At 56.7% G+C, this 230,686-nt stretch carries 204 protein-coding genes, 10 tRNA genes and 6 pseudogenes (1 of these 220 cut by a window edge); 130 read left to right on the top strand and 90 right to left on the bottom strand.

Going from position 1 to position 230,686, the window contains the following annotated elements:
* From ABIE16_RS12440 to ABIE16_RS12430, 3 genes are all read right to left on the bottom strand, one after another.
* Positions 1–399, bottom strand: the start of a protein-coding gene (locus tag ABIE16_RS12440) for an APC family permease (RefSeq protein WP_429521294.1). Its footprint begins 1,071 nt before the window's first position; only the first 399 of its 1,470 coding nucleotides appear in the window; the start codon lies at positions 397–399; its stop codon lies off the left edge, out of view.
* Positions 400–421: 22 nt separating this feature from the next.
* Positions 422–1,594, bottom strand: coding sequence for a porin (locus ABIE16_RS12435; RefSeq protein ID WP_429521293.1), 1,173 nt, complete (start codon positions 1,592–1,594; stop codon positions 422–424).
* Between the two features lie 270 nt (positions 1,595–1,864).
* Entirely contained in the window at positions 1,865–3,874 is a 2,010-nt protein-coding gene (locus tag ABIE16_RS12430) for a CocE/NonD family hydrolase (protein WP_429521292.1), read from the bottom strand.
* 1,651 nt (positions 3,875–5,525) lie between these two features.
* Here ABIE16_RS12430 and ABIE16_RS12425 point away from each other — a divergent pair.
* The 5 genes from ABIE16_RS12425 to pcaF all read left to right on the top strand — a co-directional run bounded on the left by ABIE16_RS12425 (position 5,526) and on the right by pcaF (position 11,455).
* On the top strand, positions 5,526–5,831 hold the full coding sequence (locus ABIE16_RS12425) for a hypothetical protein (protein WP_429521291.1): 306 nt from the start codon (positions 5,526–5,528) through the stop codon (positions 5,829–5,831).
* A gap of 65 nt (positions 5,832–5,896) precedes the next feature.
* Positions 5,897–6,244, top strand: a complete 348-nt coding sequence (locus ABIE16_RS12420) for a hypothetical protein (protein WP_429521290.1) — start codon at positions 5,897–5,899, stop codon at positions 6,242–6,244.
* 323 nt (positions 6,245–6,567) lie between these two features.
* Entirely contained in the window at positions 6,568–8,682 is a 2,115-nt protein-coding gene (locus tag ABIE16_RS12415) for an alpha-ketoacid dehydrogenase subunit alpha/beta (protein WP_429521289.1), read from the top strand.
* A 10-nt stretch (positions 8,683–8,692) separates the two neighbouring features.
* On the top strand, positions 8,693–9,988 hold the full coding sequence (locus tag ABIE16_RS12410; RefSeq protein ID WP_429521288.1) for a dihydrolipoamide acetyltransferase family protein: 1,296 nt from the start codon (positions 8,693–8,695) through the stop codon (positions 9,986–9,988).
* Positions 9,989–10,234: 246 nt separating this feature from the next.
* Positions 10,235–11,455 (top strand): 3-oxoadipyl-CoA thiolase, encoded by a 1,221-nt coding sequence (gene pcaF / locus ABIE16_RS12405; RefSeq protein WP_429521287.1) that lies wholly within the window; start codon positions 10,235–10,237, stop codon positions 11,453–11,455.
* A gap of 50 nt (positions 11,456–11,505) precedes the next feature.
* On the opposite strand, the gene ABIE16_RS12400 is transcribed toward pcaF, so the two are convergent.
* Positions 11,506–12,000: an Lrp/AsnC family transcriptional regulator gene (locus ABIE16_RS12400; protein WP_429521286.1), complete on the bottom strand. Its 495-nt coding sequence runs from the start codon at positions 11,998–12,000 to the stop codon at positions 11,506–11,508.
* A gap of 379 nt (positions 12,001–12,379) precedes the next feature.
* Here ABIE16_RS12400 and paaF point away from each other — a divergent pair, with 379 nt between their 5' ends.
* From paaF to ABIE16_RS12350, 10 genes are all read left to right on the top strand, one after another.
* On the top strand, positions 12,380–13,147 hold the full coding sequence (gene paaF, locus ABIE16_RS12395; RefSeq protein WP_429521431.1) for a 2,3-dehydroadipyl-CoA hydratase PaaF: 768 nt from the start codon (positions 12,380–12,382) through the stop codon (positions 13,145–13,147).
* Between the two features lie 29 nt (positions 13,148–13,176).
* Positions 13,177–13,968 carry a 2-(1,2-epoxy-1,2-dihydrophenyl)acetyl-CoA isomerase PaaG gene (gene paaG, locus ABIE16_RS12390; protein ID WP_429521285.1) on the top strand — a complete coding sequence of 264 codons (792 nt, stop codon included), beginning with the start codon at positions 13,177–13,179 and terminating at the stop codon, positions 13,966–13,968.
* 1 nt (position 13,969) lies between these two features.
* A complete protein-coding gene (gene paaH / locus ABIE16_RS12385; RefSeq protein WP_429521284.1) occupies positions 13,970–15,487 on the top strand; it encodes a 3-hydroxyacyl-CoA dehydrogenase PaaH in 1,518 nt (505 codons plus the stop codon).
* Positions 15,488–15,701: 214 nt separating this feature from the next.
* Positions 15,702–16,691 carry a 1,2-phenylacetyl-CoA epoxidase subunit PaaA gene (gene paaA / locus ABIE16_RS12380; protein WP_429521283.1) on the top strand — a complete coding sequence of 330 codons (990 nt, stop codon included), beginning with the start codon at positions 15,702–15,704 and terminating at the stop codon, positions 16,689–16,691.
* A 14-nt stretch (positions 16,692–16,705) separates the two neighbouring features.
* Complete coding sequence (gene paaB, locus ABIE16_RS12375) at positions 16,706–16,987, top strand: 1,2-phenylacetyl-CoA epoxidase subunit PaaB (protein ID WP_429521282.1); 282 nt, start codon at positions 16,706–16,708, stop codon at positions 16,985–16,987.
* 8 nt (positions 16,988–16,995) lie between these two features.
* A complete protein-coding gene (gene paaC, locus ABIE16_RS12370) occupies positions 16,996–17,757 on the top strand; it encodes a 1,2-phenylacetyl-CoA epoxidase subunit PaaC (RefSeq protein ID WP_429521281.1) in 762 nt (253 codons plus the stop codon).
* Entirely contained in the window at positions 17,744–18,277 is a 534-nt protein-coding gene (gene paaD, locus ABIE16_RS12365) for a 1,2-phenylacetyl-CoA epoxidase subunit PaaD (RefSeq protein WP_429521280.1), read from the top strand. Before paaC ends, paaD begins: the two co-directional genes overlap by 14 nt.
* Before the next feature lie 24 nt (positions 18,278–18,301).
* The gene (paaE, locus tag ABIE16_RS12360; RefSeq protein WP_429521279.1) at positions 18,302–19,378 is read left to right on the top strand and encodes a 1,2-phenylacetyl-CoA epoxidase subunit PaaE; all 1,077 of its coding nucleotides are present in this window, start codon (positions 18,302–18,304) and stop codon (positions 19,376–19,378) included.
* Positions 19,379–19,415: 37 nt separating this feature from the next.
* Complete coding sequence (gene paaZ, locus ABIE16_RS12355; RefSeq protein ID WP_429521278.1) at positions 19,416–21,461, top strand: phenylacetic acid degradation bifunctional protein PaaZ; 2,046 nt, start codon at positions 19,416–19,418, stop codon at positions 21,459–21,461.
* Between the two features lie 454 nt (positions 21,462–21,915).
* Entirely contained in the window at positions 21,916–23,091 is a 1,176-nt protein-coding gene (locus ABIE16_RS12350) for a porin (RefSeq protein ID WP_429521277.1), read from the top strand.
* Between the two features lie 42 nt (positions 23,092–23,133).
* Here ABIE16_RS12350 and ABIE16_RS12345 read toward each other — a convergent pair whose 3' ends face one another.
* Positions 23,134–23,640 carry a MarR family winged helix-turn-helix transcriptional regulator gene (locus tag ABIE16_RS12345; RefSeq protein WP_429521276.1) on the bottom strand — a complete coding sequence of 169 codons (507 nt, stop codon included), beginning with the start codon at positions 23,638–23,640 and terminating at the stop codon, positions 23,134–23,136.
* A gap of 450 nt (positions 23,641–24,090) precedes the next feature.
* On the opposite strand from ABIE16_RS12345, the gene ABIE16_RS12340 reads away from it, so the two are divergent.
* From ABIE16_RS12340 to ABIE16_RS12330, 3 genes are all read left to right on the top strand, one after another.
* The gene (locus ABIE16_RS12340) at positions 24,091–26,517 is read left to right on the top strand and encodes a GcvT family protein (RefSeq protein ID WP_429521275.1); all 2,427 of its coding nucleotides are present in this window, start codon (positions 24,091–24,093) and stop codon (positions 26,515–26,517) included.
* Positions 26,518–26,594: 77 nt separating this feature from the next.
* A complete protein-coding gene (locus ABIE16_RS12335; protein ID WP_429521274.1) occupies positions 26,595–27,344 on the top strand; it encodes an electron transfer flavoprotein subunit beta/FixA family protein in 750 nt (249 codons plus the stop codon).
* A gap of 12 nt (positions 27,345–27,356) precedes the next feature.
* Complete coding sequence (locus ABIE16_RS12330) at positions 27,357–28,289, top strand: electron transfer flavoprotein subunit alpha/FixB family protein (RefSeq protein WP_429521273.1); 933 nt, start codon at positions 27,357–27,359, stop codon at positions 28,287–28,289.
* 582 nt (positions 28,290–28,871) lie between these two features.
* Here the strand turns inward: ABIE16_RS12330 and ABIE16_RS12325 are convergent.
* The 6 genes from ABIE16_RS12325 to ABIE16_RS12300 form a co-directional block, all read right to left on the bottom strand.
* Positions 28,872–30,527: an electron transfer flavoprotein-ubiquinone oxidoreductase gene (locus ABIE16_RS12325; RefSeq protein WP_429521272.1), complete on the bottom strand. Its 1,656-nt coding sequence runs from the start codon at positions 30,525–30,527 to the stop codon at positions 28,872–28,874.
* Between the two features lie 40 nt (positions 30,528–30,567).
* Positions 30,568–31,182, bottom strand: coding sequence for a YitT family protein (locus ABIE16_RS12320; RefSeq protein ID WP_429521271.1), 615 nt, complete (start codon positions 31,180–31,182; stop codon positions 30,568–30,570).
* A gap of 229 nt (positions 31,183–31,411) precedes the next feature.
* Entirely contained in the window at positions 31,412–32,014 is a 603-nt protein-coding gene (gene folK, locus ABIE16_RS12315; protein ID WP_429521270.1) for a 2-amino-4-hydroxy-6-hydroxymethyldihydropteridine diphosphokinase, read from the bottom strand.
* 4 nt (positions 32,015–32,018) lie between these two features.
* Positions 32,019–33,056: a 2Fe-2S iron-sulfur cluster-binding protein gene (locus tag ABIE16_RS12310; RefSeq protein WP_429521269.1), complete on the bottom strand. Its 1,038-nt coding sequence runs from the start codon at positions 33,054–33,056 to the stop codon at positions 32,019–32,021.
* Positions 33,043–34,278, bottom strand: coding sequence for an aromatic ring-hydroxylating oxygenase subunit alpha (locus ABIE16_RS12305; protein WP_429521268.1), 1,236 nt, complete (start codon positions 34,276–34,278; stop codon positions 33,043–33,045). Before ABIE16_RS12305 ends, ABIE16_RS12310 begins: the two co-directional genes overlap by 14 nt.
* A gap of 46 nt (positions 34,279–34,324) precedes the next feature.
* Positions 34,325–34,615 (bottom strand): cupin domain-containing protein, encoded by a 291-nt coding sequence (locus tag ABIE16_RS12300; protein WP_429521267.1) that lies wholly within the window; start codon positions 34,613–34,615, stop codon positions 34,325–34,327.
* A 226-nt stretch (positions 34,616–34,841) separates the two neighbouring features.
* On the opposite strand from ABIE16_RS12300, the gene ABIE16_RS12295 reads away from it, so the two are divergent.
* Positions 34,842–36,035: an aromatic amino acid transaminase gene (locus ABIE16_RS12295; RefSeq protein ID WP_429521266.1), complete on the top strand. Its 1,194-nt coding sequence runs from the start codon at positions 34,842–34,844 to the stop codon at positions 36,033–36,035.
* A gap of 5 nt (positions 36,036–36,040) precedes the next feature.
* On the opposite strand, the gene ABIE16_RS12290 is transcribed toward ABIE16_RS12295, so the two are convergent.
* Positions 36,041–36,739, bottom strand: a complete 699-nt coding sequence (locus ABIE16_RS12290; RefSeq protein WP_429521265.1) for a TetR/AcrR family transcriptional regulator — start codon at positions 36,737–36,739, stop codon at positions 36,041–36,043.
* Positions 36,740–36,961: 222 nt separating this feature from the next.
* On the opposite strand from ABIE16_RS12290, the gene purU reads away from it, so the two are divergent.
* The 9 genes from purU to ABIE16_RS12245 all read left to right on the top strand — a co-directional run bounded on the left by purU (position 36,962) and on the right by ABIE16_RS12245 (position 48,415).
* A complete protein-coding gene (gene purU / locus ABIE16_RS12285) occupies positions 36,962–37,834 on the top strand; it encodes a formyltetrahydrofolate deformylase (RefSeq protein ID WP_429521264.1) in 873 nt (290 codons plus the stop codon).
* Positions 37,835–37,860: 26 nt separating this feature from the next.
* The gene (locus ABIE16_RS12280; RefSeq protein ID WP_429521263.1) at positions 37,861–39,111 is read left to right on the top strand and encodes a sarcosine oxidase subunit beta family protein; all 1,251 of its coding nucleotides are present in this window, start codon (positions 37,861–37,863) and stop codon (positions 39,109–39,111) included.
* A gap of 10 nt (positions 39,112–39,121) precedes the next feature.
* A complete protein-coding gene (locus ABIE16_RS12275; protein ID WP_429521262.1) occupies positions 39,122–39,448 on the top strand; it encodes a sarcosine oxidase subunit delta in 327 nt (108 codons plus the stop codon).
* Positions 39,445–42,447 carry a sarcosine oxidase subunit alpha family protein gene (locus ABIE16_RS12270; protein ID WP_429521261.1) on the top strand — a complete coding sequence of 1,001 codons (3,003 nt, stop codon included), beginning with the start codon at positions 39,445–39,447 and terminating at the stop codon, positions 42,445–42,447. The genes ABIE16_RS12275 and ABIE16_RS12270 overlap by 4 nt, the downstream gene beginning before the upstream one ends.
* Positions 42,440–43,030, top strand: a complete 591-nt coding sequence (locus tag ABIE16_RS12265) for a sarcosine oxidase subunit gamma (RefSeq protein WP_429521260.1) — start codon at positions 42,440–42,442, stop codon at positions 43,028–43,030. The genes ABIE16_RS12270 and ABIE16_RS12265 overlap by 8 nt, the downstream gene beginning before the upstream one ends.
* Positions 43,031–43,075: 45 nt before the next feature.
* Positions 43,076–43,969, top strand: a complete 894-nt coding sequence (gene folD / locus ABIE16_RS12260; protein WP_429521259.1) for a bifunctional methylenetetrahydrofolate dehydrogenase/methenyltetrahydrofolate cyclohydrolase FolD — start codon at positions 43,076–43,078, stop codon at positions 43,967–43,969.
* A gap of 217 nt (positions 43,970–44,186) precedes the next feature.
* Positions 44,187–45,563, top strand: coding sequence for an aminodeoxychorismate synthase component I (gene pabB / locus ABIE16_RS12255; RefSeq protein ID WP_429521258.1), 1,377 nt, complete (start codon positions 44,187–44,189; stop codon positions 45,561–45,563).
* A 243-nt stretch (positions 45,564–45,806) separates the two neighbouring features.
* Entirely contained in the window at positions 45,807–47,003 is a 1,197-nt protein-coding gene (locus ABIE16_RS12250) for a M24 family metallopeptidase (protein ID WP_429521257.1), read from the top strand.
* A gap of 98 nt (positions 47,004–47,101) precedes the next feature.
* Positions 47,102–48,415 carry a spinster family MFS transporter gene (locus ABIE16_RS12245; protein ID WP_429521256.1) on the top strand — a complete coding sequence of 438 codons (1,314 nt, stop codon included), beginning with the start codon at positions 47,102–47,104 and terminating at the stop codon, positions 48,413–48,415.
* A 440-nt stretch (positions 48,416–48,855) separates the two neighbouring features.
* Here the strand turns inward: ABIE16_RS12245 and ABIE16_RS12240 are convergent, their stop codons facing one another.
* A complete protein-coding gene (locus ABIE16_RS12240; RefSeq protein ID WP_429521430.1) occupies positions 48,856–49,569 on the bottom strand; it encodes a methyl-accepting chemotaxis protein in 714 nt (237 codons plus the stop codon).
* A gap of 39 nt (positions 49,570–49,608) precedes the next feature.
* Positions 49,609–49,836 (bottom strand): annotated as a pseudogene (locus ABIE16_RS12235) (HAMP domain-containing protein); the annotation flags it as partial.
* A gap of 2,204 nt (positions 49,837–52,040) precedes the next feature.
* Between ABIE16_RS12235 and ABIE16_RS12230 the strand changes: the two are divergent.
* Positions 52,041–52,121 (top strand): annotated as a pseudogene (locus ABIE16_RS12230) (transcriptional regulator); the annotation flags it as partial.
* Positions 52,122–52,199: 78 nt separating this feature from the next.
* Here the strand turns inward: ABIE16_RS12230 and ABIE16_RS12225 are convergent.
* The 3 genes from ABIE16_RS12225 to ABIE16_RS12215 form a co-directional block, all read right to left on the bottom strand.
* Entirely contained in the window at positions 52,200–53,300 is a 1,101-nt protein-coding gene (locus tag ABIE16_RS12225; RefSeq protein WP_429521255.1) for an MFS transporter, read from the bottom strand.
* 268 nt (positions 53,301–53,568) lie between these two features.
* Positions 53,569–54,231, bottom strand: a complete 663-nt coding sequence (locus ABIE16_RS12220; RefSeq protein ID WP_429521254.1) for an RraA family protein — start codon at positions 54,229–54,231, stop codon at positions 53,569–53,571.
* Between the two features lie 97 nt (positions 54,232–54,328).
* Positions 54,329–55,675: an MFS transporter gene (locus ABIE16_RS12215; protein ID WP_429521253.1), complete on the bottom strand. Its 1,347-nt coding sequence runs from the start codon at positions 55,673–55,675 to the stop codon at positions 54,329–54,331.
* A 236-nt stretch (positions 55,676–55,911) separates the two neighbouring features.
* Between ABIE16_RS12215 and ABIE16_RS12210 the strand changes: the two genes are divergently transcribed.
* Positions 55,912–56,832: a LysR family transcriptional regulator gene (locus ABIE16_RS12210; RefSeq protein WP_429521252.1), complete on the top strand. Its 921-nt coding sequence runs from the start codon at positions 55,912–55,914 to the stop codon at positions 56,830–56,832.
* Positions 56,833–56,938: 106 nt separating this feature from the next.
* Positions 56,939–57,604 carry an RraA family protein gene (locus ABIE16_RS12205; protein ID WP_429521251.1) on the top strand — a complete coding sequence of 222 codons (666 nt, stop codon included), beginning with the start codon at positions 56,939–56,941 and terminating at the stop codon, positions 57,602–57,604.
* A gap of 314 nt (positions 57,605–57,918) precedes the next feature.
* Here the strand turns inward: ABIE16_RS12205 and ABIE16_RS12200 are convergent, their stop codons facing one another.
* Positions 57,919–58,257 carry a DUF7693 family protein gene (locus ABIE16_RS12200; protein WP_429521250.1) on the bottom strand — a complete coding sequence of 113 codons (339 nt, stop codon included), beginning with the start codon at positions 58,255–58,257 and terminating at the stop codon, positions 57,919–57,921.
* A 97-nt stretch (positions 58,258–58,354) separates the two neighbouring features.
* On the bottom strand, positions 58,355–58,564 hold the full coding sequence (locus ABIE16_RS12195; RefSeq protein WP_429521429.1) for a hypothetical protein: 210 nt from the start codon (positions 58,562–58,564) through the stop codon (positions 58,355–58,357).
* 187 nt (positions 58,565–58,751) lie between these two features.
* On the opposite strand from ABIE16_RS12195, the gene ABIE16_RS12190 reads away from it, so the two are divergent.
* On the top strand, positions 58,752–59,381 hold the full coding sequence (locus tag ABIE16_RS12190) for a hypothetical protein (protein ID WP_429521249.1): 630 nt from the start codon (positions 58,752–58,754) through the stop codon (positions 59,379–59,381).
* Positions 59,382–60,024: 643 nt separating this feature from the next.
* Positions 60,025–60,168: pseudogene (locus tag ABIE16_RS12185) on the top strand (transcriptional regulator); the annotation flags it as partial.
* A gap of 69 nt (positions 60,169–60,237) precedes the next feature.
* Here ABIE16_RS12185 and ABIE16_RS12180 read toward each other — a convergent pair.
* Genes ABIE16_RS12180 through ABIE16_RS12170 form a run of 3 tightly spaced genes read right to left on the bottom strand, consistent with a single transcriptional unit; the run spans position 60,238 to position 63,023 of the window.
* Positions 60,238–61,239 (bottom strand): NAD(P)H-quinone oxidoreductase, encoded by a 1,002-nt coding sequence (locus ABIE16_RS12180; RefSeq protein ID WP_429521248.1) that lies wholly within the window; start codon positions 61,237–61,239, stop codon positions 60,238–60,240.
* Complete coding sequence (locus ABIE16_RS12175; protein ID WP_429521247.1) at positions 61,236–61,574, bottom strand: carboxymuconolactone decarboxylase family protein; 339 nt, start codon at positions 61,572–61,574, stop codon at positions 61,236–61,238. Before ABIE16_RS12175 ends, ABIE16_RS12180 begins: the two co-directional genes overlap by 4 nt.
* A gap of 12 nt (positions 61,575–61,586) precedes the next feature.
* Complete coding sequence (locus ABIE16_RS12170; protein WP_429521246.1) at positions 61,587–63,023, bottom strand: NAD-dependent succinate-semialdehyde dehydrogenase; 1,437 nt, start codon at positions 63,021–63,023, stop codon at positions 61,587–61,589.
* A gap of 344 nt (positions 63,024–63,367) precedes the next feature.
* Between ABIE16_RS12170 and ABIE16_RS12165 the strand changes: the two genes are divergently transcribed.
* Positions 63,368–64,294 carry a LysR family transcriptional regulator gene (locus tag ABIE16_RS12165; protein ID WP_429521245.1) on the top strand — a complete coding sequence of 309 codons (927 nt, stop codon included), beginning with the start codon at positions 63,368–63,370 and terminating at the stop codon, positions 64,292–64,294.
* Positions 64,295–64,345: 51 nt separating this feature from the next.
* On the opposite strand, the gene ABIE16_RS12160 is transcribed toward ABIE16_RS12165, so the two are convergent.
* The 4 genes from ABIE16_RS12160 to ABIE16_RS12145 all read right to left on the bottom strand — a co-directional run bounded on the left by ABIE16_RS12160 (position 64,346) and on the right by ABIE16_RS12145 (position 68,274).
* Complete coding sequence (locus tag ABIE16_RS12160; RefSeq protein ID WP_429521244.1) at positions 64,346–65,302, bottom strand: 2-hydroxyacid dehydrogenase; 957 nt, start codon at positions 65,300–65,302, stop codon at positions 64,346–64,348.
* Positions 65,303–65,335: 33 nt separating this feature from the next.
* Entirely contained in the window at positions 65,336–66,094 is a 759-nt protein-coding gene (locus tag ABIE16_RS12155; RefSeq protein WP_429521243.1) for an SDR family oxidoreductase, read from the bottom strand.
* Between the two features lie 38 nt (positions 66,095–66,132).
* Positions 66,133–66,825, bottom strand: a complete 693-nt coding sequence (locus tag ABIE16_RS12150) for a fumarylacetoacetate hydrolase family protein (RefSeq protein ID WP_429521242.1) — start codon at positions 66,823–66,825, stop codon at positions 66,133–66,135.
* Between the two features lie 99 nt (positions 66,826–66,924).
* The gene (locus tag ABIE16_RS12145; protein WP_429521241.1) at positions 66,925–68,274 is read right to left on the bottom strand and encodes an MFS transporter; all 1,350 of its coding nucleotides are present in this window, start codon (positions 68,272–68,274) and stop codon (positions 66,925–66,927) included.
* 585 nt (positions 68,275–68,859) lie between these two features.
* Here ABIE16_RS12145 and ABIE16_RS12140 point away from each other — a divergent pair.
* Positions 68,860–69,792 carry a helix-turn-helix transcriptional regulator gene (locus ABIE16_RS12140; RefSeq protein WP_429521240.1) on the top strand — a complete coding sequence of 311 codons (933 nt, stop codon included), beginning with the start codon at positions 68,860–68,862 and terminating at the stop codon, positions 69,790–69,792.
* A gap of 341 nt (positions 69,793–70,133) precedes the next feature.
* Here ABIE16_RS12140 and ABIE16_RS12135 read toward each other — a convergent pair.
* The 3 genes and pseudogenes from ABIE16_RS12135 to ABIE16_RS12125 all read right to left on the bottom strand — a co-directional run.
* A pseudogene (locus ABIE16_RS12135) lies at positions 70,134–70,307 on the bottom strand (VOC family protein); the annotation flags it as partial.
* A gap of 710 nt (positions 70,308–71,017) precedes the next feature.
* Positions 71,018–71,635: an exonuclease domain-containing protein gene (locus ABIE16_RS12130; protein ID WP_429521239.1), complete on the bottom strand. Its 618-nt coding sequence runs from the start codon at positions 71,633–71,635 to the stop codon at positions 71,018–71,020.
* Positions 71,636–71,735: 100 nt separating this feature from the next.
* Entirely contained in the window at positions 71,736–71,978 is a 243-nt protein-coding gene (locus ABIE16_RS12125) for a type II toxin-antitoxin system PrlF family antitoxin (RefSeq protein WP_429521238.1), read from the bottom strand.
* 179 nt (positions 71,979–72,157) lie between these two features.
* On the opposite strand from ABIE16_RS12125, the gene ABIE16_RS12120 reads away from it, so the two are divergent.
* Positions 72,158–72,388: an AbrB/MazE/SpoVT family DNA-binding domain-containing protein gene (locus tag ABIE16_RS12120; RefSeq protein WP_429521237.1), complete on the top strand. Its 231-nt coding sequence runs from the start codon at positions 72,158–72,160 to the stop codon at positions 72,386–72,388.
* A 134-nt stretch (positions 72,389–72,522) separates the two neighbouring features.
* Here ABIE16_RS12120 and ABIE16_RS12115 read toward each other — a convergent pair whose 3' ends face one another.
* Positions 72,523–72,711, bottom strand: coding sequence for an AbrB/MazE/SpoVT family DNA-binding domain-containing protein (locus ABIE16_RS12115; protein WP_429521428.1), 189 nt, complete (start codon positions 72,709–72,711; stop codon positions 72,523–72,525).
* Positions 72,712–73,057: 346 nt separating this feature from the next.
* Here ABIE16_RS12115 and ABIE16_RS12110 point away from each other — a divergent pair, with 346 nt between their 5' ends.
* From ABIE16_RS12110 to ABIE16_RS12090, 5 genes are all read left to right on the top strand, one after another.
* A complete protein-coding gene (locus ABIE16_RS12110; RefSeq protein ID WP_429521236.1) occupies positions 73,058–73,723 on the top strand; it encodes a hypothetical protein in 666 nt (221 codons plus the stop codon).
* Positions 73,724–73,994: 271 nt separating this feature from the next.
* The gene (locus ABIE16_RS12105; protein WP_429521235.1) at positions 73,995–75,140 is read left to right on the top strand and encodes a CBASS cGAMP synthase; all 1,146 of its coding nucleotides are present in this window, start codon (positions 73,995–73,997) and stop codon (positions 75,138–75,140) included.
* A gap of 7 nt (positions 75,141–75,147) precedes the next feature.
* Positions 75,148–76,782: a ThiF family adenylyltransferase gene (locus tag ABIE16_RS12100; RefSeq protein WP_429521427.1), complete on the top strand. Its 1,635-nt coding sequence runs from the start codon at positions 75,148–75,150 to the stop codon at positions 76,780–76,782.
* Positions 76,770–77,276 carry a Mov34/MPN/PAD-1 family protein gene (locus ABIE16_RS12095; protein ID WP_429521234.1) on the top strand — a complete coding sequence of 169 codons (507 nt, stop codon included), beginning with the start codon at positions 76,770–76,772 and terminating at the stop codon, positions 77,274–77,276. Before ABIE16_RS12100 ends, ABIE16_RS12095 begins: the two co-directional genes overlap by 13 nt.
* Before the next feature lie 223 nt (positions 77,277–77,499).
* Entirely contained in the window at positions 77,500–80,580 is a 3,081-nt protein-coding gene (locus tag ABIE16_RS12090) for a TrlF family AAA-like ATPase (RefSeq protein ID WP_429521233.1), read from the top strand.
* Positions 80,581–81,530: 950 nt separating this feature from the next.
* On the opposite strand, the gene ABIE16_RS12085 is transcribed toward ABIE16_RS12090, so the two are convergent.
* The gene (locus ABIE16_RS12085; protein ID WP_429521232.1) at positions 81,531–81,938 is read right to left on the bottom strand and encodes a 3'-5' exonuclease; all 408 of its coding nucleotides are present in this window, start codon (positions 81,936–81,938) and stop codon (positions 81,531–81,533) included.
* Between the two features lie 1,184 nt (positions 81,939–83,122).
* On the opposite strand from ABIE16_RS12085, the gene ABIE16_RS12080 reads away from it, so the two are divergent.
* From ABIE16_RS12080 to ABIE16_RS12065, 4 genes and pseudogenes are all read left to right on the top strand, one after another.
* A complete protein-coding gene (locus tag ABIE16_RS12080; RefSeq protein WP_204124294.1) occupies positions 83,123–83,491 on the top strand; it encodes a hypothetical protein in 369 nt (122 codons plus the stop codon).
* A complete protein-coding gene (locus tag ABIE16_RS12075; protein ID WP_204124293.1) occupies positions 83,481–84,731 on the top strand; it encodes a relaxase/mobilization nuclease domain-containing protein in 1,251 nt (416 codons plus the stop codon). Before ABIE16_RS12080 ends, ABIE16_RS12075 begins: the two co-directional genes overlap by 11 nt.
* A 533-nt stretch (positions 84,732–85,264) precedes the next feature.
* Positions 85,265–85,375: pseudogene (locus ABIE16_RS12070) on the top strand (DUF6124 family protein); the annotation flags it as partial.
* A 104-nt stretch (positions 85,376–85,479) separates the two neighbouring features.
* Complete coding sequence (locus tag ABIE16_RS12065) at positions 85,480–85,701, top strand: hypothetical protein (RefSeq protein ID WP_429521231.1); 222 nt, start codon at positions 85,480–85,482, stop codon at positions 85,699–85,701.
* Positions 85,702–85,770: 69 nt separating this feature from the next.
* On the opposite strand, the gene ABIE16_RS12060 is transcribed toward ABIE16_RS12065, so the two are convergent.
* From ABIE16_RS12060 to ABIE16_RS12035, 6 genes are all read right to left on the bottom strand, one after another.
* Positions 85,771–86,556: a transporter substrate-binding domain-containing protein gene (locus tag ABIE16_RS12060; protein ID WP_429521230.1), complete on the bottom strand. Its 786-nt coding sequence runs from the start codon at positions 86,554–86,556 to the stop codon at positions 85,771–85,773.
* Positions 86,557–86,646: 90 nt separating this feature from the next.
* Complete coding sequence (copD, locus tag ABIE16_RS12055; RefSeq protein WP_429521229.1) at positions 86,647–87,570, bottom strand: copper homeostasis membrane protein CopD; 924 nt, start codon at positions 87,568–87,570, stop codon at positions 86,647–86,649.
* Positions 87,571–87,573: 3 nt separating this feature from the next.
* On the bottom strand, positions 87,574–87,957 hold the full coding sequence (gene copC / locus ABIE16_RS12050; RefSeq protein ID WP_090454177.1) for a copper homeostasis periplasmic binding protein CopC: 384 nt from the start codon (positions 87,955–87,957) through the stop codon (positions 87,574–87,576).
* 52 nt (positions 87,958–88,009) lie between these two features.
* A complete protein-coding gene (locus tag ABIE16_RS12045; RefSeq protein WP_057715603.1) occupies positions 88,010–88,912 on the bottom strand; it encodes a copper resistance protein B in 903 nt (300 codons plus the stop codon).
* Between the two features lie 10 nt (positions 88,913–88,922).
* A complete protein-coding gene (locus ABIE16_RS12040; protein WP_429521228.1) occupies positions 88,923–90,629 on the bottom strand; it encodes a copper resistance system multicopper oxidase in 1,707 nt (568 codons plus the stop codon).
* Positions 90,630–90,709: 80 nt separating this feature from the next.
* Positions 90,710–91,435 (bottom strand): murein L,D-transpeptidase catalytic domain family protein, encoded by a 726-nt coding sequence (locus ABIE16_RS12035; protein WP_429521227.1) that lies wholly within the window; start codon positions 91,433–91,435, stop codon positions 90,710–90,712.
* An 81-nt stretch (positions 91,436–91,516) separates the two neighbouring features.
* Here ABIE16_RS12035 and ABIE16_RS12030 point away from each other — a divergent pair, with 81 nt between their 5' ends.
* On the top strand, positions 91,517–93,271 hold the full coding sequence (locus ABIE16_RS12030; RefSeq protein ID WP_429521226.1) for a L,D-transpeptidase family protein: 1,755 nt from the start codon (positions 91,517–91,519) through the stop codon (positions 93,269–93,271).
* A gap of 187 nt (positions 93,272–93,458) precedes the next feature.
* On the opposite strand, the gene ABIE16_RS12025 is transcribed toward ABIE16_RS12030, so the two are convergent.
* Complete coding sequence (locus ABIE16_RS12025) at positions 93,459–93,926, bottom strand: hypothetical protein (protein ID WP_057715599.1); 468 nt, start codon at positions 93,924–93,926, stop codon at positions 93,459–93,461.
* A 243-nt stretch (positions 93,927–94,169) separates the two neighbouring features.
* Here ABIE16_RS12025 and ABIE16_RS12020 point away from each other — a divergent pair, with 243 nt between their 5' ends.
* Together ABIE16_RS12020 and ABIE16_RS12015 are read left to right on the top strand one after the other, a co-directional pair.
* Entirely contained in the window at positions 94,170–95,741 is a 1,572-nt protein-coding gene (locus tag ABIE16_RS12020) for a sensor domain-containing diguanylate cyclase (RefSeq protein WP_340314227.1), read from the top strand.
* Positions 95,742–95,853: 112 nt separating this feature from the next.
* Positions 95,854–97,260: a DUF1254 domain-containing protein gene (locus tag ABIE16_RS12015; RefSeq protein WP_154910068.1), complete on the top strand. Its 1,407-nt coding sequence runs from the start codon at positions 95,854–95,856 to the stop codon at positions 97,258–97,260.
* Positions 97,261–97,295: 35 nt separating this feature from the next.
* Here the strand turns inward: ABIE16_RS12015 and ABIE16_RS12010 are convergent, their stop codons facing one another.
* Positions 97,296–97,622 (bottom strand): hypothetical protein, encoded by a 327-nt coding sequence (locus tag ABIE16_RS12010; protein ID WP_429521225.1) that lies wholly within the window; start codon positions 97,620–97,622, stop codon positions 97,296–97,298.
* 348 nt (positions 97,623–97,970) lie between these two features.
* Here ABIE16_RS12010 and ABIE16_RS12005 point away from each other — a divergent pair, with 348 nt between their 5' ends.
* Together ABIE16_RS12005 and ABIE16_RS12000 are read left to right on the top strand one after the other, a co-directional pair.
* Positions 97,971–98,765 carry an exodeoxyribonuclease III gene (locus tag ABIE16_RS12005; protein ID WP_340314222.1) on the top strand — a complete coding sequence of 265 codons (795 nt, stop codon included), beginning with the start codon at positions 97,971–97,973 and terminating at the stop codon, positions 98,763–98,765.
* Positions 98,766–98,879: 114 nt separating this feature from the next.
* Positions 98,880–99,710, top strand: coding sequence for an arylamine N-acetyltransferase family protein (locus ABIE16_RS12000; RefSeq protein ID WP_429521224.1), 831 nt, complete (start codon positions 98,880–98,882; stop codon positions 99,708–99,710).
* Between the two features lie 55 nt (positions 99,711–99,765).
* Here the strand turns inward: ABIE16_RS12000 and ABIE16_RS11995 are convergent, their stop codons facing one another.
* On the bottom strand, positions 99,766–100,071 hold the full coding sequence (locus ABIE16_RS11995) for a BrnA antitoxin family protein (RefSeq protein ID WP_090454198.1): 306 nt from the start codon (positions 100,069–100,071) through the stop codon (positions 99,766–99,768).
* Between the two features lie 3 nt (positions 100,072–100,074).
* Positions 100,075–100,356: a BrnT family toxin gene (locus ABIE16_RS11990; protein WP_090454200.1), complete on the bottom strand. Its 282-nt coding sequence runs from the start codon at positions 100,354–100,356 to the stop codon at positions 100,075–100,077.
* Positions 100,357–100,609: 253 nt separating this feature from the next.
* Between ABIE16_RS11990 and ABIE16_RS11985 the strand changes: the two genes are divergently transcribed.
* A complete protein-coding gene (locus ABIE16_RS11985; RefSeq protein WP_057715592.1) occupies positions 100,610–102,127 on the top strand; it encodes a nucleobase:cation symporter-2 family protein in 1,518 nt (505 codons plus the stop codon).
* A gap of 133 nt (positions 102,128–102,260) precedes the next feature.
* Here ABIE16_RS11985 and ABIE16_RS11980 read toward each other — a convergent pair.
* Positions 102,261–102,336: transfer RNA gene (locus tag ABIE16_RS11980), tRNA-Asn, on the bottom strand.
* A 227-nt stretch (positions 102,337–102,563) separates the two neighbouring features.
* On the opposite strand from ABIE16_RS11980, the gene ABIE16_RS11975 reads away from it, so the two are divergent.
* A complete protein-coding gene (locus tag ABIE16_RS11975) occupies positions 102,564–102,794 on the top strand; it encodes a hypothetical protein (RefSeq protein ID WP_007978659.1) in 231 nt (76 codons plus the stop codon).
* On the opposite strand, the gene ABIE16_RS11970 is transcribed toward ABIE16_RS11975, so the two are convergent.
* Together ABIE16_RS11970 and ABIE16_RS11965 are read right to left on the bottom strand one after the other, a co-directional pair.
* Complete coding sequence (locus ABIE16_RS11970) at positions 102,791–103,000, bottom strand: hypothetical protein (protein WP_057715590.1); 210 nt, start codon at positions 102,998–103,000, stop codon at positions 102,791–102,793. The genes ABIE16_RS11975 and ABIE16_RS11970 overlap by 4 nt on opposite strands.
* A gap of 236 nt (positions 103,001–103,236) precedes the next feature.
* Entirely contained in the window at positions 103,237–104,433 is a 1,197-nt protein-coding gene (locus ABIE16_RS11965) for an amino acid aminotransferase (protein ID WP_429521223.1), read from the bottom strand.
* Between the two features lie 336 nt (positions 104,434–104,769).
* On the opposite strand from ABIE16_RS11965, the gene uvrB reads away from it, so the two are divergent.
* Complete coding sequence (gene uvrB / locus ABIE16_RS11960) at positions 104,770–106,785, top strand: excinuclease ABC subunit UvrB (RefSeq protein WP_057715588.1); 2,016 nt, start codon at positions 104,770–104,772, stop codon at positions 106,783–106,785.
* Between the two features lie 117 nt (positions 106,786–106,902).
* On the opposite strand, the gene ABIE16_RS11955 is transcribed toward uvrB, so the two are convergent.
* Complete coding sequence (locus ABIE16_RS11955) at positions 106,903–108,393, bottom strand: MDR family MFS transporter (protein WP_174245540.1); 1,491 nt, start codon at positions 108,391–108,393, stop codon at positions 106,903–106,905.
* Positions 108,394–108,442: 49 nt separating this feature from the next.
* The gene (locus ABIE16_RS11950; RefSeq protein WP_154860620.1) at positions 108,443–109,531 is read right to left on the bottom strand and encodes an HlyD family secretion protein; all 1,089 of its coding nucleotides are present in this window, start codon (positions 109,529–109,531) and stop codon (positions 108,443–108,445) included.
* 230 nt (positions 109,532–109,761) lie between these two features.
* On the opposite strand from ABIE16_RS11950, the gene gltX reads away from it, so the two are divergent.
* The 10 genes from gltX to ABIE16_RS11900 all read left to right on the top strand — a co-directional run bounded on the left by gltX (position 109,762) and on the right by ABIE16_RS11900 (position 115,800).
* Entirely contained in the window at positions 109,762–111,243 is a 1,482-nt protein-coding gene (gene gltX, locus ABIE16_RS11945) for a glutamate--tRNA ligase (RefSeq protein WP_090454210.1), read from the top strand.
* Between the two features lie 203 nt (positions 111,244–111,446).
* Positions 111,447–111,522 (top strand) — tRNA-Ala (locus tag ABIE16_RS11940).
* Between the two features lie 79 nt (positions 111,523–111,601).
* Positions 111,602–111,677, top strand: a tRNA-Glu gene (locus ABIE16_RS11935).
* A gap of 53 nt (positions 111,678–111,730) precedes the next feature.
* A tRNA-Ala gene (locus tag ABIE16_RS11930) sits at positions 111,731–111,806 on the top strand.
* An 80-nt stretch (positions 111,807–111,886) separates the two neighbouring features.
* Positions 111,887–111,962, top strand: a tRNA-Glu gene (locus ABIE16_RS11925).
* 193 nt (positions 111,963–112,155) lie between these two features.
* A complete protein-coding gene (locus ABIE16_RS11920; protein ID WP_057715584.1) occupies positions 112,156–112,695 on the top strand; it encodes a TetR/AcrR family transcriptional regulator in 540 nt (179 codons plus the stop codon).
* 29 nt (positions 112,696–112,724) lie between these two features.
* Positions 112,725–113,558: an alpha/beta fold hydrolase gene (locus tag ABIE16_RS11915; protein WP_090454212.1), complete on the top strand. Its 834-nt coding sequence runs from the start codon at positions 112,725–112,727 to the stop codon at positions 113,556–113,558.
* A 49-nt stretch (positions 113,559–113,607) separates the two neighbouring features.
* Positions 113,608–114,045 (top strand): acyl-CoA thioesterase, encoded by a 438-nt coding sequence (locus ABIE16_RS11910; RefSeq protein WP_154910080.1) that lies wholly within the window; start codon positions 113,608–113,610, stop codon positions 114,043–114,045.
* 216 nt (positions 114,046–114,261) lie between these two features.
* Positions 114,262–115,221 carry a tRNA dihydrouridine synthase gene (locus ABIE16_RS11905; RefSeq protein ID WP_429521222.1) on the top strand — a complete coding sequence of 320 codons (960 nt, stop codon included), beginning with the start codon at positions 114,262–114,264 and terminating at the stop codon, positions 115,219–115,221.
* A gap of 132 nt (positions 115,222–115,353) precedes the next feature.
* Positions 115,354–115,800 carry an Hsp20 family protein gene (locus tag ABIE16_RS11900; protein WP_057715580.1) on the top strand — a complete coding sequence of 149 codons (447 nt, stop codon included), beginning with the start codon at positions 115,354–115,356 and terminating at the stop codon, positions 115,798–115,800.
* A gap of 46 nt (positions 115,801–115,846) precedes the next feature.
* Here the strand turns inward: ABIE16_RS11900 and ABIE16_RS11895 are convergent, their stop codons facing one another.
* Together ABIE16_RS11895 and ABIE16_RS11890 are read right to left on the bottom strand one after the other, a co-directional pair.
* Entirely contained in the window at positions 115,847–119,125 is a 3,279-nt protein-coding gene (locus ABIE16_RS11895) for a PAS domain S-box protein (RefSeq protein ID WP_429521221.1), read from the bottom strand.
* Positions 119,126–119,190: 65 nt separating this feature from the next.
* Positions 119,191–120,081, bottom strand: a complete 891-nt coding sequence (locus ABIE16_RS11890) for a LysR family transcriptional regulator (RefSeq protein WP_057715578.1) — start codon at positions 120,079–120,081, stop codon at positions 119,191–119,193.
* A 148-nt stretch (positions 120,082–120,229) separates the two neighbouring features.
* On the opposite strand from ABIE16_RS11890, the gene leuC reads away from it, so the two are divergent.
* The 27 genes from leuC (at position 120,230) to ABIE16_RS11755 (ending at position 148,297) form a co-directional block, all read left to right on the top strand.
* Entirely contained in the window at positions 120,230–121,648 is a 1,419-nt protein-coding gene (gene leuC / locus ABIE16_RS11885; RefSeq protein ID WP_057715577.1) for a 3-isopropylmalate dehydratase large subunit, read from the top strand.
* Positions 121,649–121,659: 11 nt separating this feature from the next.
* Complete coding sequence (gene leuD / locus ABIE16_RS11880) at positions 121,660–122,304, top strand: 3-isopropylmalate dehydratase small subunit (protein WP_015095895.1); 645 nt, start codon at positions 121,660–121,662, stop codon at positions 122,302–122,304.
* Positions 122,305–122,449: 145 nt separating this feature from the next.
* Positions 122,450–123,217 (top strand): class I SAM-dependent methyltransferase, encoded by a 768-nt coding sequence (locus ABIE16_RS11875; RefSeq protein WP_429521220.1) that lies wholly within the window; start codon positions 122,450–122,452, stop codon positions 123,215–123,217.
* A gap of 50 nt (positions 123,218–123,267) precedes the next feature.
* On the top strand, positions 123,268–124,350 hold the full coding sequence (gene leuB, locus ABIE16_RS11870) for a 3-isopropylmalate dehydrogenase (RefSeq protein ID WP_102668756.1): 1,083 nt from the start codon (positions 123,268–123,270) through the stop codon (positions 124,348–124,350).
* A gap of 66 nt (positions 124,351–124,416) precedes the next feature.
* Entirely contained in the window at positions 124,417–125,529 is a 1,113-nt protein-coding gene (asd, locus tag ABIE16_RS11865) for an aspartate-semialdehyde dehydrogenase (protein ID WP_057715575.1), read from the top strand.
* 257 nt (positions 125,530–125,786) lie between these two features.
* Entirely contained in the window at positions 125,787–126,797 is a 1,011-nt protein-coding gene (locus tag ABIE16_RS11860) for an aspartate-semialdehyde dehydrogenase (protein WP_429521219.1), read from the top strand.
* 206 nt (positions 126,798–127,003) lie between these two features.
* The gene (locus ABIE16_RS11855) at positions 127,004–129,613 is read left to right on the top strand and encodes a FimV/HubP family polar landmark protein (protein ID WP_429521218.1); all 2,610 of its coding nucleotides are present in this window, start codon (positions 127,004–127,006) and stop codon (positions 129,611–129,613) included.
* A 280-nt stretch (positions 129,614–129,893) separates the two neighbouring features.
* Entirely contained in the window at positions 129,894–130,718 is an 825-nt protein-coding gene (gene truA / locus ABIE16_RS11850) for a tRNA pseudouridine(38-40) synthase TruA (protein WP_032829430.1), read from the top strand.
* Positions 130,719–130,781: 63 nt separating this feature from the next.
* Positions 130,782–131,408 (top strand): phosphoribosylanthranilate isomerase, encoded by a 627-nt coding sequence (locus ABIE16_RS11845; protein ID WP_218496566.1) that lies wholly within the window; start codon positions 130,782–130,784, stop codon positions 131,406–131,408.
* Between the two features lie 191 nt (positions 131,409–131,599).
* The gene (accD, locus tag ABIE16_RS11840; RefSeq protein WP_008047319.1) at positions 131,600–132,520 is read left to right on the top strand and encodes an acetyl-CoA carboxylase, carboxyltransferase subunit beta; all 921 of its coding nucleotides are present in this window, start codon (positions 131,600–131,602) and stop codon (positions 132,518–132,520) included.
* Entirely contained in the window at positions 132,517–133,824 is a 1,308-nt protein-coding gene (gene folC / locus ABIE16_RS11835; RefSeq protein WP_090454226.1) for a bifunctional tetrahydrofolate synthase/dihydrofolate synthase, read from the top strand. The genes accD and folC overlap by 4 nt, the downstream gene beginning before the upstream one ends.
* Positions 133,808–134,476 (top strand): SPOR domain-containing protein, encoded by a 669-nt coding sequence (locus tag ABIE16_RS11830; protein WP_057715569.1) that lies wholly within the window; start codon positions 133,808–133,810, stop codon positions 134,474–134,476. The genes folC and ABIE16_RS11830 overlap by 17 nt, the downstream gene beginning before the upstream one ends.
* Positions 134,477–134,574: 98 nt before the next feature.
* Positions 134,575–135,135 carry a CvpA family protein gene (locus ABIE16_RS11825; protein WP_007975669.1) on the top strand — a complete coding sequence of 187 codons (561 nt, stop codon included), beginning with the start codon at positions 134,575–134,577 and terminating at the stop codon, positions 135,133–135,135.
* A gap of 41 nt (positions 135,136–135,176) precedes the next feature.
* Entirely contained in the window at positions 135,177–136,682 is a 1,506-nt protein-coding gene (gene purF / locus ABIE16_RS11820) for an amidophosphoribosyltransferase (protein ID WP_095943671.1), read from the top strand.
* 81 nt (positions 136,683–136,763) lie between these two features.
* The gene (locus ABIE16_RS11815) at positions 136,764–137,975 is read left to right on the top strand and encodes an O-succinylhomoserine sulfhydrylase (protein WP_057715568.1); all 1,212 of its coding nucleotides are present in this window, start codon (positions 136,764–136,766) and stop codon (positions 137,973–137,975) included.
* Positions 137,972–138,748 (top strand): SDR family oxidoreductase, encoded by a 777-nt coding sequence (locus ABIE16_RS11810; RefSeq protein WP_057715567.1) that lies wholly within the window; start codon positions 137,972–137,974, stop codon positions 138,746–138,748. The genes ABIE16_RS11815 and ABIE16_RS11810 overlap by 4 nt, the downstream gene beginning before the upstream one ends.
* A 218-nt stretch (positions 138,749–138,966) precedes the next feature.
* A tRNA-Val gene (locus tag ABIE16_RS11805) sits at positions 138,967–139,042 on the top strand.
* 53 nt (positions 139,043–139,095) lie between these two features.
* A tRNA-Asp gene (locus ABIE16_RS11800) sits at positions 139,096–139,172 on the top strand.
* 105 nt (positions 139,173–139,277) lie between these two features.
* Positions 139,278–139,354: transfer RNA gene (locus ABIE16_RS11795), tRNA-Asp, on the top strand.
* A 379-nt stretch (positions 139,355–139,733) separates the two neighbouring features.
* Complete coding sequence (locus tag ABIE16_RS11790) at positions 139,734–140,243, top strand: sigma-70 family RNA polymerase sigma factor (protein ID WP_218496564.1); 510 nt, start codon at positions 139,734–139,736, stop codon at positions 140,241–140,243.
* Entirely contained in the window at positions 140,240–141,190 is a 951-nt protein-coding gene (locus tag ABIE16_RS11785; RefSeq protein ID WP_429521217.1) for a FecR domain-containing protein, read from the top strand. The genes ABIE16_RS11790 and ABIE16_RS11785 overlap by 4 nt, the downstream gene beginning before the upstream one ends.
* 67 nt (positions 141,191–141,257) lie before the next feature.
* Positions 141,258–143,681, top strand: a complete 2,424-nt coding sequence (locus ABIE16_RS11780; RefSeq protein ID WP_218496561.1) for a TonB-dependent receptor — start codon at positions 141,258–141,260, stop codon at positions 143,679–143,681.
* Between the two features lie 78 nt (positions 143,682–143,759).
* Positions 143,760–144,704, top strand: coding sequence for an ABC transporter substrate-binding protein (locus tag ABIE16_RS11775; RefSeq protein WP_429521216.1), 945 nt, complete (start codon positions 143,760–143,762; stop codon positions 144,702–144,704).
* Entirely contained in the window at positions 144,701–145,690 is a 990-nt protein-coding gene (locus ABIE16_RS11770; RefSeq protein ID WP_429521215.1) for a FecCD family ABC transporter permease, read from the top strand. The genes ABIE16_RS11775 and ABIE16_RS11770 overlap by 4 nt, the downstream gene beginning before the upstream one ends.
* Entirely contained in the window at positions 145,683–146,714 is a 1,032-nt protein-coding gene (locus tag ABIE16_RS11765) for a FecCD family ABC transporter permease (RefSeq protein WP_429521214.1), read from the top strand. The genes ABIE16_RS11770 and ABIE16_RS11765 overlap by 8 nt, the downstream gene beginning before the upstream one ends.
* A gap of 12 nt (positions 146,715–146,726) precedes the next feature.
* Positions 146,727–147,518, top strand: a complete 792-nt coding sequence (locus tag ABIE16_RS11760) for an ABC transporter ATP-binding protein (protein ID WP_218496556.1) — start codon at positions 146,727–146,729, stop codon at positions 147,516–147,518.
* A complete protein-coding gene (locus tag ABIE16_RS11755; protein ID WP_429521213.1) occupies positions 147,515–148,297 on the top strand; it encodes an IucA/IucC family C-terminal-domain containing protein in 783 nt (260 codons plus the stop codon). The genes ABIE16_RS11760 and ABIE16_RS11755 overlap by 4 nt, the downstream gene beginning before the upstream one ends.
* 76 nt (positions 148,298–148,373) lie before the next feature.
* On the opposite strand, the gene aldA is transcribed toward ABIE16_RS11755, so the two are convergent.
* The 4 genes from aldA to ABIE16_RS11735 are packed head-to-tail and all read right to left on the bottom strand — an operon-like array spanning position 148,374 to position 153,139.
* The gene (gene aldA, locus ABIE16_RS11750; protein ID WP_429521212.1) at positions 148,374–149,807 is read right to left on the bottom strand and encodes an aldehyde dehydrogenase; all 1,434 of its coding nucleotides are present in this window, start codon (positions 149,805–149,807) and stop codon (positions 148,374–148,376) included.
* A 19-nt stretch (positions 149,808–149,826) separates the two neighbouring features.
* Positions 149,827–150,627, bottom strand: a complete 801-nt coding sequence (locus tag ABIE16_RS11745; protein WP_429521211.1) for an aldolase/citrate lyase family protein — start codon at positions 150,625–150,627, stop codon at positions 149,827–149,829.
* 14 nt (positions 150,628–150,641) lie between these two features.
* Complete coding sequence (rhmD, locus tag ABIE16_RS11740) at positions 150,642–151,826, bottom strand: L-rhamnonate dehydratase (protein WP_340314161.1); 1,185 nt, start codon at positions 151,824–151,826, stop codon at positions 150,642–150,644.
* Between the two features lie 17 nt (positions 151,827–151,843).
* Positions 151,844–153,139, bottom strand: coding sequence for an MFS transporter (locus ABIE16_RS11735; RefSeq protein ID WP_090454238.1), 1,296 nt, complete (start codon positions 153,137–153,139; stop codon positions 151,844–151,846).
* A 125-nt stretch (positions 153,140–153,264) separates the two neighbouring features.
* Here ABIE16_RS11735 and ABIE16_RS11730 point away from each other — a divergent pair, with 125 nt between their 5' ends.
* From ABIE16_RS11730 to ABIE16_RS11710, 5 genes are all read left to right on the top strand, one after another.
* Entirely contained in the window at positions 153,265–154,206 is a 942-nt protein-coding gene (locus tag ABIE16_RS11730) for a LysR family transcriptional regulator (protein ID WP_057715562.1), read from the top strand.
* A gap of 176 nt (positions 154,207–154,382) precedes the next feature.
* Complete coding sequence (locus ABIE16_RS11725) at positions 154,383–157,214, top strand: xanthine dehydrogenase family protein molybdopterin-binding subunit (protein ID WP_429521210.1); 2,832 nt, start codon at positions 154,383–154,385, stop codon at positions 157,212–157,214.
* Positions 157,207–157,746: a (2Fe-2S)-binding protein gene (locus ABIE16_RS11720; protein WP_015095868.1), complete on the top strand. Its 540-nt coding sequence runs from the start codon at positions 157,207–157,209 to the stop codon at positions 157,744–157,746. The genes ABIE16_RS11725 and ABIE16_RS11720 overlap by 8 nt, the downstream gene beginning before the upstream one ends.
* A 2-nt stretch (positions 157,747–157,748) precedes the next feature.
* A complete protein-coding gene (locus ABIE16_RS11715) occupies positions 157,749–158,987 on the top strand; it encodes a c-type cytochrome (RefSeq protein WP_429521209.1) in 1,239 nt (412 codons plus the stop codon).
* 1 nt (position 158,988) lies between these two features.
* Positions 158,989–159,960, top strand: a complete 972-nt coding sequence (locus tag ABIE16_RS11710; RefSeq protein ID WP_429521208.1) for an XdhC family protein — start codon at positions 158,989–158,991, stop codon at positions 159,958–159,960.
* 163 nt (positions 159,961–160,123) lie between these two features.
* On the opposite strand, the gene ABIE16_RS11705 is transcribed toward ABIE16_RS11710, so the two are convergent.
* A complete protein-coding gene (locus tag ABIE16_RS11705) occupies positions 160,124–161,407 on the bottom strand; it encodes an NAD(P)/FAD-dependent oxidoreductase (RefSeq protein ID WP_429521207.1) in 1,284 nt (427 codons plus the stop codon).
* Between the two features lie 183 nt (positions 161,408–161,590).
* Here ABIE16_RS11705 and ABIE16_RS11700 point away from each other — a divergent pair.
* A tRNA-Val gene (locus ABIE16_RS11700) sits at positions 161,591–161,667 on the top strand.
* 787 nt (positions 161,668–162,454) lie between these two features.
* On the opposite strand, the gene ABIE16_RS11695 is transcribed toward ABIE16_RS11700, so the two are convergent.
* Positions 162,455–162,601: a hypothetical protein gene (locus tag ABIE16_RS11695; RefSeq protein WP_340317167.1), complete on the bottom strand. Its 147-nt coding sequence runs from the start codon at positions 162,599–162,601 to the stop codon at positions 162,455–162,457.
* 25 nt (positions 162,602–162,626) lie between these two features.
* On the bottom strand, positions 162,627–162,923 hold the full coding sequence (locus tag ABIE16_RS11690) for a winged helix-turn-helix domain-containing protein (protein ID WP_371318475.1): 297 nt from the start codon (positions 162,921–162,923) through the stop codon (positions 162,627–162,629).
* Positions 162,924–163,584: 661 nt separating this feature from the next.
* Here ABIE16_RS11690 and ABIE16_RS11685 point away from each other — a divergent pair.
* The gene (locus tag ABIE16_RS11685; RefSeq protein ID WP_057715556.1) at positions 163,585–164,241 is read left to right on the top strand and encodes a trypsin-like peptidase domain-containing protein; all 657 of its coding nucleotides are present in this window, start codon (positions 163,585–163,587) and stop codon (positions 164,239–164,241) included.
* A 249-nt stretch (positions 164,242–164,490) separates the two neighbouring features.
* On the opposite strand, the gene ABIE16_RS11680 is transcribed toward ABIE16_RS11685, so the two are convergent.
* Positions 164,491–164,697 carry a hypothetical protein gene (locus tag ABIE16_RS11680; protein ID WP_429521206.1) on the bottom strand — a complete coding sequence of 69 codons (207 nt, stop codon included), beginning with the start codon at positions 164,695–164,697 and terminating at the stop codon, positions 164,491–164,493.
* A gap of 251 nt (positions 164,698–164,948) precedes the next feature.
* Here ABIE16_RS11680 and ABIE16_RS11675 point away from each other — a divergent pair, with 251 nt between their 5' ends.
* Positions 164,949–165,143, top strand: coding sequence for a hypothetical protein (locus ABIE16_RS11675; RefSeq protein WP_057715554.1), 195 nt, complete (start codon positions 164,949–164,951; stop codon positions 165,141–165,143).
* A gap of 75 nt (positions 165,144–165,218) precedes the next feature.
* On the opposite strand, the gene ABIE16_RS11670 is transcribed toward ABIE16_RS11675, so the two are convergent.
* A complete protein-coding gene (locus ABIE16_RS11670) occupies positions 165,219–165,971 on the bottom strand; it encodes a carbonic anhydrase (RefSeq protein ID WP_429521205.1) in 753 nt (250 codons plus the stop codon).
* Between the two features lie 203 nt (positions 165,972–166,174).
* Here ABIE16_RS11670 and ABIE16_RS11665 point away from each other — a divergent pair, with 203 nt between their 5' ends.
* Positions 166,175–166,630 (top strand): DUF2214 family protein, encoded by a 456-nt coding sequence (locus ABIE16_RS11665; protein ID WP_429521204.1) that lies wholly within the window; start codon positions 166,175–166,177, stop codon positions 166,628–166,630.
* A 185-nt stretch (positions 166,631–166,815) separates the two neighbouring features.
* Here ABIE16_RS11665 and csrA read toward each other — a convergent pair whose 3' ends face one another.
* Positions 166,816–167,007 carry a carbon storage regulator CsrA gene (csrA, locus tag ABIE16_RS11660; RefSeq protein WP_007975691.1) on the bottom strand — a complete coding sequence of 64 codons (192 nt, stop codon included), beginning with the start codon at positions 167,005–167,007 and terminating at the stop codon, positions 166,816–166,818.
* Positions 167,008–167,257: 250 nt separating this feature from the next.
* On the opposite strand from csrA, the gene ABIE16_RS11655 reads away from it, so the two are divergent.
* Positions 167,258–167,623 carry a hypothetical protein gene (locus ABIE16_RS11655; protein WP_057715551.1) on the top strand — a complete coding sequence of 122 codons (366 nt, stop codon included), beginning with the start codon at positions 167,258–167,260 and terminating at the stop codon, positions 167,621–167,623.
* Between the two features lie 83 nt (positions 167,624–167,706).
* Here ABIE16_RS11655 and ABIE16_RS11650 read toward each other — a convergent pair whose 3' ends face one another.
* From ABIE16_RS11650 to ABIE16_RS11640, 3 genes are all read right to left on the bottom strand, one after another.
* A complete protein-coding gene (locus tag ABIE16_RS11650; protein ID WP_150812523.1) occupies positions 167,707–168,396 on the bottom strand; it encodes an endonuclease in 690 nt (229 codons plus the stop codon).
* Positions 168,397–168,400: 4 nt separating this feature from the next.
* Positions 168,401–168,670 carry a DUF1654 domain-containing protein gene (locus tag ABIE16_RS11645; RefSeq protein WP_046041595.1) on the bottom strand — a complete coding sequence of 90 codons (270 nt, stop codon included), beginning with the start codon at positions 168,668–168,670 and terminating at the stop codon, positions 168,401–168,403.
* Positions 168,671–168,863: 193 nt separating this feature from the next.
* Positions 168,864–169,952: an asparaginase gene (locus ABIE16_RS11640; RefSeq protein WP_429521203.1), complete on the bottom strand. Its 1,089-nt coding sequence runs from the start codon at positions 169,950–169,952 to the stop codon at positions 168,864–168,866.
* A gap of 351 nt (positions 169,953–170,303) precedes the next feature.
* Here ABIE16_RS11640 and ABIE16_RS11635 point away from each other — a divergent pair, with 351 nt between their 5' ends.
* The 8 genes from ABIE16_RS11635 to ABIE16_RS11600 all read left to right on the top strand — a co-directional run bounded on the left by ABIE16_RS11635 (position 170,304) and on the right by ABIE16_RS11600 (position 177,984).
* Positions 170,304–170,765 (top strand): hypothetical protein, encoded by a 462-nt coding sequence (locus ABIE16_RS11635; protein WP_429521202.1) that lies wholly within the window; start codon positions 170,304–170,306, stop codon positions 170,763–170,765.
* Between the two features lie 191 nt (positions 170,766–170,956).
* The gene (locus ABIE16_RS11630; protein ID WP_057715547.1) at positions 170,957–171,913 is read left to right on the top strand and encodes a sugar ABC transporter substrate-binding protein; all 957 of its coding nucleotides are present in this window, start codon (positions 170,957–170,959) and stop codon (positions 171,911–171,913) included.
* Between the two features lie 55 nt (positions 171,914–171,968).
* A complete protein-coding gene (locus ABIE16_RS11625; RefSeq protein WP_429521201.1) occupies positions 171,969–173,522 on the top strand; it encodes a sugar ABC transporter ATP-binding protein in 1,554 nt (517 codons plus the stop codon).
* Positions 173,519–174,496 (top strand): ABC transporter permease, encoded by a 978-nt coding sequence (locus ABIE16_RS11620; RefSeq protein ID WP_218496534.1) that lies wholly within the window; start codon positions 173,519–173,521, stop codon positions 174,494–174,496. The genes ABIE16_RS11625 and ABIE16_RS11620 overlap by 4 nt, the downstream gene beginning before the upstream one ends.
* Positions 174,497–174,499: 3 nt before the next feature.
* Positions 174,500–175,519, top strand: coding sequence for a LacI family DNA-binding transcriptional regulator (locus tag ABIE16_RS11615; RefSeq protein ID WP_429521200.1), 1,020 nt, complete (start codon positions 174,500–174,502; stop codon positions 175,517–175,519).
* Between the two features lie 74 nt (positions 175,520–175,593).
* A complete protein-coding gene (gene rbsK / locus ABIE16_RS11610) occupies positions 175,594–176,511 on the top strand; it encodes a ribokinase (protein WP_057715543.1) in 918 nt (305 codons plus the stop codon).
* Positions 176,508–176,912, top strand: a complete 405-nt coding sequence (gene rbsD, locus ABIE16_RS11605; protein ID WP_429521199.1) for a D-ribose pyranase — start codon at positions 176,508–176,510, stop codon at positions 176,910–176,912. The genes rbsK and rbsD overlap by 4 nt, the downstream gene beginning before the upstream one ends.
* Before the next feature lie 64 nt (positions 176,913–176,976).
* Positions 176,977–177,984, top strand: coding sequence for a nucleoside hydrolase (locus tag ABIE16_RS11600; RefSeq protein WP_429521426.1), 1,008 nt, complete (start codon positions 176,977–176,979; stop codon positions 177,982–177,984).
* A gap of 33 nt (positions 177,985–178,017) precedes the next feature.
* Here the strand turns inward: ABIE16_RS11600 and ABIE16_RS11595 are convergent, their stop codons facing one another.
* The gene (locus tag ABIE16_RS11595; RefSeq protein WP_057715541.1) at positions 178,018–178,230 is read right to left on the bottom strand and encodes a hypothetical protein; all 213 of its coding nucleotides are present in this window, start codon (positions 178,228–178,230) and stop codon (positions 178,018–178,020) included.
* Positions 178,231–178,362: 132 nt separating this feature from the next.
* Between ABIE16_RS11595 and ABIE16_RS11590 the strand changes: the two genes are divergently transcribed.
* Positions 178,363–178,668, top strand: coding sequence for a hypothetical protein (locus tag ABIE16_RS11590; protein ID WP_007975706.1), 306 nt, complete (start codon positions 178,363–178,365; stop codon positions 178,666–178,668).
* Positions 178,669–178,833: 165 nt separating this feature from the next.
* Positions 178,834–179,154, top strand: a complete 321-nt coding sequence (locus ABIE16_RS11585) for an I78 family peptidase inhibitor (RefSeq protein WP_008047240.1) — start codon at positions 178,834–178,836, stop codon at positions 179,152–179,154.
* Positions 179,155–179,224: 70 nt separating this feature from the next.
* On the opposite strand, the gene ABIE16_RS11580 is transcribed toward ABIE16_RS11585, so the two are convergent.
* A complete protein-coding gene (locus ABIE16_RS11580) occupies positions 179,225–179,437 on the bottom strand; it encodes a cold-shock protein (protein ID WP_003179963.1) in 213 nt (70 codons plus the stop codon).
* A 292-nt stretch (positions 179,438–179,729) separates the two neighbouring features.
* Entirely contained in the window at positions 179,730–180,032 is a 303-nt protein-coding gene (locus ABIE16_RS11575) for a hypothetical protein (protein WP_218496530.1), read from the bottom strand.
* Between the two features lie 375 nt (positions 180,033–180,407).
* Between ABIE16_RS11575 and thrS the strand changes: the two genes are divergently transcribed.
* The 9 genes from thrS to ABIE16_RS11530 all read left to right on the top strand — a co-directional run bounded on the left by thrS (position 180,408) and on the right by ABIE16_RS11530 (position 187,861).
* Positions 180,408–182,330 (top strand): threonine--tRNA ligase, encoded by a 1,923-nt coding sequence (gene thrS / locus ABIE16_RS11570; protein WP_090454263.1) that lies wholly within the window; start codon positions 180,408–180,410, stop codon positions 182,328–182,330.
* Positions 182,330–182,881, top strand: a complete 552-nt coding sequence (gene infC, locus ABIE16_RS11565; RefSeq protein ID WP_172435703.1) for a translation initiation factor IF-3 — start codon at positions 182,330–182,332, stop codon at positions 182,879–182,881. Before thrS ends, infC begins: the two co-directional genes overlap by 1 nt.
* Positions 182,882–182,941: 60 nt before the next feature.
* Positions 182,942–183,136 carry a 50S ribosomal protein L35 gene (gene rpmI / locus ABIE16_RS11560; protein WP_002553160.1) on the top strand — a complete coding sequence of 65 codons (195 nt, stop codon included), beginning with the start codon at positions 182,942–182,944 and terminating at the stop codon, positions 183,134–183,136.
* 28 nt (positions 183,137–183,164) lie between these two features.
* Positions 183,165–183,521, top strand: a complete 357-nt coding sequence (gene rplT / locus ABIE16_RS11555; RefSeq protein ID WP_007905879.1) for a 50S ribosomal protein L20 — start codon at positions 183,165–183,167, stop codon at positions 183,519–183,521.
* A 109-nt stretch (positions 183,522–183,630) separates the two neighbouring features.
* Entirely contained in the window at positions 183,631–184,647 is a 1,017-nt protein-coding gene (gene pheS, locus ABIE16_RS11550; RefSeq protein WP_007975711.1) for a phenylalanine--tRNA ligase subunit alpha, read from the top strand.
* A 26-nt stretch (positions 184,648–184,673) separates the two neighbouring features.
* Positions 184,674–187,052, top strand: coding sequence for a phenylalanine--tRNA ligase subunit beta (pheT, locus tag ABIE16_RS11545; protein ID WP_429521198.1), 2,379 nt, complete (start codon positions 184,674–184,676; stop codon positions 187,050–187,052).
* A 3-nt stretch (positions 187,053–187,055) separates the two neighbouring features.
* Positions 187,056–187,358: an integration host factor subunit alpha gene (gene ihfA / locus ABIE16_RS11540; protein WP_002553164.1), complete on the top strand. Its 303-nt coding sequence runs from the start codon at positions 187,056–187,058 to the stop codon at positions 187,356–187,358.
* Complete coding sequence (locus ABIE16_RS11535) at positions 187,339–187,695, top strand: MerR family transcriptional regulator (RefSeq protein ID WP_003179985.1); 357 nt, start codon at positions 187,339–187,341, stop codon at positions 187,693–187,695. The genes ihfA and ABIE16_RS11535 overlap by 20 nt, the downstream gene beginning before the upstream one ends.
* Positions 187,696–187,784: 89 nt before the next feature.
* Positions 187,785–187,861 (top strand) — tRNA-Pro (locus ABIE16_RS11530).
* An 89-nt stretch (positions 187,862–187,950) separates the two neighbouring features.
* Here the strand turns inward: ABIE16_RS11530 and ABIE16_RS11525 are convergent.
* Positions 187,951–188,271, bottom strand: a pseudogene (locus ABIE16_RS11525) (integrase); the annotation flags it as partial.
* A 329-nt stretch (positions 188,272–188,600) separates the two neighbouring features.
* Between ABIE16_RS11525 and ABIE16_RS11520 the strand changes: the two are divergent.
* Both ABIE16_RS11520 and ABIE16_RS11515 read left to right on the top strand, forming a co-directional pair.
* Positions 188,601–188,744, top strand: a complete 144-nt coding sequence (locus ABIE16_RS11520) for a hypothetical protein (RefSeq protein WP_340317133.1) — start codon at positions 188,601–188,603, stop codon at positions 188,742–188,744.
* Between the two features lie 101 nt (positions 188,745–188,845).
* On the top strand, positions 188,846–189,094 hold the full coding sequence (locus tag ABIE16_RS11515) for a hypothetical protein (RefSeq protein ID WP_429521197.1): 249 nt from the start codon (positions 188,846–188,848) through the stop codon (positions 189,092–189,094).
* Between the two features lie 102 nt (positions 189,095–189,196).
* Here ABIE16_RS11515 and ABIE16_RS11510 read toward each other — a convergent pair whose 3' ends face one another.
* Entirely contained in the window at positions 189,197–189,325 is a 129-nt protein-coding gene (locus tag ABIE16_RS11510) for a hypothetical protein (RefSeq protein WP_407515350.1), read from the bottom strand.
* Between the two features lie 129 nt (positions 189,326–189,454).
* Between ABIE16_RS11510 and ABIE16_RS11505 the strand changes: the two genes are divergently transcribed.
* Positions 189,455–189,736, top strand: a complete 282-nt coding sequence (locus ABIE16_RS11505) for an excalibur calcium-binding domain-containing protein (protein ID WP_090454652.1) — start codon at positions 189,455–189,457, stop codon at positions 189,734–189,736.
* Between the two features lie 159 nt (positions 189,737–189,895).
* On the opposite strand, the gene ABIE16_RS11500 is transcribed toward ABIE16_RS11505, so the two are convergent.
* The 9 genes from ABIE16_RS11500 to ABIE16_RS11460 form a co-directional block, all read right to left on the bottom strand.
* Positions 189,896–190,237: a hypothetical protein gene (locus tag ABIE16_RS11500; RefSeq protein ID WP_429521196.1), complete on the bottom strand. Its 342-nt coding sequence runs from the start codon at positions 190,235–190,237 to the stop codon at positions 189,896–189,898.
* A gap of 247 nt (positions 190,238–190,484) precedes the next feature.
* Positions 190,485–191,300: an HpcH/HpaI aldolase/citrate lyase family protein gene (locus ABIE16_RS11495; RefSeq protein WP_429521195.1), complete on the bottom strand. Its 816-nt coding sequence runs from the start codon at positions 191,298–191,300 to the stop codon at positions 190,485–190,487.
* Complete coding sequence (locus ABIE16_RS11490; protein ID WP_429521194.1) at positions 191,297–192,139, bottom strand: FAS1-like dehydratase domain-containing protein; 843 nt, start codon at positions 192,137–192,139, stop codon at positions 191,297–191,299. The genes ABIE16_RS11495 and ABIE16_RS11490 overlap by 4 nt, the downstream gene beginning before the upstream one ends.
* 25 nt (positions 192,140–192,164) lie before the next feature.
* Complete coding sequence (locus ABIE16_RS11485) at positions 192,165–193,124, bottom strand: electron transfer flavoprotein subunit alpha/FixB family protein (RefSeq protein ID WP_429521193.1); 960 nt, start codon at positions 193,122–193,124, stop codon at positions 192,165–192,167.
* Positions 193,125–193,889 carry an electron transfer flavoprotein subunit beta/FixA family protein gene (locus tag ABIE16_RS11480; RefSeq protein ID WP_429521192.1) on the bottom strand — a complete coding sequence of 255 codons (765 nt, stop codon included), beginning with the start codon at positions 193,887–193,889 and terminating at the stop codon, positions 193,125–193,127.
* A gap of 37 nt (positions 193,890–193,926) precedes the next feature.
* Complete coding sequence (locus ABIE16_RS11475) at positions 193,927–195,129, bottom strand: CaiB/BaiF CoA transferase family protein (RefSeq protein WP_191626084.1); 1,203 nt, start codon at positions 195,127–195,129, stop codon at positions 193,927–193,929.
* A 20-nt stretch (positions 195,130–195,149) separates the two neighbouring features.
* The gene (locus ABIE16_RS11470; protein WP_340317115.1) at positions 195,150–196,313 is read right to left on the bottom strand and encodes an acyl-CoA dehydrogenase family protein; all 1,164 of its coding nucleotides are present in this window, start codon (positions 196,311–196,313) and stop codon (positions 195,150–195,152) included.
* A gap of 66 nt (positions 196,314–196,379) precedes the next feature.
* Positions 196,380–196,976 carry a thiamine pyrophosphate-dependent enzyme gene (locus tag ABIE16_RS11465; RefSeq protein ID WP_429521191.1) on the bottom strand — a complete coding sequence of 199 codons (597 nt, stop codon included), beginning with the start codon at positions 196,974–196,976 and terminating at the stop codon, positions 196,380–196,382.
* Positions 196,964–197,503 carry a thiamine pyrophosphate-binding protein gene (locus ABIE16_RS11460; RefSeq protein WP_007896342.1) on the bottom strand — a complete coding sequence of 180 codons (540 nt, stop codon included), beginning with the start codon at positions 197,501–197,503 and terminating at the stop codon, positions 196,964–196,966. The genes ABIE16_RS11465 and ABIE16_RS11460 overlap by 13 nt, the downstream gene beginning before the upstream one ends.
* A 323-nt stretch (positions 197,504–197,826) precedes the next feature.
* On the opposite strand from ABIE16_RS11460, the gene ABIE16_RS11455 reads away from it, so the two are divergent.
* A complete protein-coding gene (locus ABIE16_RS11455) occupies positions 197,827–199,131 on the top strand; it encodes a dicarboxylate/amino acid:cation symporter (protein ID WP_429521190.1) in 1,305 nt (434 codons plus the stop codon).
* A gap of 57 nt (positions 199,132–199,188) precedes the next feature.
* Here the strand turns inward: ABIE16_RS11455 and ABIE16_RS11450 are convergent, their stop codons facing one another.
* From ABIE16_RS11450 to ABIE16_RS11435, 4 genes are read right to left on the bottom strand one after another with little or no spacing between them, the layout of a single operon-like run.
* Positions 199,189–200,403, bottom strand: coding sequence for a pyridoxal phosphate-dependent aminotransferase (locus ABIE16_RS11450; RefSeq protein WP_429521189.1), 1,215 nt, complete (start codon positions 200,401–200,403; stop codon positions 199,189–199,191).
* Positions 200,400–201,038, bottom strand: coding sequence for an RraA family protein (locus ABIE16_RS11445; RefSeq protein ID WP_429521188.1), 639 nt, complete (start codon positions 201,036–201,038; stop codon positions 200,400–200,402). The genes ABIE16_RS11450 and ABIE16_RS11445 overlap by 4 nt, the downstream gene beginning before the upstream one ends.
* Positions 201,038–201,700 carry an RraA family protein gene (locus ABIE16_RS11440; RefSeq protein WP_429521187.1) on the bottom strand — a complete coding sequence of 221 codons (663 nt, stop codon included), beginning with the start codon at positions 201,698–201,700 and terminating at the stop codon, positions 201,038–201,040. The genes ABIE16_RS11445 and ABIE16_RS11440 overlap by 1 nt, the downstream gene beginning before the upstream one ends.
* Positions 201,700–202,365 carry an RraA family protein gene (locus ABIE16_RS11435; protein ID WP_429521186.1) on the bottom strand — a complete coding sequence of 222 codons (666 nt, stop codon included), beginning with the start codon at positions 202,363–202,365 and terminating at the stop codon, positions 201,700–201,702. Before ABIE16_RS11435 ends, ABIE16_RS11440 begins: the two co-directional genes overlap by 1 nt.
* Positions 202,366–202,470: 105 nt before the next feature.
* Between ABIE16_RS11435 and ABIE16_RS11430 the strand changes: the two genes are divergently transcribed.
* From ABIE16_RS11430 to ABIE16_RS11420, 3 genes are all read left to right on the top strand, one after another.
* Entirely contained in the window at positions 202,471–203,364 is an 894-nt protein-coding gene (locus ABIE16_RS11430) for a LysR family transcriptional regulator (protein WP_154860549.1), read from the top strand.
* 156 nt (positions 203,365–203,520) lie between these two features.
* Positions 203,521–204,339, top strand: coding sequence for an alpha/beta fold hydrolase (locus ABIE16_RS11425; RefSeq protein WP_429521185.1), 819 nt, complete (start codon positions 203,521–203,523; stop codon positions 204,337–204,339).
* A 152-nt stretch (positions 204,340–204,491) separates the two neighbouring features.
* Complete coding sequence (locus ABIE16_RS11420; protein ID WP_429521184.1) at positions 204,492–205,946, top strand: alanine/glycine:cation symporter family protein; 1,455 nt, start codon at positions 204,492–204,494, stop codon at positions 205,944–205,946.
* A 61-nt stretch (positions 205,947–206,007) separates the two neighbouring features.
* On the opposite strand, the gene ABIE16_RS11415 is transcribed toward ABIE16_RS11420, so the two are convergent.
* A complete protein-coding gene (locus ABIE16_RS11415; protein WP_429521183.1) occupies positions 206,008–207,384 on the bottom strand; it encodes an MFS family transporter in 1,377 nt (458 codons plus the stop codon).
* 489 nt (positions 207,385–207,873) lie between these two features.
* Here ABIE16_RS11415 and ABIE16_RS11410 point away from each other — a divergent pair, with 489 nt between their 5' ends.
* Both ABIE16_RS11410 and ABIE16_RS11405 read left to right on the top strand, forming a co-directional pair.
* Positions 207,874–208,815 carry a LysR family transcriptional regulator gene (locus tag ABIE16_RS11410; RefSeq protein WP_340317093.1) on the top strand — a complete coding sequence of 314 codons (942 nt, stop codon included), beginning with the start codon at positions 207,874–207,876 and terminating at the stop codon, positions 208,813–208,815.
* A gap of 165 nt (positions 208,816–208,980) precedes the next feature.
* A complete protein-coding gene (locus ABIE16_RS11405; protein WP_349736850.1) occupies positions 208,981–210,105 on the top strand; it encodes an MFS transporter in 1,125 nt (374 codons plus the stop codon).
* A 124-nt stretch (positions 210,106–210,229) separates the two neighbouring features.
* Here ABIE16_RS11405 and ABIE16_RS11400 read toward each other — a convergent pair whose 3' ends face one another.
* The 10 genes from ABIE16_RS11400 to ABIE16_RS11355 form a co-directional block, all read right to left on the bottom strand.
* On the bottom strand, positions 210,230–211,384 hold the full coding sequence (locus ABIE16_RS11400; protein WP_429521182.1) for an alginate O-acetyltransferase AlgX-related protein: 1,155 nt from the start codon (positions 211,382–211,384) through the stop codon (positions 210,230–210,232).
* On the bottom strand, positions 211,384–212,793 hold the full coding sequence (locus ABIE16_RS11395) for an MBOAT family O-acyltransferase (RefSeq protein ID WP_218497917.1): 1,410 nt from the start codon (positions 212,791–212,793) through the stop codon (positions 211,384–211,386). The genes ABIE16_RS11400 and ABIE16_RS11395 overlap by 1 nt, the downstream gene beginning before the upstream one ends.
* An 18-nt stretch (positions 212,794–212,811) precedes the next feature.
* Positions 212,812–213,486, bottom strand: coding sequence for an alginate O-acetyltransferase AlgF (locus ABIE16_RS11390; RefSeq protein WP_429521181.1), 675 nt, complete (start codon positions 213,484–213,486; stop codon positions 212,812–212,814).
* Positions 213,483–214,151: an SGNH/GDSL hydrolase family protein gene (locus ABIE16_RS11385; RefSeq protein ID WP_407515355.1), complete on the bottom strand. Its 669-nt coding sequence runs from the start codon at positions 214,149–214,151 to the stop codon at positions 213,483–213,485. Before ABIE16_RS11385 ends, ABIE16_RS11390 begins: the two co-directional genes overlap by 4 nt.
* 17 nt (positions 214,152–214,168) lie before the next feature.
* Positions 214,169–218,032: a cellulose synthase subunit BcsC-related outer membrane protein gene (locus ABIE16_RS11380; RefSeq protein WP_429521180.1), complete on the bottom strand. Its 3,864-nt coding sequence runs from the start codon at positions 218,030–218,032 to the stop codon at positions 214,169–214,171.
* Positions 218,008–219,234 (bottom strand): cellulose synthase complex periplasmic endoglucanase BcsZ, encoded by a 1,227-nt coding sequence (gene bcsZ, locus ABIE16_RS11375; protein WP_429521179.1) that lies wholly within the window; start codon positions 219,232–219,234, stop codon positions 218,008–218,010. The genes ABIE16_RS11380 and bcsZ overlap by 25 nt, the downstream gene beginning before the upstream one ends.
* 22 nt (positions 219,235–219,256) lie before the next feature.
* Complete coding sequence (gene bcsB, locus ABIE16_RS11370) at positions 219,257–221,560, bottom strand: cellulose biosynthesis cyclic di-GMP-binding regulatory protein BcsB (RefSeq protein WP_429521178.1); 2,304 nt, start codon at positions 221,558–221,560, stop codon at positions 219,257–219,259.
* Positions 221,557–223,788 carry a UDP-forming cellulose synthase catalytic subunit gene (bcsA, locus tag ABIE16_RS11365; protein ID WP_429521177.1) on the bottom strand — a complete coding sequence of 744 codons (2,232 nt, stop codon included), beginning with the start codon at positions 223,786–223,788 and terminating at the stop codon, positions 221,557–221,559. Before bcsA ends, bcsB begins: the two co-directional genes overlap by 4 nt.
* Positions 223,785–224,957, bottom strand: coding sequence for a cellulose biosynthesis protein BcsQ (gene bcsQ / locus ABIE16_RS11360; protein WP_429521176.1), 1,173 nt, complete (start codon positions 224,955–224,957; stop codon positions 223,785–223,787). The genes bcsA and bcsQ overlap by 4 nt, the downstream gene beginning before the upstream one ends.
* 527 nt (positions 224,958–225,484) lie before the next feature.
* Positions 225,485–226,876, bottom strand: coding sequence for an aldehyde dehydrogenase family protein (locus ABIE16_RS11355; protein WP_429521175.1), 1,392 nt, complete (start codon positions 226,874–226,876; stop codon positions 225,485–225,487).
* Positions 226,877–226,976: 100 nt separating this feature from the next.
* Between ABIE16_RS11355 and ptrR the strand changes: the two genes are divergently transcribed.
* Positions 226,977–227,855, top strand: a complete 879-nt coding sequence (gene ptrR, locus ABIE16_RS11350) for a putrescine utilization regulator PtrR (RefSeq protein ID WP_150812772.1) — start codon at positions 226,977–226,979, stop codon at positions 227,853–227,855.
* Positions 227,856–227,932: 77 nt separating this feature from the next.
* Complete coding sequence (locus ABIE16_RS11345) at positions 227,933–230,137, top strand: OsmC domain/YcaO domain-containing protein (protein ID WP_429521174.1); 2,205 nt, start codon at positions 227,933–227,935, stop codon at positions 230,135–230,137.
* Positions 230,138–230,686 lie beyond the last annotated feature (549 nt).

Genomic DNA, 230,686 nt, shown 5'->3' with positions numbered 1-230,686 from the left:
GCCAGCGGATGCAACCCCAAACAGACCCTGCATAGCAATCTGCCCACTGTTGTAAGCCACGAGCATTACAACTGCTACCGCGCCTCCTACTTGGCCGTTCAAACCGCGCGTGACTAATGCATAGAATGCACCGGCATTTTTCACGTAACGGATCATAGAGGTATATCCGACTGAGAAAGCAAGAAGGACAAACATCGCGAGCAAGTATGCTACTGGGAAGCCTAGGCCATTACCGTACATTACGCCTAGGGGGAACATACCAGTTAATGAAGTGAGTGGCGCGGTTGCAGAGATCACGAAGAATATGAGTGACCAAGTTCCCAGGCCACCTTTTTTTAGGGTGGTATTTGCCTGGTCTATATTCTCTGTGGATGTCGTCGCGGTTTTGGAATTTGTCATGTGATTGCTCCGATACGCAATTTTAGAAGTAATAGCCAATGTTCATAGTAAATTGATTGTCCCATTGGTTACTTCCACCAGCCGCTAATCCATCCGTGAAGCTTTCGCCGCCTACATAAGGATCATTGCGTCCGAACAACCATTCTCCTGCAATGTACAAATGGCTTCCAACGTAGAATGACGAACCTACAATATAACGTTGGCTATCTTTATAATCATCACCGGATTTTTGCAACATGCTGTAGTTGGCATATAATTTTACTGTATTCACATCAAGCCAACTGCCTGGTATGTCGTAGCTCACCTCGCCGACATAGAGATTTGCCCTTGTCGCTACATTGAAGCTTGCATCGTACCCGCCGTAAGTGATGATGTCATCATTTCCAGGGTTTCTGGCTGAAATCTGCTGTCTCGCAGCCAAACCTTGTAGAGTCCATTGTCCTGTTTTCGCTACTGAGTGTAGCCCAAAAACATTCCTGCGACCGTTGTCATTCGTATCCGTATTTTCAATAGTGGAGGTGAGAAGTGACGCCCCTGCCTCTATTTTCCAATCGCCTAATTCAATATTTTTAGCAATTCGTCCAACTAGAACATTCCGTTCTTGGTTGTTAGAACCTTCAGGAACGTAATCATCAGCTTTAGCAATCACATTGGAATATCCAACGCCATCTCGACTGGTACCCTTACCTTGCCAAGCGGGGCGAGCGTAGTACCCAACTTGATAATTCCAGTCGCCATTTTGTTCGACATATTTTGCGCCGAGCTCGTAAGTATCCTCCAGTCCAATAAGATACCCAAGTGTTTCAGTGAAGGTGTTGCCAAATAATGGCTGTAAGCCAAATGGGATTTGGTTGAGGCCGACCTCCACATGACGATCTTTGTCGAATTTGTAACCAACCCATGCGTTTTGCGCAAAGGAGATGTCTCCGACTTTGTCGGTGTATTGGTACGGCCAGTAGCGGCCGTAAAACCAATATTTAACATCCCCGATCCAAGTGTCTGAGTTGTAGCTCGCGAACAATGCAGCTGCGTCAAACCCTAATCTGTTTTCGACATTGTCGGTAGGTATGTAATCGTACCTGGCTCGGATAGCGCCTCCGAGTTGTAAATTATCTGTAACTTGCACTGCGTATGCTTGGACAGAGGCCAAGGAAAGCATCGCTACGAAAAGCCCGTTGTTGATTTTATGATACATAATCGCCTCTTATTGATTTGTGACGCATTGGCAGATGTATTGTTTGGCTGTTCGAAGTTTCCCTACTTCAGATTCAGGCGCCGGTAATGTGCAGGCGTGCGTCTCTGACAACCGTAATGGTGCTCTTTGTAATTATGGGTAATGCAGTATCGGTATGTGGTCTGGTTTACACTCGGATTTCGGTGAGGAGTAGATTGGCTTTGAATAAAAAACCTATGATCGTGTTAGGGTGTTGAAAGTTTGAATTTTCTCATTTGGTTACCCCCATCTCTAAACGGCCATTCTCGAAACTTTGCGATTCCAGGTTTTTTTGTGGATTTTTACGTCATCTAGCAGAGCTGTTTGAGATGCCAGAATATAAAAAAAATCCGCGTCAGCCCTGAGGGTTAATTCGCTATTAACCTGCACGCTCCAGTCGTCCCGACTGGCTTTGTATTGCCACTGAACGCTTGTAAAAGCTGAAAGTGGGTCATCATGTGTTATCTGATGTTTTTCAATACCATGCTGATCAACGGTCAACCCGTGACAGGCAAACCTATAAGCACCGTGATCCTCCGAAATTTCAACACTTACCTCGCCGGATCCAACGTCTTCCGTAATGCGTCTAATCGTGGAAGCCTCACGTATTGTTTCAATCTCTTCTGGGGTTGAATATTGAGGCTCCTCAAATGGACTACAGGAGAGGGCGCTTTCATAGCTAGGAACTCGAAGTTCGTTCAGTCCCGCACATACCGTTAGCGTCGTTAGTTCACGACTTGGCCATAAAAGTGGGAAGCTGGATGTACTTATGGCGATACGAAGTTTTTGGCCTGCAATAACGGTATAGCCTGCGAAATCTAAATTGATGCTGACGTCAAATGGCTGCCCGGGTACTGGAGGGCGAATAATATCGAAGCCGTCACGATGATTAAGGTTCAACGATCCTGATGCGATCTGCGCAGACTCACCACCTGTCGAAACTGCGTTTAGACGAATGAAGATTTGGCCGCATGGACGATCTACTGAAATTTTAAGTCTAAGATTTACTTGACCCAAAATTGATAGATTTGATGTCAATGGTTCAGAGTCAAAGCACAAAGATTTCGCATCATCACTACGTTGGTCAGTGGCGCCATGAGGCCCTGCTGTTAATATGCAGAATTCACCTTGAGTAAGGCCAGTTGTAAGAGGCGAGCAGATAGAAATGTTGTCACTTAACTCTGCAGGTCGGCTTCCAAGTTTATTTTTAGTCAAATAAAAGGATATCGACTTAACATCATCAGTAGGCCAACCTGTGGTTTGGATCCAGCGACCTGGTCTAGATGTATAACTAGAGCGAGGTGGTTGGGCGTCTTGAAGGTAGAAGGTTGAGCTTGGCTCGTCCATTACTCCGTTCTCGATACCCTTCAGCCAGTAATCCCACCATTTTTTCGCTTCTTGCAGAAAGCCGATAGTCGGCTCTGGGCCTGCGAGATGCGGGTATTCGTGAGTCCACGGGCCAATCAATGATTTTTTTGGGCAATTCAATTTTTGAACAAGGCGGGGGACGCTATTTCTATATGCATCGGATAAACCGCTGATGCAATAAACCGCAGCCTCGATCGCTGTGTAGTCTTCAGATACCGACCCATGACGCCAGTAAGCGTCACGTGTTTGATGGCTTAACCAGTTCTCCAGCAAGAGCGGCATATTATTTAAACGGTTCAGCCATTGGCTTTTCCATTCCGAACCCACAAGTAATGGGTCTGGGACTGCCGCGGAGAGATGAAGCATGGTCGCTGACCAGGCGGCATTCTTCATCAACAGGTTGCCGCCTTTATAATGGACGTCGTCACCAAAGCGGTCATCTGTTGCACATAGTGCGATGACAGCTTTCAGGGCTTTCGGTTTGTGAGCAGCAACCTGGAGGCAATTGAAACCTCCCCATGAAAGCCCCATCATCCCGACGCTGCCGTTCGACCAAGGCTGACGGCAGATCCAGTCTATGATTTCCAAACCATCGTCTTGTTCTTGGGGAAGATACTCGTCGAGCATCAATCCTTCAGATTCGCCATTACCTCTGATATCTACTCTAAGGCATGCATAGCCTTGGCCGGCCATCCAGGGATGGGTGAGGGCATCGCGAGCCGAAGTACCGTCACGTTTCCGATAAGGTAGATATTCAAATACAGCTGGTACGGGGGAGCTTTCAGCGTCATCTGGTAGCCAAATTTTTGCGGCGAGCCTCGTACCGTCTCTCATCTCTATCCACACGTGCTCCAGCTCACGGACGGTGTGGGGGAAGTCGGTAACGATATTCATATGCTCACCACGTGATGCGAACTGCGTTCAATTACTCGCTTATCCGTAGCTGAGCGAGTACTAAATTCACAAAAAAATCTGATGGTCGAGAGCATGGTGGATTGGTCGCGCGAGGGCAACGCAGCGTTTTCTCTCCAATCGAAATGCACCATAACTGCTCCGCTTGAAAACAATACAGCGGACATGGAGTGCTTGGAGCGTATCGATTTCGACTGCATGCTAACCTCAGATTTTTTAGAGTCCAAAGGCTCTAGATTGGGCAGATACATCGTTCGACATCATCATATTTTTCTTTTTTTTGTTGGAGATTTTCGCGTAGCTGTGTGTCTGAGAAATCAACACCGCAATGGATCCATTTTGGATCTTCCATTCTCGGTGTAGCCTTGACATTCAGCCCTGAAGAAAATGCTGAATTCAATATACAGCTGGGTTGGCGCTTGACTTAGTCAAATCTGATGCACCCTTTTTAGCCTCTGAAACCATAGGAATCGTTGTGTCGTAGTGACGTTGCGCAGTATCAGTGGCGGATGAGAATTTGAGGTCTGTCACCCTCCGTATGCGTTTGGTTTCCACGTCTTAGGTTATGCAATTAGGTAACCTCTTTTTTTGGGGGGGATACGTGCGATTTGACAATCCTGAGCTGCGCATTGGCACGCGTCAAAGCTCTCAGGCTGAGTTTGACGCTGTCCTTTTTTGCCCAGCTAAATCATCACTGATCCCCTTGCTTTTCCGGCCATCAGGAGTCTTCGGTCACGCTCACCGGCGCGAAGTAGGTTGAAGTCGTGATCGCACGCCTAGAGGTGTCCATTCGCCTATGATCAATTGCCCGCCGAACGGCAACTCAATTAGCGCCCATGCTTCTCCAAGTCTGGAGTAGCCTCCAATGGAGCATGAACCCGCAGCGCCCCCAGCGGCTGCTCCCGGAAGAGGGGCGTTCACGTTCGAATTTGGCGTTGGAATCACCTTTTTAGATTAAGATCCAATGAGCGGCTTAAGATTGCTTGTTCGCTCCGGATGAATAAGTGCATCGAACATATCCGAGGCCTTTTGTAGTGTCGAGATGGGGGTACATACTGTCACGTCGTAGATTTGATTCTCACAAATAACGATTCGTTGATATGTTTATCTCACAGGTGGGGGGCACCAGCTTTCTAGGGGCGACGGGTAATCGCATGTATTACCAGATTGCTGGCCACCTGTTCCATTGGTGAAAAGTCCACCGCAGCGCTTTCCCCGTCGGGGGGAGGGTGCTGTGGAGGGCCCGACTTAAAATCCCGCATCGACCCATCTGAAATTTCATCAAAAAATTCGCGACTCCAAGGTCAATGCAGGTCTACAGTTGTAAAAAAACTGTCAATGCTGCTGGGCACTTTTTTAGAGTCTCTCGCGAAATTGTCTATGGTGTTTTTTTTCGGAAAAACGCACGAAAGCTTAGCGTTAAGAATGGCCCATGATCTTCTGCAGTTCAGAAGGATTGCATCAGTTGCTGGCGACGAGCTGGATTGGAAGCTCAAATTGCAATTGAGTAATAAAATTTTTCAACTGATTTCAATTTTTCTAAAGGGCTAATTAAAATTTTAGGTTCAATCCTTTCATTGAGCCGGATTGGCGAATTAACCCTGGCGCAAGGAAGTGTACAAATGATGATCTCATGTTTTTCTTTCTAGAAATCCGGATGCTTCATGTCTCTTTCCCCGTCTCTGAATCATTTGATAATCCGTTTTTACGAGCAGGTGTCAGCTCGAGTACGCTTGTGGTTGTTGGTTGTTGGTTGTTGGTTGTTGGTTGTTGGTTGTTGGTTGTTGCGCTGTATGGCGGTGCTATCGAGCCGAATAGCGGAACTGTACGGCTTAGAAGCCTTGTTATGCTCCTTGAGCCACTCGGGATCAATGAAAAGCTAATTCGGAGCTCAGTGTTTCGGCTGGCAAAACAAGGTTGGCTAACCTCTAAAAAGTAGGGTGTCGTAGCGATTAGGGCCTAACGACGACGGGGCGCCGTCGCTTTGCTCAAGCTTTAAAATGGGTGTGTAGCGCCGCTCTGCCCGATTTGGAAGGGTGTTGGTGCCTGGTGATTATTTATCGACTGCCAGCCAGCAAACGTAGAGAGCTTAGGAAAGCCTTGGCTTGGCAGCGCTTCAGTAACCTGACCACAGGAGTATTGGCTTATCCGCGCTCCGATCCCGCGGATATATTGGCACTTCTGATGGATATGGCTCTTCAAGATCAAAATATTGTTTTTGAGACAACCCAGCAGCATCCGCTCGGCCAGCCGAACAGTGCTTGTCACATACTGCGGAGACTTCGGATGGCCCATGATCAAATGCTTCAGAGCTGCTTTATAAACGATTCGGCAGCTTGGTCTGATATGTGAATTTCCGCGGTTTAGTTAAATGAAATTACGAAGCTTTTAATTTTCTCGATGTGTATAGCTTTGTTTGCTTTTTCATGGGCTTTCACATTTGAGGTTGTAGAACGTGCTCTGCTTCTGAGCAATGGTGTCATCCGTTGTTGAGTAATTACGCTGCCCTCGACGTTAGGACGTAATTGCTTACGTTTGCAGTGTGCAAATGATGATTATTCTAAAGATTAGGGTGTGTTGAGCATGTTTATGCTCATACAGCCCGCTATTGCGTAGTAAATGGGGCGATAATTTCCCGAGCGCTGAATTAATATTTTGTTCTGAACTGAGTTTTGATGTCGTCGAATTATCGCGAGAGGATAAAAACAATGACCGCGTTGCAGAAAACCGTGCTTAAAGAGTCGCAAAATTCGACATTCAAGTACGATTGGAAGAAAGTCGCTTACCATATTCTTGTTTCTCGCCGTCTAGACGACCTGGAGGAAAAAACTCTAGTGCCCGAAAAGAAGGTGATGTATCAATTTTCCGCTCGTGGGCATGACCTAGCGCAAATTCTTCTCGGGTCACAGCTTACAAACGCACAGGATGCTGCGTGCGGGTACTATCGCTCTCGTCCGTTATTGCTGACGTTGGGAGTTGACCTTGAGGATGTGCTGGGCTCATCCATGGCGCGTGCAGGCGGCTATTCGGATGGCCGTGATATCGGGGTTGTATTCAATTACCCAAACCTTGGTGGCCCACCCGCTCTGCCAATGTGTGGCGGTGTAGGGGCTCAATACACGCCAACTGCTGGTTGGGCTCAAGCCTTGAAATATAAATCCGAGGTGCTTTCCGACGGCACTTGTGACGCAGCGCTCAGTGTCGTTTTGGGTGGTGATGCCTCCGTTGCTACAAACGGCTTCTGGGCGGCTTTGACAGTTGCAACGACCCAAAATCTTCCAATGCTGTTTTACATTGAAGACAATGGATATGGAATTTCGGTGCCATCTACGTTTCAGACGCCAGGTGGGAACATTGCCAAGAATCTCGAAAGTTTCCAAAATCTTGAGATTTTTTCTGGCGATGGCACTGAGCCTGCTGAGGCATCGAATCTCGTTGAAGAAGCAGTCCAATACGTTAGATCTCGTAAGGGGCCAGCGCTTTTGCACCTGACCGTGCCGCGCCTCCAGGGCCACAGCTTTCAGGATACGCAAACCTACAAAACAGAGGAGTTCGTAAGCTCCGAGTGGGCACGGGATCCTTTGCCAAAATTGCGAAAGTTTCTGGTGCCTCAGCACTTCTCAGAAGAACAGTGGCAGCAGCTCGAATCAGACGCTGACGTTGCGGTAGAGCGGGCTAGGGCAGCGGCGGAAAGCCGGCCAACAAGTGATCCTAAGCGTGTCACTCGTAACGTATTTTTCGAAGGTGAAATGCAGCAGCGGGGTGGTTTGTGGTCTCAAGGCTACAGCGCACCTGAAGGATCTGAAACCCCAATGCCTGAAGGTCAGCGGATCAACATGGTTGCCGCAATTCGTAAAACCCTTGATCGCGAATTGGATATCAATCCAAAAGTTGTAGTCTTTGGTGAGGACGTAGGCCCTAAGGGCGGTGTGCACGCAGTTACATTGGGTCTTCAGGATAAGTACGGTGAGGGCCGAGTCTTTGATACCAGCCTTTCAGAGGAGGGCATCATCGGTCGCGCCGTGGGTATGGCATTGGCAGGGTTGATGCCTGTTCCTGAAATTCAGTTTCGCAAATACGCGGATCCGGCAGTTGAGCAGATCAACGACTGCGGAACTATGCGGTGGAGAACGAACAACCGCTTCGCGGCTCCGATGGTTGTGCGTATCCCGGGTGGTTTTTTCAAATGCGGTGATCCTTGGCACAGTCAAACAAACGAAGTTCAGTTTGTGCACTCGCCAGGCTGGCAGGTTGCGGTTCCGTCCAATGCTGAAGATGCGGTAGGTCTCTTGCGGAGTGCGCTGCGCGGTAACGATCCAGTTATCTTCTTTGAACATCGCGCAATGCTCGATGCGGCTTCGGCCCGTCGTGTGTATCCAGGTGACGACTTTGTCTTGCCATTTGGCAAAGCTCGGTTCGTGAAAGAGGGGTCTGATCTGACCATCGTTACTTGGGGGGCCATGGTTGAGCGCTGCGAAAAGGCTGCAGAAGGGCGTTCGGTTGATGTCATCGATCTTCGCACTTTGATGCCTTGGGATAGCGAGGCCGTTTTGAAATCAGTGGCCAAGACTCACCGATGCCTGATCGTCCATGAAGATCTTGGGACTGCTGGGTTCGGTGCTGAGATCGCTGCGGTGGTTGCGGATCAAGCATTTATCGAATTGGACGCTCCTGTTAGTCGCTTGACCATGCCTGATATTCCTAGCCCCCACCATCCAACTCTGATGGAGTTCGCGCTGCCTTCGGTTGAAGACATCGCTCAAAAAATCGACGAGCTGGTGGGTTTCTAAGATGAATGATATGTCGATCAAATCGCAAACATTAGATATTACTGCTCCTGTGCAACAGGAGGGCACCAAGGCCGTTCTTAGATCATGGCTGAAAGCAGACGGCGACGTTGTCAAAAAAGACGAGCCTGTTGTCGAGCTCGAGACTGACAAAGTAGTGGTCGAGGTATGTGCACCCTGTGATGGAGTCCTGCGCTGCGTTATGCCCGTTGATACAGATGCCGCCCCGGGATCTCTACTGGGGCGAGTCGAGTCCGCTTCGGCAACTGCTGCAGTTGCGTCGGCCTCTGCTCAAGCTGCTCAAAAACCACAAGATAGGGTTCAAGCGAGCGCTGGGGAATTCAGGCTTTCGCCGTCGGTTCGTCGGTTATTGGCCGAGAACGAATTGGACGCCGCGTCTATCTGCGCCCGTGGCACGGGTCGAGATGGACGTTTGACGCGTCAAGATGTTCTCGACGTGATTGCTCAGCAACAAGCTTCGCCCGTTACCCCTCCAAATGTTCCGGTCAAGACGGAGGTTGAGAAGCCTCCAGTCGAGATACCTAATCCGGTAACACCGGCGCCTGTAATTGCGCAAAAGCCTCCAGCCGCGACAGGTGGGCCTAAAGTGGCATCCCTGATTCCACACAGCTCAATGCGTCGCAAGATCGCCGAGCATATGGTGCATTCTGTAACTGTTGCGCCCCATGTGACTTCAGTGTTTGAGGTTGATTTCTCGGCGATTATCGCGCACCGCAAACGCAACAAAGAGCTGTTTGCGAGCCAAGGGGTTAACCTGACCTTCACAGCATATTTTATCGCCGCCTGCGTAGAGGCGATGAAGGCATCCCCTTACGTCAACAGCCGTTGGCATGCTGAGCATCTAGAGGTCTTCCAGGACGTAAACATTGGAGTGGGAGCTGCACTCGGGGATAAGGGACTGATAGTGCCTGTGATTCATCAGGCGCAGGAACTGTCACTCATGGGAATCGCTTCACGCCTTCAAGTCGTCACAGAGGCGGCCAGAAGTGGAAAGCTGAAACCAGCAGATGTTCAGGGTGGAACATTTACGATATCCAACCATGGGGTTTCGGGGTCACTTTTCGCATCGCCGATTATCATCAATCAACCACAATCAGCAATCCTCGGAATTGGTGCTTTGGAAAAGCGAGTGGTGGTTAAGGAGATCGATGGTGTCGACACTTTCCAAGTCCGGCCAATGGCATATGTATCTTTGACCATTGATCACCGGGTTCTGGATGGTAGCCAGACTAACGCTTGGCTTAGCCGGTTCGTCGAAGTAATTCAATCGTGGACGTTAAAAGTCTAATTTTTTAAGGTTCGAGTTTGTTGCGGCCCATTGTTCCTAAGCTTAATGAAGAGTGAAACTGATGCGCGATAGACAAAACTTGCAAGACACATCGCCGCCAGCGACGGCACATAGTCCACGCTTCATCAGCGAAGATTGGCTCGAATCTATTAGAGATAGTGTTCGTGGCACGATTGATTCTGAAGTTGCTTTAGTGACGGCGACTTTTGATCGCTGGGATGAAAGCGCTCGAGCGGAGACTTTAGTATGAGTAATGAGTTGATTCAGGACTGTTTTATCTTTGATGCCATACGCACTCCTGTTGGGCGTTATGGGGGGGCATTGAGTTCGGTGCGCGCAGATGATTTGGGCGCTATTCCTATTCGCGAGCTCATGAAGCGTAATCCGACAGTCAATTGGGAAGCAATCGACGATGTGATTTATGGCTGCGCAAATCAGGCGGGTGAGGACAATCGCAACGTGGCTCGTATGTCCGCTCTGTTAGCTGGTTTACCTGTGACGGTGCCGGGCACCACAGTAAATCGTCTGTGCGGGTCGGGTATGGATTCGGTTGGTATCGCTGCTCGTGCAATTAAATCTGGCGAAGCTTCCTTGATGCTCGCTGGGGGCGTCGAGTCTATGTCTCGGGCTCCATTTGTCTTGCCTAAGGCCGAGACCGCTTTCTCGCGTCAGTCAACAGTTTATGACACAACAATTGGTTGGAGATTTATTAACGACCTGATGCGAGAACAATTTGGTGTGGACTCGATGCCCGAGACGGCGGAGAACGTTGCTCAGATGTTCTCTATTTCTCGAGCCGACCAGGACGCGTTTGCACTGCAAAGTCAGAACAAAGCCTGGAATGCAATCTGCTCGGGCCGATTTGCCAAGGAAATCGTTCCAGTTGCGATCGCCCAACGTAAAGGTCAGGCGAAGATTGTGGATGTGGATGAGCATCCAAGACCCGACACCAATCTGGAGTTTCTCTCCACGATGCCCACGCCTTTCAGGAAGGGCGGTACCGTAACGGCCGGTAACGCTTCGGGTGTGAATGATGGGGCATGTGCACTGCTGTTGGGAAACTCTAGATCCGCCGATCAATATGGCTTAGTTCCAAGGGCCCGTATCGTAGCGATGGCCACGGCTGGAGTAGAGCCGCGCATCATGGGGATCGGGCCTGTTCCCGCTACACGTAAGGTGCTTCAAATTGCCGGCCTGACGTTAGAGCACATGGATGTCATAGAGCTGAATGAGGCTTTCGCGGCTCAGGCTCTAGCGGTATTGCGAGAGTTGGGGCTTGCGGAAACGGATGCTCGAATTAATCCGAATGGTGGTGCGATCGCACTGGGTCACCCGTTGGGAATGAGTGGAGCTCGATTAATCACGACCGCTCTGCATCAGCTGGAATTGAAGAAGGGGCGATTTGCCTTATGTACCATGTGCATTGGAGTAGGTCAGGGTATCGCCATCATCATTGAGCGAGTTTAGCCATTAAATCAGCTTCGACTGTTTCAAGTTAAGGGGGCTGCGGAGCAACATCAACATTGTTCCGCAGTATCCTCTAAATGAAGCAAAGGTAAGGGAGCGTTAGATTTGACTTCTCTTAACACCACAGCTGATCGAATTTCCTTAACTCCCGGTAATTTGAATATGACGTTATGCAAAAAAACATCATAACTTCCCATGTCTGGGGTTAAAACCTTAAGCAAGTAGTCGGCTTGGCCGGTAGTGCTAAAGCAGTCGATGATGTATTCGCATTTTCGAACAGCGTCTTCGAATTGATCGACAAAGTTTTCTCCGTGTCGTTCCAGGTTGACTTCTGCAAAAACGCAATTGTGAAGTCCGACTAGATTTCTATCAAGTTCAGTGCTGTATCTTTTAATTATTCCTGATTCTTCGAGTGTCTTTAGTCGTCGCCAAGTTGGTGTAGTAGACAACCCTATTTTGTTAGAGAGATCTTGTACTGATAGGCGTCCGTCCTCCTGAAGCGCCAGCAGTATTTGAGCTGAAAACTTATCTATTTGTTGGCTCATGTTAATTACCTGTTTCTAAAAAAGGCGCGTTGGCGGTCTCGGTATCGTCTGTGATCCTCGCAAGCCTCGGGCAAGCCATCAAGGAATAGAAAGATTTGATCCTGTCAAATCTGTTCGGTGCCGGTTGAACGGGTCAGAAAGTGGAAGCGAAGAACGAACAGAAATAGCCGCGATCGATGGGTGTCGGCGGTCGCCGTGAGGTAGCACGGGACGACAGTTCTCTGAGTCAGCGGGTAGCAGGATGCTGATATTTGCGAGCGTCAAATTTGATACGGAATATTATTTTGAGTTTGTTTGGGTGTATCGTTTTCGTATCGGTTGCGGCGTTGCGATTGAGGATCACCACAACGCATGTGCTAGGAGAATGGCTTTGGAATTGATGACACTTGATGTCACCCCAACCGAACAAGGGGTGGCGCTTATTACGTTACGGCGACCTGAAGCTCTGAATGCACTTAACACCCAGATGCTTGGAGAGATAGCCACTTTTCTCGCTGCCGCCAGTGTCGATGACTCTATTCGCGTGGTGGTCGTAACGGGTAGTCGCAGAGCATTTGCCGCAGGTGCTGATATTAAGGAAATGGCTGACCGGGATCTTGTCGGCATTCTAGATGATCCACGTGTCGCGCATTGGCAAGCCATAACAAGTTTTTCCAAGCCCATTATTGCCGCTGTTAACGGTTTTGCCTTCGGCGCTGGCTTCGAATTGGCAATGTGCGCTGACATTCTCATTGCAGGGGAGGATGCATTGTTTGGCCAGCCTGAGATCAATCTTGGAATCATCCCAGGGGCAGGAGGAACTCAGCGACTTCTGCGTGCTGTTGGTAAATCCAAGGCCATGCAAATGGTGCTTTCAGGCGAGGCAATCAGTGCACGGGATGCGCTGCAATTCTCCCTCGCTAGCGAGGTAACACAGCCAGAACTGACAGTGGAGCGTGCGGTTGAACTCGCCCGACTGGTTGCCACCAAGGCTCCCCTGGCTGTTCGCCTGGCTAAGGAAACTCTTCTGAAAGCATTCGATACCGACCTGGCAACTGGCCTCCGTTTCGAACGACTCGCTTTTACCGTGCTTGCCGGCACGAAAGATCGTAACGAAGGCATTCGAGCTTTCCAGGAAAAACGTAAGGCCCATTTCGTAGGCCGCTAAGTCTAATAACTCCAACAAAGGCAATCATGATGTCCTTCGAAACAATCACTCTCACTATTGAGGCTGGCGTTGCCCTGCTGACTCTAAATCGCCCCGATCAGCTCAATAGCTTTAACACACAAATGCATTCCGAGTTACGTCAGGCTTTGAAGGAGGTTCGTCAAGCTCCCGACGTTCGCGCGTTGCTGCTCACTGGTGCAGGACGTGGGTTTTGCGCAGGTCAGGATTTAGGCGATCGCGCGGTTGCCCCTAGTGCCGAAGCTCCTGATCTGGGCCAATCCATCGAGAAATTTTACAACCCTTTGATTCGGACTCTTCGTGATCTGCCGATGCCCGTTATCTGTGCCGTAAACGGAGTAGCTGCTGGTGCAGGTGCCAATATTGCCCTCGCTTGCGACTTAGTAATTGCCGCGAAGTCAGCGAGTTTCATCCAGGCATTTTGTAAATTGGGTCTGATCCCTGACTCTGGTGGGACATGGACGCTGCCGCGGTTGGTTGGGATGGCGCGAGCGAAGTCACTCATGCTGCTCGGCGACAAGCTGAGCGCGGAAAGGGCAGAGCAGTGGGGGATGATCTATCGGTGCGTTGATGATGCAGATTTACAAGATGAGGCATTGTCACTTGCTCGTCACCTTGCGACACAACCCACCTATGGCTTGGCGCTCATCAAACGTAGTTTGAACGCGAGTATGAGCAACAGTTTTGATGACCAATTAGAAGTGGAGCGTGATCTGCAGCGCTTGGGCGGACGCAGTGAGGATTATAGGGAAGGCGTTGCTGCATTCATGGAGAAACGTACTCCTAAATTTAAGGGGTGCTGAAATGACCGCACTTGATAAGAATTCATTGGTCGCGGTGATCGGGGGCGGGGCAATGGGCGCTGGTATCGCGCAAGTCGCGTTGCAGGCTGGCCATCCTGTTGCTCTATTTGATAATCGTGCCGGGGGCGCTCAGCAAGCTGTGCAGGGAATAGTGCATCAGTTGGAAAGACAGGTCGAAAAAGCAAAGATGACTGAGTCATTTTTTGACGACTGTCTGTCGCGACTCCACTCGGTAGAAAGCCTGGGTCAATTGGCACACGCGGGGCTGATTATCGAGGCGATCGTTGAGAATATTGATGTCAAACGTACTGTTTTCCAAGACTTGGAAGACATTTGCGAGCCCACCTGTATTTTGGCAAGTAACACGTCGTCGTTGTCCATTACTGCGCTGGCCGCTAGCCTCAAGCGTCCCGAGCGTCTAGTGGGGATGCACTTCTTCAACCCTGCTCCATTGATGGCTTTAGTTGAAGTGATTTCCGGTCTTGCTACCGATGAAAGTGTCGCAGAGTGTATCCATGCGACCGCCATTGCTTGGCGTAAAAAGCCAGTGCGTGCTCGATCGACTCCAGGTTTTATCGTTAATCGGGTTGCAAGACCCTTCTACGCGGAAAGCTTTCGTCTAGTACAGGAGCAGGTATCGGATCCGGCGACATTAGACGCTCTGATGCGCGATGCGGGGGGCTTTCGAATGGGGGCATTCGAATTGACCGATCTTATCGGTCATGACGTGAATTACGCCGTCACATGTTCCGTGTTCGATGCCTACTACAACGACACACGCTTTCAACCCTCCCTCATCCAAAAAGAACTGGTCGATGCCGGACGGTTTGGCCGCAAAAGTGGGCGCGGCTTCTTTGAATACCATGACGGGGCAGTTAAGCCCGAGCCGAAGGTGTTAAAGGCATCCGGCGGTTTCGATCGATGTGTTGTTGAAGGGGATCTTGGCGCTGCTCACGGTCTGGTAGCTCGCATGGGGAAAGCAGGCATTGAGGTCGTCCTGCGGGGCGGTTCGGGTCTGTTGCATGCGGGAGAAGCAGTGATGGCAATGAGTGATGGTCGGATGGCCTGTCAGCGTGCCAGAGAAGATGGACTGCAGAATCTTGTCCTGTTTGACCTCGCCCATGACTTTAATCAGACCAACCGACTGGCAATAACCTGGGCGTCCAACACAAGCGAGCAGGCTCGCGCAGACGCTGTGGCGCTGTTGGCACAGCTCGGTATACAGACCAGTGCTGTGGCAGATGTTCCGGGTTTGGTTGTTCTACGCACTGTTGCAATGCTGGTCAATGAAGGTGCTGAAGTGGTGCTTCACGGAGTGAGCAGCGCTGCAGACGTCGATCTTGCGATGGTAGCTGGCGTGAACTATCCCATTGGCCCCCTCGCATGGGCTGACAGTATCAGCCCTAAAGCCATTTTCGACTGTCTCGAACATCTTCAGGCCAGCTATGGGGAAGAGCGTTACAGACCCTCACTTTTACTGCGACGTATCACCCAAGAAGGGCGTCGTTTCCACGACTAACAAAAGCCGAGAGGTATCTGTCGCCACGCTATCCGCAGCGTGGCAGCAGATGTCTGGCTGTCGTTTGGAAGCGCGTAGTGTTTCGATGAAAGACCGTCTGTCAGGCAAATTAGATTTGATACTGTCAACTATTACTAATAGTTATTTTTGTATCGTATACAACAAGGCTTAGGGCATTCATGCCCATCGTCCAGTGAGCCAAAGGAGGTTCAGGATGTACGCGCAATTGGTAGAGACTGGCGTCAAACGCGTTTTGAAGCTGGAAGAAATGGGTGCTGAGGAGCGGGCGTTCCAGGAAAAGATCAATGCCGAGATCAAGATTGAGGCGAAGAATTGGATGCCGGATGCTTACCGGACGACACTGATCCGGCAAATTTCCCAACACGCGCATTCTGAAATTGTCGGCATGCTTCCGGAGGGTAATTGGGTTACGCGTGCGCCCACACTGAAACGCAAATTGCAGCTGATGGCCAAGATTCAGGATGAGGCGGGTCATGGCCTTTACCTGTACAGCGCAATGGAAACGTTGGGTGCAGACCGTGACGAGGAAATTGCAAAGCTGCACAGCGGGAAAGCCAAGTACTCCAGCATTTTCAATTATCCAACTTTGAGCTGGGCAGACATGGGTGCTGTTGGTTGGCTCGTGGATGGCGCCGCGATCGTTAACCAAGTTGTGCTGCAGCGCACTTCGTATGGCCCTTACTCGCGAGCAATGGTTCGAATCTGTAAGGAGGAGAGCTTCCATCAGCGTCAAGGCTACGAAATTCTGTTGACGATGATGCGTCACGGCACTCAGGAGCAGAAGGACATGGTGCAGGACGCGATCAATCGCTTGTGGTGGCCATCTCTGATGATGTTTGGCCCTAGCGATGAACACTCTCCTAACAGTGCCCAATCGATGGCATGGAAGATCAAGCGCCAGAGTAACGATGAGCTGCGCCAGAGATTCGTCGACCAAACCGTAGCGCAGTTGGAACTCCTTGGTTGTACAGCTCCAGACCCTGAACTCAAGTGGAACGAGGAGCGGGGGCATTACGATTTTGGCGAAATCCAGTGGAGCGAGTTTTACGAAGTTCTCAAAGGAAACGGCCCATGCAATCAAGAGCGTGTGGCTACTCGCAAGAAAGCCATAGAAGAAGGTGCCTGGGTGCGTGAAGCCGCTGTAGCCCATGCCCGCAAAAAACAAGAACGCAACGCAGCCTGAGGGGAGTAAACCCTATGTCCGACTGGACTCTTTTCGAAGTATTCGTGCGCAGCAAGCACGGCCTGAACCACAAACACGTCGGTAGCGTTCATGCGGCTGATTCTGCCATGGCGATTGAGAATGCCCGTGAGCTTTACACTCGCCGCAGTGAAGGCGTGAGCCTTTGGGTGGTTCCCTCGTCATTGATTATCGCCACTTCGCCCGACGAGAAAGACCCTCTGTTCGATCCATCGGACGATAAGGTTTACCGACATGCAAGCTTTTACGAATTGCCAGCTGAAGTCGGGCACATGTGAGGATGATCATGAATACTCAAAATGATCTGATCGAATACCTGCTGCGACTCGGTGACAATGCGTTGATCCAAGGGCAGCGTCTGTGCGAATGGTGCGGACACGCTCCCGCCATTGAAGAAGAGCTGGGCTTGATGAACGTTGGCTTGGATCTGGTCGGCCAGGCTCGCAACTGGCTGGAGTATGCCGCTGATCTGTTGAGCGACGGACGTGATGCTGATGCGCTGGCATTCCGTAGAGATGAGCGCAGCTACCGAAACCTACTTTTGGTTGAACAGCCTAACGGAGACTTTGCCGTAACCATGGCGAAGCAGTTCCTTTTCGATGCGTGGCATTTTCACGTGCTGGTAGGCCTGAGTTCGTCCACGGACTCACGAATCGCTGGCATTGCCGCCAAGGCGTTAAAGGAAGTGACTTATCACCTGCGCCGTTCCGGTGAGTGGGTTGAGCGCCTCGGCGATGGCACTGACGAGAGCCACCAACGTATGGCTGCCGCGGTTACTCAAGTTTGGCGGTTCACTGTAGAACTGGTTACTGCAGACGATGTGGAGCAGCGGCTTTTCGAGGCAGGCGTTATTCCGAATCCTGAGCAAGTTGCTGCGGCATGGAATTCAAAAGTAGCGGACATTTTTGCAAGCGCGTCTTTGGACGTACCGAACCCTGCTGTTCATTTTTATTTGAATGGGCGCCGCGGCTTGCACAGTGAGCATTTGGGTTCACTGCTAGCTGAAATGCAGTACCTCCAACGGGCTTATCCCGATGCAACCTGGTGAGGTGATATTTAGCGATAGGGGTGCCAGATCCGAGAGTCCTGACGATATATCTCGCGCTTGGGAAATTCTGAGTCGCGTTATGGATCCTGAGGTGCCGGTAGTAAGTGTCGTCGATCTAGGGATTGTGCGTAGTGTGGGCTGGCAGGACGGACACCTTCACCTCGTCATTACGCCAACTTATTCGGGATGTCCTGCGACGGAGGTTATTGAGCAAGACATAAACCAGGCGTTAGACGAGGCAGGCTTTCAAGCGCCTCTACTCGAAACTCGTTTAGCGCCAGCATGGAGCACCGACTGGATAAGCAACGAAGGGCGGGAGCGTCTTCGGGCGTATGGCATAGCACCGCCTGCAGGGAGCGCAAGCAAGCGTAGCTTACTCGGAGATCAACTCGAAATCGCATGCCCTATTTGCGGCAGTGAGCACACTGAGCGCCTCAGCGAGTTTGGCTCTACGGCTTGTAAGGCGTTGTACCGCTGCCGCGAATGCCTGGAACCTTTCGACTATTTCAAGTGCATCTGAAGCCGCTACGGCGGGAGATTATTAATGAGCCGATTCCATAGCCTGACCATCAAAGAAGTTAGGCCAGAAACCCGTGACGCCGTGTCAATCGTGTTCGACATCCCGGCCGACCTAGCCGATGATTTTGAGTTTACCCAGGGCCAACACTTGGTCATGCGTACGTTGTTAGATGGCGAGGAGGTGCGACGTTCCTACTCAATCTGCAGTGGGATAAGTGACGGCGAATTGCGCGTGGCTATCAAGAAGGTAGCGGGAGGTCGTTTCTCGGCATTCGCCAACGAGTGTCTTCAGGTGGGTCATACGCTGGAAGTAATGCCTCCAGCTGGACATTTTAGCGTTCCGCTTGATCAATCTCGCAGCGCACATTATCTGGCAGTCGCAGCCGGCAGCGGTATTACACCTATCCTTTCCATCGTAAAAACAACGCTTGAAACTGAGCCAAATAGCAGCGTTACATTGCTATATGGCAACCGCTCTAGTTCGGGCGCAATGTTTCGAGAGAAGTTGGAAGATCTAAAAAATCAGTACCTAAATAGGCTCAATCTTATCTTTGTGTTCAGTCGTGAGCAGCAAGATATTGATCTCTATAATGGCCGAATCGACGCCGACAAATGCACCCAGTTGTTTGGGCGTTGGATCTCTGTTCAGGGGCTAGAAGCCGCATTCATATGTGGCCCCCAGGAGATGACTGAATCGGTTCGCGACTCGCTGAAAGAGCACGGACTGCCTGCTGAGCGCATTCACTACGAGTTATTTGGTGTGGCTGGTTCAGACCAGAAACGCCTGGCACGTGAATCGGCCCGGTCGAGTGATTTGGCTATCAGTCATATCACGGTGATTAGTGATGGTCGTGCTCTGACGTTCGATCTGCCTCGCAATACAGTCAGCGTGCTCGACGCCGGCAATGCCCAAGGTGCGGAGCTTCCGTACTCCTGCAAGGCGGGAGTTTGCTCCACTTGCAAATGCAAGGTCATTGAAGGGGAGGTGGACATGGACAGCAACCACGCACTGGAAGATTACGAAGTAGCAGCAGGCTACGTCTTGTCATGCCAAGCATTTCCAGTCAGCGAAAAGGTCGTGCTGGACTTCGACCAACTTTAATCGATGACCTGAACTGAACGACCTAGGAAAAAACTTTATGTCTCAGACTCTGCAGAGCTTCCTCGCGAACCGTTGGGTTGGCGAACAACCGGCGCTTGCACTGAAAAGTGCACTGAACGGTGAAGTAGTTGCGTTCGCCCATCAAGAAAAGCCGGATTTCGCTGAAGCCGTAGATTTTGCTCGCCGCCGCGGCGCGGCGGGTCTCATGGCGTTGGACTTCCAGCAGCGTGCTCAGCGGCTTAAAGCTCTAGCTCTCTATCTAGCAGAACGCAAAGAGGAGTTGTACGCCATCTCCCATCATACCGGCGCGACTCGAGCGGACAGCTGGATCGATATCGAAGGCGGTAACGCCACGCTTTTCAGCTACACGGGCATGGGCACTCGCGAGCTGCCGTCTGGTAATGTGGTTCATGAAGGGCCTGCAATTTCTCTGGGCAAGCAGAATCGCTTCGCGGGTACCCATATTCTCGTACCGCGTGGAGGTGTGGCGGTACATATCAACGCCTTCAACTTCCCTATCTGGGGAATGCTTGAAAAGTTTGCTCCGACTTTCCTGGCGGGTATGCCTTGCATCATCAAACCAGCAACCTCGACCAGCTACCTGACTGAGGCTGCCGTACGTCTTATGCTGGAATCCGGCGTACTGCCTGAAGGAAGCCTGCAACTTGTGATTGGCTCGACCCACGATCTGCTTGATCAGTTGCAAGGGCAAGATGTGGTGACATTTACAGGGTCGGCGGACACTGCTGCCAAGCTCCGCGTACATCCAAATCTGATACGAAATAGTGTGCCGTTCAACGCCGAAGCCGATTCGCTTAACTGCGCAATCCTCGCTCCAGATGTCACACCCGAGCACGAAGAATTCGATTTGTTCGTCAAGGAAGTGGCGAAAGAAATGACCACGAAAGCCGGGCAAAAATGCACCGCTATTCGTCGTGTAATCGTCCCATCCAACCGCGTAGAAGCTGTAGCGGAGCGATTGAAGGCTCGCCTGAGTAAGGTGACTGTCGGTGACCCGTCTATTGAAGGTGTCCGTATGGGCGCATTAGCTTCTCACGATCAGTTTGACGATGTCGCACTGCGAGTTGAGGCTTTGCTAAACAGCAGTGAATTGCTGTTTGGGGGGGCTGATGCTTGCCAACCATTAGGTGATAACAGCGCCAGTGGGGCTTTCTTCTCTCCGACATTGTTGCTTAGCCGAGATCCACTCGCGCAAGGCGGTGCTCATGACATCGAAGCTTTTGGCCCAGTCAGCACACTCATGGGGTATTCCGACATCGAAGAGGCGTTGGCGTTGGCCGCTCGCGGTAAAGGTAGCCTGGTCACAACACTGGTGACACGGGATCATGCATTGGCTGCCAAAGCCGTACCGGCTCTGGCAGCTTGGCATGGCAGGGTGCATGTTCTTGATGGAGAAGCAGCCCCTGAGTCGACAGGGCATGGCTCACCTCTACCAATGCTGAAGCATGGTGGCCCGGGCCGAGCCGGCGGTGGCGAGGAATTAGGGGGCGTTCGAGCGGTCAAACATTACCTGCAACGCGCCGCGGTTCAAGGTTCGCCAACCATGTTGAGCTCCATCACCGGTGAATTCGTGCGTGGTGGCAGTGTTTACGAAAGTGATGTCCATCCTTTCCGCCGCTACTTTGACGAACTCAAAGTGGGTGAATCCCTGCTCACCCATCGCCGTACGGTAACAGAGGCTGATCTTGTTAATTTCGGCTGCCTTTCGGGCGACCACTTCTACATGCACTTCGACGAGATAGCCGCTAAGGAATCGCAGTTCGGCAAGCGTATCGCTCACGGTTACTTTGTTCTCAGTGCCGCAGCCGGTCTTTTTGTATCACCTGGAGTAGGCCCAGTTTTGGCCAACTACGGACTAGATACGTTACGTTTTATCAACCCGGTGGGTATCGGCGATACCATCCAGGCGCGATTGACGTGCAAACGCAAAATCGACCAAGGTAAAAAGAGCCCTGATGGTAAACCACAAGGTGTTGTTGCTTGGGACGTTGAGGTCACGAATCAAAATGGTGATGTCGTCGCCAGCTACGATATTCTTACTCTCGTTCTGAAATCTAAGTAAGGCAAAAAGGCCAACGATGTTGGCCTTTTTTCAGATTTTTTTCATACTGCACAGCTTAATTTAGACTTGTATGCGTGCTAAGTATTACCTTCCTAGGCGGATCTGAAGTTCACCGAAATGGTGATTGTGTGGCTTTACGTCAGCTTTCCTAGTTGCTATAAGTCTTGGCGAGCTATCTCTAGATAAATCTGATCTGCGTGAAAGAAAGCTAGGTTAGCTATAGTTTTTTTGCATCAACTCCCGAATTGTACCTGGCTGGCAGCACTAGATTTGACTAAGTCAAATATATAAAAAGGTGTAGGGTTGCTAGGTGGCAGATTTAAAGATGATAGATAATTTTTTGCTGGTCTGATCTATCAGGCTGTGGGCGTATGTTTTTTAAAAATAAGCCAAATAACTCACATATATAAATGTGCATGGTTCTGCAGGCTATAAAATAATCTGGGAGCAAACAATGAGGCGTCCTCTCTTCCGTTTTGGTGTTGGTGCGTGCCTGATCGGTAGTGCATTACCCGCGTTTGCGTTGCAGGTCACTGATAATCTGCAGATCGGGGCAGCAATACGCGCACGTGTAGATTATGATCCAGATCGAGATATCCAGAAGTTTAATTTTGACACATTTCGGCCTTACATTAATTACAACTCTGATACTTGGATTGCTTCCGCTAGGTACCGTTTTTACGGTAAAGCTTATCCCTATCAATATACAGAAAAATTTGGCGATATCTCCTTTCCTGAATATGCATGGGTTGGGTACAAGTTTGATGAGGATCGACAGGTACAGGTTGGTTTGAATCAAGTGCCCTTTGGTATTCTTCCATACTTTAGCAACACGATTACCGAAACGCTGGGCTACACACTTGGCTTGGAAGACCTTTATGAGGTTGGCGCAAAATATAAGCACAAGGTTGGTGACTGGGACATGCAGGCGGGTTACTACGTGCGTCCGGCTTGGCAAGGCAAAGGAACGAGCAAGGGAGGGGTAACCTACTCCAATGTTCCCTCTGACGCCGACAGCTATGTAGAAGAGGGTTCGAATAACCAGGAGCGTAATATGGTCGCGCTCCGGTTGGCGAAAACTGTAGATTTAGGTGGATGGAAAACGGAGTTGGGAGCGTCGGCTTTAACATCTGAGCTTCAAAATCGCGATACAGACGACAATGGTCGACGTAACGCATTAGCGTTGCACATGACGAGCTCTAAAGGGTCGTGGACAACAGGGTTATTAGCAGCGCGTCAACAAATGTCGCCTCGTAATCCTGGGAACGATGATCTGGTTACGCTGGGAGGTTATGACAGCAGTTACAATGTAGCGAGTCGTGGTACACTTCTGATGGCTGATCTAAATTACGATATCGGTGGAAAGTATCTGGATAATTGGATTAGTGGGGTTAAGTTATACGGTAATTACAGCGCATTTTTGAAGTCAGGGAATGGTTATGAGGATACCCAGAGATACATTGCCGGAACGTCGTTTATGGTTGGTAATTATGTATTTATAGCAACTGAATGGATTTTCGGTAAAAACGACCCATACGTCGGTGGTAGCAGTTACACGCAAAGCCTGGCAGCGGGTGGTTCAGATCAGTGGGAAAACCAGGTTCTGATGAATATCGGTTATTATTTCTAACAAAAAAACCCACGTAATACGTGGGTTTTTTTTAGTTTCGCTTTAGATAGCACTATTGATGGTTAGCGCATTGATACGTAGTTTATTGATTAGGCGATCCAGTTGAATCATCTCTTCGGACGAGAGTACGCCTAGCAGTTTTTGATTCGCATCGCTGTAGCGCTCAAATAAGCTTTTATATAGATCCCTGCCTTTGTCGGTCAGGATGACCTTTGCGAACCTAGCATTGTCCGGATTAGAGAGGCGCCGAAGATAACCTTCGCGCATCAGGGTACCAATGGTGCGGGATGTTTGGGCCATGTCGAGTTCGGCGTGCTGGGCCAATTGACTCACCGTTGATCCCTCTGACTCTGTCAGTGAGGCAATGATGCGCCAGCGTCGACGATTGATTCCAAATTCCTTTTTGCAGAGCGTCTCAGTGACGTGACCGCAATCTCGATAGACCAGGTACAGCCGATAATCGAGCATGTCCACCATCCGCTGAGGGTTAAAGATCCGGTCGTGCCCGGCAGGGGCCTTCGAATAGGCCTTCAATTGATCAACGTTCATGTGGCGTGCTCCAATTAAAGCAGTGAGCTTAATACCTAGCAATCCTTGTGCCGAACATGGCATCAGACAGTCCGAGGTTATTAAATCACTTGATTTATAAGGCGTGTAGGCCATTCTCGGATTTCGCGGGCGCGAGGGTGGGGCGCCACCAAAGGTAACGGTTACGTCGTTCGACCCTCACGAGTGCGCCTATAGTTACATTTCCTCGCATCGATGCAGATGAAGGCCATAAGGGGCTTGGTAGGGAAAGACGAATCAAAAAGGTGCGCGTTGCTTCGGAATGGCGCACGTCGCAGATCTGCAGGGTTGTGGCATCTGTCTTGGTTCTGAATCAGATATGACTTAGTCAAATCAGTCACGCGATCTTAAATTCGATCCATGCAAGGCGGGTGGCGTGAAACCAAAAGCGCTCCTAGCGATGCGCTTTGGAATTTTTGAAGGAAGTCTGAGATGAAAACTAAAACTCAAGTTGTCGTGATTGGTGGTGGCGTAATCGGTTGTTCTGTTTTGTACCACCTTACCAAATTCGGATGGCGGGACGTCATGCTGCTGGAGCGTAAAGTATTGACCGCTGGGTCGACTTGGCACGCCGCTGCTGGTTTCCACACGCTAAACGGCGATATGAACATGGCTCGCCTGCAGAGCTACACCATTGAACTCTATAAAGAGATTCAAGAGGTAGGTGACCAAGACGTTGGTATTCATATTCCAGGCGGTATCAGCATCGCCGCGACTCCTGAGCGCTGGGAATTTTTGCGCACGGAATACACTCGTCATAAATTCATGGGGATTGAGTCCCAACTGATCACCCCTTCGGAAATCGCTGCTGCCTGCCCTCTGGTCGACACCACCGATGTGCTCGGCGGCCTGTGGTTCAAAGACGAAGGCCACCTCGACCCCTACGGTTGTACCCAGGCCTATGCCCGTGCCGCGCGCAAGAATGGCGCTGAGATCCACCAGCAAACCAAGGTTGAAGAGCTGAATCAGCGCCCTGACGGCACTTGGGACGTTGTGACCGATAAAGGCACTATCCATGCTGAGCATGTAGTCAACGCCGCCGGCCTCTGGGCACGTGAAGTAGGGGCCATGGCAGGCGTTAAGTTGCCTTTGATCCCGATGGAACACCACTACCTCATCACTGAGGAAATCGCTGAGCTCAAAGCGTTCGGTAAAGAAATCCCGGTCATCGCCGACCTAGATGGCGAAATTTATATGCGCCAGGAGCACAACGGTGTGTTGCTAGGCGTTTATGAAAAGAACTGCCTGCCTTGGGCGCTCGACGGTACTCCATGGAGCTACGGTGAAAGCGATCTGCTGCCGCCCAACCTTGAGCGCTTGGAAGACGCCCTGCTCAAAGGTTTCGAGCGCTTCCCGTTGGTGGGTGAGGCCGGCATCAAGAAAATTGTCAACGGCCCGTTCACGTTCACTCCAGACGGTAACCCGGTCATCGGGCCAGTCCGTGGCAAACGCAATTACTGGGTTGCTGCCGGCTGCATGGCGGGCTTCAGCCAAGGCGGTGGCATTGGCCTGGCCCTGGCCCAGTGGATGATCGAAGGTGAACCGCACGACAACGTTTTCGCGATGGACGTCGCCCGTTACCCTAATCTGACCCAGAACTACGTAACCGCGAAGGCCAAGGAGTTCTACGGCAACCGCTTCTACCTGGCCAAACCTAACGAGCAGTGGCCGGCGGGCCGCCCGCTCAAGACGACTCCGATCTACGAAGATCAGAAAAAAGATAAGGCTATTTTCGGTGTGGGCTATGGCCTTGAAATGCCGATGTGGTTTGCGCCTGAAGGCGTGGACGCAGTCGAGATTCCGACGTTCCGTCGCTCGAACGCTTTTGAGCACGTAGCAGCAGAATGCAAGGCAGTCCGTGAACATGTGGGTGTGTTCGACGCGGCAAGCTTCGCCAAGTACGAAATCAGTGGCCCGAAAGCAGCCGACTGGTTGAATACCGTGTTCGCGAACCGCCTGCCTGATGTTGGCCGTGCCCGCCTTGCTCCGCTGCTGCTGGACTCCGGGCGGCTCAAGGGCGACCTGACCATGTTGCGACTGGCCGAAGACCGCTTTATGGTCACCGGCTCTGGTTACCTGCAGGAATGGCATCAGCGCTGGTTCGAGAAGCACCTTCCGAGCTCGGGCGTCGTGATCGACAACCGCAGCGAAACACTAATGGCCTTGGCCATTTCCGGCCCTAAAGCTCCTGCACTGTTGCGCGCAGCTTTTGGCCCGGCAGTGCTGAACGGCATGGAAAAAGTGCTTTCGGTTCGCGACGTCGAGCTCGGCTTCGCCCCTGGCCGCATCGCACGCATTGGATTGTCTGGTGAGCTGGGTTTCGAAGTCTACGTGGAAGCACAGTACCTGCCGACCGTTTACAAGGAACTGCTCGCCGCCGGCGAAGCGTTCGGGCTCACCAAGATCGGTGTGTGGGCATTGATGTCCCTGCGTCTTGAGAAGAGCTACGGGATTTGGAACCGCGAATACGCGACTGACTACACCGCAGCGGAAAGTGGCCTGGACTACTTCGTCGACTACGACAAGCCTTCGTTCATTGGCCGCGACGCAGCGCTGCGCGAGCGTGACAAGGGCCCATCCCGCCGTCTGGTCACGTTGGTTGTCGACGCAACGGATGCTGATCCGGCAGGTTTCGAGCCGATCTGGATCGGCGATCAACTTGCTGGCTACACCACCTCCGGTGGCTATGGCCATACGGTAGGCAAGAGCATTGCGATGGGTTATGTCGACGCAGACAAGATCGACGTCGATGCTCAGTACGGTGTAGATGTTCTGGGTGAGCGTCGCCAGGCCCGTGTGGTGCTTGAGTCGGTGTTCGACCCCTCTGGTGCCCGGATGCGCGCCTCCATCAATTCCTGACCCTTTAATGGCTTTAGCCCAGCGCTGTCCTTGGACAGCGCTGCGGTTCCCGCTACCTGAAATATGGAATCGAAGTGATGAAAATTCTAGTCGCTGTAAAGCGCGTCATTGATTACAACGTGAAGGTTCGAGTGAAAAGCGACGGCTCAGGCGTTGACCTGAGTGGCGTCAAAATGAGCCTTAACCCCTTTGACGAGATCGGAATCGAAGAAGCTGTTCGCCTAAAGGAGAAAGGGATCGCTACAGAAGTGATCGCAGTCACTTGCGGCACCCAGGCCTGCCAAGACGTTCTGCGCACTGCTTTGGCGCTCGGCGCCGATCGCGCGATCCTTGCGGAAACGGAAGTGGAGCTGCAGCCTTTGGCCGTAGCCAAGATTCTCAAAGGTCTGATCGCCAAGGAATCTCCTGACCTGGTAATTCTGGGCAAGCAAGCCATCGATGATGACTGCAACCAGACCGGCCAAATGCTTTCCGCTCTTCTGGGTTGGGGCCAGGCCACCTTCGCCAGCGCTGTGGAGCCTGCAGAAGGCTCTGTCTTGGTTACCCGCGAAATTGACGGTGGTATGGAGACTTTGCGCTTGCAACTCCCTGCTGTCATCACGACCGACCTGCGTCTCAATGAGCCTCGCTATGCAAGCCTGCCTAGCATCATGAAGGCTAAGAAAAAGCCTTTGGAATCCGTTGCTGCCAGCGACTTCGCCATTGATCTCTCTCCTCGTATCAAAACCGTATCAGTTGCTGAGCCTGCATCGCGTGGTGCAGGGGTCAAAGTCGCGAGCATCGGTGAGCTAGTCGATAAGCTCAAAAATGAAGCCAAGGTTATCTAAGGGGGAAGCACAATGTCTGTATTGGTCATAGCCGAGCACGAGTCCGGCGCTATCAAATCTGCGACCCTCAACAGCGTCGCTGCTGCTCTGCAAATCGACGCCGACGTTCATGTGCTGGTCGCAGGCCTTTCATGCGGCGCTGCCGCTGAACAAGCTGCAACGATCACTGGTGTCACTCAGGTCTTGCTGGCTGACGCTGCTGCCTACGAACATGCACTTGCCGAGAACCTCGCTCCTCTGGTCTCCGGCCTGGCCGATTCCTATTCCCACGTTGTCTTCAACGCGACGGCTCAAGGAAAGAACACCGCGCCCCGAGTTGCGGCTTTGCTGGATGTGGGCCAAGTCAGCGACATCACCAAGGTGATTTCCGTCGATACGTTTGAGCGTCCGATCTACGCCGGCAACGCTATTGCGACGGTACAGTCCACCGATTCAAAGATCGTACTTACTGTCCGCTCCACTGCATTTGATGCCGCAACCCATGGCGCTCCAGGTGCGTCAATTCAGTCCGTAGACACTGTCGAAGATCTGGGGCGCTCCGCGTTCGTGACTGCAAACACTATCTCCAGCGATCGTCCTGAGCTCATCTCGGCGAAGGTAATCGTCAGTGGTGGTCGTGCGCTGGGCAGCAGCGAAAGTTATCAGAAGGTGTTGACCCCCTTGGCTGAAAAGCTTGGCGCAGCAATGGGTGCCAGCCGAGCGGCAGTCGATGCGGGTTACGCACCAAACGATGCACAAGTGGGTCAGACCGGGAAAATTGTCGCGCCGGATCTATATATTGCCGTGGGTATCAGTGGCGCCATCCAACACTTGGCCGGCATGAAAGACTCTAAGGTCATTGTCGCCATCAACAGCGACCCTGACGCACCGATCTTCAACGTTGCCGATTATGGAATTGTTGGTGACTTGTATGATCTCGTTCCAGAGCTGGCTGCTGCGCTCTAAGGTGATCTGAGAATGGGTGTCGGGGTGGCCTGAATGGTCGCACTGTGTGGAAATGCAGATCGCTCCTAAACCTCTGGGCGCGCCTCGCGTTGCGAGACCGAGGCAGCCCCATCAATTTCACTACTGAGAAAGCAGGGAAGGGCGGTGCGATCCAGTTCTTCTAGGCGTGTTGGAATAGCCGCCTAGCCGATCCTTCCAGATCTCAAGCCAGGGCTGGCTGGTCTGAAAGCAGGGAAACGAAAAGATAGGCTGAATCATTAATGCCGTCTTAAGAGTGCTCGCTAGGCTCAGCTGCTGATAGCTAGATCGGCCGTCGGCATTGGTCTAATGAGGGGCAGCCTGACCAACTTTCAGCGGTTGTTGCGCCAGATCTTTATGTTCATGGTTCATCGTTGACAAGGCCCTGGGGCTCCGGGGCAGTGATCATGAGCTATCGCCACGCCCCGAGAAGCCCTCAACCAATCATCAATGAATCAGCGGATGGCCTACGGCCAAGGTTTGTAGAAACGCGCGCACATTGATTGAAGCTTCCTTCAAGCTGCACGAGATTTCTCCTCCTTTCCTCGTGCAGTCTTTTTTTCCTTACATGTTTGCGTAGTTTGGCCCACCTGAGCCTTCAGGAGGTGTCCAGGTAATGTTCTGGGCAGGGTCTTTGATGTCACACGTTTTGCAATGAACGCAGTTCTGCGCATTGATCTGAAAGCGTGGTGGTTCGATTTCCGATTCGATGATCTCGTAAACCCCTGCTGGACAGTATCGCTGGGCAGGTTCGGCATACGCCGGTAGATTCATTCCAACCGGAATTGACGGATCCGCGAGCTTCAGATGAATTGGCTGATTTTCCTCATGGTTGGTGTTCGAGAGAAACACCGACGAAGGCTTGTCAAAGCTCAGAACGCCGTCTGGCTTGGGATAATCGATCCTCGGCGAGTCATCGGCGTGGCGCAGCTGAGCATGATCCGGCTTGGTATCGTGGAGGGTGAATGGCAGCTTTCCGCCAAACCAATTCTGCTCAATGAAATTGAATGCGTTGCCCAGGTACATTCCAAACTTGTGTATCGCAGCGCCAAAGTTTCGGCTCTCGTAGAGTTCATCGTACAGCCAGCTGGCTCGGAACGCCTCGTTGTAGCTCTGTAGGTCAGCTTGAGGAGGAATTTCCAGTGCGAATGCTTCGATGATGCACTCAGCAGCAATCATCCCCGACTTCATCGCAGTGTGGCTGCCTTTGATCTTGGAAAAATTGAGTGTGCCTGCATCGCAGCCCACCAGCAGGCCGCCAGGGAAATGCATTTTCGGCAGTGAATTCAGACCGCCCTTACTGATGGCTCGAGCACCGTAAGAGACCCTGCGCCCACCCTTGAGGTACTTGGCTATGACTGGGTGGTGCTTGTAGCGTTGGAACTCGTGGAAGGGGGAGAGGTGAGGGTTGGTGTAGGACAGATCAACGATCAGCCCCACCACCACCTGATTACCTTCCAGGTGGTACAGGAAGGATCCGCCTGGGTTGCTGTCGTCCAACGGCCATCCTGCGGTATGAACTACTAGGCCAGGTTCATGCAGGCTAGAGTCAATGTCCCAAATTTCCTTTATCCCAATGCCGTAGTGTTGGGCGTCTGCATTACGAGCCAGGTCAAAACGCTGCTGCAATTGTTTTCCTAAATGACCCCGGCATCCTTCAGCGAATACGGTGTAGGTTGCCCTTAGCTCCATTCCTGGAGTGTACTGGCCTGGCTTTGGTTCACCATTTCGATCGATGCCCAAATCACCTGTTACGATCCCACGAACGATCCCTTCATCATCGATGATCGCTTCATGAGCAGAAAAACCGGGGTAGATCTCAACACCCAGCTCCTCTGCTTTTTGCGCCAACCACCGGCAGAGATTTCCAAGGGAAATTATGTAATTTCCATCGTTGTGCATTGTCTTTGGGATGAGCGCATGAGGTAGTTTTAGTGAACGAGTTTCATCTCTTAGTACATAGATGTCATCGCGCTTGACCGGCGTATGTAAAGGGGCGCCTGTATCTTTCCAATCTGGAAAAAGCTCATTGAGTGCTCGAGGCTCGAAAATTGCGCCGGAAAGAATATGAGCTCCGACCTCGGAGCCCTTCTCCACGACGCATACGGAAAGCTCTCTGCCCAACTGGTGTTCCATCTGTTTGAGTCGACAGGCTGTGGCAAGGCCAGCTGGCCCTGCGCCCACGATAACGACGTCAAACTCCATTTGTTCACGGTGCACTGCAAATTACCTCTTCTTTTTTATTAACTTCCCATTGTCCTCAGCTGTAGCCGAGATATCGGGTCGATTTGAAATTCAAAATCATCAGAGCGTTGACCAGGACACAGCCCAGCAGCGAATAGAAAACTGAGCTCCAAGGCGCCATCAGGCATGAGGTTAGAAGGATGCAAGTGTCGATACCCATCTGTGTCTTACCCGCGTTGATGCCGTACTTGGCTTGCCAGTGAAGGACTAAAATATTCACTCCGCCGAGACTTGCCCCGTGCCTGAACACCATGATGAACCCCAGGCCAATCAAACATCCGCCGATGAGGGAGGCGAATAATGGGTTGAGTTCGTTGAAGGAAATCCAGTGAGGCAGTTGGTCGGTAAAAAATGCTAGCGAGCTGATCGCTGTGACAGTACGCACGACAAATGCGAGTCCCATGCGTTTGTAACCCAGCCAGTAGAAGGGCAAGTTGATGATGAAAAAGGCCATCCCGATTGTCCAGCCGGTGAAATAGTGGGCAAGCAACGCCATACCGGTAGCACCACCGGTGATCAGCGTACACTTTGCGTACATATTCAGAGCCAGGGCGATCATGGCTGTCCCAGTTACGATGGCTTGGATATCTTCTAGAAACGAGTGCTTTAGCGTAGGTTCGGAACTATTCACACGGCCTCCGGTCTTTGCGAAGGTGATATATGTTCGTGTGGTACATTGAGTGGCGCTAACATGTGTCGACATCCGATTTTTCCGGTTTGAACAGGAAAGGTTTAAAGATTCTAGGACGATGCAATTGAAAGAGATTGGCTTGCATCGTTCTAGGTCTTAAGCAGTCGGTGACTAAAGGTCGAAGTCTTCTTGTTAGTTTTTTGTTGAATTTTAAAATGGCATGGGGGAATCAATAAATAGCCTGCCCGAAAAAATATTGAACTGGCTGTTTAGGGTTGCTCTTCGATATGCTCAACGTGCTTAGGAAACTACGTGGAGTTAATTCGATTCCACGCCACTCGAACGGAATTGGCCATAGACGACGTGGTCTATCCCAAGCCGCCCATAGATCTGAAAATTTAGCGCCCGTTATGGGGTGCGTTTCATCTTTAGCCACAATCGATAGCGGATATAGGACGTGCGCAGCTGACTGAATGTCTGGGTTAGGAAGTTCGATATCTTCCGCAGTCCCAACTTCCTCGCCGTACATAAGGATATCTATATCTAATGTGACTTCTGGCGAATTGCGTTGTCTTCCAGTTGCCAGCTCAATGTCTTTTATTTTTTTGACCAATGATGCCAATGACAGATTGCAACGTCCTCGGATGACCATGTTGAAAAACAAGTCATTTTTTATACCAACAGCTTCGCTCACGAACACGGGTGAAAAATCCATGTCTTCCATTAGCAAGCTTAGATTGTCCAGGCCCGTACGAATATTGCTATTGCCGTGAACGTTGCTGCCGAGGCCAAGGTATACGAGTACGGTGCTTTCTATGATTGAATGGCTCAATTCATCAACTCTCAATAATCAAGTCTGTCACCGGGCGATAGCAGCAGGCTAATGTCCAGCCTTGATCGGTCTCACCGTCCTCAAGTCCACCGTCATTTTGGCCTGTAACTTGGCCTTGAGTTACTTTGACTTTGCACGAGCCGCAGATGCCGGCTTCACACGAATAGGGGATGTAAACCCCCGCGTCCCGAGCTGCAGCTAAAAGAGTCTGGTCTCCCCGGCAATTGACCTTCGTTCCGTCGTTGGAGAACGTGATCGTATAATTCTCAAGCGTCGCTGTTTCATCGATATCACCGTAATGATGAGTGTCAACTTCAAAGCTTTCTTGGAAATATCGGTTGTTTGGTACACCTAGCGCTTGAGCTAGAGCTTGTACATGAGACATAAACCCATCAGGGCCACAGCAGAGTACTTGTCGTTCATGAAAGTCTGGTATGAGAATTTTAAGGCCTTCGGCGGTTAGCCGGCCGTGGACGCCACTCCAATTGTTTCCCCGACTAGGCTGCAGATGCAGCCTGAACCCGGGTTTCGTTGCGTAACCCTCAAGTTCTTTCACAAACAATAACTCACTGGCCTCGCTAGCACATTGGATGAACACAATATCCAAGGTGCAGCCACTTTCAGCTAACCAACGTGTCATTGATAAAACAGGAGTAATTCCTACACCACCTGCAAAGAAAGCATATTTTTCGGGTGTCTTTTCAGATACGTGAAATCTACCAGCAGGAGGCAGAGAATTGATTCGTACTCCAGGCAACATGTTTTGATGGAGCCAGGTAGAAACCTGGCCTCCTTCCTTGGATTTTACTGTAATGGCGAGTTCTTCTTGGGGGGCATCCCCCAATGGAGACGATGACAACGTATAGCATCGACGAACTGATACCCCATCAATCTCGATCAGAAGTGTGATGAACTGCCCCGCTAAGTAAGTGGGGAATTTACCAGCGGTAGTCGGTTTAAATTTGAACGTGCGCACACAAGACGACTCTTCATCGACGTGTGTACAAATTAGTTCGATAACGTTTGGGTCAGTGACCATCATTCAGCCCTTCACGCATTGCAGCTAGATACCAGTCCACAAACGCAAGCACGCCATATTCAAAATACTGAGAGTAAGGGCCCGGGCGGTAACTTGGAGAGTTAATACCCAGTTGATTATTTTCTGCCAAGGTTCGATCCTGGTCATTAGTCGCCAACCAGACCTTCGTCAACTTTTCCAAATCGTAATCGACGCCTTCGATGGCGTCTTTATGTACCATCCACTTCGTGGTGACTGCGGTGCGCTGAGCGTCTAGCGGCAATACACGAAAAGCTAGGGCATGGTCACCAAGTGCATGATTCCAAGTATTCGGAAAGTGCAGCAAGCGAACGGAGCCAACGTCAAAGTCAGGCAGGTCACCCATTAGCAATGAAGAAGCCGGTTGACCGTCCATTGTAAAAGACAAGCCTCGAGCCATAGGAACTCGAACGATTTGCCAACCACTATCGGTGTCTTTTTTCAACTTGTAGGGTAGATCTTGCGTTACCCAACGTTGCTCGTCCAATTGGCTTTTTTGAACGTATGCAGGGCTGCATTTGGGGTCGGTGGTGTCTTCGACCTCTGCAATTGTTTTGAGTAGTTCCGGGTGGCTACCTCCGCAGTGATAGCATTCGCGGTTATTCTCAACTACTAATTTCCAATTTGCATTTTCAATAATAGTTGACTCAAAGACCACTTTGCTATCGGACAAGTTGTGCGGCGCCAGATAAGGGGCAATTTCTTCTTTGAAAGTGTCGAACGAGCTTGGCTCAGACGCGAAGTTAATGAAGATGTATCCACCGACGGTTTCTACATGAATTGTGTTAAGACCGTGCTCACCTTTGTCGAAGTCATCTCCCATTTCCTTCGCGAACAGCAGTTTTCCTTGGCTGTCGTACGTCCATTGGTGGTAGGGACAGGTGAGGTTGCGTGATTTGCCTTTTTCCGCAGTGCAGATGCGAGAACCACGATGGCGGCATGTGTTATGGAAAGAGCGTATTGCTCCATCGTGGCTTCGGATGACGATCGCGGAGGCTTCTCCAATATCGAGCTTGAACCACATGCCCGGTTCGGCGATCTCACATTCCAATCCTGCAAAAATCCATTGTTGGAACCAAAGAGCCTGCAGCTCGGTTTTGAAAACCGCGGCATCCTTGTAGAACTCTTGAGCTAGCGAATAGCCTGGACGATGCTCAGTGATTAGACGTTCTACAACGCTTTTAGGGCAATCAGCTTTGGTGTTCATTCGTCACTCCTTTCAGCCCAGACTTAACGTCAGGCTATTTTTCTAATCAGCGGTAAATCACGATTGCGACGCAGCCGGTGCTAGACCAGGCGCGATGAGTTTTCCCAGCTGGACGTATGCAGTAATCGCCGGGTCGATACGATCCGTCGTCATCCTCAAAGAAGCCTTCGAGTACAAAAATCTCCTCGGACTCAGTCTCGTGAGCATGCGGATCAGTAAGTGTTCCAGGCTGCAGTCTCATCAGAACGGTGCGTGCTGCTTCTGACGCTTCATAGAGAGTCGCGTGCAATACGCCAGGGGTGCCCGTAGGGCGCCATTTAGTTTTGGTGAAATCCATGGAGCCACACCTTGTAGTGATCAATGGGTCTCTATGGGATTACCTTATCCAGCAAGAGCAGGTTTGTTTCAGTCAAATCTGTCCTCTCTCATTACCATCACTAAGAGGGGAACCCCTGTGCCCCTGAGCACACAGGATTCCCCCTACGAGCGAGGCTCACAATGACTTAAGGGCAAGCGTCTAAATCGGACGTTTCGCAGTGATCCATATATATTGAGAGGGCGCTATGTTTGAGCATCTACCACGCTATGCGGGCGATCCGATTCTTGGGTTGATGAGCGATTTTTTCGCTGACCCTCGAATCGATAAGGTCAATCTTGGAGTCGGCATCTATTACGATGAGCTAGGTCAGGTTCCACTGCTCGACTGTGTCGCTCAAGCGGAGCAAGTCGTCGTCAGTGAGCATAAACCTCGCAGCTATCTGCCAATGGAGGGGGAGTCCGCATATCGAGCGCTGGTGCATCAATTGATCTTCGCCGACAGCTTGGACAAGCGCCATTTCGGAACTTCGATCGTGCAAACGGTTGGAGGCTCGGGAGCCCTTAAGGTAGGTGCAGATTTTCTGCGCACAGCTTGGCCTGGAAGCGAAGTCTGGGTTTCTGATCCAACCTGGGATAACCACCTTGGAATTTTCGAAGGGGCAGGGTTGAAGGTTAATCGATACCCGTACTATGACCCTGCGACACAGGCGTTTGATTATGAGGGCGCGCTGGCTGTCTTTAAATCGATACCTGTAAGAAGCATTGTTCTCCTACATCCTTGCTGCCATAACCCTACGGGAATTCAGCCCACCCGTGAGCAATGGATCGAACTGCTAGATGCACTGCAATCGCGCGAGGCTATTCCGTTTCTCGATATTGCATACCAAGGGTTCGGTCAAGGGCTTGATGACGATGCTTGGGTGATCCGTGAGTGCGCCCACCGGGGAATGGAGTTCTTGGTATCCAGTTCATTCTCTAAAACATTCTCCCTTTACGGAGAGCGAGTGGGAGCGCTAAGCGTGGTGTCGCGCATTCATGATGCGGACTTGGTCTTCGGGCAACTGAAACTGAGTGTGCGTCGAAACTACTCAAGTCCTCCGATCTTTGGTGCTGCTTTGGTGGCTCGCGTACTAGGAACTCCAGCTCTTAGGCAGTTGTGGGAGAGCGAGCTTGCGACCATGCGCTCGCGTATCGTGAAGATGAGGGCTCAGTTGGTCGACGGCCTAAGTAAGCTCATGCCTGAGAGGGACTTTTCTTTCCTTCAGCGACAAGAGGGGATGTTTGCCTATACCGGCCTTAGCGCTGCTCAGGTGAGGGCGCTGAAAACGGATCATGGTGTTTACGCGGTGGAAACTGGCCGCATTTGCATCGCGGGGTTAAATCCTCACAACATTAGCCGAGTTTGTGCGGCATTCGCTACAGTCATGCGTTCGGCTTAGAGGCGTCAGAGTAGGCTGGGAATTGCTCCCAGCCTTTTGTATATCGCACTACCTTTCTTGATTTTCGTAGGCGCTTTGAGTCCGGCCGAATTGACCTCGAGGTAAAGTTCAAGCAGTGAGTCAAGTTGTCTTGAGTTTACCTCTCGATCACTGTCCAGGCGTGCGCCGGCATTTGCTAAATTCTGAACGATGCTGTTCACACACAGTGCAAAGCGGTGGCGCGTCAGCATTGGTGGGACGTCAGGAACGCTTTGTTCCATCAGTGTGTTGAGTCGGCGCAGTGCATCCGTTGCCACACGACTGTGTGCTTCTCGCCCGGTGCTTTCTTGCTCGTATTGCAGATGAGCGATTAAGCGGATTGCCGCATACCCCCATTCCTCGGTTTTCATCAGTTCGATATAGGGCATGGCCCACACCCGCAATACATCCTCCGTGAGGATCGGGCCAGCGATTGCCGCCTTTTCGAGTGCGGTTAGTGGCGCTGCGCGCTGGGCCGTGAACCAGTCTTGGATGAAGCTAATTACTGCGTCGACTAGCCCAGTTTTATCACCAAAATGGTAATGGGCCGCTGACGTGTTTTTTTGACCGACTGCTCGATTGACTGTGCGCAACGAAACCGCCGCGATCCCTTGCTCTGAGAAGAGGTGCAAAGCAGTCAGTATCAGGCGCTGTTTGATTTCTTGAGGTGCAACGGTGCGACCCAATGGTGCCTCCTTCAATACATTTTCTGAACAGAATATCGGTCGCAAGTCTTTTACCACGGGAGCGGCCTCACGCGTTGTACTCCATGAGAATTGCGAGCGTCAAATGCGGTTTTGCGTTGACTCAAATTAAGTCAGGTGAATTAATTAGGGTATGGGTGAGCGGCAATGCCTAGGCCGCTCTGGTATCGATTCACTTGAATTTAAGTCATCAGGAAACCGGTCATGAGCGCTACTAACCTTTCTCCTTCTGTTAGCTACGTCTTCACATTCAAATGCCCAGATCGCTTGGGAATCTTGGCGAAAACCACAGGCTTGCTGTATGAACACGGCGCATTTGTTTGTGAGTCCAGCCATTACAGCGATCCAGATACAGAGATGTTCTTTGCGCGCATGGTCTTCAAATCGGATGTGCTGAAAGTCAGCATTGGCCAATTGGAAGAGTTGATGGGCGTTTTGGCTGCTGAACTGGAAATGGAATTTGAGATCCGTAGCCTTGAGCAGCGCCCTAAGATCATGCTCGCGGTATCCAAGTACGACCATTGCTTGAACATGCTCCTTACCAAATGGCGTTCCGGCGCCTTGCCTGTTGATATCGTTGGTGTGGTTTCAAACCACGACGATTGCCGCGGCTTGGTGGAGTGGTATGGAATTCCTTACCACCACCTGCCCGTCACTCCTGCGACCAAATCCAAACAGGAAGGTCAAATTCTGGAGCTGATTGCAAGCACTGGCGCTGAAATGCTGGTACTTGCTCGGTACATGCAAATTCTTTCCGATGACTTGTGCCGAGCCCTTAATGGCCGCGCGATCAATATTCACCACTCCTTCCTTCCAGGGTTTAAAGGTGCGAAGCCGTACCATCAAGCTCATGAGCGCGGCGTGAAAATCATCGGCGCAACTGCTCACTACGTCACCAGTGACCTGGATGAGGGGCCGATCATTGTGCAGGAGGTGCGGATGATCGATCACAGCTTCCGTCCGCAGGACATGGTACTGGTTGGGCACGATACCGAAGCCGTAGCACTGTCCCACGCGGTTCGCCTGCATTGTGATGGCCGCGTGTTCATGAATGGCCATCGCACGGTAATTCTTTAAATCACCGCATTGCGGAAGAGGTCGGTGTGGAAAAGTATTCGCTTCTGTCTTTGGCCAAGCACGCACTTACGCGGCATCGTAACTGGACGCCTGCCTGGCGTTCAGTGGAGCCGAAAAAGTCGTACGACGTGGTCATCATCGGCGGGGGAGGCCAAGGCCTCGCCACCGCATATTACCTTGCGCATCGGTATGGCATCCGCAATGTGGCCGTGATTGAAAAAGGGTGGATTGGGGGCGGTAATACTGGACGAAATACCACAGCCATCCGCTCCAACTACTTTTTTCCTGAGAGTACAAACTTTTTTGAGCACTCTCTCAAAATGTACGAAGGCTTGGGAAAAGAGCTGAACTACAACGTAATGCTTAGCCAGGGCGGCGTACTTACCTTGGCTCACAATCCTCATCAGATGGACATGCTTGAAAGGTGGTCGAACTCGATCCAAATGCAAGGTGTCGACGCTCAAATGATCTCGCTTGATGGTATCCGTGAGTTCATGCCGTTGTTGGATACGAGCAAAGATGCGCGCTTCCCGATTATGGGGGGATTCATTCAGAATCGCGGCGGGGTTGCACGCCATGATGCTGTGGCATGGGGTTACGCTCGTGCGGCTGATAATCTGGGTGTGGACATCATCCAGAACTGCGAAGTCACCGCTATTCATCGCACGGGTAACCGCGTGACTGGAGTTGAGACTCCTTTTGGCACAATTAAGGCTGACAAGGTCGCGATGGCAGTTGCAGGCAGTTCATCTGTCTTGGCGAAGATGGTGGACATCAAATTGCCAATCGCAAGTATTGCATTGCAAGCGATGGTAAGTGAACCAATCAAGCCAGTGCTTACGGGCATCGTCGTTTCGCCAGTTGTGCACGCTTATGTCAGTCAGTCCGATCGGGGCGAGATATTGATCGGAGGGCGAGCGGACGCTTACCCTTCCTACGGTCAGCGAGGCACGCTTCCAGCATTGGAAGAAACAGTCAGCGCAACGCTGAATCTGTTCCCAACATTCAGTCGATTGAAATTGATGAGACAGTGGGCGGGCATCGTCGATATTTCGCCTGATTCCAGCCCCATTCTCGGTAAGACGAAAGTTACTGGTTTCTATATCAGTACAGGTTGGGGGACTGGCGGCTTCAAAGCCATACCAGCTGGTGGCGACACGCTTGCTTACACCATCGCACATGACCGCCCGCACGAACTAATCAAGCCATTTGGTCTTGATCGCTTCATCAGCGGTCGTTTCGTCAACGAAGCCGCTGCTGCTGGCGTGGATCACTAGGGGATTTGCCATGTTGATTATTGAATGCCCCTACTGCGGTACCAGGGATGAGGACGAGTTCACCTACGGTGGCCCTTGGGATCGTTCTCGACCTAGCAATCCTGCTGCATTGAGCGATGAGCAGTGGGCAGATTATCTCTTCCGCCGTGAAAACCCCCGAGGTTTGTCCAGAGAGAAATGGAGACATACCTTTGGATGTCGCCAATGGTTTGTATGCGAGCGGGACACGCTCACTCACCAAATCACCCAAGTTTTGGATCTAAGAGACGTTCCGCGTTTCTCGTACGAATCTGGCGAAAACACTCAGCATGAAGACGCGAAGCAGGCCATATCATGACGCAATTGCAAAGAATCGAGTCGAGAGACGCTTCTGTTAAGCAAGTTAGGAAACCCATCAACTTTGAATTCGACGGCAAGGCCTACCAGGGGCGCGAAGGCGACACTCTTGCTGCCGCATTGATGGCTAACGGAGTCAAGATCGTAGGCCGTAGCTTCAAGCTTCACCGTCCCCGTGGTTTGATGGGAAGCTGGGTTGAGGAGGTAAATGGTCTTGTGCAGCTGGAAACGGGAGGATTCGAAGAACCCAACGTTCGAGCAACAATGGTCATGCTTTATGAAGGGCTTAGAGCGCGGGGCCAAAACGCTTGGCCGAACGTACAAAATGACGTCCTTGGTGTAATGGATAAATTTAGTCGTCTGCTTCCTGCCTCCTTTTATTACAAGTCGATGATCTGGCCAACGTGGCATTTCTACGAGCGTTTCGTACGCCCAATCGCAGGTCTCGGAAAAGCGCCGACCGAGCGTGATGTTCAGAATTATCAGAAGCGCAATCTCCATTGCGACGTGTTCATCTGTGGTGGCGGGCCCGCAGGCATCGCAGCAGCTTTAGCTGCAGCAGATAGCGGCCTTCGGGTAGTTCTTGCCGATGACCAGGAGTCATTTGGGGGCTCCCTCCAGGGTGAACGCATGACCATTAACGGCAAATCTGCAAGCCAATGGGTCAGCGACAGTGTTGCTTATTTAGCTTCGAAGGCGCACGTGCGCTTACTACAAGCGACGAATGTCAGTGGTTATTACGAAAACAATTTTTTGGTCGCTTCTCAGCGGCTGATTACCAATGGTCTGGTGGGCGGTGTTACCGCAAAACTGAAGCCGCGTGAGCGTCTTTGGAGGATTCACGCCAAGGAAGTCATATTGGCGGCTGGTGCTCTTGAGCGCCCATTGGTATGCCCTAACAATGATCGCCCAGGCGTGATGCTTGCATCTGCAGTCCGTCACTATGCAAACCGCTTCGGCATTGTTGCCGGAGAAAAAGTTGTGGTGGTGACGAACAATGATAGTGCCTATCGCACCGCTCTTGACCTTCATTATTTGGGGGTGAAAGGAATTAAGGTCGTCGACACCCGATCCGGCGTCAACGCCTTGTTAAGCGCTGAGCTGAAGAATAAAGGGATCGAACACCTGATCGGCCAAAGTGTGCGGGACATTAAAGGCACGAAGCAAATCAAAGCTGTTCAACTCGCCGTCCACCTTGGTGGTGGGCAATTAGGTAGCAATACACAGTTGCTTGAATGTGATTTGCTGGCAATGTCGAGCGGTTGGACACCGACCATTCACTTGCATAGCCAATCAGGTGGAGCTCTTCGATACGATGAGTCACGTGCATGCCTGGTGCCGAAATCATGTACTCAGCGACTAAGGGTCGTCGGTGCAGCTAATGGCAATGTGACCTTACAACAGTGCCTGGAAGAAGGTTACCAAGCAGGGTGTGAAGCGGTTCTGGGGAGCGTATCAGGCAGCCCGGTGGTCATGCAAAAATGGACAGCTTCTCAAGAGGCCAGTGCCGAAACTATTGAACCGTTCTGGTTTACGCGCTCTGAACCTACTGATAAGCAATGGCTTGATTTTCAGTATGACGTGAAGGTGTCAGACATCGAACTAGCTGTGCTGGAAAATTTTGTTTCAGTGGAGCACGTCAAACGCTATACCACCGGTGGTATGAGCGTCGACCAGGGTAAGTCCAGTAACTTTAATATCCTGGCAATTATTGCTGAGCTGACAGGGAAACCGATCGAAAAAGTCGGCACGACCAAATTCAGACCGCCATACCAGCCTGTTACGTTGGGTGCTTTCGCGGGCGCTACTGTCGGCGAGATGTATGCACCGTGGCAGACTTTGCCAGCTCACAAATGGCACGTCCGCCATGGCGCGAAGTTTGGTGATTATGGTTGGCAACGGCCTGATTACTACCCGCAGGGGAGTGAGGATATTCATACAGCTACCCTGCGTGAAGTCAACTCAGCCCGCTCTGATGTCGGTATGTTCGACGGATCACCTCTGGGTAAAATCCAGGTCAGTGGCCCAGATGCTGCGGCTTTTCTTGACCGCGTATACGTCAACAACATATCGACACTCAAATCAGGTTTCGCCCGTTATGCAATGTTGACCAATGAGAACGGCGTTCTAATTGACGACGGCGTGATCATCCGCATGGCGGAAGATCTGTTCCTGGTTCATGCAACGAGCGGTGCGGTGGGTCGTGTCACCTTGATGATGGAGGAGTATCTGCAGTGCGAATGGCCTGATTTACAGGTTCATGTGAACAATGTAACTACTCAGTGGGGCAACCTGACTTTGTCTGGGCCCAAGGCGCGTCTTGTCATGGAGAAGCTCGACTGTGGTGTTGATCTAGCAGCCGAAAAATTTGCACATATGCAATATCGCGAAGGGCAGATAGGCGGTGTCCCAGTACGTATCCTTCGAGCGAGTTTTACCGGCGATACCACCTTTGAAATCGGCGTACCTGCTCGTTACACAGAATCTCTTTGGGATGCCGTCTACGAAGCTGGGCAAGAATTCGGTATTACACCCTACGGCGTTGAAGCGCTGGAGGTTATGCGTACTGAAAAAGGCTACATCCACGTCGGTAGTGACACAGATGCCTGTTCCAACCCATTGGATTTGGGAATGGGGCGTCTAATTGAGCGTAAGCCAGTTGATTTTATCGGCCGTCGGTCACTGCAGCGGGAGGCTGAACAGTCTCCTGATCGCTTGCAGTTTGTGGGGCTTGAATCGGTAAATTCGCAAGAACGTCTACCGGTTGGAGGACACGTCGTAGGTACAGATAAGCCAGTCGCCCCTATCGCAAGCCATGGCTATGTAACCTCTGCTGTATTTAGCCCTGCCTTAGGTAAGCATATTGGTTTGGGAATTGTTCGGCGCGGAGCTTCCCGTATGAACGAGGAAGTCTTCGTTTATTCAAACGGCAATATCATCGCCGCTCGCATCGTTTCCCCGGCTCATTTTGACTCTAAGGGAGAGCGCCTTAATGGTTAAGCTCAACGCGCGTGACGGTGTGGTTAATTCCGTCGTACCGAGTACCTATCTGTTCCCGATCGACTTCCCGCCTCTGAAAATTTCAGAGAAGTCCTATGGCGGTATCTTGAGGCTTCAGGGGAGTGCCTCCGATCAAATCGTAAACGCCGCGGTGGCTAAAGTATGTGGTATTGAGCTTCCCTCCGTTGGAGTGTTCGTAGAAGGCTCGGAATGCGAGATCGCTTGGGCAGGCCCCAAGGAATGGCTGCTATTTGTACCAGCTGAGAAGCAGGATGCTTTTGCGGCGTCATTAAGGGCAGCGTTACAGGGCGCTTTCGCGACGGTCACGCTCATCTCTGACAGTCGCGCGTGCTTTCAGATAAGCGCTCCAGCTGCCTGGGAGTTCATTGCGAAGGGATGCGCCGTGGATTGCGATCCTCTGGTTTTCGCTCCCGGCAAAGTCATCACTACTCGGTTTGCCAACCAGCCCGCGATGATCATCCATCAACGCCTCGGTCTTTACCGAATATATGTTGAGGCCTCGCTCGTGGTTTCGACGGTGGCTTGGATAGCGGATGCAGCGAAGGAATTTTCAGCGGCTTAGCCGTCTTCCCTCATTTTTCGTTTTACACATATGGCAGGATTAAATATGGCTATTTTGATTGATGGCAAGGCGACGGCTGTGCGGTTTAACCAAGAGTCCCAAAAAGTCGTAGTTGAATTGAAAGAAAAATTCGGTATCACGCCCTCGCTGGCGGTAGTGCTCGTGGGACAAGATCCTGCTAGTCAAGTGTATGTACGTAATAAAATTCTACAAGCTGAGCAAGCCGGTATCAAAAGCATTGAAAAACGTTTTGAAGCAAGCTTGGATACCGAATCCTTAATGGAAGTCATTGAGGGGCTAAATAATGATCCAACTATTAATGGCATTTTGGTTCAGTTGCCTTTGCCAGGTCATATCGACTCCGCGAGAGTTATCGCCGGCATCGCGGCTCATAAGGATGTCGATGGATTCCATATCACCAATACCGGACGTTTGATGAGTGGAGAAGGCCGCCCACTCATGCCATGCACACCTCAAGGGTGCGTAATTCTCGCCAAAGAGCATTTGGGAAACAATCTGTCTGGCAAGCATGCTGTGGTTTTGGGGCGTTCCAACATCGTGGGCAAGCCATTGGCAATTATGCTCTTGCAGGAAAATTGCACTGTGACCATCGCTCATTCTCGCACCGCAGATCTTGAAGCTGTGTGCCGAAGTGCTGACATCCTATTCGTTGCAGTGGGGCGAGCCCAGTTAGTTAAAGGTAACTGGATCAAGCCAGGTGCAACTGTCATTGATGTTGGGATCAATCGAATCAGCAGTGGTGAAAATAGTACCAGATTGGTGGGTGACGTTGACTTTGATTCAGCCTTGGAAGTTGCAGGCGCCATCACCCCAGTTCCTGGTGGCGTAGGGCCAATGACAATCGCTTGCCTGCTTCGTAATACGTTAGTTGCAGCATGTGATCAGCATGAGATCAACGGGCAAATCGTAGGCCTCTAACCATTGCCGAATTACGACTGCTGTAAGAGCACGCATCAAAAAATTTAACCGCTCATGGAGAATGCCCCTTCTATAGTTGAAGGGGCTTCTTGTTGAATATTGTTCAAAGCGCGCTCATGTAAATGGGAAGCAAAGAATCAACCCATAATTTTATAGCGGCTCGCTCTAACTGGAAATTTTTACGGCCATACAGCACGAATCAGTTTAAAGAGGCGTTATGAGCGATATAGCTGATAGCCAGCCGGCAGGAGTATGTAGCGTCCATCAATTGCACTATATTGTGGATTCTACGCTATATTTCGAACGGCTCAGCACTGAAGTCGGGGCAGTGTTTTTGGACTCTGGTCGGCCAACTTCAACGGTTGGTCGATACGACATCATGAGTGCATGGCCTGAGCAAATATTTCAGCCGGAAATTAATGAGTCTGCAGATTGTTACTTTGCCCGCATTCGCAAGGCGCTCTCATCAATGGTGCCTGCACATCCTCCTGAAAGTTTTTCTTCTCCCTTTACGGGCGGACTGTTAGGCTTCCTTGGTTATGATTTTAGTCGACGATTCGATTTGCCAGTAGTAAGTAAAGCAACCGATCACAAGACGCCGATAGCGCGAATAGGAATCTACTGCTGGGCGCTTATCACTGATCATGAACTGAAACAGACATTTCTCATATTTCATCCCTCGTGTACAAAAAATGTACGGCAAGCGTCGATTGATATCTGTTCAGCCATTAATCAGTTAGAGCAAGAAAATAAATTCACTCTGAACCAGCATTTCGTGCCGAACTGCGCGAGGGATAAGTATCGCGATGATATTAAGAGGATTCAACAGTACATCTTGGTTGGGGACTGTTATCAAGTTAATTATGCGCAGCGCTTTGAGAGCCGTTACTGCGGTGACCCCTGGGACGCTTACAAGCGAATACGCTCAGTTTGCCCTACACCTTATTCCGCGTTCTTGTCACTCCCTGAGGGCGCAATCAGTAGCCACTCTCCCGAGCGTTTTCTCTCAATAACTGATCGTAAAGTCGAGACGAGACCTATCAAAGGTACGCGGCGACGCAGTGCTGATGTGGATGAAGATGCGGGGTTGGCGGCCGAGCTTTCAGTCAGTCCTAAGGATCGGGCAGAAAATGTAATGATCGTTGACCTCCTGCGAAACGACATCGGACGCGTGTGTGTCACAGGATCAGTCAAGGTCACAGAGTTATTTACAGTCGAAAGTTACCCAAATGTACACCATCTCGTAAGCGCTATCTCAGGTCTACTATCTCATGAATCAGATGCTTTCGACCTGTTAGCCGCGTGCTTTCCTGGAGGGTCAATAACAGGAGCGCCTAAAATCCGAGCGATGCAAATTATTGACGAACTGGAGTCTCATTCGCGGAGCGTCTATTGCGGCAGCATCTTCTATCTTGACTGTCGCGGACAGATGGACAGTTCAATATCAATTCGAACTATGTTGTTCGACTGCGGCGATGTGTTTTGCTGGGGGGGCGGAGGGATCATCAGTGACTCGGAGTGGGAGGACGAATACATCGAGGTTGCTAACAAAGTGAACGTCCTGATGCAAGCGCTAGAAGAAACTTTGTTATAGCTCGTCTTGTGATGGAGTCATAGTTAATTATAAATCCCTATGTCAAGATTTGACTACGTCAAATGTAAAAATTAGGTGTAGGTTAATACCCGCTAGGTAAATATTATTGGTGAAGAATTAACCAGGTGGTGCTCTTTGGTAAATCGAAGGTGTGCGTCTCGCAAGCTCCAATTGAAAAATCTATCTGAGTTTAAAAATTCATAAAAAATTAAAAATAAAGAATAATTTAATCGGTGGTGAAAATTGAGCTATCACGCTACAGCAGTTGATTTGAATGAACTTCGCGCATGGCGATTGGGCCGAGTACGAGAACAGCTTTCGATTAAAGGCTATGGAGCTATCCTTCTGTTTGACCCGATTAATATCAGATACGCTCTTGATGCCAAAAATATGCAGGTATGGACGATGCATAACAGGGTTAAATATGCGTTTATACCGGCAGAAGGAAAGACAGTACTTTTTGATTTTAGTGGATGCGAACATCTTTCGAAGGGGAATCCTTCTGTTGGTGAAATTAGGTCAGCGAAAAGCGCAACATACCTCACATCTGGCTCAGACCTTGAGGCGGATACGGCGGATTGGGCTGATGAAATAGCTGATTTAATGAAAACTGTTGGTGCGCACGAGCGTATAGCTCTTGATGTTTGTGATCCTCATATGGTCAATGCTCTGCGGCGTAAGGGGCTTCAGATAGAAAATGGCACTGAGGTAATGGAGCATGCGCGGTGGATCAAAAACTCTGTTGAAGTTGCTGCTATGCAAGAGTCCATCGATGCCTGTGAAGAGGGCATCCGTCGTATGCACCAAGCGTTGATTCCAGGCATAACGGAGAATGCACTGGCTTCTATTCTGCACCAATCAAATATTGAGTTAGGCGGGGAGTGGATTGAGACTAGGCTTCTAACCTCAGGGCGTAAAACCAAGCCTTGGTTTCAAGAGTCCACCGATAAACTAATCCAAGTCGGTGAAATGGTGTCTTTTGATACTGACTCAATCGGGCCTAATGGTTATTGTGCTGATATTTCTCGCTCTTGGATATGTGGCGGTGGAAAAGGCACTTCAGAACAAAGGGATGCTTATAAAATTGCCTATGAGCAGTTACAGTTCAATCTTGAATTGATGAGGCCAGGACGTTCGCTTCGGGATATTTCGCAAGGGGCCTTCAAGCTACCATCCCGTTGCGATGAAACCTTCTACTCGATGATTGCTCATGGAGTTGGTCTGTGTGATGAAGCGCCGCTAATTAGGCACGCTTGGAGTTTAAGCGCTACCGGTAGGGATAATATAGTAGTTGAGCCCGGCATGGTCTTTTGCGTTGAATCGCTAGTTGCATTGAATACTGGCTTTGAATGCGTAAAGCTTGAAGATCAAATACTCATTACTGAAAAGGGTATGGAAATTCTCTCCAGTGCTCCTTTTGAGCTTGATCTGCTTACATAATAATTAAAATCGAAAATAATGATCAGAGGCTTTCGATCAAGTATTTGTTTTTTTGATCTATAGTCACTTCGTACAGCTCGTCTCAAGGTAGGATCAATATGAAACCTGAAGCAGCTAGCATGAGTTCATCCGTAGCAAACGATCAGAGTTCAGTAGGGAGCGATACGCTCGTAAGTGGCGCTTGGTTAACATTAATACTTTTGACCTTGGTTTATGCCCTAAACATCGCCGACAGATACGTTCTGTCTACGCTTATTGAGCCCATCAAGCAGGAATTCGGTCTGAGCGACTCCGCTGTAGGATTCCTCACTGGAACTTCCTTAGCGATTTTTTACGTCGCGGCAGGCCTACCTTTGGGAGCGCTTGCTGACCGGGTGAATCGCAAGCGCATGATTTCAATTTCCGTAGCCGTTTGGTCTGGGATGACAGTGGTGTGTGGTCTTAGTGGTACGTTCTGGCATTTGCTTCTTTCAAGGATCGGTGTAGGTGTAGGCGAGGCGGGCGGTACCCCTCCGAGTCATTCGATCATCTCCGACTATTTTCCTTCCAGATCCCGAGCTTTCGCACTTTCGGTTGTCGGACTCGGTGCGAGCATCGGCGCGTGGTTGGGAGCTTCCGGGGCTGGCATTCTTAATGACGCTCATGGTTGGAGAACGACCCTCATTATTTTCGGGCTTTGCGGGCTGCCGATTGCCGTAATTGTCTGGATCTTGGTAAGGGAGCCTAAACGAGGCCAAAAAGACGAGGTCACTAATGAATCGCTAGCCACAACAACGCTTAGGCAAACCATCCGATACGCGGTAAATAACAAAGCCGTATTCCACGTAATGGCTGGAGCTACAATTCTCACTTTGTGGGGTTGGGGCATCGTATGGTGGACACCCGCATTCCTTACACGCTCTTTTTCTCTTACAGTCGGACAAGCTGGTTCGTTGATGGGCCCCATACATGGGATCGGCGGAACACTGCTTATGGTGTTAACAGTTCTGATGATGCTCAGATACCGTGACAAGCCATTGTCGTTGCAGCCGAAATTTGTAGGCTGGACGACAATTCTGGGTACGTTGTGTTCAATAGCAGTGTTTAGTTCTACCGATCTAAAATATGTAACTATTGCGATGTGGGTTTTTGTACCAGTCATCTATATTTATATAGGGCCCACCAGCGGGCTCATTCAAAACTTGTTCCCTCCTTCTATGCGTGCTAAGGGAATTGCTGTGTTGTTGTTTGTAGTCAATATTGCCAACCTGGCGGTCGCCCCTCAGCTTATGGGTTTCTGTTCCGATCTAATTGCCCCACATCTCGCTAATAGCAAAGATTCATTGCGTTACGTATTGTTGGGGTTCAGTTTTACAGGATTCTGGGCGGCTTATCACTATTATGCTGCTGCGCGTTATATGAGTGTTAAATGATGCTTTTTGACGGCGATCTAATCTATACGGCTTCGTCTAAAGCAAGTCTGTATATATAACATAGGTGCACAATCTAGATTGGCTTGACTGCAATGTTACGTTACTTTCAGGTAGCCATTGAATAATATTTGATAATTTTATCACGGATAGCAGAGGTTGCGATTGAAGCAATCTCTGCTTTTTTGTTTTGTGGTTGTTCCTTGTCGTAACTGATAATGCTAATTCGCTAAAGTCTGCACTTGGCTAATTCATTAAAGCTCATCTGATTGTTGAATATCGGCTGAACCTCTTATTCCACGGCTATTGGTTGATGCAGGTTTAATGATTAATTGTTTTTTTGGTTCGGTGTATCGATCTGATATTTGAGTGTGTGTTTTGATTAGGGTCATACAGTTGTTAGGAAAAAAGGCCGCGCCCGCGCGGCCTGGATGCATTGATATTTATACTTTGAAGTGTTCAATCAGTTTCTTTTGTTCATTCGAAAGGTTGCTCAAGGTCTTACTGGATTTTGATGTTTCAGAGGCAAGTAAGGCTACCTCGTCTGCGACAAGATTTATAGCAACAACGTTGCGATTTATGTCTTCTGCAACAGCGCTTTGTTCTTCTGCAGAGCTCGCGATATGAATGTTCATGTCGCTAATAATTGAAACAGATTTTGTGATATCTTCCAGGGCGTTTGTTGCTGCGGTAGTGTGTTCCACGCTGGATGACGCTTTTCTTTGACTCTCCTCCATGACAAGAACAATTTCTTTAGTGCTTTCTTGCAGTTGTTTTATCATTGACTGAATTTTTTGCGTCGCTGCTTGCGTTTTTGATGCCAGCCCTCTTACTTCGTCTGCAACTACTGCAAAGCCTCGTCCGTTTTCTCCTGCTCGAGCGGCTTCGATTGCGGCATTAAGCGCCAGCAGATTGGTCTGCTCTGCAATGGAACTAATGGTAACTAATATCTCGTCTATGTTTCGGCTATCTTTGGCGAGTTGCTGTACTACAATGACAGCTCTAGCAACCTCTTCTGCCAGTTGGGTTATTGACTTCGCTCCTTTTGCGACAACTAAACGCCCCTTTGTGGCAGACAGATCAGCTTGGTTTGCAGAGGTAGCGGCGCTTGCTGCGCTTTTGGCCACTTCTTGCGCCGTTGCACTCATTTGATTGATTGCAGCGGCAACTTGCGATATCTCAATTTGTTGTTTGAGAATATTCTCGTGAGTACGTAATGATCCGTTAGCAGAGTTTTCCGAGGTTGTAGACACATTACTAACAGAGTTTACAATTTCTGTGATCAATAGCTGAAGCTTATCAAGGAAGCTGTTAAAACTGCGAGCGATCGAGCCCATCTCGTCTCTACGGTTAACGGTTAATCTTCGCGTAAGATCTCCATCACCCTTTGCCACCTCATCTAGCATCGTGGCTAAGGAATTCATCGGTTTTGCGACGCCAGCGCCAAGCATCCATAGAAAAATCATTCCAACGCAGGTGATCAGTAAACCAACTCCTATCATTCCAAATGTTTGTTTTTCTTGCTGTATTGTAAGCGAAGTTTCGAGGTCTTTAATTTTTTCCAATACCACTGAGCGTGGAAGTTCAACTATCAGAATCCATTTCGTGTTAGATGTGCCAATTGTAAAGGGCAAAAATAGTTCATAAGATTGGGTTTCCATATTGTCTATTTCTGTAATGCTGCTATTCCCTATCTTGCGTAGAGCTTCCTTCAGTTGAAGAATTTGTTCCTCGTTTATTTTATTTCCGAGACTTGCTGGATCGGAGGTGTTTGCAACTGTGCGAAAGTTTTCGGTGATAAGTTTCATCCCTCCAGCCCCTTCATAGAGACTTTTATTGGCATCTAATAGGAGGTCTTGAATAAAGCCTAATGTAAGGTCGGCACCAACCATCCCTCGAAAAATCCCGTCAACTATTATTGGGGCGGTGAATGTTGACATCAAAATCGACTTGCCATCTACTTCATAAGGAGCAGGATCAATGACGCAGGAAGCTCGACTTTCTTTTGTGCAAAGATAGTATTCGCCCTCACGAATACCCGTCGGTAGTTTCTTATCGCTTTCCATTGCTGCGCCTAACGGGATGATATTGATTTTACCGTTTTCATCACGATACCAGACTGGCATAAATCGGCCTGTTTGGTCGTATCCTGGCTTTTTTGTATTTGCAAAATTTTTATCATTCTCGTCGAAGGCATTAGGCTCCCAACCAATAAATACGTCTAATAGCTCAGGGTTGTTAATTAATGTATTTTTTGCAAGTGTACTTATATTTTCTCTGCTTAAAGGGACGTGGGAATTTGCATCACCAATTCCTATAATTTCGTTGGTTTGTGCCAAGCTTTTGACGAGCTGAAGAGGCTTCTGTAATTGGATTTCAAGTTGTTTTGATATTTTTTCAGTTAAGGCTTTCTGATATTGGCGTGACAAATCTGTCGCTAGCTTTTCAGTTTTTTCTTTTGTCACTGAATTCATCTGAGAAGATGAATAGATAGAAAACGCTATGAGCGCCAACACCACGGCTGCAAAACACATACCTGCAGATACAACGACGGTATACTTGATCGATCGAAAGTTCATTAGCGATGCTCTTATGGGGGGTTGATCGAATCTGCGTATGCAGTTTAGGATTGGCCGGCACGTTTGAGAGAGTCAAATATGAGCTAGAGGTAAGCATGGTTAAACAGTTAAAGCAGAGTCGCCAGTCGGTATGATCCGATCGTTAAGCGATGCTGGTTTCGGCCAGCGGATATGAGTTAATTGCTATTTGGCGATTCATAAGTGAATTATCAATTCTTTTATAAAAATTTGCTTGAGCACCTTCCAGCTGGCGCTAACTTTTGTGTTGTTTTGAGGAGCTATGTCCGCTGTTGTTCTACTGACAGATCGCTCCCATAGGATTCGCCATCTATGACAATGAAACGAAACGCCGCCGGGAACACTAACCAGTCTAGAGATTAAGCTGAGATAGAGTGCCATCGGCTTTAGTCTGAAGCGGTTTCATAGCGCCCTGGCGGAATGGGGGCTCGATACCCGCACATTGCGCTTTCATTAACTCAACACAGTTGCAAGGCGCTCCACATTTGGATTCAGAAAGGTCACCTGATAGAAGAAGAAACCACGGCAATTTGCGTAGGATGCTCGGTATTGAGCACTGAACAAACAGCCTCTGCCTCGACCTTGGTCTTGAACACTCCGTGTTTGCTAGCAGAGCCTCCCTCGACGAGATCCACAACCCTATACTGCATAATGCCGGCATCCAGTCTGGTTGTTTCGATGACCCTGAATCTTGAATGCATTCTGCGTTCCCTGCTGAAACTCGTGTTTTAGGAGTGCCGGTATGACGCCATGATTTCAACCATTATGCAGGACTGAGCTGAGACAATTTATGACGGGCGCAATGATTCTCTGCGTGAGGACAGAGACTTCGCGGAAGGTGGGAGGGGTAGATTGTGTTCAACTCATTTTGTGCGAGTCATCATACGCATAGCAAAGTTGCGGGGTGACATAAATGGAGAGGTCGTTTCTTCGGGCCAATGGGCCCGGCTGCTTATGCTCCATCCGTGGAGTGTAAAGTGATAGCCGCAAAGCGCGCCAGGTAAGGTCTACAAGAATCCACACACAGAGGCGAGTTCGTCGAAACTAAAGATGGCAATCACAATTCGCTGGAGGATTGGAAAGCTGAACATGGCTCGGTGACCTCTACCTGAAATTTCCCTTTAGCGTCGTTCCGGCAGGAACGCTGGCCCGTTCTATTCAGTGCCGTCGCTCAAGCCGTATCTAGTTGTTTAAGCGTTCTCGACCGGAGGATTGTGGCGCCGGATGATGAATATTAGGTAACACGCTACTACCAGAGTGGCAGTCGAAAGCAGTGCGAGAATTGACATCGTTACCTCGGCACCTGTCAGGGATAGTAGGTATCCGAAAGCCAGGGGAGTGAGAGCCTGGCTGAAAAATACCGGGGCGGCCATTTTACTGGAGACTATCGCGTAATCTTCTGAGGGGACGATCGCAAGAGGCAGCGTGCTTCGGACAATGGCTCTGAGTCCGTTGCCGGCACCGTAGAGCACCAATGCCCAAACGGCAAAGTGCGGGGTGAATGCGAGCATGATCAGTCCGACGGCAGTCATGACAACCGATATCAGCATTGTCCACATGGGGTGCTTATTTCGGGTTAGCAGATCTACTATCCGACATCCCACTGAGGCGGGGCCGATTATCGCACTTAGCGCAATTGCAGACGCAAGAGAGTTACCGCGTTCTTGAAGAAGTACGATCACAATCACCGAGATGGCAGTCATCAGTACCGCAGACAGCGAAAATAAAACTGTCATAAGCCAATAGATCTTCGGCTCTATGGATATGAATTTGCTAGTCGAGGTTTCTTTTTTTTCAGCCTGAGTATTCTGATGCGGCAAGCAGTAATTGTAGAGAGGGTAGATACCGATCATTAGTACGAAGCCGTACAACCAGCATGTTCCACGCCATCCCATCATATAGACTAACACCGCAAGCAGCGGCCAAATCAACGTGGTGCAAAACCCGGAAATGAGGGTCACACCGGTAATGGTTGAGCGTGCCTTCATTCCATACAGAGCGCCCAGCGCGGAAAAAAGTGCATCGTAGAGCCCGGCCGCCATCCCCATTCCGATTAAGATCCATGCAACCAGGAACACGGGTAAATTATGAGCGCTTGCCATTATCCAAAGCCCAGCAGCCATCAAGAGGCCGTGACAAGCTAAGACACGTCGTCCACCGTATCTATTGATCATCCTCCCGCAAGCCGGCGAGACCAAACCAGCGGTTAACAAACCGATAGAAACAGACCCTAAAACCCATTCGCGCGACCATCCGGTTTCCGTGACAATAGGGTCAGTCAGGACTGCCATGAGATAAAAAGACCCCCCCCCAAGACAGGATCTGTAGGAGGCCTAGCAGTGCTGTTTTACTTATTGGAAGGCTTTGGTTTACGGCTGTGGTCTTCAAAAGTGGTGCTCATTTTAATGTAGGGGCTGAATGGGATTCCTTGAGAGCTCTGCCGTTGTTTTTTTATTAGAGCTTGATGTTTTGATAAAAAACGCCGGGTAAGGCGGCCATACCCGGCTTGCTGATACTGGCCGCAGGGGCCACATATCAGAGACGCGAAACGCGCATGGTTTACGATTTGCGTTGCAGCATGTGGTAGCCCAGAACACTCCGTGCTTCCTTTAGAGTTTTACCTTCTGAGATGAGCGAGCGAATCTGTGCCTCGATCTTTTCGATCTGGTGGGCACACTCAGCAACCTCTTGGGCCCGCTCACGCGAAACGACTACAACGCCATTCGCATCTGCAATCACGATGTCACGTGCGGAAACGCGAGCTTGACCAATGTTGACGGTCTCATTCACGGATGCGACTTGAACACGATCCTTACCAGTACGCATGAATCGGCCTTTAGTAAACAATGGATATCCATCACCCAAGGCTTTATTCACATCACGGCAAACGCCATCAATTACGGTTGCTGCGATTTTTCTGGTGCCAGCGTATTGGGTCATGATATCACCCCATACGGTGCAGTCAGTTCGACCATCGTTGGCGATAACCACAATATCTCCAGGCTCTACGTCTTCAATAAAGTCGCCTACAGTGCCAGGCGGAACGCTTGCACTTTCGTATCGAACGGTGAATGCGGGGCCGACTACGACCTTTGAATAGTTATCCAGCGGCATGATTGCGAAACACTGACCTGGTAGGCCTAACTTATCCAGAGCGTCCGAGACGCCTGGGGTATCAAGTCCTTCAAACAGATCTACAAGTTCTTTATCTTGTGGACGCATCTGGTGTTCCTCGTAACGTTCGCAAATTTCATGTGAGTGAAAGGGGGGGGGCTATCTTCCGTTTGGGTAAATCTCAATCTGGTGAATCTGTTCGAAGCTATGCCGGCTCTTGATTGGGAATCGGCTCAGCGATGGTCAAAAGCAGAACGAAGCTGGTGAACGATCCGATGGCTAAGAATGTGAACACATAGCTCCAGCCGTAGCTGTCCAAGAGCAGACCGGTAAGAAATGGTGTAGCCGCAGCGCCTAGTTGGCCAATCATATTCACGATCGCGTTCGCAATTGGAAATGCAGCTTTGGAGGCCAATCCCATCGGGTACGACATGTAGGATGAGAAGCCTAAACTGAGCACCACGCCTGTCAGCATCAGCAATAAACCGTAAGAAAGAGGCTCTGCCGGTGAGTTGATTAGCAGGTACATCATTAGGGAGGTGCCCAACGCAGAAACAAGCATGCCCGGCTTGCGTCTGCCGCCTAGGAACCGATCTGAAACATATCCGCCGATCAGGTTGCCGAACACGGCTCCGACCCACGGTGCTGAAGACACCAGCCCCATATTCATGACCGAGAAGCCCTTCACCGTCATCAGATACGTTGGAATCCAGGTCAAAAGCACACTGGACACACCAAGCTGAAAGCAGTAGCTGGTTGCACAACCCCAAATGTTCCATGACTTGAACACCTGAGTGTTGGAAATCAACCAAGCCTGTGGACGTCGTTTGATGACTACATCAAGTTTTTTCAGCCACTGAGGGGTGAGCTTCTTAACCTCAACCAGATCTGAGGTTTCAGGCTGTGCGCAATTGTTCTCTATGTATTCGAGTTCCGCTTGGTTCACAAAGCGGCTTTTCGAAGGGTGATCGGAAACTAGGAAGTACCACACTATCGACAGGACGATGCCGGGAACAGCGAAGAAGAAGAAAATTTCCCGCCACCCCCATACCGAAATGATCACAGCGCAGAGAGGCGGGACAATCACTGGCCCGAACTTCACAGCTGAAAGGAAAATGCCTGACGCTATCCCTTTCTCCCTGGTAGGAAACCAGTTGTTGATCGTGGAGGTCATGCTAATGGGTAGTGGCCCCTCAGCGAGGCCGAGGCCAAATCGATAAATTTTCAGCGCGAGCAACGATCCAGCAGTACCGACCAGTCCGGTAAGAATTGAAGTCAGCACCATGGCGCAAGGCAGTATTTTGCGCACTCCTATCCGTGCGAAGGCGAATCCAGCCGGAATCTGTGCTAGCGCATAAGCAAGAAGAAACAGACTCATTAGTCCGCCAGCCTCGGCATTGGTCATGTCGAATTCTTTGCGGATGAAGGGCATGGCAACGCCAAGATTTGCCCTGTCCGCTGCTGCGATTGTATAGATTACGAATATCAGCCCGGCAACAGCCCAGCGGTAGTTAGTGCGAGTCAATGGCTTGGCAATTTCATAAATGGCCATAAAGCTACCCTTATTGTTGTAGGTATTTGGGCGTAATTTAGTGTCGGGTTTCCCTCAAAAAAAGCGACAAATACTCAAAGAAATCTATCGCTTTTAGTAATATTGTCGAAAGAACTTGGGTTTACTGATCCACAATGTCGCTCAAAGGCTTGCGCTAGGCGCGTCGTGACGGTCGTTGGCAAAGTGGATTTTGATCATCCCACCATCGAAAAATTCTTCCGCTATCGGGCAAGACAATGATCACCCTCAAGCAGCTTGAAGCGATCTACTGGATCGTTGAACTAGGCAGTTTTGAAGCTGCCTCCGCGAAGCTCAATATGTCTCAGTCAGCCATATCCAAGCGAATTCAGGAGCTTGAAGACGCGTTGGATGTTCCTATTTTTGATCGTTCCAAGCGAAATGCCCGCCTTACAGATAAAGGTGCGGAACTGTATGAAGGAGCTGAAGAGATGCTGCGGCATCGGGACGACCTGATGGCGCGTATCAGTTCCAGACGAGCGCTTATTACGAGGTATCGTTTGGGCGTTACTGAGCTGACTGCTCTGACATGGCTTCCAGCTCTGGTCGAGGGGATACGTAGCGCTTACCCACGGGTAGCTTTGGAGCCGTCTATCGAGTTGAGCTCTGAGCTGTTCAAGAAGCTGGAAAATGATCAGCTCGATTTAATCATTGTTCCGGATCTTTTCAGCGATGTGCGATTTGCTAGCACTCCACTTAAGGAAGTGGAAAACGTGTGGATGTGCGCTCCTCACCTCGTTGATGACAAGGAGGTTATGAGTCTTCATTCATTGGCTACCCACATGGTGCTTACACAAGGAGGTAGTTCTGGGACTGGCCTGATTTACGATCGATGGTTAGCTGAGCACGACGTTCGTCTCAACCGCACCCTCACGAGTAACTATCTGATCGCTCAAGTTGGTCTGACGATCTCAGGCGTCGGAATCAGCTACCTGCCAAGGGACTGCCTGGCTCACCTGGTGAGAAGAGGCCGTCTAAAGGTGATCAATACATCCGCCCCCTTGCCCATGATCAAGTATGCCGCAGTGCATAGGGCCGATCGCCTGCAGGGGCTTAGCCTCGAGATAGCTCGTCTTGCTCAGCAATGTTGCGATTTCAGTCGCCTCATCTTGGATCCTTCAAGCGTCGAGGATGAATAACGAATAAAAGTGATGAATTATCATAAAAAAATATCGCTAAAAGTATTGGTGAGGCTTGCCTAAGATCTTTGTTCCCAGATGGGCTTTTTCGGTTTTGGAGATCACCATGTCCTTCCTAGGCACTCGTATCCTGACGTCCCCACCTCTTGCTTCCGCCGGCTTAATCGAAGCTTTTCGCAGCGTGGTAACGCCCCATATCAGCGACAACTTGGGTCGTCATATTGGTGCGAGAGGTCTGACACGGTATAACCGTACAGGGAAGCTCGTCGGCACGGCGCTTACCGTCAAGACCCGTCCTGGGGACAACCTGTACATCTATAAGGCTCTCACGCTTTTGGAGGCTGGTCATGTTCTAGTGATCGACGCGCAGGGTGATGACACGAATGCTGTGATCGGTGAGCTAATCAAGCTTTACGCACAGCAGCGGGGCTGTGTGGGTTTCATCGTTGATGGTGCTATTCGCGATGTTGCTAGCTTTGAGGATACCCCTTGCTACGCTCGTAGCGTAGTGCACTGCGGGCCATACAAGAGTGGGCCAGGTGAAATTAACGTCCCTGTGTCCATCGGTGGAATGATTGTGAATCCGGGAGACATTGTTGTGGGTGATGAAGATGGCTTCGTTGCGTTTTCCCAAGAAGATGCTGAGCAAGTGCTGATCAAAGCGCGTGCTCATGAAGCTCATGAAGAGCACGTCAAAGCGGAAATCGCGAGCGGTGCGGTTGACCAGTCTTGGCTGGATAAGGTTCTGGATAAAGCAGGCCTATCAAATTAGGCTGAATGCTGGTTTGAACAGTGCTTGGGAGCTTGGCAGCATGTAATCGGGCTTTCGTAGCCGCGTTCGGGAAAGCGGGGGCATGGCTTTTTGATAGCGTTAGGCATCGCGTGTGCAAAACTCTTCAATCAGATACATGGTGTCGCCAACATCAACATCAACATCAACATCAAGGTCTAGCTCCTGCAACGCCTCATCGGGCATCCGGATCGCACCGTCATCATCCCATTCTTCGATGGTTCATAGGAGGCTTTTTCACTTGTGGTCTCCGTTGCTTTTGAGTCGGCAATGGTAACGTGCTTTTGCGTACAAGCTCAGAGCGCAGCGAGTAAACGTTCGAGCAGCTCACGCGCCCTGGAACTCAATAGGTCGACAGGATCAGGCCCGTCGCGTTGCCAGAGTTCAAGTGTCCCGACTCGGCCATCAGGCGACCTGCAGTATTCGCAGTAATCCAGGGTGTCACAGTCATTGAATAGGGTGAGTCGCCAGCCCTCAATCTCAATGGGCATGAGGCCATGGTAGATCTCATTCCATGACTGGATAGAGCTTCGCATCATGTGGCGTTTGCCTAGCGCGACGTCCTTCAGCACCTGGCAGACCTCGAGGGCGGTGAGAGGGGATGTAGTGTTCAATTCATTTCGCTTTCGAGTCATCGCTTGCCCGTAGCTAAGCTGCGGTATGAAGTAACGCCAATGAAGAGATCGCACCTTCGGCCTTGAGGCTCGGCTAGCCTAAAAAATCGAAACTTACTCACTCCGGCGACATCAGCACCGCAAGTGTCATGTTGACGAACTCTTCGTTCTTACTGATTGTGTCCAAAACGCCGCGAACGTTGCCGGCGACCTCCGCTGATCCACGATGCTCAACCCACAGCGTCAACTCCATGATTGCGGCTTCAAGGGCAAGTTGGTTTTGATTGATCTTGTATATCAGGTAAGGGAGCAGGTCTGAATGTGGCATCGCGATTCCTCCGTAGAAAGCAGGCAGCGTAGCAGGCAAGCACTATTCCCGTTCAAGCTGCGTCACTGCTCCGTGATGGACACCAGCGGTTCCAGCAGCTCTGCGTAGTAGCAAGCGACAAAGCCTGTAATGGTTTCGTTGCGCAGGAGGCGGTCGAAATAACCATCGGCTACAAAAGGAGTTACACATGACGTTCATCGCAATGATCAGTATGGAGGACTGCGTAGTCCTCGCCGCCGACCGTGAGACATTCTCGATCTATACGTCAGGCTCATCCGAGCCCTCCGGAGTCATGGCTAGGAAAATCACCAAAACGGAGGATGGGTTCGTCACAGCGTCTGGTTTAGTAGAGCTCATCGATCCAGTAAAAAGTCGGTTCGATAGTGAGTCGCCGAAGGACGTGGAACACATGCTGGCCATCATCGAAGAAGAACAGCAACGGTTCGCTCTCCGCGATTCGAAATTGGCCGGAGTTTGGATACCGAAGTCTACGTGGAAGCTATCGCTTCCCATGGGTAGAGGTGTCGTTGCTGCGTTCTACGATCCGTCTGCGCACTCTTTAGGTGGCCTTCGGCCCGGCTCCGTCATGATGACGTATCCCGGCGAAGTACTCACTGATGAGAAGATGTACGTAGAGGGTCTTTTTCCTCAGGGCCGTTTCATCAAACCTTCCGAAAGTGAAATCTCGAAGGCCATTGATCAAATCCTCCTGGCTGTCACGTTCTTGCGAGAATGTGGACGCCCAGTATCGCGAGAGATTGATTTTGCGATCCATTGGGGCAATGAGAAAAGGCAAATCGAATCGCTGGCGTCATGAGTAACTGGGCAGCATGCAGCTGCTATAACCCCCTTACCTACTAAACGGGAGCGCGCCTGGACGTGTGCTTGGTTCCAAGCGTCGTCTGGATGTGATGAGAAAGACGATGGAAACAAAATCCGACTTCGATCATATAAGCCGACTAGAAAGGAGGGCTTGTGTGAGACTCAATAGTCGACTTGTTGGGCTTCGAAGTTGAAGCTTCTAGGGCTGTCGCTCCTTCGGGCTAAAGCCCGGCTCGACCTCACGTCGTCACTGGCCTACCAAACAGCTCGGCTAAGGGACGTGCATATCTCAACGTTTTCTCGATGCTTCGCTGATCGAACACGTTTATCCAAAGTCGTAGTGAAATATCTAAAAGACGTTGGTAATGTCCTGGCCACGTTCGTCAAACCATTAAGGGATGGAGGCGAAAATAGAAGCCCTGGAGCCGCGAACCTCTGAGGCTTTGTTTTTTCTGCTCAGCAACCACTTAGGCAATCAACATATAGCTTCACAGCGGGCTGACGTGTCCGGCTCCGGAAGCGTGGTTTTGAGTCATCGCATTCTCATAGCTAAGTACGGGGTGACGTAAATGGAGAGGTCGCTTCTTCGGGCCAATGGGCCCGGCTGGTTGTGCTTCATCCGTTGAGTCTAAAACTATAGCCGCAAAGCGCGCCAGGTCAGGGTTTACAAGAATCCACACACGCGCGAAGTCGTCGAAACCAAAGGTGGTAATCGCAAGAGCCTCAAGGAATGGAAAGCAGAACACGTCTCCGCGACCGTCGAGTTTTGGCTAACCAATTGATTTTGGTTTGGATAAAAGGGCCCTTCGAGAGCCCTTGCTTTTTAGTTGCAAAAAATGAATAGGCCGGACTTACAGAAAGTCCTCATGCTGCATCGTCAGAATGATCTTCCCGACGTTTTCGGAGGATTCCATCCTGCGATGGGCATCGGAGGCGCGTGAAAGAGGGAAGATACTGTCGACTACCGGCTCTAGGCTTCCAGCCCCTTCGAACCGTTCAAGCCAATGCTCGCGGAATCGCTTGATCATGTCGTGCTTTTCCCCTTGGGTACGGGATTTCATGACAGTGCCGAAGATTTGCAAGTGGCGGTAGAGAATGTGCTCCAGTTCCAGAGTCACCTTACCGCCTCCACCGAGGATGCCAACCTGGATAAGTCGACCTCCATTAGCGAGTGAAGCCAGGTTGCGTGCGAAGTAAGGTTCGCCGACAAAGTCGATGATGACGTCAACGCCTCGACCATCGGTTTTGCTCGCGATGATTTTGGCGAAGTCATCCGTCTTGTAATCGATGGCCACATCAGCCCCCAAGTGCTCGACGCGCGATAACTTGTGGCCATCAGTTGTCGCATAGACCGTTGCACCTGTGGCGTAGGCGAGCTGCACCGCAGCGGAGCCAACACCACCTGCGGCGGCATGAATCAATACCGAGTCACCTGACTTGAGTCGACCCAGATGCATCATCGCCTCATGGGCGGTCACAAAGACTTCGGGAATCGCCGCCGCTTGCACATAGTTCAGTTGGGCAGGGATGTGCATGGCCATTCGGTAGTCGATACGTGCCATTTCGGCATAGGCCCCGCCACCCACCACGCCCATCACCCTATCGCCCTTTTTAAAGCCAAAAACGGCGCTGCCTTTTTCGATAACTTCACCGGCGATCTCAAGTCCGATGATGGGCGAATCGCCGAAATTCGGATGGCCATAGCCACCGGTGCGATGTGTCAGATCCGCCCGATTGACTCCGGCGGCATAGACGCGCACCAGTAGGTCGGTAGGGCGGATTTCAGGATTGGGAACCTCATTCAACTTCAGTACATCGGCGTTGCCAAACTCTTCAATGGTGATGGCTTTCATGGCTGCTTCGTCTCCGATTGAGTGAATGTGGCATTGGCGATTGCGGACGCTGTAATGGCGGCTGGGAAACCTGCATAGAACGCAAGGTGGGTGATCGCGGCGGAAATTTCGTCATGGGTGACACCATTACTAACCGCGCGCCGCAGATGCGCAGGCAGCTCTTCAGAGTGACCGCCGGCAATCAGTGCAGCCACTGTTATCAGGCTCCGGTCGCGCGGGGGCAGTGCCGGATCGCTCCAGATTTGTGGGTAGAGGGTCGAGTCGACAAACTGCGAAAGCTTTGGGGTAAATGCTCTGGCGGCTTCGCGAGGGCTGCTGAAATTAATGTTCGACATGTTGGGTCTTCCTTAAATTTGGCTGATGAATTTGTTGGTCAGGTAGTGCTCGATGCCTTCAATACCGCCCTCTGAGCCATGACCGCTTTCCTTCATGCCACCGAAGGGGAGTTCAGTAGCTACGATTCGGTATTGATTGATCCCGATCATGCCGGCCTCTAGTCCGTCAGCAACGTCGATCGCGGTTCGAGCGTTAGAGGTGAACGCATAGGCTGAAAGCCCATAAGGCAGTCGGTTAGCCTCTTTCAGCCCGTCCGCCATGTTTTCGAATGGCATCAGAACCGCGATCGGGCCGAAGGGCTCTTCATGCATGACCCGAGCGTTCATTGGCACATCTGCCAAAACGGTGGGCTGGAAGAAATAGCCTTGTCCTGGCAGGCATTCGCCACCGGCAAGCACACGTGCGCCTTTCTCGACGGCGTCAGCCACCAGCTCTCCCATTTTTGCCAACTGCCTTGGGTTGGCGAGTGGCCCAACCTGGGTGTCGGGGTGCAAGCCATTGCCGATTCGCAGGGCTTTGGTGGCCGCTACAAAGTGATCGACGAATTGCTGATAAACGCCACTCTGGATCAGAAAGCGAGTTGAAGAGATACAGACCTGCCCGGTACCGCGAAACCGGTTCGCAACGCCTTCTACTGCTGCTTTTTCAACGTTGGCATCTTCAAACACCAGCACCGGGCCGTGGCCACCCAATTCAAGAGTGATAGGTTTGACGCCCTCGGCCGCTCGGGCGGACAGCAGTCGGCCGATTGGCACTGAACCGGTGAATGTCACCTTGCGAATGATCGGTGATGCAATCAGGTGACTGGAGACTTGATCCGGTACGCCGAAAACGACTTGCAAAATGCCCTTTGGCAACCCCGCATCATCAAGGGCACGAGCGAGTGCCAGTGCCGTGGAAGGACTCTCTTCGCCAGGCTTGAGAATGACGCTGCAACCTGCGGCCAAGGCTGCTGACAGCTTGCGGGCGGGGGTAATGGCCGGAAAGTTCCAGGGTGTGAAGGCTGCCACCGGGCCGATTGGCTGGCGCTTCACCATTTGCAGTACACCAGGACGGTTAGCCGGTACGACGCGGCCATCGATGCGGCGAGCGCTTTCGGCAAACCACTCGAAATACTCGGCTGCACGTGTGACCTCATCCATGCTTTCAGCCAGCGGCTTGCCTTCCTCCAGTGTCATCTGTGAGGCGATGTGCGGAGCTCGCTCCAGGATGAGATCAGCCGCGCGTTTGAGGATCTTTGCCCGCTGATCCGGCACAGCCTGACGCCATGTTTCGAAGCTGAGCCGGGCCACTTCAAGGGCGTGATCAAGGTCGGCTGTTGTGGCCAGTGGCACACGTCCTATTTCAGCCTCGGTGGCTGGGTTGATGACGGCTGCGGTGTCGCGCCCTTGAGCGCTGATCCACTCACCACCAATGAAAAGATAGAGCGCGTCGTATGGTGTGTTCATAGATCCGTCCTTCGTTTGCTTGTCAGGAATTTGGTCGAAGCGCGCTTGGTGAATCAACGCTTCGGTGGATTACGCGAGAGCCGATTGAGGCGGCCTGTGTAACCAAGTCTATGGAGGACGACGCAATTGATTTAGGTAGCCAGAAGGGAATCATTGTTGTGTGCAGAGGGAATATCACGCGCCGTGGGTGAGTTGCGTCCTCAATACTCAACGTCCATCATGCGCTGTCACTGTCGGGTAGGGCTGGGCTCACGAGCCGTGAACAGCCTCGGAGGGAGAGATGCTGGGGTTGCAGGAAACTCTATGCGATTTGAGCTGTAAACAGGTCGAAAAGGACGGTAGGGATGGACAAACTTTCAAACATGTCTGTGTTCGTAAAAGTCGTTGAGATGGGCAGTTTTACTGCGGTGGCAAACCATCTCGACTCGACAGTCGGCAATGTGTCCCGAGCCGTTTCTGCGCTCGAAAAAATGCTCGATGCCCGCCTGCTGCAAAGGTCGACCCGACGTCTTTCAGTGACTGACGCAGGTCGACGATTTTATGAACGCTGTACGACGATTTTGGCCGATCTTGACAACGCTGAAGCCGAGGCCAGTAATTCGATACTGGAACCCAAGGGCACGCTACGTGTTCATAGCGTGCCTGGTCTTGCGCGTCATCTCGTGACCTGCGCCATCCTTGAATACCGCAGAGCGTTTCCGGAAGTCACCGTAGATTTGCTGCTGTCGCAACGGATGCCGAATCTACTGGAAGACCAATTGGACGTTTCAATTTTGATTGCCAGAACTCTGCCGGACTCAGCGTACGTCAGCCAGAAGATAGGGGTCAGTCATTGCGTGCTGGTCGCATCTCCCGATTATTTGGCACAGCATGTGGCGCCACTAAAGCCAGAAGATCTCAACGATCATCAGTGCCTGTTGCTGGGAACGGTTGATTACGCGCGGGATGAGTGGCAGCTAAAGAGCAAGACCGGCACCGCCACTTTCGTGCCCACCGGGCCAAGCTTTAGTGTGAATGATATGGACGCAATGGCCGTCGCTATTCGATCCGGAGCGGGGATAGGTTTGTTGGCTGGATTCTCGGCCATCGACGATTTACGCTCGGGGAAACTCGTGCGGGTTTTACCTGAGTACCATACCTACGAGCGCAATGTTTATGCGGTCTACACTTCCCGGCAGTTTGTCGATGCGAAGATCACGCGCTTCATCGAAGTACTGAAAGCGCATGTAGGCAGCCAATTGGCAGCCACTGCAAGAGAGCTCATCGATTGATGACCCCAGGCCACCTCTGAAGGATCGCTACTCCTCCAGGGTGGCCAATGTTCAGCCAGTCACACAGCCCTGCGGTATTTTCCCGGCAAAACTGTCAACCAGGCTCGCCACCACCATCTCGCCCATTCGCGTTCGGGTCTGCAGCGTCGCGCTGGCGCGGTGTGGCTGCAGCACTACTTGCTCGTTGCCGAACAGTGCCTCTGGAACGTTCGGCTCGTCGACAAACACATCCAGCGCCGCACCTGCGATCTCACCTGCTTCAAGCGCAGCCACCAGATCAGTCTCGTTGACGAGTTTGCCACGAGCCACGTTGATCAAATACCCGCCCTTACCCAGAGCTTGCAGCACCTGGGCATCGATGATGGCTTCAGCCTTGTCGGCGGCGGCCGCGAGAATCAGCGCATCGCTGTTGCTGGCCAGTTGTTGAAGATCGGCGATGAAAGTGTGGTTCACATCGCTCATCGGCTGCAGATCGGTGTAACTGATCGGGCAGCCGAACGCCGCTGCGCGGGTCGCCACTGCCCGGCCGACCCGGCCCATGCCGACGATGCCGATGCGCATGCCGGAGACTTGGCGGGCTAACGGCAACGGTGCCAACGGCCTGCCGCTGTGGGGCCATTGGCCCGAGCGTACGTAACGATCACTGGTGCACAACCCACGACACACGGCAATCAACAATCCAATCGCCAGATCGGCGACATCTTCGGTCAGCGCGCCGATGGTCGCGGTCACGCGGATCCCGCGATCCCGGGCGTAGGCTAGATCCACCGCATCGGTGCCCACGCCGTTGACCGCGACCACTTCCAGATTGGGCAACTGCGCCATCAACGTCTGGCTGATGCCGGTATGCCCACCGGTGATCACGCCGCGAATATTCACGCCATGCGCCTGCAAATAGGCCGGCTTGTCGGCCTGCTCGAAGTAACGTCTGACCGTAAACAGTTCATCGAGCCGGGTGTTGATTTCAGGGATCAGGATCGGGCTGAGCTGCAAGACTTCTGGCTTCATGTAAACCTCGAATAACGAAATGGAATGGCGAGTTCAGCCGCGACCGGCAAACGGCATGGCAGTGGCCATGACCGTCATGTTCAGGACGTTCGCTTCCAGCGGCAGACCGGCGATGTAGCGCACGGCATCGGCCACATGCTTGACGTCCACCATTGGTTCTATCGCGATGGTGCCATTGGCCTGGCGCACGCCTTTGGTCATGCGCACCGACATTTCGGTCAGTGCGTTACCGATGTCTATCTGACTGCAGGCGATGTTGAATTCTCGCCCGTCCAGGGCCAGTGACTTGGTCAGTCCCAGCACCGCATGTTTGCTGGCGGTGTAAGCGCTGCTGAACGGTCGTGGGGTATGGGCTGAAATCGAACCGTTGTTGATGATGCGACCGCCTTGTGGCAGTTGCCGGCGCATCAATCCGAAGGCGCCGCGGGCACAGAGGAAAACGCCGTTGAGGTTGGTGTCGATCACGTTTCGCCACTGCTCGAATGTCAGTTCATCCAGTGGAACGGCGGGGGCATTGACCCCGGCGTTGTTGAACACAACGTCCAGGCGTCCGTACACCTCCGCGATGGTTGCAAACAGTGCATCGACACTGGCCGGATCGCGCACATCGGTGGGCACTGCCAACGCTTCGCGTTCTTCGCTGGCCGCCAGTTCGACCAGGGCTTGCAATGGCTCCGGTCGGCGCCCGGCCAACACCAGGGTGAAGCCGTCGGCCAACAAACTGAGGGCCACGGCGCGGCCGATTCCGCTGCCGGCGCCAGTCACCAGGGCTACTTTCAAAGGACTCTTCATGTTGTTTTCTCCTTATTCAATTCGAGGGGATGCCGGGGTCAAGGACGCTGACCGACGCGCATTTCCAGTTGACCGATGCCATCGATTCCGGCGTTGATAATGTCGCCGGGTTGCAGCACATCGACCCCTGCCGGGCTGCCGGTCATGATCAGGTCGCCGGCTCTGAGAGCTACGCATTGTGAGATACGGCTGATGATTTCACTGACAGACCAGATCTGGCTGTCGAGGCTGTCGCGCTGGCGTTCCTCGCCATTGACGTTCAACCACAACTCCCCATCGGGATGCCCTGTGCGAGTGACCTGCACAATGGCGGTCATGGGTGCGGCGCCGTCGAATACCTTGGCACCTTCCCAAGGCAAACCATTGCTCTTGGCCAAGCGCTGGACATCACGGCGAGTCAAGTCGAGTCCGGCGGCGTAGCCCCAGACATATGCCAGGGCCTGGCTCTCCGGAATGTTCGCGCCACCTTCACCAATGGCCACAACCAGTTCGATTTCGTGGGCGAACTCTTCGGTCAACGGCGGGAACGCCACTTCACCCTGCGCATCAATCACGTTGCTCGCCGGTTTCATGAAGAACACAGGCGGTTGGCGGGACTGGCCTTGGGTGTCTGGCCAGGGGTAGTTGCGGCCGACGCAAAAAACCCGGCCAACGGGAAAGCGCTGCTGGCTGCCGGCGACCGGTAAGGTCACGGGCAAATCCGGAGTGAAAACGTATTCGGTCATAGTCATTTTTGTCGTTGTCCTGTTGGAAGCATCAGCCTAAGGCGGCTTCGTTTTGCGAAGTTGGACGAAAGCCGCTTGATGTTGGAGAAAAACGCTTTTCTAAGCTCAGCGCGTCTTGAGTTCGATGCGATACAAGCGACCGAGGAGCAACGAGTAGGACAAGGTGCCAATCAGCGCCACGCCGCCAATGAACCAGAAGGCGTAGGCAAACGTGCCGGTCGCGTGGACGATGCCGCCGATCACGATCGGGGTGACGATCCCGCCGATATTGGCGGCCAGACTGGTGACCCCGCCGGTCAGGCCGATCAGTTCCTTGGGCGCCACTTCCGACACTGCGGCCCACGACGATGAAGCGATGCCCTGGGCGAAAAAGGCGATGGTCAGCACGGCAATGCAGATCACGTTCGAGTCGGTGAAATTCACCAGGACGATCGACATCCCCAGCATCGATCCGACGACCAAGGGCAGCTTTCGAGCGAAAGACATTGAATAGCCGCGACGGATAAGCAGGTCGGAGACGATGCCGGCGAGCAAAATGCCGACCGTCGCGCCTACGAACGGCAGTACCGCGAAAATCCCGGCCTTGATCATGGTCAGCTTGCGTTCTTCGATCAGGTACGTCGGGAACCAGGTGAGGAAGAAGTACAGCGCCGAGGTGCTGGCGAACTTGCCGATGCAAATTGCCCAGATCTGCCGATAGCTGAACAGCTCGGCGATCTGCCGCCAGTTGAACCGGGTACGTTCCTGGCTGCTCTTGACCAGGCCGCCGCCGGATTCAATGTACTTCAGTTCTTCCTGGCTGACTTTTTTGCAGTTCAACGGATCGCGGTACAAGTACAGCCAGGCCACACCGAAGACGATGCCGAGTGCCCCGGTGCTGTAGAACACGTGGCGCCAGTCATAGGTTGTCGCCAGCCATAACAGCACGCCGGTAAACAGCGCCGTGCCCAGATACTGGCCGCACACGTAAATGCTGCTGGCCATGCCCCGTTCCCGGGCTGGGAACCACACCGTCACTGCGCGACTGTTGGCCGGAAACGCTGGAGCTTCCATGGCGCCGACCGCCAGTCGCAGCCCGAACAGCGACGCAAAGCCCGTGGCAAAGCCCTGGCACACGGTGACGGTCGACCAACTGATCAGCGATACGCCGTAGGTAAATCGGGAGCCGAAGCGATCGGCCACAAACCCGGCGGGCACCAGGGCGAGCGCGTAAGTCCAGGCAAACGCGGAAAAAATCAGGCCCATTTCGATCTTGTCCAGGCCCAGATCCTTGGCAAGGAACGGTGCCGCAATCGAAATGTTCACCCGGTCGATGTAGTTGATGATGGTTGCAATCAGCAGTAGCGAAAGCATGAACCAGCGCCGACGCGTTGGCAGTCGCTGAGGCAGCACGGCGTCCCGGGCGCCGCCACCCACCGACGGTGCGGTGGACGGGGAGGTATGCGAGTTCGACATGAGTAGACCTTTTTATTGTTAGAAGAATCGAGATGTTCGCGCGCAGCCGAAGCCCATGCCTCCGGGGTCGGGGCAGAGCAATCGCTATTTGAATGAGAGGCGCGGACAGCCGCTGTCAGGCGCTCAGAGACGCCTTCGGCCAGGGGCATTCGGGGGAGGAGTCGAGAGGGAGAAATGCTGGTTCATGAGTGCGCACCTTTTGATTGTTTTTGGAAGGGTCGGGCTGCATTGGCTATCACAGTGGTCGTACAACCAAACAAAATCAACGGAGGCGTTAGATCGTTTTTTCTCTTGAAAACAGCTGTTAACGCAGGTGTCCAAGAAACACAAAATCAGCAATTATCCATTTTTCTGTTGGGTTCTAGACTTATCTATTTGTTTTAAAACACTTTATTTTTTTTGGGTGGGCGTTATTTTTTGGACAGTCGACGTAGCACACACTCATACAATTATTTTTATGATTTCTGTTGTCATCCTATGACCTGTTGAGATCGGCGTACTTAGCCTTCACAATCAGCTGTATCGCCGCCTGCTTCGCGAGTGCGGCCACAACCTGTCAATGCGCCTGCCGAGGATCTTCAGGAGATGCTTTCACCGAGCCAAGTCCCCACCTATGTCATGCAGCAACGCAGCGAGCTGACGGACTTCTACATCCGCGACAAAAAGGGACGCAAGGCCGAAACCAGTCCGCATCGACACGAGTACTTCCAGATCCAGGTCAACCTCGGCGGCGATACCGTGCAGCACATCGGCAGCGTCGAGCGCCCGTTTCCGCGCAACACCCTGGCCTTCATCCTGCCGCATCGGGTGCACGTGATTCCGCACCCGGCCGACAGCAGCTTCATTGTGATCAACTTTTCCCAGACCTTTCTGCTGCCGCACTTGCAGTGCGACCCGATGGATCTGGAGGAAGTCTCGATTCTCCTGGCGCCCGAGTTGTCGCCGTTTCGCTTTCAGGAACACCTGGATTTCATTCTGGGCGATGAGGAATTCGCCAAGGTCTGTGCATTGATCGAACAGATGCGCGTGCTGGATGAAAACCGTCAGTTTGGCACCCGCGAGATGCTCAAGGGCTTGCTGCTGCAATTGATAGGCAGCGTCTGCGTCCTGTATGCCGAGCCACTCAAGCGCCTGGCCGAAGACAATGCCGCCGAAGTCAGCCGGCGCGACGCGCTGAGTAGGATGTCCGAATACTTGCGCAAGAACATTGCTGACCCCGATCTCAACCTGATCAAAGTGGCTGCCGCGACCTACCTGTCACCGACGTATCTGACGCACTGGTTGCGTAAGGAAATCGGAAAGACTTTCACCGAACTGGTGCTCGAACGCAGGATGCACGCGGCGCGCAATTATTTGCTCAACGGCACGCGACCAGTGGGGGAGGTGGCGAGATTATGCGGTTTCGCTGATGAAGCTTATTTCTCCCGACGCTTTCGCCAGATACATGGCCAGCCCCCGGGACAATTCAGACGCCAGCAACTCAATCCAGACACGCCGCAATCACCGTCCAATACGTGAAAGATTGTCGGGCAGAAAGTTTTGCTCAGACTCAGTGGTATTTGGGATATACGATCCTGTATCTCACTAGATAACCAGTCAACGTTTGGCATGGCAGAGGGCGCCGACTGCCAACGGTTTTACGGATCAGCACCTCGCCAAGTTCACGTGGCCATCCTTTGCGTGTGCCGAGCGCAATGCCACTCAGCCGTTACACCTCGTGGAAGATGAGAGAGGAGGTTGAGTTCAAATCAGTCTCGGTTTGAGTCATGGCATCCTCATAGCGCTGTTACGAGGTTGATAAAGGAATTAGCCGTCAATGGGGCTCGATCCTTCAGGCAAGGCCTGGCTCATGATGTGGTTACCAACATGAAGCGCTCTTGGCCCATCAGCGCGATCGCGTAGCGCACATGCAGACCATCTCGTTCCCAGACAAGCGTTTTGGAGATCCTGGCGTTAAGTATCTGCGCGTAGTAAGCACAGGCTTCATCGAGATTGTTGACCAGTACATCTACGTGACTGAATTTCAGATCCATTTGCAGTCCTCCTGTTGAAACGGCGTCCATGGTAAACACGCCATAACGTTTTCCTCGATGCGTCGCTGATCGAACACTTTTATCCAAAGTCGTAGTGGAATATCAAAACGACGCTGGTAATGTCCCGGCCCACGTTCGCCAAACCATTAAGGGATGGAGGCGAAAATAGAAGCCCTGGAGCCGCGAACCTCCGGGGCTTTGTTTTTTCTGCTCAGCAACCACGTAGGCAATCAACATATAGCTTCACAGCGGGCTGACGTGTCCGGCTCCGGAAGCGTGGTTTTGAGTCATCGCATGCTGTGGTGCGACGTAAGTGGAGAGGTCGCTCCTTCGGGCCAATGGGCCCGGCTCACCGACTGGTTTTGCGGATTTGATGGAGGCCTGTATCCCCCGTCGTGCCTGGGATGTACGGAAGGTAACGTCGAAAAAATTCCGATATTTTTGCGTATTTAAACCGGATTAGGCCGAACCAATTCAGCCCTTCGTGGTTCTGTGATCGATACACTCGTTGAACAGCGTATCCGTGAGATGGTGGAACAGCCCGCGCATGAGCCAGGGCACCATTCACACGATCGGAGTCGAGCATTCGCTCGGGAGTCAGACCTTCTCAACCGCTTAGGTAGTTACGATGCGGGGCACGTCAGCTATGTCGTAAGCAGTACCTAGGCTGATTGTTAATGGCGCTCCTTTGGGCAGCGCCCGGCTTAAAGTCAGGCGAGCATCTCAATAACGATGGTCGCGACATTTCGAGCATCGTCAATGCCTCGGTGGTAGGTACCCTGCCAAACCAACCCCATCCACTCTACAGTTTGCTTGAGCCCTTTCGGCTGATTGTCGTACAGACCTTTGTGCCACTTCCTTGCGTTGAAGTGCTGTAGGCCTTCGAGCAGGGAACGGCACGCGGCAAAGCCAGCATCGCGCTCAAGCTGTCTTGCATCGTAGTCACCCCATGACGCCCAAGCCGCGTTTGGATAACGCGCAGTGAACGTTCGTAACTCTTCGCCAACCTCTCGATAGGTTCGGGCAGCATCCACGTCGGGTTGTTGAATGGACGTAAGCTTTTTGCAGAACTCGGTCAGGGTAGGATTGATCTGAGGCCTGACGAAGCGCTGGAATTCGTCGACGATTTCAAGTGACTCCAAATCAATCACCACCAGGCCAATCTCAATTGTTTCCATCTGCTCGGGGGCGACTGTGAGCGAACGTGGCGGCTCAGATTTCTCAATCTCATCGCAGGTTGCCTCAAGGTCTACGCAATACAGATAGCGGTATGGCGCAAGGAGGTTTTGGATAGCTTGGAGATGAAGAAGTTTTGCTTCGATGCTCATGGCATGGGAAACCTTACTTGGAGTTTGTACAGGTTACGAGCCATCCAGCTCTCGCTCCATCCTGACTGCAGGCGCCGTCCATTGCGCCAGCGCCGAGCATTCATTCATCATCCGCTGAGAGCGGTGAGTTGATGTCAACATCGATATAGCCGATCAAAGAATCGAGGCGAACCTGGAGAGTTGAATCGAGGGCGATCAGCTTCCCAGGGTTACCCAGGATGTCGTCCTCTAACAGCGTCAGAAACTCGCAAAGCTCCTGGTCATTTTTTGAAGCGTCTGTGCCATCCGTCTCACTGCGAGAAAGGATCGTGGATACGGATGAAGCAGGATTTGAGTCGTTCATGGAACTGACATTATCCGCGCTTGAAGCGCTTGTCATGCGCCGAGTGTGGATTTCGAAAGAAGCTCCTTTGGTTGTCGCTTCTTCGGGCCAAAGCCCGGCTCGCCCCCATGTCTTGACGTTATGTGGCCTACCGTACAGCTCGACTATCATGTAAGTGCTTAATCGCGTAGGTATCCATCATGGCTACTGCCACCGTGAACGCTAAAGGCCAAATCACCATCCCTGTCCAGGAACGGGCTGCTCTAGGCCTGCAACCAGGAGATGAGGTCGAATTCGTCAATCTAGAAAATGGCCAGTTCGCCATGGTGGCAGCAACGTATTCCGTTCAGCGACTGAAGGGCATGATTCGCAAACCGAAGGTCATCGTGAGTATTGATGACATGAACCCAGTTTTTGCACTGAAGGAGTAATTGCTCGTCGATAGTGTTTCACTGGGAGAAAGGCTTGCTACGGTTTGTCTCGCGTTTCATTCCAAGGCGGATTCTGAGATGGGTTGTTGCTATCGCGTTTTCGGGCCTAAGGCCCGGCTCGTAGAACGACTGCTTTATTTCGCCTCTGCGTTGCCAGGCTGTCCGCTACTCCAGGCTTCAGTGAGCTCGTCTATTCGATCCGCGATTTGCGGCTTTTTCGATAGGACTAGGCAACGCGTGTTGCCGACAAATTCTTCTATCAGATACACAGCGTCGCCGACATCCAGCTCGAGCTCTTGCAACGTCTCATCGGGAATCCGAATCGCACCGTCACCATCTCACTCTTCGATGATGATTTTCTTAGGTGGTTTTCTCACGTATGGAATCCATTGCTTCGAATCGCCAATGGTAACGTGCTTTTGCAGACAGGCTTAGAGCGCGGCGAGCAAATGTTCGAGCGGTTCACGCTCCCAGGCGTTCAATGTTCGACATGCGACAGTATCGCGTTTGGATGCTCGATTCAGCAGCCTTGAAAAGGATGATACTTACCATGGGACGGAATGCTGAAAATTGGGGCAGTAGAGGGATGACTGATCAGAGCCATTTATGGCGATACACCTCGCACGTGCGCTATGTTACTGGCCGGCATCGCCTTTCAAGGATCGTTCCATGTATCAAATTTTTGGCGTGAAGAACATGCTCGCCTGGTTCACGACTCTTTGTGGAGCCATACTCCTAATAAGAGTGTGGTTCTTGGGTTATAAATTTGACGGTTCGATGGCAGATGGATGGAAACTGATCTCTTCATCGATAGCATACGGAACCCTGTTGGTTTTCGTGGTAGGACAGACAAAACTGTTTTCTTACCTATGCCGCGCTCCGCTGATCAAGAGCTTTTTTCCGCCTATCGACGGCATTTGGGAGGCTGAGCTGAATTCAAACTGGACGAAAATCCAAGAGCTGCAGGGACAGTCGCCCGCGCATTCGGCTAAGCCTTTGATGGCCCAAGTCACCATAAATTCCACCCTGTTTTTCGTGCGAATAAATCTGACCAGCGCCGACAGGTACTCAAGGTCGAAAACCATCCACGTAACCGTTTCCCGTGACGCGCAGGATTCCAGCGTGCAATTGAATTACATGTATATCAACGAAACGGATGTTCCTCTGCCTACCGACAGTCCAACTCACAACGGGGCTGCCCGTTTGAACGTCCACAATGAAGGCCCCGAAATCTGGATGGATGGTACGTACTGGACGGATCGCAAGTGGTCAGAGGGACTCAACACAGCGGGGCGAATCACTTTGCGTAGGAAGGTTGCTCTCTCAGGCTCATGAGCATTGCTTATGGCGAGTAGGTAAGTGACATGCTCCACTGTCTTACTCCCTCGAATTGATAACCGGATGGACGTTGCTAGGCCGCACAGGTTTGACACGTATTGTTACGTATTCAACATGTAGTGTTTTTGGTGTTTGTGTTGCCCTATATGTTGTGTGATGGCACTATGAGCTCAAACGGTTGGCCGGTTTCTACCTGACTTTTCAGCATGAAGCTCTATGGCCATTGACGCTTTTCGTGTGCGCCGCTCGGTGGCAGTTGGAGGGATTCATGCTCAACCTAAGTGCTCTATTTTTCACCACCCTTGATCAACCTCATTTCCACGATGAGTTGGATCTCACTGCGGAGGAGAAGGCTTTCATTTCGGCAGCCAAAACCGAAGTGAGGAATGCTCTTCGCAGGAATCTCTCCGAAAGCATTTCTTTGGAATTGCGGAAGCACGGACTACCGTCGCAGACAATTGAACCGAAGTTTTACATTCAGGGGTCATGGGCCTACAAGACACTCAACAGGCCGTGCCAAACACCTCCTCAGCAATCTGATCTGGATGATGGCGTTTACTTGCCCATGAGTATCGTCAAAGAGCAGGGCCGTCCGAGTATTGCAAGTGCTCTGTTCTTCGAAGCTGCGGAGCTTTCTCTTCGCGACCTCGCAAATGAGAACAACTGGGAGGTGATCCAAAAGCCTACCTGCATTCGCATCGAGATTTCTGATTTCGCCCATATCGATACTCCGCTGTACGCGATTCCTGATGACGAGTTCATGCTGTTGAAAGCATCCATGGAGGAGCGCAGTCATGCAGTTTTCGATTCAGCCATGAGTACTGTCCCTGATCGCTGGGCGGCACTGCCTACGGATAAGGTGCTTCTCGCGCACCGGACGGATAATTGGCTTAAGTCTGACCCACGAGCGATGAATGACTGGTTCGTTCAAGAGGTTGAGGACAAGGGCAAGCAGTTCCGGCGCGTGGTGCGTTACCTCAAGGCATTTCGCGATATGCAGTGGCCTGAGCGCGGGCCGAGCTCCATCTTGCTGATGGCGGCGACAGCGTTAATTTTTGAGGGACGCCACGCACGCGATGACTTAGCTCTAGTGGATGTCCTTGAAAAGCTGCCTGGCGTTCTTCGGGAAGGGGTTAAGAGTCCCATTGACGATGCCGCTTCCTTGACCAAAGCGCTATCAGACGAAGAATTGGAGGAGGCCGCTCTTAAATTTGAAGAGTTTCATAAGTATTTGCGATCAGCGATCAATTGCCCTGATAAAGACCAAGCCTGCGTTTGGGTTGGGCACATGCTCGGCGATCGTTTTCCAAACCGGCCTGACCTGGTCGTCGCCGCCACGGTCGCGAGTGTGGTCACCTCAGCTGCTGCGGAACCCGGGCCATTGGAGCTAGCAAAAACTACGAAGGCAGGATAATCGAGTGATGGAAGTGATTCCTGAGCTAATAGCGGCGTTTCGTGAGATCGGGTTCGTGCGGTCAGCGCGTCAAACGCCAGGTGGGCTGCTCATATTAGAAGGGCCACTCAAAACCTCACTTGGGGATTTCGATTGCCTCGTTGGCATTGATCGTCAATTCCGCCGTTTACCACAAATACAGCTAATTACTATCCCTACCCAGCTGCCGCCGCTAGCACCTCATATTAACGGCGCCGGCGGAATTTGCTATGCCATACCCGGAACTATTGTCTTCGACATTTTTGATCCTGTAGGTCAAACGTTGCTGTGCGTACGCCAAGCGGCTCACGTTCTGGACATGGTATTGCAGGGAAAGATGGTCGAAGACCTGGAGGAAGAGTTTTTTGCCTCCTGGTTTGACCTTCACTGCTACATGGATGTTGACGATCGGCAGACAGGTGTCATTTCTGCAGTCTCAATTCAAGATGGAAATGGTGTCTTTCGGCGTAATGATGTGGTTGCGACGGACGATGTGCAACGCACAAGCCGTAAGCTGGACAGCTTGGGCGTCACATTTGAAGAGATGAGCTGCAAAGTATACAAAATCAGTACAACCGCGAAACCCAGACCGTACCAAAGTGAATGGCCTCCCAAGACTGTTGGTGAGCTAGTGAACTGGCAGTACGAGCTTGATCACACGGCTCGGGCGAAGCTGTTGGAGGCAGTCAAGAAGGGCGTTCGCTCACGCTTTATGGCGGTTGTAGTGATTATCGAGTCGCCGTTAATGAACTACGGAGTGCATATCAGCCTGCCGCAATCTGATGAGCGCAGACTCCTCAAGCAGCCACCAGCGGCTCTTCAGCATATTTATCGCCTACCTATCACGCAGGTCGCCATTTTCAGGCTGGATGATGAATACATCGCGCAGAGAAACACACCTGGCTGCACGACTCTGTCGGGGCTTCGCATAGCATTGGTCGGCTGCGGCACGATAGGAGGCTATCTGGCAGAAGCGCTTGTAAAAGCTGGTGCGGGAATCGGTGGCGGTTCTGTCGCTCTAGTCGATAAGGAATCGTTGCAGCCAGGAAATCTCGGCAGGCACCGACTCGGGTTCTCCGAACTTTATAAACCTAAAGCTACCGCTTTAAAGGTGGAGCTTGAGCGAATAATGCCGTCTGCAAAAATCATTGCATGTCCCAAGGACGTTCGAGATTTGACGCTGGGGGAGTTCGATCTGCTGATTGATGCTACAGGTGAGGAGTCATTGGGGTATTGGCTCGCGGCTCGTTACCATTCTCAAGTTCCTACCTTGAGCGTTTGGATTGAAGGCGCAGGTGTTGCCGTGCGATCGCTTCTAAAGCGGCCGGGCGATGGAGCTTGCTATCGTTGTTTGTGCGACTACAACAAAACGTCTCGGTACCGATCAGTGCAGGAAGAGTTAGAGCCCGTTTTTGCTGGGCAAGGGTGCGAGGGACTTTACGTGCCATTCTCTGCGGTAGTGTCCGTCCAAGCAGCGTGCCTTGGAGTAGAAGCAGCGCTTCGATGGGCCGGAGGATCCGCTCATGAAGCACTGCGAACTCGAGTATTGTCACCGGACTATGTGTCAGCCACCCCGGATTGCTCGCCGGAAACACGCCCAGGCTGCCCCGCATGCTCGAACTAAATAGTTGGGTGACGTCAGATCAGCGTCACTTTATCCATCTGAGTCCTGAGGTTCTTGCGACAGTCCTCAGGTATGTCCAGATCGGTAGCCAAGATCCCGAGTCTGGAGGCATTCTTCTGGGAAAAGTACGTGCGGGGAACTTAGAGATCATCGAAGCCACCGAGCCCACGCGCAAAGATTGGCGCTCCCGATTTTTCTTTGTTCGTCATCAACGAGACCACCAAAAAGTCGTCAAGCGACGGTGGGAGGAGAGTCAAGGCCAGATCAGATACCTTGGTGAGTGGCACACGCACCCCGAAGATTTTCCAGCGCCTTCTGGTACTGATTTAAGAGAGTGGAGAATCCTCGCTGAGTCCCGAATAGATGGCAGGCCGTTGCTTGCAGTGATCGTCGGACGTGGAGGCTTGCATGTTGAATACATGCATGCCGATGGACAGCGAATCTTACTGACCCATTTTCTCGAAGCTTGTCATTCAGTTGCTCCGACCGAGTGAGTGAAACCAATTGAGAGCATATATATCGCAATGTGCGTCCGGATATATTAGGCGGTGTAAACCGCCTGCCGGCGATCAGTGAATTTTCTAGCGGCTATACGTTTTTACTACTTGCACGGGCCAAATTTGTGCATTTCTCGGCAGAAGTCGCTTCGATGAGCTTTCCTGAGTGGCGGAAGGAGCTTCACGATGAGGCTCTGATCGGGATATCGGGGAAAGTGCAATGCCAGTAATTTTGCAGGGTTCGACATGGAAAAAATGGGATCTTCACGTCCACACCCCTGAGTCACTGGTTCACCACTATCCCGGTGAAAATGAGGCGGCATGGGAGGCTTTTCTATCCGATCTAGAGGCGTTGCCACCCGAGTTCAAAGTCTTAGGCATCAATGACTATCTGTTTGTCGATGGTTATGCCCGTGTTTTGGAGGAGCGGCGGAAGGGCCGTCTTCCGAATATTGAGCTTGTTCTTCCTGTCGTGGAGCTACGACTAGATAAATTTGGTGGAATTCTTGAGCAAAGCGAGGAGGGATACAGGCCTTCGAATTGGAGTCGTATCAACCTCCATGTCGTTTTCGATCAGGTCGACCCACAACTCATTCGTGAGCAATTTATGCCTGCCATTTCTCAGGGGTACTCCCTCGTACCTGGATCCCCTGGCGACCGTTGGGCCGGAGTCATTACTAGGGCTAATCTGATTGAGCTTGGGGAGCGTGTAGTTGCCTCAATGCCAGAAGCTATGCGGGGCAGGGCTCCCTCACCTCTAAAGGTCGGTTTCAATAACCTCAACGTTAGCTTTGAGGCTGTTCGGGCAGCTCTCAAGACGCAGCACTTTGATGGTAAGCACATCATTGCGATGGGCAAGAGCGAGTGGGACAGTCTGCGCTGGAACGATCATACGATCGCGGACAAGAAGACGATTATTAACGAAGCCGATCTAGTATTCACTGCTGCAGCCAATCCTGAGGCCTACGTGAGGGCTCGTGATGGGTTAAAGGCTGCTCAGGTCAATGCGCGCCTTCTTGATTGCTCAGATGCTCACTCGCTCAGCACCTCGAACGACAAAGACCGTGTTGGAAACTGTTTCACTTGGATCAAGGCTGACTCAACATTTCAGGGTCTCCTTCAAGCTATCCATGAGTTCGATGATCGCGTGTACGTAGGCGATGCCCCGCCCAAACGAATGAAGGTTGAACAGAACAAAACCAAATTTATACGCTCAATCAAGGTGGAGAAGGTCGCAGGCTCAGATCTTCCCGAGCCCTGGTTTGATTTGGACATCCCGCTCAACCCCGATTTGGTGGCGATCATCGGTAACAAAGGCAGTGGTAAAAGCGCTCTATCCGATGTCATCGCGTTGGTCGGCAACACAAAGCACTATGCGAAGTGTTCATTCCTTAAAAACACGCGGTTTCGTAGCCCGAAGCGCAAATTCGCGGAAAATTTTTTGGGTTCATTGACTTGGCTTGATGGCTCTGTGATGGAGAAAACCTTGCAGGAGGATCCTGAGCCAAGCAGCGTCGAGCGGGTCAAGTATCTTCCACAAAGCTACTTGGAAGATTTGTGCAATGAATTAGGTGAGGGCGGATCTTCAACCTTTGATGCAGAGCTGCGAAAAATTATTTATTCCCACGTGCCCGAGGAGGAGCGGCTCGGCAAGGCGTCTATGGACGAACTCCTAGATTTCAAGGTCGCAGAAATTGAGCAGGCTCGCAAAGGCGTGAGGGAAAGCATCACCAAGATTAATGCGGAAATCATTGAGGCGGAGCGACGGTCTACAAATGATTTTTTGAGATCGTTGCAAGAATTAATCGCGGCCAAGCAGGGAGAGATCACTGCGTTGGAGGAGGCCCAGCCACAACCGGTGCTCGACCCAAGTGCATCACCTGAAGCTCTGGCTGAGTCAAAGCAAGCGGCTGAGCAGGTAGATGCTCTGGAGGGCGAGGGCCGCAATATTGAAGCTGAGGAGGCGGCGCTCAAGAGCACAAGAGCGTCGGTGCTTAAAAGAGAAGCGATTGCCAAGAGAGTTTCTACCGCCTTGACGAATTACGGCAAGCAGCATGCGACCTTCGTTACGGAATTGAAAGATTTACTCGCTGATCTGGATGTAGAGTTGCCGATCGACTCCTTGGTGCAATTGAAAGTTAATGCCGGGCCGCTCGATGCTATCGCTGCAGCGGCTCAAGCACAGGTGGCTGCGATTGATGCAGACTTGAAAAACGAAGAGCAGGGCAGTATTTCACAGCGTAGGTCGATCGCTGCGGCCCAGCTTGTTGAGGCCAAAAGTAAACTCGGAGAGGCGCAGCGACTTTATGTGCTCTACAAAGAAAATCTAGCGAGCTGGGAGCGCGCTAAAGCAGAGCTGATTGGATCACCAGATAAGCTAGGTAGCCTTTTGCAGCTGCAAGCTGAAATTGCTTCCTTGGCACATTTGCCAGAGCAGCAAGCGAGGCTTCGTGCTGAACGCTCCGAAAAGACTCGTGAGATGCATGGCTTGATTCAGGCAATGGTTGATGAGTTCAGCCGACTCTATCTCCCTGTGCAGCGCTTCGTTAATTCAGAGGAGCAGCGTGAGCTCAATTTACCTCTAGATTTCCAGGTTCGGATCGAAGAAAAAGGTTTTTCCGACCAACTACTGAGGCGCATCAACCAAAGGGTCAGAGGATCCTTCATGGGAGTCGATGAGAGCTCTCAGATGCTTCGCAACTTATTGTTGGCTGCCAGCTTCGAAACGGCGGATGAGGCCGTGGCCTTTGCAGACGAGATTGATGATTTGCTTCATTTTGATCGTCGAGAAGGAATGCCTGTGAAACAGACTCTCTTGACCGACCAGCTCGCGAGAACCGTGACTGCACAGGAGTTGTTGGATTATTTGTATTGCCTGGATTACCTGGCTCCCCAGTACTCATTGACTTACGAGGGACAGGAGATCGGGCAGCTTTCACCCGGCGAACGCGGCCTGCTTCTTCTGGTTTTCTACCTTCTAGTGGATGAGGATGATATTCCGATTGTTATTGATCAGCCTGAAGAGAACCTGGACAACCAGACTATTTTTCGAGTTCTGGTGAAGTGCATCAAGCGCGCAAAGGAGCGTCGCCAGGTAATCATGGTGACTCACAACCCAAACCTCGCCGTGGTCTGCGATGCTGAGCAGATCATCCATGCCGCCTGCGACAAGGCCGCTAGTCGATTCGATTATGAGGCAGGGGCGATAGAGCATCCTCAGATCAAAGCGCGTGTGGTCGAAATCCTTGAGGGCACGGAGCCAGCTTTCAAGAACCGGCAAGGTAAGTATCGATTGCAGTAAACCAATGGCAGACATGCGCGCAGCACTAAGCCGTTGGCCTTCGTGATACGGGCATAAGAAGTGCTGTCGACCACATCTACCTCATAACTCGCATAGCAAGGCTGAAGGACATGATGGAGCAACTTGATCGAGCTAGGCGTTATCTGCATAAGATTGAGCGTCAGTATGCAGGCCTCTTTTCATCGTCTGGGCACGATGAGCAGGAATATTTCGATGACGTAATATCGTTTTTCATCCATTGCTATCACGTTAGAGACTGGGCCCTACACGAGGATGACTCATATGTTAGCGCGCGCGTGGTTGATTCGTTCATTGACTCCCATCAGGCCCTTAAAATTTGTGCAGATTTAGCAAATGGCTTGAAGCATTGCAAACTCACACGCTCTATGCGCACAGGGCATCAGCCGTCCGTCACGGATCGGCAAACCCAAGCCTCGACATGGCTCACAGGAAATGGTGGAGGTGAAGTCTTACAGTGCAGTTACCGAGTAACCAGTAGTGGCCAGTCTCACGATGTTTTGAGCTTGGCACGGGAGTGCATTACCCTCTGGGAGTCCTTTCGGCAGACCAGTTCATGCGGTACTGCAGAGGATTCTTAATGATGGTGTCATCACGGGGTTGCACTTAGGGGCGCGATTCAATTTGGGGGCCCGCCTAGGTTGGCCACGCGTTTTACTAAGAGGTGGTTCCTGAGACGGATTTTTATGTCGCCCGTTCGGGCCCAAGCCCCGGCTATCTAATTAGCCAAGCATCTCCTTAACGATGGACGCGAGATTCCTCGCATCGTCGATTCCTCGGTGATAGGTACCCAGCCAAACCAGTCCCAACGACTCTACCGTTTGCTTAAGTGATTTAGGTCAATCGTCATACAAGCCGGCATGCCATTTCCGGGCATTGAAATGTGGCAAGCCTTCGAGCAGGGAAGGGTACCCAGCTAAGCCTGCATCGCGCTAAAGCTGTCTTGCATCATAGTCACCCCATGATGCCCAAGCCGCGTTTGGATAATGCGTAGTAAACGTTCGTAGCTCGTCGCCAACCTCTTGATAGGTTCGGGCACCGTCCACGTCTGCTTGTCGAATGGACGTAAGCTTTCTGCAGAAATCGGTGAGGACAGGGTTGATCTGTGACCGTACGAAGCGTTGGAATTCATCGACGATCTGAAGCGTTTCCAGATCAATTACCACCAGGCCAATTTCGATCGTTTCCATCTGATTTGGGACGACTGCAAGCGGACTTGGCGATTTCGAATCATCAATCTCATCACAGGTCGCTTCAAGGTCTACGCAGTATAAATAGCGGAATGGCGCGAGCAGGTTTTGGATTGTTTGGAGATGAAGGAGTTTTACTTCAATGCTCATGGCAAGTATGGCCTCGCTTGGATCGGTTCAGGTTAGTCGCTCTCGGCTACTCCAATCAACGGCCTCTTTGAATTGCGTGGAGTGGGGCTTGAGATCATCTTACCGCTGGGTTGAGCAAGGGTCGAACGACTGGTAGTTACCTACTCCGGGCAGGTGTCTTAGCCGGACGTTTAGAGCTCATAGACTCTACCGTTTGTTTTGGGCCTATCGGTCGGTAGTCGTATAAACCTGCACGCCATATCTTTGATTGAAATGTGCTAGACCTACGAGCACGGAAGCGCACGCAGTAAATGCGGAGCACCGCTATAGATGTATCGCATCAAATTCGCGACTATGCGTTAGGGTTTCGTTGTAACGCTTAGACGGGCCCTAAGGAGTCTGTTGAACACAGTTGGATCGAACGCATGCGACGGCGCTCCAGGCTGTCGAGAATGGTCGGTGAGTTGAAATATGTCGCCAATGCCATTTTCTCGAGTAGAGCTCTGAAGACTTTTAGCTGTTGGTACTCAATAGAGTCAACCTCGATAAATCCGTGGTCGTCGTGTCTAGACTCTAAGGTACACAGACGCGCTTCGATCCATTCGTCCATTTGGTGGACGGTAACGGTTGCTAGGTCAAAACTTCTTCCTTTTGTTGAATCTCGCAGCATGCGTGACCTCCAGGGGTAAGTAATTGTGTTACTCGTAGTCTGCCTGTGGAGAAAGAATTGAATCAACTCCGTACACCGTACAGAGGTTGGTTGCGGCTGATAGCTAAAGTGCTCGCAAGATGAGGAGTGCAGGGAGTCGACTCGAAATTAACGTCTATATGCTTATTACGGATAGACCTGTAAGTGATCACTTTTCGAGCTTTAGGGGGGGTGCTTCTTTGTCTGGCTCTCTATCGGCCGATTTTGGCGTTCTTTGAGCCAACACTGGTCTTTATTGAGCCTGCGCTGGCTTGTATTGATACTCTATTGGCCCGTATTGGGCCAGACGTATCAATGATATACGCGCTACTTAAGGGGGGCAAAAAAGAGCGTTGTTCTAAAGCTATACCAGAAACAAGTTATGTCGGTGATATACCCCGACGGTCAATTTCGTGCGAAATACTCTGATGCTCACCCCCTTGAGGGGTTGCGCTGAGTGTTGCTCCAAGAGTGATAATAATAAATAGAAAAAACTCGATCAGAAGAGACGCGCAGTATGAGTGACCAAGTTCTCACCACGAAGGCAATCAAGCTGGCTAAGAAAGACAAAAGTCTGCTGATCCGCATGAGCGTTGATGAGCGTGCAATTTTCGATGAGCGCCTTAAGGAGTCGGGATACAAAGCGGCTGGAGCTTTTGTAAGGGACTACGTTATCAATTCCAAGCCCAAACGCAGATACGTGATTATTCCTCAAGCTCAGAAAGCTAGCGAGCACCTCGTTGAACTTGCCCAGATGATCATGGACGACAACGAAAAAGAACTGTTGATCAAAAAAATTATGTACGTGGCCATGAACATTTTTGGCGAGCTGGACAAAGTTAGGCTTGGTGGAAAAGGCGAGGAGGGTGAAGGTTATGATTGGTAAAATCCTAAAATCTTCCACTGGTTCTTGCGCTAATCGTATTAAATACATTTACGGAGGAAAAAAGCACGACCATGACATAGTCAATATCATTACGATCGATACCAACTGCTTGGCCTTCTGCCCAGAGGTCGAGATACAGAGGGGAAGTCTGGAGAATCTGAGTTGTATGATCTTGGACATGGATATTGCTACAAAATTGAAGGTTGGCGAGCAAGGAAAGCCAAAGAGAAATTTGAGGCCAATTTTTCATGCGGTTCTTTCGCTAGATACTGGTGAGTCACTCACCCCTACGCAATGGAAGATCGCTGTACGACATTACCTGAAACTGATGGGCTTCAAGAGCACTACTAAGTACACATCAGTCCTTCATGCTGATACTGGCAACGAGCATGTTCATATCGTTGCGAATCGAGTTAGCTTCGAGCCAGGCTTTCCGATGGTTAGTGACAAAAATAACTATGAAAGAAACATTCAAGCGGTTAGCGAGATCGAGGATATGTTCGGCCTCAGAAAGGCCTTTAGGCCGGAGGAAACCTGGAACATCACCGTGAGCGGTAGGGAAGTGGAGGGTGCCGCAAGGGCCCACACCATGCCCTACAGATCCCGTCTGGCTGCAAGGGTGGGAGCTTGTATAGAAAGTACTAGGGAGCGTAATGGTGACATTCTCAATTTTGTCCGGGCCTTAAGGAGGCAACGCGTCTACGTCCACCTGCGGTACGACACCGAAGGCCAGCCGAAAGGGATCGCTTATGAATTCGAAGGGCGTGTCACCGCTGGCAAGACTTTGAAAAAAGCTCGGTTTACTTTTCAAAAACTGACTACACAGGAAGGCATCAGATATGAGCCGCGCATGCTTCCACAGCTACAAGCAGAGCTTTCAAAGCGAAATTCGGCGAGTAAAGGCGAGCCTAAACCAGTTCAGCACCGCTACTGGGTCAACCGTGGCTGGATCTATCTCTACTTCGTTCCTGCCAACACTGCCTGTTCACCCTTCCTCAAACTCAAAGTAAAAAGAACCGGGGCTCAGGTTAGACAGGAAATCGCTCACGAAGAGGCGATGGCCCTGATTAAGGCCGTCCTACAGATCCTAACCGCGCTTTTCGGTGTCGCTGCTAAGTACACAGCAAAGCCCGGCAATCCCAGAGTGAAAGGCTATACAGAGTACGATCAGGATGAGGCGTTCCCATTTTTTGCTCCTGAGCAACGTAGGGTTGTTCAGAAGGAACTGCAACTGGCTTGATGAGATGCGCTGAACAGTAGGGTGTGCCACCAAAGCGGTGCTTTCAGCGGGCTCAGCCGAGTTCAAGGTGAACTCGAATCTTCGTTCACTCAGTGATGCCAGTCGGTAGTGCCCGGAATTAGAGATAACTCCTGTCGGTCTGTCCAGTCAGCTTCAGTCCAATCGAATGGAAGGTGGTGGAGCGGTGTACCAACAGCGTGCGTACGATTACACATCGATTACACACGGTATGGTCTGCAGGTCGCTTACCTACTGCTTAAGCAGTCCAATCCATCATCGGTGCGACGGAGAAACGACGGGAGAGCGGGGCGGGTGTGGCGGTGGTTACGGACATGGGGGATCTGGAATCGGTGAGGCTGGGAGGTGGAGGAGTTTATCAGGAATGGGGCTTGTGGGGTTTGGGCATGCCTCAGGGCGATTTAGTAGGTGGTGGGTATTGCGTTGATAACATCACGAAAAAGTAGGAGATTTCCCTCAAATTGCATCCCCATTGCCTATATAGACCAGTGATCCAGGAACCCGGCGCACCCGAAAGTATTCATCAACTGGCGGTGGTGGGGGAGTTGTTGGTGAATCGGGCCTTGGACAATGTCGATCCGCAAAGTAGTGGATGTGAGAGATCGCCAGGTGCGCACGGTTCCTGAACCTACGCTGTCACCCCCCAAAGTTTCATGTTGCCCGGCACAGACGAGGCATAGGATGACCGCCAAACGCCATGCCCCGCGCTTCAACCCACAGGAATCAAAAAATGATCGCAACCCTCGTCAAAGTCTCGCTGCTTGCCGGTGCTTTGTTGTTGAGCGCCTGTTCGGGTGTGAGCGCCCATCGTGATTATTCGGCCGACTCGGTGCAGTCGGCCGGGTTTGGCCCGGGGCCGACCAGCAGCAATCCCGACAAGATGAATTTCCATGGCAGTGCGCTCGGCAATAGCTTCGGCGAATACGGCTCAGGTTTGCTGCACGACGATTGATACGCGCTCCGCAATGAAGAAGGGCGCTCCTTTGGGGGCGCCCTTTTTTGTGCGATTAAAAACGATCCGTTACTTGGCGTCAGGTACCGCCAGCCATTGGCGCAGAATCTTCTGGTAGTTGCCTGTCACCTTGGCCAGGTGCAGCCACTGATCGACGTACAGCTTCCAGGTGATGTCGTCGCGGGGCAGCAGGTAGGCTTTTTCGCCGTATTGCATGTAGTGCGTGGGGTTGACCGCGCACAGGCCCGGCTTGAGCTTCTGCTGATACAGCGCCTCGGATGCGTCGGTGATCATCACGTCGGCTTTTTTATCCAGCAGTTCTTGAAAGATGGTCACGTTGTCGTGCAACTTCAATTGCGCCTTGGGCAGGAAGGCGTGGACGAAGGCTTCGTTGGTACCGCCGGCGGGTTCGACCAGGCGAACCGTTGGCTGATTGATCTGTTCGACGGTCTGGTACAGCGCCTGGTCTTCGCAGCGCACCAGCGGGATTTTGCCGTCGACGTCCAGGATGCTGCTGAAGAAGGCTTTTTTCTGCCGTTCCAGGGTGACCGAGATGCCGCCCATGGCGATGTCGCACTTGCCGGCGAGCATGTCGGGCATCAGGGTTTTCCAGGTGGTGGGCACCCACTCGACCTTGACGCCAAGGCTGTCGGCCAGGGCTCGGGCCATGGCGATGTCGATGCCGGAGTATTCGCCGTCCTCGGCTTTGAGGGTGTAGGGCTTGTAGTCGCCGGTGGTACAGACGCGCAGCTGTCCCTGTTGCATGACGCTGTCCAGATGCGAAGGTTCTGCCTGGGCGCCAAGGGAGAGTGCGAGCAAGCCGCCGAGCATCATTGCTCTTTTGATTTTCGTCATTGTTATCGGGCTTTTGTGCTGGAGTGGTTTTGAAAGGGGAGTGTAGTGAAACTTTCACCGGAGTGAAAAATCAACGCCCCTGAAGATGACTCATTCCACTTCCGGGCTCAACGTACCCAGCCACGCCACCAACCCCACAATCAATATCGCCGCGGCCATTTCCACCAACACACTACGCCGAAGTGCATGGGCTGCCACGCGATACTGGCCCTCTCGCAACGACCGCTCCAGCAAGGGGCCAAGATAGAAGCGGTTCAGCGCCGCCAACACCAGCATCCCGGCAAACAGCAGTACTTTGATCGCCAGCAAAATTCCGTAGCGGCTGAGTAAAACCTCATCGAGTTTCGGTCCGACAATGAAGAGGTAGTTCACCACGCCCGTCACGGTGATGATCACAACGACCAGCGCACCGACAAGCTCAAATCGCCTGACTGCGTGAGCCAGCAACCGTATGTGCGCTTCGGTTTGCAGGGCCCGGGGTTGCGACATCAACGCAAACGCCAGCAACGCGCCGAGCCAGACACCCGCCACCAACAGGTGCAGGATGTCCGTAGCGAAATGCCAGTAACGGCGACTGCCTTCGTCCATGGCGCCATGCCCGCTCCAGGCCAGGCTGGCGAGGGCGATGCCGCCGGTCGTGGCGGCGATCACCAGGCTGATGCCGGGGGCGCGTGGGTTGAATATCAACGCCAAACCCGCGACCGCTAATGCAATCATCCGCACGGCCCAGGCCAACCCGACGTCTGTCTCGAACAGCATCATTTCGAGGTGAGGGCGCAACTCGGTAACGTCTGATTCACCGCTCATGACGCGGACCATCAGCACCATGCCGGCGATGGACAGCAGCGCGCCGAGCCCGGCTGTTCCCGTCAATAGCCGGCGAAAGGGCAAGACTGTCCCGGATAGCCGTTCCTGTCCCTTGAAGCTGTAGAGCCCGAACAGCGCCACGCCAAACAACAACATCAAATCCACATACAACACAAACCGCAGCACGACGTTGGCCGAGTCGCTCATCGATCATTTCACTTTGAAGGTGACGTTACCGGTGATCGGGTGGGTGTCCGACGACACCGCGCGCCATTCGACCTTGTAGGTGCCGGCAGCCAGGGGCGCTGCCGGGATGATGAACATGGTCTTCGGATCGCTGCCGCCGCTGACTTTGGCCTTGACCGGCATTGGGGCATGGGCCATGCCGGACATTTCGGTCATCAGCAGTTTTGCACCGGAAAACTGGGTGACGAGGTTTTCGGAGAAGTGCAGTTCGATCTTGTCGGGTGATGCACCTTCTACGCCTTCCGCCGGGGTGGAAGAGAGTAGTTTGGGGTGCGCTTGAGCGAGGGTGCTAACAAGCAGGCCGCTGAGCAACGCGACTGCGATAGCGGTGGGTTTGAAGATGCGCATGCAAGGTCCTTTACCGCTCGAAGCGGTTGTTGTTGGTTTTGGGTGAGTCTGTTCAGAACCACATCCGAACACCGAGCACGAGGCGGGTTTCGCTGCGGTCCTCACCTTCGTCGTTAGCGTAGTCGGCGGTGTTGCCGTAGGTGCGGTTCCAGGTCACGCCGAGGTAGGGCGCGAATTCCCGGCGGATTTCGTAGCGCAGGCGCAAGCCAGCCTCGGTGTTGGATAGCCCCGCGCCGATGCCCCGTTGCGGATCGTTTTTGCCGTAGGCGTTGAGCTCGACGGTCGGCTGCAGGATCAGCCGATTGGTCAGCAGGATGTCGTAGTCGCCCTCCAGCCGCACGGCGCTCTGACCGCCTTCGCCGATGAAGGCCGTGGCTTCGGCCTCGAAGTTGTACAGCGCCATGCCTTGCACGCCGAACGCGGCCCAGGTTTGCGGGGCACCGGGTTTGAAGTCCTGGCGCACGCCGCTGACGACGTCCCACCACGGGGAAATGGCGTGGCCCCACAGGGCCTGGATTTCCGCGTCCTCGGTCACGCCGTTGGTGCGCTCGCCTTCGGAGCGCAGCCACAGGCGATCAATGTCACCGCCGACCCAACCGGACAAATCCCAGGCCAGGGTGCTGCCGTCATCGGCGTCCTGCCATTCCAGTTTGTCGGCGAGGAAAAAGGAGTTGAGCGTGCTGTCATGTACGTGGTGGCCGGCGGGATCGGCATACACCGCAGCGCGATCGGCATCGGTCAGCACCGGGATCGGCGTGCGGCTTTCGCTGGGGGCGGCGGGCTGCATCTGGCCCTCGTCCATGCCTTGCATCTGGCCGTGGTCCATCTGGCTATGATCCATGCCTTGCATCTGGCCGTGGTCCATCTGGCTGTGATCCATGCCTTGCATGTCATCGCTGGCGGCCATTGCCGTCGAGGTCACGAGTGCGAAAAAAACCGGGGTGAATCGAATCATGGGGCGCACCTCATTCTTCCACGCGAACTTCACGGAACATGCCCATTTCCATGTGGTACAGGAGATGGCAGTGATAGGCCCAGCGGCCGAGCGCATCGGCCGTGACCCGATAGCTGCGCCGGGAGCCCGGTGGCATGTCGATGGTGTGTTTGCGCACCATGAACTGGCCGTTCTCGTCTTCGAGGTCGCTCCACATGCCATGCAGGTGGATGGGGTGCATCATCATCGTGTCGTTGACCAGAACGATCCGCAGCCGCTCGCCGTACTTGAGGCGCAACGGCTGTGCATCAGAGAACTTCACGCCGTTGAACGACCAGGCGAATTTTTCCATGTGGCCGGTCAGGTGCAGTTCCAGGGTGCGGCCAGGCTCGCGGCCGTCCGGGTCTTCGAAGGTGCTGCGCAGGTCGGAGTAGGTGAGTACGCGGCGCCCGTTGTTGCGCAGGCCCATGCCGGGGTCGTCGAGTTTCGGTGAGGTGGACATGGCTTGCATGTCCACCAGCGGGTTGTCGGTTTCCGAGGCCGGGTGGGACTGCATTCCGGGCATATCGCCCATGTCCATGTTGCTGTGATCCATGCCCGCCATGCTGCCGTGGTCCATGCCGCCCATGCCCATGTCATCCATGGTCACCAGGGGGCGCGGGTCCAGTGGCGGCAGCGGCGCAACCAGTCCTGTCTTCACCGCCAGGGTGCCCCGTGCGTATCCGGTGCGATCCATCGCCTGGGCGAACAGGGTGTAGGCCGCTTCGGTCGGTTCGACGATAACGTCGAAGGTTTCCGCCACGGCGATGCGAAACTCGTCGACGCTCACGGGTTTGACGTACAGGCCATCGGCGGCGACCACAGTCATTTTCAGGCCGGGGATGCGCACGTCGAAGTAGGTCATGGCCGAGCCGTTGATGAAGCGCAGCCGCAGCTTTTCCCCGGGGCGGAACACCCCGGTCCAGTTCGAATCCGGTGCCTGGCCGTTCAACAGGTAGGTGTAAGTGGCGCCGCCGACGTCCGCCAGGTCGGTGGGGTTCATCTTCATCTCGGCCCACATTTTGCGATCGGCGACGGCTGGCCCCCAGCCTTTTTCGCTGACGTCGTGGATGAAGTCGCCCACGGTGCGTTTGTTGAAGTTGTAGTAATCGGACTGTTTTTTCAGCGTCTTCATCAGGCCGACCGGGTCTTCGTCGGTCCAGTCGCTGAGCATCACGACGTAGTCGCGGTCGTACTGGAACGGCTCCGGATCTTTGGCGTCGATCACCAGCGGGCCGTAGACGCCGGATTGTTCCTGAAACCCCGAATGGCTGTGATACCAGTAGGTGCCGTTCTGGCGCACCGTGAACTGGTAGACGTACATGCCGCCGGGGTCGATGCCCTTGAAGCTCAGCCCCGGCACGCCGTCCATGTTGGCCGGCAGCAAGATGCCGTGCCAGTGAATGGACGTGCTGTCCTTGAGTCTGTTGCGCACCCGCAGTGTCACCGTATCGCCTTCACGCCAGCGCAGCAGCGGGCCGGGGATGCCGCCGTTGATGGTCATCGCGGTGCGTGGGTTGCCGCTGAAGTTGACCGGGGATTCGCCGATGAACAGGTCGAAATCATTACCGGCCAACACCTGCGGTTCGCCGGGACTGCTGATTGCCCAGGCCGGCGTGCGCCATAACCCGAGGCCGCCGAAGAGCCCGCCGATGGCCAGGCCTTTGACGAAGGTGCGTCTTGAAGTGTGGGAGTGCATGCCGTCTGTTCCGCCCGTCAGCCTGTTGAACTTGTCGATGAGGCTAGCAGGCGGTGCCTTTCAGCTGGCTGAGGCGAAGATTACAGTTTTGACAGGTTGGGCGTCGCTTTCTGGCTTGAAGTGGACTTTTCCCTTGAGGCCACGGTGTCGCCGCAGTTGATGTAGGAAGACGACTTCAACCAGCGCTGGTCCGGGTAGTAGGAAAACAACAACTGCCCGTCCTTCATCGAATCAATCAGCCGATGGGCAATCGCCGGTCTGACGGCCGGGCAACCCAGGCTGCGGCCGATGCGGCCATTGGCGCGGGCCAGCACCGGGCTGACATAGGGCGCGCCGTGAATGACGATGGCCCGGTCAAAGGCGTTATCGTTGAAGCCGGGCTCCAGGCCTTCCATGCGCAACGAGTAGCCGTTCTGTCCGAGGTAGCTTTGCTGGGTGCGGAACAGACCGATGCTGGTGGCGTGGCTTTCGTTGCGGTTGGAGAACAGCGTGGCCATGTTTTCACCGCTGTTGCGGCCATGGGCGACCAGTTCGTGAAACAGCAACTTGCGCCGTTTAAGGTCGAAGACCCACAGCCGTTGTTCGGTCGAGGGCAGGGAGTAATCGATCACCGCCAGTCGTTGGGCGGGGGCGACACCTTGGGCACGGCTGCATTGAGTGGCACGAACGGCCAGGGCAATCACTTTGGCGTCGGCGCCGGGTGCTGCTTTGACCAGCGCGTTTTCAAGCGAATCGGCGTAGGCTGACGTTACTGAAAGGCACGTCAGTAAAATGGCAAATAAAAGGCCAAAGCGGATTAGCGCCATAGTCGGGTCTCATCATGATAATTTCGAGTCTAGCAGCGAGCGGAAAACTAGCCGTTTGAAACGGGGGATTAAGGATTATCCATGGTGCAGTTAACAAGGTCATTCGTCATAAGCCGCATATTTTTTATGGGCTTTCTGATCAGCGGTGCAGCGTTTGGGCAAGTTTCGCCGATTGAGCCGGTATCTGCGGCGAGCAGCACAATCGATGCCGCGGCGCCCGACGACGCGGTCGGCCAAGCGATTCAAGCGACCCTGGAACCGCTGCGATCGGCCTTTCCGCCGTTGCTCACGTCCAGGCGCCATCAGCGTGTGGATGTCAGTCGGGTGGTGCTGGATTTCTATATGCATCGCAACTATCGCGCCGCGTGGACGGATGATCGTGACGTGGCGCAATTACTCAAGAGCCTCGAAGCCACCCGGATCGACGGCCTGAATCCGACGGATTTCCGCATCACCGAACTGGCTCAGGCCCATGAGTCGCTGGTGGCTGCCATGCCTTCCACGGCGCAACGGGCGATGTTCGATATGGCGGCGACCCGCACGTTCATCACCGCGCTGCTGCAACTGCGCCGGGGTAAAGTCGATCCGTCGCGGCTGGACATTCACTGGAATTTCGATCCTGCCGGCGGTAATGCCCACGAGGACATGAACAACCTGTTCGCCGCCCTCGATGCCCATGACGTTGCGCGTGCATTCGCCGATGCGCCTCCTCAGGAAGAGATTTACCGCAATTTGCGTGAAGGCCTGGCCCGGTTGCGCCAGGTCCATGATGCGGGCGGCTGGCCGAAAGTCACTGAAGGGCAATCGCTCAAGCCCGGCATGGACGGGGTGGCGGTGGCTCAATTGCGTGCGCGTCTGGTGGCGGGCGGTTACCTGGACGCGCACCTGTCGAAAAAAGCCGGTTACGACGACAAGGTCATTGCCGCGGTGAAGAAGTATCAGACCGAGCAGTACCTGGGGGCCGATGGCGTGGCGGGGGCGGTGACGTTGGCGGCGCTGAACGTGCCGGTCGAGGCGCGGATCGATCAGGTGCGGGTCAACATGGAGCGCGCCCGGTGGCTTTTGTACAAACTGCAGGGCACGTTTGTGATCGTCGATATCGCCGGATACAAGGTGGCGATGTACCGTGACGGTCTGCCGATCTGGCGTTCGCGAGTGCAAGTCGGCAAGCCGGTGCGCAGTACGCCGGTATTCCAGGCCGAAATCACCTACATCACGTTCAACCCGACCTGGACCGTGCCGCCGACCATCCTCAAGCAGGACGTGATTCCGAAAGTCCAGAACGATCCGGGTTATCTGGCGGCCAACCGGATTCGCGTGCTGGATCGCGAAGGCAATGTGCTCGATCCGTCGAGTGTTGACTGGAGCAACCCGCGAGGCATCCACCTGCGTCAGGATGCCGGCCCCGACAGTTCGCTGGGGCAGGTGGTGATCCGCTTCCCCAACGACTATGCGATTTACCTGCATGACACGCCACACCGCGAGCTGTTTGCCAAGACAGTCCGGGCGACCAGTTCAGGCTGCATCCGCGTGGAAAACCCCTTGCAACTGGTCGAGCTGTTGTTTAACGACCCGGTACGCTGGAACAGCGCCGGGATTCAAAAACAGTTGGCCAATGGCAGGACCGAGAACATCCCGCTACCGGTGAAAGTGCCGGTGTTGTTGGCTTACTGGACCGTGGACCTGAGCAACGATGGGCGGGTGACGTTCAAGCCCGACATTTATGATTACGATGCCAGGGTACTGCAGGGCTTGAGTCAGCCTACGAAATTGCCAGCTCTGGACTTGCGTCGCGCAGAGATACCGCTGGTGGTGACGGGACAGAACAAGCTGTAGCGAAAGACTGGAAACGGGCGCCGGAGCGTACTACTGATCACTTAACACACGAAACCTGTGGGAGCGAGCTTGCTCGCGATGGCGGACTGTCAGGCACCCCTTACGTGACTGTCCAACCGTCATCGCGAGCAAGCTCGCTCCCACAAGATTTGCGGTGTTCAAACGCTTAACTGACTGGCATTAGCCCCTAAAGCGCCAGCCCTTGCTGGACCACGACAAGCAGATCGGTTTCAGTCAGCGCCACTGCGTCCAGCTGTGTGGTGGCCTGCTCGATCGTTTGTAGCCACCAGTGTGTTTCACCGTGTTCGTCCACGGTGCGCAACAGGGCGAGTTCGTTGTCTGTTGTGTGGATCTCGACCCGCCCCTCACCGTCGGCGGTGAAGCGTGCAACCGGGTCAAAGGTAATGCTGTGCCCGTTGCCGGTGATCACCAACTGGTCGATAGCGTAGTCGCAAGCGTCGCCATCGGGGTGGCTCTCGAAGACGTGGGTGGGGTTGCGCCGCAGGATCAGGCCAGCTTCGGTCAAGGGCTGTAGCCAGGTCTCTATCCGTTGATACAGTTCGTAGACCTGGCCCGGCCAGCCATCGATCGCCTGATCCGCGCTGGTCAGCCGTGTCTGTTTCAGTTTTGCGGCTAGTTCGTCTGCCTTGCTCATGTCGATTCCCTGTATTGAGGTTTGTTTAATCGTAGCTCGTTGACGCACAGGCAGCGCTTGCCCTGGGTCATGTTTGCAGCGCAGGCAGGGTGCGGACGTTGTGTCCGGGCAGCACCGACGGGCGGTGTGATACCGCTGGGCAAGTGGCCACCCATTTGTCCTGGATAACCCCGTAAACTACGCCACCCGAAGACTGAGGGCTTTGGGGCGTTGCCCATGCCTTGCCCCCGACAGGATGAACTTTTGCCCACGCGCTTTAACGACCCGGACCACGCCCCTGGCATCGCATTGAAACGCATACCACTGCGCAAGGCCGCGGTATTGTTCATTGCCACGGTGTGCCTGTGCCTGTGCGGTTTGCTCTACCTGCAATTGGAACAGTCCCGTCGCCACGACCTGAGCCTGGCGCAAGTGGCGTCTTCGAACCTGACGCGGGCCATGGCGCAGCAAGCCGAAGACACTTTCATGAAGGCCGACCTGGTGTTGACCAGCCTGGTGGACTGGATTCAGGTCGACGGGTTCGGCCCGGACCAACGGCCACGCTTGCAGCAGACCTTCGCTCGGCGCGTGCTGGCGCTGGATCAGTTGCACGGCATCCTGCTGTTCGACCAGAAGGGCCAGTGGGTGGTGACCTCGTTTGAAAATCTGCCTCGGGGGCCCGGCGTCGCCGATCGCGAGTACTTCAAGTATCACCAGCAGAACGTATCGTCGGTGGCGCATATCGGCCCGGCCATTCGCAGTCGGGAAAACGGTGAGTGGATCATTCCGGTTTCCAAACGGGTCAATGACAAGAACGGCCGTTTCCAGGGCGTATTGCTGGCCGGGATCAAGATGTCGTACTTCGACCAGTTCTTCAAAAGCTTCAGCCTCGACGACAACGGCTCGATGTTTCTCGGCCTGACCGATGGCACGCTGTTGGCGCGTCGACCTTTTGTGGAGGCGCAGATTGGCACGTCGCTGGCCCAGAGCGAGATTTTCCAGAAGTCCCTGCCGCTGGCCAGCTCCGGCAATGCGATGTTCACATCCATCATCGATGGTGTGACACGCCTTTACGGTTACCGACAGCTGGAGGCGTATCCGCTGGTGGTCACGGCGGCATCGTCCACGGAATCCATTCTCGCGGGCTGGTACGACACGGCGTTTCGCTCCAGTCTCATTGTTGCCTTGGTATTGCTGGGCGTGGGGTTGTTCGGGTGGGTGTTCCTGCATCAGGTGCGTGTTGGCGAGCGGGTCGAGTCGGATTTGCGCAGGGCACAGCAAGCGCTGGAGCTGATCGCCACCCACGACAGCCTGACCGGATTGGCCAACCGCCGATTGTTCGAGCGGGCGCTGGACGTCGAGTTCGGGCGCGGCGCCCGGCAGGCGAGCCCTTTGAGCCTGATCATGCTCGATATCGATTACTTCAAGCGCTACAACGACACCTACGGCCACGTGGTGGGGGATCACTGTCTGGCCGAAGTGGCACGCGCGCTGAAGAGTTGCTGCCACCGCAAGGCCGATCTGGCGGTGCGTTACGGTGGCGAAGAGTTTGCGGTGCTGCTGCCGGACACCGACATCCACGGCGCCATGACGATTGCCGAGCAGATCCGCCGCAGCGTCATCGACAAGAACATCAGCCACACCGGCTCGCCCAATGGCTACGTGACGGTGAGTCTTGGTTGCTATTCGTTCGTGCCGTCGGGGCGTGACAGCATGGATGTGTTTGTCGAGCGGGCGGATGCGGCGTTGTATCAGGCCAAGCATTCGGGGAGAAACCGCGTGGCAACGTTGTCGATGGCCGGTGGCGTCGAGGCGTTGATGCGCTCCGACCGTTGAGGTGCTGTTGCTGCCGGTGGTCTGTCTCCCTGGTCTGGCGGAATTGATCGTCTAGAGTTCCGATTGTTCTGTCGATCCCGGCAGACATCCACTCGCATGGACGATCGCCAACATGTTGATACCTCAAACGTTGACAGCCGTTGCTTTGACCGTCGCAGCCACTGCCATCTTTCCGCTGGCCAGCCACGCGCAATCGAAAATCACCGCCGAAGAAGCTCACTCGATCGGCGTGGATGCCTACATCTATTTTTACCCGCTGCTGAGCATGGACGTCACTCGCAAGCAGTTCACCAACATCGAGCCGGGCAAGGAGTTCGGTAAAGGCCCGATGAACATGTTTGTGAGTGTGCCGCAGTACCCGCCTGCCGATTTCAGAGGGGTGGTGCGTTCTAATTTCGACACGTTGTATTCGATTGCCTGGCTGGACTTGACCAAGGAACCGCTGGTGATCGCCGCGCCCGATACCGATGGGCGTTTCTACCTGTTACCGATGCTTGATATGTGGACCGACGTATTCGCTTCGCCGGGCTGGCGTACCACGGGCACTGAGGCCGGGCAATTTCTGGTGACGCCGCCGGGATGGACCGGGACGGTGCCCGCCGGGATGAGCCACCTGCCGGCGCCAACTCCGTTTGTCTGGGTCATCGGCCGTACCAAGACTGATGGCGCGGCGGATTACGCGGCGGTGCACAAAATCCAGGCCGGTTACACGGTTACGCCGTTGTCCCGGTTGGGCAAGGAGCCTGAAGCCGTCACCGTGAAGGTCGACCCGGCGGTGGACATGAAAACGCCACCGAAGATTCAGGTCGATTCCATGTCGGCTGCCAACTACTTCACTTACGCTGCCGAACTGCTGAAAGTGAATCCGCCGCACAGCACCGACCAGCCCATGCTGGCGCAGATCAAACGGATCGGCATCGAACCCGGCAAGCCGTTCGACATGGACACGCTGGATCCGCAAATCCAGGCCGCGCTGCAAAGGGTGCCCCAGGATGCGCAGGCCTTGATGACCTGGAAAGTGCCGACCCTGGCGCGAGAGGTCAATGGCTGGTCGATGAACACTGACACCATGGGCGTCTATGGCAACTACTACCTCAAACGCGCCATCGTTACGCAGGTGGGGCTCGGTGCCAACCTGCCCGAGGACGCGATTTATCCGTTGAACATCGGCGACAGCAACGGCAAGCCGCTCGAGGGCGCAAACAAGTATGTGCTGCATTTCAACAAGGGCGAGGCGCCGCCAGTGAATGCCTTCTGGTCGATCACCCTGTATGACCCGGAAGGGTTCCAGGTCGCCAACTCACTCAATCGTTTTGCGGTCAGTAGCTGGATGCCGTTCAAGAACAACGCCGATGGCTCGCTGGATCTCTACTTCCAGAACGAAAGCCCTGGCAAGGATCTGGAGGCCAACTGGCTACCGGCACCCAAAGGGCCGTTCAACCTGACCATGCGTCTGTACGGCCCGAAAGCCGAGGCGCTGAATGGCAAGTGGAACCCGCCAGCGGTCAAGCCGATGTAGGCCTCAGGTCACAAAAAGCGGCCAATGACGGCATGTCATTGGCGGCTTTTGCCTGTCCAGCTACCCGTTCCGCCGCCAGCACCGCCGGTTCCGCCACCGGGCGCACCGGTGCCGCCGCCCGCGCCACTGCCCGGGCCATTGACGCCGGTGCTGCCGCTTGACGAGCCGGGGTTCTGTCCGCGCCCATTATTACCCGAGGGATCGCTGGGCCTGTTGTTGTCTGGCAGCAGAGTTGAGCTGCGGGTTGCGCCGGGTGCCGTACCGGTCGCGCCAGGACCATCGCCGGACGCCGCAAACGTGGCCAGGGACGTCGCCGACAACCATCCGGCCATGAGCAGCGAAGTCATTCTTATGTTCATCATGGTCGTCTCCCGGGATGAGTCGTTACCTGATGTTAGTGTGAAGGGTTACGCGGTTGGTGCCGACCCGGTTGACGAGTGGCACGGGGCCTCAGGGGGCCACCGATCCATGGCCAAACGAGAACCCTGTGGGAGCGGGCTTGCCCGCGAAAGCGACAGGTCAGGCAAATGGTTGGCCGCTGATACGACGCCATCGCGAGCAAGCTCGCTCCCACACAGCTCTCAGCGTCAGCAAGGCCTATGATCGACCAGCTTGCGCTCAAGGTGCTAGCGCCCCCGGGACCGCTGACGCAACCTGCGAAACCTGCCGGTGTCACACGTCAGGCACCTCGTCCTCAGGAGTGTCCGTTCATGAAAAACTTGCGGATCGCCACGTTCAACGTCAATGGCCTGCGCGCACGCCTGCCGAATCTGTTGGCCTGGCTTGAGCGGGAAAAACCGGATATCGCCTGCCTGCAGGAATTGAAGGCAGTGGACAGCGCATTCCCGGCGGCTGAGCTTGAAGCGGCCGGCTACGGTGCCATTTGGCAGGGTCAGGCGTCCTGGAACGGCGTGGCGATCCTGGCGCGGGATGCGCAGCCGCTGGAAAGCCGACGCGGGTTGCCCGGCGATGACAGCGACAACCATAGTCGGTATCTGGAAGCCGCTGTCCACGGAGTTCTGGTGGGTTGCCTGTATTTGCCCAACGGCAACCCGCAACCGGGGCCGAAATTCGATTACAAGCTGGCGTGGTTCGAACGGCTTATCCGTTACGCGCAGACGCTTGAAGGAAGCGAACATCCGGTGGTGCTGGCGGGGGACTACAACGTGGTGCCCACCGACCTGGACATCTACAACCCGCGCTCCTGGCTCAAGGACGCCTTGCTGCAACCGGAAAGTCGCGAGTGCTACCAACGGTTGCTGGACCAGGGCTGGACCGATTCATTGCGGCACTTGCATCCACAGGATCGGCTCTACACGTTCTGGGATTATTTCCGTCAGCACTGGCAGAAAAACTCGGGGCTGCGCATTGACCATCTGCTGCTCAACCCGGCCCTGAGTCCGTATCTGCAAGACGCCGGGGTGGATGCGTGGGTGCGCAACGAGCCCCATGCCAGTGACCACGCGCCCACCTGGATTCAATTGGGCTCGCACAAGCGGCGTTGAGTTTTTTCATGCCGGGTGATTGGCTAAATCAATTGTCGGCGGCAGTGCTTGATCCCGTATACATAGCGGCCACTGGCGGAGCAATCCGCCGCTTGCGTGCAAAAGGACTGAACGATGAGCGAGCCACGCCTGACCGACCGTGCTTTGTATCTGCAACGCCTGGGCTTCGATGCACCTCCAGCACCGACCCTGGAAACCTTGCGTCAGCTGCAATTGCGCCATACCGGCGTTTTCCCGTTTGAAAACCTCACCACATTATCCGGCGAGCCGGTGCTGATCGACTTGCCGTCCATAGAGCAGAAGGTCTTGCACGAAGGTCGTGGCGGTTACTGCTACGAACTCAACAACCTGTTCCTGGCCTTGCTACAGGAATTGGGTTTCGACGCCCGTGCCATCAGCGGCCGGGTGGTGATGGGGCAGCCGGAGGGCTCCTGGACTGCCCGGACCCACCGCCTGAGCCTGGTCATCATCGATGACGTGCGCTACATCACCGACGTCGGCTTCGGCGGCATGGTACCGACCGCGCCCCTGTTGCTTGATACCCGCGCCGAACAACCTACCCCGCACGAGTCGTATCGCATCGATCTGCACGTCGACGGCTTTACCCTGCGCGCCAACGTTGCGGGCGAATGGCGAGCGATGTACATCTTCGACCTGCAACGCCAGGAAGATATCGATTTTGCTGTGGGCAACTGGTACGTCTCGACCCACCCCGAGTCGTCTTTCGTCAAGCAGTTGATGGTGGCGCGCACCGGGGAGGGGTGGCGACGCACGCTCAACAATGGCAGCTTCGCGATTCACCGGATTGGCCATGACAGCGAGCGGCGGGAGGTGACGGATGTTCAGGAACTGATTGGCCTGCTGGGCAGCGAGTTCGGCATTCGCGTTCCGGAACAGGCGCAATTGGCACGGACTCTGAAACGATTGATCGCAGCGCCGCAGTAACAGACTGATCCTGGGCATCGCACAGAGCTGATCCGATTGATCGGCCCTTTGTGTTTCAGGGCCGAACACCCGGCTCCATCACCCGTTGGATTTCGCGCAAGGCCTCTGCCAGTTTCTGCTCCAGACCCTTGAGTTCGGCAGGGGTGAGGGTTTGTTTCAGGTGTGCGCTCTTGCCTTCGTTGAGCAGGGCTCGGCGCAAGGTATTGTTGATCACCGTCTGGTAGCCGTACCCCTCGTGTTCTGCCAGTGCGCGGGCTGCTTCGATGACTGCGTCATCGAGCATGATGGTAATGCGGGTCTTGCCTTTGGCGGGCGCCACGGCCCCGCGCCTGGCGTTACTGAAATCGTATTCGTCTTTCATCGGTCATGCCTCCAGGTACTGACGACGCTCGCTTTTGGTGGCGATGCGCGCGGAAATGATTCGAACGAAATTCGGATCGCGGTGGGTGTACACGACAACCAGCAACCGGCCTTTGGCGTCCAGCCCCATGGTGATCCAGCGTTGTTCATCATGGTGGTTGTCCTCGATGGTCAGCGCTCGCTCGTCATGGAATACCGGTTCAGTCTCTGCGAGGCTGATGCCTTGGTGCTTGAGTTTGTTGGCTGCGTTCTTGGCCTTGTGGAACTGAATTTCGAATGACTTCATTATGCATACTTTATATGTATGTAGAAGAGGCGGGCCTTACCGATGGTCGCCAGGAATTCAAAGACTAGTCAGCACGCGGGTGCGGGCGGCGAGGGATGTATTTCAAGGTTTTTGGCGGGGCCAGGAGGGTGGGCGTCAGGCGGAAATGGACAAGTATCCATTTTGTGACTGATAAGTTGTATACAACTCTATAGACATTTGTCCTATGTCTTGCATACAGTGTGCGCATAACAAAAACCAGGGAACCCCCTCCATGAAAACGCCCCATGTTTCACACCAACGGCCCGAGGACGAAAATCTTGGGATCGGCGCGAATATGGCTTATGGCCTGCAACATGTTCTGACCATGTATGGCGGTATCGTCGCGGTGCCATTGATCATCGGCCAGGCGGCCGGGCTCTCGCCGGCGGACATCGGTTTGTTGATTGCTGCTTCATTGTTTGCGGGGGGGCTGGCAACACTGCTGCAAACCCTGGGTTTACCGTTTTTTGGTTGTCAATTGCCGCTGGTGCAGGGCGTATCCTTCTCCGGCGTCGCGACCATGGTGGCGATTGTCAGCAGTGGCGGGGAGGGCGGGTTTCAATCGGTGCTGGGGGCGGTGATAGCGGCGTCCCTGATCGGGTTACTGATAACCCCGGTGTTCTCGCGTATCACCAAGTTTTTCCCGCCGCTGGTGACCGGCATCGTGATTACCACCATCGGCTTGACGCTGATGCCGGTAGCCGCGCGCTGGGCAATGGGCGGCAACAGCCATGCGCCGGACTTCGGCAGCATGGCGAACATCGGTCTGGCGGCGGTAACGCTGGTGCTGGTGCTGTTTCTGAGCAAAATCGGCAGTGCGACCATCTCCCGCCTGTCGATTCTGTTGGCCATGGTCATTGGTACGGTGATCGCGGTGTTCCTTGGCATGGCGGATTTCTCGTCCGTAACCCAGGGCCCGATGTTCGGCTTCCCGACGCCGTTCCACTTCGGCATGCCGACCTTTCACTTTGCTGCGATCCTGTCGATGTGCATCGTGGTGATGGTGACGCTGGTGGAGACCTCGGCGGACATTCTGGCCGTCGGCGAGATCATCGGCACCAAGGTTGACTCCAAGCGCCTGGGCAACGGTCTGCGCGCCGACATGCTGTCGAGCATGTTCGCGCCGATCTTCGGTTCCTTCACCCAGAGCGCCTTCGCCCAGAACGTCGGTCTGGTGGCGGTCACCGGCATCAAGAGCCGCTACGTGGTGGCCACCGGCGGTCTGTTCCTGGTGATCCTCGGTCTGCTGCCCTTCATGGGCCGGGTCATCGCCGCCGTACCGACCTCCGTATTGGGTGGCGCTGGCATCGTGCTGTTCGGTACCGTCGCGGCCAGCGGCATTCGGACCTTGTCCAAGGTCGACTACCGCAACAACGTCAACCTGATCATCGTCGCGACCTCGATTGGCTTCGGCATGATCCCGATCGCGGCACCTAGCTTCTACGATCACTTCCCGAGCTGGTTCGCGACCATTTTCCATTCGGGCATCAGTTCTTCGGCAATCATGGCCATCGTGCTGAACCTGACCTTCAACCATCTGACTGCCGGTAACTCCGACCAGCAATCGGTGTTTGCGGCCGGTACCGAGCGGGTGCTGCGTTATCAGGATCTGGCGGCGTTGCGTGAAGGGGACTACTTCAGCGACGGTAAACTGCACGATTGCGACGGCAAGGAGATTCCGGTGCTGGAATCGGAACATGGTGTGGCAGAACCACGGGCGGTCCACACGAAAAGCAGTGAGCATGTCTGACGTTCACGGCAACTGAAAAAAGCCGATCTGTCGAATAGACAGATCGGCTTTTTGCTTTTCAGGCGTTGGCTTTTCAATCGACCATAAAAAACCCCTGGATCTTTCGATTCAGGGGCTTTTCGATGTTGCTGTCTGGCTCCACGACCTGGACTCGAACCAGGGACCCAGTGATTAACAGTCACTTGCTCTACCAACTGAGCTATCGCGGAATGGCGCGTATCTTACTGATTCAAAAAGAGAAGTCAAGCACCGAATAACAATTTGAGCGAATCATCGGGACGGGCGGTGGTTTAGCGGCGATTGGCGGTTACCAGGATCGCCCCAGAGGTCTACCATGGCTGCCCGGAAGTGGTGACACGCGCTGCCGGCCATTCGCCGAAAAGGTACGCGCCATGAATCATTTGACCCTCACACCTCGACGCCACGGGATGCACCCATGAGCATCTCTCAGATCAGCCTGCCCAAAGGTGTCGGCCCCCACGCCGAAAAGTTGTTCGACGCCATCACTCAGGCCGGCACCGCTGAAGCATTGAACCGTGCTGGCGGCAAGGCCGAAGGTTTTGTCCTGGGCCTGGAAAGCACTAAAGCGATCAAGAGTCAGGTCGCTGAATCGCTGTATGTCGCCTACGACGACGCTGCCAGCCAGCGCGCGACCGAACTGGCTTAACCGCCGAAGGTAATCGTGCCAAGCATCAGTTTGGCGTAGAGCGCCGTGGCACCCAATTGCACCAGCCATAGGGCCAGGCCGCCGAGAAACACACCGGCGGCCACTTGCATCACCAGGTTGTTGCCGCGTTTTGCCGGGGCGCGTGGGGTGAAGTGATCCAGGTCATCCAGGTCATCGCGGTCGGCGCGCAGGTCGTCGTTTTTCATATGGGTTCTCGCAGAATTCCAGGGTGTATTCAAACCTGTGGGAGCGAGCTTGCTCGCGATGAGGGCATCACATTCAACATTGATGTTGGCAGGACAATCGCTATCGCGAGCAAGCTCGCTCCCACAGTGGATAGTTGTGTGCAGTTTAGAGGGCTCGCTCTAGTTGCCGAAAATTATCTGTGACAAATAAAAAACGGGAAGCACCATGGCTTCCCGTTTTTCATTTCAAGGTGTCATCAGATGACTTGGACGATAGCGTCCGTCACAACCTTGATGTTGCTCTGGTTCAACGCGGCCACGCAGATGCGGCCGGTGTCCAGGGCGTAGATGCCGAACTCGTTGCGCAGGCGGTGAACTTGCTCAACCGTCAGGCCGGAGTAGGAGAACATGCCACACTGACGACCGACGAAGCTGAAATCGCGCTGAGGCGCTTTTTGTGCCAGCAGGTCGACCATCTGGGTACGCATGCCACGAATGCGCAGGCGCATTTCGGCCAGTTCGGCTTCCCACTGGGCGCGCAGTTCCGGGTTGTTCAGCACTGCAGCGACAACGCTGGCACCGTGGGTCGGCGGGTTGGAGTAGTTGGTGCGGATCACGCGTTTGACTTGCGACAACACGCGCGCGCTTTCTTCTTTCGATTCGCTGACGATCGACAGGGCACCCACGCGCTCGCCGTACAGCGAGAACGACTTGGAGAAGGAGCTGGAGGCGAAGAAAGTCAGGCCCGACTCGGCAAACAGGCGTACGGCAGCGGCGTCTTCGTCGATGCCATCGCCGAAGCCCTGGTAGGCCATGTCGAGGAACGGCACGTGGCCTTTGGCTTTAACCACGTCCAGGACGTTTTTCCAGTCCGCCGGGCTCAGGTCCACGCCGGTCGGGTTGTGGCAGCAGGCGTGCAGCACGATGATCGAGCCGTTTGGCAGCGCGTTCAGGTCTTCCAGCATGCCGGTACGGTTCACGTCGTGGGTCGCGGCGTCGTAGTAACGGTAGTTCTGCACCGGGAAACCGGCGGTTTCGAACAGCGCGCGGTGGTTTTCCCAGCTCGGGTCGCTGATCGCCACAACGGCGTTCGGCAGCAGTTGCTTGAGGAAGTCGGCACCGATTTTCAGTGCGCCAGTACCGCCAACGGCCTGGGTGGTGATTACACGGCCGGCAGCGATCAGCGGCGAGTCATTGCCGAACAGCAGCTTTTGCACGGCCTGGTCGTAGGCGGCGATGCCGTCGATTGGCAGGTAGCCACGGGAAACGTGTTGAGCGGCGCGAATGGTTTCGGCTTCGACAACGGCGCGCAGGAGTGGAATTCGCCCCTCCTCGTTGCAGTAAACACCGACCCCCAGGTTGACTTTGTTGGTCCGGGTATCGGCGTTGAATGCTTCGTTGAGGCCCAGGATTGGATCGCGTGGTGCCATTTCGACAGCGGAGAACAGGCTCATTATTGCGGCGGCTCTGAATGGAGTGTGGAGGGACGTGTCGCGCTCCAGCCGAATGCACTAGAGCGGTGCACAAACGGGGAGCTAGTATAGAGGCCATCCGCGATCAATGGCGACAGGCTATTCGGCTTTTAAGGTAAGTTTTTCCGATTATTTTGCGACCGTTAGTCGAAAGGCGTCGGCAAAGGTTTTGCGCGATGTAGGACGTTTGCCTTGAAAGCGCTGGCAATCGGCTCCACATTGAGCACAATCCAGTTTTTTCTTCGGGCGACATCGGTCGTTTGCGGTCTTTCTCGTTCGTGCCGGTTTTGCCGGCAAGCGTGATTCCAGAGGTATTTCATGTCTGAATTCCAGCTAGTCACCCGTTTCGAGCCCGCCGGCGATCAGCCGGAAGCCATCCGCCTGATGGTCGAGGGCATCGAAGCCGGGCTGGCGCACCAGACGCTGCTCGGTGTGACCGGCTCGGGCAAGACCTTCAGCATCGCCAACGTGATCGCCCAGGTGCAGCGCCCGACCCTGGTGCTGGCGCCGAACAAGACCCTGGCGGCGCAGTTGTACGGTGAGTTCAAGGCGTTCTTCCCGAACAACGCGGTGGAATATTTCGTTTCTTACTACGACTACTACCAGCCGGAAGCCTACGTGCCGTCCTCGGACACCTTCATCGAGAAGGATGCGTCGATCAACGACCACATCGAGCAGATGCGTTTGTCGGCGACCAAGGCATTGCTCGAGCGCAAGGACGCGATCATCGTCACGACGGTGTCGTGCATCTACGGTCTGGGCAGCCCGGAAACCTATTTGAAGATGGTGTTGCACGTGGATCGCGGCGACCGGCTCGACCAGCGCGAATTGCTGCGACGCCTGGCTGACCTGCAATACACCCGCAACGACATGGATTTTGCCCGTGCAACCTTCCGCGTGCGTGGCGATGTGATCGATATCCACCCGGCGGAATCCGATTTCGAGGCGATCCGCATCGAGCTCTTTGACGATGAAGTGGAAAGCCTGTCGGCGTTCGATCCGCTCACCGGCGAAGTCATTCGCAAACTGCCGCGCTTCACCTTCTACCCGAAGAGCCACTACGTGACGCCACGGGAAACCCTGATGGGCGCGGTCGAGGGCATCAAGGTCGAGTTGCAGGAGCGCCTGGAATACCTGCGCTCCAACAACAAGCTGGTGGAAGCCCAGCGCCTGGAGCAGCGTACCCGTTTCGACCTGGAGATGATTCTTGAACTGGGTTATTGCAACGGCATCGAAAACTACTCGCGCTATCTGTCCGGTCGCGAAGCCGGCGCGGCACCACCCACCCTTTACGATTACCTGCCTGCCGATGCTTTGCTGGTGATCGACGAGTCCCATGTCAGCGTTCCGCAGGTCGGTGCGATGTACAAAGGCGACCGTTCGCGTAAAGAGACACTGGTGGAATACGGTTTCCGCCTGCCTTCGGCGCTGGATAACCGGCCGATGCGTTTCGATGAGTGGGAAAGCATCAGCCCGCAGACGATTTTCGTCTCGGCGACCCCGGGCAACTACGAAGCCGAACACGCTGGCCGCGTCATTGACATGGTGGTGCGCCCGACCGGGCTGGTGGACCCACAAATCGAGATTCGCCCGGCACTGACCCAGGTCGACGACTTGCTGTCGGAAATCACCAAGCGCGTCGCTCTGGAAGAGCGAGTGCTGGTCACGACACTGACCAAGCGCATGGCCGAAGACTTGACTGACTATTTGGCCGATCACGGCGTGCGCGTGCGCTATTTGCACTCGGACATCGACACCGTGGAGCGGGTCGAGATCATCCGTGATCTGCGCCTGGGTACTTTCGATGTGCTGGTGGGGATCAACCTGCTGCGCGAAGGCCTGGATATGCCGGAAGTGTCGCTGGTGGCGATCCTCGATGCCGACAAGGAAGGTTTCCTGCGTTCCGAGCGCTCACTGATCCAGACCATCGGGCGTGCGGCACGTAACCTTAATGGCCGGGCGATTCTGTATGCCGACCGGATTACCGGTTCCATGGAGCGCGCGATCGGCGAAACCGAGCGCCGTCGCGACAAGCAGATCGCCTTCAACCTGGCCAACGGCATCACCCCCAAAGGTGTGTTCAAGGACGTCGCCGACATCATGGAAGGCGCCACCGTGCCGGGTTCGCGCAGCAAGAAGCGCAAGGGCATGGCCAAGGCTGCGGAAGAGAACGCCAAATACGAAGCGGAGTTGCGCTCGCCGGGCGAGATCGCCAAGCGTATCAAGGCCTTGGAAGAGAAGATGTATGCGTTGGCGCGCGATCTGGAGTTTGAAGCGGCGGCGCAGATGCGCGATGAGATTGGCAAGTTGCGCGAGCGGTTGATTACTGTTTGATTTGTAGTGTCTGAACTGGCCTCATCGCGAGCAAGCTTGCTCCCACAAGGTTCGGTGTGATCCCTGTGGGAGCGAGCTTGCTCGCGATGAGGCCGGTCAGGGCGCTGCAAGTATCAATTAGTGTGCTTCCCCAGCCTTCAACCCCTCCGGCAACTTTTTGGTCAGCAACACCGCCACCATGCTGATCCCCAACGCAATCCCGACAAAATGAAACGCATCGTTGTAGGCCATGATCGACGCCTGTTGGTGGGCGATCTCGCTGAGTTTGCCCAGGGCTGCCGTTTCATTGCCCAGCCTGTCAGCCAGTGAGGCGATCCGTTCGGCCACCTGCGGATTGCTCGGCACGATGGATTCACGCAGGTAATCAAAGTAAACCTTGGTCCGCGCATCCAGCAGCGTGGCGAGCAGGGCGATGCCGATGGCGCCGCCGAGGTTGCGCAGGATGTTGAACAGGCTCGAGGCCGATCCCGCATCCTGGGGCAGGATGTAGGCGGTGGCGATCAGCGAGATGGTGACCATGATCAGTGGTTGGCCCAGGGCGCGGATGATCTGGATCTGATTGAACTGCGGCCCGGCAAAGTCCGGGTTCAACACGCCTGAAGAGAAACTCGCCAACCCGAATAGCCCGAAGCCCAGTGTGCACAGCCATTTGGGCGAGACGTATTTCATCAATTTGGGCACCAGCGGAATCAGAAACAGCTGCGGCACGCCCATCCACATGATCACTTCGCCGATCTGCAAGGCGTTGTAGTTCTGGATCTGCGCCAGGTACAGCGGCAACAGGTAGATCGAGCCGTACAGCCCGACCCCCATCCCGACACTGGAAATGCTTGATAAGCCAAAGTTGCGATTGCGCAGGATGCCGAGGTTGATCAGCGGATTGGGTTTGGAGGTCTGCACGATCACAAAGCTGATCAGGCTGACCAGTGCGATGCTGCCCAGGGTTACGATCAGGCTCGATTCCAGCCAGTCCTTGCGATGGCCTTCCTCCAGAAACACCTGCAAGCAACCGAGTCCGACGCCGAGGGTGAGAATGCCGGCGTAGTCGGTGCTTTTCAGCAATTCCCAGTGGGCTTCTTTTTTCTCCAGACCGTACATCAGGCCGGCGATCATGATCAGGCCAGGCGGGATGTTGATGTAGAAAATGTATTCCCAGCCCCAGTTTTCCGTCAGCCAGCCGCCGAGGGTCGGGCCGATGGAGGGCGCGAAGGTGGCGGTCATGGCGAACATGGCCATGCCTTTGGCGCGGTGGTGTTCCGGGAGCTTGATCAGGGTCAGAGTGAACGCCAGCGGAATCAGCGCGCCACCGGTAAAGCCTTGCAGGGCGCGGAACACGATCATGCTTTCCAGGCTCCACGCCATGGAGCAGAGCAGGGACGCGACCAGGAAGCCGAGGGACACCCACACTGCCAGGCGCCGCGCCGACAGCAGCTGCACGAGCCAGGCCGTGAGCGGGATCATGATGATTTCCGCCACCAGGTACGAGGTGGAAATCCACGAACCTTCTTCCAGGGTCGCCGACAGTGCACCCTGGATGTCCTTGAGCGAGGAGTTGGTGATCTGGATGTCCAGCACCGCCATGAACGCACCGAGCATTACGCTCATCACCGCAATCCAGTCCCGCCGGGTCGGTTCGCCGACCGGGCGGATCAATTGATCACCGGCCATCGTCAGGGGCGTCTTTGTGGCTCACTTTGGGGGTGATTTCTTCAGGGGCGTCCTTGATGTTCACCTTGGCGGTGACCGACATGCCCGGGCGGATCTTGCCGCGCAGCGGATTGTCCGCGGCGAAGGTCAGTTTGACCGGAATCCGTTGTACGACTTTGGTGAAGTTGCCCGTGGCATTGTCCGGCGGCAACAGGCTGAACTGCGCGCCCGAGGCGGCGAACAGGCTGTCGACCCTGGCTTTGATCGGGGTGTCGCTGTAGGCGTCGAAGGTCAGTTCGGCTTCCTGGCCGGGTTGCATGTGGCCAATCTGGGTTTCCTTGAAATTGGCCTGAATCCAGATGTCTTCGTCCGGCACGATCGACAACAGGTAAGCGCCGGCCTGCACATATTGGCCTTCGCGGGCTGCACGCTGGCCGATCAGGCCGCTGATGGGGGCATGGATTTCGCTGCGGGTCAGGTTCAGTTCGGCCTGGGCCAGGTCGGTTTTGGCGTTGGCGATCTGCGCGTCGAGGCGTTTGATCTCTGCATTCAGCGCATTGACCTGCTGGCGCTGGCTTTGCGCGTCGGCCTGGGCCTTGGCCACTTGCGAGCGTGCGATGTGGTTGTCGGCGGAGAGGGTGGTCACCCGTTCTTCCGAAATATAGCCGGGTTTGCGCAGGGTCTCGGCGCGGGTCAGGTCGATCTGCGAGCGACCCAGGCTGGCCTGGCTGGACGCGACTTGCGCTTCGCTGGCGGCAATCAAGCTGGCCTGCTGGGTCAGTTTACTCTGGGCTTGCAGGCGTTCGGCCTGGCGGGTGGCCAGGGCGGCATTGGCGCGGTCGACAGCGAGGCGGAAGTCGTCGCCTTCGAGTTTGACCAGCAACTGGCCTTTCTCGACATGCTGGTTGTCCTGCACCAGCACCTGATCGATACGCGCGCCCAATTGGCTCGACACGCGGGTGATCTCGCCCTGGACATAAGCGTTGTCGGTGCTTTCATAAAAGCGCCCCTTCAAGAGCCAATGGGCAAACAGGCCCCCGGCAACCAACAGGACAATCAGCAGGAACGAGAAGAGGCGACGCTTGAGTTGGGCAGGCATGGGGCAAACTGTAGTCGAGAAATTGTAAGAGAAGTTATCAGCGGGCAAATCTGGCATACAGCCGATAAGCGGTAAATGCTGTCGGCTGATTTTCGGCCATTCACCTCCCTGTACGGGCGTTACAGACGCAACCTTGGCTTAAATGCCCTGTTCACTGGAGCCGGGCGGGTGTCGCCTGTTACCATTCGCGCCTTGTTTGAACTTCGCTTTTATTCTTTTCGAGACATGCCATGACCACCGTCCGCACTCGCATCGCGCCATCGCCTACCGGGGATCCCCACGTAGGTACCGCCTACATCGCCTTGTTCAACTACTGCTTTGCCAAGCAGCACGGCGGTGAGTTCATCCTGCGGATCGAAGACACTGACCAGCTGCGTTCGACCCGCGAGTCCGAACAGCAGATTTTCGACGCCTTGCGCTGGCTCGGGATCGACTGGAGCGAAGGCCCGGATGTCGGCGGCCCGCACGGTCCGTACCGTCAAAGCGAGCGTGGCGACATTTACCAGAAGTATTGCCAGCAACTGGTCGAAATGGGCCATGCCTTCCCGTGCTTCTGCACCGCCGAAGAGCTTGACCAGATGCGCGCCGAGCAGATGGCTCGCGGCGAAACCCCGCGTTATGACGGCCGCGCGCTGCTGCTGTCCAAGGAAGAGGTCGCCCGTCGCCTTGCCGCTGGCGAGCCGCACGTCATCCGTATGAAAGTACCGAGCGAAGGCGTTTGCGTGGTGCCGGACATGCTCCGTGGCGACGTTGAAATCCCGTGGGACCGCATGGACATGCAAGTCCTGATGAAGACCGACGGCCTGCCGACCTACTTCCTGGCCAACGTGGTCGACGACCACCTGATGGGCATCACCCACGTATTGCGTGGCGAAGAATGGCTGCCATCGGCACCGAAGCTGATCCTGCTTTACGAATACTTCGGCTGGGAACAACCGGAGCTGTGCTACATGCCGCTGCTGCGTAACCCGGACAAGAGCAAACTGTCCAAGCGCAAGAACCCGACCTCGGTGACCTTCTACGAGCGCATGGGCTTCATGCCCGAAGCGATGCTCAACTACCTGGGTCGCATGGGCTGGTCGATGCCGGACGAGCGCGAGAAGTTCTCGCTGCAGGAAATGGTCGACAACTTCGACCTCAAGCGCGTGTCCCTCGGCGGGCCGATCTTCGACATCGAGAAGCTGTCGTGGCTCAACGGCCAGTGGCTGCGCGACCTGCCGGTGGAAGAGTTCGCCGCGCGCGTGCAGAAGTGGGCGTTCAATTCCGAATACATGATGAAGATCGCACCGCACGTACAGGGCCGGGTCGAAACCTTCAGCCAGGTGGCACCGCTGGCCGGGTTCTTCTTTGCCGGTGGCGTGAACCCGGATGCGAAGTTGTTCGAATCGAAGAAGCTGTCGGGTGATCAGGTTCGTCAGTTGATGCAGTTGATCCTGTGGAAGCTCGAAAGCCTGCGTCAGTGGGAAAAAGACAGCATCACCGCGACGATTCAGGCGGTGGTCGAATCCCTGGAGCTGAAGCTGCGTGATGCCATGCCGCTGATGTTCGCTGCGATCACTGGCCAGGCCAGCTCGGTGTCGGTGCTCGATGCGATGGAAATCCTCGGGCCGGACCTGACACGTTTCCGTCTGCGCCAGGCCATTGACCTGCTGGGCGGCGTGTCGAAGAAAGAAAACAAGGAGTGGGAAAAGCTGTTGGGCGCGATTGCCTGACACGCTTGATGAAGGGCTGATGGCCATTGTGTGTGCCCGTCGTTGGGCGCGCAGTGGTCCTCAGACCCCGATTTTTCGGGGGGGAGGGCGGTAAGTGATTGTTATGTCGGCAAAAAATTTTAATTTTTTTGAAAAATAAGTTTGACAGGCTTTCGATACGCCCTTAAGATTCGCCCCGTCCTCAGCGATGACATCAACGATGAGGGGCTATAGCTCAGCTGGGAGAGCGCTTGCATGGCATGCAAGAGGTCGACGGTTCGATCCCGTCTAGCTCCACCAATTTACACTTCAAGGTCTGGCCACACCGGCCTTGAAGCGATCAACACTCAGCGTTGATCAGTTGTATAGAAGGGTTTGCGTCCCCTTCGTCTAGTGGCCTAGGACACCGCCCTTTCACGGCGGTAACAGGGGTTCGAGTCCCCTAGGGGACGCCAGTTTTACAGAAGCGATGTTGCAAGATGTCGCTCCGCCGCGAGGCGAAAAATCCGGGGCTATAGCTCAGCTGGGAGAGCGCCTGCATGGCATGCAGGAGGTCAGCGGTTCGATCCCGCTTAGCTCCACCAATTTTACAGTTCAAGGTCTGGCCACACCGGCCTTGAATCGATCAGCACTCAGCACTGATCAGTTGTATAGAAGGGTTTGTGTCCCCTTCGTCTAGTGGCCTAGGACACCGCCCTTTCACGGCGGTAACAGGGGTTCGAGTCCCCTAGGGGACGCCACGATTACCCGCTCTGCGGGATTTATAAGGGTCATTCAATTATTGAATGGCCCTTTTGTTTGTCTGGCGTTTGGCCAAATTCCTCCATTTCCAAAATTTCCAAAAAAACTGTTCTTCAGACCAGCGGTCACGCCCATGACTTGCTAAAATTTATTATGAGAATAATATTTCAATCGTAATATTCGGAGGCAACGATGAACGATAAAAAAGCCCAAACCCGCGAACGCATCCTCAAGGCTGCCAGCGCAGCGCTGATTCAGCGCGGCCCGGCCGAGCCAAGCGTGGGCGAAGTGATGGGCGCGGCGGGCCTGACGGTCGGCGGCTTCTACGCCCACTTCGAAAGCAAGGACGCGATGATGCTGGAGGCGTTCAGGCAATTGCTCGGTCACCGCCGTGACTTGATTGCCGACATGGACGCGGAGTTGACCGGCGAAGAGCGCCGCGCGCTGGTGGCGGCGTTCTATCTGTCGCGCAAGCACCGTGATTCCTCCGAATCGGCCTGTCCGATCCCGGCATCGGTCGGCGAACTGGGGCGGCTGCCGGAAGCGTTTCGTGTCGCGCTCAATGAGCATGTGGAATTGATGGTCGCGCAGTTGGCGGCCAGCCCTGAAGAAACCGAAAAAGCCCTGGCCGACATGGCCTTGATGGTGGGTGGGCTGGCTCTGGCGCGGGCGCTGGGGCCAGGAGAGTTGTCCGATCGATTACTGCGCGCCGCCAAATCGGCGGTGCGTTGACCTGAAGGCTGCGGCCTGAGGAGAATGCGATGAGCACGTTAAAGTGGGTTCGTGGCGTTAATGGCACCTTGGGCTGGGTTGCCCCGAAACTGGTCGCAAGCAAAATGCGACAGGCGTTCATGACGCCACGGGATCTGCCGCTGCGTGACTGGGAGCTGCCACTGTTGGCCAAGTCCGAGCGGGTCACCCTGCGTTTCGGTCTCTCGGCCTTGCGTTGGGGGCAGGGCCCGGCAGTATTGCTGATGCATGGCTGGGAAGGGCGGCCGACGCAGTTTGCCAGCCTCATCACCGCGCTGGTCGATGCCGGTTACTCGGTCGTGGCTCTGGATGGTCCGGCCCACGGTCGCTCACCGGGCAGTGAAGCGAATGTGGTGCTGTTCGCCCGCGCCATGCTGGAAGCGGCCGCCGAACTGCCCCCCCTGCAAGCGGTCATCGGCCACTCCATGGGCGGCGCCAGTGCGATGCTCGCGGTCCAGTTGGGCCTGCGCACCGAAACCCTGGTCAGCATTGCGGCCCCGGCGAGGATTCTTGGTGTGTTGCGTGGTTTTGCCCGTTATGTCGGGCTGCCACCGAAGGCCCGCTCGGCGTTCATTCGCCAGGTCGAGCAAGACGTCGGCATGCGAGCCGCGACGCTGGATGTCGCGCACTATCAACTCGACATGCCCGGCCTGATTGTCCATGCCGAAGACGACAACTTTGTCTCTGTGAAGGAATCCCAGCTGATCCATGAAGCCTGGTTCGACAGCCGCTTGTTGCGTTTGAAAGACGGTGGTCATCAGCGAGTGTTGGCCGACCCTCGGGTGATTGATGGCGTGTTATCACTGCTGGCCGGGCGCAGTCTGCAATCACGCCAATCCGCCTGAGCTTCCGTTACACTGCCCCGGTCGAAATTATCTGACCAGGGAGTCGGGCATGGGCTGGGATCGGGAAACGCCGTTCATCATTGATCTGCAAGTGAGCGCCGAGGACATTGACGGGTTGGGGCACGCGAACAACGCGGTCTACGTGACCTGGCTCGAACGCTGTGCCTGGCGCCACTCCCAGCGTCTTGGCCTGGACCTGGTCGAGTATCGGCGGCTGGACCGGGCGATGGCGGTGGTGCGGCACGAGATCGATTACCTGGCGGCAGCCTATGAGGACGATGAGTTGCAATTGGCGACCTGGATCGTCGATTGGGATCAGCGCCTTAAAATGACCCGGCACTTCCAGTTGGTCCGCCCCAGCGATAATTCGACGTTGCTGCGGGCGCAGACCACCTTCGTCTGCATCGAGCTGTCCACGGGCAAGCCCAAGCGCATGCCGGCGGAGTTCATCGAGGGTTATGGCCCGGCGTTGCAAACCCCGGCCTGACACTGGTTCCTGTGGCGAGGGGGCTTGTCGGACCGCCGCACCGCCCCGTTCGGCTGCGAAGCAGTCGCAAAACCTGTCGATGCATTTTATCTGACGAAATGCCGGGGCTGCTTCGCGACCCAACGGGGGCAAGCCCCCTCGCCACAAGGGTATGCACAAGTCTTTCGCTCGATTATCCAGTAAACTGCCGCACGTTTTTCCTCGAGTGTGTTTTTCATGCAAATTGCTTTGGCGCCCATGGAGGGGTTGGTCGACGACATCCTGCGCGACGTGCTGACCCGTGTGGGTGGTATTGACTGGTGCGTGACCGAGTTCATCCGGGTCAACGACCAGTTGCTCACACCTGCCTATTTCCACAAGTTCGGTCCGGAGTTGCTCAACGGTGCCCGGACGGCCTCCGGTGTGCCGCTGCGTGTGCAACTGCTCGGTTCCGATCCTGTGTGCCTGGCGGAAAATGCCGCGCTGGCTTGTGAGCTGGGCTCCGAAGTAATCGACCTGAACTTCGGCTGTCCGGCCAAGACCGTCAACAAATCCCGTGGTGGTGCGGTATTGCTCAAGGAACCCGAGCTGCTCAACCAGATCGTCGAGCACGTCCGTCGTGCCGTCCCCGCGCACATTCCAGTCACCGCCAAGATGCGCCTGGGCTTCGACAGCCCGGACGGCTCGCTGGTGTGTGCCACGGCCCTGGCCGAAGGCGGTGCCGAACATATCGTGGTGCATGCGCGGACCAAGGTCGACGGCTACAAGCCGCCGGCACACTGGGAGTGGATTCCGCGGGTGCAGGACGTGGTCAAGGTGCCGGTGTTCGCCAATGGCGACATCTGGAGCGTCGAAGACTGGCGTCGTTGCCGCGAGATCAGCGGCGTGGAAGACATCATGCTCGGTCGCGGCCTGGTTTCGCGCCCGGATCTCGCCCGGCAGATCGCCGCGGCGCGGGCCGGTGAAGAGGTGGTCGAGATGACCTGGACCGAGTTGTTGCCGCTGATCCAGGACTTCTGGCTGCAAGCCAAGGCACAAATGACGCCACGCCAGTCGCCGGGTCGTCTGAAGCAATGGCTGGCGATGCTGACCCGCAATTATCCCGAGGCGGTAGAGCTCTTTACCGTGCTGCGTCGTGAGACCGAGCTGGATAACGTCTCGCGCTTTTTGGGTTTGCCGGTGGCGGAAGCGGCCTGAAATTTTTTGTAAAAAAAGCAGAAAACAATCTCTTGAAATGCAATCAGCGGTCCCTATTTAAGGATTACGCGATGCCGAATTCGGGTCGCGGAGACAAAAAACCTTGCTGATTGTTTTCAGGAGATTTGCATCATGGCTACTACATTATCCTTGGCCCCACTGTTCCGTTCCTCGGTAGGTTTCGACCGTTTCAACGACCTGTTCGAGACCGCCCTGCGCAACGAGCCAGGCAGCAGCTATCCACCCTATAACGTGGAGAAACACGGCGATGATCAATACCGCATCGTGATTGCCGCGGCCGGTTTCCAGGAAGAAGATCTGGAGCTCGAAGTCGAGAAAGGTGTGCTGACCATCAGTGGCGGTAAACGCGACGCGAACGAAGACGTCACTTATCTGTATCAGGGCATTGCGCAGCGTGCGTTCAAGCTGTCCTTCCGTCTGGCGGACCACATCGAGATCAAGGCTGCCGGCCTGAGCAACGGTCTGTTGAGCATCGACCTGCTGCGGGTGATTCCGGAAGAGGCGAAAGCCAAGCGCATCCCGATCAACGGGACGCAAAAGCCGGCTCTGCAACACTGAGTCGGAGCAAGAAGAAGGGCGCCACTGGCGCCCTTTTTTGTGCCCGTCACTTCAGCAGTTTTTGAAACTCCTCCACCGGCAACGGCAGGCTGTGCAAATACCCTTGGTAGAAGTGACACTCCAGCCCCTGCAGGAACTCAAGCTGCTCCGCTGTTTCGACCCCTTCGGCTATCACTTTCAAATCCAGGCTGTGGGCCATGGCGACGATGGCGCGGATGATCTCGGCGTCGTTCGGGTCGCTGGTGGCGTCGCGGATGAATGACTTGTCGATTTTCAGGGTGTCGACCGGCAAGCGCTTGAGGTAGGTCAGCGAGGAGTAGCCAGTGCCGAAGTCGTCCATGGCGAAGCTGACACCGAGTTTTTTCAGACGGCGCATTTTGCTGATGGTGTCTTCCAGGTTCTGGATCACGATGCCTTCGGTGATTTCCAGTTTCAACAGAGAGCAGGGCAGGCCATAGGTGTTCAGGCTGTTTTCGACACGTTCGACGAAATCGTTCTGGCGGAACTGGCGCGGGCTGATGTTCACGCACAGGCTGAATTTATACGGATTCACCAGGCCGTCGTCGATCAACCGTTTGAAGGCCTGGCAGGCTTCGTCGAGGATCCAGGTACCGACCTCAAGAATCAGTCCGCTGTCTTCCAGCACCTTGATGAACTCGGTGGGTGACTGCGCGCCGAGCTCTGGATGATTCCAGCGCACCAGGGCTTCGGCGCCGACGATGCGGTCGCCCCGGGCGTCGACCTGGGGTTGGTAATGCACGCGAAACTCGCCCCGGGAAAGGGCCAGGCGCAAGTCGGTTTCCATGCGCAGGCGTTCGCTCGCGGCCTTCTGCATGGTGTTGTGGTACATCTGCGTAGTATTGCGACCCGAGTCCTTGGCGCGATAGAGCGCGATGTCGGCGCGCTTGAGCAGGTCAGTCGGGGTCGAGCCGTGATCGGGGATCAGCGCAATGCCGATGCTGGGTGTCACTTGCAGTCGCTGGCCGTCGAGGAACATCGGTTCGGACAGCAGCTCGCGGATGGTGTCGGCCAGTTGGCGAACCTGATCGCTGACCTCGCTGCGCGAGCCTTCGAGGCCGCTGAGCAGTACCACGAATTCGTCACCGCCCAGGCGCGCAACGGTGTCCTCCATGCGCACGCTGGCCTCCAGGCGCGCGGTGATGATTTTCAGCACGGTATCGCCCACCGGGTGCCCGAGGGAGTCGTTGATGTGCTTGAAATGGTCGAGGTCGAGGAACATCAGCGCGCCCCGCAGGTTATGCCGTTTGAGCAGGGCGATCTGCTGGCTCAGGCGGTCCATCAGCAAGGCACGGTTGGGCAGGTTGGTCAGTGGGTCGTGATAGGCCAGGTGGCGGATCTGCGCTTCGGCATTTTTCAGCAGGCTGACGTCGCGCGCGGTCAGCAGCAGGCAGGCGGTTTCATTGAGGGTGATCGGTTCCACCGAGACTTCGACGGTGAGCAGTTCGCCGCGCTTGTTGCGCCCGAGCATTTCCTGGTGATGAACCCGTCCCTTGATCTGCAATTCGGCCAGCAGCGCCGAGCGTTGTTTTTCTTCGGCCCAGATCCCGACCTGGTACACCGTGCGGCCCACCACCTCCTCGGCGCGGTAGCCGGTCAGGCGGCAGAAGCCGTCGTTGACCTCCAGATAGCGTCCGGTGTCGCGCTCGGTGATGGTGATGGCGTCGGGGCTGGAGTGGAAGGCCTTGGCGAATTTCTCTTCACTGGCCTTGAGCGCCGCTTCCGAGCGCTGTTGCTGGGTGATATCGCGCAGGGTGGTGACGATGCAGGGCTGGTCGCCGACGCTGATCTGGCGGCTGGAAATCACACAAGTCAGGGTCTGTCCTTCCTTGTGCTGGACCAGAATGGCCACGTTGTTCAGGCCTTGTTCGCGGATCACTTGTTCGATTCGTCGCAGGCTTTTCGCCGAAGCGTCCCACAGGCCGATTTCGTCGGCGCTGCGGCCGATCACATCGGCGGTGCTCCAGCCGAAGGTCTGGGTGAAGCTGGAGTTGATTTCAATGAACTGGCCGGAGTCCTGGCGGGTGACGCAGATCGGATCGGGGCTGACCTGGAACAGCGTGGCGAATTTCTCTTCGGAGGCCACCAGCCGTTGTTCGCGTTCCACCTGATCAGTGATGTCGAGCAAGGTGCCGGCCATACGCACCGGCACACCGTTGTCATCGCGGTAGAGGCGGGCACGGCTTTCCAGATAGCGCGAGGTGCCGTCGGGCAATTGCACGCGGTAGGTCAATTGATAGTTGCCGGCCGGGCCTTCACGCAGACTGCGGTAAGCGTCGCGCATGGTGTCGCGTTCTTCGCCGGGCACGCCTTCGAAGAACTCGTCGAAGGACTCGTGGAAGGGCTTGGCGTCCAAACCGTGCAGTTGGGCGGCCCGTGCCGATCCGTAGAGCATGCCGCTGGGAATGTGCCAGTCCCAGGTGCCGAGTTGCGCCGAGTCCAGTGCCAGGTCGAGGCGTTCCTGGCTGTCCTTGAGGGCCTGTTCGGCGACTTTGCGCTCGGTGGTGTCAAGGAACGTGCTCAGTAGATAGGGCTGGCCTTCGAGCTCGACCTTTTGCGCACTGAGGATGCCGTCGTGGACCTGGCCATTGCTGGCGCGAAACTGCACTTCCATGCTGACCAGGTCGCCTTTGGCTTTGGTGGCCTTGACCAGTTCGGCCCGTTGTTCGGGATGCACCCACAGGCCCAGTTCCAGGGTGGTGCGGCCGATCGCGTTTTGCACCGGCCAGCCGAACAGGCTTTCGAAATATTGGTTGGCTTCGGTGATCAGGCCGTCTTCCTGGCGGGTCAGCAGGACCATGTTGGGGCACAGGTGGAACAGGGTGGCGAAGCGTTTTTCCGAGCTGCTCAACGCCTGTTCGCGCTGGCGCTGGTGGGTAATCTCGCGGATCACACCGATCATCCGTGGCCGGCCGTGCTTGTCCGGTAACAGGCTGCCGCTGATTTCCAGCCAGTGCAGGCTGCCATCGGGCCAGCGGATGCGGTGATGCATCGCTTGCTCCAGCGGTGCGCCAGCGATGACTGCGTGGAACGCGCGAACGGTTTTCGCGCGATCCTCCGGAGGCAGCAAGTCGAGGTATTCCAGATCCGATGGCAACGGTTTGCGGGGATCGAAGCCGAACAGCGCCTGCGTGCCCCGGGACCAACTGATCTTTCCGCGCTCGATGTCCCAATACCACGCACCCAAGCGCGCGCCGTTGAGCGCGGCCAACAATTGCGGGGCACTTTCCCAGCTCTGTTCGGAGCTTTTCGGGTCAAGTGCCTGTATACGCGGCATTGGCGGAATACGGTCAACAGATTTGGGCATTGGCAAGCCTTGGGCTGAATGGGCGTTTGGGGCAGGAATTCGCGGCTCTACAGGATTAGCACAGCTTAGCCTTGAGTCCCTGGCTGATCGAGTTGAGCGTCCAGCAAGGCCATGAAGGCCCGCGCAGCATTCGACAGCGTCCTTTCTGTGTGCAAGATATAGCCTAGCTGGCGAGTGAGCTGTATGCCCGGCAAAGGTATGCGCGCCACCTGGTCATCGAGCATGGTGCGCGGCAAAACGCTCCAGGCCAGGCCGATCGAGACCATCATCTTGATGGTTTCCAGGTAGTTGGTGCTCATGGCGATGTTTGGCGTCAGGCCCTGGGCTTCAAACAGCCGCTGCACAATGTGGTGGGTAAAGGTATTGCCACCAGGGAAGACCGCCGGGTGTCGGGCGATGTCCGCCAGGCTGACCTTGCCGTTATTGAGCAACGAATGCTCCGGCGCAACCACGAAATCCAGCGGGTCGTCCCATACCGGGGTGGCCTTGACCAGCGCATGGGGTTCTGGCGCCAGGGTAATGACCGCCAGTTCGGCGCGGCCATGGAGAATTTCCTCGTAGGCCACTTCCGAATCGAGGAACTGAATATCCAGCGCCACTTGTGGGTAGAGTCGGGTGAACTCCCTCAGCAAGGGCGGCAAACGGTGCAAGCCGATGTGGTGACTGGTGGCCAGGGTCAGACGGCCGGTCACCTCGCCGGTGAGGTTGGTCAGGGCACGGCGCGTATCATCGAGGACATTGAGAATCTGATAAGCCCGCGGCAGCAGGGCGCGCCCGGCCTCGGTCAGGCCCACTTCACGACCCAGACGGTCGAACAACCGCACCTTCAATTGCTGCTCCAGCCCGGCGATGCGCTTGCTGATGGCCGGCTGGGTCAGGTGCAGCCGTTCCCCGGCGCCGGAGAAGCTTCCGGTCTCGGCGATGGCAATAAAGGCATTGAGGTTGGCCAGGTCCATAGTTGCATTCCAGTTGGTTATCCAAAGCATAAAAAATATGAATTTGAGTTATTTAATGTAACCCCATAGGATCAGCCTCACAAGCCAAGGGGTTATTGAGTCGCTCAAGACCCAGGGCATAGAAACAAGCTGATGAGGAAACCGTCTGATGGCCGGCAAAACGCTCTACGACAAGCTCTGGGATTCGCATTTGGTCAAGCAGCGCGACGATGGCTCTGCGCTGATCTACATCGATCGTCACATCATCCACGAAGTGACCTCGCCGCAAGCCTTCGAAGGCCTGCGTCTGGCCGGGCGCAAGCCATGGCGCATCGATGCCAACATCGCGACCCCGGACCACAACGTACCGACCACGCCGGAGCGCAAGGGCGGCATCGACGCCATCGTTGACCAGGTTTCGCGCCTGCAAGTCCAGACCCTCGATGACAACTGCGATGAATACGGCATCGTCGAGTTCAAGATGAACGACGTTCGCCAGGGCATCGTCCATGTCATCGGCCCGGAGCAAGGCGCAACCTTGCCCGGCATGACCGTGGTCTGCGGCGACTCCCATACCTCGACCCATGGCGCATTCGGCGCATTGGCTCACGGTATCGGCACTTCCGAGGTCGAGCATGTGCTCGCCACCCAGTGCCTGGTCGCCAAGAAAATGAAAAACATGCTGGTGCGCGTCGAAGGCCAATTGCCGTTTGGCGTGACCGCCAAGGACATCGTGCTCGCGGTGATCGGCAAGATCGGCACCGCCGGCGGTAACGGCCACGCCATCGAGTTCGCCGGCAGCGCGATTCGCGACCTGTCCGTCGAAGGCCGCATGACCATCTGCAACATGTCCATCGAGGCCGGCGCTCGCGTAGGCCTGGTGGCTGCGGACGAAAAAACCGTGGCTTACGTCAAGGGCCGTCCATTTGCCCCGAAAGGCGCGGAATGGGACCTGGCCGTTGAAGCCTGGAAAGACCTGGTGTCTGACGCCGATGCCACGTTTGATACGGTTGTAGAGCTCGATGCGACCCAGATCAAGCCGCAAGTCAGCTGGGGTACTTCGCCTGAGATGGTGCTGGCGGTAGACCAGAACGTGCCGGATCCAGCAAAGGAAATGGACCTGGTCAAGCGCGACTCCATCGTCCGTGCCTTGAAGTACATGGGTTTGACCGCCAATCAGGCGATCACCGACATTCAGCTCGACCGCGTGTTCATCGGTTCCTGCACCAACTCGCGGATCGAAGACCTGCGTGCGGCGGCCGTGATCGCCAAGGGCCGTAAAGTGGCCTCGACCATCAAGCAGGCCATCGTGGTGCCGGGCTCGGGCCTGGTTAAAGCCCAGGCTGAATCGGAAGGCCTGGACAAGATTTTCCTCGAAGCCGGTTTCGAATGGCGTGAGCCGGGTTGCTCGATGTGCCTGGCGATGAACCCGGACCGCCTGGAGTCCGGTGAGCATTGCGCCTCGACCTCCAATCGTAACTTCGAAGGCCGTCAGGGTGCCGGTGGTCGTACTCACCTCGTCAGCCCGGCCATGGCCGCGGCCGCTGCTATAAACGGTCGTTTCGTCGACGTCCGTGAATTGATCTGAAGGAGCGCAGCATGAAAGCTTTTACCCAGCACACTGGTCTTGTCGCGCCTTTGGATCGTGCCAACGTCGACACCGACCAGATCATCCCGAAGCAGTTCCTGAAGTCGATCAAGCGCACGGGCTTTGGCCCGAACCTGTTCGATGAATGGCGTTACCTGGATGTGGGCCAGCCTTACCAGGACAACTCCAAGCGTCCGCTGAACAAGGACTTCGTCCTCAACGCCGAACGTTACCAGGGCGCCAGCGTGTTGCTGGCCCGCGAGAACTTCGGTTGCGGCTCCAGCCGTGAACACGCGCCGTGGGCGCTGGAAGAGTACGGTTTCCGCAGCATCATCGCGCCGAGCTATGCCGACATCTTCTTCAACAACAGCTTCAAGAACGGCTTGCTGCCGATCATCTTGAGCGACGCCGAAGTCGACGAACTGTTCCAGCAGGTCGAGGCTAATCCGGGCTATCAGTTGCAGGTTGACCTGCAGGCCCAGACCGTGACCCGTCCGGATGGCAAGGTGTTGAGCTTTGAGATTGATGCGTTTCGCAAACATTGCCTGTTGAACGGCCTGGACGATATCGGCCTGACCTTGCAGGACGGCGATGCGATTGCGGCATTTGAGGCCAAACATCGTGCGAGCCAGCCTTGGTTGTTTCGCGACGCTTGAATTTGCGTAAGGCGTAATGACGCCATCGCGAGCAAGCTCGCTCCCACATTGGATTTGCGGCGTAAACAAAACCTGTGGGAGCGAGCTTGCTCGCGATGAGGCCAGAACAGACACCCCCAAGACTCACCCCAAAAAGGAAGTCCCCATGACCAGCACCGCCCGACACAGCCAGGTAGTCCAGAAGCAATTCGGTGAACAGGCCTCGGCCTACCTGAGCAGCGCCGTACACGCTCAAGGCACCGAATTCGCGCTGCTACAGGCCGAACTGGCGGGGCAGGGCGAGGCCAGGGTCCTGGATCTGGGGTGCGGCGCAGGTCACGTGAGTTTTCACGTAGCCTCATTGGTGAAAGAGGTGGTGGCCTACGACCTGTCGCAGCAAATGCTCGACGTGGTCGCTGCCGCTGCTGTCGACCGTGGCTTGAGCAACGTAACCACGGTCAACGGTGCCGCCGAGCGCCTGCCGTTCGCCGATGGCGAATTCGATTTCGTCTTCAGCCGCTATTCGGCGCACCATTGGAGCGACCTGGGCGCGGCCCTGCGGGAGGTGCGTCGAGTCCTGAAGCCGGGCGGTGTGGCCGCGTTCGTCGACGTGTTGTCACCGGGTAGCCCGCTGTTCGACACTTACCTGCAAAGCGTCGAAGTGCTGCGCGATACCAGCCATGTGCGCGATTATTCCGCTGGCGAGTGGTTGCGCCAGGTCAGCGAGGCGGGGCTGCACACCCGCAGTACCACCCGTCAGCGCTTGCGCCTGGAATACAACAGCTGGGTCGAGCGCATGCGCACACCGCAAGTGATGCGCGCGGCGATCCGCGAGTTGCAGCAGTCGATGGGCAATGAAGTACGCGAATATTTTGAGATTGAGGCCGATAGTTCGTTCAGTACGGATGTGCTGGTACTGATGGCCGAGCGATAGAATTTTTCCGGGTGCGCCCAAGGCGCACCGACTGATGACATGAGGAAAGCATGAGCAAGCAGATTCTGATTCTCCCAGGTGACGGTATTGGCCCGGAAATCATGGCCGAAGCGGTCAAGGTGCTGGAATTGGCCAGCGACAAGTTCGCATTGGGTTTCGAGCTGAGCTTTGATGTGATCGGTGGCGCTGCCATCGACAAGCACGGCGTGCCGTTGGCCGACGAGACCCTGGAGCGTGCCCGCGCGGCCGACGCCGTGTTGCTGGGCGCCGTTGGCGGCCCGAAATGGGATGCCATCGAACGTGACATCCGCCCTGAACGCGGTCTGCTGAAAATCCGTGCGCAACTGGGCCTGTTCGGCAACCTGCGTCCGGCGATCCTGTACCCGCAACTGGCCGAGGCTTCCAGCCTGAAGCCGGAAATCGTGGCCGGCCTGGACATCCTGATCGTTCGCGAGCTGACCGGCGGCATCTACTTCGGCGCGCCTCGTGGTACCCGTACCCTGGAAAACGGCGAGCGTCAGTCCTATGACACCCTGCCGTACAGCGAAAGCGAAATCCGCCGCATCGCCCGTGTCGGTTTCGACATGGCCATGGTTCGTGGCAAGAAGCTGTGCTCGGTGGACAAGGCCAACGTACTGGCCTCCAGCCAACTGTGGCGTGAAGTGGTCGAACAAGTGGCCAAGGATTATCCTGAAGTCGAACTGAGCCACATGTACGTCGACAACGCCGCGATGCAGCTGGTGCGCGCACCGAAGCAGTTCGACGTGATCGTTACCGACAACATGTTCGGCGACATCCTGTCCGACCAGGCCTCGATGCTCACCGGTTCCATCGGCATGCTGCCGTCGGCGTCCCTGGACACCAACAACAAGGGCATGTACGAGCCGTGCCACGGTTCGGCCCCGGACATCGCGGGCAAGGGCATCGCCAACCCGCTGGCGACCATTTTGTCGGTGTCGATGATGTTGCGTTACAGCTTCAACCAGCAGGCCGCGGCCGATGCCATCGAGAAAGCCGTCAGCCTGGTGCTGGATCAGGGCTTGCGCACCGGTGACATCTGGTCGGCCGGTTGCACTAAAGTCGGTACGCAGGAAATGGGTGACGCAGTAGTCGCCGCGCTGCGGAATCTGTAATCTCTCGGGCCCGCTGCCAAATTCAAGACAAGGCAGCGGTCCACATTTCAAGAAGGTGTAGTTGCGATGAAACGTGTAGGTCTGATCGGTTGGCGCGGCATGGTCGGTTCCGTGCTCATGCAGCGGATGCTGGAAGAGCAGGATTTCGATCTTATCGAGCCGGTGTTTTTCACCACTTCCAATGTCGGTGGCCAAGGCCCGTCCGTGGGCAAGGACATTGCTCCGCTCAAGGACGCTTACAGCATTGAAGAGCTGAAAACCCTCGACGTGATTCTGACCTGCCAGGGTGGCGACTACACCAGCGAAGTCTTCCCCAAGCTGCGTGAAGCCGGCTGGCAGGGTTACTGGATCGACGCCGCTTCCAGCCTGCGTATGCAGGATGATGCGGTGATCGTTCTGGATCCGGTCAACCGCAAGGTCATCGACCAGCAACTGGACGCGGGCACCAAGAACTACATCGGCGGCAACTGCACCGTCAGCCTGATGCTGATGGGCCTCGGTGGCCTGTTCGAAGCTGGCCTGGTGGAGTGGATGAGCGCCATGACTTATCAGGCGGCCTCCGGTGCCGGCGCGCAGAACATGCGTGAACTGATCAAGCAAATGGGCGCGACCCACGCCGCTGTTGCCGATCAACTGGCCGATCCGGCCAGCGCGATCCTCGACATCGACCGCCGTGTGGCTGAAGCCATGCGCAGCGACGCTTACCCGACTGAAAACTTTGGCGTACCGTTGGCCGGCAGCCTGATCCCGTGGATCGACAAGGAACTGCCGAACGGTCAGAGCCGCGAAGAGTGGAAGGCCCAGGCCGAGACCAACAAGATCCTCGGTCGCTTCAAGAGCCCGATCCCGGTAGATGGCATCTGCGTGCGCATCGGCGCCATGCGCTGCCACAGCCAGGCGCTGACCATCAAGCTGAACAAAGACGTACCGATCGCTGATATCGAAGGGTTGATCAGCCAGCACAACCCTTGGGTCAAGCTGGTGCCGAACAACCGCGAAACCAGCATTCAGGAGCTGAGCCCGAACAAGGTCACCGGCACCCTGAACATCCCGGTTGGTCGTCTGCGCAAGCTGAACATGGGCTCGCAATTTGTCGGCGCGTTCACCGTCGGCGACCAGTTGCTGTGGGGCGCGGCCGAACCGCTGCGTCGCATGCTGCGGATCCTGCTCGAGCGTTAATCGACTAAAGCAATGAAAGAACCCGCGCCTTGCAAGAGGCGCGGGTTTTTTATTCCCGGCAACCTGATGTTTATGGGTTGCCTGATATTCCGTCATCGCGAGCAAGCTTGCTCCCACATTGGAATGCGTACCCCCTGTGGGAGCGAGCTTGCTCGCGATGAGGCCGGTACAGACACTACAAATCCCCGGCAGAAATTGCCTGTATCCCACCCACCCGGTAAAGTGCCGCTCCCCCCGTTTCGCCAGAGGTAAAACCCATGAGCCAGACCATTGATATTGCCGTGATCGGCGCCACCGGTACTGTCGGCGAAACACTCGTGCAGATTCTCGAAGAGCGCGATTTCCCGATCGGCAACCTGCACCTGTTGGCCAGCAGCGAGTCGGCCGGCAGTTCGGTGCCGTTTCGCGGCAAGAACGTGCGGGTGCGGGAAGTCGATCAGTTCGACTTCAGCAAGGTGCAGTTGGCATTCTTTGCCGCCGGCCCGGCGGTTTCGTTGAGTTTCGCTTCCCGCGCGAGCGATGCCGGTTGCTCGGTTATCGATCTCTCCGGTGCCCTGCCGGCCGAAAAGGCGCCACAGGTTGTGCCTGAAGCCAATGCCCAGGTGTTGGCCGGCTTGAACAAACCCTTTCAGGTCAGCAGTCCAAGCCCGTCGGCCACCACGCTGGCGGTGGTGCTGGCGCCACTGATGGATTTGCTTGATTTGCAGCGCATCAGCCTGACCGCCAGCCTGGCGGTATCGGCCCAGGGCCGCGAAGCCGTGAGCGAGCTCGCCCGGCAAACCGCCGAACTGCTGAATGTGCGGCCGCTGGAGCCGAAATTCTTTGATCGGCAAATGGCCTTCAACCTGTTGGCCCAGGTCGGTAAACCGGATGAGCAAGGTCATACGCTGCTGGAAAAACGCCTGGTGCGTGAGCTGCGCCAGGTCATGGCGCGGCCTTCATTGAAGATTTCCGTCACTTGCATTCAAGCCCCGGTGTTTTTTGGCGATAGCTATAGCGTGACCCTGCAGTCCGCGAGTGAAATCGACCTGGGGAAAGTCAATGCGGCCCTGGAAGACGCTCCCGGCATCGAACTGGTGGAAGCCGGCGACTACCCGACCCCGGTGGGCGATGCGGTAGGCCAGGATGTGGTCTACGTTGGTCGGGTTCGCCATGGTATTGACGACACGTCGGAACTTAATCTGTGGCTGACGTCAGATAACGTACGCAAAGGCGCGGCGCTCAACGCTGTGCAGCTGGCCGAGTTGTTGATAAAAGACCTGCTGTAAAAGATACTTTGCAACAATTTGTCGAATGATTCCGCGCGAGCCTATGCTTGCCGGAGTGCTGAAGGCAGAGCCACTCTGCGGGGCTTTGCCGGGCATCAATGAAATGATCGCGCGCGACGACCCTCGCCGTTGCGTGCAATGCCTTACGGCAGCGACTATCAATACCTTCTCGCTGGCCGAGGAATGTTCAAACTAAGGATGAGCTAATGGTTCAAGTTCGCAAACTGGTGTTAGCAATAGCGGCCGCCTCGGCGCTGTCCTCCGGTATGGCGCATGCCCTCGGGCTCGGGGAGTTGACCCTGAAATCGACGCTCAACCAGCCGCTGGTAGCGGAAATCGAGCTGCTCGATGTCAAGGATCTCACCGCCGCCGAAGTGGTACCAAGCCTGGCCTCACCAGACGATTTCGCCAAGGCCGGTGTCGACCGCCAGGCGTTTCTCAACGACTTGACCTTCACCCCGGTGCTCAACGCCAGCGGTAAAAGCATCCTGCGCGTGACCTCCAGCAAGCCACTTTCCGAACCCATGGTGAAGTTCCTGGTTCAGGTCATGTGGCCGAACGGCCGCTTGCTGCGCGACTACAGTGTGCTGCTCGATCCGTCCAAATTCTCGCCGCAAACCGCTGAAGCGGCTGCACAGCCGACGTCGACGGTTGCCGCGCCCGTCACCGGTGCGACCAAACCGTCCCAATACACCACCACACCGCGCGATACCCTGTGGGAAATCGCCGCAAAGGCGCGTAATGGCGGTTCGATCCAGCAAACCATGCTGGCCATCCAGGCGTTGAACCCGGATGCCTTTATCGACGGCAACATCAATCGCCTGAAAACCGGCCAGGTGCTGCGCATGCCGGACCAGGTGCAGAGCACTGGCCTGCCGCAAGCCAAGGCCATTGCCGAAGTGGCCGCACAGAACAAGGCCTGGCGCCAGGGTCGCCGCTATGTGGCGAAACCCGGGGCAGGGCAGCAACAGCTCGACGCCACCAATCGCGCTCGTACCGAGGGTGCTCCGGCGCAAGCGGCCACCGACAAGTTGAGCCTGGTGTCTGCCGAGTCCGGCAAGAACCCTGGCAAAGGGGCTGCCGGAGATGCCAAGGCCCTCAGCAATAAGCTGGCGGTGACCCAGGAAAGCCTCGACACCAGTCGTCGTGATAACGCCGAACTGAAAAGCCGCATGGCCGATCTGCAAAGCCAGGTAGACAAGCTGCAGCGCCTGATCGAGTTGAAGAACAACCAACTGGCCAAGTTGCAAACCGAGGGCGCTGCGGCTGCTCCAGCGGCTGCGACCGCGCCGGCAATGTCGGCCGAGCTGGCTGCCAACCCGGAGGCAGCGCCTGCACCGGTTGCCGCTGCGCCTGCCCCTGAGGCAACGCCGGCGCCAGCCGAGAAGCCCGTCGAGGCGACACCGGCGGCATCTGACGATCAGAAGTTCAATGAATTGCTGACCAATCCGCTGCTGCTGGGCCTGGTCGGTGGCGGTGCGGTGATTCTCCTGCTCCTGCTGCTGTTGCTGGCGCGTCGACGCAAAGCCCAGCAAGCAGCCGAGAAACATCTGCGCATGGCCCGTGCCTTGGCCGAAGATCAGCCGTTCTCGGCCGATTTCGACTTGCCGGAAAGCAGCTTCGAAGGCCTGGAAGTTCCGCCGCCGAGCGTGAAGCTGGCGACTGCCCCGACGCCTGCTCCCGCGCCAGCGCCGGTGGTTGCTCCGGTGGTGATGACCACGCCGATCGCCGCGCCATTGGTGGCGCCGGCTGCCGAGCGTTCCGACGACGTGCTGGGTCAGGCTCAGTCGCACATCAATGCCGGTCGCCTGAACCAGGCCGCCGCGTTGCTGGAGGACGGCGTCAAGCAAGAGCCCAAGCGCAGCGATCTGCGCTTGAAACTGATGGAAGTCTACGGCCAGCAAGGCGACCGCGATGCGTTCGTCGGCCAGGAGCGTCAGTTGGTGGCTAATGGCGACAACTTCGCCCAGGTTGAAAAACTCAAAAATCGCTTCCCGGCCATGGCGCTGGTGGCTGCCGGTGGCATCGCCGCGGCCGCCGTTGCTGCCGAGCTGGACGCGCAATACGTCAAGGAACTGTTGCTCGATGAGCCGCAAGCACCGGCGCCAGAGCCAGAACCGGCACCGTTCGAGGATGACCTCGACAGCGCCTTCGACCTGAGCCTGGATGATCTGGACGCGATTACGCCTTTGGCGCCTGCACCTGCACCTGCAGCGGAGCCTGAAGTGGCGGCGTTGCCAGACCTTGGTGAGTTCCCGCTGGACGACGATCTGAGCTTTGAGTCGGTGTTGCAGCAGCAGACTGAAATCAAGGAAAACCTCGACGATCTGTCGGACTTCGACCTCGACCTGGATCTCGGTGCGCAACCGTCGCCGGCGATGCTGGCTGAAGACGATTTCCTGCTGGATCTGGATGAGGGCGTGAAGGATTTCCCGGTTGCCGAAACCCCGGCTGTTCCTGAGGTCGCGCTGGATGATCTGGAGTTGCCGGCTGATTTCGATCTGTCGCTGGCCGAGGAACTGGACGCGCCGGATGCGTTCGCGGCAGAGCTGGATGATGTCAACGCCGAACTGGAGAGCTTGTCCAACAGCATCGGCGAGCCGACCTTTACCGAAGCTGATGCCGCGCTGGATAGCGATGATGACTTCGACTTCCTCTCGGGCACTGACGAAGCCGCTACCAAGCTCGATCTGGCTCAGGCCTATATCGACATGGGCGACAGCGACGGTGCTCGCGACATCCTCAATGAGGTGGTAAGCGAAGGCAGTGCCGAGCAGAAGAGTGAAGCCGAGGAGATGCTTTCGCGCCTGGCTTGATTGATCGGCAGGTTGAAAAAAAGCGGCAGCCCATTGAGGCTGCCGTTTTTGTTTGGCTCATTAATGGATGTTGTTTGCTTGGGCCTCATCGCGGGCAAACCTGCTCCCACAGAGATTTATGTCGTTCACAAAACCTGTGGGAGCGGGCTTGCCCGCGATGAGGCCGGGACAGTCAATGGAGAACTCTCTGGCATCCCCGCCCGGCGGCCTTATAATGCCCGCCTTTGGTACATCATCAGGCTGTCCCTCCTTGGCAAATATAGATAACCCGGCCGCCGAAATGGCAGCCGACGGCTTTTTCCGGATCGCGCTGGGCGTCGAATACAAAGGCTCGCGCTACCGCGGCTGGCAGCGCCAGGCGTCCGGGGTGCTCACCGTGCAGGAAACCCTCGAAAACGCCTTGTCCAAAGTCGCCGACTCGCCCGTTTCGCTGATGTGCGCCGGGCGTACCGACGCCGGGGTGCATGCCTGCGGACAGGTGGTGCATTTCGACACTCAGGTCGAGCGCTCGATGAAGGCCTGGACCATGGGCGCCAACATCAACTTGCCCCATGACGTCAGTGTCAGTTGGGCCAAGGTCATGCCGGCGCATTTCCATGCGCGGTTCAAGGCCATTGCCCGGCGTTATCGCTACGTGATCTACAACGATCAGATCCGCCCGGCGCACTTGAACGAAGAGGTGACCTGGAACCACCGTCCGCTGGACGTCGAGCGCATGGCCGAGGCCGCCCAGTACCTGCTCGGCACCCATGATTTCAGTGCTTTTCGCGCCGGTCAGTGCCAGGCCAAGTCGCCGATCAAGGAATTGCATCACCTGCGCGTTACCCGTCACGGCAAGATGATCGTGCTGGATATTCGCGCCAGCGCCTTCCTGCATCATATGGTGCGCAACATTGCCGGTGTGCTGATGACCATTGGCGCCGGAGAGCGGCCGGTGGAGTGGATGAAAGAGGTGCTGGAGAGCCGGATTCGACGGACCGGTGGCGTGACCGCGCATCCATTCGGCTTGTATCTGGTTCAGGTCGAGTACCGTGACGAGTTCGAGTTGCCCGAGCGCTACATCGGTCCGCACTTCCTGACCGGCTTCTCGGAACTTGGCGGCTGACGCCCTCGAACGCTTTTGTTACCATCCGGGACTTTCCCGGATTTGTCTTGGAGTTGTATCGACATGTCAGCCGTTCGCAGCAAGATCTGTGGGATTACCCGCATAGAGGATGCGTTGGCAGCCGTCGAGGCCGGGGCGGATGCCATCGGATTCGTGTTCTACGCCAAAAGCCCCCGTGCGGTGACGGTCCAGCAGGCGCGCTCGATCATCAAGGCGCTGCCGCCGTTCGTGACCACCGTGGGCTTGTTCGTCAATGCCAGCCGTTGCGAGCTGGGGGAAATCCTCGACGCGGTGCCGCTGGACCTGTTGCAGTTCCATGGCGACGAAACCGCCGCTGAGTGCGAAGGCTGGCACCGGCCGTACATCAAGGCATTGCGGGTCAAGGCCGGTGATGACATCGCAGCGGCCTGCGATGCTTATGCCAGCGCCAGCGGAATCTTGCTCGATACCTATGTCGAAGGCGTTCCCGGAGGAACCGGGGAGGCGTTTGACTGGTCACTGATACCGCAAGGCCTGAGCAAGCCGGTCATTCTGGCGGGCGGTCTGACGCCGGATAACGTCGCCGAGGCGGTTGCGCGCGTTCGGCCTTATGCCGTGGATGTCAGCGGCGGGGTTGAGGCGAGCAAGGGCATCAAGGATCACGCAAGGATTCAGGCATTTATCAAAGCGGTACGCGGTAGCACCCGTTGATGTGACGGCTGGCAGTCTGCCGCCGTCCACTGCACTGTACAAAACGGCTGAGGGTCATGGGGTGGTACGCAGGTCACGTTTCGCTGACCCGGCCATTCACTGATCATCGCCGCACACATGAATTTAGCGCTAGGGCATACACGGGGCCGCGAACCAGAGCGTTCGGGCCGCCGGTACTGGAGAAAGAAAGCATGAGCAACTGGTTAGTAGACAAACTGATCCCTTCGATCATGCGTTCCGAGGTCAAGAAGAGCTCGGTGCCTGAAGGTCTTTGGCACAAATGCCCGTCTTGCGAGGCTGTGCTGTATCGTCCGGAGCTGGAAAAGACCCTGGACGTTTGCCCCAAGTGCAACCATCACATGCGTATCGGCGCCCGCGCCCGTATCGACATCTTCCTCGATGTTGAAGGCCGTGCCGAGCTGGGTGCAGACCTGGAACCGGTTGACCGTCTGAAATTCCGCGACGGCAAGAAGTACAAGGACCGCCTGACCGCTGCACAAAAGCAGACTGGCGAAAAAGACGCACTGGTTTCCATGAGCGGCACTTTGCTGGGCATGCCGGTCGTGGTTTCGGCGTTCGAATTTTCCTTCATGGGCGGTTCGATGGGCGCCATCGTCGGTGAGCGTTTCGTTCGCGCCGCCAACTACGCCCTGGAAAAACGTTGCCCGATGATCTGCTTCGCCGCTTCCGGCGGTGCGCGGATGCAGGAAGCGCTGATTTCCCTGATGCAAATGGCCAAGACCTCCGCGGTGCTGGCCCGTCTGCGTGAAGAAGGCATCCCATTCATCTCCGTGTTGACCGACCCGGTCTACGGCGGCGTTTCCGCGAGTCTGGCGATGCTGGGCGACGTGATTGTCGGCGAGCCGAAGGCGTTGATCGGTTTTGCCGGTCCGCGTGTGATCGAGCAAACCGTGCGCGAGAAACTGCCGGAAGGCTTCCAGCGCAGCGAGTTCCTGCTGGAGCACGGTGCCATCGACATGATCATCGACCGTCAGGAGCTGCGTCCGCGTCTGGGCAACCTGCTGGCGCAAATGATGGGCCTGCCGACGCCGAAGTTCGTTGCTGCCCCTATCGAGCCGATCGTGGTTCCACCGGTACCCGCCAGCCTATGACCCAACGTACCCTTGGCGAATGGCTCGCCTACCTTGAACAGTTGCACCCTTCAGCCATCGACATGGGCCTGGAGCGGTCGCAGCAGGTAGCGTCCCGTATGGGACTGGGCAAGCCGGCACCTCGGGTGATCACGGTCACCGGGACCAACGGCAAGGGTTCCACCTGTGCGTTCGTGGCGTCCTTGCTGCGGGCCCAGGGCTTGAAAGTGGGGGTCTACAACTCCCCACACCTGCTGCGTTACAACGAGCGGGTAACAGTCAATGGCGTCGAAGCCACGGATGCCGAGCTGTGCGAGGCCTTTGCCGCGGTAGAGGCCGGGCGCGGCGACACTTCCCTGACTTACTTCGAAATGGGCACCCTGGCGGCATTCTGGCTGTTCCAGCGCTCCGGGCTCGATGCAGTGGTGCTGGAAGTCGGTCTGGGCGGTCGCCTGGACACGGTCAACGTGGTGGACGCCGACATGGCGCTGGTCACCAGTATCGGTGTCGATCATGCGGATTACCTCGGTGATACCCGGGAGTCCGTGGCCTTCGAGAAGGCCGGTATTTTCCGTCAGGGCGCGCCTGCGCTCTGCGGCGATCTGAATCCTCCACAACCTCTGCTGGACAAGGCGCGCGAGCTTAATTGCCCGTTTTTCCTGCGTGGGCGCGATTTTGACCTCGGTGTGACCGATCACAACTGGCAATGGCGCGGTGTCGATGGGCAAGGGCGCGTGGTGGAGCTGCGCGACCTGCCACTGCTCGATCTACCGATGGAAAATGCCGCGCTGGCGTTGCAGGCTTACCTGCTGCTCGGCTTGCCTTGGGCGGATGCGCAGATTATCGAGGCGCTACGGGCCACCCGGGTGGTCGGTCGCCTGGATCGCCGTGAGTTCGAGTGGCAAGGCAAGCGCTTGAATCTATTGCTGGATGTGGGGCATAACCCCCATGCGGCGGAGTATCTGGCTCGTCGCCTGGCCAGCCGCCCGCCGGTCGGCAAGCGTCTGGCGGTGTTCGGGTTGCTGGCGGACAAAGACCTGGGTGGTGTTGTCGGTGAATTGAATGCTAGTGTCCAGCACTGGGCTGTCGCACCTCTGGATTCGCCTCGGGCGCGTTCGGTTGCGGATTTGCACGCCGCGTTGCAAGGTCTTGGTGCGTCGGTCACGTCATACGACAGTGTCGCGGCCGCCCTGGAAGGGCAGTGCGCGCAGGCCACGAGCGACGACGAAATCCTGTTGTTCGGATCATTTTATTGTGTCGCCGAGGCCCTTGAGTGGCTGGCCCGGCGCTCCACGGAGGAAGCGGCAAATGGCATTGCTGGATAAGGCATACAAACAGCGCATGGTTGGCGCCCTGGTGTTGGTCGCGCTGGCGGTGATTTTTCTGCCGATGCTGTTTTCCCGCCAGGACGAACAGCGCCAGGTGACGGTCGAAGCGCCCGCGGCTCCGCAGGCGCCGGCGATGCCCCAGGTACAGGTCGAGCCCGTGGCGGTGCCTGAGCCGCAAGCCCTGCCTCAGGAACCTGTGCCGAGCGATGACGAAATCGCCCAGCAGGAATCGGCGGTGCCAGCTGTTCCGGTGGCTCCAGCGCCTGCGGTTCCAGCGCCAGCAGCCAAGCCGGCTGCACCCGCGCCGGTCCCGGCTTTGGCGGCTAAGCCTGCAACGGCGCCTGCCCAGCCGATCACCGCAGCACCGGGCAAGCCGGACACCACGCAAAGCCGTGTCGATGCCAATGGTTTGTCTGTCAGCTGGTCGGTGCAACTGGCCAGCCTGTCGAACCGTGAAAGCGCGGAAAAACTTCAGAAAACCCTGCGCAGCCAGGGTTACAACGCCTACATCCGTACCGCCGACGGCAAAAACCGGGTGTTTGTCGGGCCGCTGATCGAGCGTGCCGAAGCCGACCGGCTGCGTGACTTGCTCAACCGCCAGCAGAACCTCAAGGGGTTTGTGGTGCGCTTTCAACCGGAACGTGGCTAAAACTATCGCCCCGATATGAAATGCACTGACAATCGCAGCTTACCGATAAGCATGGGCTCTGCTAAAATGCGCCGCCTTATCCGTCTGTAGGCTGCACTGTGCCATTTACCTGGGTTGACTGGGCGATCGTTGCAATCGTCGCCATCTCCGCATTGATCAGTCTGAGCCGCGGCTTCGTCAAGGAAGCACTGTCGCTGTTGACCTGGATCATCGCAGGAGTCGTAGCCTGGATGTTCGGTGGCTCACTGTCCGAGTACCTCGGCGGGTACATTCAAACGCCATCGGCACGTATAATAACGGGCTGTGCCATCATGTTTGTCGCCACTTTAATCGTAGGCGCAATGATCAATTATCTTATCGGCGAACTGGTTCGCGTCACCGGGCTCTCCGGGACCGACCGATTCCTCGGCATGGCCTTCGGCGCCGCGCGTGGCGGGTTGCTGGTGGTTATCGCCGTCGGGCTGTTGAGCCTGGGGCCGGTACAGCAGGACGGGTGGTGGAAAGAGTCACAGCTCGTGCCAAAATTTCTATTGGTTGCAGACTGGTCCAAGAACCTGATCCTCGGGTGGAGCAGTCAGTGGCTTGCCAGCGGAATCAGCGTACCCGCTGATATTCCGTTCAAGGAGCAACTCTTGCCGATGGCCAAAACGCCTCAGTGAGTAGTGCTCAGTTCAGATCCATTAAGTAGGGGTTGCGTCGCATGTGTGGCATCGTCGGTATCGTCGGTAAGTCGAACGTCAATCAGGCGCTGTATGACGCGCTAACCGTCCTCCAGCACCGCGGCCAGGACGCTGCCGGTATCGTGACCAGCCATGATGGCCGGTTATTCCTGCGCAAGGACAACGGCCTGGTGCGTGACGTGTTCCAGCAACGTCACATGCAGCGCCTGGTCGGTCACATGGGTATTGGCCATGTGCGTTATCCAACCGCGGGCAGCTCGACGTCGGCTGAAGCTCAACCGTTTTACGTCAACTCGCCTTACGGCATCACCCTGGCGCACAACGGTAACCTGACCAATGTTGAACAACTGGCCAAGGAGATTTACGAATCTGACCTGCGCCATGTCAACACCAGTTCCGATTCGGAAGTACTGCTCAACGTGTTCGCGCACGAACTGGCCCAGCGCGGCAAGTTGCAGCCGACCGAAGAAGACGTTTTCGCGGCCGTCACCGACGTGCACAACCGTTGCGTCGGTGGTTATGCCGTCGTAGCGATGATCACCGGCTACGGCATCGTGGGCTTTCGCGACCCGCACGGCATCCGCCCGATCGTTTTCGGCCAGCGTCACACCGACGAAGGCGTCGAGTACATGATCGCCTCGGAAAGCGTTTCCCTGGACGTGCTCGGCTTCACCCTGATTCGCGACCTGGCACCGGGCGAAGCGGTCTACATCACTGAAGAGGGCAAGCTGTACACCCGTCAGTGCGCGACCAACCCGTCCCTGACCCCGTGCATCTTCGAACACGTCTACCTGGCGCGTCCGGACTCGATCATCGACGGCGTCTCGGTCTACAAGGCCCGTCTGCGCATGGGCGAGAAACTCGCCGAGAAGATCCAGCGCGAGCGTCCGGATCACGACATCGACGTGGTCATCCCGATTCCGGACACCAGCCGCACCGCGGCCCTGGAGCTGGCGAACCACCTGGGCGTGAAGTTCCGCGAAGGCTTCGTGAAGAACCGCTACATCGGTCGGACCTTCATCATGCCGGGCCAGGCCGCGCGGAAAAAATCCGTACGCCAGAAGCTCAACGCCATCGAGCTGGAATTCCGCGGCAAGAACGTGATGCTGGTGGACGATTCCATCGTTCGCGGTACCACTTGCAAGCAGATCATCCAGATGGCCCGCGAAGCCGGCGCCAAGAACGTTTACTTCTGCTCCGCGGCGCCAGCGGTTCGCTACCCGAACGTCTACGGCATCGACATGCCGAGCGCTCACGAGCTGATCGCCCACAACCGTTCGACCCAGGACGTGGCAGACCTGATCGGCGCCGACTGGCTGATCTATCAGGACTTGCCTGACTTGATCGAAGCGGTCGGGGGCGGCAAGATCAAGATCGACAAGTTCGATTGCGCGGTGTTCGACGGCCAGTACGTCACCGGCGACGTCGACGAGGCTTATCTGAACAAGATCGAGCAGGCACGCAACGATGCCTCCAAGGTCAAGACGCAGGCAGTCAGTGCGATCATCGATCTGTACAACAACTGAGTAACTACCGGCCCTGAGGGGCCGGTTTTGTATCTGGCAAAAAGACTTTTATCTATCAAGAGCAAGGCAAGGAGTGACAGCATGAGTCAGGATTGGGATGCCGGTCGGCTGGACAGCGACCTCGAAGGCGTAGCGTTCGATACCCTGGCCGTACGTGCCGGTCAGCACCGTACGCCGGAAGGTGAACACGGTGATCCGATGTTCTTCACTTCCAGCTATGTATTCCGTACCGCCGCCGATGCCGCCGCGCGTTTTGCCGGCGAAGTGCCGGGCAACGTCTACTCGCGCTACACCAACCCGACTGTGCGTGCCTTTGAGGAGCGCATTGCCGCGCTGGAAAGCGCCGAGCAGGCCGTGGCCACCGCGACCGGCATGGCCGCGATCATGGCGGTGGTGATGAGCCTGTGCAGCGCCGGCGATCACGTGCTGGTGTCGCGCAGCGTATTTGGCTCGACCATCAGCCTGTTCGAGAAGTACTTCAAGCGTTTCGGTATCGAAGTCGATTACGTGCCCTTGGCGGACTTGTCCGGCTGGGACGCGGCAATCAAGGCCAACACCAAATTGCTGTTCGTCGAATCGCCGTCCAACCCGCTGGCCGAGTTGGTGGACATTGCCGAACTGGCGAAAATCGCTCACGCCAAAGGCGCGATGCTGGTGGTCGATAACTGCTTCTGCACCCCGGCGCTGCAACAGCCGCTGAAAATGGGCGCGGACATCGTCGTGCACTCGGCCACCAAATTCATCGACGGCCAGGGTCGTTGCATGGGCGGTGTCGTGGCCGGTCGCGGCGAGCAGATGAAAGAGGTGGTTGGTTTCTTGCGCACCGCCGGGCCGACCCTGAGCCCGTTCAACGCCTGGATCTTCCTCAAGGGCCTGGAAACTTTGAACCTGCGGATGAAGGCCCATTGCGCCAACGCCCAACAACTGGCCGAGTGGCTGGAGCAGCAGGACGGTATCGAGAAAGTCCATTACGCCGGCCTCAAGAGCCATCCGCAGCACGAACTGGCGCTGCGCCAGCAGAAGGGGTTCGGTGCGGTCGTCAGTTTTGAGGTCAAGGGCGGCAAAGAGGGCGCCTGGCGCTTTATCGACGCCACGCGCCTGATTTCGATCACCGCCAACCTGGGTGACAGCAAAACCACCATCACCCATCCGAGCACCACCTCCCATGGTCGCCTGGCGCCGCAAGAGCGTGAAGCGGCGGGCATTCGTGACAGCCTGATCCGCGTTGCGGTCGGCCTGGAAGACGTGGCGGACCTGCAAGCCGATCTGGCACGCGGCCTGGCTGCGTTGTGATCGAGTTGTCTGCGCCGGCCACCGGCTCAAATGGCCGCGTAGCGCTGGTGACCGGTGCTGCGCGGGGTATTGGCCTGGGGATTTCGGCCTGGCTGATCAGCGAAGGCTGGCAAGTCGTGCTGACGGATCTGGACCGTGAGCGCGGTTCGAAAGTGGCGAAAGTGCTGGGCGACAACGCCTGGTTCATCGCCATGGATGTCTCCAACGAGGGGCAAGTCGCGCTGGGCGTAGCCGAGGTGCTCGGTCAGTTCGGGCGCCTGGATGCGCTGGTATGCAATGCAGCGGTTGCCGATCCGCACAACATCACCCTGGAAAGCCTCGATCTGGCTCACTGGAATCGGGTGTTGGCGGTGAACCTCAGTGGGCCGATGTTGCTGGCCAAGCACTGTGCACCGTATCTGCGCGCTCACAGCGGCGCCATCGTCAATCTGGCCTCGACCCGCGCCGGGCAGTCGGAGCCCGACACGGAGGCCTATGCGGCGAGCAAGGGCGGATTGTTGGCCCTGACGCATGCGTTGGCCATCAGCCTTGGCCCGGAGATCCGGGTCAATGCCGTCAGTCCTGGCTGGATCGATGCGCGCGACCCCTCGGTGCAACGTGCCGAACCCTTGACCGAGGCCGATCATGCCCAGCATCCGGCGGGCAGGGTGGGGAAGGTCGAGGATGTCGCGGCGATGGTGGCCTGGCTGCTGTCGAGGAATGCCGGGTTTGTCACCGGCCAGGAATTCGTGGTCGATGGCGGCATGACCAAGAAGATGATTTACAGCGAGTAAGCTCCGGGATTGATGTTGAATGTGCTGCTTTCGCGAGCAAGTCGAATCGTCGCACCGCCGCTCCCACATTTGGAATGCATTCCCCTGTGGGAGCGGGCTTGCTCGCGAAAGCGCACTTGCTGCACATACATAATTTTGTCTTTTTCAGAAAAACTTCAATCCTGCTATTGACTTAGGTTCGCTACCTGCGTAAATTTCGCGGCCTCGGAGATGCAAACGGGTGATTAGCTCAGCTGGGAGAGCGTCTGCCTTACAAGCAGAATGTCGGCGGTTCGATCCCGTCATCACCCACCACTTCCGAGATACTTGCGAAAGCAAGAGGTAGGCTGAAATGCCTCCACCGACGCGCAGCGGTAGTTCAGTCGGTTAGAATACCGGCCTGTCACGCCGGGGGTCGCGGGTTCGAGTCCCGTCCGCTGCGCCATATTTTCCGAGTCAGGCATGCCTTGATTCGAGATTGAAAGAGAGATTGAAAAGTCTCGGAGCTTTCAATCAGACAAGTTACTTGAGCGTCAGCTCAAAGCGATACGCAGCGGTAGTTCAGTCGGTTAGAATACCGGCCTGTCACGCCGGGGGTCGCGGGTTCGAGTCCCGTCCGCTGCGCCATATCTGCCCCGAGGCCCACTGAACGCCTTGGAGCTACGAAGAAGCCACTGGTTACTTCGAGTCGATAGCAAAGACCCTGGTCGAAAGACCGGGGTTTTTTGTTTCTGCGATTTGGCTTTTTCTACTTCCTCACGACCCTCACGGTTTCGCATCCGCCGACCACGCGCGGATGGCCAGTGAATTCCGTTGTCTCTTGAAAACTCCCCCTCAATAATCCGCAGCCTCGATAAGCCGGCGTCGCGCGGCCGAAATATCGGCCTGTCATCCAATTATTCAAGCATTTACCGGGTGCGAATCGCACAAAGGGCTTGGTTTGACCTCTCAACACTAATTAGAATGAGTCGCATTTAAAATATTTCTTCGCGCAGGGTTTCTTTAGATGAGTGATGCAGCGATGCCGCCGGAGCAAACCTTCCACGACCTGTACCGCGATCACCGGAGCTGGCTCGAAGGATGGTTGAGACGACGCATGGGCAATGGCAGCGACGCGGCGGATCTGAGCCAGGATACCTTTGTTCGTTTGCTCGCCAGCTCTCAGCGCATCGCCGACCTGCAAGAGCCTCGCGCCTACCTGGCGACAGTCGGCAAGCGGCTGCTGGCCAACTTCTACAAGCGCCGCAGCCTGGAGCAAGCCTATCTCGATGCATTGGCGTTGCTGCCCGAGGACTGCGTGCCGTCCCCCGAGCAACGCTGGATCCTGCTGGAAACCCTGCAAGCCCTGGACGAATTGCTCGATGGATTACCGGGCCCGGTACGCCGGGCGTTTCTCTTGAGTCAGCTGGAAGGCCTGGGCTATCAAGAGATTGCCGAGCGACTGCAAGTATCGGAACGCACGATCAAGCGCTACATGGCTCAAGCCTACGAACATTGCCTGCTGGTGGACATGTGAACGGTTCGGCACCTTCGGCTCAGGCCCGGCAAGTCGTGCGGGTCGCCGCGCAGTGGCTGGCCCTCATGGAGTCCGGCTGCGCTAATGAGCAGGACCGGGCGCAGCTGCAGAGCTGGCGCGATAGTCATTCCAGTCACGAGCAAGCCTGGCAGAAAGCGCAACTCTTGCGCCAACGCTTTGCCGACTTGCCATCGGCCCTTGCCATGGCCAGTCTGGACCGGCCACAAGCCAGTAGACGTACGGTACTCAAACGCGCTGTCGGGGCGGTGGCTTTGCTGCCGACCGCTTGGCTGATCAGTCGACAGTTGCCTCTGGACGCCTGGAGTGCCGACCTGCGGACCGCCACCGGGGAAAGCAAAAAAGTCCGGTTGGCCGATGGCAGCTCTGTGCAATTGAATACTGCCAGTGCCGTCGATATCGACCTGAAGCACCGGCGCCTGACCCTCGTGGAAGGCGAAATTGCACTGAATGTGCCCGGGGCCTCGCCGCTGACGATTTTCACGCGCTTCGGGCAGGTGGTCGTCAGTCAGGGCGAGGTGTGTGTTCGTCAGGGGCAGGCGGGTTGCAAAGTGTCAGTGCTCAACGGCGCGGTGCAGTTGCAGCCTCTGCGCGGGCCGGTCTTTTCGTTGCGCGGCGGTCAGCAGGTCGGCCTTCAAGCGGCGGGTGCCGGTGCCGTGGAGCCATTCGACGTGCTGGCCCCAGGCTGGCGTGACGGTGTGTTGATGGCGCAGAACCAGCCCCTGGGGGATTTTCTGCGTGAACTCGGCACCTATCGTCCGGGTGTATTGCGTTGGGCGCCAGAGCTGGAATCGCTGCGCATCACCGGCAGTTTCCGCCTTGAAGACACCGATCGCGTTCTGGCTCTGTTGGCGGCCAGCCTGCCACTGGAAGTGCATTCGCGTACGCGTTATTGGGTAACGCTGGTACCGCGAAAAAATAGTGTTTAAAGCGTGTCCCCTTTTTTCGTGCCGCTTGTCTTTCAAGGTAAGTGAAACGAAATCAGAGAGATTCACAATGCCCGCAGTGATGTCTTGCAGTATGCGTCCGGCTCCATCCAGGTTGCGCCCGTTGTTGCACTTGAGTCTGTTGTTGAGCCTGAGTGCCTGTCCATTGTTCATCACTGCCGGTTGGGCCGAAGACGCGCCGCGCCGCAGCTATCAGGTGCCAGCCGGTAGCCTCGACGCTGCGCTGACCCGTTTCGCGGGGCTGGCAGGGGTCAATCTGTCAGTGGACCCGGCACTGGTGAGCGGGCGCACCAGCCCCGGTCTTTCCGGCGACTTCGCGGTGGAGGAGGGCTTCGCCCAACTGCTACAGGGTTCCGGTCTGCAACTGCTGCCGGTGGGCGAACAGGCGTACATGCTGACCCCGGCGCCAACAGGCAGCACCCTGCAACTGGGCGCTACCTCCATTTATGCGACGGCGGACACGGCGCACGGTGATCCGTATGTCGGCGGGCAGGTCGCACGCCGTGGATCGCAAGGCTTGCTGGGCTCGAAAGACTTCATGGAGACGCCGTTCAGCGAGACCACCTACACCAGTGAGTTGGTGAAAAACCTGCAGGCGCGTACCTTGGGCGACCTCGTCGCCAGCGATCCCTCGGTTCGCGCCACCAACCCGGCGGGTGGGCGGTATGAGCAGTTCACCATTCGCGGAATGAGCCTGTTCAACAGTGATGTCTCCTACAACGGTCTCTACGGTATCCTGCCGACTTACACCATTGATATGGAGATGGCCGACCGCGTCGACATCCTCAAAGGCCCGAGCCAGCTCATCAATGGCATCTCGCCGCGGGGCAGCGTGGGTGGCGGGATCAATGTGGTGCCCAAGCGCGCCACCGACGTGCCCATTACGTCGTTTACCGGCAACTATGCTTCCGATAGCCAGGTCGGCGGGGCCGTGGACATCGGTCGGCGCTTTGGTGAGGGGGACATGTTCGGTGTTCGTTTCAACGGCGTGAAGCAGTCCGGCGACACCGAATGGGATCACCAGAGCGTTGACCGCGAGATGGCGGTGCTGGGCCTGGATTTTCGCGGTGAACGCCTGCGGCTCTCGACCGACGTCGGACATAACGAGCGTGACACCGACGCCCCGCAGGAACGCGTGCAGGTGGGCGCCAACGCCCAGGTTCCCCATGCCAGCGATGTTCGCCACAACTATGCGCAGCCGTGGAGCAAGGCGCGGACCAAGGACACCTTCGGTACGGTGACCGGCGAGTACGATGTCAGCGATTCCGTCATGGTGTACGCCGGTGCGGGCGCGCGTAAAAGTAATCATGACTTCCTCCGGCACGCCGTAGCGGTCACCAACAACGCGGGTAATTTCAGCGTTCTGCCACGTGACTTCACCCGAGACGAAAATGTCCGCACGGCCAACGTCGGGGTGCGAAACTGGTTCCATACCGGTCCGGTGAGCCATGAAATCAACCTGGCGGCCAGCTATTTCTACATGGACTTCGAAAACGGCGGCGCCCGTTACGCCGCCGCCCCGAGCAACATCTACAACCCGGTGCAAACACCGACACCCATTACCCCCACGCGACTCGATTCCGAGGTGTATACCGAGAACCGCTCCAGCAGCGTGGCGTTGTCCGACACATTGGGTTTCTTCGACGATCGGGTACTGCTGACCCTCGGCGCCCGCTGGCAGCGAGTTCAGGTCGACGACTGGACGGATAATGTCAAAGGCGACACGGCCTACGATGAGGAAAAGGTTTCGCCATCGGGCGGCATCCTGTTCAAGGCCACCGATAAGCTCTCGTTGTATGCCAACTACATGGAAGGCTTGAGCCAGGGCAAGATCGCGCCGTCGACCTCGGTGAACGAAGACGAGATCTTCCCGCCGTTCATCAGTCGGCAGGTCGAGGTCGGCGCCAAATATGATGCGGGTGCATTCGCCATCACCACCGCGGTGTTCCGGATCAAGCAGCCGGCCTATGAAACCAACGCCACGACGCGGGTTTTCGGCCCGAACGGCAAACGTGAAAACAAGGGTGTGGAAGTCAGTGTGTTCGGTGAGCCACTCAAAGGTTTCCGCCTGCTCGGCGGCGTCATGTACATCGACAGCGAGCTGACCAATACCACCAAGGGCACTTTTGACGGCAACCGCGCTCCCGCCACGCCTGAATACAACGTCAACCTGGGTGCCGAGTGGGACGTGCCGAATGTACAAGGCCTGACCCTGACCAGCCGCGGCATCTATTCCAGCTCGCAGTATCTGGACCAGTCCAATAACAAGGAAATCGATGCCTGGACGCGTTTCGACGTGGGCGCGCGCTACGCCTTCAAGGTCGAGGAAAAGAACATCACCCTGCGGGCCAATGTCGAGAACGTGGCTGACAAGCGTTACTGGAGTTCTGCCGGGGCCTCGGATGACAGCGAGCCTGGATTGACGCTCGCGACTCCACGAACCTACCTCCTTTCGGCAACCGTCGACTTCTGAATCGATTCAACCGTGCGTTGCGCCACAGGGAAGGGCGCTGCCGAGTTGTGTCATGCATCGATTGCAGAGGACAAGAGCATGCCCAGCCTCACTTACCCGCTCAAGAACGAACAGGTCAACACGCCCTCCAGGCGCACGCTGCTGCGCCTTTCCCTGGGCGTGCTTGCGCTGAGGTATACCCCATCGGCGTGGGCTCGGGCCGACGCCGCGCCGCTGCGGGTGATCACCCTGTTTCAGGGTGCCACGGACAGCGCCGTAGCGTTGGGCATTACACCGTGCGGCATCGTCGATTCCTGGAGTGAAAAGCCCACCTATCGCTATCTGCGCTCGGCGCTGGAGCCGGTGCCCCATGTCGGGCTGGAAACCCAGCCGAGCCTTGAGGACATCGCGCTGCTCAAGCCGGACGTGATCGTCGCCTCGCGCTTTCGTCATGAGCGCATCGCACCCTTGCTCAAGCAGATCGCCCCGGTGGTGATGCTGGAGGAGGTGTTCGAATTCAAAAAGACCCTGACGTTGATGGGCCTGGCCCTGCACCGCCAGCAGCGGGCCGACGAGGTGTTGGCCCGATGGCAGTTGCGCACGGCACAACTGCGCCAGCAACTGCAGCACAAGTTTGCCGGGCGCTGGCCGCCGACGGTGTCGATTCTGGATGTCCGCGAAGACCATATCCGCAGTTATTTGCCGGCCAGTTTTCCAGGTTCGGTAGTCACTGAACTGGGGTTCGGCTGGAGTGAGGCCAGTCGGGCGGCGAGCGGGGTATCGATCAAACTCACCAGCAAGGAAAGTCTGGCGGTGGTCAATGCCGACATTTTCTTTGTCTTCTTGCGTGCGGAGAAACCGGCAGTGCAACGAAATTATGAAAGCCTGGTGCGGCATCCGCTGTGGCAGCAAATGCGAGCGCCGCAACAGGGGCAGGTGTGGCGGGTCGACGGAGTGGCCTGGAGCCTGTCGGGCGGGATGCTCGGTGCGAACCTGATGCTCGATGACGTTGCGCGGCTGGTCACGGCGGACCTGGCCGGATGAGCAATGGTTTGAAACTGTGCTGTGCCGGGGTCGTGTTGATCCTCAGCAGTGTGCTGAGCCTGGCAGTCGGAGCGACCTGGATTCCGCTTTCGCAAATTGCCGCAGCCTTCGTGCACCCCGACCCGCTGAGCGTCAGCCATGTGCTGGTGACCACCACACGCCTGTCGCGCACCTTGATGGCGATGGCCGTGGGCGCGAGCCTGGCCGTGGCGGGGGCCTTGATGCAGGCACTGACGCGCAATCCGCTGGCGTCCCCCGGTTTGTTCGGGATCAATGCCGGCGCGACCTTTTTTATCATCCTGTGTTCCTCGTTGTTTTCTCTGTCATCCCCGGATGCCTGGTTGTGGTGTGCGTTCATCGGCGCGGCCGTGGCCGGCAGCCTGGTGTGGCTGATCGGCAACATGGGGCAGGGCAGTCTCAGCCCGTTGCGCATTGTGTTGGCGGGAGCGGCGATGGCGGCGTTGTTCTCCGCATTTAGCCAGGCGTTGCTGGTGGTCAATCAGGATGGCCTGGATACGGTGCTGTTCTGGCTGGCGGGCTCGTTGACCGAGCGCAGCCTGTCGGTTGCCGCGCCACTGCTGATGTGTGGCGTACTCGGATTGTTCGGCGCGATGTTGCTGGCGGGGCAGGTCAACGTGCTTAACGCCGGCGAGGAGATCGCCACCGGTTTGGGTCAGCGAACCGGTTTGATCCGGCTGCTGATGAGCGTGCTGGTGGTCTGTCTGGCGGGCAGTGCCGTGGCACTGGCCGGCAGCATCGGGTTTATCGGTTTGCTGGTGCCGCACATGGTGCGCAAGGGCTTGTCCATCGATTATCGCTGGTTGCTGCCGGGGAGTGCGCTACTCGGCGCGATTGTCCTGCTGCTGTCCGATACCTTGTCGCGAGTGTTGATCCTGCCGCAGGAGGTGCCTGTGGGTGTAATGACGGCGTTGTTCGGCGCACCGTTTTTCATTCTGCTGGCCCGGCGCGGAGGTCGTTATGGATAAGGTCCTGACCTGGCGCCGCAGCGTGTTTTCCCGGCGGATCAATGTCGCCACGTTGTGGCGCTTGCTGGCAGCCCTGATGGTGACGGCGCTGATCATGCTCGCCTCGCTGTCGCTGGGCAAAGTCATGCTGTCGCCATTGCAGGTGCTGCGCATTTTGCTGTCGAGCCAGGACTCCAGCCTGACGTTCATCGTCGAGCAACTGCGCTTTCCGCGCATGCTGCTGGCGGCGCTGGTGGGGGCGGCGTTGTCGGTGTCGGGGCTGATTCTGCAAAGCATCATCCGCAACCCGCTGGCGTCACCTGACCTGCTGGGTATCACCAGCGGCGCCAGTGCGGCGGCAGTGCTGTATCTGTCGTTTTTTTCTGTCGCACTGGGCCAACAGTATCTGCCGCTGGCGGCGATGCTCGGTGCCGGACTGGCGGCATTGGCGATCTATCTGCTGGCCTGGAAACAGGGGGCCTCACCGCTGCGCCTGGTGTTGATCGGGGTCGGCATCAGCGCGATGTTGACCGCCGCGACCACCTTCATTCTGGTCTTCAGTCCGCTGACCACGACCCTGTCGGCTTATGTCTGGCTGACCGGCAGCGTGTATGGCGCCAGTTGGCCGGAACCGCTGGCGCTGGGGCGCTGGTTGTTGGGTATTTGCCCGCTGCTGGTGCTGCTGGCCCGGCAGGTGATGGTGCAACAACTGGATGACTCTCTGGCCCAAGGCATCGGCGTGCGCGTGCAGTGGCTGCGCGCCGGCTTGTTGCTGGTGAGCGTGGCATTGGCCGGTGCGGCGATTGCCTGGGGCGGGGCGATTGCGTTTGTCGGGCTGATTGCGCCGCACATTGCCAAACGTCTGGTGACCCCGGGTTTCGGTGGTCAGGCGGTGATGGCGGCGTTGGTCGGGGCAAATCTTGTGGTGCTGGCCGACCTCGCCGGGCGTGTACTGTTTTTGCCGCTGGATCTGCCGGCCGGGATTTTTGTCGCCGTGCTGGGCACACCCTTTTTTCTCTATTTGTTGATCAAACAGCGTCATTAAGGAATTCAACGTATGACGTCGATTGCAAGTCGCGGCCTGACCCTGAGTTATCAGCGCCAGGTGATTATTGACGCGCTGGACATGCAACTGCCCCAGGGCAGGATTTCGGTATTGATCGGCAGCAACGGCTGCGGCAAAAGCACCTTGCTCAAATCTTTCGCCCGACTGCTCAAACCGCAGCAGGGCTCGGTGATTCTCAACGGTGTGGATATCCAGCAAAAGTCCACGGCCGCCGTGGCTCGGGAGTTGGCCATTTTGCCCCAGACCCCCAGCGCGCCGGAGGGCATCACCGTCAGGCAGTTGGTGGCGCTGGGGCGTTATCCGTATCAGAGCTGGATGCAACAGTGGTCGGCGCAAGACGAAGCCATGGTCAACCGCGCGCTGGCGCAAACCAGTCTGCAGACACTGGCGGACCGACCGGTGGACGCGCTGTCCGGCGGGCAACGCCAGCGCGCGTGGATCGCCATGACCCTGGCCCAGGACACCGGTATCGTGCTGCTTGACGAACCCACCACCTTTCTCGACCTGGCGCACCAGATCGAGGTGCTGGACCTGCTGCGCGACCTCAACCGGCTCGAAAACAAAACCATCATCATGGTGCTGCACGACCTCAACCTGGCCTGTCGTTACGCCGACCACATGGTGGCGGTGCACAACCGGACGGCCTTCGCCCAGGGGCGGCCCGACGAGGTGTTGACCGAGACCCTGGTCAAAACCGTGTTCGACCTCAATTGCCGGATCATTCCCGATCCGTTCTTTGGAACGCCGCTGTGCATACCGTTTGGCCGGGAGTTGCCGCAATGAGCCTGGCCTGTCATTTCACGGTGTCGGAGTGGGCGCTGTTGTCCGGCGGCTTGCGGCTCAAGGAAGGCAACGAGCGCGACCCGTTGCGTTCGCTGATGGCCCGGGACTTGTTGCAGGAAGACGTGTGCGAGCAACTGCTGGATGCGCTGGGCCCGGTGATCGGCTCGCCGACCCGGGCGATCACGGCCTCGCTGCTGGGCAAGCGCCTGTCGTTTCTGGCGACCGGCGCCTGCCTGTACGCGATGTCGGTGTACGACAAAGGGCTGCAAATGTCCCTGGATAACACGGTGATCGAATACGGTCACGATGAGGGGGTGTGGACGTCTTCGATGCCGCTGATACACGGTCGGCCACTGACTTATGGGGAGGGTGAACGCGAGGCCTGGCGAGAAACGCTCGTGCAGGCGCTGTTTGCCGGGATGCTGAAACCGTTGTGGCTAACCTTCAATCGCGTTACTGGCGTCTCCCGCCGCATCCTCTGGGAAAACACCGCCGTGCGCGTGTATTCGCTGTATGAAAAACGCATGGCAAAAATCGACGACCCTTCTGTGCGCGAGCGCTACGAAGCGGATTTCAATTGGTTGCTGACCCAAGCCGAGCCTGCGCTGTTCGGCCTCGATTACAACCCGCTGAGCCATTTCCGCCGACCGCCGACGCTGGTGGAGGATGGGCAGCGCAGCATTCGCTTTCGCCGAACCTGTTGCTTTTATTACCTGGCCACCGAACCCGCTGAGTACTGTTCAACCTGCCCATTGCTGCGTCCGGGGAAATGCCGATGAGATGCCCATTTCAGGAGGATGGGGCAGGCGCCTAAGCGATGGCATAGGCGCGTACCCTTCACAGAAAGTGCGAGGCTCAGCCTTGCAGATAGACCGCGTGGGTGTGGGTGTATTCGTACAGCCCATGCTTGCCATCCGCGCCGCCGATGCCGGACTTGCGCACGCCGGCATGGAAGCCTTGCATGGCTTCGAAATTCTCGCGATTGACGTAGGTTTCGCCAAAATCCAGTTCACGCATGGCCTGCATGGTTTTGCTCAGGTCGCGGGTGTAGATCGATGAAGTCAGGCCATAGTCGCAGTCATTGGCCAGGGCGATGGCTTCGTCCAGGTCGTCGATTATCTGGATTGGCAGCACCGGCCCGAAAATCTCTTCGCGCATGATCTCCATGTCGGCGCGGCAACCGGCAAGTACCGTGGGCTGGAAGTGGAAGCCATTGGGCAGGTCGGCCATCCGCCCGCCGCTGATCAGGCTTGCGCCCTGGCTCAGCGCGGTGCGGACTTTGCGGTTGACGCTTTCCAGCCCCTGGCGGTTGATCAGTGGGCCCATCTCGACGTCGGGCTGGGCAATCGGGTCGCCATAACGGGTCGCGCTCATGGCCGCTGCGATGCGTTCGATAAATTGATCCGCCACCTTGCGTTCGACGTACACCCGCTCGGCACAGTTGCACACCTGCCCGCTGTTTATGATGCGCGAATCGCGGATCGCCCTGACCGCCAGGTCGAGGTCCGCATCCGCCAGCACAATGGCCGGTGCCTTGCCGCCCAGTTCCAGGTTGAGCTTGGTGATGTTCGGTGCGGCGGCAGCCATGATCCGCGAGCCGGTGTCGACGCTGCCGGTGAAGCTGATCATGTCCACGCCCTTGTGCGAGCTCAAGGCGGCGCCGACCTGGCCGTCACCGCAGACCACGTTGAACACGCCGGGCGGCAGGTCGGTTTCGGCGACCAGTCGGGCAAATTCGAAGCAGTTGTTCGGGGTTTCTTCGCTTGGCTTGATGACAATGGTGTTGCCGGTCAGCAGGGCCGGGGCCATCTTGCGAGCGATCAGAAAGAACGGGAAATTCCACGGCAGGATCCCGGCCACCACGCCCAGTGGTTTGCGGAACAGGAAGATGTTTTCGTTCTGGCGGTCGCTGGTGATGATTTCACCTTCTATGCGCCGGGCCCATTCGGCCATGTAGTCGAGGTAGTCGGCGGTGAAATTGACTTCGACTTCCGCCAGCCCGCTGATTTTGCCTTGTTCCAGAGTGATGGTGCGCGCCAGGTGCGCGACGTTTTCCCGCAGTTTGGCAGCGATCCGGCGCAAGTAACCGGCGCGATCATTGGCCGGTTTGCGCGCCCAGCCTTTCTGGGCGGCACGGGCGGCGGCGAGGGCGCGTTCGACGTCCTCGGCGGTCGAGGCCGGGACTTTCGACAGCACGGCGCCGGTGGCCGGGTTGATCACATCGAGGTGGGCAGCGCTGGCCACGAACTGGCCGTCGATGAAGTTTTCGTAAACAGGCACGGATGACATGGTGCGACTCCTTGGCAGATCAGTAAGTGCGTGACGGCGCTTGAGTGGCAGCGGGTTCGCGGTAGCGGGCGAGGGTGGCCATGGCGCCTTGGCGCAGCAGGCTGATGTCGATGGCCACTGCAATGAACTGGCAGCCCCAGCGCTGGTAGCGGCGGGCGTCTTCTTCGTTGGGGGCGAGGATGCCGCAGGCCTTGCCGGCTGCCAGTGTGGCGTTCACGGCGTATTGAATCCGCTCCTGGACTTCCGGATGGCCGGGGTTGCCGGCGTGGCCCAGGCCGATCGACAAATCCGCCGGGCCGATAAACACCGCATCCACACCCTCGACGGCGGCAATCGCTGCGACGTTTTCCACACCGGTGCGCGATTCCACCTGCACGATCAGGCACAGTTGTTCGTGGGCGGTATTCAGGTAGTCCGGCACGCCGTCCCAGCGGGTGGCGCGGGTCAGGCCGCCGCCGACACCGCGAATGCCGTGGGGCGGGTAGCGCATGGCGCGCACCAGTGCCTGTGCCTGCTCGGCGGTTTCGACCATCGGGATCATCAGCGTCTGTGCGCCGATGTCCAGCAGTTGCTTGATCAGGTTGGCATCGCCATTCACTGCGCGCACCACTGGCGCGGTCGAGTAAGGCGCCACGGCCTGCAATTGAGCGAGTACCCCGGGCACGGTGTTGGGCGCGTGCTCGCCATCGATCAGCATCCAGTCGTAACCGGTGGTGGCGACGATCTCGGCGGCGTAGCCGGTGGCGAACCCGGCCCAGATGCCATATTGGGTCGCTGTGCTGTTCAGCGCGGCCTTGAACGCGTTGTGCGGCATGTTCATGTCGAACTCCTTTCTCAGCGGTTATACGGCCGATGCAGTTGGCATTCGGGGTTGAGGGTCACGCCGAAACCTGGCTGGTCGAGCGCGGACAGGCGCATGCGGCCATTGACCGGCACCGGTTCGCCGAGCAATTGCGGGTGGAACATCGGCACCACTTCGTCGGCCTTCGGTGCCATCATCAGGAACTCGGCGAAGGGGCTGTTATGCCTGGTGGCGACAAAGTGGTAGCTGTACACCGAAGAGCCGTGAGGGATGACCAGCGCGTTGTGGGCATCGGCCAGGGCCGAGATCTTCACCAGTTCAGTGAGGCCGCCGCACCAGCCGACATCCGGCTGGATGATGTCGCAGCAGCCCATCTCCAACAGCATGCGGAAACCCCAGCGCGTGGCTTCGTGTTCGCCGGTGGTCACCAGCATGCCTTTGGGCACGTTGTTGCGCAGGGCCGCGTAGCCCCAGTAGTCGTCCGGCGGCAGGGCTTCTTCGATCCATTTCAAGCCGTATTCGTGGGCGCCAACCGCCAGTTTGGTGGCGTAGTTGAGGTCCAGGCTCATCCAGCAATCGAGCATCAGCCAGAAGTCCGGGCCGACACGCTCGCGCATGGTCGCCAGTTCTTCGAGGTTCTTGCGCAGGCCTTCTTCACCTTCGGCGGGGCCGTGGTGCAGCGGCATCTTGCCGCCGATGAAACCCATTTTCTGCGCCAGGTCCGGACGGGCGCCGGTGGCGTAGAACTGCAACTCGTCGCGCACCGCACCGCCGAGCAACTGATGCACGGGCTCCTGGCGGATCTTGCCGAGCAAGTCCCACAGCGCCAGGTCGACGCCGGAGATAGTGTTGATGACGATGCCTTTACGCCCGTAATACAGGGTCGACTGGTACATCTGGTCCCAGATTTTTTCGATGTCGGTGACCCGGGCGCCTTCAAGGAAGCGTGCCAGGTGCTTTTCGACAATGTAGGCGGCAGGCTCGCCGCCAGTGGTCACGGCAAAACCGACGGTGCCGTCGCTGGCTTCGATTTCCACCACCAGGGTGCCGAGTACGTTGATGCCGAAGGTGCGGCGGCTCTGACGGTACTCGGGGTATTTGCTCATCGGCGTGGCAATGTGATCGTCGATCCAGTGGCCGTCGGCCTGGTCGTGATAATCCGCGCCGCCGCCTCGCAGAGTGAAAGCGCGGACGTGTTTGATGGTTGGAATGCCCATGGTGTGACTCCTCAGGTTTAAACGGTGGCCGGTTTGTTCGAGGCTTTATGGCCGGGCGCGCGTATGCCCAGCACCAGCAACGCGGCGATGACGGTGGTAGCGGCCAGCACGTACAAGCCTGCTGCCGGTGAGTGGAAGGCGCCCTCGGCCCAGTTCTTCAGCACCGGGGCGATGAAGCCACCGAGAGCGCCGAACGAGTTGATCAGGGCGATCCCGGCCGCAGCGGCGCTACCGGCGAGGTAGCTGGAGGGGAAGGTCCAGAACACCGGTTGCACGGCGATGAAGCCGGAGGCGGCAAAGCACAGGGCGATGATCCCCAGCAGCGGGTTGCTGAAGGTCACCGAGCAGGCGATCCCGGCGGCAGCCATGAGCAAGGTCAGGCACGCGGTGCGGCGGCGTTCGCCGGTGCGGTCGCTGTAGCCGGGAATCAGGTAGGCGGCGATCAATGCGCAGATCCAGGGGATCGCTGTCACCAGGCCGACCATCAGCCCGACCTTGGTCCCCAGCAGCCCTCCGACCTGGCTCGGCAGATAAAACACCACGCCATAGACGCTGGCCTGGATCAGCAGGTAAATCAGGCACAGGTACAGCACCGAGGGTTGGCAGATCACGTTGAGCAGGCTGCGGCCGTGATTCTGTTTATGGCTGTCTTCCTGATCGAGCAGGCTTTGCACTTGCTGGCGTTCTTCGACAGTCAGCCACTTGGCATCGGCCGGGCGATTGTCCAGATACCAGTAGGCCCAGATGCCCACAGCCGTCGCCATCAGGCCTTCAACGGCAAACAGCCATTGCCAGCCGTGGAAGCCGGCGAAGCCGTCCAGCTCCAGCAGCAGGCCAGACAGCGGGCTGCCAAAGATGAAGGCCAGCGGTGCACCGAAATAGAAGAAACCCATGGCCTTGCCGCGCACGGCGCTGGGGAACCAGTAGGTGAGGTAGAGGATCACGCCGGGGAAGAAGCCGGCTTCGGCCACGCCCAGCAGAAAGCGCAGGATGTAGAAGCTGGTTTCTGTGTGGGCGAAGACCATGGCGGCGGAGACCAGCCCCCAGGTGACCATGATCCGGCACATCCACAGGCGGGCGCCGACGCGGTGCAGGATCAGGTTGCTCGGCACTTCAAGCAACGCGTAACCCACGAAAAATACCCCGGCGCCGAAGGCGAAGGCGGCATCGCTGATATTGGTGTCGGCTTGAAAGGCTTGTTTGGCGAACCCGACGTTGGCGCGGTCGAGGAAGGCCATGATGTACATCAGCAGGAGAAACGGGAGTAGCCGCCAGGAAATTTTGGCGAGCAGAGGCGCGGGTAGAGTCTTCATCGCAGTTTTCCTTTGGTAGGGCATTTGTTCTTATGGGGAAGACTGTACGGCCGCTGATCGATGCGTTACAAATCGAATCTAGCTCACAACTGATACCTTCAGGGTATCGATAAAAAAGGCCCGTCATGACCACGCCGATCATCTCCCGCAGCCTGCTCAATCGCCTGCGTTACAAGCATCTGCACATGTTGGTGACGCTCAGCAGCAGCCAGAACCTGCACCGCGCTTCGCAAAGCCTGAACATGTCGCAACCGGCGGCAACCCGCATGCTCCATGAGATTGAAGACATGTTCGGCTGCGATCTGTTCGAACGCCTGCCGCGGGGGATGCGCCCGACAGCGTTGGGCCAGGAGCTGATTCGCTTTGCCGAGTCGGCCCTCAGTGGCCTCGACCGTTGTGCCGAGGATCTGATGGCGCGGCAGCTGGGCGGCTACGGCTATCTGTCGATCGGTACCATCATGGGCGCGGCGCCGGGCCTGGTGATGGATTCCATTGCTGAAATCAAGTCGCTCAATCCGCAGCTGCGGATCCGCATCATGGGCGACACCAGCGACCAGGTGATCCAGTTGCTGGAACAGGGTCGCATCGACCTTGCCATCGCCCGGCGCAATGCCGCCACCGACAGTGAGCATTACGTCTTCGAGCAACTGGGTAACGAACGCTTGCTGGTGGTGGTGCACGCCGGCCACCCGCTGGCGCGACGCAAAAAACTGGAGATGGCGGAGCTGGTCAGCGGTTGGCCGTGGATCCTGCAACCGGAAACCAGTCCGGCGCGCATCGGTCTGGATCAGGCGTTGCAGCGCCTGGCGTTGCCGTTGCCGGCAGACATCATCGAATGCAGTTCGGTGTACTCCATGCAGCAACTGATTCAGCTGACCGACGCGATCATGGTCCTGTCGGAAACCGCATTGCGCGACTATCTTAAAATGGGCCTGGTGGTGGCGCTGCCGGTGGAACTGGATGTGCAGATGGCGCCCTTCGGGTTGTTGTTGCGCAAGGGCGAGCACATCAGCCGGGAGTTGGGGTTGTTCATCGATCTGCTGCGACGAAAAGCCGCGGTTTTTTGATTTCTTGGTCAGTTTTTAGTTTTCCGCGAAGGCATAAGCCTATAAACTTAACCTTTCGGTCAGCTTTGCACTGTCAACAACAGCCCTTTGCATCGTCGAAAAGGGCTTCTGCAAGACTCGAGATTTCCAGAACATAACCAGAAGGGCGGACCCCATAACCGCCCAGAGGATGATCCATGTCCAACCGTGATATATCCCGGCGCTCGTTCCTTCAGGGCGGGCTGGTAGCGGGTGTGAGCGTGACGCTCACACCATTGAGCAGCCAGGCGCTGGCCGCCTTGATGGAAAACAGCGTGACCGTGCCGTCCGAGCAGTGGCTCGGCAACAATGGCAAGGCGCGCGCCCGTAACGATGCCTTGTCCAAGGTCTGCGGCAGCAAGGTCTTTGCCCGCGACATCCGCGCCAAGGACATGCCGGGCTGGCCGCAGCAGCAAGGCCACGCCATGCTGCTCAAAACCATCAAGGCCGACCACATCTTTGCAGGCATCGACCTGTCGTGGCTCGGTGCCGAGTTGCAACCGGACCGCATCGTCACCGCCGAAGACCTGGTCAAGGACGGTATCGTGTTCCCTGAGGAACACGCCCCGGATCCGCTGTTGCCGGCCGGCAAGGTGCCGATGTTCATCGGGCACCCGGTGGCGATCCTGATCTGGAACGACTTCGAGCGCTTCCGTCAGGCCAAGAACCAACTCAAATTCAATGACAAGGCGATTCGTTACGGTGCCCAGGTGCCGTTCTACGAAGGCGATCCGTACGGCAGCTTCCGCTACGTGCGCGTCGGCGGCGCGACTTCGGCGGACGAAGACGAATTCGCCAGCCTCAAGGATTCGATTCTGTTCCCGATGCTGAAAAACCGTCGTCCGGTGTGGAACTCCCAGCCGAACCTGCACGGCACCCTGACCGAGCGCGGGCTGTTCTACGCCGAGCGCATGAAGCAGCAGATCGATACGCCGCCGGACAACTGGCTGGTGTTCGACGAACGCTACAAGACCCCGTCGATCGAACCGGCCGCCCTCGAGCCTGACAACGGCAACGGCTGGTACGACCCGGCCACCAAGACCCTGCATTTCGTCGTCGCCACCCAGTGTCCGCTGGAAGCCGCGACCGAAACCGCGAAGATGATCGCGCCGTCGCGTTTTGGCCTGGCCAACCTGAACATGCACCCGGGTTACACCGTCGGTTACGGCTCCAAGGACCACAACATTTTCGTCTACTACGCAGCCCTCGCGGCGTTGTACGGCGCGGGTGTACCGGTACGCCTGGCCAACGACCGCTACGAGCAGTTCCAGAGTGGCATCAAGCGTCACCCGTTCGACATTCGCTACCAATTGGCGGTGGACAAGAACGACCACAGCTTCAAGATTTTCCGCTCCGAGATGAGCGTCGACGGTGGCGGACGAATCAACTACAGCCCATCGGTGGCTGCGGTGGGCGCCACGGCGGCACAGTCGATCTACTACATGCCGCAGAACGATCTGCAGGTCACGGCTTATCACTCCCGCGCCGTTGAAGCCGGGTCGATGCGTGGCTACGGCACCCTGCAAAGCATGGCGGCGACCGAGATGATGGTCGACGAAATCGCCGGTCGCCTCGGTGTCGATGCCATTGAGCTGCGTCGCAAGAACGCACTGCGCTCGGGCATGAAAAACACCCAGGGCGCGATCCCGGCCGGTGCCTTGCGCCTGCACGAGATTCTCGACAAGGCCGCGGTTCACGAAGTCTGGAAAAACCGCGACGCGATCAAGAAACAACGCGAAGCCGCCGATCCGGACAACTGGTACGGGGTGGGTTTCGCCATCTGCCAGAAAGACTTCGGTACCGGTTCCGAAGCGCCGATGGCCAGCATTGAATTCACCGCCGAAGGTCGCATCAGCCTGCGCCACATCGGTATCGAAATCGGCACCGGCATGTCCACCTCCCAGGCCATGGTCGTGGCCGATTTCCTCGGTGTTCCGGCGCACGAAGTGAAGACCGGCGAAACCGAATGGAAAGAGTTGCAGCTGGTCAGTGGCGGCAACCCGTACATCATGAGCCAGGCCGAGCAGGACAACTTCCTGCGCAATCCGCGCTGGGTCGGCAAGGTCGCTTCGGCTTCGTCGGCCACCAACTCGGCGTACTACTTCAGCCACGCGACCCGTGAAGCGGCGCGCGTGCTGTTCAACCACGGCCTGTGGCCGGCGGCTCTGGAAATCTGGCGACAAGGCCCTTACGGCGGTCAGGCCAACCCTTACGTGGTGCGCCGCGAAGACGCCCATTGGGTCGACGGCAAGCTCACGGCCAACGGTATGGAGCCACTGCCTTTCGCCATGCTGGCCAAGCGCGTTCACGAACGTGGCCTGGTGAGCGGCGCCACCGTGCACGGATTCAACCGCTGGAGCTGGGCCGAGGCCGAGTTCAGCATCGACGGCGTGCGTGAGCGCTTGCCGCTCGACGGTCTGGCCGTGAAGTACGGCGACGGTGCACCGAAGGCGAAGAAGGCGCAGATGAACAGCGCCGGTTTCCATCTGCTGGATCGGCAGGGCATCGCCTACCCGGCGACCCAGCTGAACAACGCGGCGGTGACGTACTACAGCCCGGTCGCGACGCTGGTGGAAGTGAAGGTCAACAAGGGTTCGAACGAAGTGTCGGTACTCAACCATCACTCGTGGGTCGAGTGCGGTCGGGTGCTGGTGGAAGAACTGGTCAGGGGCCAGCTCGAAGGCGGGATCGCCATGGGCATCGGCCATGCGCTGATGGAAGAGATGCCGTTGTACGAAGGCGGGCCGGGGGAGGGTGACTGGAACTTCAACCGTTACCGCTTGCCGATGGCGCGTCACGTCGCGGTGTGGAAACAGACCGCGGAAATCCTGCCGCCATTGTCGCCGAGCGACCCGTCCAAGGGCATCGCCGAGGTGGTGATGATCCCGGTGGTCGGTGCCATCGGTAACGCCGTGGCCCATGCCATCGGTAAACGTGTCCGCGACCTGCCTATCACTTCTGCACGCATCAAGGAGGCCCTCAATGGCTAACCGTCCGCTTCAACTGACCCTCAACGGTCAATCCGTCGGCCCGGTGGACATCCCTGATGACCTGCCGATGATCGACTACCTGCACGAATACAAGAACCTCACCGGTTCGCGCCTGGGCTGCGGCCAGGGCATCTGCCACGCCTGCGTGGTGATTGTCGACAACCCGGACGGCACCAGTGAAGAAGTGCGCACTTGCATCACCGGCGCGCACTATTTCGAAGGCAAGAAGGTTCGGACCATCGAAGGCCATGCGACCTGCGACGAGCAGGGCAAGGTCACCGAGCTGAACCCGATCCAGCAGCGCTTCGTCGACGAGTTCGCCTTCCAGTGCAGCTACTGCGCGCCGGGCTTCGTGAATGCCGCGACCGTGCTGGTGGAAAAGCTGCAGCGTCAGCCCATCGTCAAAAGCCAACTGGAAAAAGTCATCGAGGACAGCCTCGGTCATCACATCTGCCGTTGCACCGGGTACGTGCGCTACTACAGCGCCACCCGCAACGTGCTGACCGATCTCGGCCTGGTCAAGGAGGGTTAAGCATGAAGCTTCTACTTAGCCGCCTGGCGTTGGCGGTTGGTCTGGCTGCGCCTGTGGTGGCAGCTCACGCCGATGATGCGCAGGTCAAGCAAGGCGAGTACCTCGCCCGCGCCGCCGACTGCATGGCGTGCCACACCGCGCCCGGCGGCGCGCCGTATGCGGGTGGCCTGCCGATCGTTTCGCCGTTCGGCACGATCTACGGCACTAACATCACCCCGAGCAAAGAGCACGGCATCGGTTTGTACAACGATGACGAGTTCTTCGCTGCGCTGACTGAAGGCAAGCGTCGCGATGGCGCGAACCTGTATCCGGCGATGCCGTACACCTCGTATCACCTGATTCCGCGTGCGGATTCCGATGCGATTCACGCCTACCTGAAAACCGTCGCGCCGATCGAGCGCGCAGCACCGGTCACCAGCCTGAGCTTCCCGTTCAACGTGCGCCTGGGCCTGATGGGCTGGAACATGATGTACGGCAAGGACGTGAAGCTGGAACCGGCTGAAGGCAAAAGCGAAGCCTGGAAGCGCGGCCAGTACATGGTCGACGTGCTGGGGCACTGTGGCGAGTGCCACACCCCACGTGGCTTGCCTGGCGCGATGCAGCAGGACAAGCGCATGACCGGCGGCATTCTCAATGGTTATCTGGCGCCGAGCCTGCTGGCAACAGATCTGGCGGCCCGTGGCTGGAATCACCAAGACCTTGGCTCGTTCCTCAAACACGGCATGAGCGCCCAGGGCACGATGTTCAACGAGATGTTCCCGGTGTTCCACAACAGCACCCAGGGCCTCAGCGATCCGGATCTGGCAGCGATGGCGACTTTCCTGCTCGGCGATCAGCCGCCTGCGGCGAAAGTGCTCGTCGAAGTGCCATTGGACAAACTGAGCCCGAGTGCCCAGCGTGGCCGTCAGGAATATTTGAATGTCTGCGCCGGTTGCCATGCACCGGGCGGTGAGGGCAAGCCGCACATCGCCGTGGCCATGCGCGGCAACACCACGCTGCGCCTGGAAGATCCGCGCAACCTGGTGCGAGTGATCGACGACGGTATTGGTGAGCAGAAGTTCTCCGGGTTCGAACACATGCAACCGATGCCAGGGTTCGCCGCGAAATTGAGCGACGAGCAACTCACGGATCTACTGAACTACCTGCGTCAGGGGTGGGGCGGTCAGCCGAATGATCTGGCAGTGAACGACGTGCAGAAGTTGCGGGCCGATGCGCCGCCGCTCGAGCACAAGGCCCACTGATATGCAGCATCTGGATCTGCAAGTGGTGCGCCGGGCGCTGGAGTGGTCTACGGCCGGTCAGCGCATCTGGCTGTGTACGGTGCTGGCCACTTACGGCTCGGCACCGCGCGCACCGGGTTCGCTGCTGGCGGTGAACGCTGATGGGCACTGGATTGGCTCGCTGTCCGGTGGCTGTGTCGAGGAAGACTTTCTCGAGCGAGTCGCCGAGGGCGCGTTTCTGGAGCCAGTCAGCGTTGTTCGTTACGGCGAAGGCGACGATCCACGCTCACGCGTCAGCCTGCCCTGTGGCGGGGTGCTGGATGTACTGGTCGAGAAGCTTGATGCCGATTGCGAGGTGCAAGCGCATCTGCGGGAGCTGGAGTCGGCGCTGTTGGGCCGACGTCGGTTGATCCGCGAAGTGGATCTGCAAAGCGGTGCGCGCAGCCTGTTCGATGATCGTGAGCAGGGTGTGCGTATCGAGCGTGAAATCGACCGGGTGCGTGTACGCGTCGGCGCGGCCCAGCGCTTGCTGCTGGCGGGGTATTCCAGTGTCGCCCAGGCCTGTGCGGAGTTTGCCGTGGGGCTTGGGTTCGAGGTGATTCTGTGTGACCCGCGGGACGAAGTGCTCGAAGGCGTCGTGCTGGAAAACGTGGAGATTCGCCGTCAACTGCCGTCGGTGTTCATCGCTGACGGCGGTTGCCACAGCGACACGGCGGTGGTGGCGTTGACCCACGATCCACGTATCGACGATTTGGCGATGATGGAGGCAGTGCGTACCGAAGCGTTTTACATCGGTGTGATGGGCTCCATGCAGACCTCGCAAAAGCGCTTCGAGCGGTTGCGGCGCATCGGTGGTCTGGGGGATGTCGAGTTGGGGCGGATTCATGCTCCCATCGGGCTGAACCTGGGCAGCAAGACGCCGGCAGAGATCGCGCTGGCGGTACTGGCCGATATCTTGCGGATTCGAAGCGGTATCCCACGAGATCGTCTCTAACCCAAAACCCCTGTGGGAGCAGGTGTACGCAACATCTGCGGGTATTCAAAAAATCATTGTGGGAGCGAGCCTGCTCGCGATGAGGTCGTAACATCCAACACATCCGTTGGCTGCCAGACCGATATCGCGAGCAGGCTCGCTCCTACAATGTATTGCGTGTCGCTTAGTACCCGAATTTATCCCGCAATCCGTAATACCACGCACCCAATGCCGCAAACGGTGTGCGCAGCAACTGGCCGCCGGGGAACGGGTAGTGGGGCAGGTCGGCAAAGGCGTCAAAACGCTCGGCCTGGCCGCGCAGGGCTTCGGCCAGCACCTTGCCCGCCAGGTGCGTGTAGGTCACGCCATGGCCGCTGCAGCCCTGGGAATAGTAGATGTTGTCGCCCAGGCGTCCGACCTGGGGCAGGCGCGACAGGGTCAGCAGGAAGTTGCCCGTCCACGCGTAATCGATCTTCACGTCCTTGAGCTGCGGGAATGCCTTGAGCATCTTCGGCCGGATGATCGCTTCGATGTTCGCCGGATCCCGCGCGCCATACACCACGCCACCACCGAAAATCAGACGCTTGTCGCCGCTGAGGCGGTAGTAGTCGAGCAGATAATTGCAGTCTTCGACACAGTAATCCTGGGGCAGTAGGGTCTTGGCCAGTTCTTCGCCCAATGGCTCGGTGGTAATCACCTGCGTTCCGCAAGGCATCGACTTGGCGGCCAGTTCTGGTACCAGATTGCCCAGATATGCGTTGCCGGCGACGATGATGAATTTGGCCCGGATCTTACCCTGCGGCGTGTGCACCACCGGGCTGGCGCCGCGCTCGATGCGTATGGCCGGCGACTGTTCATAGATCGTCCCGCCCAGGGACTCGACCGCCGCCGCTTCACCCAGCGCCAGGTTAAGCGGATGGATGTGGCCGCCACTCATGTCGAGCATCCCGCCGACGTATTGGTCGCAAGCCACCACTTCGCGGATGCGGCGTTGATCCATCAACTCAAGCTGGGTGTGCTCGAAGCGCTCCCACAGGCGTTTCTGGGATTCAAGATGACCCATCTGCTTGGCGGTCATCGCGGCGAACACGCCACCGTCCTTCAAGTCGCACTGAATGTTGTACCTGGCGACCCGCTCACGAATGATTCGCCCACCCTCGAACGCCATCTGCCCCAACAATTGAGCCTGCTTGGGACCGACCGTGCGCTCGATGACATCGATATCGCGGCTATAGCTGTTAACGATCTGGCCGCCATTACGCCCGGACGCCCCGAAACCCACCCTGGCCGCCTCAAGCACCGTGACCTTGAAGCCGTTCTCCAGCAGAAACAGGGCAGCGGACAGCCCCGTATAACCGGCGCCAATCACACAGACATCGGTCTCCACGTCATCCTGCAACGCCGGGCGCGGTGGAACCGCATTGGCCGATGCGGCGTAATAGGATTCTGGGTAGGGAGTGTTAGCCATCCGGCAGCCTCTGTTTAATATATTTTACGAGTGCGTTGATCCTACCCGAGTTGAAAATCGCCCGCCAGCACCCGGAAAATCTTCTTTGTACGGGCAAAATTAAATATTTTGCATATTCATAGGGTTAGCGCGAAAAAAGGTGTTGACACCCCTCCGGAATTCCGTAGAATGCCGCCTCACAGCAGGCACGTAGCTCAGTTGGTTAGAGCACCACCTTGACATGGTGGGGGTCGTTGGTTCGAGTCCAATCGCGCCTACCAAACAAAATCCGCTCTGCTGGGCGGTCTAGAAGGGCTCACCGAAAGGTGGGCCCTTTTTTGTTGTCTGCGATTTGCAAACTCCCCGCTCAAAACGCCAACTTGGCGCCCGCCTCCATGTACTCGATCTACTTTTCGTCGTGCCCCTCCTGATAGTGCTTCGTCATCTTCTCGTCTGCATGCCCCATCAGCGCTTGGAAGGACTCCTGTGGGAATTTCTACCGCTCGTACAGCCATGTCCCCAAGGCTCGGATCTCATGAAAAGTGGGGCGCTCTCCGGCCGGTACGTGGTCGTAGGTGTGCGCGGCGCCTGCAGACATTCACTGACAACCTCACGTAGCGCGGCCCGCATAGCGTTTCATCGCCCTCCGTTCACCGGCAGGTTCAATGTTATTTTTTTTCAGGGTTGTGTTCGGGACACTTGGCGTTGCGCTGGGTAAAGTCATTACCGCTTGCCCGGCCTGGTGTGTTTCAGATGGATTACTGAATGGCCAGCAACTGGTCAGGGTGGGCACCAATTCGAGACAAGGTGCAGGCGACAAAAACCAAGTAGTTCAGCGTGGCGGATCTGCCACTGCTTTCGCACCTTGCAGGCGTTCAGCGCACGCCCCTTGTCGGGGCCGCCTCTGCCGGAGAAGTCAAAGCCCTGGCAAGGCGATAAGAACGGCAAGGCCTCTTTACTTGGGCCAAAGCCTCAAGCAGATGATCCTTCGCCTCGTCGAAGGTGCATTCGCGCCTCCCCCCCCCCAAAAAAAAACAGAACATGACTTTGAGCTGCCGCTTGCTGAAGTCACGTAGCCACAATGGCCGCTTCCGGTTTAGCGATCCGCAGGTGCTCACGCCAGAGCCGTTCGAAGGGGATAATCATGCCCCGCGCGCACTGGGTAGTGCAGTAGCGCAGATCGGCCAGCACCCTGTCGATGCAGTTGTCCGGCATGCTCTTCATCACCTTGACGCATGTGCTAAACGCCATTCAAGTGATGATTGATGCACATGATCAAGCAGTAACCGCGGCTTCTTACTGAATGGAGGGAGTTGTTGCCTTTAGTGAGCTTCTTGAATTTCGCTTGCAGTCTACTGAGGCATATGGGCAATCCTTTGTAATTATAAGGGTCCTTATTTAGCTTCATAAGGATTTCCTCGTTGCCAATAACACGCTCCTCACCGCTTGTTAGTAAATCAAGCACTACACATTCAATGCGAGTTAATTTGATAATCGTCAGATTGTTAGAAGACAGGTGTTGGGGTTTGTTAAACACCGTAACGTCGGCCTATTGATGCGATCAGATACACACTTAGAGCCGCGCTGGTCGATCCAGGCAGCAACTTCATCGAGGGCAATAAAGTCTTCGTCGGAAGGATTGAGCGGGGCGGCGGTAAGACATTCTGACATCGCGCTTCCTCCATGAAAAAAATCGTAGCCAAGAGGTGCGCACACTGTAGGTAACAGGCGAAAAACTCCCGTATGGGCGGGCTTAACGGGTGAGAAAAAAAGGGTGGGTGCTGATCCGTCAGCATATATTGAGTTTCGTTAGTGAGTTACGGCGCCGCTGTAGTGCAGGACAACTGGATTGCCTTCAGGCTTCTTGTTGCTTTTGTGGGGGGGGCGGGCATGGCGAATGATTCAGGTAGGCGCTACTTCCCATCACCGTTGGCGCCATTAGCGAGGGAGTCCATAGAAACTCTTGGTTTTTATTCTCGTCTTTAACGTTTTTCAGGCGCCAAATATTTGAACTTTTGAAGTTGTTCGAAAAGCGATTGGTCTTAGCGCGATTTATTCATACGCCCCATTACAATCTCAGCCATAAGTAAGAAAGCGTCAAACTGGAACAAGCGGCGAGGAGTACTGCAACCCAATAAAAGACAAAATATTGACAACAAAAAACAGTCACATTCTCCCTATTAAGTCGGTGATATATCATGATCAAGATCATGGCCTGCTTTTTAATAGGAGCTGTAACTGCAGGATGCAACGGCATCGTAAAACCCGACTTTTCGGGATCTGCGAATGATTCATATTTTTTAGTCTACTCGGGCTTTCCCGCACCGTATCTATACATGGCCTCGGCCGTGCAATGGAACGAGGACTACGCCGTAACCACTCGCCACACTCCGTTCATCCCCAACGTGAAGTACAGCTGCAGCACAGGTTGTGATCTCGTCTTCATCCTGCACAAGGCCAACGGCCGCTACCCGTCATGGCGCGCACCGCGTGTGGGCGAGAGCATAACTGCCGTTGGGGCGAGTCCTTACTTCATGACCACTACCGGGAAGGGCAAGGTGTATGAAACGCCTTTCGTCAATGCCGCTGAACACAGCGGTGATCTCTATGCCATTCACGATGCCCCACTGATCAAGGGCATGTCGGGCGGGCCGGTCCTTGCAAGTGACGGCCATATTGTCGGCATCAATATTGGTTTCTATTCAACCACCCTGAACGATGTGAGCAATCACTCCGGCGTAAAGGGGGCTGAGAGGCTCAGCATCTTTATTCCATACTCGATCATTCAGCGCGAGTGGGGGATATTGCAGGCAAAACTTGACGACCCGCACGGCGCGAAGTATGTCGCGAAATAACTTTTAGCTTTCAACCAATTGGCCATCGCGCGTACCCGGCAAAGTCCGCTCTGGCGGGCGGCCTGGAAGGGCTCACCGAAAGGTGGGCCCTTTTTGTTGTCCCGGATTTCTTCAGGTGTTCACAACGTATCGGGCTCGTTCACGCTGGGCAATGTGAACGTTGATGCGGGCGCGACGATTGCTGAGCGGATACCGGGCCACCAGTGATTGCCAGGTAATCGTTCAGATCGTCGCCAGCCTCAATAGGCGTCAGAGGGCAAAGGTCGCTGCAAGGCCGTGGTGGCCTTCCTGTGTTCCCGCGATCATGTGCATTGGGATGTTCTGTTGTACTTCAATGGAAGGTACTTCGAAGCTCCCTACGATCTGGAGGTGGCGCTCGCTCAGTTCGGTCGACTTTCCTGCTTTTTCCTTGGCCATTCTCGCGTGGTTCATTGCGATTTCGTTGAGCGTTGACACGTTACATCTCCCGGTGACTGACCAAGCGTATCGCTGGCGTCCTTAAGCATTGATTGAATGGCTGCGGCGTCAGAATCATGTCGTTCCGGCGCTGCTACGGGCGATCTTAGCAAGCCTCAAGCCATGGATACGGGCGAATTCCTCGTTGTGTTCCGGCAGGCGACGAATGGCGGGTGCCTGTGAATGATGGTCCGGATTTTTTGTTTTTCAGGCGTAAACTAGCAATGCGACCTTATCAAAAGGAGCCGCCTATGAACGCCGATCAAATGAGCAAACAGGCACCTGTGGACACGACTGTCTGGGATCGATATTTCTGCGCTGCATTGATTGCCGAAAGCAATCTGACTGCCCCGATTGTGGGCGAGGCTACTCACGAGGACAGGCAGAACCTGTTGATCGAGAGGGCCAGAGTCCTCGCGGATAAAATGATGCAAAACCGAAGATAACCAGAGCCCAGCCGTCGCGCTGGGCTCTTTGCATGCGGGGTCATGCACCGATGCTGGGGGCGTGCGCATTGCGGGTCAAACGATCAACTCCACCTTGCCGCTCGCCAGGCGATAGATACCGCCCACGATCTTGAGCGTGCCTTTGCTCTGTGCATCAGTCAGCAATGGCGAGGCCTGTTTCAGGCTGTTGACCGAATTCTTGACGTTTTGCGCGGTGGCGTTTTCCATCAGGTTCCCGGGCTGCTTGAGTACTGCCTCGACTGCCGATTTGAGTGCTTCAGTCAGTTTCGGGATATGACCGGGGAAAATTGTCTGATCCTTGACCGCCTTGATACCGGCCTCGATGGCACCGCAACTCTCATGCCCGAGTACGAGAATCAGCGGGGCGCCCAGTACGGCAACCCCGTATTCAAGACTGGCCAAGCCTTCCGGCGTAACGAAGTTGCCCGCGACGCGGATGGAGAAAAGATCGCCGCGCGCGGTGTCGAACGCATATTCCGGGGCGATCCTCGAGTCAGAGCAACTCAGCACGGCCACGAACGGATTTTGGCCGGACACCAAGGCCTCTCGCTCTGCCTTGAAATCGTGCGTCGTGGAAGTGCCGCCTACATATCGTGCATTGCCCTCCATCAGTCTTTTCAACGCCATGTCGGGACTGATTACGTTTTGAGGTTTGGGTGGGGCTGACGCTTTTTCGGCTGCCTGGATGATCTTGCCGGGCAGTGTGCCGGTCAGCAGCAGGGCGCCTGCGCTCAATCCGGCAAATTGAAGAAAACGACGACGGCCTGTTGTATTTGAAGCAGAGCTTGAATCACATGATTTACACATGATTTTGTTTACTCAGTTCAATGGGGTGAGAGTGAGTTGCTGTTGGGGCGGGTACTGCCACGGACGCTCAATACCGGCGCAGTGGAGTCTAGTAGGTCTGTCATATTGTGTTCCGGGCATTGTCTGCGGATGGCGTGCACGCAGCCATTTCATGGGCTACTACTGACAGGCTCATACAACTTCGACCTGGCAGGAGTTTCTCGATGCTGACTCAATGGTTTCTGGCGGCGGTTCATCTTCTGGCATTTGCCTTGGGATTCTGGGCGGTATTGGTTCGAGGCACGGCTTTTCGGCGTTTGGCCGATGGCGCCACAGAGGTGCGCAGTGTTTTGATGGCGGACAATATCTGGGGTATTTCAGCTGTCGTTTTATTGATCAGTGGCGGGATGCGAGCCTTTGGCGGGTACGAGAAAGGCACGGACTATTACCTGCATCAGCCGCTGTTTCATCTGAAGATGACGCTGTTCGTCCTGATCTTGTTGCTGGAGATTGCGCCGATGGTGACGCTGATCAAATGGCGGATAGCGCTTGCCCGTAAAGTGGCGATCGATACCGGCCGTGCGAAGCTGTTTGCACGGATCAGTCATATCGAGGCGCTGCTGGTGTTGCTGATGGTGGTGGCAGCGACTGGCATGGCGCGAGGCGTGATGCTTGGTTGACTGCGCAGTGAACGCATCCTTCCCTGGGGTAAACCAGAAAAGTCTGACAGCAAAAGGATGGAGCTTGCCGCTAGTATCGGCCCCAGGGGTTTGGGTGGGGGCGAAAGCGCAGGGCGATGGGGTGCTGAATCTTTAGCCAGCCGTAATTCCGGACTGAACGGGCTGGCTACTGACTGCAACAGGATTCAGGATTGCGGCTTTTCCGGGGCGGTCAGGCCGGCCTGAATGCGCTGGTAAATTTCTTCACGATGCACTGCAACGTCCTTCGGGGCGTTGATGCCGATCCTGACTTGCTGGCCGCTTACGCCCAGGATGGTGATCGTAATGTCATCACCAATGTTTATGCTTTCACCGACTTTGCGGGTGAGTATCAGCATGGTCTTCTCCTTGATTGCTTTGTGGGGCACCTGATTCGGACAGTGCAGAGGTCGGTGGTATGTATAGATTAGTGCGAAGTCTCGTGGTTTGGGTGCCTCTTTCTGACGCGCAGATGTGGCATTAATTCCCAAGGCGTAACTATACAGAGGCCGCAATCATCAATCTCGTTGTTTTGAGCCCATTTTACGGCACTCGTGAAGTATTCATGGGTGTTAAAATCGCCGCTTTATGCATTTGGAGGGAAGCGTCGTGCGCAAAATGGTTTTGATCATCGCGATATTGGCACTGGCGGGATGTGGCGAGGGCAGCCGTGTGGATGCGCCGAAGCCCAAGCCGGCCATGGCTGCCGTACCCGCGCCAGTGTCCGGTCCGCAATGGGATCTTGAAGTGCGAGGTGAAACCCCTCAGGCGGTCAGTGATCTGAGTGGCTGGCTGATCGAGCACAGTTTCATGTCCAGTGTCGTCAAGGAGAATGGCAATACCCGAATCCTGGTGGGGCCATTCAATTCGAAAGCCGAAGCCGAAGCCAAACAGGATGAAGTTCGCGCGGCACTCACTCGCGCGAAGAAACAGAACATCGAATTGCTGGTGCTTGAGCGTCCAGCCGCTCAATAACGTAGCGCAGACGTTGAAGAAACAAAAAAGGCCTCGGGCGTTTAGCACCGGGGCCTTTTTTGTTTCAGTGTCCCGTCCTGGATTCAGCCGCAGGCCTTCATGTCTACCGGGCCGACGAACTCGTTTCCGCGCCCCATGACACACCCCACGCTCTGATTGCGTTGGCGTTCCCAGGCCTGTACCGGATAGGTCTTGTCCCAGGCTTCGTACAGTTGTCGATCCTGTTTCGACAGGCGCAAGCCATACTGCTTGCTCATGTAGAAGTAGGTCCGGGCGATCATGCCGCGAATGGAAGGGCGGGGCATGACTTTCTTGGCCTTGAAGTCGACCTGGGTCAGGCAGGAACCATATTGCCCCGACTGCTCGGGCAGCCAGCCAAAGCTGAAGTTGCTGCGATCGCCATTGACCTCGCCAATGCTGGGCACCAGGTTGTGCAAATCAGCCTCGGCCTTCTGGTAAACCGGGTCGTAGCGGGTGCAGTTCTTGCGACCGCCCTCTTGCCAGCACTGGCGTTGATGGCCGATTTGCCAGGCCGGAACTATATGCTCCCACTCGATGCGGGATGCGCGCTTGGCATTTTTACGTGGCACATAACCGCAGGCTGCAAGGTTCACCCGGTTGCCGGTGTACTTGCAGCCACAGTAAAACTCGGTGGACTGGGGCGCGTAGAGTTTCCAGGCGACCTTTTTCGCTTCGGTAAAAGTGCGCGGCGCGTCGGCTTGCGCCCCCATGACAAAAAACAGAAACAACAAAGCAAACCAGCGAACACTCATCGACTCAATCTTCCTTCGGCACAACCCAGAAAATCTGCACACCGCCATCGTCGCGATAGGCGAGGGTGACGTTGTCGTTTTCGTCTATTTCTTCCAGTAAGCGTTCCCATTCATCCACCGGCTCGTCGGGAAGGCGGAAGATCAACGCTGCCCTGGCTTTTTGTGCGGTGGGGGAGTTGATGATTTTCTGAACGCGCAGGCCCATGCGTACATAGGTGTCGGGAGAGGCTGAGGTGGTGTCCACGGAATTATCCTTATTAAGCTGTACGTGCATACAGTATTTAACTGTAGGCCATTTCGCAACTGCTTAAAAACCAAGAAAATCCTCTGACAGCGATTTGTTCCGTTTGGCGTAAGGCGAAGGGATTTTTTTTGTAAGATCCGCGGCAGCCACTCGCCAAGGCTGGCGAATGGCGCACGGGGTGCCCGACCGGATCCGGTCGGGCGAGGGCGAGGGCGAGGGCGAATCAGTATTCCCAGAACATCCGTTGCAGCTCTTTGCTGTCATTGGTTTTGGTCAACGCGACCATCGCCAGGACCCGGGCCTTCTGCGGGTTCAGGTCGTTGGCCACGACCCAGTCGTATTTATCGTCAGGCTGTTCGGCGTTGCGCAGTACAAAACCGCCGGCGTTGACATGGGAGGAACGAATGATCTGCACGCCATCCTTGCGCAGGGCTTGCAGGGCGGGCACCACTCGCGACGATACCGAGCCATTGCCGGTGCCGGCGTGGATGATGGCTTTGGCGCCGGACTGAGCCAGGGCCTTGTAGGCGGTGTCGCTGACGTTGCCATAGGAATAGGCGATCTCGACGTCAGGCAGGCTCTTGATGGTCTTGATGTCGAATTCGGAATCCATGGTGTGACGCTTGGCCGGCAGGCGGTACCAGTAGGATTTGCCTTCTACCACCATGCCCAGCGGACCCCAGGCACTTTTAAACGCTTCGGTTTTGATATTGATCATTTTGCTGACGTCGCGACCCGACTGGATTTCATCGTTCATGGTCACCAGTACACCTTTGCCTCGCGCGTCTTTGCTGCTGGCCACGGCCACCGCGTTATACAGGTTCAGCATGCCATCGGCGGACATCGCGGTGCCTGGGCGCATGGAGCCCACGACGATGATCGGCTTCTCGGTTTTTTCCACCAGGTTGAGGAAGTACGCCGTTTCTTCCAGGGTGTCGGTGCCGTGGGTGATCACGATGCCATCGACGTCTTTGCTGTCGGCCAGCTCGGCTACGCGGCGACCCAGTTGCAGCAGGTTTTCGTTGGTGATGCTTTCGGAGGCGATTTGCATGACCTGTTCGCCGCGAACGTTAGCCAATTGGCTCAGCTCAGGAACGCCGGCGATCAACTGTTCAATGCCGACTTTCGCCGCTTGATAGGTTGCGCTGTTGGCGGCGCTGGCGCCAGCGCCGGCAATGGTGCCGCCGGTGGCCAGGATCACCACGTTGGCCAGTTTCTGTTGGTTTTCGGCTTCTTTGGCCTGAAGGGCAGTGGGCAGAAGCAGCAGGAGGGCCAAGGCGCCCGGAACAAAGGTCTTGAGTGCAGATGTCATTATTTTTCTCTTCTAGTTGTGAGACGGTGCTGATGCAGGTTCATCTAGATGTGCCCCAGGCGAATCTGAACGCCGGGGGTGCGAGGGGAAGAGCAGGATCTGTACCAGTAATACGCTGAATCGAAAAACACACCTAAGTTAATGATTTGTAACAGTATTGCTGTTTGTGTCCAGAGCGGTTTCGGGGCTGGACGTCCGGAATGCCGAACATTCTTAACTTTCGCGTTCGGCTCTCCGAAACGAATCGTGGTCTTGTTTAGGATTTAAACGGGTCAAATCATCCGTCATGACTAAAGAAACGCCCGAGCCGGTCGATGCTCCTTCAAGGGATCTTTTTCTTCAGGAGTTCACATGTCGTTATCTGTTGGCATTCCCAATGCCGCCGGCATCACCATCGCTGGTAAATCGGCCACTACCCTTCGTGCCTTGAGCGACGCAGCCGCTGATTCGGCTGCTCGAGCGCCGGGTGCAAAGGAAAGCGATGGCAACCAGGTCAAGACGGGCCCGGTAGGTCTGGGGGAGGGTGCCGGCGTAAAGGCCGAATCGGAAGCCAGCGATAACGCCAGCGTTGCGGTGAAGGTCTTGCTCAAGCGTCTGAAGGAATTGCAGCAGCAATTGCGCGAGCAACAGCAGCAACTGGCACAAGCCCAGGCAGCGTCCTATCCAACCCCGGAAGCCAAGACCACAGCAGTAGCAGCCATACAGGGGCAAGTTGCCGACACCAACGGCGCCATCCTGCAAGTGAGTGCGAGCCTGATCAAGGAAATGGCCAAGGGTTCTGGCACGGGATCGGTGGTCAATACCACGGCATAGCTGAATGCCGTTTTTCGCCAAACATAGCTGAAAGCGCTTTTCAGGTCGTTGACAAATACCGGCAGGGTTCGCATAGTTTGGTTCACGCAAACGTTTGCGCGGCTCCAATGATGGCTTTTCATCGCAGCGGGCCGTGAAGCTTACGCCAGCGCAAGCGTTGCTCACAATAATCATAAGATCGGAGTGAACCCATGAAGCTGCCATTCGCTGGACGTCTTCTCGCTGTCGCTATGTTGGCTGCTGCATCCGCTGCATTGCCTGTCTCTTCGGCTTTTGCTGAAACCACTGAAAAACCGAAAGTCGCTCTGGTCATGAAATCCCTGGCCAACGAGTTCTTCCTGACAATGGAGGACGGCGCCAAGGCCTACCAGAAAGATCACTCCGGCGAATTCGACCTCATCTCCAACGGCATCAAGGATGAAACCGACACCGCAGGCCAGACGCGTATCGTCGAGCAGATGATCCTGGCCAAGGTCAATGCACTGGTGATTGCGCCGGCAGACTCCAAGGCCATGGTCCCGGTGATCAAGAAAGCCATCGATGCCGGTATCACCGTGATCAACATCGACAACCAGCTGGACCCCGCCGTCGTCAAAAGCAAAAACATCAATGTTCCGTTCGTAGGCCCGGACAATCGCAAGGGCGCACGGCTGGTGGGGGATTACCTGGCCAAACAGCTGAAAGCCGGTGACGAAGTCGGCATCATCGAAGGTGTGTCCACCACCACCAATGCCCAGCAGCGGACCGCAGGTTTCAAGGATGCGATGGAGGCGGCGCAGATCAAGGTCGTGTCCCTGCAATCCGGAGACTGGGAGATCGACAAGGGCAACAAGGTAGCCGCGTCGATTCTCAGCGAATACCCGCAAACCAAGGCCCTGTTGGCCGGCAACGACAGCATGGCGGTCGGTGCGGTGTCTGCGGTGCGCGCCGCGGGCAAGGCCGGCAAGGTGCAGGTGGTGGGCTACGACAACATCAATGCCATCCAGCCTATGCTCAAGGATGGTCGCGTGCTGGCCACTGCGGACCAGTTCGCGGCTAAACAGGCGGTGTTCGGCATCGAGACTGCATTGAAGATTCTCAAGGGCGAGAAGGTCGACGGCGGCGCCAATGGCGTGATCGAAACGCCGGTAGAACTGGTCACCAAGTAGCCTTCTGGCGACGTAACGGCGCTCGTCCAGCCGGACGGGCGCATGGAGAGTTTTTATGTCAGTTTGCGCTCCGAACGCTGTCCTTTCGGTCAGTGGTATCGGCAAGACTTACGCCCAACCGGTCCTGGCCGGCATCGACCTGACGCTCATGCGCGGGGAAGTGCTGGCGCTGACCGGTGAGAACGGTGCGGGCAAAAGCACGCTTTCGAAGATTATTGGCGGGTTGGTCACGCCGACCACCGGCCAGATGCAGTATCAGGGGCAGGACTACCGTCCGGGTAGTCGGGCTCAGGCTGAAGCGCTGGGTATCCGCATGGTCATGCAGGAACTCAATCTGCTGCCGACCCTGTCGGTGGCGGAAAACCTGTTTCTCGACAACTTGCCCAGCAAAGGCGGCTGGATCAGTCGCAAGCAGTTGCGCAAGGCCGCCATCGAGGCCATGGCTCATGTCGGGCTAGACGCCATCGACCCGGACACCCTGGTCGGCGAGCTGGGCATCGGCCACCAGCAAATGGTGGAGATCGCCCGCAACCTGATTGGCGATTGTCATGTGCTGATTCTCGACGAGCCGACCGCGATGCTCACTGCCCGCGAAGTCGAAATGCTGTTCGAGCAGATCACCCGCCTGCAGGCTCGCGGCGTATCGATTATCTACATCTCCCATCGCCTCGAAGAGTTGGCGCGGGTCGGGCAACGCATTGCCGTGCTGCGCGACGGCAACCTGGTCTGTGTTGAGCCGATGGCCAACTACAACAGCGAGCAATTGGTCACGCTGATGGTCGGCCGCGAACTCGGCGAACATATCGATATGGGGGCGCGCAAGATCGGCGCTCCGGTGTTGACGGTCAAGGGCCTGAGCCGGTCCGACAAGGTTCGCGACGTGTCGTTCGAAGTCCGTGCCGGAGAGATTTTCGGGATATCCGGTTTGATCGGCGCGGGGCGCACTGAATTGCTGCGTCTGATCTTCGGTGCGGATATCGCCGACAGCGGCACGATTGCCCTGGGGGCGCCGGCGCGGGTCATCAATGTGCGTTCGCCAGTGGATGCGGTCGGGCATGGCATCGCGTTGATCACTGAAGATCGCAAGGGCGAAGGCCTTTTGTTGACGCAGTCGATCGGCGCCAATATCGCCTTGGGCAACATGCCCGGCATCTCCGGCGCGGGCTTTGTCGACAACGATAAGGAACGCGCCCTGGCCCAGCGTCAGATAGACGCCATGCGCATCCGCAGCTCCGGTCCGGCACAGCTGGTGTCCGAGCTGTCCGGCGGCAATCAGCAGAAAGTCGTCATCGGCCGTTGGCTGGAGCGCGATTGCTCGGTGTTGCTGTTCGACGAGCCGACCCGCGGCATTGACGTCGGCGCCAAGTTCGATATCTACAACCTTCTCGGTGAATTGACCCGCCAGGGCAAGGCGCTGGTGGTGGTCTCCAGCGACTTGCGCGAGCTGATGCTGATCTGCGACCGGATCGGCGTGCTGTCGGCAGGAAGCCTGATCGATACCTTCGATCGCGACAGCTGGACCCAGGATGAGTTGCTCGCCGCTGCTTTCGCCGGCTACCAAAAACGTGATGCGCAGCTCGTTGAAGCCGCGCCTAGGGATCTTCCATGAATACCGCTTCTTATGCCGGCAAACGCAGTGGCAACTTCTACGGCCTGGGCACCTATCTGGGGCTGGCGGGTGCTTTGTTGGCGATGATCGTGCTGTTCTCGGTGCTGAGCAGTCACTTCCTGTCGTACGATACTTTCAGCACCCTGGCCAACCAGATTCCGGACCTGATGGTGCTGGCGGTCGGCATGACCTTTGTGTTGATCATCGGTGGCATCGACCTGTCGGTAGGCTCGGTGCTGGCGCTGGCGGCCTCGACCGTGAGCGTGGCGATTCTTGGGTGGGGCTGGGGCGTGCTGCCGGCGGCGTTGCTGGGCATGGCCGTCGCGGCGCTTGCCGGTACCATCACCGGCTCGATCACTGTGGCGTGGCGGATACCATCATTCATCGTGTCCCTGGGCGTGCTGGAAATGGCTCGCGGTGTGGCGTACCAGATGACCGGTTCGCGTACGGCCTACATCGGCGACGCGTTCGCCTGGTTGTCCAATCCGATTGCCTTCGGCATTTCGCCGTCGTTCATCATTGCGTTGCTGATCATTTTCGTCGCCCAGGCCGTGTTGACCCGCACGGTCTTCGGTCGCTACCTGATCGGTATCGGCACCAACGAAGAGGCCGTGCGGCTGGCGGGGATCAACCCGAAGCCTTACAAGGTCCTGGTCTTCAGCCTGATGGGGTTGCTGGCCGGTATTGCTGCGTTGTTCCAGATTTCTCGCCTGGAAGCCGCCGACCCGAATGCTGGCTCCGGTCTTGAATTGCAGGTGATCGCGGCCGTCGTTATCGGCGGGACCAGCCTGATGGGTGGGCGCGGCTCGGTGATCAGCACGTTTTTTGGCGTCCTGATTATTTCCGTGCTGGCCGCGGGGCTGGCGCAGATCGGGGCAACCGAACCGACCAAGCGCATCATTACCGGTGCGGTGATCGTGGTGGCGGTGGTGCTGGATACTTATCGCAGTCAACGCGCAAGCCGGCGGACCTGAGTCATGGCGACTATCAAAGATGTGGCAGCCCTTGCCGGCATTTCCTACACCACGGTTTCCCATGTGGTGAACAAGACCCGGCCGGTCAGTGAAGAGGTGCGGATCAAGGTCGAGGCGGCGATCCAGACCCTCGACTACGTTCCCAGCGCCGTGGCCCGCTCACTCAAGGCCAAGACCACGGCCACCATCGGCCTGTTGGTTCCGAACAGCCTCAACCCGTATTTCGCCGAACTGGCCCGGGGTATCGAGGATTACTGCGAGCGAAACGGTTACTGCGTCATCCTGTGCAACTCCGACGACAATCCGGACAAGCAGCGCAGCTACCTGCGTGTGCTGCTGGAAAAACGCATCGACGGCCTGATCGTCGCCTCGGCCGGCGGCGACAGTGGCCTGGCACAAGGCCTGAAAGGCGTCCGCACGCCCATGGTGATCGTCGACCGCGGACTGGACGGTGTCGATGCGGACCTGGTGCGCATCGACCATGAATACGGCGCGTATCTGGCGACCCGGCACCTGTTGGAGTTGGGGCACCGGGATATCGCCACGATCAGCGGGCCGCAAAGCACCAGTGTGGCGCAGATGCGTCTGGCGGGTTATCGCAGGGCCTTGAAGGAGGCGGGTGTCGAAGTCTCTCCCGGGCGCATGCTGGAAAGTGATTTCACCAGCACCGGCGGTTACAGCGCTGCCACGATTCTGCTGGAAAGCAATCCGCCTACCGCCGTTTTTGCGGCCAACGACATGATCGGCATCGGTGTGCTGAGGGCCGCCGCCGAGCGCAATATTCGCGTACCGAGCGAGTTGTCGGTGATCGGCTTCGACGATATCCAGATGAGTCGGTATGTCTACCCGTCGCTGACCACGGTCGGGCAATCGATCCTGCAGCTCGGCGAAATGGCTGCCGAAGTGCTTTTGCGCCGAATCGCCACGCCGGGTCTGGCGACCGATCAGCGGATCGTGACGCCGAGTATCGTCATGCGTGAATCGACGGCGCCGCTGGCCGGCGTGTTTGCCCAATTCCGTTGAAACAAAAAGCCGTTGAAAACAGAAAGCCGCTGAATCAAAAGCGCCGCCGAAACAGAATCGATGAGTAGCAATGTATGTCAGCAAAAGTAGTGGTAATTGGCAGTTTGAACATGGACCTGGTGACCCGGGCCCCGCGCTTGCCCAAGGGCGGTGAAACGCTGATTGGTCAATCGTTTACCACCGTCTCCGGTGGCAAGGGTGCCAATCAGGCCGTGGCTGCGGCGCGGCTGGGAGCCCAGGTGTCGATGATCGGCTGCGTGGGCAATGACGCTTATGGTGAGGCACTGCGCGGGGCGCTGTTGGCCGAGCAGATCGATTGCCGGGCGGTGAGCACCGTTGACGGTTCCAGCGGCGTGGCGTTGATTGTGGTCGACGACAGCAGTCAGAACTCCATCGTGATCGTCCCCGGTGCCAACGGTGCATTGACCGCAGAAACCATTGACCGTTTTGATTCGGTGATACGTGCGGCGGACGTGCTCATCTGTCAGCTGGAAGTGCCCGATGCGTCTGTTGGCCATGCGCTCAAGCGCGGCCGCGAGCTGGGCAAGACAGTCATCCTCAACCCGGCTCCGGCCAGCCGTCCGCTGCCATCGGACTGGTACGCGTCCATCGATTACCTGATTCCCAACGAAAGCGAAGCGTCGGCCCTGAGCGGACTGTCAGTGGACTCCCTGGACACCGCACAAGCCGCGGCAACGCGCCTGATTGCCCTGGGCGCCGGCAAGGTGATCATCACTCTCGGTGCGCAAGGTTCGCTGTTTGCCGATGGCCAACGCTTCGAACATTTCCCCGCGCCCGTGGTGAAGGCTGTCGATACCACGGCGGCCGGCGATACGTTCGTCGGCGGTTTCGCTGCGGCACTGGCGGCGGGTAACGATGAGGCGCAGGCGATCCGCTTCGGACAGGTGGCCGCGGCGCTGTCGGTCACCCGTGCCGGCGCGCAGCCTTCAATTCCCGCCTTGAGCGATGTACAGGCGTTTAAAACCCCATGAAAAAGACACCTCTGCTCAACATTGCGCTGTCGCGACTGATCGCTTCATTGGGACATGGCGACAGGGTCGTCATCGGGGATGCGGGGCTGCCGGTTCCTCCGGGCGTTGAATTGATCGACCTGGCCCTGACCCATGGCATTCCGGACTTTGTCAGCACCTTGAAGATCGTGCTCAGTGAGATGCAGGTCGAAAGCCATGTGCTGGCTCAGGAAATCTTCGATAAAAAGCCGTCGGCCCTGGTCACGCTGGAAACGCTGGATGGCGAAGGCGCGTTGGGTCGGCGTGAGTTGCTCACCCATGAACAATTCAAGGTCCTGAGCCGACAAGCCAAGGCGATTGTCCGTACAGGCGAATGCCAGCCGTACTGCAACATTGTGCTGGTCGCCGGAGTTACGTTTTGACTGGCTGTCCGCGTTTTGATGTCCCTGGCACAAGGCGTGCGCCCCGCATCGCTATGCTCAGTAACTGCACCCACTGCTCCGGAGCCTGCTGCTTTTGACCCTGACGACCGCAACCAACGCCCAGGCGGCACCAAAGATCGACCTGATCATCGACACCGATCCGGGGGCTGACGACGTCGTTGCCCTGTTGTTCGCCCTGGCGTCGCCGGACGAACTGAATGTCCGGGCATTGACCACCGTTGCCGGCAACGTTCGCCTGGACAAGACCTCACGCAATGCGCGGCTGGCCCGGGAGTGGGCGGGGCGCGAAGAGGTGCCGGTCTATGCGGGGGCGCCCAGACCCCTGATGCGCACACCCATCTACGCCGAGGACATTCATGGCAAGGAAGGGTTGTCGGGCATTGACGTGCATGAGCCCAGGAAGGGGCTGGCCAAGGGCAGCGCCATCACCTATCTGATCGATACCCTGAAATCTGCCGAGCCCCACAGCATTACCATCGCCATGCTTGGCCCGCAGACCAACCTGGCCCTGGCGTTGATCCAGGAGCCGGGTATCGTTCAGGGCATCAAGGAAGTGGTGGTCATGGGTGGTGCGCACTTCAACGGCGGCAACATCACGCCGGTGGCCGAGTTCAACCTGTTCGCCGATCCGCAAGCGGCCGAAGTGGTGCTCAACAGTGGCGTGAAGCTGACCTACCTGCCGCTGGATGTGACCCACAAGATCCTTACCAGCGAAGCGCGCCTGAACCAGATTGCCGCGCTGAACAACAACGCCAGTCGTCTGGTGGGCAGTATTCTCAATGAGTACATCAAGGGCGACATGGAACACTACGGCCTTCCGGGCGGCCCGGTGCATGACGCCACGGTTGTCGCTTATCTGCTCAAGCCGCAATTGTTCAGCGGTCGTTCGGTCAACGTGGTGGTCGACAGCCGCGAAGGACCGACCTTTGGACAAACCATCGTCGACTGGTATGACGGCTTGAAAGCGCCAAAGAACGCCTTCTGGGTAGAAAGCGGCGACGCCCAGGGCTTCTTCGATCTGCTGACCGAGCGCCTGGCCCGCCTGAAGTAAGCTTCATCTCCCGCAGGTGCTTGCCTGCGGGTTTTACTCCCTCGTACTAACCGCTTCGGTCTTTTGGTCCGATAGATGTTTCTCGAAAATCTGCTCGATGAACGATTGGGCGGCTTCGGTTCCAAGGTCCCTGACCAGAAGGTCGATACCGATAATGGCGAGCTCTTCCGTGCTGCTTGGGCTGTAGGAGCTGTGGCCGTCTTGCCACTTGGCCTTGATGGCAGCGTCGATGCTTACGGTGGTCATGATGGCACTCGGGAGGTCGGGGAAGTCTGAGTGCCGAGTTAACCATTTTGCGGGGCTTTTGACACGTCGACTTAGGCATGAAAGGAGGGCTGTGCGACACTTGGTCTCTGACGAATATTCAAGGAACGCGCTGTGCAGATCGATTTGAACTCCCCGGATGGCCTGACCCTCGAGGCGGTGCGTCAGTTGCTGGCCGGCGCCAGTGACGATGAGCACACCCAGTTGCGGGTCACCAAGGGAGGCATTGCCTACATCTCCTCGGGTGTCGTGGGCGGTACCGATATCGACGGGTTGTTGTTCCGGCTCGAAACCTGGGCCAAGGGCTCCGGTTATGTCGGGCGGGTCGCGGCCAGCGATGAAGTCTGGGTCATGCAAATCTTCAATGCCTTGAAAGAGAACTGGCCCAATCCTCCTTACGACTACATCGACGTCTATTGAGCGTCGTTCATATTCAGTCACGATTCAGTGATTAAGGGCAGGGCGACGCTCAGGCAGAATCGCGGCTCGTCCGGATCATGGGCAGGGTGCCAGTGCTCCCTGTGAAACCAAACGCCAGTCTGGTTGTCGCACGATCTCAGCTTAATCATTGAATAAGGAGGCTTCATGCCTTGGAAGCTCGCGTCATTGGGTACTTTGTTGGCCGTTGCCACGCTGGCCGGTTGCAGCACTCCCTCTACGGAGTCGGCAACAACGGATGTTGCGACGACTGACACGGGTCACAGTCGCTGTGAGGCAAAGGCTGCCGAGTTCACCATCGGCAAACAGGCATCGCCGCAGCTGCTCGAGCAGGCGCGTACCCGTGCCGGGGCGCAAAGTGCACGGTTCCTGCTGCCAACCGATATGGTGACGCTGGAGTACCGTTCCGATCGCCTGAACCTGAACACCGATGCCAGCCGGGTAGTGACCCGCGTCAACTGCGGCTGATCGTTCGACTTTTGTTTCACCCATAAAAAACCCCGTCACATGGACGGGGTTTTTTTAGTGCGCCTGGAAATTACTCTGGGCGAACTTGAGCAGCTTGCATACCCTTTTGGCCTTTCTCAGCCACGAAGGAAACAGTCTGGCCTTCTTTCAGGCTTTTGAAACCGTCGCTTTCGATAGCTTTGAAGTGTACGAACAGGTCGTCACCGCCACCTTGAGGAGTGATGAAGCCGAAGCCTTTTTCATCGTTGAACCATTTAACGGTGCCGGTTTGGCGATTAGACATGGTGTATCTCCAAGAAACATATATTTTCAGTAGTACTGTGCTGCTCAGGCCAACTGGGCACACCCGAGTATCATAGTCGAAATGTTCGGTTTGGGAGCCCCCCGGACGCACTGTTTGCCAATCAGACGTTTTTTCTTTGTGTCCTTTAGCGGCTGAAAGCCCCGTTCTATAAGGCTTTCGGCCGAAAGTTAAGGCAATAAAAAAAGCTGAAAAACCTGAATAAATTGTACGAAAGGTCCTGTTTCAGCGGCTTTTTAACAGTATTTCAGGGGCTGAAAGCGTGGGGGCGGGCTTATTTTTGCTCTGTTTTGGTGGCCTTGCAGGCTGCAATTTTGCTCAGTGCCTGCTGCTTCAATGTGTCGCTGGCCGTGTTGTTCATCAGGGCCTGAATGTCGGCGGCAGGGTACGATTTGATGGCATCGGCACCGCAGGCGCAGTGGGATTTTGCGGCCGGCGTACCAATCTTCTCGGCAGCGGCAGGAACGCACTGAGCCATGTATTTCTCTCGTTCGCCTTTTGGCCATTCTGCATGGGCGGCCAGTGGCAGGAGGAGAATGACGGGGGCGACTACGGCGAATAAACGATTCAGACGCATGCTGAGATACTCCTTGTGGGTCAGATATCTTGTTATCTGAGGGCGATAGTGCGCTTCAAGTTCAGCACTCTGGCATAAAAACAGCCAATTTACCCTGCTGCAAAACCTGCGCACCGTGGCAACCGTTCATCTGTGCTAGCATGCGTGGCTCGGGCGTTTGCAGGCTCCGACGGACCTTCAGTCCCGGTGGCGGCAGATGCACGATTAACCCTGATTTGAATCCCAGTCACTCTGGTTCGGTTTTCCGGTTGGCCGCAAGGCTCCTGCCGCTGTAAGGCAGGCGTTCGTCATTGAATGGCCTGGACCGGATCTTGTACTGGCTCATCCCAACCCACGTGACCTTTGGTAGGGGTCACCACTAGGAGAGGAGGCGCCATGCCAACTATTACTCTTCCCGACGGCAGTCAACGTTCATTCGATCATCCGGTTTCCGTAGCCGAGGTCGCCGCATCCATCGGTGCAGGCCTGGCCAAGGCCACCGTTGCCGGCAAGGTCGATGGCAAGCTGGTCGACGCCAGCGACATCATCGACAGCGACGCGTCGCTGCAAATCATCACGCCAAAGGATGAAGAGGGGCTGGAGATCATTCGCCACTCTTGCGCCCACCTGGTTGGCCACGCGGTCAAGCAGTTGTACCCGACCGCCAAAATGGTCATCGGTCCGGTCATCGATGAAGGTTTCTATTACGACATCGCCTTCGAGCGTCCTTTCACTCCGGACGACCTGGCGGCCATCGAACAGCGCATGCAGCAGCTGATCGAGAAAGATTACGACGTGATCAAGAAAGTCACTCCGCGCGCCGAAGTGATCGAAGTGTTCAAGGCCCGTGGCGAAGACTACAAGTTGCGCCTGGTCGAAGACATGCCGAACGAGCAGGCCATGGGCCTGTACTATCACGAAGAATACGTCGACATGTGCCGCGGTCCGCACGTGCCGAACACCCGCTTCCTGAAATCCTTCAAGCTGACCAAACTGTCCGGTGCCTACTGGCGCGGCGATGCCAAGAACGAGCAATTGCAGCGCGTCTACGGCACCGCATGGGCGGACAAGAAGCAACTGGCGGCTTACATCCAGCGCATTGAAGAAGCCGAAAAGCGCGACCACCGCAAGATCGGCAAGCGCCTGGGCCTGTTCCACACCCAGGAAGAGTCGCCGGGCATGGTGTTCTGGCATCCGAACGGCTGGACTTTGTACCAGGTGCTCGAGCAGTACATGCGCAAGGTTCAGCGCGACAATGGCTACCTGGAAATCAAGACGCCGCAAGTCGTTGACCGCAGCCTGTGGGAGAAATCCGGGCACTGGGCCAACTACGCCGACAACATGTTCACCACCCAGTCGGAAAACCGCGACTACGCGATCAAGCCAATGAACTGCCCTTGCCACGTGCAGGTGTTCAACCAGGGCCTGAAAAGCTACCGCGAACTGCCAATGCGCCTGGCAGAGTTTGGTGCGTGCCACCGTAACGAGCCATCGGGTGCCTTGCACGGCATCATGCGCGTGCGCGCGTTCACTCAGGACGACGCCCACATCTTCTGCACCGAAGAGCAGATGCAGGCCGAGTCCGCTGCGTTCATCAAGCTGACCATGGACGTTTACGCCGATTTCGGCTTCAAAGACGTCGAGATGAAGCTGTCCACTCGTCCGGAAAAACGCGTCGGTTCCGACGAGCTGTGGGATCGCGCCGAAGCTGCGCTGGCCGCAGCCCTTGATAGCGCGGGCCTGCCGTACGATCTGCAGCCGGGCGAGGGTGCGTTCTACGGTCCGAAGATCGAATTCTCGTTGAAAGATTGTCTCGGTCGCGTCTGGCAGTGTGGTACCCTGCAGCTCGATTTTAACCTGCCGGTCCGTCTGGGAGCCGAATTCGTCTCCGAAGACAACAGTCGCAAGCACCCGGTGATGTTGCACCGGGCGATCCTGGGGTCCTTCGAGCGTTTCGTCGGAATCCTGATCGAGCACTACGAGGGTGCATTCCCGGCGTGGCTTGCTCCGACCCAGGCAGTGGTGATGAATATCACTGACAAACAGGCTGATTTCGCCGCCGAGGTTGAAAAAACCCTCAACGAAAGCGGATTTCGTGCCAAGTCTGACTTGAGAAATGAAAAAATCGGCTTTAAAATCCGCGAGCATACTTTGCTCAAGGTTCCTTATCTCTTGGTTATCGGAGATCGGGAAGTCGAGATGCAGACTGTCGCTGTGCGTACTCGTGAAGGTGCTGACCTGGGCTCGATGCCCGTCGCCCAGTTCGCTGAGTTCCTCGCGCAAGCGGTTTCCCGGCGTGGTCGCCAAGATTCGGAGTAATTATTATTAAGCGTGAAATGAGACAAGATAAACGAACTGCACCGAAAGCCCCGATCAACGAGAATATCTCGGCACGCGAGGTTCGGTTAATTGGGGCTGAAGGTGAACAGCTCGGGATTGTGTCAATTGAAGACGCGCTTCTTAAGGCTGAAGAGGCCAAGCTGGATCTGGTGGAGATTTCCGCCGATGCAGTACCACCTGTTTGCAAACTGATGGACTACGGCAAATCGATCTTCGAAAAGAAGAAGCAGATTGCTGCGGCCAAGAAAAACCAGAAGCAGATTCAGGTTAAAGAAATCAAGTTTCGTCCAGGGACGGAGGAAGGGGATTACCAGGTAAAACTGCGCAACCTGGTACGTTTCCTGAGTGACGGGGACAGGGCCAAGGTATCCTTGCGATTCCGCGGCCGTGAGATGGCCCACCAGGAGCTGGGGATGGAACTCCTCAAGCGAGTTGAAGGTGACTTGCTCGAGTACGGTTCGGTCGAACAGCATCCTAAGATGGAAGGACGCCAGCTGATCATGGTCATCGCCCCGAAAAAGAAGAAGTAATCAACAGGGCACGGCAGGCCTTCTGATTATGTTTATCAACTGAATGCGGAGTATCCGAACATGCCAAAAATGAAGACCAAAAGTGGTGCTGCTAAGCGGTTTCTGAAAACTGCTAACGGTATCAAGCACAAGCACGCTTTCAAGAGCCACATCCTGACCAAAATGTCGACCAAGCGTAAGCGTCAACTGCGCGGTAGCAGCTTGCTGCATCCGTCTGACGTGGCAAAAGTCGAGCGCATGCTGCGCCTTCGTTAATTTTAGTCAAGAATAGAGGAAGTAACTCATGGCTCGTGTAAAGCGTGGCGTCATTGCCCGTAAGCGTCACAAAAAAATTCTGAAACTTGCTAAAGGCTACTACGGCGCACGCTCCCGCGTATTCCGTGTTGCCAAGCAAGCGGTAATCAAGGCAGGCCAATACGCCTACCGTGACCGTCGTCAGAAAAAACGTCAGTTCCGCGCTCTGTGGATCGCTCGTATCAACGCTGGTGCTCGTATCAACGGTCTGTCCTACAGCCGTTTCATCGCCGGCCTGAAAAAAGCGTCCATCGAGATCGACCGTAAGGTTCTGGCTGATCTGGCAGTGAACGAAAAAGCGGCGTTTGCTGCGATTGTCGAGAAAGCTAAAGCCACCTTGGCTTAAGTACCCCCGACAGTCACCCGGCCTCGCATCTGTGGGGTCAGGTGTTAAACGTCATAAATAGGGGAAGAGCCTTCAAGCTCTTCCCCTATTTTGTATCTGGAGTCTGTACATGGAAAACCTGGATGCGCTCGTCTCTCAAGCTCTAGAGGCTGTGCAAAGCGCTGAAGATATCAATGCCCTGGAGCAAATCCGGGTTCACTACCTTGGCAAGAAGGGTGAATTGACTCAGGTGATGAAGACCCTGGGGAATTTGCCGGCAGAAGAGCGTCCGCAGGTCGGTGCGCTGATCAACGTTGCCAAGGAGCGTGTCACAGAGGTCCTTAATGCGCGCAAGGCATTGTTTGAAGAAGCCGATCTGGCTGCCAAACTCTCCGCCGAGTCCATTGACGTGACCCTGCCTGGCCGTGGTCAGACCTCCGGTGGTCTGCATCCGGTTACCCGTACTCTGGAACGCGTCGAACAGTTCTTCACCCGTATTGGCTACGGCATCGCCGAAGGCCCTGAGGTCGAAGACGACTATCACAACTTCGAAGCGCTCAACATCCCCGGCCACCACCCGGCCCGGTCGATGCATGACACCTTCTATTTCAATGCGAACATGTTGTTGCGCACCCATACCTCGCCGGTACAGGTCCGCACCATGGAGTCGAAACAGCCGCCGATCCGCATCGTCTGCCCAGGCCGTGTATACCGCAGCGACTCCGATATCACCCACTCGCCGATGTTCCACCAGGTCGAAGGCCTGCTGATCGATCGCGACATCAATTTCGCCGACCTCAAAGGCACCATCGAAGAGTTCCTGCGGGTTTTCTTCGAAAAGGAACTGGCGGTGCGTTTCCGTCCTTCGTACTTCCCGTTCACCGAGCCATCCGCTGAAGTCGACATGGAATGCGTGATGTGCAGCGGTAAAGGCTGCCGCGTCTGCAAGCAGACCGGCTGGCTGGAAGTGATGGGTTGCGGCATGGTTCACCCGAACGTGCTGCGCATGTCCGGGATCGACCCGGAAGAGTTCTCGGGCTTTGCCTTCGGCATGGGCGTAGAGCGTCTGGCCATGCTGCGTTACGGCGTGAACGACTTGCGTCTGTTCTTCGACAACGACTTGCGGTTCCTCGCGCAATTTCGCTAGTCGTAACGAATTCTTAGGAGAGCAGGATGAAATTCAGTGAACAATGGCTGCGTGGCTGGGTTAGCCCGCAGGTAAGTCGCGACGAGCTGGTTGCTCGTCTGTCGATGGCCGGTCTTGAGGTCGATAGCGTTACGCCGGCCGCCGGTGTTTTCAGTGGCGTGGTCGTTGGCGAGGTGCTGAGCACCGAGCAGCACCCGGACGCCGACAAACTGCGCGTGTGCCAGGTCAGCAACGGTTCGGAAACCTTCCAGGTTGTTTGCGGTGCGCCAAACGTGCGCCCGGGCCTGAAGATTCCTTTCGCCATGATCGGCGCCGAGCTGCCAGGCGACTTCAAGATCAAGAAAGCCAAGCTGCGTGGCGTCGAGTCCAACGGCATGCTGTGCTCGCAAACCGAGCTGCAGGTTGGTGAAGGCAATGACGGCCTGATGGAGCTGCCGGCCGATGCGCCGGTGGGCGAGGATTTCCGCGTTTACCTGGACCTGGAAGACGCCAGTATCGAGGTCGATCTGACCCCGAACCGTGGTGACTGCCTGTCCCTGGCCGGTCTGGCCCGTGAAGTGGGTGCCCTGTACGCCGCTGCGGTGGTCCGTCCGGTGGTGGCTTCGGTTCCTGCCGCCCACGACGAAGTGCGCTCGGTAGAAGTGCTGGCGCCCGCCGCGTGCCCGCGTTACCTGGGGCGTGTGATCCGTAACGTCGACCTGTCCAAAGCAACGCCGCTGTGGATGGTCGAGCGTCTGCGTCGTGCCGACGTGCGCAGCATCGACGCTGCCGTCGACATCACCAACTATGTGATGCTGGAACTGGGTCAGCCGCTGCACGCCTTCGATCTCGCCGAAATCAACGGTGGCATCCGTGTGCGCATGGCTGAAGAGGGCGAGAAGCTGGTGCTGCTCGACGGCCAGGAAGTCAGCCTGCGTAGCGATACGCTGGTGATTGCCGACCACTCCCGCGCACTGGCAATTGCCGGCGTCATGGGTGGCGAGCACAGCGGTGTTTCCGCGACCACACGTGATGTGTTCCTGGAAAGCGCCTTCTTCGACCAGATCGCCGTAGCAGGCAAGGCTCGTTCCTACGGCCTGCACACCGATGCATCCCATCGCTATGAGCGTGGCGTGGACTGGCAGCTGGCCCGCGAAGCCATGGAGCGCGCGACTGGTTTGCTGCTGGAAATCACCGGTGGTGAAGCGGGTCCGATCATCGAGACCGTCAGCGAGCAGCACCTGCCGAAAATTGCTCCGATCACCCTGCGTGCGCAGCGTATTACCCAGATGCTGGGTATGGAAATGGATTCGGCCGAGGTGGAGCGTCTGCTCAACGCCTTGGGCCTGACCATTACTGCCGATGGGGCAGGGCAGTGGCGTGTAGAAGTTCCAAGCCATCGCTTCGATATCAGCCTGGAAGTCGACCTGATCGAAGAACTGGCACGCCTGTATGGCTACAACCGTTTGCCGGTTCGTTATCCGCAAGCGCGTCTGGCGCCGCAAGCCAAGGCAGAAGCCCGTAGCGACCTGCCTGAACTGCGCCGCCTGCTGGTTGCCCGTGGATATCAGGAAGCAATTACCTATAGCTTCATCGATCCGAAACAGTTCGAACTGTTTAATCCGGGTGTGGAGCCGTTGCTGCTGGCCAATCCGATCTCCAATGACATGGCTGCCATGCGTTCGTCGCTGTGGCCGGGTCTGGTCAAGGCGCTTCAGCACAACCTGAACCGTCAGCAGGATCGCGTGCGTCTGTTCGAAAGCGGCCTGCGTTTCGTTGGCCAGCTTGAAGGTCTCAAGCAAGAGCCGATGTTGGCGGGTGTTGTTTGCGGTAGTCGCCTGCCGGAAGGCTGGGCGCAGGGTCGCGATACCGTCGACTTCTTCGACGTCAAGGCAGACGTGGAAGCGGTGCTGGGTTTTGCCGGCGCCCTGGATGCGTTCACTTTCGTGCCAGGCAAGCACCCGGCGCTGCACCCGGGTCAAACCGCGCGCATCGAACGTGACGGTCGTCTGGTCGGCTTCATTGGCGCGATCCACCCTGAATTGTCGAAAACCCTCGGTCTCGACCGTCCGGTCTTCGTCTTCGAGTTGGTTCTGGCGGAAGTGGCGTCGGGCAAAATGCCAAAATTCCACGAGTTATCGCGCTTTCCTGAAGTGCGTCGTGACCTTGCACTGATTGCGCACAAAGACGTTGCAGCCACGGCTGTACTGGACGTAATCCGTGAAAATGCAGGCGAATGGCTGACAGACCTCAGGCTATTTGACGTGTATCAGGGTAAAGGCATTGATCCTGATAGAAAAAGCCTCGCAGTCGGCTTGACCTGGCAGCATCCATCGCGCACTCTTAATGACGATGAGGTGAATACCGCAACGCAAAACATCCTCACCTCGCTCGAACAAAGGTTGAACGCCACGTTAAGGAAGTGACGTATGGGGGCTCTGACGAAAGCTGAGATGGCGGAACGTCTGTATGAAGAGCTGGGCCTGAACAAACGGGAGGCCAAGGAATTGGTCGAACTGTTTTTTGAAGAAATCAGGCACGCTCTCGAAGACAACGAACAAGTCAAATTGTCCGGTTTCGGCAATTTCGACCTTCGGGACAAACGCCAGCGGCCTGGCCGCAATCCGAAAACGGGGGAAGAAATCCCGATCACGGCTCGCCGTGTGGTCACCTTTCGTCCAGGGCAGAAGTTGAAGGCCCGAGTTGAGGCTTATGCTGGAACCAAGTCATAACGACGAGCTCCCCGTCATCCCGGGCAAACGCTACTTCACCATTGGTGAAGTCAGCGAGCTGTGTGCGGTAAAACCACACGTGCTGCGCTACTGGGAGCAGGAGTTTCCTCAACTCAACCCTGTCAAACGCCGCGGAAACCGCCGGTATTATCAGCGCCAGGACGTGCTGATGATCCGGCAGATCCGCGCGCTCCTTTACGATCAGGGGTTCACCATCGGCGGAGCGCGCCTGCGTTTGTCCGGTGATGAAGCCAAAGACGACACCACCCAATACAAGCAAATGATCCGCCAGATGATCGCCGAGCTCGAAGATGTTCTGGTGGTACTCAAGAAATAAATTCTCGCTTTTAAATACTTCCAGTTTTCAAAAGCTTGCGATATATTCTTCAGCGTTCCTCGAGATGAGGGATGGGTTTCACGCCTAGTCGGGGCGTAGCGCAGTCCGGTAGCGCACTAGCATGGGGTGCTAGGGGTCGAGTGTTCGAATCACTCCGTCCCGACCATATTTACTGAGTAATATCAGGCATTTAGGCCGATCATATAGATCGGCTTTTTTGTGCCTGCGCAAAACCTGCACAAAACTGGCGCAAAACTACCCGGTGATTTCGCTGATATTCAGGTCTGGAATTGCCTCGGACCAGACGATGTCCTCGTGGTCCCGCTGGTAGTTTTTGGTCATGCCTTCGCTCGCATGACCAGCGATTTTCTGTCCATCCTTTCCGGCTTTTTTGTACAGGTGCAGCGACAGCGCGCGCACTTCGTGAAAGCCCGGCATCTCTTCTTTTTTCCATCCTGCGTAGCAGTTCGACGCCTCCCGGGCTTCTTTGAATGCTCGCGTCAAATACCTCTCTTCAACCTTCGTCCAGTGATCTTTGTGCTGCGCTTGTTTCTGTTTACGGCGTTCGGGCTGGCGCTCGCTGCGAGGGCGATTGCTGTCCTGATTTGCGGTCTTTTCAATTGCCATGGCTTCGATGTAGACGTCCGCCCACGGGGCGAGCTCAATCCGGTCGAAGCCAACGCTCTGTTTTCCTATGGGAAATTCGCGAATGTTCGGCCGGACAGTTTTGTTGAATACATCCCGGCACATTCCCAAGTAGCCAGGTAGCATCCATGGCTCGGATAAAACGGGGAGGGACGGGCGCGACTTGGGCCGCGCTTCGATTGGACATAGGGATTCTTCGCCCGCTGTTCACCGGCAGGGTTTGTGGTTTAATGAGATACGTTCTTAAAGGAGTTGATGCTATGGAAAAGGCGTTTCGAAATCCGTTGTTCTTAACTGGGCTGCCACTGGCGATCTGCGGCGTTGCTATCACCGCGCCCGGTCTTTGGATTCCTGGGTTGGTACTGATGATTGCAGGTTGGGCAAAGGGAAATAAGCGACCCTGACTTTACCGTCCGGCCCCTTGTAGATGAGCCATAGCATGTAAAGCGGGGCTGTTATTGGTAAGAGGATCATGCCGCCACCCGCGCTGCCACGATCATCATCGATGAATCCCTGCGGAAGTTTCGCAGTGAACTTTCCCTCTCTCTGGGGAACGGACACTATCGCCGACTTCGAGGACGGCACTGACCTGATCAACCTTAGCGTCAGCGGATTGACCTTCGCGAATCTCACTGTTAGAGAACAGTTCGGCGAGGCCGTCATAACCGTCACTGGCCAGTCGGGTGTGGGAAGCATCACGTTGACCGGCGTCCCACAGGCAGCCATCACCGAGGCGGACTTCGCCTTTACCTGAGTAATCAGCGCATGCTCACGCCGGGTGATGGCGTGAGCATGCCGAGGAAAAGGGGAGGTATTTCCTTGCTCCGAATGTGCTGTCGGGCGTGACTGGACTGAGTCACACCGGCGTCATCATCACCGCGAGCGTCATCTTGATGGATTCTCCATTTTTATCGATGGCCTTCAGGGCGAGTTGGTTTTCGCTGATCTTGAACAGCGGGGAAGGGAGCAGGTCAGTATTTGGCATCTGCTCTTCCTTCCATCTCGCGTAGCAATTTGCCGCCTCCCACCGGCAGGCTGTATGTGGATTAGTGGATTACGCTGTAAAGCAGGCAACGTGAGAACACAAACGGTCTCTCATCATGGATGGATCAAGATGAAACTGATTTTGGTTGTGCTTGTTGTTGGTCTGTTGGCTTGGAAGCTTTCCCCTCAATTACAGTCCTGGGCTGAGGCTCGGCTATCGAGTCCTCAAAGAATCTCCGTGGTCTTGACTGCGCCGAAGCCTGTTTCGGCTCCGGTCAAATGCGACGGACGCAAGTATTGCTCGCAGATGACGTCGTGCGCAGAGGCCAAAAATTTTCTGCGTAATTGCCCAGGAATGAAAATGGATGGCGACAACGACGGAGTACCCTGTGAGTCGCAGTGGTGCCGGTGACTATTCGCAGTGAACCGGCAGGCTAGTAAGTGGATCGTGGAAATCTGATGAAGGGCGTAGGGCACGCTTTGAAGGTGAGCTACGTTTTATTGGTTCACCTCGCCAGTTGCGTTACACGCACTCCCCCCGGAGGGGACTGATGGTAGCGGTTGCGATGATCTATGCCTGAATTCCTATGTCACCCTGTGCAGCTTGTAACGCTCGCTCCTCGGTCAGCGGCGTTAAAGTTGGTTGCGCGTTGCTGGCGTGCAAGTAAAGAAAGTAGTGCCCTGAATCGTCCAGCAATACCCGGCACAGTTCTGATGGCCGAAAGTTGTTACCGATATAAATACTGTCCTTGAGGATCTCGAAAGATTTGATCCCATGCTGTCGCATGGTCGTTTCAAAGGCTTGGTAAAGACCCTCTCTGCGGCGTCGATTGTTTCGAGCATTTAGCTTGAAAAAAACCACCATCAGCACGGCATAGCTGATAAGGAGTATCACAAGGGCGCTAGTCCGCATGCGTGGAGCTCCATGTCCTCTCAATCGCTGTGCATTTCAGTGTAGGCGCGTTCCTGGTGGAGTTTAAGGGAAGGCACGCATCAAAAAATTCTCATAAGGGTCAGGCGAGTCTTTTTCGGACTCGCCCAGCTTTGGCTCGGCAACAGGTCTCACCGGGCTTGGCGATTGGCTGGTTGATAGTGACGGTCCAGCCATACGGTCTGTGCGTTACAGAATTCGCGCACGATGCAAGAGCGCTGCCGTTGAGTCAGGTCGCGCGCGCCAGGATGGCCTGCGCACGGCCAATGACAGGCGCGTCGACCATTTGCCCATCGAGCACGAATACACCTTCACCCGAACTGGCGGCGTCCATGATGCGTTGTGCCCAGAGCAGTTCCTCCAGACCGGGTTTTAGCGCTTGATGGATAATCGCCACTTGGCTCGGATGGATACATAACGCGCCACCAAACCCCATGTCGCGGGCAAACTGAACGGTGCTGTGCAGGCCGACGGTGTCCTGTATGGAAGGAAACACGCCATCCAGCGCCGGAGCGAGGCCGGCCACCCGAGTCGCGAGCAGTACTGCGTATCGAGCGTGACTCAGGATCTCTTCGGCGGCAGGACTGCCGGTGGTCAAATTCAGGTCCAGGCCCAGATCAAGACTTCCGAATGACAAGCGCTCAACGCCTTGGGCCTGGGCAATCGCTTGGAGTTCGGCCAGGCCCTTGGCGCTTTCGATGATGGGCCAGATCGGTTTTTGAGTATTGGCGCCCGTGAGAACGTGCTCCGCGCTTTCTGCTTTGGGTAGCAAAATACCGATTACGCCAGCGTGTCGTCGACAAAGCTCCAGATCCGCCATGTGGGCCCAGTGATCCGGAGCATTGACCCGCACCAGAATCCGGGCTTGCGGATTGTCACTCAAGAAGCGCTCCAGGTTATCCCTCGCCTGTTCCTTGAGGTTCTCCTGTACGGCATCTTCCAAATCAACAATGACCCGGTCCGCACCGGTAGCGATGGCTTTGGGTATGCGCTCCGGACGAGTGGCCGGGACAAAAAGGGCGGAGCGAACAATGGAGGTATTCATGGTGTTTCTCCCGCGCTGAACTCGACTTCGCCGGTCTGCGCCATGCCGTCCTGATTACCTGCCCAGAGCTGTGCCTTGCCGCTATCAATCAGGCGTCCGCCGACCTCGAAAGGCTGAGGCGAAATCAAGGGACGGACGCCACGGAAGGTGAAGCGCTTCAAGTGGGCGTTCGGGTGCGCTTTGGTAAAAGCGCGCAAATTCAGCGTGGCGATCAAAGGACCATGCACCACCAATCCCGGGTAACCCTCGGTCTCTGTGACGTATGGCCAGTCGTAGTGAATCCGGTGGCCATTGAAGGTGACGGCGGAGTAACGGAACAGCAAGGTCGGGGAGGGGACGACCAGGTCCCGCCATTGGCTTTCCGGGATCGCCTCGGTGCCGCTCAGTTTGGGTGGAGTGGGTTCCCGATAGACAATGTCCTGCTCATCCTGCAGGGCGCGTTTGCCATCCTGAAAATACTCATGGCGCACCGTGACGAACAACAAGGAACCCGTGCGCCCGTGCTTCTCTTCGACGTTGAGGATGGTTGACACACAGGTCACGTCAGCCTCCACCTTCAACGGCTGGTAAAACTCAAGTCGACTACCCGCCCACATCCGGTTGCGGTTGTGGGCGGGCGGCAGGAACCCCCCGAGCGCCGGATGACCGTCCGGGCCCAGTTCGTCGGCGGTAACCGGTTCCTGAAAAAACGCCCAGTGCCACAAAGGCGGCAGCGATTCACCCGACCGGGGTGCCGGCTCGCCCAACGTCGCGGCAATACGTTTGACCAAAGTAAAACTGATCCGGTCCTGGCTTTCCTGACGACGTCCAATCCAGGCTGAAAAATCGGAACTGCTCATATTTATCGCTCCTGTCAGTCGGCAATCAGGCCAGGGCGGCCATTTCTGGAATCGCTTCAAACAAGTCCGCCACCAGGCCGTAATCGGCCACCTGGAAGATCGGCGCTTCTTCGTCCTTGTTGATCGCAACGATCACTTTGGAGTCTTTCATGCCGGCCAGGTGCTGGATCGCGCCGGAGATACCGACGGCGATGTACAGCTGTGGAGCAACGATCTTGCCGGTCTGACCGACCTGCATGTCGTTCGGAACAAAACCTGCGTCGACCGCGGCGCGCGATGCACCGACGGCAGCGCCCAGCTTGTCGGCCAGGGCGTACAGGTGTTTGAAGTTGTCGCCATTCTGCATGCCGCGACCGCCGGAAACGACGATCTTGGCAGCGGTCAGTTCCGGACGATCGGACTTGGCCAGTTCTTCGCCAACGAAGCTTGCGATGCCAGCGTCATGGGCAGCGCCAACAGCTTCAACGGCAGCGGAGCCACCTTCAGCTGCAACCGGGTCGAAACCGGTGGCACGCACGGTGATCACCTTGACCGCCGCGTTCGACTGAACGGTAGCGATGGCGTTACCGGCATAGATCGGACGCTTGAAGGTGCCGGCGCTTTCTACCGAGATGATCTCGGAGATCTGGTCAACGTCCAGGGCAGCGGCAACGCGCGGCAGGATGTTTTTGCCGTTGGAAGTGGCGGCAGCCAGGATGTGGCTGTAGCCCGCAGCCCCTGCTTCTTGAACGAGAGCAGCAACCAGAGGAGCGATGTTTTCCGGCAGTTGATGCGCGTAGGCGGCGTTATCGGCCACCAGCACTTTAGCCACGCCAGCGACTTTCGCAGCGGCTTCAGCCACGGTACCAACACCCTGGCCGGCCACCAGAACGTGGATGTCGCCATGGATTTTGGCGGCAGCAGCAACGGTGTTCAGCGTGGCCGGGGCCAGCACTTTGTTGTCCTGCTGGTCGGTTGAAAAGTCAGCAATAACCAGGATAGCCATTCAGATCACCTTTGCTTCGTTCTTGAGTTTTTCAACCAGTTCAGCCACCGACTTGACTTTGATACCCGCGCTGCGTGCAGCCGGCGCTTCGACTTTCAAAATCTTGTTGGTGGAGGCGGTGGAAACGCCCAAAGCATCCGCAGTCACTACGTCGAGAGGCTTCTTCTTGGCTTTCATGATGTTTGGCAGAGACGCGTAGCGCGGCTCGTTCAAACGCAGGTCGGTGGTGACGATCGCCGGCAGTTTCAGGGAAACTGTCTGCGCGCCGCCGTCGATTTCACGGGTCACAGCTACGCTGTCGCCGCTGATTTCGACTTTCGAAGCGAACGTGCCCTGACCGTAGCCGCTCAATGCAGCGAGCATCTGGCCAGTCTGGTTGTTGTCGCTGTCGATGGCCTGTTTGCCAAGGATCACCAGCTGAGGCTGCTCCTTGTCGACAACAGCTTTCAACAGTTTGGCAACAGCCAGGGAAGTCAGGTCTTCGGCGGACTCGACGAGGATGGCGCGGTCGGCACCCAGAGCCAGCGCAGTGCGCAGTTGCTCTTGAGCGGTGGGCGGGCCGACGGAGACAACGACGATTTCAGTCGCAACGCGCCCTTCTTGTACAGAGAGTTCTTTCAGGCGCACGGCTTCTTCCACGGCGATTTCGCAGAACGGGTTCATCGACATCTTGACGTTGGCGAGGTCGACGCCAGAGTTGTCGGCTTTCACGCGAACTTTCACGTTGTAATCGACCACTCGTTTCACAGCTACCAGGATCTTCATTGGGCAGTGTTCTCTCGAAAAACTTTGATCGTTGCCGTCAGATGGCACCGGTGGCACGCATTTGTTCAATGCGCTCTGCCCCCAGTCCCAGCTCCTTGAGCACTTGTTCGGTGTGTTGGCCAAGTCCTGGCACGGCATCCATGCGAGGTTCGAACGCACTGTTACTGCCGGGCGGGACCAGGCTCGGAACGGGGCCAGCAGAGGTTTCGACTGCTCGCCAGCGATCACGCGCCTGAAGTTGCGGATGGTCCCAGACACCTTGCATATCGTTCACTCGGGCGTTAGCGATTTGCGCCTGGTCCAGGCGATCGATCACCGCATCGAAGTTGAGCGTGGAGAACGATTCAACGATCAATTCCCGTAGCACATTGCGGTTTTCGACACGTTTGAAGTTGGCCGAGAAACGCGGGTCTTTGGCCAACCCGGGCGCAAGCAGCACCTTCTCGCAAAACAACTGCCATTCACGCTCGTTCTGCAAACCCAGCATCACCGTGGTGCCGTCACCGACAGGGAAGGGACCGTAGGGGTAAATGGTGGCGTGTGCAGCGCCGGCGCGAGGGGGCGGAGGAGCTCCGTCATAGGCGTAGTACATTGGGTAGTTCATCCACTCGACCAGGCTTTCGAGCATCGAAACGTCGAGGTGGCTGCCTTCACCGGTGCGTTCACGCAACAACAGCGCAGACAGGATGCCGGTGTAGGCGTACATGCCGGCCGCGATATCGGCAATTGAACAACCGGCCTTGGCCATTTCTTCCTCGCCCTGGCCGCCGGTGACCGACAGGAATCCGCCTTCACTCTGGATCAGCAGATCGTAGGCTTTCTTCTTCTCGTAGGGGCCACCGGCGCCATAGCCTGAAATGTCGCAGACGATCAGGCGCGGAAAACGCTGGTGCAGCACCTCGAATGACAGCCCCATTCGCGCGGCCGCACCGGGCGCCAGGTTCTGCACGAGCACATCGGCGGTGGCCAGCAAACTGTCCAGCACGTCGGCGGCACAATCCTGCTTCAGGTCGAGGGTCAGGCTTTCTTTTGAACGATTGGTCCAGACAAAGTGCGAGGCCAGACCGTTGACGCGTTGATCGTAGCCCCGGGCGAAATCGCCTGTGCCTGGACGTTCGACCTTGATCACCCTTGCCCCGAGATCGGCCAGTTGTCGGGTACAGAAGGGCGCGGCAATGGCATGCTCAAGGCTGACGACGGTAAGGCCATCGAGCGGACGGATGCTTTTGGGCTGGCTCATGATTTTTATCTCTCTTGTTATCAGAAAGAGCGCGGCAGCTCGAGCAGGTGTTCGGCAACGTAGGACAAGATCAGGTTGGTAGAGATGGGCGCTACCTGATACAGACGGGTTTCGCGGAATTTGCGTTCGACGTCGTATTCGCAGGCAAAGCCGAATCCACCGTGGGTCTGCAAGCAGGCGTTAGCCGCTTCCCAGGACGCTTTCGCTGCCAGGTACTTGGCCATGTTGGCGCTGGCCCCGGCGTTGATGCCGCTGTCGTATTCTTCGCAGGCACGCCAGCGCATCAGGTCAGCCGCTTCGATTTCGATGTGGGCTTCGGCGATGGGGAACTGCACACCCTGGTTCTGCCCGATAGGGCGCCCGAACACCACACGGTCTCGGGCATAAGCACTGGCCTTTTCGATAAACCAGCGACCGTCGCCAATGCATTCGGCAGCGATAAGAGTGCGTTCGGCATTCAGCCCGTCGAGGATGTACCGGAAGCCTTTGCCTTCCTCGCCGATCAGGCTGTCAGCGGGGATTTCCAGGTTGTCGAAGAACAGTTCGTTGGTTTCGTGATTGACCATGTTGGCGATCGGCTGCACGGTCATGCCGTTGCCGATGGCCTCGCGCAGGTCGACCAGAAAGATCGACATGCCTTCGGACTTTTTCTTCACCTCGGCCAAGGGCGTAGTGCGCGCCAGCAGGATCATCAGGTCGGAATGCTGGATTCGCGAGATCCACACCTTCTGCCCGTTGATCACGTACTTGTCGCCGCGTTTGATCGCGGTGGTCTTGATCTTGGTGGTGTCGGTGCCGGTGGTGGGCTCGGTCACGCCCATCGATTGCAGACGCAATTCACCGTTGGCCAGTTTCGGCAGGTAGTAGCTTTTCTGCGCCTCGCTGCCGTGACGCAGCAGGGTGAACATGTTGTACATCTGCCCGTGAACGGTCCCGGAATTACCGCCGCAGCGGTTCACTTCTTCGAGGATCACCGAGGCCTCGGCGAGCCCAAGGCCGGAGCCGCCGTATTCAGCCGGGATCATTGCCGCCAGCCAACCGGCGTCGGTCAGGGCCTTGACGAAGGTTTCCGGGAAGCCTTTTTCTTCATCGATTTTGCGCCAGTAAGCGGCATCGAATTCTGCGCAAAGAGCGCGTACGCCCTCGCGGATGGCATTGAGTTCTTCAGCGTTGCGGTCGGTCATTATTATTCTCCTCGACACGTCACGCACGGCCGTTGCCCTGCGTGATCGGGTCCGGGCAAAGAGCAATCAGATCGGGTTGAAACCCAAGGCGGCACGAAAGCGATTCTTGATGTAGTGACCATCGCGCGGCGGCAGCACCCGTGGCGGGTTTTCCGCTTTGATCTTGATCGTCGCCAGCTTGACGCCGTCGCGGGTGACGAAGCGCTCGCGCAGGTCATGTACGCCTTCCATGTCGCGGATTTCATCGGTCCAGCTGAAGCCGCAGGTCTGCGCGACCTGGTCCAGGGATATACCAAAACCCGCGTGGCTGACTTGCATGCCGGTTTCGCCAAAGTGACCGTTATCCAGCACGGCGATGGTCAGGTTGGCGGGTTTCTGCAGCGCGACGGTGGCCAGTGCGCCGAAGCCCATGAGCAGCTCACCGTCACCGGTGACCACCACGACCGACTTGTCCGGCTGGGCATTCGCCAGGCCCAGGCCGACCGTTATTGCGCTGCCCATGGCAGCCCAGAGGTAATAATTCAGATCATGGTCACCGGCTGCCATGACGTCATAAGACGCTGAGCCCAGACCGGTCACGACCAGCACATCTTTGCGGTCGGCCAGCAAGGCCTTGACCACTTCGCGGCGGCACAGGGTGTGGTTTGCGCTTACTTGACCCATTTCTTTTCTCCAATCAGGCGCTGACCGAGCAGCAGGGCAGTGGCGGAATCACCGTTGAAGGCCATGGTCGCGGCACCGTGCAGCAGCGGGGCGACGTCTTCCGGGACATCTGCGCGCCAGGTCATGACCTTCATCAGGTTCAGGGAGGCTTCGGTGGCCTGGCCCATCGGGTTCTGCCACGCGTTGAATTCGGCCCAGTCGCCGCGCATGGTGACCACCATCAACAGCGGGAAACCGGCACATACCTGAAGTGCCAGGGTGTTGATGCAGTTGCCGACACCACTGGACTGCATCAAGAGGGCGCCACGCTCACCGCCGAGCCAGGCGCCGGCGAGGTAGCCGATGCCTTCTTCTTCGGTGGTGAGGACAACGGCCTTGATGTCCGGGTCGGCATACGACATGCGGATGGCCGCCGAGTGACCTGCATCCGGTACGAAGACCACGTGTTTGACGTCGTGGGCCTTGAGCACGCGGAATACATCCTCCTGCCAATCCTGTCCCACGGTTTGTTCAGCTTCTGTTGACATGCCCATCTCCCAAGCAGTGCTGCTTTTGTGTTTTCACACATTCTGGGAGTGCTGAAGGAGAACGACGACTACCGTTTTTGTCTTTGAGATATGCCCGTTTTATATCGCTGGACGGTGAATGCATGGCGCAGTGGCGAGCGGCGATAACCACAAAGTATGGGAAGGGCAAAGGTGCTGAGCCTGGGCGCCTGGCCATAGCATTTGGGCATATCAGCTAGAGCGTGATCCGCTCTTATTGACGGGGTGGGGCTAGGGTAGTTTTCGGCTACGTGGTTACAGCGCGTAACCGACGCAACTACAACAATAAGTAGGGGGCACACCTAATGAAAAACAGGCTACCGGCCGCGGCAGGCATTCTGATCGCCATGCTATTGGGGATCCTTATCGGCTACATGATTTTCCTGAACTTCCCGGACAAAGCGGCGGCGACCAGAGTCGCCGGTTACATCTCGATCGTCTCTGACATTTTTCTACGCCTGATCAAAATGCTCATTGGCCCTCTGGTGTTCTCGACCCTGGTGGTGGGCATCGCACACATGGGGGATGCCAGCGCTGTCGGCCGGGTGTTCGGCAAGGCACTGGGCTGGTTTTTGACGGCCTCGTTGATCTCGCTGTCGGTGGGGCTGGTCATGGCCAACCTGTTGCAACCCGGGCATAACCTGGGATTGCCATTACCAGAGGTGACCAGTGCGACCAACCTGCAAACGTCGGTGTTCACCCTCAAGGATTTCATGACACATCTGGTGCCCAAATCTTTCGCGGAGGCCATGGCCACCAACGAAATTCTTCAAATCGTGGTGTTCTCGATATTCTTCGGCGTTGCGCTGGCCTCCCTGGGCAAGAAAGCCGAGGGCCTGGTGAATGTCATCGAAGACCTGTCCCACGCGATGTTGAAGGTTACCGGTTATGTGATGAAGCTTGCTCCGCTGGCGGTGATGGCGGCCATGGCCGCGACCGTTTCAATTAACGGCCTGTCCATTCTGGTCAAGTTCGCCGTGTTCATGCGCGACTTCTATCTCGGGCTGATGGTGCTCTGGGTGATGCTGGTGTTTGCCGGCTGGATGTTTCTGGGGCGTCGGGTGTTCAAACTGGTGGTGCTGATCAGAGAGGCTTTCCTTCTGTCTTTCGCTACAGCCAGCTCCGAGTCGGCTTACCCGAAGATTCTTCATGCGCTGGATCGTTTTGGGGTCAAGCGCCGAATCTCGAGTTTCGTCATGCCCATGGGGTATTCCTTCAATCTTGACGGCTCGATGATGTACTGCACGTTTGCCGTACTGTTCATCGCTCAGGCTTATGGCATCGAGATGTCCATCGGCACGCAGATCACCATGTTGTTGACGTTGATGCTGACCTCCAAAGGCATGGCCGGCGTGCCCCGGGCTTCGTTGGTGGTGATTGCCGCGACGCTGACCCAGTTCGATATCCCCGAAGCCGGTTTGCTGCTGATTCTGGGGATCGACACCTTCCTCGATATGGGCCGCTCGGCCACCAACGCGGTGGGCAACTCCATCGCCACGGCTGTGGTGGCCAAATGGGAAGGCGAGTTGGTGAGTGAGGATGAGGCCGAGCGAGACGCCGCCGCGCTGGAGGCTACGGGTGGCGTGGGGGAGAAACCGCTGACTGTCTGACCCGTGCCGAGAAAAACGAAACCCGGCGATGGCCGGGTTCGTTCAAATACACTTGGGTTAACGCAGGGCGCTACAGAACGCGCGGATGGCCTCGCAGGCCTTGAGCAATGAAGCATCATCCAGGGCATAGGCAATGCGAATGTAGGGGCCGAGGCCAAACGCGCTGCCATGCACCACCGCCACATTCGCTTCGTCAAGCAATGCGTGGGCGACGTCTTCATCCGTGTGCAGCGCTCGACCGCCCGCTGAGGTTCGACCGATCAGCCCCGCGCAGGAGGCGAACGCGTAAAACGCCCCGGCTGGGCTGACGCATTCAAGACCAGGTGTGGCGTTCAAAATCTCCACCATCAAATCGCGACGCCCCTGAAAAGCGGCACGGCTTTCGCGGATGAAGTCCTTGGGGCCCTCCAGTGCGGCGAGTGCGGCCTGCTGCGAGATCGAGCTTGCACCTGAGGTTTGCTGACCTTGCAGTTTTTCCATGGCCTCCAGTAGCCAGCGTGGCCCGGTGGCAAAACCGATACGCCAGCCGGTCATGGCATAGGCCTTGGAAACACCGTTCATGGTCAGGGTTCGCGTGGCGAGCCGTGGTTCAACCTGGGCGAGGGTATGGAATACTTGATCGTCGAAGATCAGGTGTTCGTAGATGTCATCGGCCAGAATCAACACGTGAGGGTGTGCCAACAACACCTGCGCCAAGGCTTGAAGCTCATCCCGGCTGTACACTGCGCCCGTCGGGTTGGACGGCGAGTTGAGGATCAGCCAGCGGGTCTGCGGTGTGATCGCCGCGGTCAGTGCCGCGGGCGTCAGCTTGAATCCGGTATCGGCATCGCAAGTGACGATTCTGGTTTCACCACCACACAGTTGCACCATCTCCGGATAACTGACCCAGTACGGCGCTGGCACGATGACTTCGTCACCCTCATTGAGGGTCGCGGCCAGGGCGTTGTAGATCACCTGCTTGCCACCGTTGCAGACAAGGGTGTCTTGCCAGGTAACGTCCAGGCCGTTCTCACGACGGAACTTGGCGGCCACCGCTTCTCGCAGTGAACGTACACCGGCGACCTGGGTGTAGCGGGTGTGGCCGTGTTCGATGGCGTGAATGGCCGCTTCACGTACATGTTCGGGCGTATCGAAATCTGGCTCGCCGGCGCATAGCGAAATGATCGTCGCACCTTGCGCCCGGCGCTCAGCCACTCTATCGATTATCCGATAGGTCGCGGAAGGTTGCGCACAGGCCAGGCGTTGGTTCAGACGTTGGATATCAGCGCTCATGCGCGGGTTCTCCATTCGGTAAGGTTCATCAGTTCCAGGGTCGAGCGACCTTCGGTCAATGCTTGCATCATCAGCGCTTCCTTGTTCGCGCGAGCTTCGCCTTCAGCGAGGGTACGTGCGGCATCCGACTTGGGAATGATGATCACGCCATCATCGTCGGCTACGACCAGGTCACCGACCGCCACGCCTACGCCATTGAAATTGAATGGCTGGCCCACGGAGGGCGCGCTGACCTTGACGGTGCCTTTGACCGAGATGCCGCGCGCGAATACTGGAAACTGGCGCTTCTTCAGCGCCGCGATATCACGAACGCCCCCATCAATGACCAGGCCGACCACGCCTGCCGCTTCGGCTGCCACGGTCAGCACTTCACCCCAGTAACCGGCGATGAAACTTCCCGTACCCACCACCAGAACGCTGCCGCGAGGCGCGCGTTCCATTGCCAGGTGCAACGACAGGTTGTCACCCGGCGAGCACTCCAGTGGGTAGGCCGGCGCGGCGATGAAGGCACCGTCCCAGACGGGACGGATCGCGCTGTCGACCGCACAGGGCAGATGGGACGCTTCATACAGCGTCGAGCTGCCCAGGATTTTTGCTCGTTCGTGGAAATTCAGGGGGAGGGGGAGCGTGGTCATCAGTCTTTCCTCTGCAGGCTGTGGTAACCCAGTGCGGCCCGGGCTTCTTTAAGGGTTTTGCCTTGAGCGATCAGTGCACGAATGTCGGCTTCGACCGACTCGATCTGGCGGGCGCATGCCGCCACTTCAGCCGCACGGGCGCGAGGCACAATCACCACGCCATTGGCGTCGGCCACCACGATGTCGCGGGCGCAGACGCGAGCCGTGCCGACAGACACGGGTTGATTGACCGACTGAACCTGCACGCGGTCCTTGCCGGTGCGCATGAAGCGGCCCTTGCTGAAGATCGGATAGCCGTCGCCCAGAGCCTTGTTCACGTCTCGGCAAACACCATCGATGACGGTGGCCGCGATCTGCCGGCTGCCGGCGTACTGGGTCATGATGTCGCCCCATACCGTGCAGTCGGTGCGGCCACCGTTGTCGATCACCACGACGTCACCGGGGAGCACGTCTTCGATGAAATCGCCCACAGTACCGGGAGGCACGCTGGCCGAAACGTACTGCACGGTGAAGGCAGGTCCGACGATGACCTTGCTGTAATTGTCCAGCGGTGCCACGCCCAGGCATTGGCCGGGCAGGCCGAGTTTGTCCAGGGCATCGGAGACGCCAGGGGTGTCCAGGCCCTCAAACAGGGCGACAAGTGCTTGGTCTTCAAGATTCATCAGGAACGCTCCACCTGGATAGCTTCGAACTGGGTGTCATGCATCACTTCGGCCACTGAGCGGCCGCTGCGAACAGCTTCCACCATGCCGTCCTGGCGACGAGTAATGCGCTCGCCAAGATCGACTACCTTCTCGATGTAAGCCTGGGGCACGAACACCGTTCCGCAGTTATCGGCGATGACATAGTCGCCTTCGCTGACGTCGACGCCCGCCACATTGATCGTCACGGCGGCATCGATCTGCACCACCCGATTGCGCGCGCTGATCATGGTGACGCCACGGCCATATACCGGGTAGCCAATCGACTCGCTGCCATCGATATCGCGACTGAAGCCGTCGATGACCGTGCCGCGCACCTGTTTGCCGGCCGCGGCGTTGGCGAGAATGTCGCCCCAGCAGGAAATGCCCTCGATACCGCCGGCAATGACCAGCACGCGATCGTCGCTGTCAATCTGCTCCACTACCGGGGTGATCAGATGCACGGTGGGCACACTGTCGGTTTTTGGCGCCAGCAACACGGTACTGGCGCGACCGACGATCTTCGGGCAGTTCCAAAGCGGGCGTAGTCCCACGGTGGCACCAGCCAGGCCGAGGAAGTCGAGGGCGTCGGATACCGTGTTGGTATCCAGCGCTGCCAAGCGATCCAGCAAACTCTTTTTGTTCATGGGGTAGCCCCTGCGGTGACGGAGGCGGCCAGTGTCGACGAGGCGATTTGATAGGTATATTACTAATCACAGAAGCGTTAGATACGCTAAACCTATGGAATAATCATGATCAATTTCCGTCTGATCCGTCACCTCTGGCTGTTCCTGGCCGTCGCCGAAGAGCAGAATTTCGGCCGTGCGGCCAAGCGGCTTGGCATGTCTCAGCCTCCCCTGAGCGAGCAGATTCAGGTGCTGGAGCAGGCACTCAAGGTCCAACTGTTCGAGCGCTCGCGACGCGGGGCGAAACTGACCCCCGTGGGGGCGGCGATCCTGCCGGCGGTGCGTAAATTCGCCGAGCAACTCGAGCGCCTGGAACTGGCGGTGGAGGAGGCGGTGGCGGGGCAGTCGGGGATGTTGACCATCGGTGCCATCTCCACGGCCATGTTTGACGTACTGCCTGGTCTGATCGAACAGATGAAAGACGATTACCCGCACCTGACCGTATCCGTGCGGGAAATCGATAGTGTAGAGGCCGTTCCGGCGCTGGAAGCCGGTGATATCGACCTGGCCTTCGCCCGTCTGGACGGTGATCTGGGCGCCTCGATCCAGTCACTGCCGTTGCTGGAGGATCGTCTGGTAGTGGCGTTACCCAGTGACCACCCATTGGCGGCGCGAACGCGTATCAGTTTGTCCAGCCTGGCCAACGAACCTTTGGTGATGTTTTCGCGAAAGGTCAGTCCGGTGTATTTCGACTACTTGATCGCAACCTGCCGAGCCAGCGGGTTTTCCCCGCGGGTGCTGCATGAAGTGCGTTCGGTCGCTTCGCAAATTGCCTTTGTCAGCTATGGGCAGGGCATCGCCCTGGTACCGGCATCCTTGAAAAAAATGGCACCGGATAACGTGGTATTTCGATCATTGAGTCAGAAGCTTAACGTGGTGACAACGGCGGTGGCCTGGAATGCGGATCGGCCCAATCCGCTCATAGCAGAAGTCATTGCCCGACTGCGGAAAAAGGCCTGAGGCGAGCAAGGGCTGCGAGTGGGCAATCAACGATAGGTTTGGCGTATGGAAACGTTCCACAATTAGGAATTTACATAAGACTCGAACCGGCTGAAATTGGGCCTGTCGCCGATGACCTGTTTCGGCGGCAGTCCTATCGTCCAAGGAGTCATTTTCGTGACCGCATCCGAAACGTTCACTCATACGCAGCTCCCTTTGACCGTTGAGGGAGTCCAGCTGAACGTCGCCGCCATTCATCGAAATGGCAACCTGACGCCGATTGTGTTCCTGCATGGTTTTGGTTCCACCAAAGAGGACTACGCCGACATCGTGCAGCACGCAGAGTTCGCCGGGCACCCCTTCCTCGCCTACGACGCACCGGGCTGCGGGGAGAGCCAGTGCAGCGACCTTTCCAGTATTTCGATTCCTTTTCTGCTGCAGACCGCATTACAGATGCTGGAGCATTTCGGTATCGAGCGCTTCCACCTGGTCGGCCACTCCATGGGCGGACTGACCGCACTGATGCTGGCCCATCAGTTCCCGGAGCGGGTAATCAGCTTCGTCGATATAGAGGGTAATATTGCTCCGGAAGATTGCTTTCTCAGCCGGCAGATCGACGATTATCCAAGCGATGATCCAGAGAAGTTTTTCACGGCTTTCATCGAGCGTGCCCGGCAGGCCCCGACATACGCCAGCGCACTCTATTCGGCGAGCCTCAGGCACAAGGTGCGTGCCGGGGCAGTGCGGGGGATATTCCGGTCGATGGTCGACCTTTCCGATAACGCCGACCTGATGAGCAGGTTTCTCGGCTTGAAGTGCCCGCGAATGTTCATGTACGGCGAGCAGAACACTTCACTGTCCTACCTTTCGCACATCGAGGCCCAAGGCGTACGTTTGGCGCCAATTCCGGCCTGCGGCCACTTCCCCATGTACTCCAACCCGATCGCGATGTGGAAACAGATCGCCGATTTCCAGACCGGCAGTCGAACCGGGTAAGTCCGATCGCCCCGAGCGCTCCCCGATGTAGGGCGGGAGCCTGACAGGGGGCTCGCGGTCGCTATTCAACGCGTTTCATCTCACATGCCTGCCACGGCGATGTGTGAGGGCGCGTGCATGCCTGTAATCCATAACAACAAGAGGTTCAAATCATGCTCGAAGTCATAAACAGCTTTCTTTCCGGAAAGCTCCTGATCGTGCTCATCGTAGGCCTGGGTGGCTATTTCACGATTCGTTCACGCTTTGTCCAGTTTCGCCATTTCCTGCATATGTTCGGAGCCTTTCGCGATAGCGTGCAGAAGAGTGCCGGTCAGATCAGCTCGTTCCAGGCCTTGATGCTTAGCCTGGCGGGTCGCGTAGGGGCGGGTAATATCGCCGGGGTCGGGTTGGCCGTGACGTTGGGCGGGCCAGGAGCGGTGTTCTGGATGTGGGTGACCGCGCTGGTAGGCATGTCCACCAGCTTCTTCGAATGCAGCCTGGGGCAGTTGTACAAACGATGCGATGTCAAGGGACAGTTTCGGGGTGGGCCGTCGTACTACATCCAGTACGGACTGAAGCAGGCGTGGCTGGGCAAGGTCATGGCCGTGTTGCTCCTGGTGACTTTCGGTTTTGCCTTCAACGGGCTGCAATCCCATGCCGTGACTCACTCGCTGAACAATGCGTTCGGCTTCTCCACGACCTACTCCGGTATTGCGATTGCCGTATTGCTCGGCCTGGTATTCATGGGTGGCATCAAGCGCATCGCTGCCGTCTCGGACCTGTTGGTGCCGGTCAAGACACTGGCCTACATTGGCGTGACCGTTTATGTGATCGTGCTTCAGTTCGACCATGTACCGGGCATGTTGATGACCATTTTCAAAAGTGCCTTTGGCCTGGACCAGGCGTTCGCCGGCCTGGTTGGCAGTGCCATCGTCATGGGCGTCAAGCGCGGGGTGTTTGCCAATGAGGCGGGCTTGGGCAGTGCGCCCAACGTAGCCGCCGTGGCGAAAGTCGATCACCCGGCGGCTCAAGGGGTGGTTCAAGCTTTCAGCGTCTTCCTGGATACCTTTGTGATCTGTACCTGCACGGCGCTGCTGATTCTGTTGTCGGGTTTTTACACGCCAGGCTTCGAAGGCGATGGCCTGGTACTGACACAGAACGCACTGGCGGCAGTGGTCGGGGACTGGGGGCGCACGTTCATTAGCGTGGCATTGGCTCTGTTTGTCTTCACGTCGATCCTCTACAACTACTATCTGGGCGAAAACAACCTGCGCTTTCTACTGGGCGATAAACGCGCTGCGGTGATGACCTATCGGGGCCTGGTGTTGCTGTTGATCCTTTGGGGCGCCGTGCAAAATCTGGGCACGGTGTTCGCCTTTGCCGATATCACCATGACGCTGTTGGCTTTCGTCAATCTGATCGCGCTGGCGCTGTTGTTCAACGTCGGCATGCGCTTGCTGCGTGACTATGACCGGCAGCGCAAGGCCGGTATCAAGACGCCGATATTCGACTCCAGCCAGTTCGCGGATCTTGATCTTGACTTGCAGGCATGGCCCCATCGAGAAAAGGTCGACAACAGCATCCCTGAATCTGCACCACAGGTAGCACCTGCCTCTGCCATGCGCTGATGAAAAAAGGGCCCATGACAAGTCATGGGCCCTTGAAGGTCGTCTGGAGATCCTCCGTCAATCAGACTCGCGCAGCATGGGGCTTTACACGTCCCTTCAAACCGGTACGTTCTTCAATCTCACCTGAGCCACTGATATAGCCGTAACGCGACAGGTTGGGCATCAGCATCGCGGCGATGAAGGTGATGGTCACGACCGCCGCTACGTAGAAGAAAAAGTACTCCTCGATGCCCTGTGAGCGTAGCGACAAGGCCACGTATTCGGCGGTGCCGCCAAATGCCGCATTGCCCACCGCATAGGGAAATCCAACCCCCAATGCACGTACGGCAGGTGGGAACAGTTCGGCTTTGACGATCCCGGCAATCGGCGTGTAGAGCGACGCAATGGCCAGACCGCCAAACACCAGCACGAATGCCATGAACGGGTTGCTGACCGACTGCAGCGAGTACAGCAGGGGGATCACCAGCAACATGGCCAGCCCGGAGAACATCAACATGTGCGCCTTGATACCGATACGGTCGGCGAGCAAGCCGAACAGCGGCTGGCAAAGCATGAAGCCGATCAGGGCCGCCGTCATGATGAAGCTGACCGTTTCCGGGCTGAAGCCGGCGGAGATCACCAGGAACTTCTGCATGTAGGTAGTGAAGGTATAGAAATACAGCGAACCACCGATGGTGAACGCCACCACCAGAGCAACTGCGCGTTTGTGTTTGAACATGCCGCGCAGAGAGCCGGCATCTTTGCGGCTCATGTCTTTCTTGTTGGCGGTTTCATGCATGGCGCGACGCAGATACACCACCACGACCGAGCTCAGCGCGCCGATGAAGAACGGAATCCTCCAACCCCACTCGCGCAACTCTTCACCGGTCAGGGTTTGTTGGAGAATGACGACGGTCATCAAGGCCAGCAGCTGACCGGCAATGATGGTGAAGTACTGAAACGAGCCATAGAAACAGCGACGACCCGGTGTCGCGATTTCGCTGATGTAGGTGGCGCCGGTGCCGTATTCCGCACCGACCGACAGGCCCTGAATCAGCCTGGCAACCACGAGCAGGATCGGCGCCGCGACGCCTATGGTTGCGTAGGTCGGCATGACGGCGATCAGCAGCGAGCCGGCGCACATCATGAACACCGAGATAATCATCGAGACCTTGCGGCCGCGAGTGTCAGCGATCCAGCCGAATATCCAGCCACCGAGCGGGCGCATGAAAAAGCCGACGGCGAAGACGCCCGCGGTCGCCAGTAGCTGGCTGGTCGTGTCGCCCTTGGGGAAAAACGAAGCGGCGAAGTAGATGGCGGTGTAGGCGTAAATGAAAAAGTCGTACCACTCCACCAGATTGCCCGAGCAGGCACCCATGATGGCCTTGACGCGGTTCGGCGCTCTCATCGCAGCGGTTTGGGCTGCGTGGTCTTTGGCGTCTGTGATTGATGCGGACATGTGATTCACCCTTTTTTCAAGGCGAGGGGAGACGAGGAGCGTGCTGATGCGCGTCCGACGTGACTGGCTCGTTGGGTTTTGGGTTTAACGAAAAGGTGTGAACCCGCTCACGACCGGATTTCCGTAGAGAAGGGGGAGGGTGGATGCACGAGCGTGGCGAACGGTAGTGGCCCGGGGAAATCGGACGGGTGAGACGAAGCATTGAACATCATGGCGCGAGCCCTCGAATCTTATTCTTGTAGTGAGTCGAGCGCTCTTTGGCGTCGACGTTGATAGCACGCTACCGCAGAGTCAGGAGGGTAATAAGCCATCAGGCAGGCCTAACTGATATACCTGAATTTTATAGCTTGGCGTGCAGCCCCGGCGGGCCGGGGGATACAGCCGGCTTGAAAGTCCTGGGGCCGCACGACACGGTGGTTGCGGGGCATTCCAAGGTGCGTAAATGCGATTACACTCACAGCACTTTCGCCGCATATCGCGCCGAGCCCGATGCTGACTGGCCTGGTAATGGATGTCGTTCAACTCAAAACCCTGATTCATGTTGCCGAGCTGGGCAGTCTCAGCAAGGCCTCGGATCGTCTTCACATCGCGCAACCGGCACTTAGCCGGCAAATTCGATTGTTGGAAAAGGAGCTCGGCACCTACCTGTTCGATCGACATGGTCGAGGCATGGAGATCACCGACGCCGGACGTGAAGTGTTGGTACATGCCACCCGAATCATGGAAGAAATGGAGTCCATTCGAAGTTCTGTTGTGGGCGCAAAGTCCTCTTTTCGGGGAACGGTCGTCATCGGCACGACGCCGACGGTCGCGGAAATTATCACTGTTCCATTGGTACGCAAGATCAAAGAGGCGCATCCGAATCTCGCCGTCAGGTTTTCCTCAGCCTTCAGCGGTTATCTGCTCGATTGGGTTCAGCGTGGCGAATTGGAGCTGGCGATTTCTTACGATCCCCATCCTTTGCATACGCTGCGTATCGTGCCGGTGATGATGGAAAATCTGCTGCTGGTCGGTCCCGCCAGCGCCAACCTGCGTCTTGATACGCCGATATCGTTCGAGTCATTGGCTGAGCAGCAATTGGTATTGCCAAGCGCTCGACATAGCCTTCGCGTGATTCTGGATGATTGTGCACGTCAAGTCGGGATCAAGCTCAAGACCAGCGTTGAAGCCGACTCCTTCGGCGCCATGATCGATCTGGTCCGTAATGGTTTCGGTTTGACCGCTTTGCCTTTGGCATCGATTTACGCGCAGGTCGACGCTGGCGTGCTCAGTGCAGCCCCCTTGGTCGACCCCGTTCCCATGCGCAAACTGGTTCAGGTTTTTCCGGCCGACAGGCGGGTCAGTCCGGCCGCCAAATTTGTCGGGGATGCCTTCATCGAGATTGCCGCCGATCTGGTCAATCGCAAAATCTGGGCTGGACACATGCTTTGAGCCAACGGTGAACCTGTTAGCTGCGAGTGCCCCGTCCCCATACAAATCGCCCAATTATCCGTAGTTGCGCAGCTGCTCACGAGTTCCGCTTTGCTCACCACTGATGACACTGTCTTGAACCAACAAACGCGACTGCCTGGCGTATTCGGCATTTTTATTTTGGGGATGCTGCAAGTTCTGGTCTGGGGAGGTTCGTTCTTCCTGATGGCCGTCATGGCCGATCCGATCATGAAAGAGACCGGTTGGGCCAGCCAGTGGGTGTATGGCGCACTGTCTCTGAGCATTCTGGTTTCCGCGATGCTGGCACCGTTGACCAGCCGGCTTATCGCCCGGTACGGCGGCCGCCCCATCCTGGCCAGTAGCGGGCTGGGTGTCGCTATCGGGTTGTTTCTGATGGCCATCTCGACCTCGTTGCCGATGTTTCTTTTGTCTTGGGCAGTGATTGGCGTCGGTATGGCGCTGGGGCTGTATGAAGCGCTATTCGCGGCTTTAGGTTCTCTGTACGGGGAGCGGGCGGGCAGTGCGATTACCGGGATCACGCTCATTTCAGGGTTTGCGACAACGCTGTCATGGCCCGCGGTAGCGCTGGTCATCGAGCACGTTGGCTGGCGCACGACATGCTTGGCTTATGGGGCGTTATTGGTCATTGCCGTGGCACCGCTTTATCTCTGGGTACTGGCGCGGGGCACGGGACCCCTCACAAAAAGCCAGGCAGTGAGTGATGAAAGTCTCTCAATAGACCGGCGGATCTACCTGCTGCTCACGCTGATCTTCGCGTTGGGTGCAGTGATCATGACGGCGATGTCGGTCCAGCTGATTTCATTGTTGCAGGGGCAGGGTTACTCGCTTGCAGCCGCTATCGGACTGAGCGCGTTGCTGGGGCCGAGCCAGGTAGGATCACGTGTTCTACAAGTGTTTTCGCGAAAGCGACACCCTCTCTGGACGACGTTGATCTCTGTGGTATTCGTGGCGATCGGTCTGCTGTTTGTAACCCTCTCTGCGACAATGACCGCACTGGGTCTGGTGATCTATGGCGCGGGTAATGGTTTGCGGGCGATCGTTCGAGGACTGCTGCCATTGGCCCTCATGTCGCCTGCCCATTATGTTTTGCTGATGGGGCGCATGGCTCGGCCTTCGCTCATTGGACAAGCCTTGACTCCCCTCGCGGGCGGGTACCTGTTAGATACCTGGGGCGCTGGCGGTGTGCTTGCGGGCCTGAGTTCGCTGGCGGTATTGAACGTTCTGTTGGTCTTGTTGCTCATTCGGTTGGTGTGGAAAGAACAGCGTTGACCCTGCGACAGGGTCAGCCGTGCAAGCTGCTCAGATGCTCGAACAACCTGGCCGCATCAGGGGAAATTTTTGCAGAAAGTGGTTGCGCCCCTCGATCCAGTGCATCAGTAGTGAGTCGCCTGGCCTACCGCAACAAGCGATAGGCAATGGGTTCGATGTAAGCCGACTGCAGGTCCCGCTCCGGGATCTCCCAGATGATTTGCTTTGGCGGTGTTTCTTTGAAGGCCGGGCTGTTGAGGTAGCTGTTGGCAGCGCCGGAGAATGCTCCACCGTCTTTGGCGAAGTTGCCTACGGGGGCGCCCAGCGCCTGCTGCACAAACCCTGCAAAGTTGGAGTTGCGTGAGAATGAAGTGCCGATGAGCGCGGTGTTGGGGAGGTCGGCATCGCCAAAGAGGTCTGCCTCCGTGTCAGGGCTGGCGGCTGACGCAACGGGAAGTTCGTGGGTGCTGGTCTGGGCGACCATTTCGGGTGCGGGTTGCCATTTGAGCGGCAGCCAGTCGATGCCCGCCAGATGGACCAGATCGCCAGGTCGCACCGCGAGCGGGGCATGACTTTCGTTGAACGACCTGCGTGGCGTTGCGCTGATGCCCAGGGTCTTCAGTCGCTGCGCGATAGCCTCGGCCGCCGCCTTCGCGCCGGGCTCGCTCCAGTGCGTATCGGTGCGCAACCAGGCACTGGCCCCCAGTGGCGTCAGCGCACCGGTGAGGTCCAGATTCGCCACGCCAGCCACATCCAGCTTCGAGGTCCAGGCCTGGATGCGCCTTTCGTGAGTGGCTGGGCGGTGCAGTGCGCAACGCTGCCCGGAAGCGATGCGGCTCTTGTCTGGAACGATGACCACCAGCAGGCTGATGCCACGTTGGGAGAGCTGCTGCTTCAGATCAATCACTGCCTGGACTTTGGCATCGGCATTGCGCTGTGCTTGATGATTGACCTTGAGCTCATCGGCCAAAAACAACCAGTCAGGACAACCCGAGCGAACCCTTGGCCCGGTGTCACTGAGCAGAAGCCAGCTGACACCGCGCTCCAGCTCGGCGAAGGTCGTGGGGAGTTGAGCGTTCGACAGTTCCCTGGCGATCCGATGAGTGATATCGCCGTCAAAAAGCTGCGGGGTCAGCACTTTATCGGGCAACAGCGAAATCTGCCCTGAGACGATCAGACGGCCAGAGGACAGCAGCCCGACGAACAGGAATATCAGCAACGCCACGCCTGCCAGCCGACTGCTGCGTGTCGCCAGCTCATCTGGCTGAGTGGGTGGCGGGGTGTGCTTTGGGGTCGTCATCAGAATTGGAAGTACAGGAAGGGTACGGTTTCGCGACTGGCGATCAGTGCGAACGACAGCATGAAACCGGCGATGGGCCAAAGGGCAGCGGCGTAAAACGCAATGCCGCCCAGTCGTTTCTCACAGTAAGGGCGCAGCAGTGGTGCGATGACACCGAACACACCCAGCAAGCCTGCAAGGCCGTGTACCGGGCGCAGGGTCACTGACAGTTCATCACCGAGGGCGATGCCCTGCAGGCCGAACTGTCCGGCATACAGACTCAACGCGCTATGAAAGTCGGGGGCGCGGAACAGTGTCCAGGCCAGGCACACAAACAGTAGAGTCAGGCCATGGGACAGCACCGGCGGTACAGAGGGCAGGGTGGAACGGCTCCAGGCACGATCAACGCATAACGCGAGGCCATGGGCGCAGCCCCACAACAGGTAGTTCCAGCTGTCGCCACCGTGCCAGAGGCCGGCGATGGCCATGATCAGGAACAGGTTGCGGTAGGTTTTCCAGGTGCCGTTGCGATTGCCACCCAGCGGAATGTACAGATAGTCACGTAACCAGCTGGACAGCGACAGGTGCCAGCGGCGCCAGAAGTCCTGGATGCTGTTGGCCAGATACGGACGGTCGAAGTTCTCGGGAAAGTGAAACCCCAGCATCAGGCCCAGCCCGATGGCCATGGCACTGTAGCCGGCGAAGTCGAAGAACAGTTGCAAGGAATAGGCAAGGCAGCCTATCCAGGCGTCAGAGAAACTTGGGTTCTGCACATTGAACGCCACATCGACCACGGGCGACAGGGTGTCGGCCACCAGCACCTTCATGCTCATCCCGACCATGAACCTGCGCGCACCCAGCGAGAAATTCTGCAGGTTGAAGTAACGCTGATTCAGCTCGCGCCGAACCCAGTCATAGCGAATGATGGGGCCGGCGACCGAATGGCCGAACATCGAAATATAGGTGGCGTAGTTAATGAAGCTGCGTTCGACCGGCACGGTGCGGCGATGCACATCCACCAGATAGGAAATCGCCTGCAATACGATAAACGACAGCCCGGCCGGCATGATGACCCGCTGCCAGTCCAGGGGCATGGCGCCGTACCAGGTGGCGGCATCGATCAAGGTGCCGGCGACGATGTTGGCGTACTTGTACCAGCACAGCACCGCCGTGTTGAGCACGATCAGCGTTGCGAGTAGCCGTACGCGGCCCTTGCTTTCTTCCCGTAAGGCGTCAATCAGCAAGCCGCCGACCCACGCCGTGATCGTCAGCGCCACATGCACCGCGAGGAACTGTGGGCTCAACCAGCCATAGAACAGCCAGCTGCCGATCAGTAGCGTGACGTTGCGCCAGGCGGTTGGGCACACTGCATAGGCACACAGGAACAGCGGCAGGAACAACGTCAGAAACTCGAGAGAAGCAAAAACCATGGTGGTGGCGCGATCCGATCAGTGGGCCAGGACGTCAGTCGCGAGCAACAGGTAAGGGCCATTTGCGCCAGGCAGCAGCACGACGCTGTAGCGCTCGCCGGCCTTGAGCTGGCCCAGGTCCAGCGGGGCACCGACGTTGGTTTGGGCGCAGACCAATTGAACCGACAGGCTGACCGGGTTGATCGCTCGGCGTTGCACGCTGCCGTTGGCCACTTCCTTGAACAGGTCGGCGTTCTTCCCCGCAGCGCGCAAACCGGCCTGGGTGCACGCAGGATCGGCGCTGATAAACGCCAGCGAGGCCCTCAGGCTATTGAAATCGTCGGGTTGCTCACGGATGACGACCTGGCGGATACCTTGTGCGCTGTCCGGCAAGGCGATCACGCTGGCGAATTCGCCTGCCGCCACCTGAATGTCCAGCGGCTGGCTATTGCCGTTGCGTTCCAGGGTGCCCTTGATCGGCTGGTTGGCGGGCACGGGCAAGTAGTCGGACACAGCATGGGTGCCTTCGAGTTTGAGGCTAGCCCGCGAGCCTTCGGCGAGCAGTTGCAGTGGGCTGTCGGCGGCATTGATAAAGCGCAGGAAGGCCGAGTCCTGATCCGGACCCGTCGGGTACAGGGCAATGTCGGCAGCCTCGGCGTGCAGGCTCAGCATCAAGGGCGCGAACAGTGCCCAGCTGAATGCGGATCGGGTCATTTACCGGCTCCTGTGCTGCTGATGCGGTCGGCGGGCAGTTTGGCCACGGCATCACCGATCGCATTGCCCCAGGATTGATAACCGGCGACGGTGAAGTGCTGGCCGTCGGTGGTGATCCACTGTCCGGGTTTGGAAAACGTCAGCGAATCGATGTAGGTGCAAGGCGCCACGTTCGCGGCCAGAAACTGCGACATCAACTGGGTGCGGGCATCATTCTTCTGGTACATGCCACCGGCTTTGCCCCAGGCCGGGCCCACCCAGGCGCAGCGGGTCCCGGTGGTCGCGATGGCCTTGGCCAGGCCGGTGACGCTTTGCCATGCCCAGGCCTTCGGAAACACCGGCTTGTCATAGGACGCCATGGTGTCGCCGATGACCAGTACCACCAGGTCGGGCTTGTCGGCGGCGATCAGGTCCTGGATCGGTGTGGTAGTGGCGTCACGGCCCTTGATCACGATCTTGTCGTTGCCTTTGCGCTCGGCACCGCAGTCGACCTTCTTGCTGATCAGCCAGTCGCCGGCGCTGGCGCCGCAGGCACCGATGGAGTGGACCTGGGCGCCTTGGCGCGTCAGGTTGTCGTGCAGCGGCTCCAGCAAATGGTCCGCAAGGCTCATGTGGCTCTCCCCAAGGACAAGGAGAGTCAGACCGGCAAGGGCAGAAGTGGGCATCGAAAGCTCCAGAATGATCAGTTGGAATAAGGCGAGGTATACGGGCTGACCGGCAGGCTCATGGGGCCGTTGATCTCCTCGAACTGGTAGCGCAAGGACAGGGCACCGCTGATTTGTTGGTAGTCGCGGGCGTTGTCCAGGCCCAGATTGGCGCCCAGCAGGAAGTTCGAAGCGACCTTGTATTCAGCCGCCGCGGCGACGCTGTAGCCGATCCCGGTTTTGTTTTGCCCGGCGTAGCGCAGGCCCGAGGCCGCCTGCAGGGCTTTGTCGGTCGGGAAATAGTCGACGCTGTCCTGCTCGAAATGCTGCACGCCGACCGAACCCTTGACTTGATACGTCAAGCGCCCGGTGCGTTGTGCCCAGGTTACCGGTACGCCCAGGGCGAAGAACGTCTGCGGGCTGAAATAGCCGCCGTGGCCGTATGTGAAATAGTCCTGGTTGTTGGCGTAGCTGATGCCGGTCATGCTCAGGCCGACGGTCAGTTTGCTGTTCGTTGCATTTTGCAGGTACCAGTACACACCGCTGCCCAGTTCACCGCGGCTGTTGGACTCGACATGGTTGCCCAATAACTGGTGCCAGGAGGCGTAGCCATATACGCCGACTTCGTTGTCGTCGAAGCTCAACTGGCCGCGCCCGCCGTTGGCGGTCACACCGCCCCAGGACTGCCCGCTGCGTTTGTCCGTGGTGCCGGCAAACGAGGTGACGCTGTCAGTCACCGGACGCCGGGAAACGCTCACGCCGTAACGGACATTAGAGGTGTCGCTGATGGGGCGATCAACGCTGATGCCGCCAGTGGCGGTGCTGTATTTGAAGCCGAGGGGGGTGGTGCCGAGATCGGCTTTGAGCCCATCCGCGGGCCGTTGAATGGCGACGGAAAGGCCGACGCCCTCGGCTTTTTGCGAACCGACGCTGCCGCTCTGCGCACCATTGCCAAAACGCGACAACGCCTCGCTGCTGGCACTGCCGGCGTTCAGCGAGACCGGCGTCACGCGCAGGGCGACGCGGCTTTCATCCAGCGGAACATTGATTTCCAGCGGTGTTTCAATGTCGGTCAGTTTGCTCAGTCCCGACTCACTGTCGTTGCTACGAATGCTCACGCCCTGGGTCACGTAGGCACTGCGCTCCTGGAGGATTTTACTCAGTGCCAGTTGTGCGGGACTGATGTCCTCGCTCACCAATGCTGCGCGTGGCAGCTGCGACTCGAATGGATTGCTCGCCTGCTGCGGCCTTGGCGGGGCATCGACGCCGAAAGGGGTGTGGGACGTCATGCGGCCCGGCATCTCTTGAACCGGTGGCGGGATGGCTGCCAGTAAAGTGTCGCGACTGACTTCGTTACGTGAGCCCGACACCCCGGCAAAAGGGTTGGGCGCCACCGTCGAACCGGCCAGTTGGCCGCCCTGGCTTCTGCGTTTCTCGCTCTGTTCGATGGCCACGGCCTTGCGCAGCAGATCGGTGGCCGTGCCGGTTTTGCCCATGTTCTGGTAGAGACGTGCGGCCTCGGTCAGCGTTTGAGGGTTACCGGATTCGGTCTTGAGCAGCTGTTGCAGCGCCTGTTCGGCAAAGGCCGTGTCATGTGCCAGCACCGCCGCGTCGGCAGCACCCAGCAGCAGTTGCGGGTCGTTTGGTTGGCGCTGTAACAGCGGTTTGTAGAGTTCGAGGGCTTTTGCCGTGTCGCCATTGGCCGAGTACATCCGCGCCAGGGCCGCGACGGCAGCGCTGTCACCGGGACGTTGTGCCAGTGCGGGCGCCAGCGTGTCATAGGCATTGGCCAGATCGCCGCGTTCACGCAGTTGGTCAGCCTGGCGGATGCGATAGAGGTAGAGCAGGTCGTCGAAACGCTTGCGAGCCGGCGCGTTCAAGGGCCTGTTCTGAAGATCGCGCAGAATCTCGTTGACCTGTGCGTCTTCTCCGGATTTAAGCAGGACAGCAGCGTATTGCAGGATGAAATCCGCCGAGGGGTTAGCGGTGTGTTGCAACTGGCCGCGCATGAGGGCCAGTGCACGGGTCGGTTCGCCGATGTCGACATAGGCCGTAGCCAGGCTCGCTGTGCGATCCGGACTGTTGTTGGCCATCGGCTGAATACGATCGAGCAAGGTCAGGGCTTCCTGGCGCTGTCCGCGTTTGCCCAACTCTATCGCCTGGCTGAGTTGCAGGTTGAGGCTGACATCAGCGGCCAGCGCTTGCATGTCCGGGGTGCGCTGGTCGGGGCGCAAGCGTCCCAACGTTGTCTGTGCGGCTTTCCACTCACCCATCTGGACCGACAGCAAGGCGCTGACGTAAAGCGCATCGGCATTGTCGGGATGGGCCTGGAGCATGGCGTTGATCAGGTCCCGGGCCTTTTGCGGTTCGCCCATCGCCAGGTTCAGGCGGGCCAGGGCGAAACGCGTCCAGATGTTGTCCGGTTCGTAGCGCAATGCGTCTTGCAAGGCGTTGCGCGCTGCGGGCAGGTCGTTGCGTTGTTCGGCGAGGGCGGCCAGTTGCGTCGCACGCAAGGCTTTCAGGCGTGCGGACTGGCCGATCTTTGCCTGCCCGGTGGCGGGCAGGCTGTTGATCAGTTGCAGCGCTTCATCGTTCTTGCCGCTCTTGAGCAGCACGTTGACCAGCCCTTCCTGTGCTTGAGGGTCGTCGCGGCGCAGGTTCAATACCAGGCGATAGTTGCCCTGAGCGTCATCGAACTGGCCCGCGCTGGCCTGAATATCCGCCAGGGCGAGGCGAGCGTCGACCCCGTTCGGGGCCAGGCGCAGCGCCTGGTTTACCAGGGCCTGTGCCTGGGCTGTCTGGCCTTTGGCCTGGGCGTCCCGAGCCTGCTGCAACGCAGACCAGTAGCGCACTTCGTTCAGTGCGGCTTGCCACTGGCTGCCGTCAGGTTGTCGCGTGGCCTGAACCAGGAGCTTTTCCGCTTCGGCCAGTCGGCGTTGCTGCTGGCGAACAACCCCAAGACCGCCCAGCGCGTCGGCATCATCGGGTTGGGTTTTCAAGCGCGCTTGAAAAGCCTGTTCGGCGGTAGCCTGATCGCCTGCCTTGAGCGCCTTCAGGCCGCGCGCGACGTCGGCGGGCGGTTGCCATCCCTTACTGGCCGTCGTTGCTACTACCTGTTGCTTGCCCTTGTCCATCTGCGCCCGAATTTCCACGTCATCCGGATGCGTCTTGAGGTACGCCTCGAACAACGGCACTTGTGCCGGATTGGGTGGACCGATCCAGGTCAGCGCCAGGCGCCAGCTTTCGTCGGCATCACCGGCAATGTCGGTACGCTGGGTCAGCGCGGCCAGGGCGCGGATACCTTCGGCACGGCTGTCTTCATGGCGCACCAGATGCTTGGCGTAAAACAGCGCGACGATCGAGTCATTGGGCATTTCTCGTTGCAGGCGCTGAAATCCGCTGCGTGCTTCAGGCCAGTCAGCCTGATTGAAGGCAAGGTTGTTGTAATACTCGCGGCCGATCGTGCCTTGAGGCGGACGGCCATCGAACAGCGAGCGAAACTCGGCGGTCGCCTTGTCACGCTCACCGGCATCGACGAGGCGCCGAGCCTCTTCCAGGCGCTGCTGGCTCTGCGGTTGTGCCAGGGCGATGTCCTGCGCCAATTGCAGTGCTTGCCGAGGCGCTGGCTCGATGGCTTGCAAGCGGGCCAGGTATTGCTGCGCCTGTTGTGGCTTGCCCTGTTGCACGCCGATCAAGCCCAGGCCATACAGTGCGTCAACCTGGACCGGGTCCAGCAGCAGGACTTTCAGCCAGACTTCCGCAGCGCGTTGAGGGTTTTTGTGCAACTGCCAGTACTGTCCTTGCTCGACGAGTAATGTCTGTGGCGTCGGACTTTGAGCGTGGGCAGCAGCCGTCCATGCGCTCATGGCGGCGATGACTAGCGTGCGGTGGTGCGCGTGCATGCGGTCTCCCAGGAGAGTTTCAGCGTTCCGTCTTCCCGGAATCGGTAATGTTTATCTGCCCAGCCGAGCGCGAACAGGCTGAGCATCAAGTCGTAGTAACGCGGCGGACCGACGTCGGCATCAGGCCTGGCCAGTGCCTCGCGCAAGGCGAGTTCCACGCGGTGTCGCTGCTGATCGGCCAACCAGGGTTGCCCCTTGGCCTGAAGGTAGGGAATCAGCGCAGCCCGGAATCCGAACGGGCTCTGACCCCGGACACTGCCGTGGCGAACCTCGACCGTTTCCGGTGGGGAACCCGTCGCGACAGTGCTGCGGGCCATGCCGTCCAGCCGTTTGAGCAGCAGCGCTGCCAGCGGCTCGGAGGTATCACTCATGCCCAGCCAGAGGTACACGCGAATGGCGTCGTAGCTGCCCGTGTCGCCATTGATCGGATCGCTGACGAAGACACCCGATTGCGCTGAAGTGCCTTGATAACCGACCCAGTCCGCGACGAAGCCGTGGCGGCTGGATTGGGCGATCATCGTCGCGGTGTTGCGGGCGATCGCTTGCCAGGGCCCGGACGGTGCTTCCTTGGCCAGCCGCCGTAACAGCGGCAGGGGCAGGTAGCTGGGGTTCAGGCGCCAGAGTGCGTCCGGCTGGACGAAGCCCTGTGGTCCAGGCAATACCATCGGACCCAGCCCGGGCAGGTTGACGACCAATTGCGCTTCGATCGTCGCCATCAGGTGCAGGGCGTCCTGGCGATAGTCCGGCCGATCCCACAGGCGTGCGGCTTCGAGCAGGGCGTAGGCGATCCACAGGTCGGCGTCGGCGGCCGAATTGGCGTCTTGCAGGCGCCACTGACCGTCCGTGCCTTGCCCCCATAACCAGCCCGGCAGGCGTGTGGCGATGTCTGCGCCGGCGAGATTGGCCGAGGTCCAGCGCCAGAGCGTGTCGAAGCGTGGCTGATCGTTGCCGATCAGTGCGAAGAGCATGCCGTAGGACTGCCCTTCAGAGGTGCTGTGATTGATCTTCAGGCTCGATTCCAGAACCCGGCCGTCGTCCTGGACAAAGCGCGTTGCGTAGGTTTGCCACAGTGGCCAGGCTGGCGACTCGCAGGAGTTTGCGGCCGCTATCGCCGGCGCCAGCAGGGCAAGCGCAAGCACCGCGCTCAACCTGCGCGCGTTACCGCGCAGGCCCTGGCGAAGTGAAGTACCCCGGCTGCTCATGGACGACACAGGCCTGCGCGGCTCATTGGCCAAGACGACGTTTGGCCCGTAAGCGCAGGGCCAGATAGGCCATGCAAGCAAGCAGCAGGACCCCGAGGAGGGTGAACAGCATGAGCGCAATTACGTTCTGCGAGAGGTACCACTGCAGATAGCGCAACGGACCCAGGCGCCCGACGTAGTAATCCTGCTCGGCGACTAACGACTCGACATGCTTGCCCCTGACCACCACCAGACTGCCTTGCAATTGCTGGGCATTTTCTTCGATGCTGAGCAGGGCGTTGGTCACGTCGGCCAGGCCGTCTGGCCTTGTGCCGGCGATAAACACCACGCTGCGGCCACTCTTGAGCGGCGATTCGAATCCGGTCAGATAAGCACTGCCGTCCTCAGCGCTAAACCTGAAGCTGCTGCGCGCTTCGCGTAGATTGGTTTTCGTATCCGGGCTGATCCAGTTGCGCAGGCGCAAGGGCAGGTCAGACAGTTCAAAGTACTGCGCAGCGTCTTCGCCCTTGGCCGGCAGAAGGCTTTGCCATTGTTGTAGCAGCGGCTGATTGTTGCCCGAGGCGAGCACCAGCAAATCCCGGTCGCTTTGCTCGGCCACCTGATCGGCGTGGACCACCTTAACGCCGGTGGCCGGATAACCGGTGGAGTCGCCGAAGCGGCCCAGCAGGGTCAGATAAGCGCTCAGATCGGCCGGGCCTGGCTCGTTGGGCAGGATCACCGATGTTTCCGACAGGTCGGCCATGCGGGTGAACGGGAAGCCACTGTCCTTGAACACCCCGAGGTTGGGCATGGCCATGAAGTGTTCGTACTGGCTGAGGTCCAGGGTCGAGTCCGGGTCGATCACACCGCGCATGTTGTCGATGATGATGTCGCGGCATTCGCCCTGTTTGATGTAGTCATACATGAAGCGAAACTGCAGGCGCGATTGCAGCGCGACTGAATTGAGCGGCAACAGCATGCGCGACGTGCGGGCCAGGCTGTCGTCGGTTTTGAGCATCGACAGCAGGCTGTCGCTGTTGCCGAGTTTCTCGATCGAGGGCAGGTCGATCGACTTGATGAAGGTGTCGTTGAAACTGATCAGCAACGAAGAGTTTGTGGAGACCGGTTGCGGCGTATAGCGGTATTTCAGGTCAAGTTGCGCACCGGGCTCACGCCAGTTGAACAGGTCGGGTGGCAAGCGCAGCGCCACCGTCATTTGTCCCGGGTTGTAACCCGACACATTGAGTTCTGCGGGCTTGGCCAGCTCACCCAGGCGAACCGGGCGATCGGAGGGCAGCCAGTTTGGCGCGTCGTACGGTTGGCGTGGCTTGAGCGAGTCGATCCGGTCGATCGCCACGCTCTGTCCGGAAAAGGCCGAGCCGCCGAGGACCAACGCTGTCGCGGCGACCTTGAGATCGGCGCCATCGCGCCCGGAGACGATCAACAGTTTGCCCTGAGCATCATTCGGGTTGCTCATGAGGGTCAATGTCGGCCCCGTGGCCTCTTTGATCGGCAAACCACTCAAGGTCGTTGATTCGTTACCGATGACAAACACCACCGCGTTGCCCTTGGCCGGCAGGCTGGTGAGGCTGGCGGGGAAGGTTGCGCCACGGTAGCTGGCCAGGGCGCCAAACCAGGACGACAGGATCCCGGCGGCCTCAAGCTCAGGACCGCCCGGGCGCGCGGCGAACACGAAGGGCAGCTTCAGGGGCGAGGCGTCTCGACGATCGAACAGGGGAAGCGGCAGAGCGGACAGGTCGTTGGGTTGTTTAATCGACGTCACCTGGAGGCTCAGCTGGCTCTCGTTGCCGATCCTGGCCCAAAGGCTGGAGTGCAAAGGGTCTTCACATTGCATCGTGTAATGACCGATGAACTGCAGGCTGAGCCGATTGAATTCGGTGATGGTCTGCGGCGGAATCTGCACGGTCCGGGTCTGCAATTTACCGGCCTCTTCCTTCGGGAGGGGCAGGCTGGCGGCCACTTGATCGTTGATCAGCACGTTGATTTGCGAAAGGTCGGCCAGCAGCGCCGGTGAGTAGCTGTACTGCAGCGTGACCTGTGCAGCCGTGACGACTTCATCGGCGCGCACATCGAAATTCACACTGTCGGTCGCCTCCACGCCTTTAAGGGTCATCGAATAGCTTTTGCCCAGCTCCTTGAGGGTGCGGGTATAGCTGTTGCTCGGGGTATCGGTCCCGGGCAGCGATGCGACCGTCATCACCACCGGTTCTGTGGCGCTGATTTGGGCGGCAGCATTCAACGCCCAGCCGTTCCAGCCCACTAGCGAGCAGGCGATCAGCATGAGTGAGCGACGAGGAAGAAAGGTCCGGCGAGTGGAAGGCTTCAAGATCGTTGCGTGTCCGCGGTGGAGTCGATGGGTGATGGAGTGTCGGGGCGTTTGCGCAGCAGCGCGTGGCTGTCCTTCAGGCTTGCAACGAACAAGCGCAGGATGGCGCGTAAGCCAATGCTGCTGACCTCGCGCAATGCCGACATGGGCGCGTCGAGGCGGCCGTTACCCCAGGTATTGGCCCAGGTGTCTGCCCGTGAAAAGGTCAGTCGCACCAGTTCGCTTTGCTGGCGCAGGGTCAGGCCCTCGAATTGCACGCCTGCCACGCCGTCGTTGTTGAAGATCGTTGTTGCGGGAAAGAGGCTTGAAGGCGGCGTGCGCAGAATGCACAGCCGCAGCTTCTCATTGACGCTGAGCTGAACCTGCGGTGGCAGTGCCAGACCCACGCCGTTTTGTGAGAAGTCCTGAGTTTTGCAATCGAACCAGGTGCCGTCCTCGCGGTAGACACGCACGGGCAGGTCAGCGGGCACCCTGGGTTCGTTGCGTACCTGAGAGGACTCAGTGGCCACCGCTACGGCGGTGCTGACGATGATGATGTTGTATACGGTCCAGGCCAGGTTGATCAGCAGGGTCGTGACCTCGGCCGAATCACTCCCGACCAGCTTCATCACGCCAATCACCAGACCGATCATGTTCAAGGTCAGCAGCACGATGTAAGGCCGTGCAAGCTTCCAGTCGAAATAGTCCTTCTTGATGGTGCCGCCCTTGTCGGTCACATTGAACTTGCCCAGCGAAGGGCTGATCAGGGCCAACAGTACCGGTCGCATGATGTACCAGGCCAACACCGACTCATACACTTCGTTCCAGAAGGAATGGCGGAAACGCCCCTGGATGGCGGAGTTGGTCAGGCTGGAATGGAAAATATGCGGCAGTACATAGACCGCGACCATCAACGCCGAGGCATGGAAAATCTGCGCGTCGAAAAACAGATAGGCCAAGGGTGCGGTCAAGAACACCAGCCGGGGCAGGCTGTAGAAAAAGTGCATCATGGCGTTGAGGTAGCAGATGCGCTGCCCCAGGTTCAGACCTTTGCCAAATAGCGGATTGTCGGTCCGAAAAATCTGCGCCATGCCCCGCGCCCAACGTATGCGCTGGCTGATGTGTCGGGAAAGGCTTTCGGTAGCCAGGCCCGCCGCTTGTGGAATGGCGAGATAGGCCGTATTGAAGCCACGGCGATTGAGCTTGAGTGCCGTGTGCGCATCCTCCGTCACGGTTTCGGTGGCGATGCCGCCGACTTCCAGCAAGTGAGTCCGCCGGATGACCGCGCAAGAGCCGCAGAAAAACGCTGCGTTCCACAGGTCGTTGCCGTCCTGCACCAGGCCGTAGAACAACTCACCTTCATTGGGTACCGAGCGAAAGGTATCGAGGTTTTTTTCGAACGGATCGGGTGAATAGAAGAAGTGCGGTGTTTGCAGCAACGCCAGGTTCGGGTCCTTTGAAAACCAGCCCATGGTGATCTGCAGGAAGGAGCGGGTGGGCACGTGGTCGGCATCGAATATGGCGATGAACTCGCCGTCGGTGACTTTGAGTGCTTCGTTGAGGTTGCCGGCCTTGGCATGGTCATTGTTGTCGCGGGTGATGTAGTTGACACCAATCTGCTGACAGAAAGCCTTGAATTCCTCCCGGCGTCCGTCATCGAGCATGTGCACCCGCAGTTTGCCCTCGGGCCAGTCGATGGCCTGAGCGGCAAGCACCACCAGTTTGACGATGCCCAACGCTTCGTTATAGGTGGGAATGAAAACGTCTACCGTCGGCCATTCAGTGGGCGGCTGTTGCAGAAACTGCGGTGTGCGGTGCAGCGGCCAGGCAGTCTGTACGTAGCCGAAGACGAGGATGAGCAAGGCATACAGCTCGGCCAGCACCAGCCCGTAGCCAAATACGGCATCCAGCCAATTGTCGAAGCCCAGGGTGTCGGTCAGGCGCCAGTACATGTAGCGCAGCGAAGCGATCAGCGAGAGGGTGATCAGCGTCAGGATCGCCAGACGCCCGGCTTGCTTGCGAATGATCAGGCTGGTGGCGAAACAGACGGCAGCAAACGCGGCCTGGGAATACAGGTTCAGCGGCGCGGTGAGGATACCCAGCACCAGCAATGCGGCGAACAGCCCGGCTAAGAGCTTCAGACCTTGGCGCCAACGCTTGGGCCATCGACTGACGTGAGCCTGGAAAGTGTCCAATAGCTCCTCCAGCCACCACGCCTTCGCAGGTGCCTGATTCAGCCGGGCGGTCATGGCGTGCCCTGCAGGCTGGAAGCATCCGCGAAAAGCAGGGCATGGACCGCGCCTGACAGCGAGAGAATGTCCTGACAGCCAATGCTCTCAGGTGCGTGCTGCAGCAGGTCCCGACCATAGGCCAGCGACTCGTTGAACTGGTGATCGAGGCGAATCGTCCCGATCAGGTTGGCGCCGAGCCGCCGCCGAAACAGCACGCCCATGTCCCTGCAGAACGAACGCGAGTCATCCCGTTGGTTGAGCACATACCGGTGCCGCTGCGCGCGTCTTGGGCTGGTTTCCAGCCACTGGGTCATAGTGTCCAGTGCCAGGTAGGAGGCCGCGTCGGCCACCGTCATTACCAGCACCAGATCGGCGGCGTCGAGTGCCTGTTGCGAATAGACGGTCGCACCCGAAGGAGTGTCCAGGATCACGGTATCGTTTTCGCTGAGGTTCATTGACGCAAGGTGCTGATTCAACCAGTCAGAATCTTCAAGCATCAACTGCTTGAGCAATCGGCGGTCGTTCACCTCGCCAGTGCCGAAGGGCAGGCACTCGCTGTCGCTAAAGCCCGGCAGGCGATGAGCGCCCCAGTCTGCGTGCTGTTCTTTGAGTTGGATCAGCCCGGGAACCTGCCGGGTGATACCCAAGTGGCCGGACAGCGCGTTCTGAGGGTCCAGATCAATAGCGATGGTACGCCCGCCAGGGCGCCGAAGGGTTTTTGCGAGGCCGGCGGCGACGGTGCTTTTACCCACTCCACCATTCGCCGAAACGATAGCAATGACCTTCGCCTTGGTCCGCTTGCGAGTTATTTCTGGTAGACCGTCCCGACGAACCTGGTTGAGTTCACGCAACAGGTCGCTCAATCGCTGACGATCGCACGTAGCAGAACTCGCAGGTGGTTTGGTCAGGGGAGGGGATATGGGTGAAGGTTGCGAGAGGACAACATTCTTCACAGGCTCGACCAACGCGCCAACCAATAAAGAAGGCTGTGGCTCGTCCATTAGAAATACAGGGGGCGTTGGTGTTGGTGTTGGGGGAGGCAAGGCCACCGACGGTTCTGGTTCAGCGAGTGCTGGTGTAACCGGGTCGTCTTTGAAATCTTTGTAGTTCGGTTGTATTTCCTGGTAACTCTCCGCATTGGCGCCAAAACGTGTAAAGAGTTTCGCAATATCGTCTACATATTTCATGCGTTGTACCAGTTATGAAATAACTCAGAAACTCAGCATTCCATTAACTTTTAAAAGTTGATGCGTCGTCTTGGCGTTGGCAGAGTGCCATTAATCTAGGGTGTCTACGTCTTAGTGTCAACGAATGTTATAAGAAGTCAGCGAGACTAATTGATGTTGGTCTGACTGTTATTGGGGGGGTGTTATTTGTGGAAAGTGTGAGTGTTAGAGTTTGTCAAGTAATCACTGTTCAATAAGGTGTAACAGGATGAAAAGTAATGGGGTTACTTGTCCGGATAAATAACTTTCGGTGCGATGGAGTGTGAATGTTGATCGCCTTCGATGAGAAGAGTGATGCGCAGGATGGTCCGTTTTTACTGGGCTTGAAGATGGGTAAATTGAACCAGGGATGAGTATTGATTAACTGTATGGGGTGCCAGGGAGCGAGTTTCAATCACTCCGTCCCGACCCTGTTTTTCAATGAATTAGCCCAGCCTGAGAAGGCTGGGCTTTTTCGTGTCTGAAAATTACCCCTATTTATACCGGCCCTAGCGCCGATCCAGCCAAACCGTTTGTGCATTACAGAATTCACGCACACCGAAATGCGAGAGTTCACGGCCAAAGCCACTCTTCTTCACGCCACCAAAACTGACACGCGGATCGCTGGCGCTATAGCCGTTGATGAACACGCCGCCGGTTTCAAGTTCGCTGGCCATCTGCCGGGCGAGTTCAACATTGCGCGTGTAGAGGGTGGCGGTGAGGCCGAACTCGCTGTCATTGGCCAACTCCAGCGCATGGGCTGCGTCTCGGGCCGTGATGATTGAGGCCACCGGACCAAACAACTCCTGTTTGAATGATGTCATCTGATCGGTCACGTCGCCGAGTACAGTGGGCTCATAGTAGTTACCGAGGCCTTCAGCCTTCTTTCCACCCATCAGCAACGTCGCGCCTTCTTTCAGTGTGTCGCGCACCTGTTGATCCAGTTCATCGCGCAGATCGAAGCGAGCCATCGGGCCGATATAGGTGGTGGTAGCCAGTGGATCACCGACAACCAGTTGTTGGGTGGCCTCGACGAACTTGCGGGTAAATTCCCGGGCAATGCCTTGCTCGACAATCAGTCGTTTGGCTGCGGCGCAGACTTGTCCGGTGTTTTGATAGCGCCCGATCACGGCGGCTTTTACCGCCTCATCGAGGTCCGCGTCGTCCAGCACGATAAAGGGGTCGGAGCCACCCAGTTCCAATACGCACTTCTTCAGTGCGGCTCCGGCCTGAGCACCGATGGCCACGCCCGCTCGCACGCTACCGGTGAGGGTGACGGCCGCGATGCGTGGATCGGCGATCGCCTTGGATACACCGTCCGGGGTGACGTTGATGACCTCGAAAACACCTTCGGGAAAATCCGCTTGCTTGAAAGCTTCCAGCAGCAGGTAGGTGCTGCCCATGACATTTGGCGCGTGCTTGAGCACGTAGGTATTGCCGGCGAGCAGGGTGGGGACCGCGCCGCGCAGGACTTGCCAGATGGGGAAGTTCCACGGCATCACGGCGAGAATCGGGCCCAGGGGACGATATTCAATGCGTGCCTTGCCTCCTTCCACCAGAGTCGGTTCCGGGCTCAGCATGGCGGGGCCATGTTCGGCGTACCACTGGCAGAGCTGCGCACATTTTTCAATTTCACCGCGGGCCTGAGCAATCGGCTTACCCATTTCCTGGGTGATCATGTTCGCCATAGCCTGTGCATTGTTGCGCAAGGCCTGACCGAGGTTGATCAACAGTTGCGCGCGCTGTTCAACCGGTTTGCCGCGCCAGGTGCGAAACCCGGTAGCGGCCCGCGTCAGCGCGGCCTGTAATGCCGAATCGGATTCGAAAGGGTAATGGCCGATCTGCTCGCCCGTGGCGGGGTTGATCGAAATGGCATGGGTAAGGCTGGATACGTTGGTCATGGCACCGTCCTGCGAGGTAGGAATGTGCTCAGGTTATGGGGCTATATGTTTTCTGGAAACTGAATAATACTGAGCATAACGTTCACGTTTGGAGAATGGCTTGGATCTGGTTCAGCTCGAAATTTTCAAGGCTGTCGCCGAGCACGGCAGCATCAGCGTGGCCGCCCAGCATATCCACCGGGTGCCATCGAATCTCACGACCAGAATCAAACAGCTTGAACTGGACCTGGGTGTGGATCTGTTTATTCGCGAGAAGAGTCGCCTGCGCCTGTCGCCGGCCGGCTGGAGCTTTCTGGATTACGCTCGACGTATTCTCGACCTGGTTCAAGAGGCGCGCGCCACCGTGGCGGGTGAGGAACCGCAGGGAGCCTTCGCCCTGGGTTCGCTGGAAAGTACTGCAGCGGTACGTATTCCAGAGCTATTGGCCGCCTATAACCAGAAGCACGCCAAGGTCGAACTGGACCTGTCCACCGGCCCCTCCGGGACCATGATCGATGGAGTGCTGTCCGGGCGGCTGGCCGCTGCATTTGTCGATGGTCCGGTGTTGCATCCGGCGCTGGAGGGCGTGCCTGCATTCGAGGAGGAAATGGTCCTGATCGCCCCCCTCAACCATGACCCGATTCATCGGGCCAAGGATGTGAATGGCGAAAACATCTATGCCTTCCGTTCCAACTGCTCCTATCGCCATCATTTCGAAAGCTGGTTCGCCAATGGCGCGGCGGTGCCCGGCAAGATTTTCGAAATGGAGTCCTATCACGGCATGCTGGCCTGCGTCAGCGCCGGTGCCGGCCTGGCGCTGATGCCCCGCAGCATGCTCGAAAGCATGCCTGGATGCACGACGGTCAGCGTCTGGCCGTTGTCGGAGTCGTTCCGCTATTTACGCACCTGGCTGGTGTGGCGCAGGGGAACCGTGTCGCAGAGCCTGACGATGTTTGTGCGCTTGCTTGAGGAGCGTGGTGTGGTGTTGATCGATAAATAGCGGAAAGTTAACGGTCTGTGCCGAAAAACCGGATAATGGCGGCCAAATCGTTTAGCTCGTAATTCTGGTAATCGCACATGGAAATCAAGGTCAACTTTCTCGACAACCTTCGACTTGAAGCCAAGTTCGACGACTTCACGGTGATTGCCGATCAACCCATTCGCTACAAGGGCGATGGCTCGGCACCGGGGCCGTTCGATTACTTCCTGGCTTCGTCGGCGTTGTGTGCGGCGTACTTCGTGAAGCTGTATTGCGAAACTCGCAATATCCCCACCGAAAATATCCGCCTGTCGCAGAACAACATTGTTGATCCGGAAAACCGCTACAACCAGATTTTCAAGATTCAGGTTGAATTGCCAGCGGACATTTCCGCCAAGGACCGTCAGGGGATCTTGCGCTCCATCGACCGTTGTACGGTAAAGAAGGTGGTGCAAACCGGGCCTGAGTTTGTGATTGAAGAGGTCGAAAACCTCGACGCCGATGCCCAGGCGTTGCTGATGCCGCACTCGACCAGCGAAGCGGGCACCTACATTGTGGGCAAGGACCTGCCGCTGGAGCAAACCATCGCCAACATGTCGGGCATCCTGGCTGACCTGGGCATGAAGATTGAAATCGCTTCGTGGCGCAATATCGTTCCCAATGTGTGGTCGCTGCACATCCGCGATGCGCACTCGCCAATGTGTTTTACCAACGGCAAAGGCGCGACCAAAGAAGGCGCGCTGGCATCGGCACTGGGCGAGTTTATCGAGCGGCTCAACTGCAACTTCTTCTACAACGATCAGTTCTGGGGCGAGGACATCGCCAACGCGGCGTTTGTGCATTACCCGGACGAGCGCTGGTTCAAGCCTGGCCCGAAGGACGAACTGCCGACTGAAATCCTCGACGAGTACTGCCTGAAGATTTACGACCGGGATGGCGAGTTGCGTGGTTCGCATCTGTACGACACCAACTCCGGCAACACCCAGCGTGGCATTTGTTCACTGCCGTTTGTGCGCCAGTCGGACAATGAGGTGGTGTACTTTCCGTCCAACCTGATCGAAAACCTGTTCCTGAGCAATGGCATGAGCGCCGGCAACACCCTGGCCGAAGCCCAGGTGCAGTGCCTGTCGGAGATCTTCGAGCGCGCGGTCAAACGCGAAATCCTCGAAGGCGAAATGGCCCTGCCGGATGTGCCGCAGGAAGTACTGGCGAAATACCCGGGGATTCTGGCTGGTATCCAGGCCCTGGAAGAGCAGGGCTTCCCGGTGCTGGTCAAGGATGCATCGCTGGGCGGGGAGTTCCCGGTGATGTGTGTGACCTTGATGAACCCGCGTACCGGTGGCGTGTTTGCCTCGTTCGGCGCGCACCCAAGCCTGGAAGTGGCGTTGGAGCGCAGCCTGACGGAGCTGCTGCAAGGCCGCAGTTTCGAAGGCCTGAACGATCTGCCTCAGCCGACCTTCGAAGGTCAGGCGGTGACTGAGCCGAACAACTTCGTCGAGCACTTTATCGATTCCAGCGGTGTGGTCTCGTGGCGCTTCTTTAGTGCAAAACCGGATTATGAATTCGTTGAGTGGGATTTCTCCGGTCAGGGCGAAAACTCCAATACCGAAGAGGCCGCGACCCTGTTCGGCATTCTCGAAGACATGGGCAAAGAAGTGTACATGGCAGTCTATGAGCACATTGGTGCCAAGGCCTGCCGCATTCTGGTGCCGGGTTACTCGGAAATTTATCCGGTAGAAGATTTGATCTGGGATAACACCAACAAAGCGCTGCAGTTCCGCGCTGACATCCTGAACCTGCACAGCCTGAGCAAAGTCGGCCTGAGATCGCTGGCCCAAGGTCTGGAAAACAGCGAGCTGGATGACTACACCGACATCACCACTTTGATCGGCATCGAGTTCGACGACAACACGCCTTGGGGCAAGTTGACGATCCTGGAGCTGAGGCTGCTGATTTATCTCGCCTTGCAGAAGTTTGATCAGGCCAAGGATCTGGTGGAAGCCTTCTTGCAATACAACGACAACACCGTCGAGCGCGGCTTGTTTTATCAAGCTGTGAACGTCGTGCTGGAAATGCAGCTGGACGATGATCTGGAACTGAGCGACTACGAGGTCAACTTCCGCCGGATGTTCGGCAACGAGCGGATGGACGCGGCGATAGGGTCCGTGGATGGCAGCGTGCGATTCTATGGTCTGACGCCGACGAGCATGAAACTGGAAGGGCTCGACAGGCACCTTCGCCTGATCGAAAGCTACAAAAAGCTGCACATGGCGCGGGCGAGGGTGTCGGCTTTGTTCAACTGATAGCGATAACAAAAAAGCACCTTGGGTGCTTTTTTGTTTTTTGGCGGTCAGTCAATCGTCTGTGCACGTGGGCTGATTTTTTGGCTATGACATGGGTTGTGGCTGCCTATGGGGAAGCTCTTCTATATAGAGGGGCGTTCTGGCTCCTCTATATAGGCGTCATTTGGGTCGTTTTGCTGCATTCTGCAGGATATTGATAGAAAGCCCGAATCAGTGCTTGACGGCAGATTGTAGATGTCTATAATTCGCCCCACTTCCGGCGCAGTCGAAACGGAAAACTCCTTGGTAAACAAAGAGTTACGCAGTTTCGGCAGCGGGCTGCTTCAGTTCATCGAAGCCGAAAGGGAGTTGAAAAAGAGGTGTTGACAGCAGCGTGTAACGCTGTAGAATTTGCCTCCCGCTGATGAGAGATCTGAAGCGCAAGTGGTTGAAGTTACAAAGGAAACTTTGAAAGCTTCTGAAAATAATCACTTGACAGCAAATGAGGCTGCTGTAGAATGCGCGCCTCGGTTGAGACGAAAGATCTTAACCAACCGCTCTTTAACAACT

Origin of the sequence: Pseudomonas sp. 2725, assembly GCF_050434585.1 — a bacterium.
Lineage (GTDB): Bacteria > Pseudomonadota > Gammaproteobacteria > Pseudomonadales > Pseudomonadaceae > Aquipseudomonas > Aquipseudomonas jessenii.
The sequence above is the reverse complement of the archived record's forward strand: the minus strand, read 5'-3'. Positions and strand labels throughout refer to the sequence as shown.

Coding starts and splice junctions, on each gene's coding strand:
- ABIE16_RS11730 (WP_057715562.1), top strand. CDS start 153,265: ATGACCACGCCGATCATCTCCCGCAGCCTGCTCAATCGCCTGCGTTAC.
- ABIE16_RS11455 (WP_429521190.1), top strand. CDS start 197,827: ATGAAAAACAGGCTACCGGCCGCGGCAGGCATTCTGATCGCCATGCTA.
- paaG (WP_429521285.1), top strand. CDS start 13,177: ATGTCCTTCGAAACAATCACTCTCACTATTGAGGCTGGCGTTGCCCTG.
- ABIE16_RS11735 (WP_090454238.1), bottom strand. CDS start 153,139: ATGAAGACTCTACCCGCGCCTCTGCTCGCCAAAATTTCCTGGCGGCTA.
- paaH (WP_429521284.1), top strand. CDS start 13,970: ATGACCGCACTTGATAAGAATTCATTGGTCGCGGTGATCGGGGGCGGG.
- ABIE16_RS11745 (WP_429521211.1), bottom strand. CDS start 150,627: ATGAACATGCCGCACAACGCGTTCAAGGCCGCGCTGAACAGCACAGCG.
- ABIE16_RS11345 (WP_429521174.1), top strand. CDS start 227,933: ATGGAAATCAAGGTCAACTTTCTCGACAACCTTCGACTTGAAGCCAAG.
- ABIE16_RS11815 (WP_057715568.1), top strand. CDS start 136,764: ATGAGTCAGGATTGGGATGCCGGTCGGCTGGACAGCGACCTCGAAGGC.
- aldA (WP_429521212.1), bottom strand. CDS start 149,807: ATGTCATCCGTGCCTGTTTACGAAAACTTCATCGACGGCCAGTTCGTG.
- pcaF (WP_429521287.1), top strand. CDS start 10,235: ATGAGTAATGAGTTGATTCAGGACTGTTTTATCTTTGATGCCATACGC.
- ABIE16_RS12305 (WP_429521268.1), bottom strand. CDS start 34,278: ATGAACACCAAAGCTGATTGCCCTAAAAGCGTTGTAGAACGTCTAATC.
- ABIE16_RS12025 (WP_057715599.1), bottom strand. CDS start 93,926: ATGAGCAAGGCAGACGAACTAGCCGCAAAACTGAAACAGACACGGCTG.
- ABIE16_RS11445 (WP_429521188.1), bottom strand. CDS start 201,038: ATGACCACGCTCCCCCTCCCCCTGAATTTCCACGAACGAGCAAAAATC.
- ABIE16_RS12425 (WP_429521291.1), top strand. CDS start 5,526: ATGTTTTTCTTTCTAGAAATCCGGATGCTTCATGTCTCTTTCCCCGTC.
- rbsK (WP_057715543.1), top strand. CDS start 175,594: ATGTCAGCAAAAGTAGTGGTAATTGGCAGTTTGAACATGGACCTGGTG.
- ABIE16_RS12350 (WP_429521277.1), top strand. CDS start 21,916: ATGAGGCGTCCTCTCTTCCGTTTTGGTGTTGGTGCGTGCCTGATCGGT.
- ABIE16_RS11715 (WP_429521209.1), top strand. CDS start 157,749: ATGAAGCTTCTACTTAGCCGCCTGGCGTTGGCGGTTGGTCTGGCTGCG.
- ABIE16_RS12175 (WP_429521247.1), bottom strand. CDS start 61,574: ATGTCGAACATTAATTTCAGCAGCCCTCGCGAAGCCGCCAGAGCATTT.
- ABIE16_RS11775 (WP_429521216.1), top strand. CDS start 143,760: ATGCCCAGCCTCACTTACCCGCTCAAGAACGAACAGGTCAACACGCCC.
- uvrB (WP_057715588.1), top strand. CDS start 104,770: ATGTCTGAATTCCAGCTAGTCACCCGTTTCGAGCCCGCCGGCGATCAG.
- ABIE16_RS11630 (WP_057715547.1), top strand. CDS start 170,957: ATGAAGCTGCCATTCGCTGGACGTCTTCTCGCTGTCGCTATGTTGGCT.
- ABIE16_RS11675 (WP_057715554.1), top strand. CDS start 164,949: ATGAACGCCGATCAAATGAGCAAACAGGCACCTGTGGACACGACTGTC.
- ABIE16_RS11790 (WP_218496564.1), top strand. CDS start 139,734: ATGAGTGATGCAGCGATGCCGCCGGAGCAAACCTTCCACGACCTGTAC.
- rbsD (WP_429521199.1), top strand. CDS start 176,508: ATGAAAAAGACACCTCTGCTCAACATTGCGCTGTCGCGACTGATCGCT.
- ABIE16_RS12220 (WP_429521254.1), bottom strand. CDS start 54,231: ATGCGTCCACAAGATAAAGAACTTGTAGATCTGTTTGAAGGACTTGAT.
- ABIE16_RS11535 (WP_003179985.1), top strand. CDS start 187,339: ATGCTGGAACCAAGTCATAACGACGAGCTCCCCGTCATCCCGGGCAAA.
- ABIE16_RS11465 (WP_429521191.1), bottom strand. CDS start 196,976: ATGGGTCAAGTAAGCGCAAACCACACCCTGTGCCGCCGCGAAGTGGTC.
- ABIE16_RS11640 (WP_429521203.1), bottom strand. CDS start 169,952: ATGACATCTGCACTCAAGACCTTTGTTCCGGGCGCCTTGGCCCTCCTG.
- accD (WP_008047319.1), top strand. CDS start 131,600: ATGAGCAACTGGTTAGTAGACAAACTGATCCCTTCGATCATGCGTTCC.
- ABIE16_RS12430 (WP_429521292.1), bottom strand. CDS start 3,874: ATGAATATCGTTACCGACTTCCCCCACACCGTCCGTGAGCTGGAGCAC.
- ABIE16_RS12160 (WP_429521244.1), bottom strand. CDS start 65,302: ATGAAGCCAGAAGTCTTGCAGCTCAGCCCGATCCTGATCCCTGAAATC.
- ABIE16_RS11685 (WP_057715556.1), top strand. CDS start 163,585: ATGATCAAGATCATGGCCTGCTTTTTAATAGGAGCTGTAACTGCAGGA.
- ABIE16_RS12000 (WP_429521224.1), top strand. CDS start 98,880: ATGAGCGAGCCACGCCTGACCGACCGTGCTTTGTATCTGCAACGCCTG.
- ABIE16_RS11710 (WP_429521208.1), top strand. CDS start 158,989: ATGCAGCATCTGGATCTGCAAGTGGTGCGCCGGGCGCTGGAGTGGTCT.
- ABIE16_RS11430 (WP_154860549.1), top strand. CDS start 202,471: ATGATCAATTTCCGTCTGATCCGTCACCTCTGGCTGTTCCTGGCCGTC.
- ABIE16_RS12005 (WP_340314222.1), top strand. CDS start 97,971: ATGAAAAACTTGCGGATCGCCACGTTCAACGTCAATGGCCTGCGCGCA.
- ABIE16_RS11480 (WP_429521192.1), bottom strand. CDS start 193,889: ATGAAGATCCTGGTAGCTGTGAAACGAGTGGTCGATTACAACGTGAAA.
- ABIE16_RS12275 (WP_429521262.1), top strand. CDS start 39,122: ATGTTGATTATTGAATGCCCCTACTGCGGTACCAGGGATGAGGACGAG.
- rpmI (WP_002553160.1), top strand. CDS start 182,942: ATGCCAAAAATGAAGACCAAAAGTGGTGCTGCTAAGCGGTTTCTGAAA.
- ABIE16_RS12130 (WP_429521239.1), bottom strand. CDS start 71,635: ATGAGCATCGAAGCAAAACTTCTTCATCTCCAAGCTATCCAAAACCTC.
- ABIE16_RS11580 (WP_003179963.1), bottom strand. CDS start 179,437: ATGTCTAATCGCCAAACCGGCACCGTTAAATGGTTCAACGATGAAAAA.
- ABIE16_RS12265 (WP_429521260.1), top strand. CDS start 42,440: ATGGTTAAGCTCAACGCGCGTGACGGTGTGGTTAATTCCGTCGTACCG.
- ABIE16_RS12045 (WP_057715603.1), bottom strand. CDS start 88,912: ATGATTCGATTCACCCCGGTTTTTTTCGCACTCGTGACCTCGACGGCA.
- ABIE16_RS11765 (WP_429521214.1), top strand. CDS start 145,683: ATGGATAAGGTCCTGACCTGGCGCCGCAGCGTGTTTTCCCGGCGGATC.
- ABIE16_RS11470 (WP_340317115.1), bottom strand. CDS start 196,313: ATGACCGACCGCAACGCTGAAGAACTCAATGCCATCCGCGAGGGCGTA.
- ABIE16_RS11985 (WP_057715592.1), top strand. CDS start 100,610: ATGAAAACGCCCCATGTTTCACACCAACGGCCCGAGGACGAAAATCTT.
- ABIE16_RS11950 (WP_154860620.1), bottom strand. CDS start 109,531: ATGCCTGCCCAACTCAAGCGTCGCCTCTTCTCGTTCCTGCTGATTGTC.
- ABIE16_RS12180 (WP_429521248.1), bottom strand. CDS start 61,239: ATGAAAGCCATCACCATTGAAGAGTTTGGCAACGCCGATGTACTGAAG.
- copC (WP_090454177.1), bottom strand. CDS start 87,957: ATGCGCATCTTCAAACCCACCGCTATCGCAGTCGCGTTGCTCAGCGGC.
- ABIE16_RS11920 (WP_057715584.1), top strand. CDS start 112,156: ATGAACGATAAAAAAGCCCAAACCCGCGAACGCATCCTCAAGGCTGCC.
- gltX (WP_090454210.1), top strand. CDS start 109,762: ATGACCACCGTCCGCACTCGCATCGCGCCATCGCCTACCGGGGATCCC.
- ABIE16_RS11620 (WP_218496534.1), top strand. CDS start 173,519: ATGAATACCGCTTCTTATGCCGGCAAACGCAGTGGCAACTTCTACGGC.
- leuB (WP_102668756.1), top strand. CDS start 123,268: ATGAGCAAGCAGATTCTGATTCTCCCAGGTGACGGTATTGGCCCGGAA.
- ABIE16_RS11595 (WP_057715541.1), bottom strand. CDS start 178,230: ATGACCACCGTAAGCATCGACGCTGCCATCAAGGCCAAGTGGCAAGAC.
- ABIE16_RS11415 (WP_429521183.1), bottom strand. CDS start 207,384: ATGTCCGCATCAATCACAGACGCCAAAGACCACGCAGCCCAAACCGCT.
- truA (WP_032829430.1), top strand. CDS start 129,894: ATGGCAGCCGACGGCTTTTTCCGGATCGCGCTGGGCGTCGAATACAAA.
- ABIE16_RS11510 (WP_407515350.1), bottom strand. CDS start 189,325: ATGCCAAATACTGACCTGCTCCCTTCCCCGCTGTTCAAGATCAGCGAA.
- ABIE16_RS11995 (WP_090454198.1), bottom strand. CDS start 100,071: ATGAAAGACGAATACGATTTCAGTAACGCCAGGCGCGGGGCCGTGGCG.
- pabB (WP_429521258.1), top strand. CDS start 44,187: ATGAGCGATATAGCTGATAGCCAGCCGGCAGGAGTATGTAGCGTCCAT.
- ABIE16_RS12040 (WP_429521228.1), bottom strand. CDS start 90,629: ATGCACTCCCACACTTCAAGACGCACCTTCGTCAAAGGCCTGGCCATC.
- ABIE16_RS11410 (WP_340317093.1), top strand. CDS start 207,874: ATGCTGACTGGCCTGGTAATGGATGTCGTTCAACTCAAAACCCTGATT.
- ABIE16_RS11875 (WP_429521220.1), top strand. CDS start 122,450: ATGACCAGCACCGCCCGACACAGCCAGGTAGTCCAGAAGCAATTCGGT.
- asd (WP_057715575.1), top strand. CDS start 124,417: ATGAAACGTGTAGGTCTGATCGGTTGGCGCGGCATGGTCGGTTCCGTG.
- ABIE16_RS12435 (WP_429521293.1), bottom strand. CDS start 1,594: ATGTATCATAAAATCAACAACGGGCTTTTCGTAGCGATGCTTTCCTTG.
- ABIE16_RS11845 (WP_218496566.1), top strand. CDS start 130,782: ATGTCAGCCGTTCGCAGCAAGATCTGTGGGATTACCCGCATAGAGGAT.
- ABIE16_RS11575 (WP_218496530.1), bottom strand. CDS start 180,032: ATGCGTCTGAATCGTTTATTCGCCGTAGTCGCCCCCGTCATTCTCCTC.
- ABIE16_RS12330 (WP_429521273.1), top strand. CDS start 27,357: ATGTCTGTATTGGTCATAGCCGAGCACGAGTCCGGCGCTATCAAATCT.
- ABIE16_RS12155 (WP_429521243.1), bottom strand. CDS start 66,094: ATGAAGAGTCCTTTGAAAGTAGCCCTGGTGACTGGCGCCGGCAGCGGA.
- ABIE16_RS12165 (WP_429521245.1), top strand. CDS start 63,368: ATGGACAAACTTTCAAACATGTCTGTGTTCGTAAAAGTCGTTGAGATG.
- ABIE16_RS12015 (WP_154910068.1), top strand. CDS start 95,854: ATGTTGATACCTCAAACGTTGACAGCCGTTGCTTTGACCGTCGCAGCC.
- ABIE16_RS12120 (WP_429521237.1), top strand. CDS start 72,158: ATGGCTACTGCCACCGTGAACGCTAAAGGCCAAATCACCATCCCTGTC.
- ABIE16_RS12215 (WP_429521253.1), bottom strand. CDS start 55,675: ATGGCCATTTATGAAATTGCCAAGCCATTGACTCGCACTAACTACCGC.
- ABIE16_RS12225 (WP_429521255.1), bottom strand. CDS start 53,300: ATGGCAGTCCTGACTGACCCTATTGTCACGGAAACCGGATGGTCGCGC.
- ABIE16_RS12010 (WP_429521225.1), bottom strand. CDS start 97,622: ATGATGAACATAAGAATGACTTCGCTGCTCATGGCCGGATGGTTGTCG.
- paaD (WP_429521280.1), top strand. CDS start 17,744: ATGCAACCTGGTGAGGTGATATTTAGCGATAGGGGTGCCAGATCCGAG.
- ABIE16_RS12090 (WP_429521233.1), top strand. CDS start 77,500: ATGCCAGTAATTTTGCAGGGTTCGACATGGAAAAAATGGGATCTTCAC.
- ABIE16_RS12205 (WP_429521251.1), top strand. CDS start 56,939: ATGTCCTTCCTAGGCACTCGTATCCTGACGTCCCCACCTCTTGCTTCC.
- ABIE16_RS12150 (WP_429521242.1), bottom strand. CDS start 66,825: ATGACTATGACCGAATACGTTTTCACTCCGGATTTGCCCGTGACCTTA.
- ABIE16_RS12145 (WP_429521241.1), bottom strand. CDS start 68,274: ATGTCGAACTCGCATACCTCCCCGTCCACCGCACCGTCGGTGGGTGGC.
- ABIE16_RS11400 (WP_429521182.1), bottom strand. CDS start 211,384: ATGACGACCCCAAAGCACACCCCGCCACCCACTCAGCCAGATGAGCTG.
- ABIE16_RS12170 (WP_429521246.1), bottom strand. CDS start 63,023: ATGAACACACCATACGACGCGCTCTATCTTTTCATTGGTGGTGAGTGG.
- ABIE16_RS11965 (WP_429521223.1), bottom strand. CDS start 104,433: ATGAGCCTGTTCTCCGCTGTCGAAATGGCACCACGCGATCCAATCCTG.
- ABIE16_RS11635 (WP_429521202.1), top strand. CDS start 170,304: ATGTCGTTATCTGTTGGCATTCCCAATGCCGCCGGCATCACCATCGCT.
- ABIE16_RS11645 (WP_046041595.1), bottom strand. CDS start 168,670: ATGCACGTACAGCTTAATAAGGATAATTCCGTGGACACCACCTCAGCC.
- ABIE16_RS11670 (WP_429521205.1), bottom strand. CDS start 165,971: ATGTGTAAATCATGTGATTCAAGCTCTGCTTCAAATACAACAGGCCGT.
- ABIE16_RS12060 (WP_429521230.1), bottom strand. CDS start 86,556: ATGACGAAAATCAAAAGAGCAATGATGCTCGGCGGCTTGCTCGCACTC.
- ABIE16_RS11915 (WP_090454212.1), top strand. CDS start 112,725: ATGAGCACGTTAAAGTGGGTTCGTGGCGTTAATGGCACCTTGGGCTGG.
- ABIE16_RS12075 (WP_204124293.1), top strand. CDS start 83,481: ATGATTGGTAAAATCCTAAAATCTTCCACTGGTTCTTGCGCTAATCGT.
- ABIE16_RS11440 (WP_429521187.1), bottom strand. CDS start 201,700: ATGAATCTTGAAGACCAAGCACTTGTCGCCCTGTTTGAGGGCCTGGAC.
- ABIE16_RS11505 (WP_090454652.1), top strand. CDS start 189,455: ATGAAACTGATTTTGGTTGTGCTTGTTGTTGGTCTGTTGGCTTGGAAG.
- ABIE16_RS12030 (WP_429521226.1), top strand. CDS start 91,517: ATGGTGCAGTTAACAAGGTCATTCGTCATAAGCCGCATATTTTTTATG.
- ABIE16_RS12245 (WP_429521256.1), top strand. CDS start 47,102: ATGAAACCTGAAGCAGCTAGCATGAGTTCATCCGTAGCAAACGATCAG.
- ABIE16_RS12195 (WP_429521429.1), bottom strand. CDS start 58,564: ATGCCACATTCAGACCTGCTCCCTTACCTGATATACAAGATCAATCAA.
- rplT (WP_007905879.1), top strand. CDS start 183,165: ATGGCTCGTGTAAAGCGTGGCGTCATTGCCCGTAAGCGTCACAAAAAA.
- ABIE16_RS12200 (WP_429521250.1), bottom strand. CDS start 58,257: ATGACTCGAAAGCGAAATGAATTGAACACTACATCCCCTCTCACCGCC.
- ABIE16_RS11500 (WP_429521196.1), bottom strand. CDS start 190,237: ATGCGGACTAGCGCCCTTGTGATACTCCTTATCAGCTATGCCGTGCTG.
- ABIE16_RS11390 (WP_429521181.1), bottom strand. CDS start 213,486: ATGACCCGATCCGCATTCAGCTGGGCACTGTTCGCGCCCTTGATGCTG.
- ABIE16_RS11970 (WP_057715590.1), bottom strand. CDS start 103,000: ATGAAAAACGACGACCTGCGCGCCGACCGCGATGACCTGGATGACCTG.
- ABIE16_RS12190 (WP_429521249.1), top strand. CDS start 58,752: ATGACGTTCATCGCAATGATCAGTATGGAGGACTGCGTAGTCCTCGCC.
- bcsZ (WP_429521179.1), bottom strand. CDS start 219,234: ATGAGCAGCCGGGGTACTTCACTTCGCCAGGGCCTGCGCGGTAACGCG.
- ABIE16_RS11905 (WP_429521222.1), top strand. CDS start 114,262: ATGCAAATTGCTTTGGCGCCCATGGAGGGGTTGGTCGACGACATCCTG.
- ABIE16_RS12300 (WP_429521267.1), bottom strand. CDS start 34,615: ATGGATTTCACCAAAACTAAATGGCGCCCTACGGGCACCCCTGGCGTA.
- leuD (WP_015095895.1), top strand. CDS start 121,660: ATGAAAGCTTTTACCCAGCACACTGGTCTTGTCGCGCCTTTGGATCGT.
- ABIE16_RS11900 (WP_057715580.1), top strand. CDS start 115,354: ATGGCTACTACATTATCCTTGGCCCCACTGTTCCGTTCCTCGGTAGGT.
- pheS (WP_007975711.1), top strand. CDS start 183,631: ATGGAAAACCTGGATGCGCTCGTCTCTCAAGCTCTAGAGGCTGTGCAA.
- ABIE16_RS12345 (WP_429521276.1), bottom strand. CDS start 23,640: ATGAACGTTGATCAATTGAAGGCCTATTCGAAGGCCCCTGCCGGGCAC.
- ABIE16_RS11665 (WP_429521204.1), top strand. CDS start 166,175: ATGCTGACTCAATGGTTTCTGGCGGCGGTTCATCTTCTGGCATTTGCC.
- csrA (WP_007975691.1), bottom strand. CDS start 167,007: ATGCTGATACTCACCCGCAAAGTCGGTGAAAGCATAAACATTGGTGAT.
- ABIE16_RS12295 (WP_429521266.1), top strand. CDS start 34,842: ATGTTTGAGCATCTACCACGCTATGCGGGCGATCCGATTCTTGGGTTG.
- ABIE16_RS11395 (WP_218497917.1), bottom strand. CDS start 212,793: ATGGTTTTTGCTTCTCTCGAGTTTCTGACGTTGTTCCTGCCGCTGTTC.
- ABIE16_RS11625 (WP_429521201.1), top strand. CDS start 171,969: ATGTCAGTTTGCGCTCCGAACGCTGTCCTTTCGGTCAGTGGTATCGGC.
- ABIE16_RS11405 (WP_349736850.1), top strand. CDS start 208,981: ATGCTGCAAGTTCTGGTCTGGGGAGGTTCGTTCTTCCTGATGGCCGTC.
- ABIE16_RS11720 (WP_015095868.1), top strand. CDS start 157,207: ATGGCTAACCGTCCGCTTCAACTGACCCTCAACGGTCAATCCGTCGGC.
- ABIE16_RS11615 (WP_429521200.1), top strand. CDS start 174,500: ATGGCGACTATCAAAGATGTGGCAGCCCTTGCCGGCATTTCCTACACC.
- ABIE16_RS11705 (WP_429521207.1), bottom strand. CDS start 161,407: ATGGCTAACACTCCCTACCCAGAATCCTATTACGCCGCATCGGCCAAT.
- ABIE16_RS12080 (WP_204124294.1), top strand. CDS start 83,123: ATGAGTGACCAAGTTCTCACCACGAAGGCAATCAAGCTGGCTAAGAAA.
- ABIE16_RS12400 (WP_429521286.1), bottom strand. CDS start 12,000: ATGAGCCAACAAATAGATAAGTTTTCAGCTCAAATACTGCTGGCGCTT.
- ABIE16_RS11475 (WP_191626084.1), bottom strand. CDS start 195,129: ATGAGCCAGCCCAAAAGCATCCGTCCGCTCGATGGCCTTACCGTCGTC.
- ABIE16_RS11420 (WP_429521184.1), top strand. CDS start 204,492: ATGCTCGAAGTCATAAACAGCTTTCTTTCCGGAAAGCTCCTGATCGTG.
- leuC (WP_057715577.1), top strand. CDS start 120,230: ATGGCCGGCAAAACGCTCTACGACAAGCTCTGGGATTCGCATTTGGTC.
- ABIE16_RS12415 (WP_429521289.1), top strand. CDS start 6,568: ATGTCGTCGAATTATCGCGAGAGGATAAAAACAATGACCGCGTTGCAG.
- ABIE16_RS11435 (WP_429521186.1), bottom strand. CDS start 202,365: ATGAACAAAAAGAGTTTGCTGGATCGCTTGGCAGCGCTGGATACCAAC.
- ABIE16_RS11770 (WP_429521215.1), top strand. CDS start 144,701: ATGAGCAATGGTTTGAAACTGTGCTGTGCCGGGGTCGTGTTGATCCTC.
- ABIE16_RS11990 (WP_090454200.1), bottom strand. CDS start 100,356: ATGAAGTCATTCGAAATTCAGTTCCACAAGGCCAAGAACGCAGCCAAC.
- paaA (WP_429521283.1), top strand. CDS start 15,702: ATGTACGCGCAATTGGTAGAGACTGGCGTCAAACGCGTTTTGAAGCTG.
- ABIE16_RS12110 (WP_429521236.1), top strand. CDS start 73,058: ATGTATCAAATTTTTGGCGTGAAGAACATGCTCGCCTGGTTCACGACT.
- ABIE16_RS11755 (WP_429521213.1), top strand. CDS start 147,515: ATGAGCCTGGCCTGTCATTTCACGGTGTCGGAGTGGGCGCTGTTGTCC.
- ABIE16_RS12105 (WP_429521235.1), top strand. CDS start 73,995: ATGCTCAACCTAAGTGCTCTATTTTTCACCACCCTTGATCAACCTCAT.
- ABIE16_RS12270 (WP_429521261.1), top strand. CDS start 39,445: ATGACGCAATTGCAAAGAATCGAGTCGAGAGACGCTTCTGTTAAGCAA.
- bcsA (WP_429521177.1), bottom strand. CDS start 223,788: ATGACCGCCCGGCTGAATCAGGCACCTGCGAAGGCGTGGTGGCTGGAG.
- paaZ (WP_429521278.1), top strand. CDS start 19,416: ATGTCTCAGACTCTGCAGAGCTTCCTCGCGAACCGTTGGGTTGGCGAA.
- ABIE16_RS11760 (WP_218496556.1), top strand. CDS start 146,727: ATGACGTCGATTGCAAGTCGCGGCCTGACCCTGAGTTATCAGCGCCAG.
- ABIE16_RS12210 (WP_429521252.1), top strand. CDS start 55,912: ATGATCACCCTCAAGCAGCTTGAAGCGATCTACTGGATCGTTGAACTA.
- ABIE16_RS11695 (WP_340317167.1), bottom strand. CDS start 162,601: ATGCCGGACAACTGCATCGACAGGGTGCTGGCCGATCTGCGCTACTGC.
- ABIE16_RS11975 (WP_007978659.1), top strand. CDS start 102,564: ATGAGCATCTCTCAGATCAGCCTGCCCAAAGGTGTCGGCCCCCACGCC.
- copD (WP_429521229.1), bottom strand. CDS start 87,570: ATGAGCGACTCGGCCAACGTCGTGCTGCGGTTTGTGTTGTATGTGGAT.
- folC (WP_090454226.1), top strand. CDS start 132,517: ATGACCCAACGTACCCTTGGCGAATGGCTCGCCTACCTTGAACAGTTG.
- ABIE16_RS11490 (WP_429521194.1), bottom strand. CDS start 192,139: ATGAGCAGTTCCGATTTTTCAGCCTGGATTGGACGTCGTCAGGAAAGC.
- ABIE16_RS11355 (WP_429521175.1), bottom strand. CDS start 226,876: ATGACCAACGTATCCAGCCTTACCCATGCCATTTCGATCAACCCCGCC.
- paaE (WP_429521279.1), top strand. CDS start 18,302: ATGAGCCGATTCCATAGCCTGACCATCAAAGAAGTTAGGCCAGAAACC.
- ABIE16_RS11895 (WP_429521221.1), bottom strand. CDS start 119,125: ATGCCCAAATCTGTTGACCGTATTCCGCCAATGCCGCGTATACAGGCA.
- ABIE16_RS11910 (WP_154910080.1), top strand. CDS start 113,608: ATGGGCTGGGATCGGGAAACGCCGTTCATCATTGATCTGCAAGTGAGC.
- folD (WP_429521259.1), top strand. CDS start 43,076: ATGGCTATTTTGATTGATGGCAAGGCGACGGCTGTGCGGTTTAACCAA.
- ABIE16_RS12310 (WP_429521269.1), bottom strand. CDS start 33,056: ATGATGGTCACTGACCCAAACGTTATCGAACTAATTTGTACACACGTC.
- ABIE16_RS11520 (WP_340317133.1), top strand. CDS start 188,601: ATGGAAAAGGCGTTTCGAAATCCGTTGTTCTTAACTGGGCTGCCACTG.
- ABIE16_RS11855 (WP_429521218.1), top strand. CDS start 127,004: ATGGTTCAAGTTCGCAAACTGGTGTTAGCAATAGCGGCCGCCTCGGCG.
- ABIE16_RS11860 (WP_429521219.1), top strand. CDS start 125,787: ATGAGCCAGACCATTGATATTGCCGTGATCGGCGCCACCGGTACTGTC.
- ABIE16_RS11460 (WP_007896342.1), bottom strand. CDS start 197,503: ATGTCAACAGAAGCTGAACAAACCGTGGGACAGGATTGGCAGGAGGAT.
- ihfA (WP_002553164.1), top strand. CDS start 187,056: ATGGGGGCTCTGACGAAAGCTGAGATGGCGGAACGTCTGTATGAAGAG.
- rhmD (WP_340314161.1), bottom strand. CDS start 151,826: ATGGGCATTCCAACCATCAAACACGTCCGCGCTTTCACTCTGCGAGGC.
- ABIE16_RS12140 (WP_429521240.1), top strand. CDS start 68,860: ATGCTTTCACCGAGCCAAGTCCCCACCTATGTCATGCAGCAACGCAGC.
- ABIE16_RS11780 (WP_218496561.1), top strand. CDS start 141,258: ATGCCCGCAGTGATGTCTTGCAGTATGCGTCCGGCTCCATCCAGGTTG.
- ABIE16_RS12125 (WP_429521238.1), bottom strand. CDS start 71,978: ATGAACGACTCAAATCCTGCTTCATCCGTATCCACGATCCTTTCTCGC.
- pheT (WP_429521198.1), top strand. CDS start 184,674: ATGAAATTCAGTGAACAATGGCTGCGTGGCTGGGTTAGCCCGCAGGTA.
- ABIE16_RS11485 (WP_429521193.1), bottom strand. CDS start 193,124: ATGGCTATCCTGGTTATTGCTGACTTTTCAACCGACCAGCAGGACAAC.
- ABIE16_RS11495 (WP_429521195.1), bottom strand. CDS start 191,300: ATGAATACCTCCATTGTTCGCTCCGCCCTTTTTGTCCCGGCCACTCGT.
- purF (WP_095943671.1), top strand. CDS start 135,177: ATGTGTGGCATCGTCGGTATCGTCGGTAAGTCGAACGTCAATCAGGCG.
- ABIE16_RS12085 (WP_429521232.1), bottom strand. CDS start 81,938: ATGAGCATTGAAGTAAAACTCCTTCATCTCCAAACAATCCAAAACCTG.
- ABIE16_RS11515 (WP_429521197.1), top strand. CDS start 188,846: ATGAATCCCTGCGGAAGTTTCGCAGTGAACTTTCCCTCTCTCTGGGGA.
- ABIE16_RS12410 (WP_429521288.1), top strand. CDS start 8,693: ATGTCGATCAAATCGCAAACATTAGATATTACTGCTCCTGTGCAACAG.
- paaC (WP_429521281.1), top strand. CDS start 16,996: ATGAATACTCAAAATGATCTGATCGAATACCTGCTGCGACTCGGTGAC.
- paaB (WP_429521282.1), top strand. CDS start 16,706: ATGTCCGACTGGACTCTTTTCGAAGTATTCGTGCGCAGCAAGCACGGC.
- thrS (WP_090454263.1), top strand. CDS start 180,408: ATGCCAACTATTACTCTTCCCGACGGCAGTCAACGTTCATTCGATCAT.
- ABIE16_RS11725 (WP_429521210.1), top strand. CDS start 154,383: ATGTCCAACCGTGATATATCCCGGCGCTCGTTCCTTCAGGGCGGGCTG.
- ABIE16_RS12100 (WP_429521427.1), top strand. CDS start 75,148: ATGGAAGTGATTCCTGAGCTAATAGCGGCGTTTCGTGAGATCGGGTTC.
- ABIE16_RS12035 (WP_429521227.1), bottom strand. CDS start 91,435: ATGGCGCTAATCCGCTTTGGCCTTTTATTTGCCATTTTACTGACGTGC.
- ABIE16_RS12335 (WP_429521274.1), top strand. CDS start 26,595: ATGAAAATTCTAGTCGCTGTAAAGCGCGTCATTGATTACAACGTGAAG.
- ABIE16_RS12065 (WP_429521231.1), top strand. CDS start 85,480: ATGATCGCAACCCTCGTCAAAGTCTCGCTGCTTGCCGGTGCTTTGTTG.
- ABIE16_RS11450 (WP_429521189.1), bottom strand. CDS start 200,403: ATGAGCGCTGATATCCAACGTCTGAACCAACGCCTGGCCTGTGCGCAA.
- purU (WP_429521264.1), top strand. CDS start 36,962: ATGAGCGCTACTAACCTTTCTCCTTCTGTTAGCTACGTCTTCACATTC.
- paaF (WP_429521431.1), top strand. CDS start 12,380: ATGACACTTGATGTCACCCCAACCGAACAAGGGGTGGCGCTTATTACG.
- ABIE16_RS11380 (WP_429521180.1), bottom strand. CDS start 218,032: ATGCACGCGCACCACCGCACGCTAGTCATCGCCGCCATGAGCGCATGG.
- ABIE16_RS11650 (WP_150812523.1), bottom strand. CDS start 168,396: ATGAGTGTTCGCTGGTTTGCTTTGTTGTTTCTGTTTTTTGTCATGGGG.
- ABIE16_RS11890 (WP_057715578.1), bottom strand. CDS start 120,081: ATGGACCTGGCCAACCTCAATGCCTTTATTGCCATCGCCGAGACCGGA.
- ABIE16_RS12340 (WP_429521275.1), top strand. CDS start 24,091: ATGAAAACTAAAACTCAAGTTGTCGTGATTGGTGGTGGCGTAATCGGT.
- ABIE16_RS11830 (WP_057715569.1), top strand. CDS start 133,808: ATGGCATTGCTGGATAAGGCATACAAACAGCGCATGGTTGGCGCCCTG.
- ABIE16_RS11385 (WP_407515355.1), bottom strand. CDS start 214,151: ATGCCCACTTCTGCCCTTGCCGGTCTGACTCTCCTTGTCCTTGGGGAG.
- bcsQ (WP_429521176.1), bottom strand. CDS start 224,957: ATGAAATATGTAGACGATATTGCGAAACTCTTTACACGTTTTGGCGCC.
- ABIE16_RS12095 (WP_429521234.1), top strand. CDS start 76,770: ATGCTCGAACTAAATAGTTGGGTGACGTCAGATCAGCGTCACTTTATC.
- ABIE16_RS11585 (WP_008047240.1), top strand. CDS start 178,834: ATGCCTTGGAAGCTCGCGTCATTGGGTACTTTGTTGGCCGTTGCCACG.